Source organism: Methylobacterium sp. Leaf93 (assembly GCF_001422345.1).
Taxonomy (GTDB): Bacteria; Pseudomonadota; Alphaproteobacteria; order Rhizobiales; family Beijerinckiaceae; genus Methylobacterium; species Methylobacterium bullatum.
This window is the reverse complement of sequence record NZ_LMMS01000012.1, coordinates 1-223,272: the sequence shown is the minus strand read 5'-3', so window position 1 is coordinate 223,272 and position 223,272 is coordinate 1. Positions and strand designations below refer to the sequence as shown.

Annotated in this window: 208 protein-coding genes, 4 tRNA genes and 5 pseudogenes (1 of these 217 only partly in view); 90 read left to right on the top strand and 127 right to left on the bottom strand. The window is 66.5% G+C overall.

What is annotated here, in order from left to right:
* The 6 genes from ASF26_RS09670 to ASF26_RS09645 all read right to left on the bottom strand — a co-directional run.
* Window positions 1-200, bottom strand: the 5' end (the start) of a protein-coding gene (locus ASF26_RS09670) for a hypothetical protein (RefSeq protein ID WP_056252716.1). The gene continues 1,879 nt to the left of window position 1, outside the view; 200 of the gene's 2,079 nt are visible here — the first part of the coding sequence; it begins with the start codon at window positions 198-200; its stop codon lies beyond the left edge, outside the window.
* A 158-nt stretch (window positions 201-358) separates the two neighbouring features.
* Complete coding sequence (gene ftsH, locus ASF26_RS09665; RefSeq protein WP_018043038.1) at window positions 359-2,278, bottom strand: ATP-dependent zinc metalloprotease FtsH; 1,920 nt, start codon at window positions 2,276-2,278, stop codon at window positions 359-361.
* Window positions 2,279-2,423: 145 nt separating this feature from the next.
* Complete coding sequence (tilS, locus tag ASF26_RS09660) at window positions 2,424-3,431, bottom strand: tRNA lysidine(34) synthetase TilS (protein ID WP_056252712.1); 1,008 nt, start codon at window positions 3,429-3,431, stop codon at window positions 2,424-2,426.
* The gene (ybgF, locus tag ASF26_RS09655; protein WP_056252708.1) at window positions 3,428-4,396 is read right to left on the bottom strand and encodes a tol-pal system protein YbgF; all 969 of its coding nucleotides are present in this window, start codon (window positions 4,394-4,396) and stop codon (window positions 3,428-3,430) included. Before ybgF ends, tilS begins: the two co-directional genes overlap by 4 nt.
* Window positions 4,397-4,513: 117 nt before the next feature.
* Window positions 4,514-5,014, bottom strand: a complete 501-nt coding sequence (gene pal, locus ASF26_RS09650; RefSeq protein WP_056252705.1) for a peptidoglycan-associated lipoprotein Pal — start codon at window positions 5,012-5,014, stop codon at window positions 4,514-4,516.
* Window positions 5,015-5,337: 323 nt separating this feature from the next.
* Entirely contained in the window at window positions 5,338-5,736 is a 399-nt protein-coding gene (locus tag ASF26_RS09645; protein WP_056252702.1) for an Hpt domain-containing protein, read from the bottom strand.
* Window positions 5,737-5,829: 93 nt separating this feature from the next.
* Here ASF26_RS09645 and ASF26_RS09640 point away from each other — a divergent pair, with 93 nt between their 5' ends.
* Window positions 5,830-6,237 carry a response regulator gene (locus ASF26_RS09640; RefSeq protein WP_056252698.1) on the top strand — a complete coding sequence of 136 codons (408 nt, stop codon included), beginning with the start codon at window positions 5,830-5,832 and terminating at the stop codon, window positions 6,235-6,237.
* An 11-nt stretch (window positions 6,238-6,248) separates the two neighbouring features.
* Here ASF26_RS09640 and ASF26_RS09635 read toward each other — a convergent pair whose 3' ends face one another.
* Window positions 6,249-7,289, bottom strand: coding sequence for a diguanylate cyclase (locus ASF26_RS09635; protein ID WP_244475880.1), 1,041 nt, complete (start codon window positions 7,287-7,289; stop codon window positions 6,249-6,251).
* A 143-nt stretch (window positions 7,290-7,432) separates the two neighbouring features.
* Entirely contained in the window at window positions 7,433-8,356 is a 924-nt protein-coding gene (gene hemC / locus ASF26_RS09630; RefSeq protein WP_056252694.1) for a hydroxymethylbilane synthase, read from the bottom strand.
* 217 nt (window positions 8,357-8,573) lie between these two features.
* Between hemC and ASF26_RS21990 the strand changes: the two genes are divergently transcribed.
* Window positions 8,574-8,936, top strand: coding sequence for a hypothetical protein (locus ASF26_RS21990; protein ID WP_082477573.1), 363 nt, complete (start codon window positions 8,574-8,576; stop codon window positions 8,934-8,936).
* Window positions 8,937-9,305: 369 nt separating this feature from the next.
* Here the strand turns inward: ASF26_RS21990 and ASF26_RS09625 are convergent, their stop codons facing one another.
* Together ASF26_RS09625 and ASF26_RS09620 are read right to left on the bottom strand one after the other, a co-directional pair.
* Window positions 9,306-9,605: an antibiotic biosynthesis monooxygenase family protein gene (locus ASF26_RS09625; protein ID WP_056252692.1), complete on the bottom strand. Its 300-nt coding sequence runs from the start codon at window positions 9,603-9,605 to the stop codon at window positions 9,306-9,308.
* Window positions 9,606-9,643: 38 nt separating this feature from the next.
* The gene (locus ASF26_RS09620) at window positions 9,644-10,510 is read right to left on the bottom strand and encodes a Kdo hydroxylase family protein (RefSeq protein ID WP_056252689.1); all 867 of its coding nucleotides are present in this window, start codon (window positions 10,508-10,510) and stop codon (window positions 9,644-9,646) included.
* 318 nt (window positions 10,511-10,828) lie between these two features.
* On the opposite strand from ASF26_RS09620, the gene ASF26_RS09615 reads away from it, so the two are divergent.
* Window positions 10,829-11,272, top strand: a complete 444-nt coding sequence (locus tag ASF26_RS09615; RefSeq protein WP_056252685.1) for a hypothetical protein — start codon at window positions 10,829-10,831, stop codon at window positions 11,270-11,272.
* 90 nt (window positions 11,273-11,362) lie between these two features.
* The gene (locus ASF26_RS21985) at window positions 11,363-11,668 is read left to right on the top strand and encodes a hypothetical protein (RefSeq protein ID WP_082477572.1); all 306 of its coding nucleotides are present in this window, start codon (window positions 11,363-11,365) and stop codon (window positions 11,666-11,668) included.
* A gap of 57 nt (window positions 11,669-11,725) precedes the next feature.
* Here the strand turns inward: ASF26_RS21985 and ASF26_RS09610 are convergent, their stop codons facing one another.
* A complete protein-coding gene (locus ASF26_RS09610; RefSeq protein ID WP_018043025.1) occupies window positions 11,726-12,199 on the bottom strand; it encodes an Hsp20 family protein in 474 nt (157 codons plus the stop codon).
* Window positions 12,200-12,378: 179 nt separating this feature from the next.
* On the opposite strand from ASF26_RS09610, the gene ASF26_RS09605 reads away from it, so the two are divergent.
* Window positions 12,379-13,383 (top strand): alpha/beta hydrolase, encoded by a 1,005-nt coding sequence (locus ASF26_RS09605; protein ID WP_056252682.1) that lies wholly within the window; start codon window positions 12,379-12,381, stop codon window positions 13,381-13,383.
* Between the two features lie 88 nt (window positions 13,384-13,471).
* Here the strand turns inward: ASF26_RS09605 and hisN are convergent, their stop codons facing one another.
* The 4 genes from hisN to ASF26_RS09585 all read right to left on the bottom strand — a co-directional run bounded on the left by hisN (window position 13,472) and on the right by ASF26_RS09585 (window position 17,622).
* Window positions 13,472-14,260 (bottom strand): histidinol-phosphatase, encoded by a 789-nt coding sequence (gene hisN / locus ASF26_RS09600; protein ID WP_056252679.1) that lies wholly within the window; start codon window positions 14,258-14,260, stop codon window positions 13,472-13,474.
* A 157-nt stretch (window positions 14,261-14,417) separates the two neighbouring features.
* Complete coding sequence (locus ASF26_RS09595) at window positions 14,418-16,487, bottom strand: AI-2E family transporter (RefSeq protein ID WP_244475879.1); 2,070 nt, start codon at window positions 16,485-16,487, stop codon at window positions 14,418-14,420.
* Between the two features lie 125 nt (window positions 16,488-16,612).
* Window positions 16,613-17,380 carry a 5-oxoprolinase subunit PxpA gene (locus tag ASF26_RS09590; protein WP_056252676.1) on the bottom strand — a complete coding sequence of 256 codons (768 nt, stop codon included), beginning with the start codon at window positions 17,378-17,380 and terminating at the stop codon, window positions 16,613-16,615.
* Complete coding sequence (locus tag ASF26_RS09585; protein WP_056252675.1) at window positions 17,377-17,622, bottom strand: helix-turn-helix domain-containing protein; 246 nt, start codon at window positions 17,620-17,622, stop codon at window positions 17,377-17,379. The genes ASF26_RS09590 and ASF26_RS09585 overlap by 4 nt, the downstream gene beginning before the upstream one ends.
* A gap of 972 nt (window positions 17,623-18,594) precedes the next feature.
* On the opposite strand from ASF26_RS09585, the gene ASF26_RS09580 reads away from it, so the two are divergent.
* On the top strand, window positions 18,595-20,205 hold the full coding sequence (locus ASF26_RS09580; protein WP_056252670.1) for a TROVE domain-containing protein: 1,611 nt from the start codon (window positions 18,595-18,597) through the stop codon (window positions 20,203-20,205).
* Window positions 20,206-20,271: 66 nt separating this feature from the next.
* Here ASF26_RS09580 and ASF26_RS09575 read toward each other — a convergent pair whose 3' ends face one another.
* From ASF26_RS09575 to ASF26_RS09565, 3 genes are all read right to left on the bottom strand, one after another.
* Window positions 20,272-21,564, bottom strand: a complete 1,293-nt coding sequence (locus ASF26_RS09575) for a nicotinate phosphoribosyltransferase (protein WP_056252665.1) — start codon at window positions 21,562-21,564, stop codon at window positions 20,272-20,274.
* A 53-nt stretch (window positions 21,565-21,617) separates the two neighbouring features.
* Entirely contained in the window at window positions 21,618-21,866 is a 249-nt protein-coding gene (locus ASF26_RS09570; RefSeq protein ID WP_056252662.1) for a hypothetical protein, read from the bottom strand.
* 154 nt (window positions 21,867-22,020) lie between these two features.
* Entirely contained in the window at window positions 22,021-22,524 is a 504-nt protein-coding gene (locus ASF26_RS09565; protein WP_056253323.1) for a pyridoxamine 5'-phosphate oxidase family protein, read from the bottom strand.
* A gap of 166 nt (window positions 22,525-22,690) precedes the next feature.
* On the opposite strand from ASF26_RS09565, the gene ASF26_RS09560 reads away from it, so the two are divergent.
* The 4 genes from ASF26_RS09560 (at window position 22,691) to ASF26_RS09545 (ending at window position 25,451) form a co-directional block, all read left to right on the top strand.
* Window positions 22,691-22,957: a hypothetical protein gene (locus tag ASF26_RS09560; RefSeq protein WP_156462949.1), complete on the top strand. Its 267-nt coding sequence runs from the start codon at window positions 22,691-22,693 to the stop codon at window positions 22,955-22,957.
* Between the two features lie 124 nt (window positions 22,958-23,081).
* A complete protein-coding gene (locus ASF26_RS09555) occupies window positions 23,082-24,209 on the top strand; it encodes an Mrp/NBP35 family ATP-binding protein (RefSeq protein ID WP_056252659.1) in 1,128 nt (375 codons plus the stop codon).
* 5 nt (window positions 24,210-24,214) lie between these two features.
* Window positions 24,215-24,826: a molybdenum cofactor guanylyltransferase MobA gene (gene mobA, locus ASF26_RS09550; RefSeq protein ID WP_056252656.1), complete on the top strand. Its 612-nt coding sequence runs from the start codon at window positions 24,215-24,217 to the stop codon at window positions 24,824-24,826.
* 385 nt (window positions 24,827-25,211) lie between these two features.
* Window positions 25,212-25,451, top strand: a complete 240-nt coding sequence (locus ASF26_RS09545) for a hypothetical protein (RefSeq protein WP_056252651.1) — start codon at window positions 25,212-25,214, stop codon at window positions 25,449-25,451.
* Between the two features lie 25 nt (window positions 25,452-25,476).
* Here the strand turns inward: ASF26_RS09545 and ASF26_RS09540 are convergent, their stop codons facing one another.
* From ASF26_RS09540 to ASF26_RS09510, 8 genes are all read right to left on the bottom strand, one after another.
* Complete coding sequence (locus tag ASF26_RS09540; protein ID WP_156462931.1) at window positions 25,477-26,373, bottom strand: GSU2403 family nucleotidyltransferase fold protein; 897 nt, start codon at window positions 26,371-26,373, stop codon at window positions 25,477-25,479.
* Window positions 26,374-26,430: 57 nt separating this feature from the next.
* Complete coding sequence (locus tag ASF26_RS23655) at window positions 26,431-26,565, bottom strand: hypothetical protein (protein ID WP_280136350.1); 135 nt, start codon at window positions 26,563-26,565, stop codon at window positions 26,431-26,433.
* A 126-nt stretch (window positions 26,566-26,691) separates the two neighbouring features.
* Entirely contained in the window at window positions 26,692-27,150 is a 459-nt protein-coding gene (locus tag ASF26_RS09535) for a peptidylprolyl isomerase (protein ID WP_018043013.1), read from the bottom strand.
* Between the two features lie 4 nt (window positions 27,151-27,154).
* Window positions 27,155-27,628 carry a hypothetical protein gene (locus ASF26_RS09530; RefSeq protein WP_156462930.1) on the bottom strand — a complete coding sequence of 158 codons (474 nt, stop codon included), beginning with the start codon at window positions 27,626-27,628 and terminating at the stop codon, window positions 27,155-27,157.
* Between the two features lie 23 nt (window positions 27,629-27,651).
* Window positions 27,652-28,218, bottom strand: coding sequence for a peptidylprolyl isomerase (locus ASF26_RS09525; protein ID WP_018043011.1), 567 nt, complete (start codon window positions 28,216-28,218; stop codon window positions 27,652-27,654).
* A gap of 44 nt (window positions 28,219-28,262) precedes the next feature.
* Window positions 28,263-28,763 carry a pantetheine-phosphate adenylyltransferase gene (coaD, locus tag ASF26_RS09520; protein ID WP_056252642.1) on the bottom strand — a complete coding sequence of 167 codons (501 nt, stop codon included), beginning with the start codon at window positions 28,761-28,763 and terminating at the stop codon, window positions 28,263-28,265.
* Between the two features lie 446 nt (window positions 28,764-29,209).
* A complete protein-coding gene (gyrA, locus tag ASF26_RS09515) occupies window positions 29,210-31,966 on the bottom strand; it encodes a DNA gyrase subunit A (protein WP_056252638.1) in 2,757 nt (918 codons plus the stop codon).
* Between the two features lie 356 nt (window positions 31,967-32,322).
* Window positions 32,323-32,697: a YciI family protein gene (locus tag ASF26_RS09510; protein ID WP_056252635.1), complete on the bottom strand. Its 375-nt coding sequence runs from the start codon at window positions 32,695-32,697 to the stop codon at window positions 32,323-32,325.
* Window positions 32,698-32,824: 127 nt separating this feature from the next.
* Between ASF26_RS09510 and ASF26_RS09505 the strand changes: the two genes are divergently transcribed.
* A complete protein-coding gene (locus ASF26_RS09505) occupies window positions 32,825-33,517 on the top strand; it encodes an HAD family hydrolase (protein WP_056252632.1) in 693 nt (230 codons plus the stop codon).
* Window positions 33,518-33,839: 322 nt separating this feature from the next.
* Here the strand turns inward: ASF26_RS09505 and ssb are convergent, their stop codons facing one another.
* Window positions 33,840-34,397 (bottom strand): single-stranded DNA-binding protein, encoded by a 558-nt coding sequence (gene ssb / locus ASF26_RS09500; RefSeq protein ID WP_056252630.1) that lies wholly within the window; start codon window positions 34,395-34,397, stop codon window positions 33,840-33,842.
* A gap of 181 nt (window positions 34,398-34,578) precedes the next feature.
* On the bottom strand, window positions 34,579-35,595 hold the full coding sequence (locus ASF26_RS09495) for an NADP-dependent oxidoreductase (RefSeq protein ID WP_056252628.1): 1,017 nt from the start codon (window positions 35,593-35,595) through the stop codon (window positions 34,579-34,581).
* Window positions 35,596-35,770: 175 nt separating this feature from the next.
* Here ASF26_RS09495 and ASF26_RS09490 point away from each other — a divergent pair, with 175 nt between their 5' ends.
* On the top strand, window positions 35,771-36,199 hold the full coding sequence (locus tag ASF26_RS09490; RefSeq protein WP_244475878.1) for a DUF4174 domain-containing protein: 429 nt from the start codon (window positions 35,771-35,773) through the stop codon (window positions 36,197-36,199).
* Between the two features lie 167 nt (window positions 36,200-36,366).
* Here the strand turns inward: ASF26_RS09490 and ASF26_RS09485 are convergent, their stop codons facing one another.
* Together ASF26_RS09485 and ASF26_RS09480 are read right to left on the bottom strand one after the other, a co-directional pair.
* The gene (locus ASF26_RS09485) at window positions 36,367-38,034 is read right to left on the bottom strand and encodes a calcium-binding protein (RefSeq protein ID WP_056252623.1); all 1,668 of its coding nucleotides are present in this window, start codon (window positions 38,032-38,034) and stop codon (window positions 36,367-36,369) included.
* A gap of 373 nt (window positions 38,035-38,407) precedes the next feature.
* A complete protein-coding gene (locus tag ASF26_RS09480) occupies window positions 38,408-38,920 on the bottom strand; it encodes a hypothetical protein (protein ID WP_056252620.1) in 513 nt (170 codons plus the stop codon).
* Between the two features lie 228 nt (window positions 38,921-39,148).
* Here ASF26_RS09480 and ASF26_RS09475 point away from each other — a divergent pair, with 228 nt between their 5' ends.
* Window positions 39,149-39,907 (top strand): phosphodiester glycosidase family protein, encoded by a 759-nt coding sequence (locus tag ASF26_RS09475; protein ID WP_056253309.1) that lies wholly within the window; start codon window positions 39,149-39,151, stop codon window positions 39,905-39,907.
* Window positions 39,908-39,928: 21 nt separating this feature from the next.
* On the opposite strand, the gene ASF26_RS09470 is transcribed toward ASF26_RS09475, so the two are convergent.
* The 4 genes from ASF26_RS09470 to ASF26_RS09455 all read right to left on the bottom strand — a co-directional run bounded on the left by ASF26_RS09470 (window position 39,929) and on the right by ASF26_RS09455 (window position 44,117).
* Window positions 39,929-40,285, bottom strand: a complete 357-nt coding sequence (locus tag ASF26_RS09470) for a hypothetical protein (protein ID WP_056252616.1) — start codon at window positions 40,283-40,285, stop codon at window positions 39,929-39,931.
* Between the two features lie 20 nt (window positions 40,286-40,305).
* A complete protein-coding gene (locus ASF26_RS09465; RefSeq protein WP_056252613.1) occupies window positions 40,306-41,424 on the bottom strand; it encodes an NADH:flavin oxidoreductase/NADH oxidase in 1,119 nt (372 codons plus the stop codon).
* A gap of 387 nt (window positions 41,425-41,811) precedes the next feature.
* Window positions 41,812-43,755, bottom strand: a complete 1,944-nt coding sequence (locus ASF26_RS09460; RefSeq protein WP_056252609.1) for a propionyl-CoA synthetase — start codon at window positions 43,753-43,755, stop codon at window positions 41,812-41,814.
* Between the two features lie 179 nt (window positions 43,756-43,934).
* Window positions 43,935-44,117, bottom strand: coding sequence for a DUF465 domain-containing protein (locus tag ASF26_RS09455; RefSeq protein WP_018042998.1), 183 nt, complete (start codon window positions 44,115-44,117; stop codon window positions 43,935-43,937).
* Between the two features lie 222 nt (window positions 44,118-44,339).
* Here ASF26_RS09455 and ASF26_RS09450 point away from each other — a divergent pair, with 222 nt between their 5' ends.
* From ASF26_RS09450 to ASF26_RS09440, 3 genes are all read left to right on the top strand, one after another.
* Entirely contained in the window at window positions 44,340-44,558 is a 219-nt protein-coding gene (locus ASF26_RS09450; protein WP_018042997.1) for a DUF465 domain-containing protein, read from the top strand.
* A 184-nt stretch (window positions 44,559-44,742) separates the two neighbouring features.
* Complete coding sequence (gene purE, locus ASF26_RS09445; RefSeq protein WP_056252606.1) at window positions 44,743-45,240, top strand: 5-(carboxyamino)imidazole ribonucleotide mutase; 498 nt, start codon at window positions 44,743-44,745, stop codon at window positions 45,238-45,240.
* A complete protein-coding gene (locus ASF26_RS09440) occupies window positions 45,237-46,340 on the top strand; it encodes a 5-(carboxyamino)imidazole ribonucleotide synthase (protein ID WP_200925898.1) in 1,104 nt (367 codons plus the stop codon). The genes purE and ASF26_RS09440 overlap by 4 nt, the downstream gene beginning before the upstream one ends.
* A gap of 36 nt (window positions 46,341-46,376) precedes the next feature.
* On the opposite strand, the gene ASF26_RS21980 is transcribed toward ASF26_RS09440, so the two are convergent.
* Window positions 46,377-46,601, bottom strand: a complete 225-nt coding sequence (locus tag ASF26_RS21980; RefSeq protein ID WP_056252603.1) for a helix-turn-helix domain-containing protein — start codon at window positions 46,599-46,601, stop codon at window positions 46,377-46,379.
* A gap of 1,654 nt (window positions 46,602-48,255) precedes the next feature.
* Here ASF26_RS21980 and ASF26_RS09430 point away from each other — a divergent pair.
* Together ASF26_RS09430 and ASF26_RS09425 are read left to right on the top strand one after the other, a co-directional pair.
* The gene (locus tag ASF26_RS09430; protein WP_056252599.1) at window positions 48,256-48,543 is read left to right on the top strand and encodes a hypothetical protein; all 288 of its coding nucleotides are present in this window, start codon (window positions 48,256-48,258) and stop codon (window positions 48,541-48,543) included.
* A 551-nt stretch (window positions 48,544-49,094) separates the two neighbouring features.
* Entirely contained in the window at window positions 49,095-49,967 is an 873-nt protein-coding gene (locus tag ASF26_RS09425) for a tetratricopeptide repeat protein (protein ID WP_056252597.1), read from the top strand.
* 159 nt (window positions 49,968-50,126) lie between these two features.
* Here the strand turns inward: ASF26_RS09425 and ASF26_RS09420 are convergent, their stop codons facing one another.
* The 6 genes from ASF26_RS09420 to ASF26_RS09395 all read right to left on the bottom strand — a co-directional run bounded on the left by ASF26_RS09420 (window position 50,127) and on the right by ASF26_RS09395 (window position 56,761).
* Window positions 50,127-52,634, bottom strand: a complete 2,508-nt coding sequence (locus ASF26_RS09420; protein WP_056253302.1) for a PAS domain-containing protein — start codon at window positions 52,632-52,634, stop codon at window positions 50,127-50,129.
* Complete coding sequence (locus ASF26_RS21975) at window positions 52,634-52,825, bottom strand: type II toxin-antitoxin system ParD family antitoxin (protein ID WP_082477570.1); 192 nt, start codon at window positions 52,823-52,825, stop codon at window positions 52,634-52,636. Before ASF26_RS21975 ends, ASF26_RS09420 begins: the two co-directional genes overlap by 1 nt.
* A 180-nt stretch (window positions 52,826-53,005) precedes the next feature.
* Window positions 53,006-53,461, bottom strand: coding sequence for a GNAT family N-acetyltransferase (locus tag ASF26_RS09410; protein ID WP_056252589.1), 456 nt, complete (start codon window positions 53,459-53,461; stop codon window positions 53,006-53,008).
* A gap of 5 nt (window positions 53,462-53,466) precedes the next feature.
* A complete protein-coding gene (gene glpX, locus ASF26_RS09405) occupies window positions 53,467-54,462 on the bottom strand; it encodes a class II fructose-bisphosphatase (protein ID WP_056252586.1) in 996 nt (331 codons plus the stop codon).
* Window positions 54,463-54,510: 48 nt separating this feature from the next.
* On the bottom strand, window positions 54,511-55,833 hold the full coding sequence (locus tag ASF26_RS09400) for a homoserine dehydrogenase (protein ID WP_056252584.1): 1,323 nt from the start codon (window positions 55,831-55,833) through the stop codon (window positions 54,511-54,513).
* Between the two features lie 205 nt (window positions 55,834-56,038).
* Window positions 56,039-56,761 carry a ceramidase domain-containing protein gene (locus tag ASF26_RS09395; RefSeq protein ID WP_056252580.1) on the bottom strand — a complete coding sequence of 241 codons (723 nt, stop codon included), beginning with the start codon at window positions 56,759-56,761 and terminating at the stop codon, window positions 56,039-56,041.
* A gap of 86 nt (window positions 56,762-56,847) precedes the next feature.
* On the opposite strand from ASF26_RS09395, the gene xth reads away from it, so the two are divergent.
* The 4 genes from xth to ASF26_RS09375 all read left to right on the top strand — a co-directional run bounded on the left by xth (window position 56,848) and on the right by ASF26_RS09375 (window position 60,398).
* Window positions 56,848-57,648, top strand: a complete 801-nt coding sequence (gene xth, locus ASF26_RS09390) for an exodeoxyribonuclease III (protein WP_056252578.1) — start codon at window positions 56,848-56,850, stop codon at window positions 57,646-57,648.
* 161 nt (window positions 57,649-57,809) lie between these two features.
* Window positions 57,810-59,057, top strand: coding sequence for a DUF3419 family protein (locus ASF26_RS09385; protein WP_056252576.1), 1,248 nt, complete (start codon window positions 57,810-57,812; stop codon window positions 59,055-59,057).
* Between the two features lie 26 nt (window positions 59,058-59,083).
* On the top strand, window positions 59,084-59,710 hold the full coding sequence (locus ASF26_RS09380; RefSeq protein WP_056252573.1) for a class I SAM-dependent methyltransferase: 627 nt from the start codon (window positions 59,084-59,086) through the stop codon (window positions 59,708-59,710).
* Between the two features lie 64 nt (window positions 59,711-59,774).
* Window positions 59,775-60,398, top strand: a complete 624-nt coding sequence (locus ASF26_RS09375; RefSeq protein WP_056158854.1) for a glutathione S-transferase family protein — start codon at window positions 59,775-59,777, stop codon at window positions 60,396-60,398.
* A gap of 141 nt (window positions 60,399-60,539) precedes the next feature.
* Here the strand turns inward: ASF26_RS09375 and ASF26_RS09370 are convergent, their stop codons facing one another.
* The 11 genes from ASF26_RS09370 to ASF26_RS09320 form a co-directional block, all read right to left on the bottom strand.
* Entirely contained in the window at window positions 60,540-61,439 is a 900-nt protein-coding gene (locus tag ASF26_RS09370; RefSeq protein ID WP_056252569.1) for a tetratricopeptide repeat protein, read from the bottom strand.
* Window positions 61,426-63,156: a dihydroxy-acid dehydratase gene (gene ilvD / locus ASF26_RS09365; protein WP_018042980.1), complete on the bottom strand. Its 1,731-nt coding sequence runs from the start codon at window positions 63,154-63,156 to the stop codon at window positions 61,426-61,428. Before ilvD ends, ASF26_RS09370 begins: the two co-directional genes overlap by 14 nt.
* A 433-nt stretch (window positions 63,157-63,589) precedes the next feature.
* Window positions 63,590-64,414 (bottom strand): ethanolamine ammonia-lyase subunit EutC, encoded by an 825-nt coding sequence (gene eutC / locus ASF26_RS09360; RefSeq protein WP_056252566.1) that lies wholly within the window; start codon window positions 64,412-64,414, stop codon window positions 63,590-63,592.
* A complete protein-coding gene (locus tag ASF26_RS09355) occupies window positions 64,411-65,811 on the bottom strand; it encodes an ethanolamine ammonia-lyase subunit EutB (protein ID WP_056252563.1) in 1,401 nt (466 codons plus the stop codon). The genes eutC and ASF26_RS09355 overlap by 4 nt, the downstream gene beginning before the upstream one ends.
* Window positions 65,812-65,880: 69 nt before the next feature.
* The gene (locus ASF26_RS09350) at window positions 65,881-66,636 is read right to left on the bottom strand and encodes a hypothetical protein (RefSeq protein WP_056252560.1); all 756 of its coding nucleotides are present in this window, start codon (window positions 66,634-66,636) and stop codon (window positions 65,881-65,883) included.
* Between the two features lie 256 nt (window positions 66,637-66,892).
* On the bottom strand, window positions 66,893-67,753 hold the full coding sequence (locus ASF26_RS09345) for a transglutaminase family protein (RefSeq protein WP_056144572.1): 861 nt from the start codon (window positions 67,751-67,753) through the stop codon (window positions 66,893-66,895).
* A 125-nt stretch (window positions 67,754-67,878) separates the two neighbouring features.
* Window positions 67,879-68,472, bottom strand: coding sequence for an LUD domain-containing protein (locus tag ASF26_RS09340; RefSeq protein WP_056252558.1), 594 nt, complete (start codon window positions 68,470-68,472; stop codon window positions 67,879-67,881).
* Window positions 68,473-68,809: 337 nt separating this feature from the next.
* On the bottom strand, window positions 68,810-70,399 hold the full coding sequence (locus tag ASF26_RS09335; RefSeq protein ID WP_056252556.1) for a lactate utilization protein B: 1,590 nt from the start codon (window positions 70,397-70,399) through the stop codon (window positions 68,810-68,812).
* Window positions 70,396-71,139, bottom strand: a complete 744-nt coding sequence (locus ASF26_RS09330) for a (Fe-S)-binding protein (protein WP_056252553.1) — start codon at window positions 71,137-71,139, stop codon at window positions 70,396-70,398. The genes ASF26_RS09335 and ASF26_RS09330 overlap by 4 nt, the downstream gene beginning before the upstream one ends.
* Before the next feature lie 93 nt (window positions 71,140-71,232).
* Complete coding sequence (poxB, locus tag ASF26_RS09325) at window positions 71,233-72,993, bottom strand: ubiquinone-dependent pyruvate dehydrogenase (protein WP_056252550.1); 1,761 nt, start codon at window positions 72,991-72,993, stop codon at window positions 71,233-71,235.
* 81 nt (window positions 72,994-73,074) lie between these two features.
* On the bottom strand, window positions 73,075-73,674 hold the full coding sequence (locus tag ASF26_RS09320) for a cysteine hydrolase family protein (protein ID WP_056252547.1): 600 nt from the start codon (window positions 73,672-73,674) through the stop codon (window positions 73,075-73,077).
* Between the two features lie 300 nt (window positions 73,675-73,974).
* Here ASF26_RS09320 and ASF26_RS09315 point away from each other — a divergent pair, with 300 nt between their 5' ends.
* Window positions 73,975-74,268 carry a hypothetical protein gene (locus ASF26_RS09315; protein ID WP_056252545.1) on the top strand — a complete coding sequence of 98 codons (294 nt, stop codon included), beginning with the start codon at window positions 73,975-73,977 and terminating at the stop codon, window positions 74,266-74,268.
* Between the two features lie 185 nt (window positions 74,269-74,453).
* On the opposite strand, the gene ASF26_RS09310 is transcribed toward ASF26_RS09315, so the two are convergent.
* The 3 genes from ASF26_RS09310 to argC all read right to left on the bottom strand — a co-directional run bounded on the left by ASF26_RS09310 (window position 74,454) and on the right by argC (window position 78,170).
* Window positions 74,454-74,530: transfer RNA gene (locus ASF26_RS09310), tRNA-Arg, on the bottom strand.
* Between the two features lie 737 nt (window positions 74,531-75,267).
* On the bottom strand, window positions 75,268-75,801 hold the full coding sequence (locus ASF26_RS09305; protein ID WP_056158029.1) for a MucR family transcriptional regulator: 534 nt from the start codon (window positions 75,799-75,801) through the stop codon (window positions 75,268-75,270).
* A 1,433-nt stretch (window positions 75,802-77,234) separates the two neighbouring features.
* Window positions 77,235-78,170, bottom strand: coding sequence for an N-acetyl-gamma-glutamyl-phosphate reductase (argC, locus tag ASF26_RS09300; RefSeq protein WP_056252543.1), 936 nt, complete (start codon window positions 78,168-78,170; stop codon window positions 77,235-77,237).
* 217 nt (window positions 78,171-78,387) lie between these two features.
* Here argC and ASF26_RS09295 point away from each other — a divergent pair, with 217 nt between their 5' ends.
* Complete coding sequence (locus ASF26_RS09295; protein WP_056252542.1) at window positions 78,388-78,915, top strand: hypothetical protein; 528 nt, start codon at window positions 78,388-78,390, stop codon at window positions 78,913-78,915.
* 1,055 nt (window positions 78,916-79,970) lie between these two features.
* On the opposite strand, the gene ASF26_RS09290 is transcribed toward ASF26_RS09295, so the two are convergent.
* Window positions 79,971-81,302: an MFS transporter gene (locus tag ASF26_RS09290; RefSeq protein WP_056252539.1), complete on the bottom strand. Its 1,332-nt coding sequence runs from the start codon at window positions 81,300-81,302 to the stop codon at window positions 79,971-79,973.
* 368 nt (window positions 81,303-81,670) lie between these two features.
* On the opposite strand from ASF26_RS09290, the gene cyoA reads away from it, so the two are divergent.
* The 5 genes from cyoA (at window position 81,671) to ASF26_RS09265 (ending at window position 86,828) form a co-directional block, all read left to right on the top strand.
* Window positions 81,671-82,795, top strand: a complete 1,125-nt coding sequence (gene cyoA, locus ASF26_RS09285; protein ID WP_056252537.1) for a ubiquinol oxidase subunit II — start codon at window positions 81,671-81,673, stop codon at window positions 82,793-82,795.
* Window positions 82,796-82,927: 132 nt separating this feature from the next.
* Entirely contained in the window at window positions 82,928-84,931 is a 2,004-nt protein-coding gene (gene cyoB / locus ASF26_RS09280; RefSeq protein ID WP_018042804.1) for a cytochrome o ubiquinol oxidase subunit I, read from the top strand.
* A gap of 5 nt (window positions 84,932-84,936) precedes the next feature.
* Window positions 84,937-85,566 (top strand): cytochrome o ubiquinol oxidase subunit III, encoded by a 630-nt coding sequence (gene cyoC, locus ASF26_RS09275; protein ID WP_056158042.1) that lies wholly within the window; start codon window positions 84,937-84,939, stop codon window positions 85,564-85,566.
* On the top strand, window positions 85,563-85,964 hold the full coding sequence (gene cyoD, locus ASF26_RS09270; RefSeq protein WP_018042802.1) for a cytochrome o ubiquinol oxidase subunit IV: 402 nt from the start codon (window positions 85,563-85,565) through the stop codon (window positions 85,962-85,964). The genes cyoC and cyoD overlap by 4 nt, the downstream gene beginning before the upstream one ends.
* Window positions 85,965-86,084: 120 nt before the next feature.
* Window positions 86,085-86,828 carry an SURF1 family protein gene (locus ASF26_RS09265; RefSeq protein WP_056252533.1) on the top strand — a complete coding sequence of 248 codons (744 nt, stop codon included), beginning with the start codon at window positions 86,085-86,087 and terminating at the stop codon, window positions 86,826-86,828.
* Between the two features lie 4 nt (window positions 86,829-86,832).
* Here the strand turns inward: ASF26_RS09265 and ASF26_RS09260 are convergent, their stop codons facing one another.
* The 5 genes from ASF26_RS09260 to ASF26_RS09240 all read right to left on the bottom strand — a co-directional run bounded on the left by ASF26_RS09260 (window position 86,833) and on the right by ASF26_RS09240 (window position 91,487).
* Window positions 86,833-88,923 (bottom strand): prolyl oligopeptidase family serine peptidase, encoded by a 2,091-nt coding sequence (locus tag ASF26_RS09260; protein WP_056252529.1) that lies wholly within the window; start codon window positions 88,921-88,923, stop codon window positions 86,833-86,835.
* 98 nt (window positions 88,924-89,021) lie between these two features.
* Window positions 89,022-89,273: a hypothetical protein gene (locus tag ASF26_RS09255; protein ID WP_056252525.1), complete on the bottom strand. Its 252-nt coding sequence runs from the start codon at window positions 89,271-89,273 to the stop codon at window positions 89,022-89,024.
* Between the two features lie 83 nt (window positions 89,274-89,356).
* Complete coding sequence (gene rpsI / locus ASF26_RS09250; protein ID WP_026175762.1) at window positions 89,357-89,836, bottom strand: 30S ribosomal protein S9; 480 nt, start codon at window positions 89,834-89,836, stop codon at window positions 89,357-89,359.
* 2 nt (window positions 89,837-89,838) lie between these two features.
* Window positions 89,839-90,300 (bottom strand): 50S ribosomal protein L13, encoded by a 462-nt coding sequence (rplM, locus tag ASF26_RS09245; RefSeq protein WP_056252523.1) that lies wholly within the window; start codon window positions 90,298-90,300, stop codon window positions 89,839-89,841.
* A gap of 758 nt (window positions 90,301-91,058) precedes the next feature.
* A complete protein-coding gene (locus ASF26_RS09240) occupies window positions 91,059-91,487 on the bottom strand; it encodes a PaaI family thioesterase (RefSeq protein ID WP_056252520.1) in 429 nt (142 codons plus the stop codon).
* Window positions 91,488-91,552: 65 nt separating this feature from the next.
* Here ASF26_RS09240 and ASF26_RS09235 point away from each other — a divergent pair, with 65 nt between their 5' ends.
* Together ASF26_RS09235 and ASF26_RS21970 are read left to right on the top strand one after the other, a co-directional pair.
* The gene (locus ASF26_RS09235) at window positions 91,553-92,110 is read left to right on the top strand and encodes a CoA-binding protein (RefSeq protein ID WP_056252517.1); all 558 of its coding nucleotides are present in this window, start codon (window positions 91,553-91,555) and stop codon (window positions 92,108-92,110) included.
* Between the two features lie 100 nt (window positions 92,111-92,210).
* Window positions 92,211-93,791 (top strand): AAA family ATPase, encoded by a 1,581-nt coding sequence (locus ASF26_RS21970; protein WP_162240221.1) that lies wholly within the window; start codon window positions 92,211-92,213, stop codon window positions 93,789-93,791.
* A gap of 13 nt (window positions 93,792-93,804) precedes the next feature.
* On the opposite strand, the gene ASF26_RS09230 is transcribed toward ASF26_RS21970, so the two are convergent.
* Window positions 93,805-95,097 carry an MFS transporter gene (locus ASF26_RS09230; protein WP_056252513.1) on the bottom strand — a complete coding sequence of 431 codons (1,293 nt, stop codon included), beginning with the start codon at window positions 95,095-95,097 and terminating at the stop codon, window positions 93,805-93,807.
* A 346-nt stretch (window positions 95,098-95,443) separates the two neighbouring features.
* Between ASF26_RS09230 and ASF26_RS09225 the strand changes: the two genes are divergently transcribed.
* The 3 genes from ASF26_RS09225 to ASF26_RS09215 all read left to right on the top strand — a co-directional run bounded on the left by ASF26_RS09225 (window position 95,444) and on the right by ASF26_RS09215 (window position 98,566).
* Window positions 95,444-96,724 (top strand): O-acetylhomoserine aminocarboxypropyltransferase, encoded by a 1,281-nt coding sequence (locus ASF26_RS09225; protein WP_056252510.1) that lies wholly within the window; start codon window positions 95,444-95,446, stop codon window positions 96,722-96,724.
* 109 nt (window positions 96,725-96,833) lie between these two features.
* Window positions 96,834-97,232 (top strand): response regulator, encoded by a 399-nt coding sequence (locus ASF26_RS09220; RefSeq protein WP_056252506.1) that lies wholly within the window; start codon window positions 96,834-96,836, stop codon window positions 97,230-97,232.
* Window positions 97,233-97,267: 35 nt separating this feature from the next.
* Window positions 97,268-98,566: an aminotransferase class I/II-fold pyridoxal phosphate-dependent enzyme gene (locus ASF26_RS09215; protein WP_056252504.1), complete on the top strand. Its 1,299-nt coding sequence runs from the start codon at window positions 97,268-97,270 to the stop codon at window positions 98,564-98,566.
* A gap of 119 nt (window positions 98,567-98,685) precedes the next feature.
* On the opposite strand, the gene ASF26_RS09210 is transcribed toward ASF26_RS09215, so the two are convergent.
* The 3 genes from ASF26_RS09210 to ASF26_RS09200 all read right to left on the bottom strand — a co-directional run bounded on the left by ASF26_RS09210 (window position 98,686) and on the right by ASF26_RS09200 (window position 102,467).
* On the bottom strand, window positions 98,686-101,031 hold the full coding sequence (locus ASF26_RS09210; RefSeq protein ID WP_056252502.1) for a bifunctional diguanylate cyclase/phosphodiesterase: 2,346 nt from the start codon (window positions 101,029-101,031) through the stop codon (window positions 98,686-98,688).
* Between the two features lie 65 nt (window positions 101,032-101,096).
* Window positions 101,097-101,819 carry an RNA methyltransferase gene (locus tag ASF26_RS09205; protein ID WP_056252499.1) on the bottom strand — a complete coding sequence of 241 codons (723 nt, stop codon included), beginning with the start codon at window positions 101,817-101,819 and terminating at the stop codon, window positions 101,097-101,099.
* Window positions 101,820-101,918: 99 nt separating this feature from the next.
* On the bottom strand, window positions 101,919-102,467 hold the full coding sequence (locus tag ASF26_RS09200) for a formaldehyde-activating enzyme (protein WP_018042789.1): 549 nt from the start codon (window positions 102,465-102,467) through the stop codon (window positions 101,919-101,921).
* Window positions 102,468-102,672: 205 nt separating this feature from the next.
* Here ASF26_RS09200 and ASF26_RS09195 point away from each other — a divergent pair, with 205 nt between their 5' ends.
* Window positions 102,673-103,884, top strand: coding sequence for an NADP-dependent isocitrate dehydrogenase (locus tag ASF26_RS09195; protein WP_056252496.1), 1,212 nt, complete (start codon window positions 102,673-102,675; stop codon window positions 103,882-103,884).
* A 63-nt stretch (window positions 103,885-103,947) separates the two neighbouring features.
* Here the strand turns inward: ASF26_RS09195 and ASF26_RS09190 are convergent, their stop codons facing one another.
* The 3 genes from ASF26_RS09190 to glgX form a co-directional block, all read right to left on the bottom strand.
* The gene (locus tag ASF26_RS09190) at window positions 103,948-104,271 is read right to left on the bottom strand and encodes a hypothetical protein (RefSeq protein ID WP_056252494.1); all 324 of its coding nucleotides are present in this window, start codon (window positions 104,269-104,271) and stop codon (window positions 103,948-103,950) included.
* Window positions 104,272-104,306: 35 nt separating this feature from the next.
* Complete coding sequence (locus tag ASF26_RS09185) at window positions 104,307-105,944, bottom strand: hybrid sensor histidine kinase/response regulator (RefSeq protein ID WP_056253298.1); 1,638 nt, start codon at window positions 105,942-105,944, stop codon at window positions 104,307-104,309.
* Between the two features lie 231 nt (window positions 105,945-106,175).
* Window positions 106,176-108,452, bottom strand: a complete 2,277-nt coding sequence (gene glgX / locus ASF26_RS09180) for a glycogen debranching protein GlgX (protein WP_244475877.1) — start codon at window positions 108,450-108,452, stop codon at window positions 106,176-106,178.
* Window positions 108,453-108,648: 196 nt separating this feature from the next.
* On the opposite strand from glgX, the gene ASF26_RS09175 reads away from it, so the two are divergent.
* Complete coding sequence (locus ASF26_RS09175) at window positions 108,649-109,404, top strand: SHOCT domain-containing protein (protein WP_056252491.1); 756 nt, start codon at window positions 108,649-108,651, stop codon at window positions 109,402-109,404.
* Between the two features lie 446 nt (window positions 109,405-109,850).
* Here ASF26_RS09175 and ASF26_RS09170 read toward each other — a convergent pair whose 3' ends face one another.
* From ASF26_RS09170 to ASF26_RS09150, 5 genes are all read right to left on the bottom strand, one after another.
* A complete protein-coding gene (locus ASF26_RS09170) occupies window positions 109,851-110,162 on the bottom strand; it encodes an ETC complex I subunit (RefSeq protein WP_018042781.1) in 312 nt (103 codons plus the stop codon).
* A 49-nt stretch (window positions 110,163-110,211) separates the two neighbouring features.
* Window positions 110,212-110,288, bottom strand: a tRNA-Pro gene (locus ASF26_RS09165).
* Between the two features lie 128 nt (window positions 110,289-110,416).
* The gene (locus ASF26_RS09160) at window positions 110,417-110,668 is read right to left on the bottom strand and encodes a hypothetical protein (RefSeq protein WP_056144492.1); all 252 of its coding nucleotides are present in this window, start codon (window positions 110,666-110,668) and stop codon (window positions 110,417-110,419) included.
* Window positions 110,669-110,740: 72 nt separating this feature from the next.
* The gene (locus ASF26_RS09155; RefSeq protein ID WP_056144489.1) at window positions 110,741-110,935 is read right to left on the bottom strand and encodes a hypothetical protein; all 195 of its coding nucleotides are present in this window, start codon (window positions 110,933-110,935) and stop codon (window positions 110,741-110,743) included.
* Window positions 110,936-111,003: 68 nt separating this feature from the next.
* On the bottom strand, window positions 111,004-111,267 hold the full coding sequence (locus tag ASF26_RS09150; protein ID WP_156462927.1) for a hypothetical protein: 264 nt from the start codon (window positions 111,265-111,267) through the stop codon (window positions 111,004-111,006).
* 212 nt (window positions 111,268-111,479) lie between these two features.
* Between ASF26_RS09150 and ASF26_RS09145 the strand changes: the two genes are divergently transcribed.
* Window positions 111,480-112,181: a glutathione binding-like protein gene (locus tag ASF26_RS09145; RefSeq protein WP_056252488.1), complete on the top strand. Its 702-nt coding sequence runs from the start codon at window positions 111,480-111,482 to the stop codon at window positions 112,179-112,181.
* A 16-nt stretch (window positions 112,182-112,197) separates the two neighbouring features.
* Here the strand turns inward: ASF26_RS09145 and ASF26_RS09140 are convergent, their stop codons facing one another.
* On the bottom strand, window positions 112,198-113,112 hold the full coding sequence (locus ASF26_RS09140; RefSeq protein ID WP_056252484.1) for an MBL fold metallo-hydrolase: 915 nt from the start codon (window positions 113,110-113,112) through the stop codon (window positions 112,198-112,200).
* Window positions 113,113-113,297: 185 nt separating this feature from the next.
* Here ASF26_RS09140 and ASF26_RS09135 point away from each other — a divergent pair, with 185 nt between their 5' ends.
* A complete protein-coding gene (locus ASF26_RS09135; protein WP_056253293.1) occupies window positions 113,298-114,320 on the top strand; it encodes an LLM class flavin-dependent oxidoreductase in 1,023 nt (340 codons plus the stop codon).
* Between the two features lie 76 nt (window positions 114,321-114,396).
* Window positions 114,397-114,765 carry a hypothetical protein gene (locus tag ASF26_RS09130; protein WP_056252481.1) on the top strand — a complete coding sequence of 123 codons (369 nt, stop codon included), beginning with the start codon at window positions 114,397-114,399 and terminating at the stop codon, window positions 114,763-114,765.
* A 279-nt stretch (window positions 114,766-115,044) separates the two neighbouring features.
* Here the strand turns inward: ASF26_RS09130 and ASF26_RS09125 are convergent, their stop codons facing one another.
* Window positions 115,045-116,274, bottom strand: coding sequence for a diguanylate cyclase (locus tag ASF26_RS09125; RefSeq protein WP_056252478.1), 1,230 nt, complete (start codon window positions 116,272-116,274; stop codon window positions 115,045-115,047).
* A 403-nt stretch (window positions 116,275-116,677) separates the two neighbouring features.
* On the opposite strand from ASF26_RS09125, the gene ASF26_RS09120 reads away from it, so the two are divergent.
* The 4 genes from ASF26_RS09120 to rimM all read left to right on the top strand — a co-directional run bounded on the left by ASF26_RS09120 (window position 116,678) and on the right by rimM (window position 119,664).
* Entirely contained in the window at window positions 116,678-116,908 is a 231-nt protein-coding gene (locus tag ASF26_RS09120; protein ID WP_056144470.1) for a hypothetical protein, read from the top strand.
* Between the two features lie 17 nt (window positions 116,909-116,925).
* A complete protein-coding gene (gene ffh, locus ASF26_RS09115) occupies window positions 116,926-118,491 on the top strand; it encodes a signal recognition particle protein (RefSeq protein ID WP_056144465.1) in 1,566 nt (521 codons plus the stop codon).
* Between the two features lie 111 nt (window positions 118,492-118,602).
* The gene (gene rpsP / locus ASF26_RS09110) at window positions 118,603-118,965 is read left to right on the top strand and encodes a 30S ribosomal protein S16 (RefSeq protein WP_018042769.1); all 363 of its coding nucleotides are present in this window, start codon (window positions 118,603-118,605) and stop codon (window positions 118,963-118,965) included.
* Between the two features lie 12 nt (window positions 118,966-118,977).
* Window positions 118,978-119,664, top strand: a complete 687-nt coding sequence (gene rimM / locus ASF26_RS09105) for a ribosome maturation factor RimM (RefSeq protein ID WP_056252475.1) — start codon at window positions 118,978-118,980, stop codon at window positions 119,662-119,664.
* Between the two features lie 28 nt (window positions 119,665-119,692).
* Here the strand turns inward: rimM and ASF26_RS09100 are convergent, their stop codons facing one another.
* Both ASF26_RS09100 and ASF26_RS09095 read right to left on the bottom strand, forming a co-directional pair.
* The gene (locus ASF26_RS09100) at window positions 119,693-120,484 is read right to left on the bottom strand and encodes a DUF4239 domain-containing protein (RefSeq protein ID WP_056252472.1); all 792 of its coding nucleotides are present in this window, start codon (window positions 120,482-120,484) and stop codon (window positions 119,693-119,695) included.
* A gap of 79 nt (window positions 120,485-120,563) precedes the next feature.
* The gene (locus ASF26_RS09095) at window positions 120,564-121,304 is read right to left on the bottom strand and encodes a methyltransferase domain-containing protein (protein WP_056252468.1); all 741 of its coding nucleotides are present in this window, start codon (window positions 121,302-121,304) and stop codon (window positions 120,564-120,566) included.
* 139 nt (window positions 121,305-121,443) lie between these two features.
* Here ASF26_RS09095 and trmD point away from each other — a divergent pair, with 139 nt between their 5' ends.
* The 4 genes from trmD (at window position 121,444) to mtnA (ending at window position 126,808) form a co-directional block, all read left to right on the top strand.
* Window positions 121,444-122,160 (top strand): tRNA (guanosine(37)-N1)-methyltransferase TrmD, encoded by a 717-nt coding sequence (trmD, locus tag ASF26_RS09090; RefSeq protein ID WP_056252465.1) that lies wholly within the window; start codon window positions 121,444-121,446, stop codon window positions 122,158-122,160.
* A 157-nt stretch (window positions 122,161-122,317) separates the two neighbouring features.
* Window positions 122,318-123,484: a phosphoserine transaminase gene (locus ASF26_RS09085; protein WP_056252462.1), complete on the top strand. Its 1,167-nt coding sequence runs from the start codon at window positions 122,318-122,320 to the stop codon at window positions 123,482-123,484.
* Window positions 123,485-123,753: 269 nt separating this feature from the next.
* Window positions 123,754-125,346, top strand: coding sequence for a phosphoglycerate dehydrogenase (serA, locus tag ASF26_RS09080; RefSeq protein WP_056253291.1), 1,593 nt, complete (start codon window positions 123,754-123,756; stop codon window positions 125,344-125,346).
* A 364-nt stretch (window positions 125,347-125,710) separates the two neighbouring features.
* Window positions 125,711-126,808: an S-methyl-5-thioribose-1-phosphate isomerase gene (gene mtnA / locus ASF26_RS09075; RefSeq protein ID WP_056144443.1), complete on the top strand. Its 1,098-nt coding sequence runs from the start codon at window positions 125,711-125,713 to the stop codon at window positions 126,806-126,808.
* A 4-nt stretch (window positions 126,809-126,812) separates the two neighbouring features.
* Here mtnA and ASF26_RS09070 read toward each other — a convergent pair whose 3' ends face one another.
* From ASF26_RS09070 to ASF26_RS09040, 6 genes are all read right to left on the bottom strand, one after another.
* Entirely contained in the window at window positions 126,813-127,805 is a 993-nt protein-coding gene (locus tag ASF26_RS09070) for a MaoC family dehydratase (RefSeq protein ID WP_056252460.1), read from the bottom strand.
* A 312-nt stretch (window positions 127,806-128,117) separates the two neighbouring features.
* Window positions 128,118-129,215: a redox-regulated ATPase YchF gene (ychF, locus tag ASF26_RS09060; RefSeq protein WP_056252454.1), complete on the bottom strand. Its 1,098-nt coding sequence runs from the start codon at window positions 129,213-129,215 to the stop codon at window positions 128,118-128,120.
* Between the two features lie 13 nt (window positions 129,216-129,228).
* Entirely contained in the window at window positions 129,229-129,675 is a 447-nt protein-coding gene (locus ASF26_RS09055; protein WP_082473145.1) for a PIN domain-containing protein, read from the bottom strand.
* A complete protein-coding gene (locus ASF26_RS09050; protein ID WP_051074372.1) occupies window positions 129,611-129,892 on the bottom strand; it encodes a hypothetical protein in 282 nt (93 codons plus the stop codon). The genes ASF26_RS09055 and ASF26_RS09050 overlap by 65 nt, the downstream gene beginning before the upstream one ends.
* Window positions 129,893-129,939: 47 nt before the next feature.
* Complete coding sequence (gene pth / locus ASF26_RS09045) at window positions 129,940-130,560, bottom strand: aminoacyl-tRNA hydrolase (RefSeq protein WP_056252452.1); 621 nt, start codon at window positions 130,558-130,560, stop codon at window positions 129,940-129,942.
* Between the two features lie 132 nt (window positions 130,561-130,692).
* The gene (locus tag ASF26_RS09040) at window positions 130,693-131,388 is read right to left on the bottom strand and encodes a 50S ribosomal protein L25/general stress protein Ctc (protein WP_056252449.1); all 696 of its coding nucleotides are present in this window, start codon (window positions 131,386-131,388) and stop codon (window positions 130,693-130,695) included.
* 304 nt (window positions 131,389-131,692) lie between these two features.
* Between ASF26_RS09040 and ASF26_RS09035 the strand changes: the two genes are divergently transcribed.
* Window positions 131,693-132,232, top strand: coding sequence for a TIGR02281 family clan AA aspartic protease (locus tag ASF26_RS09035; protein ID WP_056252447.1), 540 nt, complete (start codon window positions 131,693-131,695; stop codon window positions 132,230-132,232).
* Between the two features lie 23 nt (window positions 132,233-132,255).
* Here ASF26_RS09035 and ASF26_RS09030 read toward each other — a convergent pair whose 3' ends face one another.
* Window positions 132,256-132,741: a pilus assembly protein N-terminal domain-containing protein gene (locus ASF26_RS09030; RefSeq protein ID WP_244475876.1), complete on the bottom strand. Its 486-nt coding sequence runs from the start codon at window positions 132,739-132,741 to the stop codon at window positions 132,256-132,258.
* 556 nt (window positions 132,742-133,297) lie between these two features.
* Here ASF26_RS09030 and ASF26_RS09025 point away from each other — a divergent pair.
* The 9 genes from ASF26_RS09025 to ASF26_RS08985 all read left to right on the top strand — a co-directional run bounded on the left by ASF26_RS09025 (window position 133,298) and on the right by ASF26_RS08985 (window position 142,269).
* Window positions 133,298-133,465 (top strand): Flp family type IVb pilin, encoded by a 168-nt coding sequence (locus ASF26_RS09025; RefSeq protein ID WP_082477585.1) that lies wholly within the window; start codon window positions 133,298-133,300, stop codon window positions 133,463-133,465.
* Window positions 133,466-133,729: 264 nt separating this feature from the next.
* The gene (locus ASF26_RS09020) at window positions 133,730-134,236 is read left to right on the top strand and encodes a prepilin peptidase (RefSeq protein ID WP_056252441.1); all 507 of its coding nucleotides are present in this window, start codon (window positions 133,730-133,732) and stop codon (window positions 134,234-134,236) included.
* 194 nt (window positions 134,237-134,430) lie between these two features.
* A complete protein-coding gene (gene cpaB, locus ASF26_RS09015) occupies window positions 134,431-135,237 on the top strand; it encodes a Flp pilus assembly protein CpaB (RefSeq protein ID WP_056252438.1) in 807 nt (268 codons plus the stop codon).
* A gap of 34 nt (window positions 135,238-135,271) precedes the next feature.
* Window positions 135,272-136,750 (top strand): type II and III secretion system protein family protein, encoded by a 1,479-nt coding sequence (locus ASF26_RS09010; protein ID WP_056253287.1) that lies wholly within the window; start codon window positions 135,272-135,274, stop codon window positions 136,748-136,750.
* Window positions 136,751-136,808: 58 nt separating this feature from the next.
* Window positions 136,809-137,543 (top strand): CpaD family pilus assembly protein, encoded by a 735-nt coding sequence (locus ASF26_RS09005; protein ID WP_056252436.1) that lies wholly within the window; start codon window positions 136,809-136,811, stop codon window positions 137,541-137,543.
* Between the two features lie 71 nt (window positions 137,544-137,614).
* Window positions 137,615-138,859, top strand: coding sequence for an AAA family ATPase (locus ASF26_RS09000; RefSeq protein ID WP_056252432.1), 1,245 nt, complete (start codon window positions 137,615-137,617; stop codon window positions 138,857-138,859).
* Window positions 138,860-138,886: 27 nt separating this feature from the next.
* Window positions 138,887-140,335, top strand: coding sequence for a CpaF family protein (locus tag ASF26_RS08995; RefSeq protein ID WP_056252428.1), 1,449 nt, complete (start codon window positions 138,887-138,889; stop codon window positions 140,333-140,335).
* Complete coding sequence (locus tag ASF26_RS08990) at window positions 140,332-141,300, top strand: type II secretion system F family protein (RefSeq protein WP_056252425.1); 969 nt, start codon at window positions 140,332-140,334, stop codon at window positions 141,298-141,300. Before ASF26_RS08995 ends, ASF26_RS08990 begins: the two co-directional genes overlap by 4 nt.
* 6 nt (window positions 141,301-141,306) lie before the next feature.
* Window positions 141,307-142,269, top strand: coding sequence for a type II secretion system F family protein (locus ASF26_RS08985; RefSeq protein WP_018042740.1), 963 nt, complete (start codon window positions 141,307-141,309; stop codon window positions 142,267-142,269).
* An 8-nt stretch (window positions 142,270-142,277) separates the two neighbouring features.
* Here the strand turns inward: ASF26_RS08985 and ASF26_RS08980 are convergent, their stop codons facing one another.
* Window positions 142,278-143,087: a tetratricopeptide repeat protein gene (locus ASF26_RS08980; RefSeq protein WP_082477567.1), complete on the bottom strand. Its 810-nt coding sequence runs from the start codon at window positions 143,085-143,087 to the stop codon at window positions 142,278-142,280.
* 249 nt (window positions 143,088-143,336) lie between these two features.
* On the opposite strand from ASF26_RS08980, the gene ASF26_RS08975 reads away from it, so the two are divergent.
* Window positions 143,337-144,659, top strand: coding sequence for a leucyl aminopeptidase family protein (locus ASF26_RS08975; protein WP_244475895.1), 1,323 nt, complete (start codon window positions 143,337-143,339; stop codon window positions 144,657-144,659).
* A gap of 10 nt (window positions 144,660-144,669) precedes the next feature.
* Here the strand turns inward: ASF26_RS08975 and ASF26_RS08970 are convergent, their stop codons facing one another.
* Both ASF26_RS08970 and ASF26_RS08965 read right to left on the bottom strand, forming a co-directional pair.
* Window positions 144,670-145,632, bottom strand: a complete 963-nt coding sequence (locus ASF26_RS08970; protein WP_056252413.1) for an EcsC family protein — start codon at window positions 145,630-145,632, stop codon at window positions 144,670-144,672.
* The gene (locus ASF26_RS08965) at window positions 145,629-147,089 is read right to left on the bottom strand and encodes an AmpG family muropeptide MFS transporter (protein WP_056252410.1); all 1,461 of its coding nucleotides are present in this window, start codon (window positions 147,087-147,089) and stop codon (window positions 145,629-145,631) included. The genes ASF26_RS08970 and ASF26_RS08965 overlap by 4 nt, the downstream gene beginning before the upstream one ends.
* A gap of 393 nt (window positions 147,090-147,482) precedes the next feature.
* Here ASF26_RS08965 and ASF26_RS08960 point away from each other — a divergent pair, with 393 nt between their 5' ends.
* Together ASF26_RS08960 and ASF26_RS08955 are read left to right on the top strand one after the other, a co-directional pair.
* Window positions 147,483-148,577 (top strand): PAS domain-containing protein, encoded by a 1,095-nt coding sequence (locus ASF26_RS08960; RefSeq protein ID WP_056253283.1) that lies wholly within the window; start codon window positions 147,483-147,485, stop codon window positions 148,575-148,577.
* Complete coding sequence (locus ASF26_RS08955) at window positions 148,574-149,053, top strand: response regulator (RefSeq protein WP_056252407.1); 480 nt, start codon at window positions 148,574-148,576, stop codon at window positions 149,051-149,053. Before ASF26_RS08960 ends, ASF26_RS08955 begins: the two co-directional genes overlap by 4 nt.
* 12 nt (window positions 149,054-149,065) lie before the next feature.
* On the opposite strand, the gene mutS is transcribed toward ASF26_RS08955, so the two are convergent.
* Complete coding sequence (gene mutS / locus ASF26_RS08950; protein WP_056252404.1) at window positions 149,066-151,819, bottom strand: DNA mismatch repair protein MutS; 2,754 nt, start codon at window positions 151,817-151,819, stop codon at window positions 149,066-149,068.
* 133 nt (window positions 151,820-151,952) lie between these two features.
* On the bottom strand, window positions 151,953-152,273 hold the full coding sequence (locus tag ASF26_RS08945) for a hypothetical protein (RefSeq protein ID WP_056252401.1): 321 nt from the start codon (window positions 152,271-152,273) through the stop codon (window positions 151,953-151,955).
* A gap of 214 nt (window positions 152,274-152,487) precedes the next feature.
* Between ASF26_RS08945 and hrpB the strand changes: the two genes are divergently transcribed.
* Both hrpB and ASF26_RS08935 read left to right on the top strand, forming a co-directional pair.
* Window positions 152,488-154,974 carry an ATP-dependent helicase HrpB gene (gene hrpB / locus ASF26_RS08940; protein ID WP_056253281.1) on the top strand — a complete coding sequence of 829 codons (2,487 nt, stop codon included), beginning with the start codon at window positions 152,488-152,490 and terminating at the stop codon, window positions 154,972-154,974.
* On the top strand, window positions 154,971-155,414 hold the full coding sequence (locus ASF26_RS08935; RefSeq protein ID WP_056252397.1) for a DUF805 domain-containing protein: 444 nt from the start codon (window positions 154,971-154,973) through the stop codon (window positions 155,412-155,414). The genes hrpB and ASF26_RS08935 overlap by 4 nt, the downstream gene beginning before the upstream one ends.
* Window positions 155,415-155,421: 7 nt before the next feature.
* Here the strand turns inward: ASF26_RS08935 and cmk are convergent, their stop codons facing one another.
* Together cmk and aroA are read right to left on the bottom strand one after the other, a co-directional pair.
* Window positions 155,422-156,054, bottom strand: a complete 633-nt coding sequence (cmk, locus tag ASF26_RS08930; RefSeq protein WP_056252393.1) for a (d)CMP kinase — start codon at window positions 156,052-156,054, stop codon at window positions 155,422-155,424.
* Between the two features lie 5 nt (window positions 156,055-156,059).
* Window positions 156,060-157,409, bottom strand: a complete 1,350-nt coding sequence (gene aroA / locus ASF26_RS08925) for a 3-phosphoshikimate 1-carboxyvinyltransferase (RefSeq protein WP_056252388.1) — start codon at window positions 157,407-157,409, stop codon at window positions 156,060-156,062.
* A 250-nt stretch (window positions 157,410-157,659) separates the two neighbouring features.
* On the opposite strand from aroA, the gene ASF26_RS08920 reads away from it, so the two are divergent.
* The 5 genes from ASF26_RS08920 (at window position 157,660) to ASF26_RS08900 (ending at window position 161,275) form a co-directional block, all read left to right on the top strand.
* Window positions 157,660-158,049, top strand: coding sequence for a TIGR02300 family protein (locus ASF26_RS08920; protein ID WP_026175741.1), 390 nt, complete (start codon window positions 157,660-157,662; stop codon window positions 158,047-158,049).
* 179 nt (window positions 158,050-158,228) lie between these two features.
* Window positions 158,229-158,304: transfer RNA gene (locus ASF26_RS08915), tRNA-Ala, on the top strand.
* 130 nt (window positions 158,305-158,434) lie between these two features.
* A tRNA-Ala gene (locus ASF26_RS08910) sits at window positions 158,435-158,510 on the top strand.
* 572 nt (window positions 158,511-159,082) lie between these two features.
* Window positions 159,083-160,543: a calcium-binding protein gene (locus ASF26_RS22645; protein ID WP_156462925.1), complete on the top strand. Its 1,461-nt coding sequence runs from the start codon at window positions 159,083-159,085 to the stop codon at window positions 160,541-160,543.
* A gap of 168 nt (window positions 160,544-160,711) precedes the next feature.
* Window positions 160,712-161,275, top strand: coding sequence for a hypothetical protein (locus ASF26_RS08900; protein ID WP_056252385.1), 564 nt, complete (start codon window positions 160,712-160,714; stop codon window positions 161,273-161,275).
* A gap of 9 nt (window positions 161,276-161,284) precedes the next feature.
* Here the strand turns inward: ASF26_RS08900 and rfbA are convergent, their stop codons facing one another.
* From rfbA to rfbC, 4 genes are all read right to left on the bottom strand, one after another.
* A complete protein-coding gene (gene rfbA / locus ASF26_RS08895) occupies window positions 161,285-162,175 on the bottom strand; it encodes a glucose-1-phosphate thymidylyltransferase RfbA (protein WP_056252380.1) in 891 nt (296 codons plus the stop codon).
* The gene (rfbD, locus tag ASF26_RS08890) at window positions 162,172-163,080 is read right to left on the bottom strand and encodes a dTDP-4-dehydrorhamnose reductase (RefSeq protein WP_056252377.1); all 909 of its coding nucleotides are present in this window, start codon (window positions 163,078-163,080) and stop codon (window positions 162,172-162,174) included. The genes rfbA and rfbD overlap by 4 nt, the downstream gene beginning before the upstream one ends.
* A 1-nt stretch (window position 163,081) precedes the next feature.
* Window positions 163,082-164,164 (bottom strand): dTDP-glucose 4,6-dehydratase, encoded by a 1,083-nt coding sequence (gene rfbB / locus ASF26_RS08885; protein WP_200925897.1) that lies wholly within the window; start codon window positions 164,162-164,164, stop codon window positions 163,082-163,084.
* 77 nt (window positions 164,165-164,241) lie between these two features.
* A complete protein-coding gene (gene rfbC, locus ASF26_RS08880) occupies window positions 164,242-164,793 on the bottom strand; it encodes a dTDP-4-dehydrorhamnose 3,5-epimerase (protein WP_056144364.1) in 552 nt (183 codons plus the stop codon).
* A gap of 206 nt (window positions 164,794-164,999) precedes the next feature.
* Here rfbC and ASF26_RS08875 point away from each other — a divergent pair, with 206 nt between their 5' ends.
* Window positions 165,000-165,410: a DUF2147 domain-containing protein gene (locus ASF26_RS08875; protein ID WP_056253272.1), complete on the top strand. Its 411-nt coding sequence runs from the start codon at window positions 165,000-165,002 to the stop codon at window positions 165,408-165,410.
* On the opposite strand, the gene alaS is transcribed toward ASF26_RS08875, so the two are convergent.
* The 9 genes from alaS to flgB form a co-directional block, all read right to left on the bottom strand.
* Complete coding sequence (gene alaS / locus ASF26_RS08870) at window positions 165,403-168,081, bottom strand: alanine--tRNA ligase (RefSeq protein WP_056252373.1); 2,679 nt, start codon at window positions 168,079-168,081, stop codon at window positions 165,403-165,405. The genes ASF26_RS08875 and alaS overlap by 8 nt on opposite strands.
* Before the next feature lie 358 nt (window positions 168,082-168,439).
* Window positions 168,440-169,531: a recombinase RecA gene (gene recA, locus ASF26_RS08865; RefSeq protein WP_018042716.1), complete on the bottom strand. Its 1,092-nt coding sequence runs from the start codon at window positions 169,529-169,531 to the stop codon at window positions 168,440-168,442.
* 132 nt (window positions 169,532-169,663) lie between these two features.
* Window positions 169,664-172,333, bottom strand: coding sequence for a response regulator (locus ASF26_RS08860; RefSeq protein WP_056144356.1), 2,670 nt, complete (start codon window positions 172,331-172,333; stop codon window positions 169,664-169,666).
* Window positions 172,334-172,453: 120 nt separating this feature from the next.
* The gene (gene flhB, locus ASF26_RS08855; protein ID WP_056252370.1) at window positions 172,454-173,521 is read right to left on the bottom strand and encodes a flagellar biosynthesis protein FlhB; all 1,068 of its coding nucleotides are present in this window, start codon (window positions 173,519-173,521) and stop codon (window positions 172,454-172,456) included.
* A 50-nt stretch (window positions 173,522-173,571) separates the two neighbouring features.
* Window positions 173,572-174,336, bottom strand: a complete 765-nt coding sequence (gene fliR, locus ASF26_RS08850) for a flagellar biosynthetic protein FliR (RefSeq protein ID WP_018042713.1) — start codon at window positions 174,334-174,336, stop codon at window positions 173,572-173,574.
* A 31-nt stretch (window positions 174,337-174,367) separates the two neighbouring features.
* Complete coding sequence (gene fliQ / locus ASF26_RS08845) at window positions 174,368-174,634, bottom strand: flagellar biosynthesis protein FliQ (protein WP_018042712.1); 267 nt, start codon at window positions 174,632-174,634, stop codon at window positions 174,368-174,370.
* Between the two features lie 181 nt (window positions 174,635-174,815).
* Window positions 174,816-175,133, bottom strand: coding sequence for a flagellar hook-basal body complex protein FliE (gene fliE, locus ASF26_RS08840; protein WP_056252368.1), 318 nt, complete (start codon window positions 175,131-175,133; stop codon window positions 174,816-174,818).
* A 29-nt stretch (window positions 175,134-175,162) separates the two neighbouring features.
* Window positions 175,163-175,573: a flagellar basal body rod protein FlgC gene (gene flgC, locus ASF26_RS08835; protein ID WP_056252364.1), complete on the bottom strand. Its 411-nt coding sequence runs from the start codon at window positions 175,571-175,573 to the stop codon at window positions 175,163-175,165.
* A gap of 35 nt (window positions 175,574-175,608) precedes the next feature.
* Complete coding sequence (flgB, locus tag ASF26_RS08830; RefSeq protein WP_027174273.1) at window positions 175,609-176,034, bottom strand: flagellar basal body rod protein FlgB; 426 nt, start codon at window positions 176,032-176,034, stop codon at window positions 175,609-175,611.
* A 230-nt stretch (window positions 176,035-176,264) separates the two neighbouring features.
* Here flgB and ASF26_RS08825 point away from each other — a divergent pair, with 230 nt between their 5' ends.
* Entirely contained in the window at window positions 176,265-177,599 is a 1,335-nt protein-coding gene (locus ASF26_RS08825; RefSeq protein WP_056252362.1) for a hypothetical protein, read from the top strand.
* Window positions 177,600-177,609: 10 nt separating this feature from the next.
* On the opposite strand, the gene ASF26_RS08820 is transcribed toward ASF26_RS08825, so the two are convergent.
* From ASF26_RS08820 to ASF26_RS08810, 3 genes are all read right to left on the bottom strand, one after another.
* Window positions 177,610-180,747 (bottom strand): efflux RND transporter permease subunit, encoded by a 3,138-nt coding sequence (locus tag ASF26_RS08820; protein WP_056252360.1) that lies wholly within the window; start codon window positions 180,745-180,747, stop codon window positions 177,610-177,612.
* 19 nt (window positions 180,748-180,766) lie between these two features.
* A complete protein-coding gene (locus tag ASF26_RS08815) occupies window positions 180,767-181,960 on the bottom strand; it encodes an efflux RND transporter periplasmic adaptor subunit (protein ID WP_056252358.1) in 1,194 nt (397 codons plus the stop codon).
* Window positions 181,961-182,135: 175 nt separating this feature from the next.
* Complete coding sequence (locus ASF26_RS08810; protein WP_056252353.1) at window positions 182,136-183,374, bottom strand: amidase; 1,239 nt, start codon at window positions 183,372-183,374, stop codon at window positions 182,136-182,138.
* Window positions 183,375-183,682: 308 nt separating this feature from the next.
* On the opposite strand from ASF26_RS08810, the gene ASF26_RS08805 reads away from it, so the two are divergent.
* The 3 genes from ASF26_RS08805 to ASF26_RS08795 all read left to right on the top strand — a co-directional run bounded on the left by ASF26_RS08805 (window position 183,683) and on the right by ASF26_RS08795 (window position 186,463).
* Window positions 183,683-184,411 carry a GntR family transcriptional regulator gene (locus ASF26_RS08805; RefSeq protein WP_056252350.1) on the top strand — a complete coding sequence of 243 codons (729 nt, stop codon included), beginning with the start codon at window positions 183,683-183,685 and terminating at the stop codon, window positions 184,409-184,411.
* Between the two features lie 126 nt (window positions 184,412-184,537).
* Entirely contained in the window at window positions 184,538-184,762 is a 225-nt protein-coding gene (locus tag ASF26_RS08800; RefSeq protein WP_027174279.1) for a hypothetical protein, read from the top strand.
* Window positions 184,763-184,831: 69 nt separating this feature from the next.
* A complete protein-coding gene (locus ASF26_RS08795) occupies window positions 184,832-186,463 on the top strand; it encodes a DEAD/DEAH box helicase (protein WP_056252345.1) in 1,632 nt (543 codons plus the stop codon).
* Between the two features lie 11 nt (window positions 186,464-186,474).
* Here ASF26_RS08795 and ASF26_RS08790 read toward each other — a convergent pair whose 3' ends face one another.
* Window positions 186,475-186,888 (bottom strand): nuclear transport factor 2 family protein, encoded by a 414-nt coding sequence (locus ASF26_RS08790; RefSeq protein ID WP_056253267.1) that lies wholly within the window; start codon window positions 186,886-186,888, stop codon window positions 186,475-186,477.
* Window positions 186,889-187,077: 189 nt separating this feature from the next.
* On the opposite strand from ASF26_RS08790, the gene ASF26_RS08785 reads away from it, so the two are divergent.
* The 7 genes from ASF26_RS08785 (at window position 187,078) to ASF26_RS08755 (ending at window position 193,819) form a co-directional block, all read left to right on the top strand.
* On the top strand, window positions 187,078-188,265 hold the full coding sequence (locus ASF26_RS08785; RefSeq protein ID WP_056252340.1) for an ABC transporter substrate-binding protein: 1,188 nt from the start codon (window positions 187,078-187,080) through the stop codon (window positions 188,263-188,265).
* Between the two features lie 34 nt (window positions 188,266-188,299).
* A complete protein-coding gene (locus tag ASF26_RS08780) occupies window positions 188,300-189,169 on the top strand; it encodes a branched-chain amino acid ABC transporter permease (protein WP_056252337.1) in 870 nt (289 codons plus the stop codon).
* A 4-nt stretch (window positions 189,170-189,173) separates the two neighbouring features.
* Complete coding sequence (locus ASF26_RS08775; RefSeq protein WP_056252333.1) at window positions 189,174-191,639, top strand: branched-chain amino acid ABC transporter ATP-binding protein/permease; 2,466 nt, start codon at window positions 189,174-189,176, stop codon at window positions 191,637-191,639.
* A gap of 39 nt (window positions 191,640-191,678) precedes the next feature.
* Window positions 191,679-192,575 (top strand): polysaccharide deacetylase family protein, encoded by an 897-nt coding sequence (locus ASF26_RS08770; protein ID WP_056252331.1) that lies wholly within the window; start codon window positions 191,679-191,681, stop codon window positions 192,573-192,575.
* 121 nt (window positions 192,576-192,696) lie between these two features.
* The gene (locus ASF26_RS08765) at window positions 192,697-192,894 is read left to right on the top strand and encodes a hypothetical protein (protein ID WP_018042694.1); all 198 of its coding nucleotides are present in this window, start codon (window positions 192,697-192,699) and stop codon (window positions 192,892-192,894) included.
* An 89-nt stretch (window positions 192,895-192,983) separates the two neighbouring features.
* Complete coding sequence (locus tag ASF26_RS22640; protein ID WP_156462924.1) at window positions 192,984-193,178, top strand: hypothetical protein; 195 nt, start codon at window positions 192,984-192,986, stop codon at window positions 193,176-193,178.
* 338 nt (window positions 193,179-193,516) lie between these two features.
* Window positions 193,517-193,819, top strand: a complete 303-nt coding sequence (locus tag ASF26_RS08755) for a hypothetical protein (protein ID WP_056252324.1) — start codon at window positions 193,517-193,519, stop codon at window positions 193,817-193,819.
* Between the two features lie 134 nt (window positions 193,820-193,953).
* Here ASF26_RS08755 and ASF26_RS08750 read toward each other — a convergent pair whose 3' ends face one another.
* The 6 genes from ASF26_RS08750 to ASF26_RS08725 form a co-directional block, all read right to left on the bottom strand.
* Entirely contained in the window at window positions 193,954-197,061 is a 3,108-nt protein-coding gene (locus ASF26_RS08750; protein WP_056252319.1) for an efflux RND transporter permease subunit, read from the bottom strand.
* A complete protein-coding gene (locus ASF26_RS08745) occupies window positions 197,058-198,143 on the bottom strand; it encodes an efflux RND transporter periplasmic adaptor subunit (RefSeq protein ID WP_056252317.1) in 1,086 nt (361 codons plus the stop codon). The genes ASF26_RS08750 and ASF26_RS08745 overlap by 4 nt, the downstream gene beginning before the upstream one ends.
* 422 nt (window positions 198,144-198,565) lie before the next feature.
* Entirely contained in the window at window positions 198,566-198,829 is a 264-nt protein-coding gene (locus ASF26_RS08740) for a hypothetical protein (RefSeq protein WP_056252313.1), read from the bottom strand.
* A gap of 90 nt (window positions 198,830-198,919) precedes the next feature.
* Complete coding sequence (locus ASF26_RS08735) at window positions 198,920-199,189, bottom strand: hypothetical protein (RefSeq protein WP_018042689.1); 270 nt, start codon at window positions 199,187-199,189, stop codon at window positions 198,920-198,922.
* Between the two features lie 235 nt (window positions 199,190-199,424).
* Entirely contained in the window at window positions 199,425-199,871 is a 447-nt protein-coding gene (locus tag ASF26_RS08730; RefSeq protein WP_056252308.1) for a hypothetical protein, read from the bottom strand.
* A 158-nt stretch (window positions 199,872-200,029) separates the two neighbouring features.
* Complete coding sequence (locus ASF26_RS08725) at window positions 200,030-200,617, bottom strand: metallophosphoesterase family protein (RefSeq protein ID WP_056252305.1); 588 nt, start codon at window positions 200,615-200,617, stop codon at window positions 200,030-200,032.
* 563 nt (window positions 200,618-201,180) lie between these two features.
* Between ASF26_RS08725 and ASF26_RS23740 the strand changes: the two genes are divergently transcribed.
* Window positions 201,181-201,468: a hypothetical protein gene (locus tag ASF26_RS23740; protein WP_348271083.1), complete on the top strand. Its 288-nt coding sequence runs from the start codon at window positions 201,181-201,183 to the stop codon at window positions 201,466-201,468.
* 295 nt (window positions 201,469-201,763) lie between these two features.
* Here ASF26_RS23740 and ASF26_RS21960 read toward each other — a convergent pair.
* A protein-coding gene (locus tag ASF26_RS21960) for an IS630 family transposase (RefSeq protein WP_156462922.1) occupies window positions 201,764-202,713 on the bottom strand; the annotation gives its coding sequence in 2 pieces (ribosomal slippage) (window positions 201,764-202,362 and window positions 202,362-202,713; 951 coding nt in all).
* Between the two features lie 1,153 nt (window positions 202,714-203,866).
* On the opposite strand from ASF26_RS21960, the gene ASF26_RS08705 reads away from it, so the two are divergent.
* From ASF26_RS08705 to ASF26_RS08670, 8 genes are all read left to right on the top strand, one after another.
* Window positions 203,867-203,956 (top strand): K(+)-transporting ATPase subunit F, encoded by a 90-nt coding sequence (locus tag ASF26_RS08705; protein ID WP_036267122.1) that lies wholly within the window; start codon window positions 203,867-203,869, stop codon window positions 203,954-203,956.
* 13 nt (window positions 203,957-203,969) lie between these two features.
* Entirely contained in the window at window positions 203,970-205,685 is a 1,716-nt protein-coding gene (gene kdpA / locus ASF26_RS08700) for a potassium-transporting ATPase subunit KdpA (RefSeq protein WP_056252288.1), read from the top strand.
* A gap of 13 nt (window positions 205,686-205,698) precedes the next feature.
* Entirely contained in the window at window positions 205,699-205,902 is a 204-nt protein-coding gene (locus tag ASF26_RS08695) for a hypothetical protein (protein WP_056252287.1), read from the top strand.
* A gap of 62 nt (window positions 205,903-205,964) precedes the next feature.
* Window positions 205,965-208,058, top strand: a complete 2,094-nt coding sequence (gene kdpB / locus ASF26_RS08690) for a potassium-transporting ATPase subunit KdpB (RefSeq protein WP_056252283.1) — start codon at window positions 205,965-205,967, stop codon at window positions 208,056-208,058.
* A 31-nt stretch (window positions 208,059-208,089) separates the two neighbouring features.
* A complete protein-coding gene (locus ASF26_RS08685) occupies window positions 208,090-208,695 on the top strand; it encodes a K(+)-transporting ATPase subunit C (RefSeq protein WP_056252280.1) in 606 nt (201 codons plus the stop codon).
* A 24-nt stretch (window positions 208,696-208,719) separates the two neighbouring features.
* A complete protein-coding gene (locus tag ASF26_RS08680) occupies window positions 208,720-211,440 on the top strand; it encodes a sensor histidine kinase KdpD (RefSeq protein WP_056252276.1) in 2,721 nt (906 codons plus the stop codon).
* On the top strand, window positions 211,437-212,132 hold the full coding sequence (locus tag ASF26_RS08675) for a response regulator transcription factor (protein ID WP_056252271.1): 696 nt from the start codon (window positions 211,437-211,439) through the stop codon (window positions 212,130-212,132). Before ASF26_RS08680 ends, ASF26_RS08675 begins: the two co-directional genes overlap by 4 nt.
* 109 nt (window positions 212,133-212,241) lie before the next feature.
* A complete protein-coding gene (locus ASF26_RS08670; RefSeq protein WP_056252268.1) occupies window positions 212,242-212,700 on the top strand; it encodes a PTS sugar transporter subunit IIA in 459 nt (152 codons plus the stop codon).
* A 214-nt stretch (window positions 212,701-212,914) separates the two neighbouring features.
* Here ASF26_RS08670 and ASF26_RS08665 read toward each other — a convergent pair whose 3' ends face one another.
* The 7 genes and pseudogenes from ASF26_RS08665 to ASF26_RS08635 all read right to left on the bottom strand — a co-directional run bounded on the left by ASF26_RS08665 (window position 212,915) and on the right by ASF26_RS08635 (window position 218,013).
* Window positions 212,915-214,324, bottom strand: coding sequence for an amidase (locus ASF26_RS08665; protein WP_056252265.1), 1,410 nt, complete (start codon window positions 214,322-214,324; stop codon window positions 212,915-212,917).
* A gap of 116 nt (window positions 214,325-214,440) precedes the next feature.
* Window positions 214,441-215,124, bottom strand: coding sequence for a type 1 glutamine amidotransferase domain-containing protein (locus ASF26_RS08660; RefSeq protein ID WP_056252262.1), 684 nt, complete (start codon window positions 215,122-215,124; stop codon window positions 214,441-214,443).
* Between the two features lie 102 nt (window positions 215,125-215,226).
* The gene (locus ASF26_RS08655; RefSeq protein ID WP_056252259.1) at window positions 215,227-215,457 is read right to left on the bottom strand and encodes a hypothetical protein; all 231 of its coding nucleotides are present in this window, start codon (window positions 215,455-215,457) and stop codon (window positions 215,227-215,229) included.
* 131 nt (window positions 215,458-215,588) lie between these two features.
* Window positions 215,589-216,191, bottom strand: a complete 603-nt coding sequence (locus ASF26_RS08650) for a TetR/AcrR family transcriptional regulator (RefSeq protein ID WP_056252256.1) — start codon at window positions 216,189-216,191, stop codon at window positions 215,589-215,591.
* 302 nt (window positions 216,192-216,493) lie between these two features.
* Window positions 216,494-216,868 (bottom strand): VOC family protein, encoded by a 375-nt coding sequence (locus ASF26_RS08645; protein ID WP_056252253.1) that lies wholly within the window; start codon window positions 216,866-216,868, stop codon window positions 216,494-216,496.
* Between the two features lie 149 nt (window positions 216,869-217,017).
* Window positions 217,018-217,233, bottom strand: a pseudogene (locus ASF26_RS08640) (helix-turn-helix domain-containing protein); the annotation flags it as partial.
* 9 nt (window positions 217,234-217,242) lie between these two features.
* A complete protein-coding gene (locus ASF26_RS08635) occupies window positions 217,243-218,013 on the bottom strand; it encodes a potassium channel family protein (protein ID WP_056252250.1) in 771 nt (256 codons plus the stop codon).
* 245 nt (window positions 218,014-218,258) lie between these two features.
* On the opposite strand from ASF26_RS08635, the gene ASF26_RS23650 reads away from it, so the two are divergent.
* Window positions 218,259-219,206 carry a CHAD domain-containing protein gene (locus ASF26_RS23650; protein ID WP_280136349.1) on the top strand — a complete coding sequence of 316 codons (948 nt, stop codon included), beginning with the start codon at window positions 218,259-218,261 and terminating at the stop codon, window positions 219,204-219,206.
* A complete protein-coding gene (locus ASF26_RS23645; protein WP_280136348.1) occupies window positions 219,203-219,739 on the top strand; it encodes a CHAD domain-containing protein in 537 nt (178 codons plus the stop codon). The genes ASF26_RS23650 and ASF26_RS23645 overlap by 4 nt, the downstream gene beginning before the upstream one ends.
* A gap of 276 nt (window positions 219,740-220,015) precedes the next feature.
* Here ASF26_RS23645 and ASF26_RS08620 read toward each other — a convergent pair whose 3' ends face one another.
* The 5 genes and pseudogenes from ASF26_RS08620 to ASF26_RS21955 form a co-directional block, all read right to left on the bottom strand.
* Window positions 220,016-221,653, bottom strand: coding sequence for an inorganic phosphate transporter (locus ASF26_RS08620; protein ID WP_056252244.1), 1,638 nt, complete (start codon window positions 221,651-221,653; stop codon window positions 220,016-220,018).
* 225 nt (window positions 221,654-221,878) lie between these two features.
* Window positions 221,879-222,228: pseudogene (locus ASF26_RS08615) on the bottom strand (recombinase family protein); the annotation flags it as partial.
* A gap of 129 nt (window positions 222,229-222,357) precedes the next feature.
* A pseudogene (locus ASF26_RS22630) lies at window positions 222,358-222,456 on the bottom strand (IS5/IS1182 family transposase); the annotation flags it as partial.
* 24 nt (window positions 222,457-222,480) lie between these two features.
* Window positions 222,481-222,900 (bottom strand): annotated as a pseudogene (locus ASF26_RS08610) (IS5 family transposase); the annotation flags it as partial.
* Window positions 222,901-222,985: 85 nt separating this feature from the next.
* Window positions 222,986-223,272, bottom strand: a pseudogene (locus ASF26_RS21955) (transposase); the annotation flags it as partial.

Below are 223,272 nucleotides of genomic sequence, written 5' to 3'. Positions count from 1 at the left end.
ACACGGCCGCCGACGAGCCGCACGCCCTCGGGAGCCACGGGCCAGTCCGTTCTCTCGGCGCAGACGAGAGCCCGGATCACGCTGGCGCGGATGGCCTCCTCGGGGGCGAGCCTCAGGATGTCGCCTGCACGGCCGGCCTCCACGAGACGGTGTTCCGGATCAGTCAGTTCACCGATCGCGTCCTGTGCCGCTTCGTACATCGATAGTGGCGCCTTATCGCGACGATGGACACGGTCGACCCGTACCTCGCCATAGTGTCGATCCGCGATGCCGTCCGGATTGGGCTTTGGCAACCAAAAGAAAAGCGGCGAGGTCGCCCTCGCCGCTTTGTTATCTTCGTAGAGTGATCACGTGGGCGTCACGCCTGCGGTTGGGGCTCCAGCCCACCCTCGCTGTCCCGCGGACGGCCACGACCAGCGGAGGGGACGGAAGAACCGCGAATAGGCGCCGGTCCATCGCCCGCATCGCGGATCGGCGGCTTTCCTGCGATCAAGTTCTTGATTTCGTCCCCCGAAAGGGTCTCGTACTCAAGGAGCCCCTGGGCGAGCGCTTCGAGATCGTCCTTATGCTCTCCGAGGATGCGACGCGCTTCCTCAAGGCCGGTCTCGACGAGACGGCGGACCTCGGCGTCGATCTTCTGGGCGGTGGCTTCGGAAACCGTCTGCTGACGGCCCATGGACATGCCGAGGAAGACCTCGTCGTTGTTCTCGCCGTAGGCCACGGTACCGAGCTCAGGAGAGAAGCCCCACCGGGTCACCATCATGCGAGCGAGACGGGTCGCCTGCTCGATGTCCGACTGGGCGCCCGAAGTCACCTTGTCTGCACCAAAGGTCATCTCCTCGGCGATGCGGCCGCCCATCATGATGGCAAGACGGGAGGTCATCTGCTCGAAGCTCATGGACAGCTTGTCGCGTTCCGGCAACTGCATGACCATGCCGAGCGCCCGGCCGCGCGGAATGATCGTCGCCTTGTGGACGGGATCGGTGGCCGGCACGTTGAAGGCGACGATGGCATGGCCGCCCTCGTGATAGGCAGTGAGCCGCTTCTCATCCTCGGTCATGACCAGAGTGCGCCGCTCGGCGCCCATCATCACCTTGTCCTTGGCGTCTTCGAACTCGTGCATCGTGACGATTCGCTTGCCACGACGAGCCGCGAGGAGAGCGGATTCGTTGACGAGGTTCATTAGGTCGGCGCCGGAGAAGCCCGGGGTGCCGCGCGCGATGACCTTGAGGTCGACATCCGGTGCCAAGGGCACCTTGCGGACGTGGACACGCAGGATGCGCTCACGGCCGACGACGTCGGGATTTGGCACCATGATCTGACGATCGAACCGACCCGGACGCAGCAGGGCGGGGTCGAGCACGTCAGGACGGTTCGTGGCCGCGATGATGATCACGCCCTCGTTAGCCTCAAACCCATCCATTTCCACAAGGAGCTGGTTCAGGGTCTGCTCGCGTTCATCGTTGCCACCGCCCAGGCCCGCACCGCGATGGCGACCGACCGCGTCGATCTCATCGATGAAGATGATGCAGGGTGCGTTCTTCTTCGCCTGCTCGAACATGTCGCGGACACGCGACGCGCCGACGCCGACGAACATCTCGACGAAGTCGGAGCCCGAGATCGTGAAGAACGGCACGTTGGCTTCGCCCGCCACCGCACGGGCAATGAGGGTCTTACCCGTACCGGGAGGGCCTACGAGGAGAACACCGCGCGGAATGCGGCCGCCGAGACGCTGGAACTTTTGGGGATCGCGCAGGAACTCCACGATCTCCTGCAGGTCTTCCTTGGCTTCCTCGACGCCGGCGACGTCGTCGAAGCTCACACGGCCCGACGCCTCGGTAAGAAGCTTGGCCTTCGACTTACCAAAGCCCATGGCGCGCCCGGCACCCGACTGCATCTGGCGACTCAGGAAGATCCAGGCGCCGATGAAGACCAGGATGGGCAGCCAGCTCACGAGCAGCTGAATAAACCAGGGCGTGTTGTCCGAGGGGGGACGCGCGGTGATCTGCACGCCCTTGCTCTGAAGCTTGGACACCAGGTTCGGATCGTTGGGCGCGTAGGAGGTGAAATTGCCACCGCCAACATAGGTACCGCTCACGTCCTGCCCGGAGATCACCACCGTCTGGATCTTGCCGGAATCGGCATCGTTCAGAAGCTGGCTATAGGCGATCTCGCTGCCGCCGCCGCGATGTCCCGGATTCTGGAACAAGGTGACGAGCGCCAGCACGAGCAGGAAGATGACGACCCACAAGGCAAAGTTGCGGAAGTTCGGGTTCATCGATCAATCCCTGGGGGCGTCCGGTCCCGCGTTTGGTGGACGGATCACGCGGAGGCATGTCGGCAATGTAGGCAGTGCCGCCCCCCTTGCCAAGTAAATCGGGCCAGCCTGCGGCAAGCCAGTCAGGGGAAAGGTGAGCGCGCCCCTAAGATGGAGACCGCCGGGGCGGGGCTGTGCGTAAGGAGAGGACGCCCTCCGCGTTCAGATCGACGAGGATGCCGCGAAGGGTTCTCCGCATGGCGGTCCCTGCAACGAGCGCCGGCCGGAGACCGTCGACGACGAGACGTTCCAGGCGTTCGAGGCGAATATCCCCTCCCCCGCCAGCCTCGTGCAATGCGAGTCCGACAACGCGGATGAGGATCGCGTCCGGCAAAGCGGCCAGCGGAGGGGCATCCAATACGACGGCATCTGCGGTGATGCGGAGTGCGTCGAAGGCGGCGCTGGCGGCGTCGCGTAAAGCGTCTTCGTCGCGAGCCATGCGGGCGGCGAGGCGGCGGAGCCGTTCGGGGCTGAGGCCTTCCGCCGCGAGATCGGGCATAAGGCGGCGCAGGCGCGCGCGCGCGAAGCGCTCATCCACATTCGAGGGATCGCGCGCGGAAACCAGCCCATGGGCAGCGCAGTAGGCGACGAGGTCCGCCTTCGGGATATCGAGGAAGGGCCTCGCTAGGCGCGTTCCCGGCGCGAGGTCGCGTTCGCGCCGCATCCCGGCGAGCCCCCCCGGACCGCTTCCGGCGAGGAGCCGCATCAGCACGGTCTCCGCCTGATCGTCGGCGGTATGACCGGTGAGAATGGTATCGGCACCGATCCTGCGCGCGCATTCTGCGAGGAGGGTGTAGCGCGCGTGACGGGCAGCGGCTTGAATACCACGGCTCGGCTTGTCGCCGTCCCAGGTCAGGATGTGGTGACTTAGACCGAACGATTTCGCGGCGAGCCCGACGCTCAGGGCCTCGGCGTGTCCCTCGGCGCGTAGACGATGATCCACCGTTGCCACCTGGATCGGATGCGCCGAACCGAGCCGGGCGGCTGCATGCATCAAGGCGGTGGAATCCGGTCCGCCGGAGACGGCGATGAGCAGGCGGCAGGAATCAAGGTAGGGCTTCAGCGCCGCGGCCAGCGTCGCGTCGATTCCGTCGCCCGATGGCGCGGCGTTCAAGCGGCGCAGCGCGCGCGTTTCTGCTCGCGGACCACGCCCTGGCGGACACCCTGTGCGGCGGAAGGGAATTTGCGTTCCAGTTCCGCGAGGGTCGCGCAGGCCTGTTCGCGAGCGCCGAGGGCATTCAGCGAGATGCCGAGCTTCAGCATCGCGTCCGGGGCCTGGGGCGAGCGGGCGTAATCCGTGGAGACCTTCAGGAACTGCTCGGCCGCCTCGCGGTTGCGGTTTCGCTGGAGGTAGCTCTCACCGAGCCAGTAGGTCGCTGACGGCACCTGCGCGTCGCGCGGATGCGACTGAATGAACTGGCGCAGGCTCATCTCCGCCTGTTCGTAATGCCGTCCGGCGATGTAGCCGTAGGCCGTCTCATAATCTGCTCGTGCGTCACCCGTGGTCGTTGCAGCCACGCTGGTCATCGGGCGCGCCGGGCTCGGCAACGCGCCGGTCGTGGGCACGCGTGAGGGAGGGGTTAGGTCGACGGGACCGCCCAGGCCGGGAGGAGACAGGCCGGGCTCCTCGTCATCGGCATCGACCACGGTGGGTGGCACACTCGGGCCCCGTGGCGAAGGCGCGGTGGCGATGGCGGCGGAGGGGATGGTCGTGCCGAGCTGCATCGGCCCGCCGGGACGGCCCGGATTCTGCTCCGGGTCGAAGACATCGCTGCGCTTCTGCTGCTTGGCTTGTCCGGGATTGGTGCCGGACGGAGGGGCGGCAGGCTTTCCACCGCCACTCTTGCCTTCCTGCAGCCGGTACTCGACGTCCTCTTGGAACTTGCGAAGCTGTTCTTTGAGCTGGCGATTCTCGTATTGCAGCGTCTCGATCTGACCCGCCATCTGTCGAGACTGGTTCTCGATGCGGTTCAGGCGGACGACGAACTCCGACGCATCCTGAGCCGCCGCCGGAACGACGACGGTCAGGGGGGCGAGGAATGCGAGAGACGTGGCCGTGAGAAGCAGGCGGCGGAGCATGGGAAACGGCACCAGTGGTCGGATCGGACGGGGATGCATCGGCAGCACCCCGCCGATAGCAGATGTGCCGGGACGCGGCAAAAATAGGGCCACGACTGCAAAGGTTACCTGTCGTCTTCAGGAGCCGGCGCCTCGGTCGAGGACGGTCACGGCGCGGCGGTTCTGAGACCAGCAGGAGATGTCGTTGCACACGGCGACCGGGCGCTCCTTGCCGTAGGAAACCGTCCGCATCCTTCCAGCGGCAAGTCCACGCGAGGACAGGTAGTCCTTGACGGATTGTGCCCGGCGCTCGCCGAGCGAGAAGTTGTACTCGCGGGTGCCGCGCTCGTCGGCATGGCCTTCGACAAGGAAGGTGTAGCGAGGGTAGCGCTGCAGCCACTGAGCCTGTTTGTCGAGGGTGGCGGTGGCAGTCGGCGTCAAGTCGGTCGAATCCGATTCGAAGAAGACGCGGTCACCGATATTGACGACGAAGTCCTGTGCGCTGCCCGGCGTATTGGCGCCGCCTGCAAAACCCGAGGCGTCGGCGAGATCCTTGTCGTTGGTGCAGGCAGCGACACTGAGCGCGGCGCAAAGGACTGCCGCGAGCGGAAACACGCGAAAGCGCGCGGTCATGGACATGGTCTTGCTCTCCTCGGGCGGGGCGTCCGGTTCCGGGACGTCCCCACGGGGCCGTTCGGTAGTGCGACCTGTGTAGGTCGAGCGGGTTAAGCGAAGGTTCCGTCAACCTTGACGGGGTGTTTCAAAGGCCGAATTCCAGTCGCCGTATGTGACGCTCGGCACCTCGATTTCCCAGAATGGCCTCGTGACCTGCGCAACGATCCGTGTCGCACCTCAAATGCGGCAGTCACGCGACGGATAAGCCGCGCGCTCCGCACTCTTGGCGAGTGTGCCTTCGGCGCAACGGGTCCGCGCCATGAGCTTCTCAAGGAGCACGATTGCCATCACTCGCGCGCGCCCAAGACGGCGAGGGCGGTCAGCGCGCGGTCGGCAGCGATCCGCCCTTCCTGCAGCGGGATGGCGATGTCGTCGCCTTTCAGGCAGGCCTGTTCGATGACCGAACAGCACCGCGAAAGGTCGAGAAAACCGAGAGACCCGCTCGATGCCAACAGAGCATGGGCATCCTGCGCGATAGTGGCCCGATCGTCGTTCCCGGCGGGAAAGCGGACGCGGATCTCGACGACGAGCAGGGAAAGAAGCCGTTTCAGATGGTCGTGCCCGAGAAGGACCTCGAGTTCGGCGAGCGTCGCCTCGTCGCAGACCGTCCCTCTCCCCTTGCCGGACGTGTGCTCCACCGCTGCCTCACGCATCGTCGAAGGGTATTTGAACGACCCACCGTCCATGTCGCCGACGATCTCCGAATCGACGCGATCATTGATGGAAGCTTAACCATTAATGCAGTTATTTGTTGATGTATGAAAGGGTCGACAGCCGGCATGAGTGGCGCACCGAACGTTCTGATCGTCGAGGACAATTTCCTCCTGCTGGATATGTTGACGATCCAGTGCGAGCGTGCCGGCCTCACAGCCGTGGCGGCGTCCAGTGGCGAAGACGCTCTGACGCTTCTCAGGACGCGTGGTGCCGATTTCGACTGGCTGCTGACCGATATTAATCTCCCGGGATTGATCGATGGATGGACGGTGGCTCGCGCCTTCCGCGAGGTTCGTCCTGACCGCCCGGTCATCTATGCGTCGACGAATGCTTATTTCGATCGCAGGCCACTTCGAGGAAGCCTCTCGGTCCGCAAGCCTTTTCAGATCCGCGAGATCGTCGCCCTTGCCCGGATGATGGCGGCGGAGCGCGGCCTATCCCCCACTCTGGTATCGCACCACGCATCTGCGTGAGACGGTCGTCGTCATTTCGCCGGAGGGGCTAGGCGGAATGTCCCGCGCCCATCCGCCTTGGCCGCATAGAGGGCCATGTCGGCCTCTGCGAAGAGGTCCTCCGGACTGTGGCTCACCATCGTGGCGATGCCGATGGAGACGCCGATCGTGAAGGTCCCCTGCCCCCAGGCGATGGGCGGCGCAATGGCGGCGATGATCCGTTTCGCCAGGGTCGCGAGGCCCTGTGTGCCGATGGTGGCGCCGACGGCGACCCCGAACTCGTCACCCCCGATGCGTGCGACGAATTCCGTGTGACGGCACGTCTCTTTGAGGCGGCGCCCCACCTCGGCGAGACAGGCATCGCCGGCCATGTGGCCATGAAGATCGTTGACCTGTTTGAAGCCGTCGAGGTCGAGGAGCAGCAGGGCTCCCAGTCGGTCCATCCGGGTGAGGCGGCCGTAGAAGCTTGTGCGGTTGGGCAGGCCCGTCAGGGTATCGAACTCCGCGAGATAGCGTGTCCGGTCGGCGAGAATCTTCTCCTCGGTGATGTCTTGCTTCATGCCGAAGATGCGGACCGGTATTCCTCCCTCGCATTCCACCGTAGCGGTTAGGCGGATCCAGCGTCGGTTGCCCAAAGCCGTTACGATCTCGGCGTCCTGGGTAAAGCCGCCACGCTCGGCGATGGCCTCGCTCCGAAGTGTGTCGAGGCGGATGCGTGACTCCGGGCTGTAGCAGCCCAGGGTCGTTTCGCGGTCCACCGCGGAGCCCACCGGCAGGTCGAACATCCGGTAGACGGCATCGGTCCAGGTCAGTGTCTCATCGTCGAGGCGGCATTCCCACACACCGATCCTGGCCACGGCCGAGGCGCGTTCGAAGATCTTACGGCTGTGGGCAAGGGACAGGGCCTGCGCGTCGATGAAGCGGGCCTGGTCCTCGATACGGGCCTGGAGGGCCGCGATCAGGTGTGCGTCATCGCGGCGCTCGACCGTGATGTCTTCCCGCCCTGGGGGATCCCCGTCGAGATGGAGCAGCACCGGTGAGCGGGACGACGGGTGGGCGCAGACCTCATCCATCTGTATCCCCAAGCCGCAAAGAGTATAAGACTGTACACTTACCGTAGCGGATCAGCGATTAACCGTTCCTCTCCTATCCGCAACGCGCGAAGTTGCCGCGCCTAACCCGGATCGAGGCTGATGCCGTTGGAGCGAGAGCCCGCCTATTGCAGATGTTTGGCGTAGGTATCGCCGGCTGCGCGTTTCAGTTCGGCTCCGGCATCCTGTCCGATCCGAGCGGCGTCCGATACCGCGCCCACACGGCGGACCGCCCAATGGGCGCTGCCGTCCGGCAGGAACAACAGACCGTCGAGGGTCAGCACGTCGCCGTCGATCCGTGCCAGGGCCGCGATGGGGGTGCGGCACGATCCATCGAGTTCCGCCAGGAGCCCGCGCTCGGCGTCGAGTTCGGACGTGGCCGTGGCGGATCGCAGGGGAGCGAGCAACGCACGAACGGTGGAATCCGCCTCCCGGCATTCGATGCCGAGTGCGCCCTGCGCCACGGCGGGTAGCATTTCGTCCAAGGCCAGGACGCTCCGTGCCATGTCGGCCATACCAAGGCGTTCGAGGCCGCAAAGGGCCAGGAGAGTCGCCTCGCAGGTGCCCTCCTGAAGCTTGCGCATCCGGGTATTGGCGTTGCCGCGCATGGGGACGATGCGCAGGTCCGGGCGGCGCATGAGGACCTGAGCGGCTCGGCGCAGGGAGGACGTGCCGACGCGGGCGCCCGGCGCAAGGCCGGCAAAACCCTCCGCTTGCGCAGAGAGGAAGGCATCGCGCGGATCGTCCCGTTCCAGGATGCAGGCGATGACCAGACCTTCGGGCAACCAAGTCTCGACATCCTTCATCGAATGTACGGCCACATCGACCACGTCGGCGAAAAGGGCCTGTTCGAGTTCCTTCGTGAACAGTCCCTTGCCGCCGATCTCGGAGAGCGGTCGGTCGAGGATGCGGTCGGCCACCGTGTTGACGACCACCAACTCTGTTTCCAGCCCCGGATTGGCCGCTACGATCTTATCGCGGACCATTCCCGTCTGTGCGAGAGCCATTGGGCTACCGCGGGTGCCGATGCGGAGGGGGCGCTGAATCATGGGCGATGGACGCCTGTGCAAGGACGCTTCGGATAAAGCCGCCTCTATTGAGGACGGTTTCCCTCAGTAAGCAGTCCACGGTCGGCTGTCACCGTGGCGAAGGCTTCGCCCGAATCGCGCGCCAGGGTGTGGAAGGATTCATTTCATCCAAACCCGGTCATCGAATCCTTACGAAAGACGGGCGACTGTGGCGAGATCTGCGGTCGAGACCAGAGAGATGGCTCCGAGCAAGCTCGAACGGTTCCGACACTCACATTTTCCCCAGGCCGACGACGAAGCTTCTGGTCAGCCAACCGAGCGGAGCGTGCCGTTGCGTCGCATCGACCCGCCGCACTCCGAAAAGTCTTCTCCTCGACGGCGGCGTGGCGTCTTCGGCCGAGCCTATGTCGGTCTCAAGCTGATCCTGACACTCGGGCCGCTTGCTTTCCTGCTTCTCTCGGCTGTCGCCGAATGTGGCTCCCGCTCGTCGGTGCTGTTGCCGGACTTCCTGCATGCCAGTGCCTGCGCACGCCGCGACCTCACCCGCCACGTATGGTCCATCGAAACTACGCTCAAGACTGTATCGGACCGTCTTCGCTGAAGCCGTAAGGCAGCGGTGTGATCCACGAAGGAATTTTTATTTCTAACCGAAAGCTACGGCGAGTTGCTTAGTTTTCAGCTGCTTGCCGCACAGGTTGGTTTGTACGCCTTCCAGGAGCAAGGCCGGGGAGTGTAATGCAACTGGATTCGCCCGCCATTCTTCCATTGCACTCAGGCTCCGCTGATATGGGTCCGCGCCCCGGCAGAGTGGTAGCATCGCGGCACGCCGTTCGGAGCGACGCCAAGGACGTTTTCGGCGATGTTGCGACGGTGCGCCGAGACTGGGTGATGAGTCTTTCGCTGGATGCCGCGTGAAGCCCTGGGCGCTCCTCGACAGCCGCATCGAAATGCTTATCCGGCAATCCGGGCGTCAGAACGCCTGGAGGGTGAGCTCCGTATGCTCGACGCTGGGCGGTCCTTCGAAGAACGGAGAGACCATCGCACGATAATCCTTCCACGCCTGCGACCCAGTAAAGAGTTCGGTATGGTCGGCGAGCGTCTCCCACTCGATCAGCAGACGATAGCGCTGGGGCTTCTCCACGGAACGGCGCACGGCAAAGCTCTTGCAGCCCTTGGCGACCTTGAAGATTTCGGATGCCTTGGCGATGTTCGCCTCGAAATCAGCCTCCATGCCGGCTTTGATGTCGATCTGTGCGATTTCGAGGATCATGGCGTGGTCCTAAGCCCGGTCTCTGTGGTGGGGTGATCTTAACGGAGTTTGCGCCCGAGCTTCCTGGCGAGGATCCGCTGCGGGCTGCGCTCCGGATCCGTCTGGCTCGTCACGGGCAGGTAGGCCGTCTGTTCCAACATGTAGCGGCCGCCCATGGCGCCATGCATGACAAGGTCCGAGAACGTCACCCAGGTCTGGCCCGGGGCGAACTGCACGTCGGCCTGGGGGCCGTTCTGCTGGTATCCCATGTCCTGCTTCAGCGCATCGTGGAGATGCAGCATCAGGTGGTCGTATTCGGAGCGGCGGGCCTTGGTGATACGCAAGGCCGCCAGCAGCCGCGCCGACAGGGGCGAGTAGCCCGGCAGGCGCGGCAAGAACTTCTCGGCCATCGAGCCGAAATCCTCGCCCACCCGCCACAAGCGGGGCTGCCCGTTCGGGTTGATGTTGCGGAAGATGCGCAGGATGCGCTTCTCGCCGATCGGGTTCGACGGAAAGGCGTCCACGTGCAGGCGTGTGTCGTCCCTGCGCCAGCTGAGCTTGCGCTGGTCCACCTCGAACGGGCGGTAGGAGGTGCCGGCCAGCGTGATCTTGCCGGTATAGGCCGGCAGATGGCGGTCGATCAGCTCCTGGGCGAAGGCTTTGTAGCGGATGAGAAGCTGGCGCAGCGCCTCCTGCTCCTCCGGCGTTCCGGCTGCCCCTCTCAGTGAGGCCTCCTTGCCGCGGATGTTGACGTTCTTGGCCTTGCCGTCGGCAAAGGGTCGCTCGACGAAGCGTTTCTCGAAATCGCTGAAGGGGAAGTCTTCATCGTGGAAGACGAGGACCGAGCCGCTCTCCAGAGCTTCGACAAGGGAGGGGACGCCGGGCGCTGATCCGTCGCGGGCGACGGAAAGGATCGGACTGATCATTGGGGAAGCGTCCTCGAAAGCCGCGGGTGCCGCGCGGTTTAGCCGAAGCTCGGGCTTTCCGCCAAGGGCAGGCTGCCAGGGGAAAGGGCGAGCCCGTCGTGTGCGACGACGGGTGGCAGAACATTGATGCTACCTTGAGCGACTGACGATGCATTAGCGGTGGATGAAATCTTCACCCGGTTGTCATTGTCGCGATGTCGGCCCAACCCTGTTCAATCTAGCGAGAGCATCCGTCGCAACCTTGGCGCATGCCCGACCGTTCTCTCGGTGACGGGCCGGTCCAATGGTTCGGCTGCGACGGCAGCGAGGAAGCCGACGATGGCGACGTTGAAGGAATTCGAGGAGGCCCTGCGCGAGCAGGGCATGAACATGGCGCTCGCCCTGCTCCAGCGCCTGCGCGAACGCGACCGGGCGACCCGCACGATCAAGCCGGCACGACGCCTCACGGGCCAGAAGATGACGCCGGATCTGGCGCGGGCCATCCTTGATCTTCACGCTTCCACGGGAATGACCCAGCAGGAGATCGCCTTCAAGGTCGGCGTGAACCAGGGACGGGTCAACGAGGTGATCAAGCGCGGCAAATGGCTGAGCGACAACCCGAATGCACCTGAAGCCGTGGCCCGCGACAAAGCAAAAGCTCGGATGCGCGGCGAGCCGAAACAGCACCGTCCCGCACCAAAACCTCCGGTTCGCAAGGAGGGTCCGGTCGCTGCGCGCCGCAGGCAGAGCCCACAGGGGCAACTCGTCTTCGGCGACCTCTGAATCCCCTATCGAAACCTGGCTGATTGGCTCGGAGTTACCTCGGTCAGATCGCGCTTCCGTGTGGTGGAAGACGAGGGGCGTTGGGCTATCATGAGAGTCTCCTGTTTCGTCGGCGTTATATGTGCCGTCCTCGGCGTCAGTTGGCCCGCCATGGCACAGCGGGCATCCACCCTCGACATGACCTGTCCGCAGGCGAGAGCCGTCGTGTCACGGAGCCGGGGCATCGTCCTCGGGACAGGTGGATCGACCTATGACCGCTTCGTGCGTGACCGTGGCGCATGCGAGGTCACCGAGATCACGATCCCAGCCTACGCGCCCACCCGCGATACGGCGGATTGCTTCATCGGCTACCGATGCCGGGAGCCGGGCCGAGGCGACCGATTCGATGGATTTTGAACGCGAGCAGGCGCCCCGACCTCCCGGTCGGGGCGCTCATGGTCGAAAGACCGGCGACTACGCCGCTGCTTGCACCTGACCTTCGATCACGGGCGCTTTCACGGCGCCCGACGTGGCGATCTGGATCTGGCGGGGCTTCTTAGCCTCTGGGATCTCTCGGACGAGATCGATATGGAGCAGGCCGTTCTCCAGGGCCGCACCCGTTACCTGGACATAGTCGGCGAGCTGGAACCGGCGTTCGAACCCACGAGCTGCGATCCCCTGATGAAGAACCTCGGCTTTGCGGGTCGTATCGGGACTACGCTCGCCCTTGAGCGTGAGCGCGTTTTCCTTAACCTCGATGGTGAGGTCGGATTCGGTAAAGCCAGCCACCGCGACGGTAATACGGTATGCGTTCTCACCTGTGCGCTCGATATTGTAGGGCGGATAGGTCGGGACCGCATCTGCGCTCACGAACTGGTCGAGGGCCGAGAAAAGACGGTCGAAGCCGACGGTAGAGCGATAGAGGGGAGCAAGATCGAACTGGCGCATGACATATTCTCCGTAGGAAGCAACATGTAACGTTATCGTCCGCCCAAAGGGCCGGACCGTTGCGCCGCCGTATCGGCCGGCGCTCCTCCAATATCGGAGGTGCGTCGGAAGGCTTCAAGAGTCTGGATAGCCCTTCTCATGCAAAATTTGCCACTGCTTCTCTTATCTGGATTCTCCACATGTTGACCCTTGCTTCCACGCCCGGAAATCCGGTCCCTCCGGGGGGAACGTTGGTTGTCGTCCATGGAGATGACGGCATCCGGCTGAGGGCCGCCCATTGGCGCCCGACGACCCGGTTGGCGAAAGGAACAGTGTGCCTGCTGCAGGGCCGGGCCGAGTTCATCGAAAAATATTACGAGACCATCTCGGAACTGCGCAGGCGCGGGTTCGCCGTTGTGGCGTTCGATTGGCGGGGCCAGGGGGAATCACAACGGCAGGTCTCCGATGCGCATCGCGGCCACGTCGCGCGTTTCGACGATTATCGCCGCGATCTCAAGGCGATCGAGGATGCGATCCTGCGGCCGCTGATGCCGCATCCGCATATGTGCCTCGCCCATTCCATGGGCGGCGCCGTGGCGTTGACCGGGGCGATGGATGGGTGGCTGCCCTTCGCCCGCCTCGTCACGGTGGCGCCGATGCTGTCGATCCGGATGATCCGTTTCCCGGCGGCGTCGTTCTTCCTTGCTCGTGTCCTGCACAGGCTGGGTCTCGGGCGCAGCTACATCCCGTTCGGCAAGCCGGCCTCTTTGGCGACGAAACCGTTCGCGGCAAACCGCCTCTCGGGCGATCCCGCCCGCTATGAACGCAATGCCCAGGCGGCCCGGGCCGTCGGCGCCAGCGCCGTGGGGGATCCGAGCGTGGCCTGGATCGTCGGCGCGTTCCGGGCGATGGCGAAGCTCGCTGATCCGCGAAAGGCCGCCTCGATCCGCATTCCGACTCTCGTGATCGGCGCTGGCGCCGACCCAGTTTGCGACACCGCGATCACGGAACGGTTCGTGGGCCGCCTCTCCTCCGGTTTCCTCCTTGTCCTGCCCGACGCCCGTCATGAGATCCTCTCGGAACGCGACGCGATTCGAGACGATTTCTGGGCGGCTTTCGATGCCTTCGTACCGGGGACGGTCGTGTCGGAAAGGGGTGAACACACCGATACGGGGCGGGCCGTCGCCGCCGCGATGACGCCGTGAGACACGCCCGTGATTGACCGGAAGAGGCCATCGCTTCTCCTCGGCCAAACGAGCGACGCAGAGTCTAAGCCTCTAAAGTATCGGTGTATTACGGGTTGAGGTGGCGCAGGGCCGCGGCGTGGAGCCGGACGTCCCCGGCGGCGACGATCCGGCCGCCCTTCGCGGCTGAACCGCCATCCCAGGCGGTGACGATGCCGCCGGCACCCTCGATGATCGGGATCAACGCGACGATGTCGTGGGCCTTCAAACCGGCCTCGACCACGAGGTCGATCTGGCCTGCTGCGAGCATGCAATAGGCATAGCAATCGGTGCCGTAGCGCGACATGCGCACGGCGCCCTCAATGCTCCGGAAGCGATCCTGCTCGTCGCCCGGCGCGAACAGACGCGGATCGGTGGTGGCGAGCAGAGCGTCGGCGAGGCGTTCGCAGCGGCGGGTCATGAGCTTGCGCGGGCCGCGGATGCCGTGGAACGTGGCACTGGCCCCATCGCCCACGAAGCGCTCGCCGAGATAGGGCTGGTTCATCAGCCCGCGCACCGGCACGCCGTCATGGAGCAGGCCGATCAGCGTTCCCCAGGTGGGAAGCCCCGTGATGAAGGCGCGGGTGCCGTCGATGGGGTCGAGCACCCAGACGCATTCGGCATCTGCGTGGTCGGAGCCGAACTCCTCGCCGACGATGCCGTGGGTGGGGAATGTGCTGCGGATCCGTCCGCGCAGGATCGTCTCCGCCGCCCGATCGGCCTCGGTGACGGGATCGAAGGCGCCGGTGTCCCGGCCCTTGTCGTCCATGCCGAACGAGGCCCGGAAGAAGGGCAGGATGGCCTGTCCCGACTCGGTGGCGAGGTCTTCCATGAACCGTGCGAGATCGACGACGCTCATCGAAAGCCTCCCTGTGAAACCGCCCCGCAACCGAAGCGACGACCGGCGAGCCGCGTCAAGCCCGGACCGCCACGATCAGGCCCGAAACACCGCCATCCCCCGGGCGGAATCACCGGAATCGCACGGCTCTTCCGCCGCGGCGGAAAACCCGTCGCGTTCAGGTCGCGATGGCGGCGGCGACCGGCGCCGATGGCGGCAATTCGGGCGGTGTTTCCGGCGGAATCTCGGTCGCTGAAGACTCCGGTTTCGCGACCGAGGCCGTGGTGCCGGCCCGGGCGAGGACGGCCTGCAACGCGGCGTCGAGGGAAGACACATGCGTATCCGCGCCGATGGCCGCCCGCTGACCTTCGTCGTTGAGGATCTCGTGATCGGCCTGCCAGAGACCGACGACGATGGGCAGGCCCGGCATGCGGTTCTTCAGCCGTCTGACGAGGCGGCGCAGATGCGTCGGCTCTCCATTGATGGCGAGGGACACGATGCAGATCATTCGGGCCGGGCCGGGATCGAACCCATCGATCTGAACCCGGGCCACGTCGGAGAAGGGAACGATTCGGGTGCCGATGCCGCGCTTGTTCAGCAGTTGGGCCAGGATCGTGCAGGCCGATTCGTCGACGAAGCTGCGGCCCGTCACGCACAGGACCGCGCCGTCCTGCTTCCAGGCTGCCGGGATGTCGTCGGGAATGGCGAAGTCGTCGTCGGGCACCTCGACCTCGCGGCGGTCAAGGCCGGCGATGAGGACGGCCACCGTGTCGCGGATATCGTTCTTCTGCTCCGGCGTGAGCACCCCGCGCGCCGCGTCACGGGCGGCGAGTTCGAGCCCCTTCAGCACCACATCGTCGTAATAGGAGGAGAGCGAACATTCCTTCAGGATCAGCTCGGCATGCTCTTCCGCCTCCTCCGGGTCGTCGGCGAGGATGCGCTGGTAGAAATTCTCTACCGGCGTCAGGGCCGGCCGGTCGCCGAACAGCACGTCGAGGAATTCGAGCTTGTCCACGTGCCGCCCCAGCACCACGAGGCAGACGGTGAGCGGCGTCGACAGCAGCAGGCCGACCGGTCCCCATAACCATGTCCAGAACAGGGCCGAGACCAGCACGGCGAAGGGCGACATCCCGGTGGACTGCCCATAGAGCATCGGCTCGATGACGTGCCCGGTCAGCGGCTCGAGGATCAGGAACACCGCGAGCGTCGCGATGACCATCGACCAGCCGGGATCGACCGCCGCCGCCAGCGCCAGGGGGAACAGGGCCGCCAGGGCTGCGCCGATATAGGGCACGAACCGCATCAGCGCCGAGAAGATGCCCCAGAGGGCCGGGTTGGGCACGCCGATGACGGAGAGACAGATCCCGATCACCACGCCGAAGGCGGCGTTGAGGGCGAGCTGGACCAGGAAGTAGCGGCTCAGACGCCGTGCGGCATCGTCCATCGCCACGGTGGTCCGGTGGAGATCGCTCGACCCGACGAGACGGATCATGCGGTCGCGCAGGTCTTCGCGCTGCATTAGCAGGAACAGCAGCACGATGAAGACGATGCCGGTGGTGGCCAGCGGATGCAGGATCGGCGACAGGATGGTGTTGGCCAGGGCCAGCGGGTCCGGCGCCCGCTCCTTCATCTCGACGACGACCGGTTTCTCGGGCGGCGGAGCGTTGGGTTTTCCGGCCTCGGGCTTCGGAGCCTCGGGCTTGGCGCTCTCCTCGCCGCTCTGATGCATGGTCCGGCCGATATTGGCGACGTAATCGGCCAGCCGCCCGGCCGGGCTGTCGCGCAGGCCCTCGACCTTCTGTTCGATGGTGGTGCGGTAGCGGGGCACGTCCTTGGCCAGATCCGCGAGCTGGACGCCGATGAGGGTGGCCAAGGCCGCCGCCACCCCGAGAGCCATGACGACGGAGGTCGCCACCGACAGGAAGCGCCCGAAGCGCAGACGCCGCAGGAGGTAGACGATGGGCCCGAGGACGAAGGAGAGCAGCACCGCGATGGCGATGGGGATCAGGACGTCACGTCCGATATAGAGGCCGGAGACGATCAGCGCGGTGACGATGAGCGGCGAGGCCAGCGAGGGCGGGATCGATTCGGCCGGAGCGATTCGCGTCGCGCGGGGGGGCAGGATCGGATCCCGCAGAGGCGTCGCACGGGAGTTGCCGCTTTTGCCACTCACGGAACTCTTGGCGCCCGCGGACCCGACCTTCGGCGCCTGCGGCGATGCGGCTTCAGCCGGGGTGGGTGTCGCCATGTCGGTTCCGTCTCAACGCTACGCACACGATGGCGCGGCAATCTCGCCAGCGTCATCGTCATGAGGAACGGAGTATCGCCTGGAAACGATCCCTGCTTCCCGCACGCTTTGCATTCATTCTGGAATCAGGCGGCGTTGAACGCGGCGAGTGCGAAGCCAGCTTCCGCGAGCGCCCGCCGCACGGCGCGCGCCGTCTCGACCGCGCTCGGCGTGTCGCCATGGACGCAGATCGTGTCGATCGACACCGCGATCCTCCGGCCGGACAGGGTGATCACCGCACCCTCCTCCACCATGCGGCGGACCCGCGCCGACGCCTCGGCCGAATCGTGGATGACCGATCCGGGCCGCGAGCGCGAACAGAGCTGCCCGTCCTCCTCGTAAGCCCGGTCGGCATAGATTTCCCGCACCACCGCAAGGCCGGCATCCAGCGCCGCGCGCTCGGCCGCGAGGCCCGGCATCACCACCAGGGGCAAGGTCCGGTCGACGGCGAGGACCGCCCGCGCGAGAGCCTTCGCCACATCCGCATCGGCGTTCGACAGGTTGGCGAGGGCCCCATGCGCCTTCACATGGGTGACGCGATGATGGCCGAGGGCCGCGCAGGCTTGGAGCGCTCCGATCTGGTAGGCCACCCCGGCCTCGATCTCCCCCGCGCTCTCGGCGATGACCCGACGACCGAAGCCGCGCAGATCCTGAAATCCCGGATGGGCGCCGATGGACACGCCGCGCGCCCGCGCCGCCGAGGCGGTGGCGACCATGATCGAAGGATCGCCGCCATGGAAGCCGCAGGCGACGTTGGCCGAGGTGACGAGGTCGAGGAGGGCCGCGTCGTCACCGAGCGTATAGGGGCCGTAGCCCTCGCCGAGATCGGCGTTGAGATCGATGCGGCGGCTCATGCGGCCCCTGCCGGCCGCGCCCGCAGCATCACTCCGAATCCTTCGTCCTCGTCGCCGATGAAACGGACGCCCTCCCCTTCGAGGGCGTTGCGGATGGCGTCGAGCGTCCGGTTGCGCGGGGCGACCTGCTCGCTCTCGATCATGTTGAGGGTGACGATGGAGAGGGAGGCCCGCGCCGCGAGCGTCCCCTGCGTCCATTTCAGCAGCCCGCGTCCGGCGCGGATCTGAGCGGATGTGATCATGCTCGGGAGATGGACCGAACTGTAAGATTTTTCAAGTTTCGCCTTGACTGGACCGGAGCGCGACTTTAATCACCCCGCCATCGGCCTGCCGGGCCGGTGATCGAGGGTTATCGCTCTCATCGATGTCCACGGTCGCAAACCGTGGAGGGGCCTCGAGGCCCAGTCGTCCTCGAACGTTCATGACCGGCAGACCAGATTACCTCACCGGCGCGGGCCGGCGGGGGCTCGGTTATCACCTGCACGTGAAACTACCCGAGCCCCATTCGACATGCCCGCGTCCCTCGCCATTCGGTCCCTGCCACGGGCGGAGCAACGCATGAAGAAAGTCGACCATCGCGTCGCCGCGTTCGCCTGTCTCGGGGGCGAAAGCCGGCGACAAACCAGTCTTTGATCCGGCGCTCCGCGCGGGCCGCTGACGAACGGTTATCTTTGGGATGAAGGGCTCTCGAGCCCTGGGGTTCGACCCCCCGACGGCCTCGCGGCCGATCCGTTCGCCTCGACCATGTCCGCGCGGCCATAGGCTGGATTCACCGACAATCCCTCATCGCTGACGTTTCCGTCGCCTTCGCGCGGCGCGCGCCTCCTGGCTCGCGTCCGAGCGCCCGCGCCGGAACCCGAGCGGTCCGTGCGGGCCGGGAGGGGACGGTTATCGGTAGAGCGCCGCGGGGCTCGCCTCGCGGAGGGTGCGGATTCGAATGCCGCCGGGGCCGCCGCGGTCCCGAAGCTCATAACGCCGTCCCTCGAACACATGCCCGCATGGCCGTCCCGGACCGGCGAGCGGATCACCCCATCGGCCGCGCGGGCCGAGAAGGCAGGGTTATCGGATCTTTAGGTCGCGGGTTCGAATCCCGCCGGGCAGCGATGCCCGTAGCTCAGTCGGAAGAGCGAAAGACTATCCTGCCTCAGTCCCATGCCCGCGCGGCCCCAACGAACCACCGGGCACGAGGCCCGTGGAGAAAGGAGCGAGCGAAGATGTCCTATGCCAAGCTGTTCTCGCTCCGGCGCAATCCGCAGTCGGAGCCCATTCCCCGTACCGTGCCGAACTCGGCCGGCGGACACGCCTTCCCGGTGAGCGACTGGACGCGGCTCGACCGCTTCCTGATGCTCGGCTCCGAGGGCAGCTCGTACTATGCCGGCCCCGTCGCCCTGACGCGCGACAATGCGCAGGCCGTGCTGCGGTGCCTCGCGGAAGACGGGCCGCGCGTGGTCGCCGCCATCGTGGCGGTGAGCGAGGCCGGACGGGCTCCGAAGCAGGATCCGGCGATCTTCGCCCTGGCGCTCGCCGCCTCGGCGGAGGGCGAGCATGCCCTCGCTACCCGCCGGGCCGCCCTGGCCGCCCTTCCGCGCGTCTGCCGCACGGGTACGCACCTGTTCCAGTTCGCGTCCGCCATCGAGGCGATGCGCGGCTGGGGCCGTGGGCTGCGCCGCGCGGTGGCCGACTGGTACGTCGCCCGCCCCGTGGAGGCGCTGGCCTACCAGGCGGTGAAGTACCGCTCGCGCAACGGCTGGTCGCACCGCGATCTGCTGCGGCTGGCCCATCCGGAGACGGGCGAGCCGGATCGCGCCGCCCTGTTCGACTGGATCTGCCGCGGCACCCTGGCCGAGGCGGCGCCGGCGCTCGTCCACGCCTTCGCCTCGGTGCAGGCGCCGGGCGTCAACGGGGCTTCGGCCGCGGCGATGATCCGCACGCATGGCCTGCCGTGGGAGGCGCTGCCGACCGAGCTGATGACGAGCCGGGCGGTGAACGAGGCCCTGATCGAGCGCATGCCGGTGGGAGCCCTCGTGCGTCAGCTCGGGCGGCTGACGGCCTTGGGCGTGCTCGCCCCCTTCTCGGAGGGGACCGAGCATGTCCGGGCGGTACTGTCGGACCGGGAGCGCATCCTCAAGGCGCGTCTCCACCCGATGGCGCTGCTCATGGCGCTCAAGACCTACGCGTCGGGGCGCGGTGAGCGCGGCCGGCTCTCCTGGGAGCCGGTGGCCGCCATCGTCGAAGCACTGAACGCCGCGTTCTACACGGCGTTCGCGTCGGTGACGCCCACGGGCAAGCGTCTCGTCCTGGCCCTCGACGTGTCGGGGTCCATGGCGATGGGAGGCGTGGCCGGGTCCTCGCTCACCCCGCGTGAGGCGGCCGCCGCGATGGCGCTCGTCACCGCGGCGACCGAGGAGCGCTGGCAGGTCGTCGGCTTCACGGCCGGTGCCGGCCGGCGCTGGAACGAGGGCACGGCACTGACCGCGCTGCCGATCGGGCCGTCGATGCGGCTCGACGCGGCGGTGGCGGCCACGTCCGACCTGCCCTTCGGCGGGACGGATTGCTCGCTGCCCATGCGCTGGGCCCTGGAGCGGAACGTCCAGGCCGACGCCTTCGTGGTCTACACGGACTCGGAGACGTGGGCGGGGCCGGTCCACCCGGTGGAGGCTCTGCGTGCGTACCGGCGGAAGACCGGGATCGACGCCAAGCTCGTGGTCGTGGGGCTCGTCTCCAACGGCTTCAGCATCGCCGACCCGGAGGATGCCGGCATGCTCGACGTGGTGGGCTTCGACGCCGCCGCGCCGGCGCTGATCGCGGATTTCCTCCGCGCCTGACAGGGGAGACGGACGGTACGCCGCCCGTCTCCCGTATGCCTGGATGCGGGCCGCTCTCGGCAAACATCACACGATGACCGGCATCTCCGCCATCTCGCCGATGCCGAAGACGCGCTTGTAGCGAGCGATCTCGTCGGCCGGACCGATGGCTTTCGACGGGTTGTCGGAGATCTTCACGGTGGGGCGGCCGTTGGCGGCGATGACCTTGCAGACGATGGAGATCGGATCGAGCCCGTGATCCGGCGCCAGCCCGCGGAAATCGTTGGTGAGCAGGGTGCCCCAGCCGTAGCCGATGCGCATCCGCCCGTGGAAATGCGCGTGGATCGCCTCGATGGTCCCAATATCGAGCCCATCCGAGAAGATCGCGAGCTTTTCGTGGGGGTCGCAGCCGCGTGACGCCCACCAGGCAATGGCCTCCTCGCCGCCCTCGATCGGGTCCTTCGAATCGATGCGGATCCCGGTCCAGGCCGTCATCCAGTCCGGCGCATGGGCCAGGAAACCGGTGGTGCCGTAGGTGTCGGGCAGCATCACCAGCAGGTTGCCGGCATAATCCTGCTGCCAGTCGCGCAGCACGTCGTAGGGCGCCTGGGCGAGGGCCGCGTCGTCGTCCGCCAGCGCGGAATAGACCATCGGCAGTTCATGGGCATTGGTGCCCACGGCCTCGACTTCGCGGCGCATGGCGATGAGGCAGTTCGACGTGCCGAGGAAGGCCTCGCCCAAGCCCTCGCGCATCGCCTCGACGCACCAATCCTGCCACAGGAAGCCGTGGCGGCGGCGGGTGCCGAAATCTGCGATGGAGAGGCCGGGCAAGGCCTTCAGGCGCTCGATCTTCTCCCACACCCGGGTCATCGCCCGCGCGTAGAGCACCTGCAGCTCGAACTTGCCGAGCCCGCGCAGGATTCCGCGCGAGCGCAACTCGTTGAGGATGGCCAGCGCCGGCACCTCCCACATGGTGGTCTCGATCCAGGGACCGTGGAAGGTGAGGACGTATTGTCCGTCGCGCGCCTCGAGTTCGTAGTCCGGCAGGCGGAAGCCTTCGAGCCAATCCATGAAATCGGCCGAGAACATCTGGCGGTTGCCGTAAAAGGTGTTGCCGCGCAGCCAGGTGGATTCCCCCCGGCTCAGGCGAACGGTGCGGGCGTGATCGAGCTGCTCGCGCAATTCGCCCACATCGACGAAATCGGCGATGCGGACGGAGCGGCTGCGGTTCTGGATGCCGAAGGTCACGTCGGCGTCGCGATGGCGGCGAAAGATCGTCTGCGCCATCAGGAGCTTGTAGAAGTCGGTGTCGAGCAGCGACCGGATGATCGGGTCGATCTTGAAGTTGTGGTTGTACACCCGCGTCGCGAGATCGAGCATGGTCGGGAGGTCTTTCAGGAAGCGTCCGAGCGTCGCTCAGCGGCGATGCGTGATCAATTTCGCACGGAACGCGCTTCCTCCATCAGCGTCACGATTCGACGGGAATTCTTGGCGATCTCGGTAAGTGCGAGGATTGCGCCCATGGCGACCGAAGCGGCGATGAATACGACCACCGCGGAGAGCAAACCAAGGAGAATATTGCCTCCCGGAGTGAACGTCGCGCTCAGGAAGGCGATGCTGGTCGCGATGATGATCAGGGCGATGCAGAGAAAGTCGAGAAGATCGACAACGAAGCGGCGCATGGCGAAGAGAAGGCCTTAACGCGGGACCGCCAACCGACCCCGACAGGCCCGCAACGCTAAGTTTCGAAGGGCATCGAAACAACCGAAAAAGCGCCTCCCGAGTGGTGGGAAGGCGCTTTTCCAAACTAAACTTCTGACCCGGTTAAGTCGATCATTAGGCGAGATCGACCTTCTTGGTCTCGGTCTTGGGGGACTCGCCCGTGAGGGCGGCCTTCACGTAGCCGTAGATGTGCAGGGCCGTGGCGTTGGGGCTGTCCCAATACTCGCCCTTTTCCGGGTGGATGCGGATGAGCGCGACTTCCGGGTCGTCCTTGCCGTTGGGGAACCAGGTCTTCATGCTCTCGCTCCACTTGTCGTCGACGATGGCCTGATCGGTGACGATCTCGGCCTTGCCGGCGATGGAGACGTAGGTCTGGCTCGACGGGTCGGAATAGGCGAGGTTGACCTGGTTGTCCTTGCCGATCTCCGCGGTCTTGGGCGAGTGCAGTTTGGTGAAGAACCAGATGTCGCCGCTCTCGTCGATGTCCTGGCTCCACATCGGGCGGCTGTAGAGCTTCCCGTCCTGATCCGCCGTGGTCATCATCGCGACCTTGATGTCCTTGACGAGTTCGAACAGCTTCTTCGCGCCCTCGTGGTCGCGGTGGTTGCCTTGATGCATGAACATGGTCTCCTGAAGGTCTGTCGTCCGTATCGGGGCGCGGCGCTCCCGGTCGCGGGCCGGCCCTGAAGGCTGCACTCACAACGGGCCAGGGCTCGCTTGGTTCAGCGCCGTTCGGAGAAGAGGAAGAATGTCTCTGTCCGTCCCGATCCGGGGAATACTCGGAATGCTCATGGGCGCGGCCTGCGCCCTTCCCGTCCTCACCGCACCCGTCGCGGCGCAGGTCCGCTTCGGTCCCGGCGTGCGAATCGGCGGTCACGATTTCTCCCACCGGCGCTACGGCAGCGTCCATATCCAGCGGGTGAAGCGGCTCCCCGGTCCCCCCGGATGCCGCCATGTCCGCAACGGGACGTATCGGCGCGGCGACGGCTCGGTCGTGCGCGGGCCGATGGAGCGGTGCAACCTCATTGCCATCCCGCCGGGGCGGCGCTGAAACCGTCCGTTTCGCGCATATCGGGGGGTGAGACCGCAAGAGGTCTGGCGTTCTCGTCTTCGTCGGTTACATGCAGAGGGGTGTCCGGTCCGCCGTGTCCGCCTGCCTCGCCTGGAGAACCATCTTGGCCATTACTCGCGACGACGTGCTCAAGGCGCTGTCCGCCGTCACCGTCGATGCCGGCGGGACCACGCTGCCCGCATCGGGCCGCCTCTCCCAGGTGGTGGTCGACCCCACCAACCGGGTCATGTTCTCGATCCTGATCGACCCGAGCGAGGCGGAGCGCTTCGAGCCGGTGCGTCGCAAGGCCGAGGGCACCGTCCTGGCCATGGCCGGCGTCTCCGGCGTGTTCGCGAGCCTGACCTCGGAGCGCGGGCCGAATCAGCCCGCCCCGCCGGCGCAGACGGCCCCGCCCCAGCCGGGACGGCCCGCGCCCCCCCGCACCGGCCCAGCCTTGCCCGGCGTGCGCCACATCGTAGCCGTCGCCTCCGGCAAGGGCGGCGTCGGCAAGTCCACCACCGCCTGCAACCTCGCCCTCGCCCTCTCGGCGCAGGGGCTGAAGGTCGGTCTGCTAGATGCCGACATCTACGGTCCCTCGGTACCCAAGCTGTTCGGCCTGTCCGGCAAGCCGAAGGTGATCGAGGAGCGCCTGCTGGCGCCGATGGACGGCTATGGCATCAAGGTGATGTCCATCGGCTTCCTCATCGAGCCCGAGACGGCGATGATCTGGCGCGGCCCGATGGTGCAGTCCGCCATCACCCAGATGCTGCGCGAAGTCGCCTGGGGCGAGCTCGACATCCTCGTGGTCGACATGCCGCCGGGCACCGGCGACGCCCAGCTCACCATGGCCCAGGCGACGCCGCTCTCGGGCGCCGTCATCGTCTCGACGCCGCAGGATTTGGCGCTGATCGATGCGCGACGCGGAGTGACGATGTTCCGCAAGGTCTCGGTGCCGATCCTCGGCGTCATCGAGAACATGGCGACCTTCATCTGCCCGAATTGCGGCCATGCCTCGCACATCTTCGGCCATGGCGGCGCCCGCGAGGAGGCGGCGCGGCTCGACGTGCCGTTCCTCGGCGAGATCCCCCTGAACATGACCATCCGGGAGACCTCCGATTCCGGGCGTCCCGTGGTGGCGGTGGACCCGGACGGGCCGCACGCGAAGGTCTATCGCGGCATCGCCGCCCAGCTCTGGGCCAACCTCACCGGCGGGCCGGCCCCCCGCGCCGCGCCGCGCATCGTCATCGAATAGAACCCATGGAGCCCGTGCTCGGCGTGATCCTGGCCGGCGGCCTCTCCCGCCGCATGGGCGGCGGCGACAAGCCACTGAGAATCCTGGCGGGCCGTACCCTCCTCGACCGGGTGGTGGAGCGGTTCGGGCCGCAATGCGGTCTGGGCGTCGTCCTCAACGCCAATGGCGACCCGGCCCGGTTCGCGGAGTTCCCCGGCCCGGTTGTGCCGGACGGGGTGCCCGACAATCCGGGGCCGCTCGCGGGAATCCTCGCCGCCCTCGACCATGCCGCCGCGCGCCACCCCTCCGCCACCCATGTGGCCAGCGTAACGGGCGACGCGCCGTTCCTGCCCCTCGACCTGGTGGAACGTCTTCGAACCGGCTTGTCCGGCTCGCCCATCGCCATGGCCTCATCGGCGGGTCAAGAGCATTTCACCGTGGCGCTCTGGTCCGTGTCTCTGCGCGACGATCTCCGCGCCTCCCTCGTCGAGCGCGGCGAGCGCCGCGTCGGCGCATTCCTCCGCCGCCACGGTGCCATGGCCGTGGACTGGCCGGCCGACCCGGTCGATCCGTTCGTCAACATCAACACGCCGGAGGACCTGGCGATGGCGGAGAGCCTCCTGATCGGGCTCCGCTGATGCTTCACCCGTCCGGGGAAGGCGCATGCTTGAACCGAACCCGGTATGGCGGAGCACACCGTTTCCAGATGCCCGAAGCGTAGCGGAGGATGATCCGGAATCCAGCGCAAGACGGGCCGCGTCGGCGGCTCACGACGGTCTTGCGAAGAGTGTCGGCCGCTTCGCGCCGTCCCAGGATTGAACCCTGCGAAGGAAAGGCGACGACGCCAATCGCATACGTAACGGTCCGAGAGCGAAACGAGGATGGATGACAAGCGAAGTATTCAATCGAGCGAGTGCTTTTCCCCGTGCGATGCTCTACCCTCGCGTGATCGCGGCTCTGCCCCTGGCCTTCCGCGCTTGAGAGACAGATATGCGCTCCCGCCTTCGATGCGTGGAAAGCCCTATGCCCCGCTACTTCTTCGACATCAACGACGGTCGTAACGAGCGGGACGAAGAGGGTGTACACTGCGCCAACCTGCAGGCCGCCGTGCTCGAGGCCAAGACGTTGCTTCCAGCCGTGGCCGCCGACGAAGTGCCCAAGGATGGCGAACGCCAGGCGATCACGGTGTTGGTGACGGACGAGGACGGCAAAGCCGTCTATCTGGCGGCGCTCGCCTATACGGGGACTTGGCTGATCCGATAGCCCGGACTCGGGTGATCGCGGGGCGCTACGCAGGGAATGCCGGAAACCCGACTTGCGTCGGCTCGTAGCCCAGTATCTGGCCATGCGCACAGACGGCTTGCGTGATGGCGATGCACCCGGTTTCGTCGAGGCGTGCGACACCTGTTTCCAGGTGACGGCGCCAGGAGGGATCTCGGTTCCACGCCTCGACCCAGGAGGCCGCCAGGGCAACGGGCTGGTTCCGGGCAAGGGCCGCGATCAGGAAGCCCGCCTGAGTCAGATTCTTCGCCTGTTTCTCACGCTCGGTCCGCTCGTTCGCCACGACGAGTTTGTGAACGGCGTAGCGCTCTGGAGCCGGCACCGTGACCGAGATTCCGCCGGCATGGAGCAGTGTCGAGCGGACCGGGTCTCTGATGAGGAAATCGAGATCGCGAAGCGGCTGGGCGCTGACACCGCCGAGGGCCGGCATCGGGACGAGTGCCCCGGTCAGATCGTCCGCGCCGCGGTTCGAGACGAGAAACTCGCCCCAAAACCCGCTGGCGTTCACGAATGCGCTTGTGCTGTCCGGCCGCGACAGGTTCGGCACCGGACGGAAGCTCGCATCCACGGCCTGCAGTTCCTCGTGAATGGGAGACATGCTCTCTCCGATCGCGACCGAAATGCCGTAATCCTGTGCGAGATCGATGTCGCCGGTCCTGAGCGCCCTCATCGGGCGCTCTCCGACGAGGCCCGGAAAGTTCTGGAACGCAACCGTACCCACCAGAACTCCGCGCAGGCGAAAGAAGCCTGCCTGCGCCAGACGCTCGACAACCCGGCCCGTCAGGGCGTCGGTTGTCGGAAACCCAGCGCTCCGCAACATCCGAACCGCGTCGATACGGGTGCGGTGATCGACCCGCTGGCGGTCATGGGCCTCGACCCGGCGCGTGGTCTCGGAATCCGCCACCGTGCCCACATAGCGGTTGGACTTCGTGCCGGTGGCGGCGTCGTAGCCCTGATAGTACTAGTATTCGCGCGTCTTGATGGTGCGCCTGATGAACTTGCTGTTCTCGGGAAAGTCGCGGTCGAACTCCGCATCGGCACAGCGCTGATTGAGATCGGCGGCGACCGTCTGCTCCGCGGCATCGATGGACGGCATGGCTCGTACCCGCGTTACAGGAAAATAGCCGTTGTCCTGTAACGCGGGCAGCCGAGCCCCACAAACGAGAAAGGGCGTCCGCGCGGGTCACGCGCGGACGCCCTTTTCATCGACTGGCCGGTTGGTTCAGGCGGTGCCGACCGTGGCCTTGACGATCTTGTCCGGCGAGCGGGGCGGCTCGCCCTTGTTGAGGCTATCCACCACGTCCATGCCTTCGGTCACCTTGCCCCAGACAGTGTATTGCTTGTCGAGGAAGCGGGCGTCGCCGAAGCACAGGAAGAACTGCGAATTCGCCGAATGCGGGAAGTTGGTGCGGGCCATGGAGCAGGTGCCGCGCACATGCGGCTCGTCGTTGAACTCGGCCTTCAGGTCCGGCAGATCGGAACCGCCCGAGCCGGTGCCCGTCGGGTCGCCGGTCTGGGCCATGAACCCGTCGATGACACGGTGGAACGGCACGCCGTCATAGAATCCCTGTCCCGCCAGCGTCTTGAGACGCTCGACATGGTTGGGGGCGAGATCCGGGCGCAGCCCGATGACGACGCGGCCCTTGGTGGTTTCGAGGATGAGGGTTTCGGTATCGGCCATGGGGTCAGACTCCTTGTCCCTGGGGACCTTGGTAGATGAACCGCAGGGCGATCGGGCGCCCCGCGATGGCGGCGCCGAGCGCCGGCGTGATCGCGACCGGCGTGCAGCGCCGGATCGCGTCGAGGGTTGAGCGGGTCAGGATGTCCCTGCCGCGATGATCGGCATTCTGCATCGAGAAGGTGATGCGAGGCTCGCCGATGACGGACCCGTCGCGGCGGAGCGCGAAACGGGCGGTGATCTCGGTGCGCGGGAAGCCGGCGAGGCCTTGTGGCACCTCCCAGCAGGCGGCGAGTCGGGGGTAGAGCTCCTGGAGCGTGTCGGCCGGACTCGCGGCGATGCCGCCCTCCGGGGCCTGCACCGTCGAGCGCAGGGACGCGGGCGGCGTAAGCGGCAGTCCGGCTCCCGCCAGGGCAGCCGATGCAAAAGCCGCCGCGAGCGGGAAGGCGACCGCCGACCCAGCGACCGCAAGGCGCGTCATACGCCTCACTGTCGCGCCTCCGCTCATTTGGCGCCTTGGGCCATCTGCATCTTCACGATCTTGTCGGGGTTCTGGACCGCGCCGCCCGGAGCGCCCGCCGCTGCCTTCTTGATCTTGTCGACGACCTCCATCCCAGAGGAGACCAGCCCGATCACGGTGTACTGGCCGTTCAGGAACGGCGCATCGCCGAGGCAGATGAAGAACTGCGAGTTCGCCGAGTTCGGATCCGACGAGCGGGCCATGCCGAGGGTGCCGCGCCGGAACGGCGATTGCGAGAATTCGGCCGGGATGTTCGGCAGGGAGGAACCGCCGGTGCCGTTGCCCTTCGGGTCGCCGGTCTGCGCCATGAACCCGTCCATGACGCGATGGAACTTCAGCCCGTCATAGAAGCCCTTCTTGATGAGGGTCTTGAGCTGGGCCACGTGCTGCGGCGCGAGATCGGGGCGCAGCTCGATGGTGACGCGGCCGTCCTTGGTGTCGAGATAGACCGTGTTGTCGTCCGCCGCCCGTGCCACGGGCGCGAACCCGATCATGGCGGCAAGCGCCAGGGACAGGAAGGCGGTCCGCCGATGGAGGGTCCGATGAGTCATGAGGGGGCGGTCTCCGGTCCGTTGAAGTGGGTGGATGGAAGGGATCAGGCTTGCGCGAAGCGCGCGGCGAGCCGTTCCGCCACGAGGGGAGGAACGAAGGGCGAGACATCGCCGCCCATGGCCGCGATCTGGCGCACCAGGGTGGCGGTGATCGGCCGAACGCCGGTGGAGGCGGGCAGGAAAACGGTCTGCACCTCCGGCGCCATGGCGCCGTTCATGCCGGCGAGCTGCATCTCGTAGTCGAGATCGGTGCCGTCGCGCAGGCCGCGGATGAAGATGCTGGCGCCCGAGCGCCGTGCGGCCGATACCGCCAGATCGTCGAAGGTGACGATGTCGAGGCTGGCGTCCTCGGCCTCCGCCAGGGGCGCGCAGGTCGCCCGCAGCAGATCCGCCCGTTCCTCGGGCGAGAACATGGGGGCCTTGCCCGGATGCACGCCGATGGCGATCACCAGATGCTGCACGAGCCGGCATGCCTGACGGATGACGTCGAGGTGTCCGTTCGTGACCGGATCGAAAGAGCCAGCGTAGAGCGCGGTGCGGATCATCACCGGTGGGCGTAGAGCATTTCGCCCCGAAACGGAACCGCCCCCGACCATCGCGGCCCGATGGCGAATCCTCCCGGCAATGGACCGGCGCACAAAAAAGGGCGGATGCCCCGATGGAGCGCCCGCCCGAAGTTTCGGTCTTCGAAGTCTGGTCGACGACGACCGGCTTATGGATTCGCGAGGCGAAGTGCCGGAACGTCAGAGCCTTTTCGCAACTCCACACTGCGCCGAACGTCTCGTTCGGTCCGGCGCGGATCGTGGAGCGATATCTCTCTAAGGCCGAACATATCCGTGCATCGCCGCGCCGAATATGACTTGGCTGCAACACCGAAGATCAGCGACCGAAACGAGAATGCAGGCCAAGTCTTGCGACATGACCGGCATTCGTGTCGAAAGTTTTCAGACTGATCCCGAATGATTCCAGATCAGTTGGAATAAGGCCTCTTTCAGGGGGCGTCGCCGGCGGGATCGATTGCCGTCACCTCTCCGGCATCGTCCTCACCATCGCCTTCACCCTCGATATGCTCGACCGAGACCACGCGCTCGGTCTTCTCGGTGTTGAACACCGTGACCCCCTGCGAGGCGCGGCCGACGATGCGGATATCGTCCACCGGTACACGGATGAGTTGTCCGGCATTGGTCACCAGCATGATCTGGTCGGAGGGCTGGACCGGGAAGGAGGCGACGAGGTTGCCGTTGCGCGGGTTGACCCGCATGGCGGTGATGCCTTTGCCACCGCGACCCGAGATCCGATACTCGAAGGACGAGCTGCGCTTGCCGAAGCCGCGCTCGGAGAGGGTGAGCACGAATTGCTGGGCCGCGCCCATTTCGGCGTAGCGCTCCTGCGAGAGAAGCGGCGCATCGGTGGCGATGTCCTCGGAATCGGCATCGCCGCCCTCGGTGTCGCCGATCACGGCCCGCTGCATTTTCAGGAAGGCGCCCCGCTCCTCGGGCGTCGCCTCGAAGCTGTTGAGGATCGTCATCGAGATGACGCGGTCGTCCTGCGCCAGGCTGATGCCGCGCACGCCGGTTGAATCGCGCCCCTTGAACACGCGGACATCCTCCACGGGGAAGCGGATGCATTGGCCGGCCTGCGTGGTGAGCAGGACGTTCTGGTCGGCGCGGCAGATCTCCACGTGGACGATGTGGTCGCCCTCGTCGAGCTTCATGGCGATCTTGCCGGCGCGGTTCACCTGCACGAAATCCGAGAGCTTGTTGCGCCTCACGCCTCCGCTGGCGGTGGCGAACATGACGTCGAGCGTCTCCCAGGAGGCTTCGTCCTCGGGCAGCGGCATGATCGTGGTGATGCGCTCGGTGCCCGCATCCATGGCGAGGATGTTGACGAGCGCCTTGCCGCGCGCGTTGGGGGCGGCCATCGGCAGGCGCCAGACCTTCTCCTTGTAGACCTGCCCCTGGTTCGAGAAGAACAGGACCGGGGTGTGGGTGCTGGCCACGAACAGGCGGGTGACGAAATCCTCGTCGCGGGTGGACATGCCGGAGCGGCCCTTGCCGCCCCGGCGCTGGGCCCGGTAGGTCGAGAGCGGTACGCGCTTGACGTAGCCGGCATGGGACACGGTGACGACCATGTCCTCGCGCTGGATCAGGTCCTCGTCCTCGACGTTCGAATCCCAGTCGAGGATCATGGTCTTGCGTGGCGTGGCGTAGGCCTCGCGCACTTCGCGCAGCTCGTCCTTGACGATGGTCATGATGCGCAGGCGCGAGCGCAGGATGTCGAGGTAATCGGCGATCTCGTCGGCGAGCTTCTGGAGCTCGTCGCCGATCTCGTCGCGGCCGAGAGCCGTGAGGCGCTGCAGGCGCAGGTCGAGGATGGCGCGGGCCTGGATCTCCGAGAGACGATAATTGCCGTTCTCGTCCACGCGGTGGCGCGGGTCGTCCACCAGGGCGATGAGCGGCGCGATGTCGAGGGCCGGCCAATGGCGGCCCATCAGCGCCTCGCGGGCGGTATTCGGATCGGGCGAGGTGCGGATGAGGCGGATGACCTCGTCGATATTGGCCACCGCGATGGCGAGGCCGCACAACACGTGGGCGCGCTCGCGGGCCTTGCCGAGGAGGAACTTGGTCCGCCGCGAGACGACTTCCTCGCGGAAATCGACGAAGGCCGTGAGCAGGTCCTTCAGGTTCATCAGTTCGGGGCGGCCGCCGTTGAGCGCCACCATGTTGCAGCCGAACGAGGATTGCAGCGGCGTGAAGCGGTAGAGCTGGTTCAGCACCACGTCGGCCATCGAATCGCGCTTGATCTCGATGACGATGCGCATGCCGTCGCGGTCGGATTCGTCGCGCAGGTCCGAGATGCCCTCGACGCGCTTCTCCTTCACCAGCTCGGCGATCTTCTCCATGAGAGTCGCCTTGTTCACCTGATACGGGATCTCGGTGAAGATCAGCGCCTCGCGCTCCTTGCGCAACTCTTCCACATGGGACTTCGCCCGCATGATCACGGAGCCGCGCCCGGTGGCGTAGGCCTGCCGTACGCCGGCGCGGCCGAGGATCGAGCCGCCGGTGGGGAAGTCGGGGCCGGGGACGTATTCGGTCAGCTGCTCGATGCTGAGGCCGGGATCGTCGATGAGGGCGATGCAGGCGTCGATGAGTTCACCGAGATTGTGCGGCGGGATGTTGGTGGCCATGCCCACCGCGATGCCGCCGGCCCCGTTGACGAGGAGGTTCGGGAAGCGCGCGGGCAGAACCTTCGGCTCCTCGCGCGACTCGTCGTAGTTCGGCTGGAAGTCGACGGTGTTCTTGTCGATGTCGGCGAGCAGCGCGTTGGCGGGCTTGGCGAGACGCGACTCGGTGTAGCGCATGGCCGCCGGCGGATCGCCGTCCACGGAGCCGAAATTGCCCTGCCCGTCAATGAGCATGAGCCGCATCGAGAAGTCCTGGGCCATGCGGACCAAGGCGTCGTAGATCGATTGGTCGCCATGCGGATGGTAGAGGCCGATCACGTCGCCGACGATGCGGGCCGACTTGACGTATTTCCGCTCGGGCAGGTGCCCGCTCTCATAGGCCGAGTAGAGGATGCGCCGGTGCACCGGCTTCAGGCCGTCCCGCGCGTCGGGCAGCGCCCGGCTCACGATCACGCTCATGGCGTAATCGAGGTAGGAGCGGCGCATCTCGTCGGTGATGGAAACGGGCTTGATGTCCGAGGCGGGCGGCGTCGCGCCGGCGCCGGTATCGTCTTTCTCTGCCAAGGTCTTCGATCTCTGCCTGTGACGGTCCCGGCTGGCCGGGTCCGCGTGGAGCGACGGGCGCTACGGAAAGTTGGGGCGGGGCGTTCCGCGTGGCCTCTAAAAGGCCGGCCGCGTCACGTCCTGGCTCGGACGTCCGTCATACGCCATCCAGTGCCGCTGCGCCACCGCCACGCATCGCGACGACATCGACAAACCCCATGCGTCGCAAGCGCTTGCGATACCGATCCCGGCGAATGCGCGCCTGTCGGCTTCCAGCCTCTTTCCCGGGCGGGTGGAGCCTCGGCGGAACCCGATCCGGGGCCTCTCTCGCCGCGTCTCGAGGCGGCCTGAAAGGCGGCGTAAGAGCGCCGTTCCCCTCACCCCGCCGCGGCGCCCGCGAAATCGGACATCTCGTAGAGCGGCCGGATCTCGATCTCGCTCGGGCCGGGCATCGGATTGGGACAGCGCTTCACCCAGTCCAGCGCTTCCGCCATGTCCTTCACTTGCCAGAGCCAGAAGCCGGCGACCAGCTCCCCGGTCGAGGCGAAGGGGCCGTCGCTGACGGTGCGGGAGGCGCCGTCGAAGGCGACCCGCTTGCCCTTTGCGGACGGGTGCAGACCCTCGCCGGCGAGGAGGATGCCCGCCTTGGCGAGTTCCATGTTGAACTCGCCCATGGCGGTGAGCACGTCGAGGGACGGCATGATCCCCGCCTCGCTGTCCGCGGTCGCCTTGACCAGAACCATGACGCGCATCGATTCGCCTCCCCTGCTCGATCGAGCCCATGGAAGCACGAAGGCACGGTTCGTGTGAACTAACAGACCGCTGGGCCGGTTACCCGACGCCATCGATCCCGCCGCATCCATCGACAGGGGCAAAGTCATGCTCACTCGCCCGAAAGCCGTCGCTTTCGACATCATCGGCACCGTGTTCAGCATGGAACCGATGCGGCCCGCCCTGGTGGCGATGGGCCTGCCGCCCCTTGCCCTGGACTTCCTCTACACCGCCGGCCTGCGGGACATGTTCGCCCTGGCGGCCACCGGCACCTTCGCGCCCTTCCAGTCAGTCCTGTCGGGGTGCCTGGACGAGGTGCTCGCCATGCACGGCCTCTCCGCCTCGCCGGAGGACAGGAATGCGGTACTCGGCATGATGAAGGCTCTTCCGCCGCACGAGGACGCCAAGGCGGCATTCGAGGTTCTGGCCGATTCCGGCATCCGGGTCTTCGCCCTGAGCAACGGAGCGGTCGCCACCACGACGGGACTGCTCCGCGGGGCAGGCATGGAAGGGCTCGTGGAGCGGGTTCTCTCCGTCGAGGACGTGAAGCTGTCCAAGCCGCGCGCCGAGGTCTATTGCCACGCCGCGCGGGCCGCCGTCCTCGCTCAGGGCGACATGGCGATGATCGCGACCCACCCCTGGGACCTTCACGGCGCCAGGATCGCGGGCCTCATGACAGGCTACGTCGCTCGTGGCGTGCCGTACTCACCTGCCCTCGAGGCGCCGGATCTGTCCGGGGAGACCTTGCTGGAGGTCGCATCGAGGATGGCGCGGATCGCGCCGTCGCAACCCGACGCCTGATGCCTGTTCTCTATCGGGGCACCTGTCCGTCTACTCCAGTGAGCAGCTAGTGGATGCACCAAGCTGCTCGACGTCCGTTCCCTCTATCCGAGAAGGTTCGCATGAGGCGCAACGTACTCCCTCTCCTGTAAGGAGAGGGCTGGGGTGAGGTGTGGTCCATCTTCGAAAAGGTCGCACACCTCACCCTGTCCCTCTCCTTCCAGGAGAGGGGATCCGCGCTGTCCGCGAGATATGTGACTATCGTCGCCGTGAGCGGATTGGGTGGAAGCCCACACGCCTAGCTTCCGATCTGTCGGATGCCGACGACGGGAACGGCAGATCCCTAGAACGGGATATCGTCGTCGAGGTCGTAGTTGGGCTTCGACGCCGCTGCCGCCGGCCGACGCTCGCCGCCCGAGGAACGGCCGCCGCCGTATTCGCCGCCGCGATCGCCGCCCCGGTCTCCGCCACGGCCGCCGCCGTAATCGCCGCCGCGGCTGATCTGGCCGCCGCCCTCGTCGTCGGCGCCCATCTCTCCGCCGCCGCCGCTGCGACCGTCGAGGAGCGTGAGTTCACCGCGGAAGCGCTGAAGAACCACCTCGGTGGTGTATTTCTCCACGCCGGACTGGTCCGCCCATTTCCGGGTCTGGAGCTGGCCCTCGATATAGACCTTCGAGCCCTTGCGCAGGTACTGCTCGGCCACGCGGGCGAGGTTCTCGTTGTAGATCACCACCGCATGCCACTCGGTCTTTTCCTTGCGCTCGCCCGACGCCTTGTCCTTCCAGGATTCGGACGTGGCGATGCGCAGGTTGACCACGGGATCGCCGGAGGCGAGGCGCCGGGTCTCGGGGTCGCGCCCGAGATTGCCCACCAAAATCACCTTGTTGACGCTGCCGGCCATGCCGCTCTCCTCTCGATCGATCTCACTGACGGAAAGGGCCTCACACGCCGTCCGTCCCGTTCGCCCTTCATGAACTTCGGACAGGCGGCCCGCAATCGGGAGGGCGAATTTGTCCCCACCGATCACAGGTCGATGTTCTATCTTTGTTCGTTTTGACGCGCAAGGATCCCGCGCTTGGCCGTCACGCGATCCGCACAAGCATCTTGCCGAAATTCCGGCCCTTCAGCAGCCCGATGAAGGCCTCCGGTGCTGCCTCCAACCCGTCGACGATGTCTTCCCGATGCTGGATGCGCCCTTCCCTCAGCCAGGTTCCGACCTCGCTCAGGAACTCCTGCTCCTGGTCGGCGAAATCCCACACGATGAAGCCGCGCAGGGTCAGGCGCTTGGTCAGGATGGCCCGCATGACGACGGGGCTGCGGTCCGGCCCCGGTGGCAATTCGGTGAGGTTGTAGCCCGAGACGAGGCCGCAGACGGGGATGCGGGCGAAATCGTTGAGGAGCGGCAGCACGGCGTCGAACACCGGGCCGCCGACATTCTCGAAATACACGTCGATCCCATCGGGGCAGGCGGCGGCCAGCGCGCCGGGCAGGTCGTCGGTGCGGTGATCGACGGCGGCGTCGAAGCCGAGCACGTCGGTGAGGTAGGCGCATTTCTCAGGGCCGCCCGCGATGCCGACGGCGCGCGCACCTTTCAGCTTCGCGATCTGGCCAACGAGGGAGCCCACCGGACCGGCGGCGGCGGCGACCACCACGGTCTCGCCCGACTTCGGCTGGCCGATGGTGAGGAGGCCGGTATAGGCGGTCATGCCCGGCATTCCGAGCACGCCGAGCGCCGTGCTCACCGGGGCGGCGTCGGGATCGAGCTTGCGCAGGCCACGGCCATCGGAGACGGCGAAGTCCTGCCAGCCCCCGAAGGCGGTGACCACGTCGCCCTCGCGGAAATCCGGATGCCGGGAGGCCGCGACCTCCGACACGGTGGCCCCGACCATCGGCGCGCCGATGGCGACCGGCTCGGCATAGGATTTCGCCGCGCTCATCCGTCCGCGCATGTAGGGATCGAGGGAGAGGAGACGGTTGCGGAGCAGCACTTCGCCCTCCCCCGGCGTCGGTGTGCGGCTCTCCTCGAGCCGGAAATGCGCGGCGGTCGGCTCTCCGTGCGGGCGGGAGGCGAGGACGATGCTGCGGTTCACGGCGACCATGATCTGACGCTCCGATTGTAATGACGAATCCGCTGAACGGGCGTGCGGGAATCGAGGGACATGTCGACAAGGCCGATCGGGCGCGGGTGTTCCGCTTGCGGGTTCCGGCACCGCCCGCTTCGAGCGGCGTTGACGGGCATGGGTGCATGCCCTTCAACCCGACCGGTATACCCCGATGACCCGTCCGTTTCTGCCCGCCATGATCGCCGCCATGATCGCCGCCGGGATCGCGGCCATGTCCGGCGTCGCGTCGCAGGCTTTCGCCGACGATCCCCTCGCCGCCCATCGCTGGACATCGCGCGTTCTCGTCATCGTCGCCCCGGAAAGCGGAGATCCGCGGATCGAGGCACAAAGACGCGAGGCGCGGGCATGGCGGGCGGATTACGCGGAGCGCGACCTTGTCCTGGTGGAGGCGATCGGGACAGGCACCGAAGCAAGACGCATCCGCAACCGCTTCGGGATCGGGGAGCGAGACTTCCGCGTGGTGCTGGTGGGCAAGGACGGCGATGCCAAGCTCGTCCAGGCTGCACCGATTCCGGCCGACCGCCTGTTTTCCACCATCGACGCCATGCCGATGCGGAGGGATGAGCGACGGCAGCGCTGAGTGCCGACCAATGGGACGCTCCGGACAGGATGGGCGACGGGGTTGCTTCACTCGCGCGAAGACGTCTGTCCGTCGACGCATCGACACGGCAAAAGCGGATCGGGACGGCGTGGTGTCCCGATCCGGTCTGCCGATGATCGCAGCCCCCGGCCGTCGTACAACTCCGGTCAGATGACGAAGACATCGTCCGTGAGGAGGGGGCTGGGCGCGCTGAAGCTTGAGATCACGACTGCCGACTCGGCGCCGCTCCCATCCTTGTCGTAGTACAAGGTTCGCGTGCTGGTGGAGTAGATCAGCCGTATGTCAACGGTGGCGGCTGTCGTGCTCGACCCGATCTGAAACGCACTGGCGGCAACTTGCCCCTCTGGAAGGGCATTGAACACGTCGCCGTCCAAATGAATGACGTCACCCGCTGCTCCTGCAAGACTTTGAAAGCCTAGAATTGAGTCGATGTTGGTTGCCGTCGGCAGGGTGTTGAACACGATCGTATCGGAATCCGTCACCGATCCTGAAAGAATAATCCTATCGGAGCCCGCCCCCCCATTGATGATGTTGTTGCCAGCGTTCCCCACGATGTAGTTGTCCAACGAGTTTCCGGTCGCGTTGATGTTGTCGATGCCGGCCAATGTCAGGTTCTCGACCTGCAGACCGGCGAGGGAGAAGGTCACTGCCGACGTCACCAGATCCATCCCGCCGTTGGTCGCCTCCACGACTTTGTCACCGCCCGAATCGACCGTGTAGGAATCGTTGCCCCCGAGACCGATCATCACGTCGGCGCCCGCGCGGCCATCAATTACATTGGCATCGTCGTTGCCGGTCAGGGTGTTCGCCAGTGCATTGCCGGCGATACTCGAGCTCACGCCTCTTGCGATCACCGTCAGGACGAAGTTCTCGATGTTGTCGAACGTGCCGAGATCGCCATCCATGTTCGATCGGATTGTATCGATGCCGCCGTTCCTGCCCTCGACGAGGGTATCGCCGTAAAATGCAAGGATGACCTCCCCGGTAACGGGATCGGTTCTATTTTCGTAGACGGGTATGCTGATCACGTAGGTGTCGTCGCCCGCGCCGCCGACGAGGAGGTCCGAGCCCGCACCGCCATCGAGGTAGTCGTTCCCGTCCCCACCGTGGAACGTGTCCTCAGCTCGGCTCCCGTAAAGACGATCGTCTCCAATGCCGCCGTAGACGATGCTCTCGACCGTCCTGCCCTCGCGTCCTTCGTAGACGTCGTTGCCGCCGCCCAGGGCGATATCGCCGACCATCGTCCCCTTGTTCACGATCCGGTCGGCAGCAACGTTGTTGTCGCCGCCGTAGAAACTGAACTGCTTGCCCTCGATGTAGCCCGTGTTCTTCACGACCAAGCCTTCGGTGTCGCCTCCCGCAAGGGAATGAGCGATGCCGTAATCCATGGCGAGGATGTCGCCCTTGTTCTCGATGGTGGATTTTGTCGTCTTCGAAACACCCGACATGAGGATCCCATAGCGGTGACCCTCGATCTTGCCATCGTTGTGAACGAGACTGGAATATGCCGTCACCGAGACACCCGCTCCATTCACGGCGTTGATCTGGGCGTCCGGGTAGATCCAGACACGCTGATCGCGATCGACGGCCCTGTTGTCGCCTAAGAGAACCCCGTCGGTGTCAGCGATGATCCACCCTCTGAGCATCACGTCATGGTTGCTGCCGAGGCCGCGTACTCCCTCGGCGTAGCTCGACGTGATCGTGCCGCCGAGGATGACGACATCGGTTAGCTCAGTCGAAATCGGTGACAGCTCGATGCCGGCCGCACCAGCAGCCTCCGCGGCAATGCTGCTGCTGACATATCGTGTGCCCATCGCCTGATCTCACTTCCCACTACCGAGGCCTGATTACTATTCGCACTTGCTGTCCGGGGTATTTCCCCGATCGTGTCATGACAGAGTGGTGTAGCGGTCGGCACCGTGATGATTACCACAGTCAAAGGGGGGGGCACATCACTCACTTGGGGGATATGGTCTCAGAGCGGATCCTACGTCCCATGAATACTGCGTCGGAGCCAAGTGGACTGGAAGCTTCTCGTCGTCGCAGACATTGCTTGGCAAACCAATTACGGCGGTAACGCTACGCAGAAGCCGCGAGCCTGGAAATAGCGCCCCCTGGAAAAGAAAAGGGGCCGCGCGAGGCGGCCCCTTCCGATTATTCTTGTCTGCATAGGCCGAGCGAAACCGCTCAGTAGCAGCGCTCGATCAGAACGCGGCGAGGTCCGTAGGGAGTCCAGCGGGTGCGCGGGACGGTGTAGCATTCGCCGCCGTACCCACCATAGGCGGCAGGAGCGTAGCCGTAGCCATAGGCCGGGTATCCGCCATAGCCACCGTAGCCGCCATAGAGTCCGCCGGCGGCGAGGCCGAGGCCGACACCGAGGCCGAGACCACCGAGGCCGTAACCGTAGCCACGGCCGTAACCGCCGCGCCAGCCGTAGCCGCGATGTCCACCCCAGCCGCCGCGATAACCGAAGCCTGCGCTCCGGAAGCCGCCGCGATAGCCGCCGAAGCCGCCGTGACCGAAGCCCCCACGGCCAAAGCCGCCATGGGCGAAACCACCGCGCCCGAAGCCGCCATGGCCAAATCCACCACCATGGCCGAAGCCACCGTGGCCACCCCAGCCGCCGCGGGCTTCCGCCGTCGCCGGGATCATCGCCAGAGCGCCGACCATCGCGGTCGCTGCCAGAACAATGCGTTTCATCGTCTTGTCTCCAAAGACAGGTTCTTGTCCCCAGTGGCTATAGAACACCCAGGGTCCCTGAACGGTTCATGGCACATTTTGTCCCGCACGCGTCGGGCCGATCACAGGTCGGTGAGAGCGGCGGTCGGCACGCCTTGAAAACGCCTCCCGTTTCGGGCGAGGACACCGCGCGCCACTCTCGTCCGCACGGGAGGGCGGATGATGGCTCCGCCTCGGGATTCAACGATGATGTCACTGCGACGCGCATTTGCCGGAGCCATGCTGTTCGCGTTCGCTGCGGGGCTCGCTTCCCAGCCCGCGCGGGCCGCGCCCGCCGTCGCGTCGCCGTGCAAGGCGGTTCAGTCCGAGGGTGAGACCTTCACGGTCTGCACGGTGGATCTGCGCCGCGAACGGGTGCGGGTGTTCTGGCTCGGCGCCGACGGCCTGCCCTATTCGTCGCTCTCGACGCTGGGGGAAAAGATCGGGCCGAAGCTGAGCTTCGCCATGAACGGCGGCATGTACGATAAGGGCCAGGCGCCGGTGGGCCTCTATGTGGAGGAGGGCCGCGAGATGAAGGGCGTCTCCACCGCCAACGGGCCGGGCAATTTCCACCTCAAGCCCAACGGCATCTTCTACGTGAAGGGCGAGCGCGCGGGCGTCACCGACACGGCGCGCTACCTGCGCCAGAAGATCAAGCCGGATTTCGCCACCCAATCGGGGCCGATGCTGGTGATCGACGGCAAGATCCACCCGAAGATCTCCAGCGACGGGCCTAGCCAGAAGATCCGCAACGGGGTCGGCGTCCGCGACGACGGCCGCACCGCCATCTTCGCCATTTCCGAGCGCCCGGTGACCTTCGGTTCCTTCGCCCGCCTGTTCAAGGACACGCTCGGCTGCGCCAACGCCCTGTTCCTCGACGGCAGCGTGTCCAGCCTCTACGCGCCGGGCATCAACCGCTCCGACATCAGCCGGCCGCTGGGGCCGCTGGTGGGAGCGGTGGCGAAGTAGCGCTCCCGGCGGGATCGCGGTTCAGGCCAGCCGCGCCCGCTTGCCGAAGGCGACCCTGAGCCGCGCCTTGGCGAGTTCGGCGATCTCGGTCATCGATTCGATCCGCACCATCGGCATCTCCGCCCCGATGAGGCTCTTCGGTTCGAACGTGAAGAGCAGATGGCGAACGCCAATCTCCAGGGCCGTCACCCCGTCGGATTGGGTGAGATCCTCGCCGAAGATCTCGATGAGCGGCCCGTCCGGGTCGCCCTTCTCGATCTGGATGATGAAGTAGCCGGCGGGCTCGTCCTCGTCATCCGCGCCGGAGATCAGGCTGATGCCGTTCTCCTCGTCGTAGCGGACGCGCTGCACCGTGATCGTCGTGATGTCGTCGTCCATGGTCTTTGCCTGAAATCGGGTCAGCGTTGCCCGAACTGGGTGTCGCGGAACAGGGTCTTGAACTGGCGCGGCTGGCAGCGCCAGTACTGCTTGGGCGCACTCACCTGCGCGCCGAGTTCGGCCGCCGCATGCCAGGGCCAGCGCGGATCGTACAGCATGGCGCGGGCGAGCGAGACCGCATCGGCCTTGCCCTCCGCCAGGATCGATTCCGCATGGGCCGCCTCGGTGATGAGGCCCACCGCGATGGTGGTGAGCCCGGTCTCGGCCTTCACCCGCTCGGCGAAGGGAACCTGATAGCCCGGCGAGAGCGGGATCTCCTGGCGCGTCGAGAGGCCCCCGGTGGAGACGTGGATCGCCGCCGATCCGCGCCGCTTGAGCGCATGGGCCAGTTCCACGGTCTCGTCGAGCGTCCAGCCGCCCTCGACCCAGTCGGTGGCCGAGACCCGCATCCAGACCGGCTTACCGGCTGGCACCACCTCACGCACCGCCTCGAAACATTCCAGCGGAAAGCGCATCCGGTTCGCGAGGCTGCCGCCGTAATCGTCCGTGCGCTGGTTGGAGAGCGGCGAGAGGAACTGGTGCAGCAGGTAGCCGTGGGCGCCGTGGAGTTCGAACCCGTCGATCTCGATGCGCAGGGCGCGCTTGGCCGTCGCCACGAACCCGTCGCGGATGCGCTTCAATCCCTCCGCGTCGAGGGCATGAGGCGGCACCTCGCCCTCGCCATGGGTAACGGCGGAGGGCGCCTCCGGGCGCCACCCGTCGGGCGCCTCGGGATCGATCTGCGAGCCGCCGTCCCAGGGAGCGCGGCTGGAGGCCTTGCGGCCGGCATGGTTGATCTGGATCGCGATGGGGATCGGCGCCCGGAGCCGCACCGCATCGAGCACCCGGCCCAGCGCCAGCTCGGTCTCGTCTGAGTAGAGGCCGAGATCGGTGGGCGAGATCCGCGCCTCCGGCGAGATGGCGGTGGCTTCTAGCGTCAGCAGGCCCGCGCCCGACATGGCGAGCTGCCCCAGATGCATCAGGTGCCAGTCGCCCGCCTGACCCGCATGGGCCGAATACTGGCACATGGGGGCGACGATGATGCGGTTGGCCAGCGTCAGGCCATCGAGGGACAGGGGCTCGAACAGGCATGCGGTCATGTGCGGGCTCCGGCTGTGGCTGACAGCCTAGATGGAGCACACGCGTCGCCCGCGCCAGGGATGGACGGGCCACATCCGTGTTTCCCGGACGCCCAGAGCGTCTCCGACTAAGATATTCACACATCTGGCGGCCAGCACCGGCTCCCTCTCCTGGAAGGAGAGGGAGCCGGTCGCGCCTCATACCGAAGATCCTCTTGGATAGAGGAACAGCCGTCGAGCAGATGGGTAAGCCCAGGAGGCGTCACCGACGGGTGATCCGGGATCCAGCGCAAGCCGTGCAGCGTTAGCGGCTCCCCTCGTCGCCGCGAGCATGGCGCTGCACATCCTCTTCGTTCGGCCCCCGGATCGGGTTCCGCTGGCGCCCCACCCGTCCGGGGAAGGAAACGCTCAGGCTCCGATCCCCCTCCCCTTCAAACTCTCGCCGATCTCGTCCAGCACGGCGGCGTCGTCGATGGTGGGCGGGGTGGTCCAGGCTTCGCCGTCGGCGATCTTCTTCATGGTGCCGCGCAGGATCTTGCCCGAGCGGGTCTTGGGGAGCCGTGCCACGGTGAGCGCGAGCTTGAACGCCGCCACGGGGCCGATACGCTCGCGGATGGAGGCGACGAGTTCGCGCTCGATCTCGGCGGTGTCGCGGGAGACGCCGGATTTCAGCACCACGAAGCCGCAGGGCTGTTCGCCTTTCAGCGCGTCGCGGATGCCGATGACCGCGCATTCGGCGACATCGGGATGGGCGGCCAGAACCGCCTCCATCCCGCCGGTGGAGAGCCGGTGGCCCGCGACGTTGATGATATCGTCGGTGCGCCCGAGAACCGTGACGTAGCCGTCCGCGTCGACGATGCCGGCATCCGAGGTGTCGTACCAGCCCGGATAGGTGGTGAGGTAGCTCTGGCGGAAGCGCTCGTCCGAGCCCCACAGGGTCGGCAGGCAGCCGGGCGGGAGGGGGAGCCGCAGGGCGATCGTGCCCATCGTGTCGGGCGGCAGCGGCTTGCCGGCCTCGTCGAGCACGGCGAGATCGTAGCCCGGCATCGGCACGCAGGCGCTGCCATGCTTCACCGGCAGCATGCCGATCCCCACCGGATTGCCGGCGATGGCCCAGCCGGTCTCGGTCTGCCACCAATGGTCGATCACCGGCCGGTCCAGCGCCCGCTCGGCCCAGGCCACGGAATCCGGGTCCGCCCGCTCGCCGGCGAGGAACAGGGAGCGGAAGCCGGAGAGGTCGTGGGAGGCGACGAGCTCGGCCCGCGGATCGTCCTTCTTGATCGCGCGCAGAGCCGTCGGCGCCGTGAACAGACAGGCGACGCCATACTCGGCCGCGACCCGCCAGAGCGCCCCGGCATCGGGCGTGCCCACCGGCTTGCCCTCGTAGAGAACGGTGGTGCAGCCGTGCAGCAGCGGGGCGTAGACGATGTAGGAATGGCCCACCACCCAGCCGATGTCGGAGGCGCAGAAATACACCTCGCCGGGTTTCACGTCGTAGAGGTTGGGCATCGACCACGACAGCGCCACGCAGTAGCCGCCGGTATCGCGCACCACGCCCTTGGGCTTCCCCGTCGTGCCCGAGGTATAGAGGATGTAGAGCGGGTCGGTGGCCGCGACGGGGACGCAATCGGCGCTGATCCCGGCGGCCTTCGCGCGGGCCACGGTCTCGGCCCAGTCGCGGTCCCTCCCCTCCACCAGGCTCGCCTCGGACTGCGAGCGCTGGAGGATGAGGCAGGCCTCGGGCTTGTGCGATGACGCCGCGATGGCCGCGTCGAGGAGCGGCTTGTAGGGCACGACCCGGCTCGGCTCGATGCCGCAGGAGGCGGCCAGCACCACCTTCGGGGCGGCGTCCGTGATGCGGATGGCGAGCTCGTTGGCGGCGAACCCGCCGAACACCACGGAATGGACCGCGCCGAGGCGCGCGCAGGCGAGCATCGCGAATAGGGCTTCGGGGATCATCGGCATGTAGATGACGACCCGGTCGCCCTTCTCCACGCCGAGCAGCGAGAGGATGCCGGCGAGCGTCGCCACTTCGTCGCGCAAAGCCGCGTAGCCGATCGTCCGCTTCGTCCCGGTGACGGGCGAATCGTACAGGATCGCCGCCTGCTCGCCTCGCCCCATCGCCACGTGGCGGTCGACGGCGTTGTGGCAGGCGTTCAGCCTCGCGTCGGGAAACCAGCGCCCATAGGCGCCCGCCTCGGGGTCGAAGGCGCGCGACGGGGCCTTGTCCCAGTCCAGCGCGTCGGCGGCTTTCAGCCAGAACCCTTCGGGATCGGCGAGGGAGCCCGCGTGGATCGGGCGGTAGGCGTCCGTCCCTTCAGGCGAATCGGGAGGTGTCGCGGCAGCCTGCATGGCGGTTCGTCCCCGGGCGGCCGGTCTGAGGATGCCGGCATCTGTGGAGAATGTAGCCCAACCTGCCCATGACGGTACAAGGGATGACGATACAAGGGGTGGCGGTGCAAACGAAAACCGCCGCGCTGGGCAGCGCGGCGGCAAAGGTCAGTTAGGGAAGGGGAATGATGAGGAGCTGGCTAATGCACCGAGTCCGTTTCGGCACGCAGCCGATTGATCTCGTCCTTCAGGTGAAGTTTGCGTCGCTTCAATTCCGCGATCCGTAGATCGTTCTCGGAAGGGCTTTGAATCGCGGAGTGGATTTCCCGCTCGAGGGCTTCGTGCTTGAGGGCGAGCTGGCTCAGATGCGTCTGCAGCGACATGAGTCGTTTCTCCTGTCTCGTTCCGACTCAGGCAGAGTGGCATAGTATGAGCCGGCTGTCGAAACCGAAATCGGCCCTGGGGGCAACATTGGTTAATCACGATCGCCGGAGCCCTCCCCGGTGGAAGAAGCGTCTTCCAGAGCCAATTGCGGGCATCGTCTTGCCGCAAGAGCGCCTGTGCCGCATGGTTTCGGGACGGTGCGTGTCGAGGCTGCAGGTGCGATGGCGGGCGAGTTCGAGGATAACGGGACGGCGGAGTTCGTCGAGGAACTGGCGCGGCTCCGCCAGGAGCACCGCGACCTCGACGGGGCCATCGACGCATTGGAACTGAGCGTCGCCGGCGATCAACTGCAGATCCAGCGCCTCAAGCGGCGCAAGCTCGGCCTGCGGGACCGGATTTCCTATCTGGAAGACCAGATCACGCCCGACATCATCGCCTAGCTTCGGTTTGCCTTGATCACAGGATTGGCCCGGGCACCGTCTTGCGGGCGGTCGCCCGCCCGCGTATGCGGCACGGTCCGGGTGCAGGATCGCGTCCCGGGATCGCGCGGCCACGAAGACATGGCCTGAACCCGGCCAAGCATGACCAGGCGACCGCGATCGTCTCGGGAAGGAAGTGACGACGATGGCGGGAGCGCCCCCGGTCGCGATCATCATGGGAAGCCAGTCGGACTGGGCGACCATGCAGCACGCCGCCGACACCCTCGACGCCCTTCGCGTGCCGCACGAGGCGTTCATCGTCTCCGCCCATCGCACGCCGGATCGCCTCGTCGCCTTCGCCAAGGGGGCGAGGCAGGCCGGCTACAAGGTTGTCATCGCGGGCGCCGGCGGTGCCGCGCATCTTCCCGGCATGACCGCATCCATGACGCCGCTGCCGGTCTTCGGCGTTCCAGTTGAATCCAAGGCCCTGTCCGGCCAGGACAGCCTGCTCTCCATCGTGCAGATGCCGGCCGGCATTCCCGTAGGCACCCTCGCCATCGGCCGGGCCGGGGCCGTCAACGCCGCCCTCCTCGCCGCCGCCGTCCTGGCGCTGACCGACACCGCCCTCGCCGAGCGCCTCGACGCGTGGCGGGCCGCGCAGACCGCATCCGTGGCCGAGAGGCCGGAGACACAGATTCCGTGACCGACATGTCCCTCGCGCCCGGTTCCACCCTCGGCATCGTCGGCGGCGGCCAACTCGGCCGCATGATTGCGCTGGCCGCGGCCAATTACGGCCTCAAGGTCCATGTCTACGCCCCCGATGCGGCGAGCCCGGCCTTCGATGTCGCGGCCGAGACGACCTGCGCGGCCTATGACGATTCAGACGCCCTCGCCCGCTTCGCGGCGAGCGTCGATGCCGTGACCTACGAGTTCGAGAACATCCCGCGCGAGACCGCCGACCTGCTGGCGCGCCACGCGCCCCTTCGTCCCAGCGCCGACGCATTGTCCACCACGCAGGACAGGCTCTCCGAAAAGAGCTTCATCAACGGCCTCGGCATCGCCACCGCGCCGTTCCGGCAGGTGGACACGCCGGACGACCTCGCCCGCGCGCTGGAGGCGATCGGCCTGCCGGCCGTGCTGAAGACCCGCCGCTTCGGCTATGACGGCAAGGGCCAGCGCATCATCCGCACCGCCGAAGAGGGCGACCGGAACGCGATCTTCGCCGAGTTCGGCGGCGCGCCGCTGATCCTCGAAGGGTTCGTGCCGTTCGAGCGCGAGGTCTCGGTGGTGGCGGCGCGGTCCCCCGACGGGAGCTTCGCGGCCTTCGACCTGTGCGAGAACGAGCACCGCGACCATATCCTGGCCCTCACCCGCGTGCCGGCCCCGAACCTGTCGGAGGAGACCGCCCGGATTGCGGTGGAGATCGCCCGCCGGATCGCCGAGGCGCTGGATTATGTTGGGATCCTCGCCGTCGAGATGTTCCTGGTGCGCGACGAGGCCGGCGAGCGTCTGATCGTCAACGAGATCGCGCCGCGGGTGCACAATTCCGGTCACTGGACCATCGAGGGCGCCGTGACCTCGCAATTCGCCCAGCATGTCCGCGCCGTCTGCGGCTGGCCCCTGGGCGATGCCTCGCGCGTCGCCGGCGCCTCCGTGGAGATGCGGAACCTGATCGGCGACGACATCGACGCGTGGCAGGCGCTCCTCGCCGAACCCGGCGCGCATCTCCACCTCTACGGCAAGGGCGACGCCCGGCCAGGCCGCAAGATGGGCCATGTCACGCGGATAATCCCGGCTTCGTGAGGACGGCTCAACCTTGCCGGAGGGCGCGGACGTCCTTCAGCGACATGCCGACCGCCGTCTGAAAGCCCTGCCGAAGCCGGGTGCGTCGGTGAAGCCGCACGCATGCATCAGGACGTCGATGGGCGTGCGGTCGGTGGAGGCCGACGTCAGCCGGCGATGGACGCGGCGCGGCCGGGCATCGCGGATCTCGGCGGCGATCCCCTCGCCGTCGGCAAAGGCACGATAGAGTTTCGAGCGGGAGACGTTGAGCGCCGCGGCCATCGCCTGCGGCCCACACGCGTCGTGCGAATGCCGTTCGACACGCACGCGCGCGCGAGACCGGAGCATGTCGGGTAAACCCCGACCCTCGTCGTTTCCGACCCGGGCTTCCAGACCCGACCGGGGGACGCTGAAACGGAGCTCCCGATACGGCGACGGACCTCCCGCGGCAAAGGGGCGGTCGAGCCTGATGAAGCCGATATCCCCGACGCCGACCACATGACCGCAATGGCCCTGTTCCAGGTAGCCATCCCACGATGCCGAGATTCTTCAACGCGGTGTTCTGCAGGATTCGAAGGCTAGCACGGGCTCGACGCGCTTCGTCGTTTCGACAACCGTCACCACCTTCGAGGGGGGAGACACGCACAACTCCCGGTATCGTTCGGTTGGAACCCGTGCCGGACGCACGTATCCGGCGCATCCCGGCGAGTCATGCCGCGTGCGTATTCGATGTCCGGATCATGGTCCGAACGCACAAGAGCCGATGGCGTGATTGGTCTCCGTGCGATGTGCTGCGTTGGGGGGCCTAGGTCGTCACGGCGCGGTGGTTTGGTCGGCGCGGGCGATTACGCTGAGCGCACTGTGCGCAGGTGCTCCGAACCATGATTTTGGGACGGAGAGACAATTCCTGCACGTTGACCCGTGCCGCTCGATGCCGGTATTGCCATCGGCGCAGCTCGCTCGTTGTAAAATTCATGGCGATTGAAACAAGTCACTACTGATTGGTGTATCATATAATTGATAGATCCGGATAAATCGGTCATTTTATTGAAATAGATCTGTGTTTTATTGGAAAATGTCTTTATTGACCGGCAGAATAATCAAACAAGGGCGAGCTGCACTGATTGGTCGATGCATGCCATCGACTGTAATAATACCGGTCGTAAATTTTAGGATACCGCTCGTTTTGGATAGTCGTTGAAGTCATCGAGCAGGTTGCATGGCGTAAAGACGGTGCCACATCTTGTGGCGTGGCCGTTGATGATTGGGCACGTTCGTGATCCGGCCGTATCCCAGGCTTGCGCGACCGTCATTGTCGAGCCGAATATCCACGTGACGTGAAGACATACTGAATAAGCATCAGCGTTACGGCATTACAAAAATCGACGACGGAGCAAGATTCAACTTCAGATAGAATCTATAGGGTCGAGTAATTTCATGGCTTAAATCAAGCTGACACAGAAATACGTCAAGGTGTATAGGTCGTTACGTCTCTCACGATTGATGTTTCTGCATCTGATGCCGGTTCTAAATTGAGGCATGTCGGACAATTCCGAGCTGGAAGTGAGGTATCTCCGGTCTCCATCGACGTAATTAGTTGCCTGAAGACGTCATGAAACTGATCATGCAGGCCGAAATATCGAGGCATTCAGGTCATTACTAGGCCCCTCTCATCTTGGATCCGCGCCATCGCGCGTGAACGATGATTCGAAAGCTGATGCCGGCATGGGGGCGGGTACGTATATACTGGTATGAAGGTCGACGACGTTGCATGTTATCTTGTGTGAATCTATAGATTCTCAAATGAATACATTTTATTTCGCAGACATTTGACGGAATATATCGTAATGTCTTGGTGTGGCCGCTGAAAGCTGAGTTTCGGAGCTCATGCCAGATAAGCACGCCAATAAACACAGGTTATCTGAGGGGCCTCGCCGTGGAACGGACTATCGTCGCATTCGCCAAACCTGTTGCTTTGGGACTCATTTGTTTCGTTTCGATACTCTACATATCGAAGAATGTCGGAGCTGCATTTGTGATCAGCCTCGTCCCGTTGCTGTTGGGCTGGCTCGGGATCATGGAAACGTTTGCCTACGCGATTGCGGCGATGGTGTTCCTGGCGGCGGTGGCGTGGGCGGCGACGCCCGTATCCGTGAAGGGGATTCTGACCGAGCATTCGGAACGCGCGATCACGAATATCCAGCAGGAAATAAAGGCGCGATAGGGCTTGCCGGTCGTATCGGACGGGCAAGCGCGATCTGATCCGGGTCGAGCAGGGCAAGGTCGAGCAGGGCAAGGGCCGCACGGATCCCTTCGCCATGCTCGCCCCTGTTCCGTCTACCCTTCCCCTGGCGCCGATCCGCACATGACGCCCGGCGCCGGGCAGGCGGGAAAGCCGCCCGTCACGAATCGTCGATTCGGGCGCCGGGCGTCTGTCCGAGACTGCCCGACGAGCTATGGCGGGATAACCACGAGATCATCGGCGATGGCGTCGAAACTGCGTCTTGTCGGACACAGTCTGTCCTCGCCGTGACTCGCCAGACGGCCTTCGCGACCCCGCGCGGAATCGAGCCTTACCTTCGCCACATCGCGCCGCTTCAGCGGGTGAGCCGACGGGTTTTGAGCGCGTGTTCACCGCGATGCGAGACTGTGCCGGCACTCGTCGTCCTGTCTGGCATCCAAAGCGCTTCGAGGCGCCACGATGAATGGGATGATCGATAGCAGCGGACGGGAGCGTGCCTCGGGGGGCATGGCGATCCCGAGGGGAGAGGGGCAATGACGTTTGTAGTGCCGCGCGCGAAGGCGGGTCTGGTCGGGGCCGTGGCGATCGCGGCGGCTTTGGCCGGGTGTGAGACCTATGGCGGTGGTGGGGCTTCGGCGACGCGCCAGTTCGCCGTGGTCGAGACCGACGCCACGGGCGCCACCAGCGTCAACATCGCCTCGCTCACCGAGGTGATCCAGCGTAATCCCAACGATGCCGGCGCCTACGTCACCCGCGGCGCGGCCTATGCCCGCTCGGGCCAGTTCAACGACGCCATCGGCGATTTCACGAAGGCCGTGCAGATCGATCCGAATTCGGCCTCCGCCTACTACAACCGGGCGCTGGCCTACCGCCAGACCGGCCGGAACGATGGGGCGCTCGCCGACTTCTCGAAGGCCATCTCGGCCGATTCGAACTACGGCCCCGCCTATATCGGTCGCGCCAACGTGCTGCGTGCCCAGGGCGATCTCGAGGGTGCGATGTCGGATCTCAACCAGGCGATCCGCCTGACGCCGGAATCGGCCGAGGCCTACCATGCACGCGGCCTCGTGCGTCAGCGCCAGGGCCAGAACACCCAGGCCATCGGCGATTTCGACGCCGCCATCGACCGCAATCCCTTCGTCGCGGCGCCCTACGCCGCGCGGGGCCAGAGCCTCATCGCCACGAACCAGTTCGACAAGGCGATCGAGGATTACAACGCGGCCCTCAACGTCAACAACAAGGACGCCAGCTCCTGGGCCTATCGCGGCCTCGCTTACGAGAAGACGAACCGCAAGAAGGAGGCGATGGAGAGCTACCAGCGCGCCGCCCAGCTCGAACCGGGCAACCCCGTGGCCAAGCAGGGGCTGGGGCGCGTCTCGGGCGGCGTCGGATCCTTGTTCAACTGATCCGTCGCTAGGTCACGCCGCGGCTTCACGAAGGGCGTCGCTGCATCGGCGACGCTCGCGCCGTCGTCCAGATGGATCCGGGCCGTCTGGTCTCGTCCGACCTCGCGACGATCCATCGCTGCGTCGGAGCCGCCGGTGACGGACGAAACACCCCGTCGATCAGCCGACGAGCCGGGTCGTCCGCTTCATGGTCAGTCGGCTCAGAATGCGCCCGAGCTGTTCGGCCGAGTATGGCTTGTGCAGGAGCTCGAAGCCCTCCGCGCCATCCTGCGCCAGGACGTGGCTGTACCCGGACGCGAGAAGCACCGGCAGGCTCGGCAGATGCTCGCGCAATCGCTCGGCCAGGGCGATGCCGCCGATGCCCGGCATCACCACGTCCGAGAACACCGCATCGTATCCGTTGCCGTCCGTGCCGAGCTTCTCCAGAGCTTCCTCGGCGTTAACGGACCAGGTGGTCCGGTAACCGAGATCTTCCAGGATCTGCGTGGCGAAGCGGCCGACCTCGATATTGTCCTCGACGACCAGGATGCGCTGGCCCGCCCCCATCGGCGAGCCCGGCTCCGGTTGAAGCATCTCCCGGTCCGCGCCGTTTTGCTCGATCACGATCTCGGGCAGGTAGAGCGTGAACGTCGTGCCGTGCCCGAGCTTGGTCGATACGTCGACATCGCCGCCGGACTGCTTGGCGAAACCGAACACCTGGCTGAGGCCGAGGCCGGTTCCCTTCCCCACCTCCTTGGTGGTGAAGAACGGCTCGAAGATGCGGCCCAATTGTTCCGGCGCGATTCCCGTGCCCGAATCGGTGAGGGAGATCGCCGCGAAGGCTCCCAGAGCGACCGCATGCCCACGGATGGGCGGCAGCTTTCCTCGGCGAACCAGAGTCAGGGTCAGGGCCCCCTCCCCGTCCATCGCATCACGGGCATTCACCGCCATGTTGACGAGGGCGGTCTCGAACTGGCTCAGATCCGCCTTCACGAAGCAGGGCTCGTCGGGCGTTTCCACCGTCAGGCGGATGCGGGCCCCCGTCACGGTGTCGATCATCTCGGAGACGGCGCGCAGGCGCTCGCCGACCTCGAAGACTTCGGGCTTGAGGGCCTGGCGACGGGCGAAGGCGAGGAGCTGCCCGGTCAGCTTCGCGGCGCGGTCGACCGTGTCCGAGACCGCATCCAGGTAGCGCCGCTTGCGCTCCTCGGGCAGCTCCGGCCGGCGCAGGAAATCGACGGAGGAGCGGATGATGGTCAGGAGGTTGTTGAAATCGTGCGCCACGCCCCCGGTCAGCTGCCCGACGGCCTCCATCTTCTGCGATTGCCGCAACGCCTCCTGGGTATCGGCGAGTGCGGTTTCGGCGCGTAGCCGCTCCGAGATGTCCTTGGCGTAGTGGAACGCCCCGACGATGCGTCCTCCCTCGTCGCGCAAGGGCGAGTAGGATACCTCCCAATAGGGCTTGGCCAGATCGGGGTCGCCGAACTCTTCGGTGACGGTGAACGTCTCGCCCTGGAGGGCGCGCTCCATCAGGCTGCGCATGACCGGGGCCTGGTCCGGCGGGAAGAGGTCGGGGAACACTTCGCCGAGCTGCACGCGGTGGGCGAAGATGCGGAAGAACTCGTCGCTATGGGCCTGGTTGAAGGCGATGAGCCGGTACGCGGTATCGAAGGCGCAGATGGGCGCGGCGCTGGATTGGAGGATGTCGCGCGAGAGGCGAAGCTCCGCCGTCCGCTCCGCGACCTGCCGCTCCAGGTCGTCGTTCAGGGCCTGTAGGGCATCCGCTCCGGCCTGCCGGGCACTCTCCGCCAGGTAGCGCTCAGTGATGTCGCGGGAGATGCCCACGAGCTTGAGGGCACCGCCCTCGTCGGGCTGAAAGGGCGCGAAGCTCACCTCCCACCAGCGGAGGTCGCCCCTGGCGGTCTGGGCCTGCCCCTCGATGCGTGAGACTTCTCCGGCGGTCGCCCGCCGGACGGCGTCGCGGAGCTTTGTGCGCTCGCCTTCCGGCCAGAGTCCGGCATATTCCTGCCCGACCACGTCCTGGAGCGATCCGATCTGGCTCAGTTCGAGTCCCCGCGCACTCATGAATTCCAGCGTGCCGTCGGCGGAGAGCACCTTCACGCAATCCGGGCTCGCCCTGAGGATGCCTCTCACGAAGGCGTCGCTGCGCCGGAGCGCCTCCCGGTCGGCAAGGCGCCTGTGCGCGTCGAGATGGAAGCCGATGAGGTCGGCGAACATCCTGAACATGCCGACGATCTCCGGCGTGTTCAGCCGGGCCGGACGAGGGTCGATGGCGCAGAGCGTGCCGAAAAAGCTGCCGTCCGGCAGGTTGATCGGCATCGAAATGTAGCTCTGGAAGCCATACATTTCCGGGGTCGGATGCGCCTGGAAGGCCGGGTCCTCGGACACGTGGTCGATGACCACGCCCGTCCCGGACGAGCGGATTGCGTCGCAGATCGTGGTGGCGACCGGCAACTCGCCGCCCGGCGCCAGACCGAAGGCGATGTCGTCCATGACGCTGCAGGCGACCCAGCGGTCGTCCGTCACCCTGGCGATGGCGGCAAAGCCCATGCCTGTCGTCCGACAGACGACGTTCAGGATGGTCGGAACCGCGGCGATGCCCTCGACCGCAATAATATCCGCCTGGAAGTCGTGCGGGGCGGACGGAGCGGCGATTGAGGTGGTCATCATCTGTCCGCCGCTCTAGCGGAGCCATGGCCGCGGGAGCGAGGCACCTTGTGGTCACGCTCGATCAAAAGGCGGAGACCGGCGCGGACGACCTCGCTGGCATTCGCATAATGCCCACTCGCGACCTGGCCCTTGATGTAGCTTTCCAACTCATGGGTCAGGGCGATGTTGCGGGTAGGCGTATTCGACATGGCTGGACGGTGGCATAGGCCCCAGGAGCTGTCAAAAGTTGGCAGCCCTGAGCTCCCCCGGGCATCCGCTCGAACCGTTGGCGACGCCCCCGGTCCGAAAGCGGACAGGCTGACATCCTCTCGATTTTGAGAATCGGGGCGGGGTCCGCATGTCGGATGCCGGCCACCCAAGTCGTGCGCTCAGCCCGGACCCAGGATCCGGCGGTACTGGATGAAGCCCGACCGGTCCGCGAGCCTGTCATAGAGAGCGCGGGCCGGGGTATTGTCCTCCATCGTCAGCCAGTGGACGCGGTCGGCGCCGGCGTGCCGGGCCTGCGCGGTCACGGCCTCGATGAGCGCGCGGGCGACCCCCCTGCCCCGTGCCGCAGGCGCCGTGAACAGGTCCTGCAGGTAGCAGTAGGGGCCGCGTGTCCAGGCTGAGGCGTGGAAGAGGTAGTGGACGAGGCCGACGGTCTCGCCGTCCGCTTCCGCCACTAGGGCGTGGAGCGGCACCAGCGGGTCGTGCAGGCGCGACCATGTCAGGTCGCGTATCTCCGGTCCGATCGCGGCCCGGTAGAAGTCGAGATAGCCTGACCACAAGCCCTCCCAGGCCTCGCGCTCGTCGGGCCGTACCGGGCGGATCGTCGGATCCGACACGGCGCTCAGGCCTCGAAACGCTCGGGCCGGCGATGTTCACCGACGATGCGGCGGACCGTACCGGTGGCGGACCGGTAGATGACCGTCTCGGTCACGATCATGCCGGACTTGAACCGCACGCCCTGCAGGAGTGCACCGTCGGTGACGCCGGTGGCGGCTACGATCACGTCGCCCCGCGCCATGTCGGCGAGCTCGTACTTCCGGTTCGGATCGCTGATTCCCATGCGGGCCGCGCGCTCGCGCTTATCGTGGCTGTCGAGGATCAGCCGGCCCTGCATGTGGCCGCCGATGCAGCGCAGGACGCCGGCCGCGATGACGCCTTCGGGCGCCGCACCGATGCCGAGATAGATGTCGGCACCGGTCTCGTCGGGGCTCGTCGTGTGGATGATGCCGGCGATGTCGCCGTCCGAGATCAGGCGGATTCCTGCGCCGGTCTCGCGCACGGCCGCCACGAGGGCCATGTGGCGCGGCCGGTCGAGGATGATCGCGGTGATCTCGGAGGGGTCGCAGCCCTTGTGCCGGGCGAGCGCGGCGATGTTGTCGGCCGGGCTGGCGTCGAGATCGACGAGGCCCTGGGGATAGCCGGGGCCGATGGCGATCTTCTGCATGTAGACGTCGGGCGCTGCCAGCAGCGACCCGTGCTCGGCGAGCGCCATCACCGCGATGGCACCGGGCATGTCCTTGGCGCAGAGGGTCGTCCCCTCCAGGGGATCGACGGCGATGTCGACCTTCGGGCCGGCGCCGGTGCCGAGCTGCTCGCCGATATAGAGCATCGGCGCCTCGTCGCGCTCGCCCTCGCCGATGACGACGGTGCCGTTGATGGGCAGGAGGTTGAGCTCGCGCCGCATGGCATCGACGGCGGCCTGGTCGGCCTCCTTCTCCCGGCCCTGCCCGCGCAGGCGGGCGGCGGCGATGGCGGCGCGCTCGGTCACCCGCGCCAGTTCGAGGCTCATGGTGCGGGACACCGGACGTCCCACTCCCCCGACGATATCGTCCGCCATCCTGGTCCCGTCCCTCACCTGGTGTCTGGGCCGCGATGGGCGGCCTTCTTATTCGCGTTCGATCCGGATCAATTGCGGCGCCTCGGCGAGGAGACCGTCCGCCGCGATGGCGTCGAGCGCCGCGCGGATGGTCCCTTCGGTGGCGGCGTAGGTGATCAGCACCAGGGGCACCGGCTGGCCTGAGCGGCCATGCGGGTCCTTGGTGGCGGCGCTCTCCGAGCGGCGCTGCAGGATGCTCTCGATGGAGATGTCGCGCTCGGCCATCCGCGTGGCGACACCGGCCGCGACGCCGGGCCGATCGTGGACGGTGAGGCGGATGTAGTAGCCGCCCTCGTGTCGCTGCATCGCCACCCGCTCCGACGGCGCGAGGCTCGCGGCGGGGCGCCCGAAGGTTGGGCGCGCGACGCCGGCGGCGATGTCGGCGATGTCGGCCACCACCGCCGAGGCGGTCGCCTCGCCGCCGGCGCCCGGGCCGATCAGGGTGAGTTCACCCACCGCGTCCGCATCAATGGTGACGGCGTTGGTGACGCCCATCACTTGAGCGATGGCGGAGGATTTCGGCACCATGGTCGGGTGGACGCGCTGCTCGATGCCGCCTTCGGCCACCTGCGCGACGCCGAGCAGCTTGATCCGGTAGCCGAGCTCCTCGGCCATGGTCAGATCGAGCGGCTGGATCGCGGAAATGCCCTCTACAGAGACCCCTTCGGCGTCGATCTCCACGCCGAAGGCGAGGCTGACCAGGATGGCGAGCTTGTGGGCGGTGTCGAAGCCCTCGACGTCGAAGGTCGGATCGGCCTCGGCATAGCCCAGAGCCTGCGCGTCCTTGAGGCAGGCCTCGAAGGTCAGACCCTCCCGCTCCATCCGGGTGAGGATGTAGTTGCAGGTGCCGTTCATGATTCCGTAGACGCGCGACACGGCATTGCCGGTCAGCCCCTCGCGCAGGGCCTTGATGACGGGGATGCCGCCGGCGACGGAGGCCTCGTAGGCGAGGGTCACGCCCTTCGCCTCGGCGGCTTTCGCCAGGGCCGCGCCGTGATGAGCCAGCAACGCCTTGTTGGCGGTGACTACGTGCTTGCCTGCCGCGATAGCGGCTTCCACCGTGGCCTTGGCCGGGCCTTCCGAGCCTCCGATGAGCTCCACCACGCAATCGATTTCGTCCGAGGAGGCAAGGGCGACGGGATCGTCGAACCAGGTCACACCGGCGAGATCGAGGCCGCGGTCGCGGGTCTTGTCGCGGGAGGAGACGGCGGTGACGCGCACCTCGCGGCCCGTGGCGGCGGCGATGGCTTCTGCGCGGCGAGCCACCATCCGAACGACGGAAGCACCGACGGTGCCGAGACCGGCGACGCCGAGGCGGAGGCTCTGTGACATGGACGCGATCCGTATCTGACTTCGCTCGGCCGAGCGCGGGTAACGCGTCGTTCAAGCCTGTGCGCGACGCCGCTCCTTCGAACGGCCGGCTCTTCTGCAACGAATCCCCGTGTGGTGCAAGAAAGCCCAGTGGCGGAAGAAAGCCCGTGGTTCTTCGCGATGCGGCTTCGAGCGGGCATGTTGGAGACCGATGGAGCCAGCCTCCTCAGGGGGCGGGGCGCCGGTCATCCCCCTCTGCCTTGAAGCGCCATGCGGTGGCGATGAGGCCGTAGAGGACGGCGGCGTTGAGGCCATGCCAGAGGAAGTGGGTGCCGATCGGAAGGCTCGGGCACAGGGCGGTGTCCAGGGTCCTGAAGGTCAGAGAGAGGGCGAACAACGCGGCGATGGCCAGCAGCGACAGGCCAGCGCGGCGCCGGGCCGGGCCGAGCGGACAGGTCTGCGGCATCAGCAGGCCGGCCGCGACCCCGATGAGGGCCAGGATGGCGGGCGCGTAGGCGATGGAGCCGTTGCTCAAGCGGTCGACCGATTGGCCCGTGAGCGCGTCGAGGGCCGGTTCCAGCCCGGCCGAGAAAGCGGCAAAGCCGAGCGTCGCCAGGGTTGCCGGCACGATGGCGAGTCCGAGGAGGCGCCGCAGGGCCAGGAAGAAGTAGGCATAGATGAAGAGGGCGATGGGGATGACGTCGGCGAGCATCGCCCAGCGGACGGCAAGGGTGTGGAACAGGAACGAGCCGATGCCGACGATGGCGACGAGCCCGGCGAGCGCCATCCCGGCCGGGTCGCGCCGCGCACCGGAGCCCGCGAGGCGGAAGGCCAGGAATGCGGCAACGAGAAATGCGGCGTTCGAGGCGGCGTTCAGCGGTTCGGCCCAGAAGCCCGCATCGCCGCGCTCGCAATAGGCACGGATCGGTGTGAACCAGCCGTCGGACATCTCAAGTTCCTCCCGTGCTCACGCCTTGCCAGTCCGGCACGAAGGCCCGATGACGGGCGGCCCTCTCCGACCGGATCTCAGAGCCCATGCGGATCGCCACCTGGAACGTCAATTCGATCAAGCAGCGGGTCGGCCATCTCGTCGGCTTCCTCGACGAGGCTAAGCCCGACGTCGTCTGCCTGCAGGAGCTGAAATGCCAGGACGAGGGCTTTCCCCGCGCCGAGATCGAGGCGGCGGGCTACGCCGTCGAGACCCTGGGGCAGAAGGCCTATAACGGCGTGGCGCTGCTGGTGCGCGAAACGCTCACCTACGATCGTGATGCAGTGCTCCGCGGCCTACCCGGCGACGAGACCGACGAGCAATCGCGCTACATCGAGGCGCTGGTTTGGGGTGCTGAGGTAGCGCCCGTGCGCGTGGCCTCGATCTACCTGCCCAACGGCAATCCGACGCCGGGACCGAAATACACATACAAGCTCGGCTTCATGGAGCGGCTGCGGCTGCATGCGCGCGCGCTCCTGGCCGACGAGGAGGCCCTGGTGCTGGCGGGCGACTACAACGTGATTCCCGAGCCCGAGGATGCGGCGGATGCGAGCGCCTGGGTGAACGACGCGCTGTTCCTGCCCGAGACCCGCGTGGCCTTCCGCGCGCTCCTCGCGGAGGGGTTCACCGAGGCCGTGCGCGCCTGCGACCCCTCCCCCGGCCTCTACACGTTCTGGGATTACCAAGCCGGCTGCTGGCAGCGGAACCAGGGTATCCGCATCGACCACCTGCTGCTCTCGCCCCAGGCTGCCGACCGTCTGGTGTCGGCCTCCGTGCAGAAGCACCTGCGCGGCCTGGAAAAACCCTCCGACCACGTGCCGGTGACGATCGAGCTGCGATCGCGCTGAACGAGGCCCGCATGGGATGAATGCGCCGGGCGGGACCGGCGGGACGAAGCGATTTCCCATGGCCGGGGCCGCCCATGAATGATCCTCCGTCACCGGGCGGTCATGCGGATGCCGTAACGGCGCTGGCGTCGATCACGCCAACCAGCGACGCGAGACCCCGCATGACGCGCGCAGCACGGGCCATCCGCCGCGAGACGAATCTGGGTCTCACCCAGGCCGTCCATCGCAACCGGGCCTTCTCGAAGGCGGGCGTGTCGGAGCGCCTGTTCACGGCGGCCTTCAGCGGGCTGGTCTATCCGCAGATCTGGGAAGACCCCGTGGTCGACATGGCCGCACTCCGGCTGCGGCCGGACGACCACGTCGTGACCATCGCCTCGGGGGGCTGCAACGCGCTCTCCTACCTCACCGCCAATCCCGGCCGGATCAGCGCCGTCGATCTCAACGGCGCCCATGTGGCCCTGGGGAAGCTCAAGCTCGCCGCCCTCCGGCACCTGCCCGATCATGACGCCTTCTTCGGCTTCTTCGGCCGCCCTGCCCGGCCCGAGAACGTCGCCGCCTATGACCGGACCATCCGCCCGCATCTCGACGCGACGTCCCGCGCCTATTGGGAGGCGCGGCGCCTCGACGGGCGCCGCCGCATCTCGGCCTTCGAGCAGGGCTTCTACCGCTACGGCCTGCTCGGCCGCTTCATCGGTGCGGGCCATTGGCTCGCCCGCCGCTACGGCTGCGACCTCGGCGCCGTGCTGATGGCGAGGGACCTCGCCGAACAGCGGACGATCTTCGAGGCCGAACTGGCCCCGCTCTTCGAAAAGGCCTTCATCCGCTGGCTCATCCGCCAGCCGGCCTCGCTCTACGGCCTCGGCATCCCGCCCGCGCAATACGTGGCCCTTGCGGGCGATGGGCCCGGCGGGATGGCGGCCGTCTTGCGCCATCGCCTGGAGCGTCTCGCCTGCGGCTTCCCGATCCGGTCCAACTACTTCGCCTGGCAGGCCTTCGGCCGCGCCTACGACACCGCGCCCGACGCATCTCTACCGCCCTATCTTCAGGCCGGGAACCACGCGGCCCTGCGCGAGCGCGCCGACCGCCTCAGCTTCCGCCAGCAATCGATGACCGAATTCCTGCGGGAGAGCCCGGCCGCCAGCGTCGATGCCGTGATCCTCCTCGATGCGCAGGACTGGATGACGGATGCCGACCTCACCGACCTGTGGACCCAGATCACCCGCGCGGCCCGGCCCGGCGCCCGCGTGATCTTCAGGACGGCGGCGGACGAGCGCCGGCTGCCCGGCCGGGTGCCGGATTCCATCCTCGGCGCGTGGGATTATGCCGAGGAGGAGAGCCGCCGCTTCGGCGAGCAGGACCGGTCGTCGATCTACGGGGCGTTCCACCTTTACCGGCTGGCCTCGTCGTGAGCGAGGCGGCGCGGCTGATGGACCGGATGTACCGGCACCAGCGGCACATCTACGATGCGAGCCGGAAGTTCTACCTCCTCGGCCGCGACGGCATGATCGCGGATCTCCGCCCGCCCGCCGGGGGCAGCGTGCTGGAGATCGGCTGCGGCACCGGGCGCAACCTCGTGCGCATTGCGCGGACCTACCCGGATGCCCGCTGCTTCGGCCTCGACGTCTCGTCCGAGATGCTCGATACGGCTGGCCGCGCCACCGCCCGCGCGGGCCTCGCCCACCGCATCCGCCTCGCCCGTGGCGATGCCACGGCCTTCGACCCCGCCGCCCTGTTCGGGGAGGCCGAGTTCGACAGGATCGTCATCTCTTACGCTCTCTCCATGATCCCGCCATGGCGCGCCGTCCTCGCCGAGTCCGCCGGTCACCTCGGCCCCAGCGGCGCGCTGCACGTGGTGGATTTCGGCGATCAGGCGGGACTGCCCCGGCCGGCGAGGTGGCTGCTCAACCGATGGCTCGCGGGTTTCGACGTCACTCCGCGGCAGGGGCTCGCCGACGCCCTCGGCGAGGTCGCGCAGCCGTTGCGGCGGCGTGCCCGGATCGTGCAGCGGTTTCGCGGTTACGCCATGCATGGGGTGATCGAACGGGATCGCGGCCCTATCTGAGTCGTCGGACGGCATGAGCCACTCGGCCAGCCTCTCTTCTCGCCACAACAGGTTGTTTCTCCGCATGATTCTCTATGGCACGAGCTATTCGCCCTTCGTCCGCAAGATTCTCGTCACGCTGGCCGAGAAGGACGTCGCCTTCGAGCACAAGCCCGTCTTCTTCCACGCCCCGGACGAGTCGTTCCAGGCTTGCAGCCCGCTCGGCAAGATCCCGGCGATCGAGGATGACGGCTTTCGGCTGGCGGATTCCTCGGCGATCTCCGCTTATATCGAGGCTAAGCATCCGAATCCGGCCCTGTGGCCGCAGGCGCCGAAGGAGCGGGCACGCGCCGTCTGGTTCGACAAGTTCGGCGATACCGAGCTGTTTCCGGTGCTGATCAAGCCCTTCGCCGAGCGCGTGGTGAAGCCCGTCCTGATGGGCAAGCCCGGCGACGAGGCCGTGGCGGTGAAGGCGGTGACGGACGAGTTCCCGAAGCTCTACGATTACCTGGAGAGCCAGATCGACGGCCCCTACCTCGTGGGCGGCGCCTTCAGCATCGCCGACATCGCGGTCGCCACGACCTTCCACAACCTCCGGCTCGCCAAGGAGCCCGTCGATGCGAGCCGCTGGCCGAAGCTCGCCGCTTACATCGACGCGACGCTCTCGCGTCCGTCCTTCGTCACGGCGATCGCGGCGCCGACCAACTGAGCCAGCCGGGAGCCGGCTGTTGCTTCCTTCCCAGATCGCATAGAGCGCTCTGCGCCGAAGTGGATGCCGGTTCGACGAAAAAGAGCGCGGCAAAACAAAAGCCCAGAGATGTGCCCCGACCCGACGTGGTCGGGCGCAACTCTAGCGACGGCGCCGGGACGATCCGGTGACCTGCGACTGAGCCTGGAGGGCCTGGGCCTGAGCCTGGGCCTTCTCTTCTTCGGAGGCGGTGGCCCAGGCCTTGTCGGACAGGGTGACGATCCAGTCGTCCTTGCGCCCCTGCGCCGATTCCCGCGCCAGCGACAGCCACATCAGGCCACGGGCACGCTGGGCCGGAACGCCCTGCCCGTTGACCAAGAGGTCACCCAGCAAGGCCTGGGCCGGAGCATGGCCCTTTTCGGCCGCGAGGTTGAACCAGCGCGCCGCCTGACGCGGGTCGGCATCCACGCCGGTCCCTTCGAGGTAGAGCCGCGCGAGATTGTACTGGGCGTTCGGGTCGCCGAAATACGACGCCGCGTAGTTGAACATGTCGTAGGCCCGCTCCGGGTTCGGGCGCACGTAGGTGCCCTTGATCCCGTCGAGGAAATACGTGCCGAGCGCCGTGAAGGCGCTGGCGACCACGCCCGAATTCTGGGTGTCCGGCCCGTCGTCGGTGTTGTCGTCGGCGATGCGCGAGAAGAACTCGAAGGCCTTCAGGTCGTCATGGGGCACGCCGTCGCCCTCGGCATACATCCGGCCGAGCTTCCACAGGGCAAGGGCGTGGCCCTGGCCTGCGGCGTATTCGAGGGCGCGGGCGGCCCCTTCCTTGTCCCCGGCATTGTAGTCGCGAACGCCCGAGCGCAAGGCTTCGCGCGCCGTGCGGTAACCGCCCGTCGCGGGCACAGGTGTGCGCGCGGCGGGATCAAGCGCCAGCGCCGGGGTAGCGCCGACGAGGAGCAGCGCGAGGGCCGCTCCCATCCGCCTCACCCGACGTGCGGCGCGACCGGGATCGGCCCCTGCCGGCCGCGCGGGCCGGCGAAGGTCAGTCCTAGACATCCGCATAGGTTTGAATCTCCTCGGCGCCCCCGGGATGGGTGACGGCGCCGTCCACCGCGGGACCGACGGTCTGCATGTATTTCCAGAGATAGCCGGAGGTCGCGGTGTTAGTCCGCGGCGTCCATTCCGCCCGCCGCTTGGCGAATTCCTCGTCGGTCACGGCCACGTCGAGCGTGCCCTTGATCGCGTCGAGGGTGATCATGTCGCCATCGCGGATCAGGCCGATCGGCCCGCCGATGGCAGCCTCGGGACCCACATGGCCGACGCAGAAGCCGCGGGTCGCGCCGGAGAAGCGCCCGTCGGTGATGAGGGCGACCTTGTCGCCCATGCCCTGGCCGTAGAGCGCGGCGGTGGTCGAGAGCATCTCGCGCATGCCGGGGCCGCCCTTCGGGCCTTCGTAGCGGATGACGAGAACCTCGCCCTCCTTGTAGGTGCGCTTCTGGACCGCCTCGAAACAGGCCTCCTCGCCGTCGAACACGCGGGCCGGGCCGGTGAAGACCTGCTTGTCCTCCGACATGCCGGCGACCTTCACGATGGCGCCCTGGGGCGCGAGGTTGCCGCGCAGGCCGACGACACCGCCGGTAACGGTGATGGGCGCGTTCGCGGGCCGGACCACGTCCTGGTCCGGGTTCCAGGCGACATGCTCCATGTTCTCGGCGATGGTGCGGCCGGTCACGGTCATGCAGTCGCCGTGGATGAAGCCGTGGTCGAGGAGCGTCTTGATCAGGAGCGGGATACCGCCGACCTCGAACATGTCCTTGGCGACGTAGCGTCCGCCCGGCTTCAGGTCGGCGATGTAGGGCGTGCGCTTGAAGATCTCGGCCACGTCGAACAGGTCGAACTTGATGCCGCATTCATGCGCGATGGCCGGCAGGTGCAGGGCCGCGTTGGTGGAGCCGCCGGATGCCGCCACGGCGGCAGCGGCGTTCTCGAGGCTCTTGCGGGTGACGATATCGCGCGGGCGGATGTTCTTGGCGATGAGCTCCATCACCTTCTCGCCCGCGGTCATGCAGAATCTGTCGCGGATCTCGTAAGGGGCCGGGGCACCGGCCGAATAGGGAAGCGCGAGGCCGATGGCCTCGGAGACGGTGGCCATGGTGTTGGCGGTGAACTGCGCGCCGCAGGCGCCGGCCGAGGGGCAGGCGACCTGTTCCAGCTCGTCGAGATCGTCGAGGCTCATGTCGCCCACGGCGTGCTTGCCCACCGCCTCGAACAGGTCCTGCACCGTCACGGGCTTGCCCCGGAACGAGCCGGGCAGGATCGAGCCGCCATAGATAAAGATCGACGGCACGTTTAGGCGCACCATGGCCATCATCATGCCCGGCAGGGACTTATCGCAGCCGGCGAGGCCGACGAGGGCGTCGTAGGCATGGCCGCGCATGGTCAACTCGACCGAGTCGGCGATGACCTCGCGGGACGGCAGCGAGGCGCGCATGCCGGCATGGCCCATGGCGATGCCGTCGGTGACGGTGATGGTGCAGAACTCGCGCGGCGTTCCGTTAGCGGCGGCGACACCCTTCTTCACCGCCTGCGCCTGGCGCATCAGCGAGATGTTGCAGGGGGCGGCCTCGTTCCAGCAGGACGCAACGCCTACCAGCGGCTGGTGAATCTGTTCCTTGGTGAGACCCATGGCATAGAGATACGAACGGTGCGGCGCCCGCTCGGGGCCCTCCGTGACGTGGCGGCTCGGAAGCTTCGACTTGTCTGTGGTACGCACGTCCATCGTCTCTCTCGGCCCCGGTCTCAGGCGCTTCGGGTGAAGCCCGGCTCTCTACGCGATGGCACGCGACGCCGGTGAAGCGTCGTTCGACACCGTGAAACGCAGTCTCGGAATTCAGCGGTAAAGTGTTGGGGAAACTGTCGTTTACCGCGGATGTTGAGGTGGTCCCGGTTTATGGCGGGATCGCGGCGAATGAGGGCGTGTCCCAAGGCGAAGTCGGGATGCTTTCGCGGTGTTGCGACCCCGCCACAGCCACGCTTCGCCCAGGAGGGAACGGCGCATGAGGGCGTCCGCGCGGGATGGGCGCTCGAACTGACGCTGCGCGTCGATCAGAAACCCCGGCAGAAACGCCGGAATGTCGGCGCGCTCCGGCAAAAGGAATAATTCCGCACCCCGTGGGTCTCTGCCTCGTCCGCCCCTCGCGGCCGAGGCCCCGTCAGGTCTGGGGCGTGATATCGGTTCCGTCGTCCAGCGCCTGCTGACGCGGCGGCGGCTCCAGGTCCGGCCCGCTGCCGTCCTTGAGGTTCACGCCGGTGATCCCACGCACGAAAGCCTCTCGCAGGAGCCAGTCGAGCTTGAACGCGGCGAGGTCGTGCGAGAGCCCGGCCGGGCGGACGTTCGAGATGCAGTTGCGTTCGGCATCCGAACGCCCGACGCGCGGGTCGAGGGTCAGGTAGATGCCAAGGCTGTCGGGCGAGGACAGGCCGGGACGCTCGCCGATGAGCACGGCGACGGCGCGGGCCTTCAGCGCGGCACCGATCCCGTCGCCGAGGGCAACGCGCCCCTGCGTCGCCACCACGATGGGAGTCAGCGTCCATCCGGCCTTGTCGATATGCGGCTTGAAGGCGGCGAGGAAACCGGCCGCACCCTCGTGCACCGCCCTTGCCGAGAGACCGTCCGCCACGACGATGGCGAGGTCCACCGGCTCAACAGGTTTCTCGGCCAGGATCGTCGCACTCTCCTCGCCGAGCGTGCGGCCGAGGTCGGGGCGACGCAGGTAGGTGGCGCGGTCCGGCGCCGCCGAGGCGAGGATGAGGGTGGGATAGCCGAGTGCCTCGATCCCGGAGGCGACCTCTGCGGCATCCATCGGCGTGTGGACGGCATCTCGCGCCTGGGCATGGGCGAGGCCGAAGCGCAGCACCTCGATGGTGGGCATGCCGGTGCCGGCGCGCCCGAGTCCGATCCGCGCCGGCGTCAGGCGGCTCAATCTGGCCCAGGGGTCCATAGCGTCGTCGCCCTTGGTCCGGTCGTCGGCGCTCATGCGGCAATCCCCTTTTGGGCGGACAAGCCGGGAGCCGCCGCGATGAGGCGTGCGCTCGGCCCCTCGGGCAGCAAAGCTCCGTCCGCGTCGGTGAGGCCGATCTGTTCGAGCCACGCCTCGAATTCCGGCGCGCGTTTCAGGCCGAGCACCTCGCGCACGTAGAGTGAGTCGTGGAACGAGGTGGATTGGTAGTTGAGCATCACGTCGTCGGCGCCGGGAATGCCCATGACGAAGGTGCAGCCGGCCGCTCCCAGCAGGGTCAGGAGCGTGTCCATGTCGTTCTGGTCGGCTTCGGCATGGTTGGTGTAGCAAACGTCGCAGCCGAGCGGCATGCCCATGAGCTTGCCGCAGAAATGGTCCTCGAGCCCGGCCCGGATGATCTCCCGCCCGTCATAGAGATATTCCGGCCCGATGAAGCCGACCACCGTATTGACGAGGAGCGGCCGGAACGGGCGCGCGACGGCGTAGGCGCGTGCCTCCAGGGTTTGCTGGTCGATGCCGTGATGGGCATTGGCCGAGAGCGCCGAGCCCTGCCCGGTCTCGAAATACATGCAGTTGTCGCCCACCGTGCCGCGTTTGAGGGCGAGCGCCGCCTCGTGCGCCTCCTTCAGGATGGGCAGGGTGACGCCGAAACTGGCATTGGCCTTCTGCGTGCCCGCGATGGACTGGAACACGAGATCCACCGGCAGGCCCCGGTTCATCGCCTCCAGGGTGGTGGTGACATGGGTGAGGATACAGCCCTGCGTCGGGATCGCGAGGCGCTGGATCAGGTCGTCGAAGAGGTGGAGCAGGCCGCTCAGGGTGGAGACCGAATCGGAGGCCGGGTTGAGGCCGATCACCGCATCGCCGCAGCCATAGGACAGCCCGTCGACGATGGCGGCGGTGATGCCGGCGGCATCGTCGGTGGGGTGGTTGGGCTGGAGGCGGACGGAGAGCCGGCCGGGCAGGCCGATCGTGTTGCGGAACTTCGTCACCACCCGGCATTTGCGGGCCACCAGGATCAGGTCCTGATGGCGCATGATCTTCGAGACGGCGGCGGCGATCTCCGGCGTGATGCCGGGCGAGATCTGGGTCAGCGTCTCGGAGGACGCCTTGATCAGGAACTCGCGGAAATCGCCGACGGTGAGATGGGCGATCTCCTTGAAGGCCAGCGCATCGTGCGTGTCGAGGATGAGGCGGGTGACGTCGTCCTCCTCGTAGGGAATGAGGGGTTTGGCCAGGATCTCCGCCAGCGGCACCTCGGACAGGCACCAGCGCGCCGCCATCCCCTCCTCCGCCGATTCCGCCGCGATGCCGGCGAGCCGGTCGCCGGATCTCAGAGGGGTCGCCTTGGCCATCAGCGTCGCGAGATCCGCGAAGACGTGGGTCTTGGGGCCGACGATGTGGCGATAGGTCATGTCTCAATGCTCCTGCATCGCCGTCGCGAAAACCATGCGTCGCGAAAATCGAGCCACCCGGCAGGGTGGTTATTCCACCTCTCGTCTTGGGCTGAAAAGACCGAGCTCCCGAAAGATCTGCGCCTCGAGGACGGCGCGAAGGACGAGGCCGAACAGGGAGAACGGGAGAATCAGAATTTCCGTGAGGATCGAGGGCGGCGTCCCTGCCCTACCCGCTGGCTGATCGCTGGAGGCGAAGACCAGAATGCCTAGAAGGAGCGCGAGCGCTACGAGCGGTAGGGCCACGCGAAAGCCGATGTAGAAGATGGTCCAGACCTGACCGGCCGTGGCCCGAAACGCGGCCTGCGGCGTGACCTCCAACCCCTCGATCGCGAGGGTGGGTCCGACGGTGAAGAGACGGCTTGTCAGCCAGATGGTGAGGACGAAAGCGGGAATCATCAAGAGACCGAGCGCAGCCATGGGAAGGATCGCCACCCGCGCCCACAGGATGCCGATGAGAAACCATCCGAGGTGATAGGCGATAAGATCCTTCCGCCGCATCGCCTCGTTCAGCAGGGTCTGGGCGCTCTCCGGCCGCAAGCCGAGGACATGACGATAGATCGCCATCGTGTAAGGGACGAGGAGGATGGTGACAGCGATCTCGATGAGAGCGGCCGTCAGTGATCCGCTCGAGTTTTTCGAACCGCTCATACGGGCGGTGAGGAGCGACTGAACGATCATGGCGAGGGCGACGAGCCCCGTCTCGCGCCACAGGGAAGTGACCGCGCGAAACGCATCGCGGTAGGCCGCGGATGTGGATCCGCGCGTCTGAAGAGGGGCTGCCATCGTGCCTCGTTCCCTACCGTCGTGCGCATGGAAAAAACCGATCTATAGACGGCCGAACCAGCGTTCGACTGAAAAAAGCGAGGGTGATCCCCTTTAATTCAGTATCAGCCACAGAAGGGGGCAAGGCTTAGCGTCCGGCGGGATGTGTCGGCTCGATGTCGCCCCCACATGACATCCCAGCCGAATATCGCGCGTGCCTCCTTCCAGATGAACCGGACGCGGATCACAGGATGCCGTCATCCTGTGATCCTGTCGTTCAGGCCGCGCCCGCATGCGGCGCGGGCAATTCCGTCGAGATCGCGTCCACCGTGCGCTGGGGCGGGCTGCCGAGGCCGTCGGAGCGGGCGATGCGGATCTGCTGGTTGACCGGCTGCATGTTGCCGTAGGGCGTCGAGAACGCGATCTCGGCCGCATCCCGGCCGACGCCGATGCGCACCAGCCCGTCGAGATCGGCCTGACGGGTGGCATCGAACAGCCACCAGCGACCGTCGAGATAGGCCTCGAACACCGCGTGGAAATCGCTCGGCACGAGCCCGTGGGCATAGCAGCTCACGAAGCGGGCCGGGATGCCCAGGGCCCGGCAGAAGGCTGTGCCGATATGAGCGAAGTCGCGGCACACGCCGGCGCGCTTGAGCAGGCTCTCGTCGGCGGTGGTCTCCCCGTCGCTGGTGCCGGGCTGGTAGGTCAGGTGATCGTGGATCCAGTTGCAGATCGCGTTGACGCGCTGATGTCCCTTCGGGTGCGCCCCGAACTCGGCCTGCGCGAAGGGCGTGAGCCGGTCGGAGGAGACGAAGCGGCTCGGCAGCAGGAAGGGAAGGATGTCGAGGGGAAGCTGCGAGATCGGCGTCTCGTTGATCGTGGCCGGATCGGCCCGGTGGACGGTGAGTTCGACCTCGGCGTTGTACTCAAGGGAGAACTGGCCGGCGGGGACGTTCACGCCGAGATAGCGGTTCTGCAGGTCGGGCGAGATGTAGATTTCCCGCTTCAGGTCCGGCTTGAGCGTCAGCGTCTCGCTCAGAATCTCGAGACTCTTCAGACGAGCCACTTCGATATTGAAGATGAAGGTCGTGTCCGAGAGTATGTTATAAGACAGACTGCAACCGAGCGTGTAGCGCATGGACGTTCCTTCCTCCGTTGGGGGATGTCCTAGCAAGGACTACGCCCGTCGTGGCGGTGGGGATCCTCCGGGAAAGGCCGGATTTCGCTCCTCGCCGCCCGCTGCTTGCTATCGCGCCGTTCTCGTCAGGTGCGGGGAAGCAGGATCACGGTGAGCGAGCGCACGCCCTGCGCGCCGTGGATCAGTACACCTTCGATATCGGCGGTGGCCGACGGCCCGGTATGGAGCACGGCATAGGCCGCGCGGCCGAAATCCGGCCGGCGATAGGCCGCCTGGACGTTGACCAGGATGTCGGCGGGATCGAGCAGCACGACGAGGTGCTGGGCGAGATACGCCACCGCGTTCACCCGCAGCTCGTCCTGCGTGAACAGCACGGACCCGGTCTCGGCCACGCCGAACACGGCGCGGACGACAGCGACGTCGACATCGGCGAGATTGGCGGGCAAGGCCACGCGGGAGAGATCGCGGTTACCGACGATCTCCGGCACCGCCGAGGCGATCACCGCGCTGTCGTCAAGCCGCTCGCGCACGGCGGCGAAGGGGTCCTCGCCCGGAACCGGTGCCGCGATGCGCCCGCCCATGCGCTTCAGCCGCTCCCCGAACTCCGCCACGAGATCGTCGCCGACCAACGGCGCGAAATCCGGGACCGCCGGCAGGGGATGGTCGCCGGCGGGGCGGTTCTTGCGGATGCGGGCCAGGGTGTCGTCGCGGGCGCTCATCGGACGACTTTCCAACGTCCATGATCCCGCCGAGCCGAGGCTGTGCACGTTCCTCTCCCCGCTTGCCGGGCTAGTTTGTTCACACATTTCGCGGGCAGCGCGGGTCCCCTCTCCTGGAAGGAGAGGGACAGGGTGAGGTGTATGAATTCTCCGGAGATGGACCACACCTCACCCCGGCCTTCTCCTTCCAGGAGAGGGAGCACGCCACGCCTCTTGTCGACCCCTCTCGGATAGAGCGAACGGCGTACGAGCCGATGGGTGAATCCAGTCGCCGCCGGGCGGGGAGAGGGCATGCGCGCTGGCCGGAGCGAGCCGTGGGGCATGATGTTCGACCCGCTCACGCGTCCGTCTCCGGCTTCTTGTCCATCCGGTTCTGCTTGTACCAGCTGTGGAAGCTCTGGCGGGGGCTGTCGGGCATTTCGCGGCCCTTCCCCCAGGTGTTGAGCGGATTGTAGACCGCAAAGCGCGGCAGTGCCCTGAGGGCGGAATCGGCGGCACCGATAGCGGCGCGGTAGGTGGCGGGCCGGCTCAGCACCTGCCCGGCCGCCTTCATCATGCCCTGCTTCAGCAGCGGGATCTGGTGCTCCTCCGCCAGGACCTTGCGCCAGGCGAAGATCTGCTCGTGAATGTTGATCTTCACCGGGCAGACATTGGTGCAACTGCCGTTCATGGTCGAGGAGAATGGCAGGGTCGAGTATTTCCGCTTGTTGAAGGTCGGGTCGATGATGAGGCCGATCGGGCCGGAATAGGTCGCGCCGTAGGAAAGGCCGCCGCTGCGCCGGTAGACCGGGCAGGTGTTCATGCAGGCGCCGCAGCGTATGCATTTGAGGGAGGTCCAGAACTCCTCCATGCCGAGCCGCTCGGAGCGGCCGTTGTCGACCAGCACGTAGTGCATCTCGCTGCCCTTGCGGGGGGCGCGAAAATGCGAAGTGTACTGGGTGATGGGCGAGCCGAGAGCCGAGCGCGCGAGCAGGCGCAGGAACACGCCCAGATGCTCGATGCGCGGGATCAGCTTCTCGATGCCGATGGAGTGAATCTGAAGCTTCGGCACGTTGCCCGAGAGATCGGCATTGCCCTCGTTGGTGCAGGTCACCACCGTGCCGGTCTCGGCAATGGCGAAGTTGCAGCCGGTCATGCCAGCATCCGCCTCGAGGATGAGCGGCCGCGTATGCATGCGCTGGCTCTCGGCCAGGTAATGGGCGTCGTCATTCTCCGGGTCGGTGCCCATGGTCTTGGCGAAGACGGCGGCCACGTCGAACCGGGTCTTGTGCACCGCCGGCACCACCACGTGGCTCGGCTCCTCGTTGTCGAGCTGCTGGATGCGCTCGCCGAGATCGGTCTCGATCACGTCGATGCCCGTGCCGGCCATGTAGTGCCGAAAGCCGCATTCTTCGGTGAGCATCGACTTCGACTTGATCAGCGACTTGGCGCCGTGATCCTTCAGGATGCCATGGACGATGCGGTTGTGCTCGGCCCCGTCCGCCGCCCAGTGGACATGGACGCCGTTGGCCTTCGCATTCGCCTCGAACTCCTCGAGATACCGGTCGAGATTCGACAGGGTGTGCGCCTTGATCCGCGAGGCGAGGTCGCGCAGCTCCTCCCATTCCGGAATACCGAAGGCCGCCGTGTCGCGCTTCTTGCGCAGGTCCCACAGGCGTTCGTCATGGGCCTTCTGGTGAAGCGGGGCAGCGAGGAAGCGCTCGGCAGCCTCGGCCTGATCGATCGGCCGATTGCCGCGGATTTTTGCGCCGCGCGGTTGCGCTTCGCGCACCGCCTTCGCCTTGGGCTCCGCGCCCATCGGCCTCGTGGTCGCTTCGGCATGGTCGAGGCGGCGCCCATCCTGGCCGCGCTCGCTCTCGTCGCCGGCCTTGGCGACGTCCGGATGGAGCAGGCGGTCGCGGGGGCCACTCTTCTCTTGCGCGCTCATGCCGTGGCTCCGTTGAGGATGCGGGCGATGTGGATGAACTTGAGCGGCACGCCGATCCGGGCGGCGCAGCCCTTCTGGTGCATCATGCAGGACGAGTCGGACGAGACGACGTATTCGGCCCCGGCGCGGCTGTGGTCGCTGACCTTGTCGTAGCCCATCTTGGCCGACACGGCCGGCTCGAACACGCTGAACGTGCCGCCGAAGCCGCAGCATTCGTCCGGCCGTGCCGGTGTGACGATCTCGATCCCCTTTACCTTGGCCAGGAGGTCCAGAGGCTTCGAATAGGCCGGCTTGTTGAGCTCCGAGGGCCGTGCGTGGTGGATGCCGCGCAGGGCGTTGCAGTTCGAATGGTAGCCGACCTTGTGCGGGAATTCGGCCCAGGGAAAGGCGTCGACCTTCAGCACGTCGTGGAGAAACTCCACCAGTTCGAAGGTCTTGCCCCGCACGTCCTTCACCTCGTCCGTCTGCGGGATCGCTGTGAGATGCTCGCGCACCTGATGCACGCACGAGCCGGACGGGGCGACGATGTAATCGAACGAGGCGAAGTTCCTAACGAAGAGCGCTTCCGTCGCCGCAGCCTCTGCATGGCAACCGGTATTGGTCATCGGCTGGCCGCAGCAGGTCTGATCGAAAGGATAGGCCACGTCGAGGCCGAAGCGTTCCAGTAGTTCCAGCGTCGCGATGCCGACTTCAGGCTCGAAAGCATCGACGTAGCACGGCACGAACAGTCCGATGCGCATGGAAACCGGTCTTCTCTCCTGGGATGCGGCCGCCGTTCAACCCGGAGGCCGCATCACCGTTCAGTTTGGATACGTTCAAAGATGGAGCGTGGTCTACCGGATGATGTTGGTCTTGGCGAGATCGAGAACCGAATCTCCTCGACCGCTCATCACCGCACGCAGCACGTAGAGGCTGAACCCCTTCACCTGCTGTCCGTCGATCTTCGGGGGGATCGAGAGTTCCTGGCGGTTGACCACCACGTCGAGCACCGCAGGGCCGTCATGGGCGAGCACATCCCGGACCGCGCCCTCTAGTTCAACCGGATCCTCCACCCGCACCGCGTGGAGACCGACGGCTCGCGCCATGGCGGCGAAGTCCGGATTCTCGAGGGCGACACCGGTCTCCAGATAGCCAGCGGCCTTCATCTCCATCTCGACGAAGCCGAGGGAGCCGTTGTTGTAGATCACGACCTTGAGCGGCAGCTTCTCCTGCCGCAGGGTGAGCAGGTCGCCCATCAGCATGGTGAACCCGCCGTCGCCCGAGAGAGACACCACCTGTCTGCCGGGACAGGCCGCCTGCGCGCCGATGCCCTGCGCCATGGCGTTGGCCATCGACCCATGGACCCAAGAACCGAGAAGACGGCGCTTGCCGTTCATCTTCAGGTAGCGTGCGGCCCAGATCGTCGGTGTGCCGACATCCGCCGTGAAGACGGCGTCGTCCGCCGCCGCCTCGCTGACGAGCTTGGTGAGGTATTGCGGATGGATCGGGGACTTGGCCGATTTCAGGCCGAACCAGCCCTTCGTGGGCGCGCCGGTGGCGAGATCGTCGAGGTCTTCGCGGGCCTTGGCGTAGTGCTTCAGGCTGGCATCAAGCCAGGCCCGGTCGGACTTGACGCCGAGCTTCGGTAGGAGCGCCGCGATCGTGTCGCGCACGTCGCCGACCAGGCCGAGATCGAGCTTCGTGCGCCGGCCGAGCTGGTTCGGCCGCAGATCGATCTGCGCCACCTTGGCGTGGGCCGGGTAGAACTGCTTGTAGGGAAAATCGGTGCCCAGCATCAGCAGCGTGTCGCAGTCGCGCATCGCCGCGTAGCCGGACGAGAAGCCGATGAGGCCGGTCATGCCGACATCGTAGGGGTTGTCGTATTCCACATATTCCTTGCCGCCGAGGGCATGGACGATGGGGCTCTTCAGGGCCTCGGCGAGCTGCAGCAGCTCGGCATGGGCGCCGGCGCAACCCCGGCCGCAGAGCAGCGTGATCTTCGACGACCCATCGAGAAGTTCGGCGAGCGCGTTGAGCTCGGCATCGGCGGGGCGGATCGTGGGCTTTGCCGGCAGCAGGCCGGCATTGGGCGCGATGGCGCGGGCCGGCGCATCCTTCAACGCCACGTCGCCGGGGATGATCACCACGGCAACACCGCGCTCTCCCACCGCGGCGCGGATGGCGTTCTCGAGGACGAAGGGCAGCTGCGACGGATCGGACACGGTTTCGCAGTAATGGCTGCACTGCGCGAACAGGGCCTTCGGGTCCGTCTCCTGGAAGTAGCCTGAGCCGATCTCGGCCGAGGGAATATGCGCGGCGATGGCCAGGACCGGCGTCCGGGTCCTGTGGCAATCGAACAGCCCGTTGACGAGATGGACATGGCCGGGGCCGCAGGAACCGGCGCAGACCGCCAGCTCTCCCGTGATCTGGCTTTCCGCGCCCGCCGCGAAGGCTCCGACCTCTTCGTGGCGCACATGCACCCAGTCGATGACGCCCCGCGCCCGGATCGACTCGGTGATGGCGTTGAGACTGTCGCCGACGACACCGTAGATCCGCCGCACGCCCACCTGCTGCAAGGTTTCGACGACGAGATCCGCGACGATGTCGATTTTCATGGCTCACGCTCCTGCTTCACAAGCCGAACGATGATGCGCCGCACACGTTCCCGTCCGGCGGATACGAGGCGCCGGGACGGGTCAATCCGCGATGTCGCCGATGCCCGGAGCGATCACGGCAAAGAGATCGCCGAGGGTGGCGAGGCTCGCGGCCTGCAGAGCGCTCGCGCTCACCACCGAACCATCGGGGCCGGGCAGGGAACGGGTGGCGGTGGTGGACGCCACCACCGTGGGGCTGAAGCCGAGGTTGAAGGCGCCGCGCGCCGTCGAGTTGATGCACATATGCGTCATGAATCCGGCGAGCAGCACCGACTGTACGCCGGATTCCTCGAGATGCTTCTGCAGGTTCGTGCCGACGAAGGCGTTGGGGTAGTTCTTGACGATGACCGTCTCGCCGGCTTGCGGCGCCACCTCGTCGCTGATCCGCCCGATTGCGGCGGAGATGTCATAGGGCGAGCCCTGCCCGGCATCGTGCTGGATGTGGACAATGGGGATGCCGGCCTCCCTGGCACGGTCGAGGAGTTCGCGCGCGGCGCGGATGGCGGGCTCCACCTGCTCCAGCCGCATGATTCCCTCGCGGTAGGTGTTCTGCAGGTCGATCATGATCAGGGCGGAGGCGCGCAATCGGGCCGGCGCCGGGCTCAGGCCCGAGACGTCGCGAAGGGTCTTGAGGTCTGGCATGGCGAGGTTCCGATCTGTCGAAGGCATGATGGGCGTAAGAACGCGGCGGGGGAGGAGACCCCATCCACCGTCGACGTCAATCCCATTCGTCACGGCGGGGGGGGGGCCGCACCCGGTCGGAGCGTAAGGCTCGCGTTCGCGCCTTTCTCAATCACGAAATCGCGCGTTCAAGCACCGGGTCGCCGTCGGGTGGTCCAGGTAGCGAAAATGTCAGAATTTGTTCAGCGGTCGGGTGTCTTGATGCAGCACGCCCCGAGGTGAAGCTGTGGTCCCGAGGGGATGCGATCCGGAGTTGATGTCATGAAACACGTGAAGACTTTCGGCCTCGTCGGCGCCGTCATCGGTGGCCTGACGATGGCTGCCGCGAGCACGACGACAGCCCAGGCCGCCGGCGGCTGCGGCTACGGTTTTTATCCGTCCGCGTTCGGATGCCGGGCCACATCCCGTGCGTTCGGCTACTACGCGCCTCGTCCGGTGCCGGTCTACGGCTATGGCTACGGCTATAGGCCCCGTCCGTTTTACCGGCCTTACGCCTATGGCCCCCGCCCCTATTATGGCTACGCCCCCCGACCCTACGTGCGGTTCGGCTACTGAGCGGTGAAGGGCTATGCTCCCGGCCGGGCCGGGAGCATCTTTGCCCATCGGCAAGGACCAGGGTGCATCCGTGGTGATCCACAAGGCGCTTCCGAGACAATCGGAGGCGCCTTCTTCATGTCCTGAAAGGAAGCGGAGACCGAGGTACCCGGATCAGCCTCGCGTCATCACCGCGAAAGCGTGCATGGCGACCCCGGTTGGGCTCGAACCAACGACCTGCCGCTTAGAAGGCGGCTGCTCTATCCAGCTGAGCTACGGAGTCGGGGTGCCGCGCCCCGTCTAGCACCGCCCTCCCGACCTGTCATTAGCCTCCGGCGAACCCAAGCTTCACACAGCGAGAGCTTGCCGGCGGGAGCGACGACGTCCGTTCGGTCGCCTTGGCGGGAGCCGGTCTGGGACCCGCAGCCTCAGCGATCTCGGGACCGGGCCTGGCATGCCGCTCAGGCCTCCTGGTCATCTTCGGCTTTACCTGGGCAAGCTTGCGCAGTCGAGTTCTTGTCAGCGACGGTTGCACAGGAGGTCCGCTATGTAACTGTAAGGCTATGGGCGGGCACAGTCGGCGCGTTCTCGGCAGGGGGCATCGACGGGGCTCGCCATCGACGCCGCCGAGGCGGCAGATGCCTTCCTAAGCCGTGACCGAGACGGTAAAGCCGAACGACCCGATGGCGCAGTCTCCTTGCCAGCGGTACCGAACCCGAATTGCCGGACTTCCGGCAGACCTCCCAGCGACCGTGACGATGAAGGGGAGCGTGCGACGCCACCGGCTCTCCCCGGTTTCAATGCGGAGATCGATGGTACAAGGCCAAACCGACAGTGAATAATGAACCTGCTCCGCATCTGTTGCTTACCGACCGTCAGCTCTCAGGGCAGCAGCAAAGATATTCAGCAAAGCTGTCTCGTCACTATAAAGCCCACTCCCGGCATTGTGCTGGGAATGGGCCTTTTTGTCATCGATCAGATACATCCGACGTCGCCCAAACAGGCGCCGTCAGGTAAGAATCAGGCCGCCTGCTTCTTGCGGGGGCCACGGCGCTTCTTCTCAGGCGGGGCGGCGACGGCTTCCTCCTCCGGCTCGCTCACGACTTCCTCGGGCGCTGCCTTGGATACGGGGGATACGGTTTTGCGACGCTGCTGACCGAGACCAAGGGCGCGAGCCAATTCCGAACGCTGTTCGGAATAGGCAGCCGACGTCATCGGGTAGTCTGGCTGCAGGCCCCATTTGGCCCGGTACTGTTCGGGGGTCAGCCCGCGCAGGGTGAGGTGCCGCCGAAGCGTCTTGTACTGCTTGCCGTCCTCGAAGCTGACCAAGTAATCCGGCGTCACGGAGCGGCGGATTTCCTGTGGTGTCGCCTTCGGCGGGCCGGTCTCAGCGGCAGGCGCGCTGCTCGTGCTCACCGAGCGGATAGCCTCGTGCACATCGCTAAGGAGCTTAGGCAGTTCGGCGCTCTGGACGTGATTGTTGCTGACATACGCGGAGACGATATCCGCTGCCAAGGTGATGAGACGGGCTGAGTCGGTGTCGGATTCACTCATGATATTCGCGCCATCGGTTCGCTATGTTGATACTGTACGCTAGCCTATGCTCCGTTCGCGCGTCTAGCAAGATGTTATTGAAAGAAATCCACTGGTTTACGGATCAATCGTTCAAATATTTCGCCTGTTCGCCGTCTGCGAGCCCCATATCGTTGGTTGCGCATACGTTTGGAGGGCGAAGCGAACAGAATTTGTCGCTCGTTCTGCCGCAATAGAGTGTCACGGAAGCCCGTTCAACATGGGGCCAAGCGAAGGACGGCGTGAAGAACTTTGCCACCGGGACGCTGCATCGATAAAAACAGTCTCAACCAATCATTGCAGACTTTTTGGCCTCCGAGCCCCGGGCGGTCGAGCCTCGCGTTCATGGCAATCGATCCCAATTATGGACATGTTTGATAAAGGCCCATGTACGGACATCGCGCGGTCGCCAACCGCAATGGTCGCTCTCCCTTTGGCGGTGCGTCCGTTGAAGTATCGGTCAGAACGCTCCCCTTCCAACACTTGCCGGTCTACGAACGAGTCGGACACATAACGCTTGGCAGCCCTCGCATCGCGATCGCCATGGTCTATGCCATCAGATTGCACGTAGTCTGCGGCGATGTATACTCTCATAAAGTCGTATGTATGTTCTCCCACTATGATTTAAGCTGAATGGTCATATGGTGCGGCAAGTCTGTTTGTATCTCTTCCGTCTGAAATCGTTTCCACCACAGGACAAACGATCATCTTGTCACAGGACCGATCAGGGCCAGTCGGCAATGGTCAGAGGATCGGCAGTGGATCCTGCTTCGCTCGCCACAGATGAATGAGCCTTCACTTTCACAGAATAACCGAGCATCGACCGCTAACTTGCTCGGCGATGAACAGTTCCTTGGCTGTGCATTTAAATCGTATCTTCAGACAATAAAAATCGATCGGTCTTGCTAGCTTCAAGCTCGCATTTTGCAAAATAGTTCGCTCGTCACTGGTCTCTCGGCATCAGAAAGCCGGGCCGTGTCTGGAGGTGACGGCAGGCGACTTCGCTGGAATGCGATCGACAGGTGATGGCGGTGCCTCAGTAGGCTGGCACCGATGCAATTCAAGCGCGTGGAGATAGTGGGGACTGGGCGCCTGCAGGAATAGATCGGCGCGAGGCGAGAGACGGCTTCTGCAATGGGCGGAAGACGGTGCTGTGCCTCTTCTGGATGACCGAATCGTACTTTTCCGGTACCCGACCGGTCGCATGCTACGGGTTGATCCTCGGGGAGACCCTCGATGATGGTGCTGAACGAACCAGCGGGAGCTGTTTTCCCGGTCCCTGGCATCGCGATATGCCGTCGTCGTGCGAGATAATCATTGCTACGGGCGGGAGCGTAACGATCGGGCGGATTGGGGCATGTCCGGCACCAATGATATGATGTGATTCGACCTCTTCCCCAATCCGCCTCGCGATATCAATCCAGACCGAGCATGAGGCCGATATTCTGCACGGCGGCACCCGATGCGCCTTTGCCGAGATTGTCGAGCCGGGCCAAGAGCAATGCCTGAGCATGGTCAGGCGTACCATAAACACGTAATTCGAGGTGATCGCTGTCGTTCAGAGCTTCGGCGTGCGGCTTGTCGTCCGGATTGGTCTGAACCACGGTTACCATCGTGCTTCCGGCGTAATGCGTGGTGAGGGCCGCTTGCAGCGCAGCAGCATCCGGATGCCCCGGAAGGATATCGAGGTGGAGCGGGATACTCACCAGCATGCCCTGGCGAAAGTTTCCCACGGACGGGATGAAGATCGGCCGGCGGGTCAGGCCGCCATAGACCTGCAGTTCCGGCAGATGCTTGTGAGCAAAGCCGAGACCATAGAGCTGAAAAGCCGGTGCCTCTCCGGCCTCATAAGCCTCGATCATGTTTTTGCCGCCGCCGCTATAGCCGCTAACCGCGTTGACGCTGATGGGCGTATCGGGCGGCAGCAATCCGGCATCGACCAGTGGCCGCACGAGAGCGATGGCACCGGTCGGATAGCAGCCGGGATTCGCAACGCGCCGCGCCTCGCGGATCACGTGTGCCTGTCCGGCATTCAATTCGGCAAAACCGTAAGCCCAGCCAGGGCTGACGCGATGGGCGGTGCTCGCATCCAGAATGCGGGGGCCGCCATTGGGCAGGCCATCGGCCAAGGCCACCGTTTCCTTCGCCGCATCGTCGGGCAGGCAGAGAACGACGAGATCCACATCTGCCAGAAGGGCGCGTTTGACCGCTATGTCCTTGCGGCTCTCGTGCGGGATGCTCTTCAGGGAAACACGGCCTTCGCGCTCCAGGCGTTCGCGAATGCCGAGGCCGGTGGTCCCGGCCTCGCCATCGATGAACACTGTAGGCTTCGCCACTGCGCTCTCACTCATTCCAAAAGTCCCGTTCGTCTCGCCTGGGATGGGAGCCGCCCTGCGCGTTCGCGGGGTGGAGGCTGCGGCCTCTCAAGTCAACATCGCGGTTCTACGACGTTTCCGGCTGCGCCGCCTGTATCGTGTTGCTTTTTCACGGATTGATGACACGCCGTCCACCGGGAACCGGCCCCCTCGGTGCAGGTTGATCGCACGGAAACAAGCATAGGCTCGAACGATGGCGGCCAGCGCCGAAAAGACCGACCCTAAACTATGGGACAGGATCAAGTCCGAGGTGACCGCTTCCGACAAGGGAGGCAAGGCTGGGCAATGGTCGGCCCGCAAGGCTCAGGCGGCAACGAAGGCTTATAAGGAGGCCGGAGGCGGCTACAAGGGCAAGAAATCCGACGAGAACAGCCTGACGCAATGGTCGAACGAGGAATGGGATACGAAATCCGGCAAGCCCAGCGGTGAGACCGGGGAGCGCTATCTTCCAAAGAAGGCCCGCTCATCCTTGTCGAAGGACGAGTATGACCGCTCCACGAGAAAGAAGCGCGCGGACACCAAGGACGGCAAGCAGTTCTCCAATCAGCCAAGGGATGTGGCCGAGAAATCCGCGGCCGCCAGGAAGGCCGGGACCAAGCAAGGAAGGGCGTCCGGCGGCCCGACGAAGGCGGAGCTGATGCGGAAGGCCAAGTCCGCGAACATTCGTGGCCGGTCAACCATGTCGAAGGACGAACTCGAAAAGGCGCTTCATGTCGCGTGACCGCATGGCCATGCGGATGCCCAAGCTCGTCTTCCATATCCGTTTTGAACGGAACTGAACCGCGCGGAGTTCTGCCCCAGACATCACCCGCCGTTCAGGAATTTGCCTAGATGATCGCCAGACCCGTCGTTCTCAGCCTATGTCTCGCCCTGTCTCCGACGGGAGCCGTCGTCGCGCGGATCATCGAAGCGCCGGCTGGCATCGGTACCGTTCCGTCGAGCCGCGGTGAGGCTTTGGCACCGGAGGGTGGGCACAGCCAGGCGCCGTCGAGCGGGACAATTCCAGCCAACGGACCTGCGGAAAAATCTCCTGCCAGCAAGGTTCCCGTCGGTGGCGCGGGCGCGGCAACGGGCACATCGTCCGGCGCGGGCGTCGGCACCGGCGTTGGCGGTCCGCCGGGAACCGGTGGCCTGCCCGGCACCGGCGGAACCTCGGGTGGCCCGGGCGGGATCAATCGCTGACCTGACTGGCACATCCGCGTCGCGGCGCTTCCCGCAATTCTGAAACTCGAAAGGCTACGCCATGCTTATCCGCCCGACCCTCGTTTTCGCAGGTCTTGCATCTTTCACAGTTTTGGCGACTGGCCTGAGCACGGCCGAAGCGTCGTGCCTGCGACAGGTCACTAACCGGTCCACAATGACCTTGGTGGTGGGCCAGAGTAGCGGATCCACTATGACGGTTCGCCCCGGCACCACCCGGTCGATCAGGCTCGACGGGCCGGCCCCTGTTGATATCTCGGGCTATTGTGGCGGAGTGCCGCGTGGTGGCGTACCCCTCGAACAACCTGTCCTTCAGCGAAGCTTCGCTGTGACTGCCGTGAAGGACCGCTGCTTCTACCAAGTCGGCAATGGCTTCTTCGAGCGTGAGCTTGGTCCAAGCTTCTTCCCGCGTGAAGATACAGGCGCTTTTGCCCTCAACAATCCGCGTCAGGGAGATCTTGCAGTCGGCCCATCCGCTGTCGCCTGCGCCACCATACGTTGAGAGACGCACTGGAACGAGAAAGGCCCGCATGCATGGCATGCGGGCCTTTCTTCGTAGAGCCTCTCACCCCGACGTCAGTAAGCAGCGACCTTCCGGTTGATGGCGAGCGCGCACAGGGTCGCGACTGCGCCGGACAGGAGGTACACGCCAACCCAGGCCAAGCCGAAGCGGCTCGACAGACTGAGCGCCACGAGCGGCGCGAAGCCGGCTCCGATCAGCCAGGCGAGGTCCGAGGTGAGCGCAGCGCCGGTATAGCGGTAGCGCGTTCCAAGATACTCGGTCACGGAGCCGGAGGTCTGGCCGTAGGAGAGGCCGAGCAGACCGAAGCCGACGAGGACGTAGATCGTCTGACCAGTCTCGCTGTCGCCGAACAGCAGGGGCGCGAGGATGCTGGCGAGGCTGAACAGGCCGATGAGGCTGGCGGCGATTCCCACCAGCCTGCGCCGGCCCACCTGATCCGCCACGATTCCCGAGATCACGATCGCGCCAGCAAAGACGATGGAGCCGACGAACTGTACCAGCAGGAACTCTCCGGCCGAGCGTTTCGTGAACAAGGTGATCCAGCTGATCGGGAAGATGCTGACGAGGTGGAACAGCGCGAAACTCGCCAGCGGCACGAAAGCGCCGATGAGGACGGTCCGGCCCTGTGCGCGAATCATCTCCCAGACCGGGGTCGGGGCGAGTTCGCGGGTCTCGAGCAGCTGAGTGAACTCCTCCGTCGCGACGAGGCGAAGCCGGGCGAAGAGGGCGACCACGTTCACCGCGAAGGCGACGTAGAACGGATACCGCCAGCCCCAATCCAGGAAGTCGTCCATGGTCAGATTGGCGAGGAAGAACGAGAATAGAGCACTGGCGAGCCCGAAGCCGATGGGCGCTCCAAGCTGCGGGATCATCGCGTACCAGCCCTTGCGATCGCTGGGTGCCTTGATCGACAGGAGCGAAGCCAGGCCGTCCCAGGCTCCCCCGAGGGCGAGCCCCTGCCCTATCCGAAAGGCAGCGAGCAGCCAGATCGAGGCCATGCCGATGCTGTGATAGGTCGGCAGAAAGGCGATCGACACCGTAGAGCCGCCGAGCAGGAACAGGGCGATGGTCAGCTTCACACCCCGCCCGTGCCGCCGGTCGATCTCCATGAAGATCACCGAACCGATGGGCCGCGCGACGAAGGCGAGGGCGAAGAGAGCGAACGCGTAGAGCGTCCCATCCAGCGCCGGCACGAACGGGAAGAAGACCTTCGGGAAGATCAATACCGAGGCGATGCCGAAGACGAAGAAGTCGAAGAACTCCGACGTCCGGCCGATGAGGACGCCGACGGCAATGTCGCCGGGGGCGACTTCGGGTTCGGTAGCGCCGGCCCGGGCACCTGTGCTCAGATGCGGCGGGGTCGGCAACGCGTAATCTTGGCTCATGGACGGCCACATTCGCTGCTTGAAGGGTGGGAGGACACGCCGCACTTGGCGCGCCCCTGTGTTCCGATTATGAAGGCTTGTTGCACTGCGGCAAAGCGATGCAACGGAACGTTTCGCGGATCGCTATGGCATATTGTCCGCGATTGATGCTCCCCTTCTTACTGCCTCTCGTCTGAGAAATCAGCTATGCTCTAAACGCCCGGCTGATTGAAGCCGCAGGCCCTTGCCAGGGCGCCTTTGCACTGCGCAGGAGAAGCCCGTATCGAACCGGTGTCGCGGTAAGCGGTCCGGTCCGAACCGCCGCTTTTCGTAAACCAGATGTTTCCTCCCGACGTTCCGTCCACGGACGTCTCACTGCAGCCGGTCGGATGTCATCCAGATCCTTGCGCGCTCTCGCTATCCTGCCTCTCGTGGCCCTCCTGTCGGGCTGCAACATGGTCGTCATGCAACCCGCGGGCGACATCGCCACGCGCCAGCGTGACCTGATCGTTGCCTCGACGGGGCTGATGCTGCTGATCATCTTACCCGTGATCGCATTCACGCTCTTCTTCGCCTGGCGCTACCGTCAGTCGAACACCGAAGCCGAGTACGATCCGGACTGGCACCACTCGACGCAGCTCGAGGTGCTGATCTGGTCCGCCCCGCTCGTGATCATCATCGCCCTTGGCGCGCTGACCTGGATCAGCACGCATACGCTCGATCCCTACCGGCCCCTCAGCCGCATCGACGCCTCGCGGCCCCTCTCGCCGGATGTGAAGCCGTTGACCGTGGAGGTCGTGGCCCTCGACTGGAAATGGCTGTTCTTCTACCCCGATCTCGGCATCGCCACGGTGAACGAGCTCGCGGCACCGGTGGATGTACCGATCAACTTCAAGATCACCTCGGCCTCCATGATGAACTCGTTCTTCATCCCGGCGCTGGCGGGGCAGATTTACGCCATGGCCGGCATGGAGACGAAGTTGCACGCCGTCATCAACAAGGCTGGCGTCTATGAAGGCTTCTCGGCCAATTACAGCGGCGAGGGCTTCTCGCGGATGAACTTCAAGTTCCACGGCGTAACCCAGGAAGGGTTCGACCAGTGGGTGGCCAAGGCGAAAGCCGAGGGTAAGGAGCTCACCCGCGACGCCTTCATCGCGCTGGAAAAGCCGAGCGAGCGTGAGCCGGTGAGCTACTACTCCTCCGTCGCTCCAGGCCTCTACAACGCGATCCTCAACATGTGTGTCATCGAGGGTAAGATGTGCATGGGCGAGATGATGAGCATCGATTCAAAGGGCGGCGCCGGCAAGGAAAGCCACGCCAACCAAGAGCGGCTCCGCTACGACAACCGTCATGCCGTCCGCGGCGAGGAGGCGCAGGGTGCGACGTTCCCTGCCTCCGAGAAGAAGCCGCGTACCCAAGAGGTCGACCCCGCCAAGGGGCATGACCACCACCACGACCATTCCGGGCCGGACACGAAGCAAAGAGACCCTGCCCCGGCACAATTGAACCGCTAGGCCGACGCGATGACGCGCGGCCTTCGGGACAGGCGCGTCACGGCGACGGCACCACTAAATTGAACCCATGAGAGACGGGTACCGAGTCGATCGGTACGTCCCCTCGCCGACAACCGGGAACGAAGCGATCCCATGTTTGCCAATCTCGATCTTCAGAAGCTCGTCTTCGGGCGCCTGACTCTCGAAGCCATCCCATATCACGAGCCGATCCTGCTCGTGACCTTCATCGGCGTCGCCATCGGTGGCGTCGGGCTTCTGGGCCTCATCACCTACATGCGCTGGTGGGGTCCGCTGTGGCGCGACTGGTTCACCTCCGTCGACCACAAGAAGATCGGCATCATGTATGTGGTGCTCGCCCTGGTGATGCTGCTTCGCGGCTTCTCCGATGCGCTCCTCATGCGTTCGCAACAGGCCATGGCGTTCGGTGCCAACGAAGGCTATCTGCCGCCGCATCATTACGATCAGATCTTCACCGCCCATGGCGTGATCATGATCTTCTTCGTGGCGATGCCCCTGGTCACCGGCCTGATGAACTTCGTCGTGCCGCTGCAGATCGGCGCGCGCGACGTGTCGTTCCCGTTCCTCAACAATTTCAGCTTCTGGATGACCGTCAGCGGTGCCGCGACGATCATGGCCTCGCTGTTCGTCGGCGAGTTCGCCCGCACCGGATGGCTCGCCTATCCCCCGCTCTCCGGCCCTGCCGGCAGCCCGGGCGTGGGCGTCGACTATTATATCTGGGGTCTCCAGATCGCCGGTATCGGCACCCTGCTCTCGGGGATCAACCTGATCGCTACCATCGTGAAGATGCGTGCCCCCGGCATGACGATGATGAAGATGCCGATCTTCACCTGGACCGCCCTCTGTACGAACATCCTCATCGTCGCCGCATTCCCGATCCTCACGGCCGTTCTCGCGCTGCTCTCCCTCGACCGCTACGTGGGCACGCACTTCTTCTCGAACGACCTCGGCGGCAACCCGATGATGTACGTGAACCTCATCTGGATCTGGGGTCACCCGGAGGTCTACATCCTGATCCTGCCGGCGTTCGGCGTCTTCTCGGAGATCGTCTCGACCTTCTCCGGCAAGCGGCTCTTCGGCTACGCGTCCATGGTCTACGCCACCGTGGTCATCACGATCCTGTCCTACCTCGTCTGGCTGCACCACTTCTTCACGATGGGCTCGGGCGCCTCCGTGAATTCGTTCTTCGGCATCACGACGATGATCATCTCGATCCCGACGGGGGCGAAGCTCTTCAACTGGCTCTTCACCATGTACAAGGGCCGCATCCGCTTCGAGGAGCCGATGCTCTGGGCCATCGGCTTCATGGTGACCTTCACCATCGGCGGCATGACCGGCGTTCTGCTCGCCGTGCCCCCGGCCGATTTCGTGCTGCACAACAGCCTGTTCCTCATCGCCCACTTCCACAACGTCATCATCGGCGGCGTGCTGTTCGGCATGCTGGCCGGCATCACCTACTGGTTCCCGAAGGCCTTCGGCTTCCGGCTCGACCCGTTCTGGGGGAAGATGTCGTTCTGGTTCTGGCTCTCGGGCTTCTACTTCGCCTTCATGCCGCTCTACGTCCTCGGCCTGATGGGCGTGACCCGCCGCGTCCAGCATTTCGACGACCCGTCGCTGCAGATCTGGTTCATCATCGCCGCCTTCGGCGCCGGTCTGATCGCCCTCGGCATCCTCTCCTTCATCATCCAGCTCGTGGTGAGCTTCATGCGGCGCGAAGCATTGCGTGACCACACCGGCGATCCGTGGGGCGGCCGGACCCTCGAATGGTCGACCTCCTCCCCGCCGCCGGACTACAACTTCGCCTTCACGCCGGTGATCCACGACCACGATGCGTGGTCGGACATGAAGCGTCGCGGCTATGCGCGACCGCTCAAGGGCTTCCGTCCGATCCACATGCCAAAGAACACCGGTACGGGCATGATCCTGGGTATCCTCAGCATCGGCTTCTCGTTCGGTATGATCTGGTACATCTGGTGGCTTGCGGCGCTGACCTTCATCGCCATGGCCGTCGTCGCCATCGGTCACACGTTCAACTACAACCGCGACTTCTACATCTCGGCCGACGCCGTCATCGGTACCGAGACTGAACGGACGCGGATGCTCGAAGGTCGGGTCTGAGAACCATGGCGTCGCATTCCCCCACCCTCGCCAAGGACGGCGAGGCACCCTCCTTCTACATGGAGGAGGATCACCATCCCGAAGGCGGCACCATGCTCGGCTTCTGGATCTACCTGATGAGCGATTGCCTCATCTTCGCGGCCCTGTTCGCCACATACGCCGTTCTCGGTCGCAACTATGCGGCGGGTCCGTCCCCGAAGGACCTGTTCGACCTGCCGCTGGTTGCGCTGAACACCTCGATGCTGCTGTTCTCCTCCATCACCTATGGCTTTGCCATGCTGGAGATGGCCAAGGGCGAACAACGGCGCATGCAGCTTTGGCTCGGCGTGACCGGCCTGTTCGGCCTCGCCTTCATCGGGCTCGAACTCTACGAGTTCGCCCACCTCATCCATGAGGGCGCCGGACCCCAGCGTAGCGCCTTCCTGTCGTCGTTCTTCACGCTGGTAGGCACCCACGGCCTGCACGTGACCCTCGGCTTGGTCTGGCTCATCGTCCTGATGGTTCAGACCGAACGGAAGGGCCTGATCCCGGAGAACCAGCGGCGCCTTCAGTGCCTGTCGATGTTCTGGCATTTCCTCGACGTCATCTGGATCGGCGTCTTCACCTTCGTCTATCTCATGGGAGTGCTGCAATGAGCGCCGCCAGCCAGTCCGCCCATGCCGCTGACCATGAAGAGGACGTGAAGGGCCACGGCGACCAGAGCGGTCATGGCTCCTTTAAGGGCTACGTCACCGGCTTCGTGCTCTCGGTCATCCTCACCGCCATTCCGTTCTGGCTGGTGATGGGCGATGTGCTTGGAAACCCCCGCCTCACGGGCCTTGTCATCATGGGCTTCGGCGTGGTGCAGATCGTGGTCCACATGGTCTACTTCCTCCACATGAACACCAAGTCCGAGGGTGGGTGGACGATCCTGGCGCTGATCTTCACCCTGACGCTCGTGGTGATCACGCTCACGGGCTCCGTCTGGGTGATGTATCATCTGAACACCAACATGATGCCGATGACGCCGACCAGCCTCCATCAGCACCATTAGCGCATCGCCCCGGAACGGTATCCTGTTCACTAGACAGACGATGCGACACCGGAAGCCCATGGCCCTGTTCCGGATGCGAAATCCGCGGCGGGGCCATGGCTTTTGTGCCGACCCGCTCCGATGAATACGGGGAGATCCTCGCGACGCGCGACGCCGACGCTTGTTGCGGTCGGCGTCCTGACACTCGTGGTCGTGGTGGCTTTCGCGGCACTCGGGACATGGCAGGTGCAGCGCCGCGCGTGGAAGCACGACCTGATCGCCCGGGTCGACGCGAGGATCCAAGCCGATCCGGTCCCCGCCCCAGGGCGCGCGGACTGGCCCGCGCTCGATGTCGGGACAGACGCCTACAAGCGCGTCGTCGCCACCGGGACCTTCGCATATGACCGGGAGACCCTGGTCCAGGCGGTCACGGAACTCGGCGGCGGTTTCTGGGTGATGACGCCGCTGGTGGGGGCCGATGGTTCCACCATCCTTGTCAATCGCGGCTTCGTTCCGGCGCAGATGCGCGATGCCGCGACCCGCGAGATCGGTCGGCGGGCGGGTGAGGGACGCGTCACTGGTCTGCTGCGCTTGTCCGAGCCCGGTGGCGGTTTCCTCCGCCGCAACGACCCCGCTGCCGATCGCTGGTACTCGCGCGATGTGGCGGCCATCGCCGCTTCGCGTCGCCTCGGCTCGACCGCGCCCTACTTCATCGATGCCGATGCGGAGCCCAATCCCGGCGGGTATCCCGTGGGCGGGCTCACCGTGGTCGCCTTCAGCGACAACCACCTCGTTTACGCGCTGACTTGGTATGCGCTCGCCATCATGGCGGCGGCCGGTGGCGCTTACGTGATCCGCGACGGGATGCGCCTGCGCGACGCCTGACCGGTCAGCCCTCCTCCGGAACCCAGCCGATGGTCTGCCGGAGAAATCCCATGCCGAGGGCGAGGAAAGCGGCCGTCTCGGAATTGTCCTTGCCATAGCCGTGGCCGCCGGCCGCCGGCTCGAAGAAGGCCGGGTCGTAGCCGAGATGGCGCAGCTTCTCCGCCATCTTGCGGGCATGCCCCGGATGGACGCGGTCGTCCCGTCGTGTGGTGGCGATGAGGATCGGCGGATAGGGCTTACCCGCTTCCGCTGTGTGATAGGCCGAGATGGCGCCGAGGAAACTCCAATCCGCCTCCACATCGGGGTCACCGTACTCGGCGACCCAGCTCGCACCCGCCAGCAGCTTCGAATAGCGCCGCATGTCGATGAGGGGGATCGTGCAGAACAGGGCGCCGAAGCGCTCGGGGTAGCGGGTCAGCATGTTGGCGATGAGGAGGCCGCCGTTCGAGCCGCCCTGTGCGGCGATGCGCTGGGGTTTCGTGACGCCGCGCGCCACGAGGTCTGCCGCCACCGCCGCGAAATCGTCATGCGCCAGCGCCTTGCCCTCGCGCCGCCCGGCCTGGTGCCAGCGGGTGCCGAACTCGCCACCGCCGCGGATGTTGGCGACCACGCCGATGCCGCCCTTCTCGAGCCAGAGCTTGCCGAGCACGGCCTGGTAGGTGGGAAGCAGCGAGATCTGGAATCCGCCATAGGCTGACAGATGCACCGGCGCGTCACCGCTCGCCCCGGCGGGGCCGACCTGGACGTAAGGGATGCGCTCGCCATCCACCGAGATGGCCTCGTGGCGGGTGACCGTCAGGCCCTTCGTATCGAAGGCCGATGGCGTCGTGCGCAGGATGGCGGGAGCCGAGAGATCGCCGGGGATCGACAGCAGCGTCGGCGGCGTCAGCGGATCCTGTACCATCGCGAGGAGCGAGCCGTCCGACTCGCTCGGCTCGGAATCGAACGGCCAGACCGAGACGCTGCCGATCTCCGGCAGGCCCGGCAGGCTCAGGCGGTTCCAACCGCCTTCCCTCGGTTCGAACACGCTGTAGGCGGGACGCAGGTCGTCGAGGGCATCGACGATGAGGCGCGGGCCGGCCCAGGAGACGTTCTGCAGCGCCCTGCGCTCGGAGGGCGTCCACAACACGGTGAAGGCGCGATCCCCGTCGAGGAAGGCCGGAAGGCCGATGGCGAGGACCGTGTCGGGCCCGTGGACCACCCCGCCGACGCTCCATTCCGAGCGGGTGCGGATGGCCAAGTGATTGCCGTGGGGAGAGATTTCGGCGTCGGTGGGGGCGTCGATGCGGTGGGTCGGGCCAGTTCGATCGCCGATATGCAGGATGCCGTCGAAGAAGCCGGTGCGCTCCATGAACACCACGCGCTCGGAGGGCGCATCGTGGTCGACCCCGCCCCACAGCCCCATATTCTCGGGCGCGGTCTCGAACAGGATGGTGGCCGCGAGCGGGTCCTGGCCGCGCGTCCAGAGCCGAACCGTGCGCGAATAGCCGGAGCGGGTGGCCATGCCCTCGCCGAGCGCGCTCGACAGGATCAGCGTGTCGCGGTCGAGCCAATCCGCCCCGCCCTTGGCCTCGGGCAGGGTGAAACCATCGGCGACGAAGCTCAGCGTCGGCAGGTCGAATTCGCGCAAGATGGTGGCGTCGCCCCCTCCCCGGCTCAGCTTCACCAGGGCGCGGTCGTGGCTGCCGGGGATGAGCGTCGCGCCGCCCCAAACCCAATCCACGCCTTCGGTTTTGGCCAGGGCATCGATGTCGAGGAGGGTTTCCCAGGCGGGGGTGCCGGCGCGGTAAGAGGCCTCGTCCGTGCGCCGCCACAGGCCGAGGGGATGCTCGGCATCGCGCCAGACGTTGTAGAGGAGATCGCCGCGCCGTGACACGAGGGGGATCTTGTCAGGCCGGTCGAGGATGGCCTTCACCGCCTCGCGGTCGCGCTCCATCACAGGGTCGGTGAAGCGGGCCAGCGTCTCGGCATTGCGCGCCTCGACCCAGGCGACCGCCTCCGCGCCCTCCACCTCTTCGAGCCAGAGATGGGGGTCGTCATCGGGTTCGGCGCGGGTGGGACGGGGGTCGAAGGAGGGGTTCGTCGGCTGAATCATGCCTCGAAACTAGGGCGATTCCACCGGAATGGCGACGGCTTCCGAGCGGAATCGGACCCCCCTTTCGACCGGTACGCGACGGGGCTTCGCGCGAATCTCTAACCCTCGAGCGTTCCCCAGCTCGGCTTCCATGCGCTTTGCGGATCGATGACCACGATTTCCATGCCGCCCTCGTTGGCCACGTGCACGGCGATGCCGAAGGCCTGGGCGATGGGAAGCAGGCCGGTGGTGCTGAACTGGCGTCCGTCGGCGAGCTTCACTTCGCCCTTCACCTCGTCGCCGGCCTTCGACAGGCAGAGCGTGACCGCGCTGACGACGGGGGCGTGAACGCGCCGGAAGACGTTGGGCATCGAGAGACCTTCGGACTGTGTCGCGACAAACGAAAAGGGCGGCACGAGGCCGCCCTTTCCAAAACCTGAGTAAACCGAAACGCTCAGCGCTTCGAGAACTGGAAGCTGCGGCGAGCCTTCTTGCGGCCGTACTTCTTGCGCTCGACCACGCGGCTGTCGCGGGTCAGGAAGCCTTCGCGCTTCAGCGGCGCGCGCAGCTCAGGCTCGTAATAGGTGAGCGCCTTCGACAGGCCGTGACGGACGGCGCCGGCCTGGCCGGAGAGACCGCCGCCATGCACCGTGACCGTGATGTCGTACTGGTCGACGCGGTTGGCGATGGTGAGCGGCTGGCGCAGGATCATGCGCAGCACGGGGCGGGCGAAGTAGGTCTCGACCGTGCGGCCGTTGACCACCACGGTGCCGTTGCCGGGCTTGATCCAGACGCGGGCGACCGCGTCCTTGCGCTTGCCGGTGGCATAGGCGCGGCCCTGGGCGTCGAGCTTCTGAACGTGGACGGGCGCCGCGTTCTCGGGATCTTCGACGTTGGCGCGGTTCAGGTCGGAGAGGGACTGGAGGGTCGCCATGATCAAGCGCTCACGTTCTTGCGGTTGAGGCTGCCGACGTCGAGCGCCTGCGGCTGCTGGGCGGTGTGGGGATGCTCGGTGCCCTTGTAGACCCGGAGGTTGCCCATGATCTGGCGGAACAGCGGTCCACGGGGGAGCATGCGCTCAACGGCCTTCTCGACCACGCGCTCGGGGAACCGGCCGTCGAGGATGAACTTCGCGGTCCGCTCCTTGATGCCGCCCGGGTAGCCGGTGTGGTGGTAGTACACCTTCTGCTCGCGCTTGCGGCCGGTGAACTTCACCTTCTCGGCGTTGATGACGATGACGTTGTCGCCGCAATCGACGTGGGGCGTGTAGGAAGCCTTGTGCTTTCCACGCAGGCGCATCGCAATGATGGTGGCGAGCCGGCCGACGACCAGACCCTCCGCATCGACGATGATCCACTTCTTGTCGACGTCGGCGGGCTTCAGAGAAAAGGTCTTCATCCCGTGGCGTTCCGTATGATGTCTTGCAAAACGATGCACCGCCACGTGAGACACGCAGCGGCGTTGGAGGCTGCAATACGGGGCGACGGGTGAGTCGTCAAGGCATTTCCGATGACGGGAATCGGCAAAAACCTCAAGGAAACGAAGTGTTTCGGGGGTGAGGTATCAGGATACCGCATCCTTCCCGTTCCCCTCCCACCCGCGACCTCATCCTGAGGCGCCCGCGCCAGCGGGCCTCGAAGGAGCCCTCCAGCGATCTCGCGCGAACTGGACCCCTCCTTCGAGGCCTTCGCTTCGCTGCGGCGCCTCAGGATGAGGTGGATGGGTGGGAATGGCCGGCCGCTTCGGCGGGTTCGAGACTGGGCATGTCGCGATCGGTGAGCGAGATCGGCTGAAGTGGAAGGAAGCGTGGTTGTCCGGGCCTGGGATATCCGGCACCGGCTCCCCCTCTCCCCTCTCCCCTCTGCGGGAGAGGGTGGCCCACGAAGTGGGTCGGGAGAGGGGAGCGCGTTGTCCGGAGAGGTCGCCCCCTCTCCCGCCTGCTCCGCAGGCACCCTCCCCCGCAGAGGGGGGAGGGTGGCGTGCCCGCTCACCGCTCGGGCGGGATCGAGGATGCTAAGCGGTGTCAGATAAGCGAAATCGGCTGAAGCGTGAGGAAGCGCGGTTGTCCGGGTCTGGACCATCCGGCACCGGCTCCCCCTCTCCCGCCTGCTCCGCAGGCACCCTCCCCCGCAGAGGGGGGAGGGTGAGGTGACGGCTCACCGCTCCGGCGGGATCGAATAGGTCCCCGTGGCGTGGCAGACGAGGTCGTCCGAGCCGGTGGCGAAGAGGCGTGCCTCTCCCACCGCGAGGCGCTTGCCGAGCTTGAGGAGCGTCGCCTCGGCGACGAGGCCGGTGGGGCCGGGTTTGCGCAGGAAGTTGAAGGAGAGGTTCGTCGTCACGGCCAGACCCACCGGGCCGATATTGGCGAGGATCGCCGCGTAGAGGGCGTAATCGGCCAGCGCCATCATGGCCGGGCCGGAGATGGTGCCGCCGGGGCGCAGGAAGCGCTCGTGATAGTCGAGCCGCATCCGCGCGGAGAGCGGACCCACCGATTCGAGGTGGAAGGCCGGCCCGTCATGGTTCATCTGCGGGAAGTCCCGCTCCAGGAAGGCGATGGTCTCAGGCAGGGTCATAGTCGTTGTCATGGCTCGCCTTGCAGCACGGGGCGCGATGACGGACAAGTCTATGAGCCCGTCACGCAAGAGTCCCGATGACCGACCCCGTCGCCGCCAGCCAAGACTCCTCCCGCCACGACCGCTATCCCGATGCGCTGATCCGCCGCCTCCTCACGGAGACGAAGACCATCGCCCTCGTGGGCGCGTCCGCGAACCCGGCCCGGCCGAGCTGGATCGTGCTGAAATACCTGCTCTCGCGCGGCTACGACGTGATCCCGGTCAATCCCGGCCTCGCCGGGCAGGTGCTGCTGGGCAAGCCCGTCGCCGCCCGCCTCGCCGACCTCCCCGGCCCTGTCGACATGGTCGAGATTTTTCGGAACTCCGACGCGGCCGGCGGCCTCGTGGACGAGGCCCTGGCCCTGCCGGTGCCGCCGAAGATCGTCTGGATGCAGCTCGGTGTCCGCGACGACGCGGCCGCCGCCCGCGCCGAGGCGGCGGGCCTCACCGTAGTGATGAACCGCTGCCCCAAGATCGAGTACGGGCGGATCTCGGGTGAGATCGGCTGGACCGGGGTGAATTCTCGGATCTTGAGTTCGAAGCGGCCGGTTTTGGGGGGTAAGGGGGTGCAAAGGCTGACGATTGAGCGGGGGTAAAGGACGACTTGAAGTCGTAATTTGTACCCAAAGCATTCTCGATGCGAGGACATTTATGGAAAACAGGATTATTTTACAGACCGACGAGCCTTCCGAGCGGATGGATTTCACGTTCAAACCAGGCGAAGTGACGGTCGTTACTGGACCAAATGGAGTAGGTAAATCAGCATTGTTGGACGAGGTTACTCGTTATCTGAACCATCAAAGTGACGTTGAAATGTTTTCTGGGCACCGACAGATTACGTTTCAATCGGACGATGTCGATCAGGTTGGATTAAGCTTAGCGAATTTTGCATTGCAACTACGTTCACATCCAGATCATGTGAATAGGTATAGAAATACCTGGGGCGAACAGCATTTAAAGTCGGTTATTAAGCGAGTTATAAACTGCCAAAATCAGTCGAACAACAACATGATTGAGGATTTTCGTGATGGCGTGAGATTTCATGATGCCGAAAAGAATAATCCTCGTGCTATAGATATGATCAATGCTGTCTTTTCGGCAGGCAGATTGGCGGTTGAGATTATTCTAGATGAGGGTACCGTTAAGGCACGAAGAAATGGAGCAATCTATGGTATTGACCGGCTTTCAGATGGAGAAAGGGCAGCATTGCTTCTGGTTGGCGCAATCGTAACGCGTCCAAAAGATTCTTACATTGCGTTTGATGAACCAGAAAGACATTTAAATCCAAGTATTTCGTCGTCGTTAATATCGGCTGCCGTTCGAATGCGCGGCGATGTCGGGTTTATATTTGCTACTCATGATTTGCCACTAATCGAATGGCTTCGTCCAGATAGAATTATACATGTGCGCGATTCATCGATTTATTCGGTTGCGCCAGAAACTCGGCGATATAAGATATCATTAATAAAAGCAGACGAAGAAATCGACGAGAAGCTTAAATATTCGATTCTTGGAAGTAGGAAGGCGTTGCTGTTGGTTGAAGGGACTGCAAGTTCTGAAGACAAATCGTTATATAGTGCTTTATACCCCGGATGGAACGTCGTTGCGAGAGGCGGGTGGGAGACATTGTCGGGGGACGTTAAGTCTTTGCGGGCGAATAGTGATTTTCATTGGCTGAAAGTTTGTGGGATAATCGATAATGACGGGCGCGATCACGTAGAGCAGTTAAAGCTAAAAGACGCAAGTATCTACTCGTTGCCATGCCCAACCATCGAGAACTTATTTTTCCATAAGGCTGCGATTGTGGAGATGTCAAAATCTGCCCATGAATTCTTCGGCGAAGCTTCATCAGAAGAGATGATAAATACATTTGAGCAGTCAGTAAAAGCGCTATTTCTTGCTAATAGAACGGAAATTGTCACCCGAAAAATCGTTTGGGCGGCCAATCGCTTGATTTCCGAGCAGAAAGTGTCTGTCGATTCAATACGTGGAGGTCAAACTAAAATTGAGGCTGTAGATTTAGGTAAAGTCCGAGACTCTGTGGAAAGCAGCTTCGCTGCAGATCTAGACCAACTTGACCCCTATGGCATGCTGCAATCCATACCAATTAAAAATACTTCTATTCCATCAAAAATTTCCGGATTTTTCGGCTTCCCAAATTTTAAAAACTACAAAAAAGCTTTTATTTCACATATTGAGCGGAATACCCCTCATGGTCGTTCGATAAAAGCTGCTCTCAAATTGTCTTTACCTGTTCTTCCAGGGATAGAAGAATAAGTATTTATGAAAACTAAATCTGGCCCAGGGTCTGTGCTCCCGTCTCCTCCATCAACGCCACAGCCACAAAGCTAATCCCAGCCGCCACGGCCAGATACAACCCGACCCAACCGATCCCGCCCCACTCACTCAGCCGCTGCGCCAGATACGGCGCGGCGGAGGCGCCCAGGATGCCGGCGAGGTTGTAGGTCACCGAGGCGCCGGTGTAGCGGACGCGGGTGGGGAAGAGCTCGGGCAGCAGGGCGCCCATGGGGCCGAAGAGCCAGCCCATGGCGAAGAGGCCAAGGCAGAGGAAGCCGAGCACCAGGCCGCCCTGCCCGCTCCCCAGCATCGGGCCGAGGAGCAGGCCGAGCGAGGCGGTGAAGGCGAGGCCGGTGAGGAGGACGGGGCGGCGGCCGTAGCGGTCGGCGGCCCAGCCCGAGAGCGGGATGCCGAGGGCCATGAACAGCACGGCGACGCATTCGAACAGCAGGAAGGTCGGGCGGTCGAAGCCGAGCTTCGAGACGCCGTAGCTGAGGGCGAAGACGGTGGAGAGGTAGAACACCGCGTAGCAGGCCACCATGGCGAAAGTGCCGAGCAGCGTCGCCTTGATGTATTTCGTGAAGATGACGGCGAGCGGCACCCGCTCGGGCGGGGCCTTCTCCATTGCCGCCTTGAAGACCGGGGTCTCGGTGAGCTTCAGGCGGACATAGAGCCCTACGCCCACGAGCACGGCGGAGGCGAGGAACGGGATGCGCCAGCCCCAGGCCTGGAAATCGGCGGGGCTCAAGGCCAGCGCGAGGCCGAGGAAGCCGAGATTGGCGGTGATGAAGCCCACCGGCGCGCCGAGCTGCGGGAAGATGCCGTAGAGGGCGCGTCGCCCCGGCGGGGCGTTCTCCACCGCCAGCAGGGCGGCACCCCCCCATTCGCCGCCGAAACCGATGCCCTGGCCGAAGCGCAGCACGCAGAGCGCGAAGGGCGCCCACCATCCGGCGGTGGCATAGGTCGGCAGGCAGCCGATGAGCACGGTGGAGAGACCCATGATCATGAGCGAGGCCACCAGCGTCGCCTTGCGCCCGACCCGGTCGCCGAAATGCCCGAAGAACGCCGCCCCCAGCGGCCGCGCGATGAAGGCGATGGAGAAGGTAGCGAAGGCCGCCAGCGTCTGCACCGACGGATCGTCGGCCGAGAAGAAGATCGGCCCGATCACCAGGGCGGCGGCCGTGGCGTAGACGTAGAAATCGTAGAACTCGATCGCCGTGCCGACGAAGCTGGCGATGAGGATCTTCGCGGCGGATACGGGAGGGGGCGGAGCGGGCTGGAGCATGCGGCGCTATAACCGCAGGCGGGGGCGAGTGCCATGCGAATTCGTGCAGGATCGTGCCGGGGGGGGCTCCTCCCTCCCCCTTGTGGGGAGGGATCGAGGGTGGGGGTGGTGCCGGACATGGCGCGACTCTTCCGCAACCACCCCCACCTCCGGCTCCTCCCCACAAGGGGGAGGAGAGGCGCCCTCCACCCGCGCGTCACCACTCACCCTTGACCCGCGCGCATCGTCCGCCATAAAGAACTTCTGTTCGTTTAAGCGGAACGGGGGCGTGGTTCCTCTTCCGTCTGGCCCGGCACAGGCGCTAGAACGATGTCCAGTGCGTGCCCGCCGGCCCCCGGAGTAAGTGATGACCGACCGTATCCCAGGCTTCAACACGCTGGCGATCCATGCCGGCGCCGCTCCCGATGCCACCACGGGCGCGCGGGCCACGCCGATCTACCAGACCACGTCCTTCGTGTTCGACGACGTGGACCACGCCGCCTCGCTGTTCGGGCTGCAGGCCTTCGGCAACATCTATTCGCGCATCACCAACCCCACCAACGCGGTGCTGGAAGAGCGCATCGCGGCGCTCGAGGGCGGCACCGCCGCCGTGGCGGTCGCCTCGGGCCACGCGGCCGAGTTCCTCACCATGCACGCGCTGATGCAGCCGGGCGACGAGTTCGTGGCGGCCAACAAGCTCTATGGCGGCTCGATCAACCAGTTCAACCATTCCTACAAGAGCTTCGGCTGGAACGTGGTCTGGGCCGATACGGACGACCCGGATTCGTTCGAGCGGGCGATCACGCCGCGCACCAAAGCGATCTTCTGTGAATCCATCGCCAATCCGGGCGGGGTCATCACCGACATCGCCGCCCTCTCGGTGATCGCCAAGCGCCACAAGATCCCGCTCATCGTCGACAACACCATGGCGACGCCGTACCTGATCCGCCCGTTCGAGCACGGGGCCGACATCGTCGTGCATTCGGCCACCAAGTTCTTGGGCGGCCACGGCAATTCCATCGGCGGCCTCGTGGTCGACGGCGGCACCTTCCCCTGGGCCGGCGACGACCGCTACCCGATGCTGTCGCAGCCGCGCCCCGAATATTCCGGCATGGTCCTCTCCGAGACCTTCGGCAATTTCGGTTTCGCCATCGCCATCCGGGTGCTGGGGCTGCGCGACCTCGGCCCGGCGCTCTCGCCGTTCAACGCCTTCCTCATCCTCAACGGCATCGAGACCCTGCCGCTCAGGATGCAGCGCCATTGCGACAACGCTCTCGAGATCGCGACCCATCTCAGCACCCATCCGGCGGTGGAATGGGTGAGCTATCCGGGGCTGGAGACCGACAAGTACCACCAGCTCGCCCGGCGCTACACGCCGCTCGGCTCCGGCTCGGTCTTCACCATCGGCCTCAAGGGCGGCTACGAGGCCGGCGTGAAGCTGGTGGCCAATCTCCAGCTGTTCTCGCATGTGGCGAATATCGGCGATACCCGCTCGCTGGTGATCCATCCGGCCTCCACCACCCATCGCCAGCTCACCGACGCGCAGAAATCCGCCGCCGGCGCGGGGCCGGAAGTGGTGCGCCTCTCCATCGGCATCGAGGACCCGGCGGATCTGATCGACGATCTCGACGCGGCGTTAAGCGCTTGATTTTGCTGGCAGGCCCGTGCGCGATCCCGGCTCGACCCCCTCGGGTTGACCCTCGTCGGCGTCGGGACTACCCCGCGAACCAATCCCCCATCGAGATCGTTCGCATTGCATGACGCATGATCCTTTCGAGACTTCCGGCGAGCCCCCGGTCATCCTCCTGGTGGAAGACGACGGCCTCCTCCTGATGGAGGCGGCCGATACCCTGGTCGATGCGGGGTTTCGCGTCCTCGAAGCGCCGCAGGCCGACAAGGCGCTCACCATCCTCGAACGCAACGAGGAGATCGACCTGATGATGACCGACGTGGACATGCCGCAGGGCTCCATGGACGGGTTCGCGCTGGCCCGCCTCGTCGCCCATCGCTGGCCGACCATCCCGGTCCTCGTCGTCTCCGGCATGGGCACGCCCGGCCCGCATGACATGCCCGAGGGCGCGCGCTTCATCCCGAAGCCCTACGCGCCCACCACCCTGGTCCGGACATTGCGGGCCTTCGCCAGGCGCGTTGCCTGACCCCGACACCTCTTTCGAAGATCGCGACGCCCATCATGGCCACCGAGACCCGCCCGCTCCGCTTCGCCACCCAGGCCGTCCATGCCGGCGCGGCACCCGACCCCGCCACGGGCGCGCGCGTCCAGCCGATCTACTTCACCAACGGCTTCGTGTTCGAATCCACCGAGCAGGCCGCCGACATTTTCGCCATGCGGCGCACCGGCTTCTCCTATTCGCGCGGCTCGAACCCCACCGTGGCTGCCCTGGAGCGCCGGGTGGCCGCCCTGGAAGGCGCCAAGGCGGCCGTGGCCGTCTCCTCGGGCCAGTCCGCCCTCCTCCTCGTGCTGATGACGCTGATGAAGAGCGGCGACGCCTATGTCGCCTCTCCGCGCCTGTTCGGCGGCTCGCTGGGGCTGATGAACCGGCTCGACGCGCGCTACGACCTCAAGCCGCTCTTCGCCAAGGGTCTGACGCCCGCCGATTTCGAGGCCGCGATCACGCCGGAGACGAAGGCCATCGTCTGCGAGTCGATCGTCAACCCCTGCGCGACGGTGATGGACATCGCCGGCATCGCCGAGGTGGCCAAGCGCCACAACCTTCCCCTGGTGGTGGACAACACCCTCGCCTCCCCGGCCCTGATCCGGCCGATCGAGCACGGGGCCGACATCGTGTTCCACTCGACCTCGAAGTTCCTCGGCGGGTCCGGCCAGACCATCGGCGGCATCATCTGCGATGCCGGAACCTTCGACTGGCCGTCCGCAGAGGGGCGCTACAACCTCATCACCGAGCCCTGGGCCGATTACGACGGGCTGGTCGTCTCCGACCGCTTCCCGGATTTCAGCTTCGCCGTGGCCTGTCGACTCTTCGGCCTGCGCGATCTCGGCCCCGGCCTGTCGCCGATGAACGCCTTCCTGACGCTCACCGGCATCGAGACCCTGCCCCTGCGCATGAAGCGGCATTGCCAGAATGCCAAGGCGGTGGCCGCCTTCCTCAAGGACCATCCGGCGGTGGCATGGGTGAGCTATCCGGCGCTGCCCGGCCAGACGGGCGAAGAGCTTGCCGCCCGCTACGTGCCGGAGGGGCCGGGCTCGATTTTCACCTTCGCGCTGAAGGGCGGAGAGCCGGCGGCGGTGAAATTCATCATGGGCCTGGAGCTCGTCTCGCACCTCGTGAACATCGGCGAGATCAAATCCCTGGCGATCCACCCGGCCACCACGACGCACCGCCAACTGAGCGCGGCGGACAAGGCGGCGGCCCTGGTCGGGCCGGAGACCGTGCGCCTGTCCATCGGTCTGGAGAACGTCGAGGATCTGATCGCCGATATCGCCCAGGCGCTGGATCAGACCGCCGCCTGATACCAAGTCTCACTGACCCTATCCCATAGGTCAGGGTCAGTGAGGTCCGGCGGACGACCGCCGCCGCGCCGTCGCGCGGGCAAACCTCGATGAGTCAGACTCATCGAGGTCTGGTATGATCAGGCGAATTTGAGCCCAGCCGCGACCGCTGCTCCCACGGAGGCGGCCCTGCCGCCGTGCTTGTTGAGGAACCACGGCACCCGGCTCTGCGGCATGGGCTTGCTGTACAGGTAGCCCTGCGCATAGGCGCAGCCCTGCTCGCGCAGGAATTCCGCCTGAGCCTCGGTCTCGACGCCCTCTGCGGTGACGTCGAGACCGAGATTCTGGCCGAGTTGCACCACCGCCGTGACGATGGCCGCATCGTTGGGGTCTCGTTCGAGGTCACGCACGAAGCTGCGGTCGACCTTGATCTCGTCCACCGGATACTGCTTCAGGTGGGTGAGGGAGGCGTAACCGGTTCCGAAATCGTCCAGGGCGACGCGGATGCCGGCGCGGTGCAAGTCCGAGAGGATCGCGGAGACGCGGTCGCCATGGCCGCCGAGGAGAACCGTCTCCGTCACCTCCACGCCGATCCTGTCATGGGCGAGTCCCACGGCGGAGAGATCGGCGATCAGGCATTCGGCGAGGTTGTCCTGCGCGAACTGCGCCGAGGACAGGTTCAGGAACACCCGCCCGGGATCGTACCCTTGCGCGATCCATCCCGCGATGTCGGCGAAGATCTGGCGCGCGAGGACATGGCCGACGGCGATCCCGATCTCCGCATCGTCGAAGACCGTCGAGAAACTCGCCGGCGAGAGGAGGCCGCGGGTGGGATGCTGCCACCGTGCCAGGGCTTCGAAGCCCATGATCCGACCCGTGGCGAGGCTGATCTTGGGTTGGTAATAGGGGATCAAGCCGCCGACTTCGAGCGTCGACCTCATCTCGCGGGCGACGGAGACGCGATGTTCGATATCCGCCCGGAGCGCCGGAATGAAGAGCGTCGCGCGGTTTCGTCCGGCCGCCTTGGCCGCGTAGAGAGCGAGGTCCGCATTGGTGAAGAGGTCGGTCGAATTGGCGGCGTGTTCCGGGTAGAGGGCGAGGCCGAGACTGGCGCGGGGCGAGACCACGCGCCCCGATACCGCCATCGCCGGTTTCAGCACGTCGAGGATCGCCCGGGCCAGGGCATGGATGCGCCGGCTCGGCTGGTGACGGTCTTTCTCGCAGGGTGCGATGATGACGAACTCGTCGCCCCCGAGACGGGCGACGAGATCGTGTTCGCCGATGGCTGTGCCGAGACGCCGGGCGACCTCCTTGAGCACGGCGTCGCCCGCCTCGTGGCCGAGGGTGTCGTTCACTTCCTTGAACGCATCGAGATCGATGAGGATGAGGCCGACGCGCTCTCCTGACGCCTCCGCCCGGCTCAGCGCCGCATCGAGGGTCGTCTGGAACAGGGCGCGGTTCGGCAGCCCGGTGAGGACGTCGCGCTGGGCAGCTAGGCGGATCCGCTCTTCCACCGCCTTGCGACTCGTCATGTCGACGAGGCTCGAAATGATGCGGGTCGACCCGTCCATCTCGACGGTGACCGCCGACAGCATGGCGTCCCGTCGCACCCGCCCCCTGGCTCCCGTGCTGATCTCGATCTCGTTGGCGGTCCCGGTCCTGTCGAGTTCCGCCTGGATCAGGCGGCGGGCATCCCCGCTGAGAAGATCGCGCGTCCTGTATTGTGTCAGGTCTTCCCGATCGTCGAGCCCGTAGAAACGATTGGCGGCGTCGTTGGCATCCACGATCTGGCCGTCGTCCCGGCGGGACACCACGATCGGGATCGGCACCGCCTTGAACATGGTCTCGAACAGGCGGCGGCTTTCCGCCAGTTCCGTGTTGGCACGGCGCTCGGCCTGGGTCGCCATCCATTCCAGACGCCTGAGGCGGTTGGAGCGCACGACGAACAGCAGCATCGCGATGTTCGATACCAGCACCGCGAGGCAGATTCCGAAAGCCGTGGATGGCAGGGGCCCGGGCAGGAGATAGCCCGCCGTGAGCGCGACCGACGCGATCGCGCTGCTCGTCACGCTCCAGAAGAAACGCGTCGGCACGACGATCATGTAGATCGCGGGCAGCAGGAGCATGACGAAGAGTGCGATGTCGGATCGCGACGAGCATAGGACCGCGACGCAGCCGGCGACGATGATCTCCCACGTCACCATGACGGCCTGCAGCCTGCCGAAGCTCGCGACGTTCCGCGTCGCCAGTAAACAGATGAGCGAGATCAGGATGACGCCGCTACGGGCCGGTACGGCGACCCAGAAATGGGTCTGTCCCGCAAAGCGCCAGTCACTCAGGAGAAAGAGCGTGTTGAGGAGAACGCCGCAGAGGAAGACCAGCCGGCCATGGCGCAGGGTCTCGGGCAGGCGCTCCTGCTGGAACGCCGTTTCCCGCGCGACCGAGACGAATTCGCCGCCAATGGCACTGAGACGATGCTTCCACATGGTGCATGACACTCTCATGCAATCGTCGCGCAGGCGTTAAGAACCGGCTCAATCGATAACAATAATCACTCTTTGGCCTTGATCCTGGTCAGGGCGCGCAACGCCCCGCGCAACGTCCGGACATCCTGCTCCGTCATGGCCATGCGATGGAGCATGTCGCGCATGTTGCGGGCGATCACGTCCCGCTTCTCGGGCGGATAGAACCCGCCTGCGTCGAGGCTGCCTTCCAGGCTGGCGACGAGGGAGGCCATCGCCTCGCGGGTGGCGGGCGGCGACTGCATCTCGCCGGTGAAGGGGAGCCGGGCCAGGCCCGAGGCCTTGCGCCATTCGTATCCCACGAGGAGCACCGCCTGGGCGAGGTTGAGGGACGGAAAGTCGGGCGACACGGGAAAGGTGACGATGGCGTCGGCGAGCGACACCTCGTCGTTGGTCAGCCCGATCCGCTCCCGGCCGAACATCACGCCGACGCGCTGTCCCGCCCGCGTAACCACATCCGCCATCGCCTCCTCGGGGGCATAGGCGCGCTTCATCTGTCCGCGCTCGCGGGCCGTGGTGGCGAGCAGATAGTTCAGGTCGGCGATGGCCTCCGGCACTGTGGCGAAGACGGTGGCGTCGTCGAGGACATGCGTCGCCCCGGAGGCGGCCTCGCGCACGCCCTTCTTCGGCCAGCCGTTCTTGGGGGCCACGAGGCGAAGTTCGGACAGGCCGAAATTGGCCATGGCGCGGGCGACCATGCCGATATTCTCGGCCAGTTGCGGTTCGACCAGGATGACGACGGGGGCGATCATCGTCGCCCTCTGCCATGGAGCGGGCCGGACGCATAGTCCGCCCTTCGTCGTCGCATCGCCAGGCGGGGGGCGCCGCCCCCGCCCGGCGAGTGGTGCGCCTCAGATCTTACCGTCGAGGCCCATCTGGTAGTATTTGTGGATGATCTTGTCCTGGTTCTCGAGAAGCCAGTCGATCGAAGGCTCGTTGGTCATGGCCTTGCGGATTGCTTCCGTCATGCCCTTGCGCTGGATCTCGAACAGAGCCTTGTGATCGACCGTCTCGGCCTCGATCACGCCGGGGCTGAGCCAGACCGAGCAGATGATGCCGAGATCGTTGGCCTTCTCCTTGGGGATGTAGCCGAGGCGCACCGCGTCGAGGACGCCGTTGGCGATGGCGAACTGCACCGTGCCCATCAGGATGGAGGTGTATTTGCTCTCCGTGACGCTGACCTTGGAGACGCAGAGCGTCACCGGCCGCACCATGATGTCGGTGTTCAGGAGCGCGAAGACGCGGGAATGGCCCACCACCTGATCGCCCGTGAGGGTGGCGAGCGCCGTGCCGACCGGCCCGTCGAGCTCTCCGATGATGACCTCCGGCTCGGAGGCGGTGTTGGGCGGGCCGCCGGCGACCAGGGCCTCGCCGGCCCGCAGGATGATGCGTTCGCTCATGGACATGTCCTTCTCGATGTCGGAATGGCCCGCACATTCCCGCCCCGTCGCCGGATGTCCAGGGGGATCGGCGAATTTCGAGCCCGCCGACGCCCCGCGCGATCTGTAAGGGGCACGGCTTTCGCGTCCTGTTGCAGCGCGCTATGACCGCCGCAGCGGGAGCGCGGCCGGCCCCGGCCGCGTGATGAGAAAGGTTCTGAGGATCATGTCGAAGATCAAGGTGGCGAACCCGGTCGTCGAACTCGACGGCGACGAGATGACCCGGATCATCTGGAGCGAGATCAAGAACAAGCTCATCCACCCCTATCTCGACCTCGACCTCGACTATTACGACCTCGGCGTCGAGCACCGCGACGAGACGAACGACAAGGTCACCGTCGATGCGGCCGAGGCGATCAAGCGCCACGGCGTCGGCGTGAAATGCGCCACCATCACCCCCGACGAGCAGCGGGTGGAGGAGTTCAAGCTGAAGGAGATGTGGCGGTCGCCCAACGGCACGATCCGCAACATCCTCGGCGGCGTGATCTTCCGCGAGCCGATCATCTGCAAGAACGTGCCGCGCCTCGTGCCGGGCTGGACCCAGCCCTTCGTCATCGGCCGCCACGCCTACGGCGACCAGTATCGCGCCACCGACTTCAAGGTGCCCGGCAAGGGCCGTCTGACCATCAAGTTCGAGGGCGACGACGGCACGATCATCGAGAAGGAAGTCTTCAAGTTCCCGGCCGCCGGCGTCGCGATGTCGATGTACAATCTCGACGAGTCGATCCGCGACTTCGCCCGCGCCTCGTTGAATTACGGCCTCGCCCGCAAGTACCCGGTCTACCTGTCCACCAAGAACACCATCCTCAAGGCCTATGATGGCCGCTTCAAGGACCTGTTCCAGGAAGTGTTCGACGCCGAATTCAAGGCGAAGTTCCAGGCGCTCGGCATCACCTACGAGCACCGCCTCATCGACGACATGGTCGCCTCCTGCCTCAAATGGTCGGGCGGCTACGTCTGGGCCTGTAAGAACTACGACGGCGACGTGCAGTCGGACACCGCCGCCCAGGGCTTCGGCTCGCTCGGCCTGATGACCTCGGTGCTGATGACGCCGGACGGCCAGACCGTGGAGGCGGAGGCCGCGCACGGCACGGTGACGCGACACTACCGCGAGCATCAGAAGGGCAAGGAGACCTCCACCAACTCCATCGCCTCGATCTTCGCCTGGAGCCGTGGCCTCGCCCACCGCGCCAAGCTCGACGACAATGCGGATCTCGCCAAGTTCGCCAACACGCTGGAGAAGGTCTGCGTCGACACGGTGGAAGCCGGTTTCATGACCAAGGATCTGGCCCTTCTGGTCGGCCCCGATCAGCGCTGGCTCTCCACCACCGGCTTCCTCGACAAGGTCGATGCGAACCTGAAGACCGCCATGGCCTGAGGGCGAAGCTCGGGTTTCCCCTCTCCCCGCGGGCGGGGAGAGGGGAATGCGTGGCCTTCCCCGTCAGGATGACGGCCTTGACGCCTCGGCGTTGCGCTTGCGGGTCGCGGCGGCCTTCTTCGCCGAGGCGGAGCGCTGCTCGGCACTGCGGGAGGCCGAGGCCTTTCCACCGGCGGTCCCGCCCTTGTGGGCCGCCGGATGGGAGCTCGACTTGCCCCGCCCCGATCCGCCCGGATACTTGCCGCCGCCATCGTCCTTGTTGACGGTCGCCCAGGCGCGGGCCTCGGCTTCCTTCTCCGGCACGCCGCGCTCCTCGTAGGATTCCGCGATGTGCTCGGCCTTGCGGATCTGCTTGTCGGTATATTTCGACTTGTCACCCTGCGGCATGGCGAGTTTCCCGTATCGGGCCCGTCGCCGCCGCCTCAGCTGTCGTCGGTCGGACCGTCCAGGATGGCGCGAACGCGGCGGATCAGATCGGTACGGCGATAGGGCTTGTTCAGAAGGTCGAACTCCGAACCCCCGGCATCGGTTCGCTCGAGACTTGCCTCGGCGTAACCGGTGGTCAGCAGGACCTTCAATTGGGGTTGCCGCCGCTTGGCCTCGCGGGCGAGCATGATGCCGTTCATCCCGCCCGGCATGATGAGGTCGGTGAACAGCAGGTCCACCGAACCGCTCGAATCCAGGATCTCCAGTGCCTCGCGGCCATTTCGGGCCATCAACAGCGTGTAGCCGCTGTCGCGCAGGATGGTTCGCGCCAGTTCGGCCACGTCCTCGCGGTCGTCGACGATGAGGATGGTCTCGGTCCCCTGGCGATCGACCGTCCCCGGCATCGCGCGGTTGGGCTCCCGGTCGTCCTCGGCGGCGGCGGGGAAGGACAGGCGGACGCGCGTTCCCTTGCCGACTACGGACTCGATCTGCGCCGCGCCCCCGGATTGCCTGGCGAAGCCGTAGACCATCGAGAGGCCGAGCCCCGTGCCCTTGCCCTCGTCCTTCGTCGTGAAGAACGGCTCCATCACCCGCGCCAGGGTCGGCGGTGGGATTCCCGCTCCTGTATCGGTGATGGTCACGGTGACGTAGCGACCCTCGCCCAGGGAATCCGACCCGCCGAAATCCTGTGAGCCCAGATCCTGCGCGCCGATATCCCGGTTCTCGGTGGAGACGATTACGGTGCCGCCCTCCGGCATGGCGTCGCGGGCATTGATGAGGATGTTGAGCAGGGCGACCTCGGCCTGTGCCGGGTCGACACGGCAGTTCCAAAGGTCTTCGCCCAAGTCGAGCCGCAGCGTGATCGCGTCACCGAGGCTGCGCGCGGCCATATCCTCCATGCCCTTCACGAGGGCGTTGAGATTGACCGCGCGGCCGTCGAGACGCTGCTTGCGCGCGAAGGCGAGAAGCTGCTGGGTCAGGGTAGTCGCCCGTTCGGCGGCGGTCCGGATGTTGTCGGTGGCGCGCCGAAGGCGGTTCCGGTCCGCATCCGGACGGTCGAGACCGTGGCTCAGAATATCGATATAGCCGACGATGACCTGGAGAAGGTTGTTGAAGTCGTGGGCGATGCCGCCGGTCAACTGGCCGAGCGCCTCCATCTTCTGGGCCTGCCCCAACGCCTCCTCGACGGTGCGGCGGCGGGAGACGTCGAGCTGCGAGGCGAAGAAATACACGAGGTCGCCGGCCGCATTGTAGATCGGCGCGACGAACAGCGCATTCCAGAACGTCGATCCGTCCTTGCGGTAGTTGATGATCTCGGTGGTGAATTCCCGCCTTGCCTGGATCGCCTCGCGCAGGGCGTTCACGCTGTCGCGGTCGGTGTCCGGTCCCTGGAGGAAGCGGCAATTGCGACCGATGATCTCCTCGGGTTCATAGCCTGTCAGGCCGAGAAAGGCCTTGTTGACGAAGACGATCGGGTTGTCGTCCTGCCGGGGGTCGGTGACCACCATCGGCATCCGGGTCGCCTCGACAGCCGTGAAGAAGATGTCGCTGGTGTGATCGGCAATCTCCGACACCGCCCCCGTTCTCACGCGCGGCGGATCACCAGCAGGCGGTTTCTCGGGGCTATCGGTCATCATCTGTCGATTGTCGTGCCAGGGAATGAATGTGGGTCGGAAATACCCAACGGCTGGCGCATCGTTCGTTTCCCTTGACGAATCCCGCGATGACGACGCAGGCGCCCACGTCGTCATCGATCGCAACGGCCTGGAGTCGCGCCCGACCGGCTGGGTCGGGACGCATCTCCAGGCGTTTGCTCCGCTGCGCTCACTGTCGCCGAAGTGGCATCCACTTCGGCGGAGCGTGCTTCAGGTCGCCGAGGGAGCGAAGCGCACGCTCTCGATATTGGCGCGTTCGAACGCCTGCATCACGTGCTGGTAGGAGCGCTCCATCTCGGTCGCCTCGTCACCTTCGGTCTCCTCGGGCTTGAGCACGAACATCAGCATCGAGCGTCCGGTGACGTCGTAGCGGTCCCCGATGGCCCAGGTGCCGATCTCCTGACTGTCGGGCAGGTTGGTGTCGAGCAGTCGCGTCCAGCCGACGCCGCCGACGGAACCCGGCAGGGTGAAGGAAACGAGGTCGCTGTAGGCGTTGTAGAGGATCAGCAGCGTCGCATCGCCTCCCCGGCGGTGGATGCCGGAAGCCTGGGCGCGGCCATCGAGCAGGACGGCGATGGAATGCGCGCCGCCATCCGTCCAGTTCTCCGTGGACATTTCCTCGCCGTCGGGCCGCAGCCAGGTGACGTCCTTGACGCCGAGGTCCTCGTCATAGGCGCCGGAGAGGAAGCGGCCGCGGGTGAGGATCGGAAGGGCCTCGCGCAGGATGGTGAGGCGCTGCGTGAACTCGGCGAGGTCGCGACCGGCATCGTCGATCCCCTCCCAATCGAGCCAGGAGATCTCGTTGTCCTGGCAATAGGCGTTGTTGTTGCCGCCCTGGCTGCGGGCGAACTCGTCGCCGGCGAGCAGCATCGGCGTTCCCCGCGAGAGGAACAGCGTCGCCATCATGTTGCGCATCTGGCGGGTGCGCACCGCCTTGATCGCCTCATCGTCGGTGGGGCCTTCGACGCCGTAATTGTTCGAGAGGTTGTGGGAATGCCCGTCCCGCCCATCCTCGCCATTCGCGAGGTTGTGCTTCTCGTTGTACGAAACCGTGTCGTTCAGCGTGAACCCGTCATGAGCGGTGAGGAAGTTCACCGAGGCCCAGGGCTTGCGCCCGCGCTTGTTGAACTTGTCGGCCGATCCGGTGATGCGTGAGGCGAGGCTCGGCAGCAATCCGGAATCGCCGCGCCAGTAGCCGCGGACATCGTCGCGGAACCGGTCGTTCCATTCCGCCCAGCCCGGCGGGAAGCCGCCGACCTGATAGCCGCCGGGCCCGCAATCCCACGGCTCGGCAATGAGCTTGACCGAGTTCAGCACCGGGTCCTGCCGGCAGGTATCGAGGAAGCCGCCGCCCTCGTCGAAACCGTGCGGCTCGCGCCCCAGGATGGTGGCGAGATCGAAGCGGAAGCCGTCGACCCGCATTTCCGTCGCCCAGTAGCGAAGGGAATCGGTCACCAGCTGCAGGACGCGCGGGTGCGAGAGGTTGAAGGTGTTACCGGTGCCGGTATCGTTGATGTAGTAGCGCTCGTCGCCGGGCATGAGGCGGTAGTAGGAAGCGTTGTCGACGCCCTTGAACGACAGGGTCGGACCCTTCTCGTTGCCCTCGGCGGTGTGGTTGTAGACCACGTCGAGGATCACTTCGAGGCCGGCGCCGTGCATGCGCGCCACCATCTCCTTGAACTCGGAGAAGGCGAAGTCCGGCACCGCCGCGTAGCGCCGGGCGGGCGTGAAGAATGAGATCGTGTTGTAGCCCCAGTAATTCACCAGGTTCTTTTCCTGGAGATAATCGTCCTGCACGAAGGCATGGACGGGCAGGAGCTCCACCGAGGTCACGCCGAGGCTCTTGATGTAGTCGAGCACGGCCGGGTTGCCGAGGCCGGCATAGGTGCCGCGCAGCTTCTCCGGCACGGCCGGATGCAGCTTGGTGAAGCCCTTCACATGGGTTTCGTAGAAGATCGTCTTCTCCCACGGCACGTGGGGTTTGCGGTCCCGTCCCCAGGTGAAGGCCGGGTCGATGACGCGGCTGCGGCGGGTGAAGGGCGCGGAATCGCGCTCGTCGAAGGTGAGGTCGTCACCCGTCTCCATCTGGTAGCCGAACAGGGCCGGATTCCAAGTGATGGATCCGACGAGACCTTTGGCATAGGGGTCGATCAGCAGCTTGTTCGGGTTGAAGCGGTGCCCGGCCTTGGGCTCGTAGGGGCCGTGGACCCGGTAGCCGTAGATCGTGCCGGGCCGCGCGTCGGGCAGGTAGCCGTGCCAGATCTCGTCGGTGTATTCCGGCAACTCGATGCGCTCGAGTTCCTGCTCTCCGGCATCGTCGAACAGGCAGAGCTCGACCTTGGTGGCATGGGCCGAGAACAGGGCGAAATTGACGCCGAGGCCATCCCAGTTGGCGCCCAGCGGATAGGGTGATCCCTCTTTGATGCGCGATCGCACCGCCTTCGTCTGCGTGGCGGCCTGCGGCATCGGGGGGTTCTTGGCGACCATGATCACTCCAGGGGGGGCTCGCTGCCTGAGGCGGAGCCCGACGGCATGAATTCTGCCGAGTGAACGTTCATGCTTGACCGTAAGGTCCGCCGGCGTGGAAACTTTTTGCGGTGCGAGAGGCACATTCGCGTCAATGCCGTACTATGATCGGGTCGCTTTGCCGCGCTCGACATCGTTGCCGTTCTGGAGCCAGCCCATGCCCGACAGATCTTCCGTTTTGCAGACCGTCGCCGACCGGCACGGCGTCAGCGTCGATGCCGTGCGCCATCTCATGCGCGCGCTGGAAGCGGGCAATGGGACCATGGCCCAGTTCAACCATCCCGAACTCGGAGGGTTCGGCCAATGGTCGTCCGGCGGCATGACCATGATCGGCAACATGTTCGACGCGAATCTCAAGTCGCGCGTGGCGGCGATCTGCTCGGACCTCGCCCAATCCCTGCCCCCCGGCGGTTGGAACGACGGCTCGACGTCCGCCAATTGGTGGCCCGCCGAACTCGGCCGACCGGCGACGTCGGGCTCGCAGAACAACATGCGCTACGCCTATTTCCCGGATAGCCGGCTGCTCGCCGTGGAGACCGCCGGAACGCTCGTCCTTTACGATACCGGGCATTACGACATATCCGGCGTCTCGCAGCAGCAGGGCGATACCCAGAGCCTCCGCTTCAGCGGCCGCAACGGTTACGTCGACCTCGAATCGCTCCAGCGGGTCAGCGTGGCCCCCACGCCGGAACGCTCCCTCGAACCGAAGCCGTTCCACCCCGACCCGATCGCGGCCCCGCCCCGCACCGAAGAGCGCCCGCGTCCGGCCCCGGAGCCGGACTTCGCCCAGGCCGGATCCCCCTCGGGGGACGTGATCTCGACCCTCGAGCGCCTGTCCGAACTCCATCGCAAGGGCGTGCTCACCGAGGCGGAGTTTTCGTCCAAGAAGGCCGAACTTCTGGCGCGGTTGTAGGGGGCGTGGTCGGCGCCGCGCGATTGCGCCGGGACCTCCATCCCCACGGTGTCTCTCCTCCCGCGGGGCTCGGACCGGGACCTGGAAGTGTCGTCAGGCCCATCGCGCGCCGCCTGTCATGCGGCTGCGCGCGTCATCGCCTGGCAGGGCGAAATCATCGTGGACCTTGCCGATCGATCCGACGGCATGCTTCCGGCGCTGAGAAACCCGCCCTCCACGGTACGACATAGGGTGCAGCGTCTCGAATACCTCACGGCATCCGGACTCGCTCCCATTTCCGCGGTTTTTATCGTAACGAGGGATCGATGACCGATAATGACATGCGCGAATCACGCGCCGCACTGATCCTGCTCGCCGTCGCGGTCGCGTCGGTCCTGATATTCGGCGCGATCACGATTATGATTCAGCTCTGAGCCGAATGGACCGATCGCGGCGCCCCGGCGACCTCAGTGGGTCCAGGGCGCCGTGCGGTTGAATTTGAAGTTGTCCGAATAGGACAGGCCCTTGCGGATCGCGGGCTTCTGGGGCTGCTCGACCCGGAAGGTGATGCCGTTGCGGGTGGCGTAGGCGACGGCCTCGTCCTGGGTCTCGAACGACAACCTGACCTGCTGCAGCATGTCCGACGATCCGGTCCAACCCATCAGGGGGTCGGTGTCGCGCGGAGAGCTCTGGTCGAATTCCAGCAGCCAGGCCTTGGTGCGGGCCGTGCCGGATTGCGAGGCATCCTTGGCGGGCTGATAGATTCGAGCACTCGGCATCGTGGGGTCGATAGCTCCAGCAGGAGAGAACGGCCGATACGCACGCGATTGGTCGGGGCGATAGGATTCGAACCTACGACCCTCTGGTCCCAAACCAGATGCGCTACCAGGCTGCGCTACACCCCGACACGCTCGCGCGCAGAGCGGAGGTACGGTTTTTGGAAGCAAACAGCAAGCGCGCCGCGGCGATAAGCGCCACGATGGTGAAGGAGAGTCGAACTCTGCGGCCCCTCCCCTGTCGGCGGCTCTGCGGATCAGACGGAGAACGCCACGCCGAGCTTCCGGTCCCGTCTCCAGACGACCGTGCAGGCGCGCGGCTTGGCGTAGGCGGTCATCACCAGGATGAACTCGTCCGGAACCTCCTCGGGAGACTCGACCTCGATCTGTGCGCCGGTCTCGGACTGGTCCCAGACCAGGCAGTCGATATCCGCCCGCTCGCCCGCGAAGGAGAGCGCCCCGATGCGAAATGCACCTTTCCGCGAGGCGCGGCGACGATTGGTAGTCACGTCATGGATCCAGCTCTAACCTGACGCCGACTGTCACCCTGGCCGGTTAATTTTCAGGCTATCGGTACAATGTCAGACCAACACGTCGACGACGCGGTTCTGACCTGTCGGGCGGGCGTTCGAGGTTGGTTCGGTACGCGCGCCGACATTGACGGAGACGACGTTCGGCTCGGCCTCGCGTTGGCGCAGGGCGTCGCGTCGGGCATCCGTCACGACGTCGATGGCTTTCAGCAGTCCAAGTGAGCTCAGCGAAACCGTGATCGTCATCGGGAGGGGCCTCCGTCGATGGATGGGGGTGCTATGCCTCGAGCGCGGAGCGGTCTACGGGCGGGATGCTACACGAGGATGTCGAGGACGCGCTTCTCGGTGTCGAGGGTCGATTTCAGCACCGCCGTGTTGACCTCGAAGCTCGCCTTGCTCTCCAACAGTTGCATGGCCGAGCTCGACAGGTCGACCTGGGTCGGGCTGGGGAGGATCTGATCCACCTGGGTCGGGCTGGGCATGGTCATGCCGACCGAGGCGATCTGTTCCGCCGCGTTGCTGAAGCGCTGGGAGGCCGCCACCATCCCGCCGCCGCTGATCGAGATAGCGCTGCTCATCCTGCCGGTCTCCCGCTCGGGTACCCCCGTGAGCGATCATGCAAGCACGAGAACCCTGAAGCAATCGGTCGAACAATCCCTCGCATTCTAGTGACCTGCCACTCGACCAGCCCGGTATTCGCGTGACCGGCGCGGCTTGACCTCGGTGCCGGCGGTCGCCAACTCGACCTTCGGCGCTGCCCGGCAATCGCGGCGCGCTGAAAGGAATTTCGATGATCGATCTGCATTACTGGCCGACGCCGAATGGCCACAAGGTGACGATGTTCCTGGAGGAGGCTGGGCTTCCCTACACGATCAAGCCGGTGAACATCGGCAAGGGCGAGCAGTTCAAGCCGGACTTCCTCGCCATCGCCCCCAACAACCGGATGCCGGCCATCGTCGATCACGAACCGCCGGGGGGCGGCGCTCCGATCACTCTCTTCGAATCGGGCGCGATCCTGCTCTATCTCGCGGAGAAGACCGGACGCTTCATCGCCGCCGACCTGCCGGGTCGGGCCGAAATGCTGCAATGGCTGTTCTGGCAGATGGGCGGACTCGGGCCGATGCTCGGCCAGAACCACCACTTCTCCCAATATGCGCCGGAGAAGATCCCCTACGCCATCGAGCGCTACGTCAAGGAGACGAACCGGCTCTACGGCGTCCTCGACCGGCGTCTGGCCGACCGGGAGTTCGTCGCCGGGCCGGATTACTCCATCGCCGACATGGCCTCCTATCCGTGGATCGTCCCCTGGGAGAAGCAGGGCCAGAACCTCGACGATTTCCCCAACCTCAAGCGCTGGTTCACGGCCATCGCCGAGCGTCCCGGCACCAAGGCGGCCTATGCCCGCGCGCCCGAGGTCAACCCCGACCACGGCAAGACCATGAGCGAGGACGCCAAGAAGGTAATGTTCGGCCAGACCGCCAAACGGGTCTGACGCAAGCGGGACTGACCTATCGCCGGAGGCTGTCCAGCCTCACCGGGGCGGCGTGCGGGCGGGTCGCCAGCATGCCGTCGATCAGGGCCAGCACCTCGGCCCGGCCGCAATTGGCGGCCGGCTCGAACGGGGTCCAGGTCTGGGTGAAGTCGAGCTGGGCGAAGACGTCGCGATAGCGGCGCAGTTCGTTCGTGGTCAGCGGCACGCCGCGCACGAAGGCCTTGTGCGCCGAGATCGTCTCGGCCCGGCGGAAATCCTTCGGGTCGAGCTCGAATTTCAAGGCGTCACCGCAGAACAGAATTTTTCGCGATCGGTCGAACAGGATTGCGTGACCGTCGAAATGCCCCGCCGTGCGGTGGAGTTCGAGGCCGGGCAGCGGTTCGAGGAAATCGTCGTAGGGCCAGGAGACTTGCAAGGCCGCGCTCCAGATGAAGTCGGCGGCCGGCAGGCAGAGTTCAGGGTCGAATCGATCCTGCAACTGCACCAGCGCCCCGTAGGCGTGCGGGTGCGAGGAGGACAGGACCTGCATCCCGCCGAGGGACGCGATGTGCTTGAGCGCCGCCTCGCTGAAGACCGGGCAGGCCTCGAATCCCATATTCCCGTCGGGCGTCTGGATCAGGTAGGCGCTCGGCCCGATTCCCGAGACGGGATCGTTCCAGAACCGCCAGATTCCCGGCTCCAGCTCCTCCCAATGGCAGGGGAAGCGCTCCTGCGCCTCGCGCTCGCTCCAGAACTGCCAGCCCTTCTGCGGCACCACGTGACGTGCGTCGAGGCACATCGGACACGAGGGCGGCGGCGCGAAATGGCGCTGCCAGAACCCGCAATTGTCACAGGTATAGGCGGGGAGATCGAGGGCGCCGGCGAAGGGCAGGTATCCGGGAGACACGGTGGCGTTGCTCGGGTTCGGGACGGGAGGTCGAGGCCCAGCCATATAGGTCGTGCCGTGAGGCTGTCGCGGGTCGGATGACGAGAGGATCCCTCCGGAGCCGGCCGGAACGCATGGCTCCTGCGCCGGACGGCCCGGTTGCGAAGCGGCGGCGGCGTCGCGATCTCTTCCGGGTGGGGACGTTCATGGCCGGCGCGAGCCGGTCGCTCATGCAAACGGACACGCGATTCATGATCCCTCTTTCGGTTCTCGACCTCGCCTTCGTTCCGCATGGCGCGACGCCCGGGGACGCCCTGCGGAACACCCTCGACCTCGCGAGGGCCGCCGAGCGCCTCGAATACCGGCGATTCTGGCTCGCCGAGCACCACAACATGGTGGGCATCGCCAGCGCGGCGACTTCCGTGGTCATCGGCCACGTAGCCTCGGGCACGAGCCGCATCCGCGTCGGGGCCGGCGGGGTCATGCTGCCGAACCACTCGCCCATGGTCATCGCCGAGCAGTTCGGCACGCTGGAGACCCTGTATCCGGGCCGGATCGATCTCGGCCTGGGGCGCGCTCCGGGTACCGACCAGCGGACCTTGCGCGCCCTGCGGCGCTCGCCCGAGACGTCGGACCAGTTCCCGCAGGACGTCCTCGAACTCCAGGCGCTGCTGGGCGACGCGCAGCCGGGTCAGGTGATCCAGGCCGTGCCGGGCACGGGCACCAAGGTGCCGCTCTGGATTCTCGGCTCAAGCCTGTTCGGAGCGCAGCTTGCCGCCATGCTCGGCCTGCCCTACGCCTTCGCCTCGCATTTCGCGCCGGATGCGCTGATCCAAGCGCTCGCCGTCTATCGCGAGCGCTTCATCCCGTCCGAGCAGTCGACGGCGCCCCATGCCATGGTGGGCGTCAACGTCGTGGCGGCCGAGACCGATGCCGAGGCGCGCCGCCTGTTCACCTCGGCGCAGCAGCAATTCGCCAACATGTTCCGGGGCACGCGGGGCCTGCTGCCGCCGCCCATCGACGATATCGAGACCTATTGGTCGCCCTCCGAGAAGCGCCAGGCTTCGGGGATGCTCGCCCGCGCCATCGTCGGCTCGCCGGAGACGGTGAGCCGGGGGCTCGCCGACCTGATCGCCGAGACCGGCGCGGACGAACTCATGGTCGCCAGCGCCATCCACGACCATGCCGCCCGCGTGCGCTCCTACGAGATCCTGGCGGATGTCGCCGCGGCGCCGGTCCGGGCAGCCCCGGCACGGGAGCTCGTCGCGGGCTGAAGCCGGCTGCGCCGGGCAGGGTCTCGCATCCCTTAGGAGGTGTGCCTATGGTGCGGCACCAACATTACGGGCCGACATGATCAAGAAGACGCACCTTCCCTCCGACGCGACTCTCGCGGACGTCGTCCCCACCCTGGAGGAGGCCGACGCCTATCTGAGCCGGCTGCTCACCAACATGCGCTTCTGCCAGAAACGGCACGGCAATGCCTCGGTCCGCATCGCGGTCACGGGCAAGGGCGGCCACCCGTCCTACCGGGTGGATTACATGAAGCCGGTGGCGCCGGACCCGGACGGCACGCCGTTCGACGCCTATGGCGGCAAGGCCCATTACAGCTTCACCGCCATCAACATCATGGAGACCAACTGGAGCAGCCGCTCGATGAGTATCGACGAGGTGCTGAAACTTCAGGCGGACTTGCGGAAGCCGAAATTCGAGGAACGGTGAGTCCGGGGGCCTCGCTCTGATCGCTCTCGGCCGAGCCTGCTGCATTTATCCCTCTGCTTTTAGGCAGGGCGCGTCCCTCTCCCCCTTGTGGGGAGAGGTTAGGAGTGGGGGTGGCTCCGCCAGCCTCCGCAGCGTGAGGGTCGCCCGACCGCCCCCACCTCCAACTCCTCCCCACAAGCTCGACGGATCTCGGGCAGGCCCGAGATCCGCTGGGGAGGAGGGTCCCGCGCATCCCGCGAGATGCGTGACTCTCATAGCGCTCGACCGCAGGCGGTCGGTTCAGCCTGCCAGCGGGATGCGGGAGGCCCGGTCGGGCAGGCGCGCGGCCTTCGCCCCGCCCGCCTGACCTGCGCCGAAGCCCGGCCGGGACGCGAAGGGCAGGAATGTCCAGCCGTCTCGTGTCCGGCCCTTCGTGGCGTAGAGCGCGGAATCCGCGCATTCGATGAGTTCCTCCGGCGTGTGGTGTCTGCCGGGGACAGCCGAGGTCACGCCGATGCTGATCGTCAGCCCGATGGTCTCCCCACGCCAGAGGAAGGGCGAAGCGCGCAGGGCCGCGTTGGCCTGCTCGGCGATCTCGGTTGCCGCATCCCCCTCGATCCCGCGAAGCAGGATGCCGAATTCGTCGCCGCCGAGCCGCGCGAACATATCGGCGGGGCGGATGCTTCCCCGCACCGCGTCCGCCACGTGCTGGAGCGCGGCATCGCCGGCCACGTGGCCGAGGCCGTCATTGATCCCCTTGAACCGGTCGAGGTCCATCAGCATCACGCTGAACGGTTCGCCGGTCTCGCGCGCGCACTCCCCGGCGAGCTGCCGCATGAACTGGCGGCGATTGGGCAGGCCGGTCAGGTCGTCCTCGGCGGCCAGCCGCTCCACCGTCGCCATCAGGCTGTCGACCACCGAGACGAGGAAGCCGAAATTCCAGACGATGCCCGCCAGGATGAAGACCAGCAGGTCGATGGCGGCGAGGGAGACCAGGGACACATCCGGTGCGATGCCGCTGAGCCTCACCGTCACCGCGCAGGCGACGATGCCATGGGCCGTGATCGCGGTCGCCAGTGCGCTCATCGTGATGAGCGCGCCGAGCTCCCGAATCCGGCGCCGGGCGAGATAGAGGATGGCGAGCGCGAGAGGAATGCATTGCGACGTGACGTAGAGCGGGTTCTGGCCCCACCAGGGTTGCCAAGTGAGCGCCATGGCGAGCACGCTGGCGGCCAGCAGCCCGGCATGGAGAGCCCAACGCGGCTCGTCCCCGTGGAAGCGGCGCAGGCCGACCGTGTTCAGGTAGAAGGCCAGACAGGCGACGGCATTCCCGCCGACGGTGGTGGCGAAATTCCCGACGCCGCCATCGAGGGCGAGCAGGATGCCGCCCGCCACCTTGGCCAGGCTGCCCGCCAGCCAGTAGCGCACCCCGGCCAGCTCCCTGTAGCGATAGAGGACGCTGGCCCAGAGCACGCAATGGGAGAGCCCGGCTATCAGCACGACCAGATACAGCGTGTAAAAATCCGGCATCCGGGACGGGCACTCTCTCTTTCGGGTCACACGCTCACCGACGAAGCTTGGCGGTTTGGATGTCTGAATACGCTATTCACCGCCGTTTGGGCGACTCGGTGTCTCTCACAAAACTCCCGCTGCGCCGTTGCGCCGTGAGCGAGAAGGGCCGTGAGCGGGAAGCGACCGGGAGTTTCGTGAGGTACTCCCAAGGCGGGCATCGACATGAATGCATCGTCCGCTCGACCATGATCTTGACTTGCGCGGGCTCTCGGACTAGTCCGCCAACCTCATATCCGACGACATGTCGTCAATACGAACGCCGACCGGCCCTGTGAGGCCGGAGGTCAACGCCCGACAGCGCGATGCGCCCTCGGGCGAGTTTCGCGTTGGAAACAGGCCGTCGCTCCGCCGATCCAGACGAGTGAGTCTCGCCCTGTCGCAAGCGCATGAACCCCTTCGCATCGAGGATGCGGTCAACGACGTCTGCCCCTGGTCGGGCAAGCCGATCGCGGCCGATTCCCTGACGCTCTACAACGGGTCCGTCGTCGGGTTCTGCAATCCCGATTGCCGGGACAAGTTCGCGTCGGCGATCAACGCCTTCGAGGCGGCGCTGCAGGTGCGGCGCGTCTCGTCCGCCGGACTGTTCCAGTAGGTTCGGAGAGCCAGACGATGTTCGAAGGCCTGTCCGACCGCCTGTCCGGTATCCTCTCGGGGCTCACCCGTCGGGGTGCGCTCACGGAAGCCGACGTCACCGCCGCCCTGCGTGAGGTTCGCCGCGCGCTGCTGGAAGCCGACGTCGCCCTCGAAGTGGTGCGCGGCTTCACCGAGAAGGTGCGCGAGAAGGCGGTGGGCGCCGTCGTCGTCAAGTCGGTGACGCCCGGCCAGATGGTCGTGAAGATCGTCAACGACGAACTCGTGGCCATGCTCGGCTCCGAGGCCGGCCTCATCGATCTCAACGCCCCCGCCCCCGTCGCCATCCTGATGGTCGGCCTCCAGGGCTCGGGCAAGACCACCACCACCGCCAAGATCGCCCGGCGCCTGACCAACCGCGACAAGCGCAAGGTGCTGCTCGCCTCCCTCGATACCCGCCGCCCGGCCGCCATGGAGCAGCTGGCGATCCTGGCCAAGCAGGTCGGCGTCGACAGCCTGCCCATCGTCGAGGGCCAGTCGGCGGTGCAGATCGCCCGCCGCGCCATGGATGCCGCGCGCCTCGGCGGTTTCGACGTGGTGATGCTCGACACCGCCGGCCGCATCACCCTCGACGAGGCGCTGATGGCCGAGGCCGCTGAGGTCAAGGCGGCGACGAATCCCCACGAAGTCCTGCTGGTGGCCGACGCGCTCACCGGCCAGGACGCGGTGGTCACCGCCCGCGCCTTCGACGAGCGCCTGGGCGTCACCGGCATCGTGCTGACCCGCATGGACGGCGATTCGCGCGGTGGCGCGGCGCTCTCCATGCGCGCCGTCACCGGCAAGCCGATCAAGCTCGTCGGCACCGGCGAGAAGGTGGACGCCCTCGAGGAGTTCCATCCCTCGCGCGTCGCCAACCGCATCCTCGGCATGGGCGACATCGTCTCCCTCGTGGAGAAGGCGGCCGAGACCATCGACCACGAGCAGGCGCTCCGCACCGCGGAGAAGATGCGCAAGGGCAAGTTCGACCTCGACGACCTGTCGATGCAGCTCGCCCAGATGGAGAAGATGGGCGGCATCGGCGGCCTGATGGGCATGCTGCCGGGCATGGGTGCCATGAAGAAGCAGGTCGAGGGCGCCAATCTCGACGAGAACATGTTCAAGCGCCAGCGCGCCATCATCTCGTCGATGACCGCGCAGGAGCGCAAGAATCCCGACATCCTCAAGAATTCCCGCAAGAAGCGCATCGCCGCGGGGTCGGGGACGAAGGTGGAGGAGCTCAACAAGCTCCTCAAGATGCACCGGACCATGGCCGACATGATGAAGGCGATGGGCTCGGGCAAGCGCGGCATCGGCCAGGCGCTCGGCTCAATGTTCGGTCTCGGCGGCGGTGGCGGGATGGGCGGCATGCCCGGCCTTCCCCCCGGCATGCCCGAGCCGACGCCCGAGCAGATCGAGGCGATGCAGAAGCAGATGGGCGGCAAGCTGCCTCCCATGCCGCCGGGCTTCGGCGGCGGAAAGATGCCGGGCCTTCCGGGGCTCGGAGGACCGAAGGGGCCGGGCGGTCTGCCGGGCCTCGGCGGTTTCCCGTTCGGGAAGAAGAAGTAGGGGCGAATGGGGAGTAGCGAATAGCGAAGGGGCGGCAGGCCGGCCCTCTTCGCTACTCACTACTCGCTATCCGCCAAGAACGATCAGATTACCAACCTCCAGGAGCACACCATGTCCCTCAAGATCCGTCTCACCCGTGGTGGCGCCAAGAAGCGCCCGTATTACCGCATCGTCGTCGCCGATGCCCGCGCGCCCCGCGATGGCCGCTTCATCGAGAAGGTCGGCGTGTACGACCCGATGAAGGCCAAGGACGATCCGGCCCGCATCGTGCTCGAGTCCGAGAAGATCCAGGCCTGGCTCGCCAAGGGCGCCCAGCCCACCGACCGCGTCCTGCGCTTCCTTGATGCCGCCGGCCTCGCCAAGCGCCCCGCGCGCAACAACCCGCAGAAGGCCGAGCCGGGCGAGAAGGCCAAGGAGCGCGCCGCCAAGCGCGCCGAGAAGGCCGCCGCCCCGGCCGAAGACGCCGCGGCCTAAGGCGTTTTCGCGATGGCGCGCCGTCCCGGAGGCAGCAACCCCACCGGCGATGGCGGCCGTCGCGACCGCCCGGGCCGCATCGGCTCGGGCTCGGCGACCTCCGCGCATCGGCCCCGGCCGATGCCGGAGGTGCCGCTCCCGTCCACCGATCCGAGCCTCGTCCAGATGGGCGAGTTCGGTCGCGCGCACGGGCTCAACGGCGAAATCCGCCTGAAATCCTATACCGGCGATCCGCAGGCCATCGGCTCCTACGGGCCGCTCATCGGCGCCGGGGGCCAGCGCATCGAGCTCACCGACGTGCGCCGGGCCGGCGGAGCCTCGCCCGACCTGCTCGTTGTGCGGGTGAAGGGCGTCTCCGACCGCAACGGTGCGGAAGCGCTCAACCGCCTCGCCATCTACCTTCCGCGCGACCGCCTCGGCCATGTCGAGGACGAAGACGAGTTCTTCACGGCCGATCTCGTCGGCCTCGACGTGGTGGATGTGTCCGGCGCACTCCTCGGCACCGTCACCGACGTGCCGAATTACGGCGGCGGCGATCTCCTCGAGATCAAGCCGGCCCTCGGTGGTCCCACCGCGCTCCTGCCTTTCACCAAGGCCTTCGTCCCGACCCTCGACGTCGCCAACGGGCGGGTCGTCGTCGATCCGCCCGACGACCTGTTCGCGCCCGCCGGGCCGAAGCCGCCCGACGAGCCCGCCTGAGGCGGGAGCGACCCGACCGGGCCGTCGCTCAGGGCTTGACGCTCGTCATCGCCGTCCGCGCCATCTCCAGCGGCGCCGACGTCACCGGCATCGGCCCGTCGAAGGGCCGCTCGTGCAATCCGATCATGCCCAGCGTCGTCACCGTGGCGACCGAGAACAGGATCATCGCCACGGCCTGCGGCACCGGCTTGTCCACGTGGATCAGCCCGATGGACACGAGGGTCAGCAGTGCCAGCACCATCAGCGTCAGCCATTTCGACTGGTCGCCCTGAACATCGGCGAGCCCGAGGCGCGTGCCGCGCTCGGCCCGCAGGTTCATCACCGCGTCGAGAAGGCTCCCATGCGCGGCGGCTCCCGCCTCGGCGCTGTGCCGGGGATCGGCCACGGACTGCATCAACTCGCCCAGGGCCTCGTTGGCGGTCGCCGACGACTCGCCCACCGTCATCTTCGGCCATTCGTCGTCGATCAGCGCGTTCGCATAGGCGACCAGCTTGGTGCGGATCGCGGACATGTCGGAGGCCGTGGCGAGGCTCAGGTCATGCACGGCGAGGAGGTTGGTCTTCTCCGACTGGACGATCTTCGTCGCCTGCCGCTGACGCTCCCAGGCGTCGTTGGCCACGAAGCCCGTGAGCAGCGCCAGCATCACCGAGATGGCGTTGAAATAGGGGGCGACGACGCCGATCCCGAGCTTATGCATGCCCGGCCGCGTCGCGGACCAGGTGGAGAGAAGGCTGATGGCACCCATGCAGACCGCGAAGACGGCGCTCAGAAGGACGAACATCAGCCAGACAGGCTGATCGAGCCAAAACGTCAGGACCACGCACTCATTCTCCCGCTCGGTGTTCGAGGCGGGGCCACCCTAGCGCTTCGCCGCTACCGAACCGTGAATCCGGGCGCGATCACCGCCGGTCGGATCGCGTCGCCACGTCCTTGCAGGGGGAGATCGCGGAGGGGACGGGACGCGCGTCGACCGTGGGCGCCTCGAAGATCGCGAGATAGCCGACCCCGCCCTCCAGCACCGAGAAGCCGGTCTCCCGGTAGCCCGCCGCCGCGAGTTCGCACCGCAGGAGGGCCGGCGGCGTCCCGTGCCGCGAGGGAATCGCGTCGGCATCGACGATCCCGACCCGGCCGCCGGGCTTCATCGCGGCGGCGAGGTTGTGCAGGAGGCCATAGGGCTGGCTGATCTCGTGGTACATGTGGACCAGCAACGCCGCGTCGAGGGAGCCGGGCGGGAGCCTCGGATCGTGGGGCTCGCCCCGTACCACGGTGACGTTGCCGAGCTTGGCCTGCGCGATGCGGGCCGTCAGGTCGGCGAGGTAGCGCGGCGTCACGTCCTCGGCGACGATCCGCCCCTGCGGCCCGACCCGCTCGGCCAGACGCACCGTGTAATAGCCGCTGCCGGCCCCGATATCGGCCACCGTCTCCCCGGGCGCGATCCGCATCAGCCGCGCCACCTGGCCGACTTCGTCGACCGTGTCGCGCTGGGCTTCCGATGCCCAGAGCGGGGCGATGATCTCGGCCACCGGCCTGTCCGGCTTCGGAAAGGCGGAGGCGGGGGCGCCGGGAGGTGCCAGCGGTTCTGCAGCGAAGGCCGGGACGACGAGGGTGAGCAAGGCCGCGAGGGCGAGACGAGGAGACATGGCGGGACAACGAGGCGGCCCGCCCGGAAGTGCCCTCCCCCCGGTTGCGGCGCGTTGGCGTTCGTCGGCGGAGCCCGTAGTGGCATGAGACCGGAAGGGCGTTGTTGACCCGCCCTCACCACACGCGCCATCAAGCGGCATGACGAGCGCGCCCTGGTCCGCCACGATCCTCACCCTCTACCCCGAGATGTTTCCCGGCCTCCTCGGGATGTCGCTCTCGGGCGATGCGCTCGCGCGCGGAACCTGGACCCTGGAGGCCCGGCAGATCCGCGAGCACGGGATCGGCCGCCACCGCGCCGTGGACGACACTCCGGCCGGCGGCGGCGCGGGCATGGTGCTGCGCTGCGACGTGCTGGGTGCGGCCATCGATGCCGTTGCCTCCCCCGGCGATACCCGCCCCCGCCTGCTCATGAGCCCGCGCGGCCGCCCCCTGACGCAGGGTCGCGTGCGCGAGCTGGCGGAGGGGCCGGGCATCGTCGTGGTCTGCGGCCGGTTCGAGGGGGTGGACGAGCGGGTCATCGCGGCGCGGGGCCTCGAGGAGGTCTCCATCGGCGACTACATCCTGTCGGGCGGCGAGGTCGCGGCCTTCGTCGCCATCGATGCCTGCGTGCGCCTGCTGCCCGGCGTCATGGGCAAGTCGGTCTCGGGGGAGGAGGAGAGCTTCGAGGGCGGGCTCCTCGAATACCCGCACTACACCCGGCCGCGGGAGTGGGAGGGCCGTGCGATTCCCGACATCCTCACCGGCGGCAACCATGGTGCCATCGCCCGCTGGCGCCGGGAGGAGGCGGAGCGGATCACCCGCGAGCGCCGGCCCGACCTGATGGGGGCGAGCAAGTCTCACCCGTCAAAGGCCTGATTCCCAAAGACTTGGTCGGACATACCGGCGTCGTTGTGCTGGGCGGGACTGAATTTATCGCCCGAGCATCTTGCTAAGTCGCCGGGACGGGTCCATTGGCAGCGCCGGGCCACTCCTCCCCAACGAGGAGCATTCATCTGTAAGGATGGACTTTGTCATGACACGTCCCACCACGCGCCCCCGCGTGCCGAATTTCTCGTCCGGCCCCTGCACCAAGCGTCCCGGCTGGACCCTGCAGGCCCTTCAGAACGCCGCGCTCGGCCGCTCGCACCGCTCCCCCGCCGGCAAGGCCAAGCTGGTCGAGGCCATCGAGCTGACCCGCACCGTGCTGCGCGTGCCGGCCGATTACCGCATCGCCATCGTCCCCGCCTCCGATACCGGCGCCGTCGAGATGGCCATGTGGTCGATGCTCGGCCCCAAGACCGTCGAAGTGGCCGCCTGGGAAGCCTTCGGCTCCGAATGGGTCACGGACGCGCTGCAGGAACTCAAGATCTCGCCCATCGTCCACCAGACCGCCTACGGCGTGCTGCCGGACCTGTCGGCCATCGACACCAAGCACAACGACGTCATCTTCACCTGGAACGGCACCGCCGCCGGCGTCCGCGTGCCGAACGGCGACTGGATCGCCGCCGACCGTGACGGCGTGACCATCTGCGACGCCACCTCGGCCGCCTTCGCCATGCCGCTCGACTGGGCGAAGCTCGATGTCGTCACCTTCTCCTGGCAGAAGGTGATGGGCGGCGAGGCCGCGCACGGCATGCTCGTCCTCTCGCCCCGCGCCGTCGCGCGCATCGAGAGCAACACCCCCGCCTGGCCGATCCCGAAGGTCTTCCGCATGGCCAAGGGCGGCAAGCTGATCGAGGGCATCTTCAAGGGCGATACGATCAACACGCCCTCGCTCCTCGCGGTGGAGGATTACCTCGATACCCTGCGCTGGGCGCAAGGCATCGGCGGTCTCGACGCGCTCCATGCCCGCGCGGACGCCAATGCCAAGGTCGTCCACGACTGGGTGGCGCGGACCCCCTGGATCGGACACCTCGCCGTCGATCCGGCGACGTATTCGAACACCGGTGTGTGCCTCGTCATCACCGATCCGGACGTGCTGGCCAAGGGCGACGCCACCGTGGCGGCGGTCGCCAAGGGCATCGCCGACACCCTCGATGCCGAGGGCATCGCCTTCGACATCGGCGCCTATCGCGACGCCCCGGCCGGCCTGCGCATCTGGTGCGGCGGCACTGTGGAGACCTCGGATCTCGAGGCCCTGATGCCGTGGCTCGACTGGGCCTATGCGGCTGAGAAGGCCAAGCTCGCCAAGGCGGCCTGAGGCGACGACGCCCTCGTCGGCGCACATTGTTCCTGTGCGCCGCCTGACAATACCGATCCGAACCGCACCCTCATCCTGAGGCGCCGCAGCGTAGCGGAGGCCTCGAAGGAGTCCTCCAGTTCGCGCTGCGATCTCTGGAGCCCTCCTTCGAGGCTGCAAACGCAGCACCTCAGGATGAGGTGGGCGGACGGGATCCGATGTCGGCTGCCCGAAACATGGTGGCCCCGATGTTGCCCGCATCCCCCCTTCCTCAAGAGCCGGAGGCCATCATGGCTGCTCCCAAGGTGCTCATTTCCGATTCCCTCTCGAACGCGGCCGTCCAGATCTTTCGTGACCGTGGCATCGACGTCGACTTCTTCCCCAACCTTGGCAAGGACAAGGAACGCTTCGCGGCCGTCATCGGCCATTACGACGGTCTCGCCATTCGCTCGGCCACCAAGGTCACGCAAAAGGTGCTGGAGCAAACGACGCGGCTGAAGGTCATCGGCCGGGCGGGAATCGGCGTCGACAACGTCGATGTCGCCGCCGCCACGGCGCGCGGCGTCATCGTCATGAACACGCCGTTCGGCAATTCCATCACCACCGCCGAACACGCCATCGCGATGATGTTCGCCCTCGCGCGGCAGATCCCGCAGGCGGATCTCTCGACCCAGGCCGGCAAGTGGGAGAAGAACCGCTTCATGGGCGTCGAGCTGACCGGCAAGACGCTCGGCATCATCGGCTGCGGCAATATCGGCGCCATCGTCGCCGACCGCGCCATCGGCCTGAAGCTCAAGGTCGTGGCCTACGACCCCTACCTCTCCCCCGAGCGCGCGCTCGAGATCGGCGTGGAGAAGGTCGAACTCGATGCGCTGCTGGCGCGGGCCGACATCATCACGCTCCACGTGCCGATGACCGACAAGACCCGCAACATCCTGTCGGCCGAGAACCTCGCCCGGACGAAGCCGGGCGTGCGCATCGTCAATTGCGCCCGTGGCGGCCTCGTGGACGAGGTGGCGCTCCGTGCCGCCCTCGATTCGGGCCATGTGGCCGGGGCGGCCTTCGATGTGTTCATCGAGGAGCCTGCCACCGCCAACCCGCTCTTCGGCCACCCGAACGTCATCTGCACACCGCATCTGGGCGCCTCCACCAACGAGGCTCAGGAGAACGTGGCGCTGCAGGTCGCCGAGCAAATGTCCGATTACCTAATGACCGGGGCGATCACCAACGCGATCAACTTCCCGTCCATTTCCGCGGACGAGGCTCCCCGGTTGAAGCCGTTCGTGGCGCTCGCCGAAAAGCTCGGCTCGTTCCTCGGCCAGCTCACGGACGCGCCGATCAAGGGCATCCGCATCACCTACGAGGGCGCTGTCGCGGGCATGAACACCCGCGCGCTCACGGCGGCGGCGGTGACGGGCGCGCTGCGGCCGTTCCTGCAGGACATCAACATGGTCTCCGCGCCTGCTCTGGCGCGCGAGCGCGGCATCGTGGTGGACGAGATCAAGCGCGAGGGCGGGGCGAGCGACTACGAATCCGTCATCCGCATCACGATCGATGCCGAGGACATGCCGCGCGACGCCGCCGGGACGGTGTTCCATGACGGCAAGCCCCGGATCATCGAGATCCGCTCCATCGCCATCGACGCCGCCTTCGCGCCGCACATGCTCTACGTGCGCAACCACGACAAGCCGGGATTCATCGGCCGGCTCGGCACCATCCTGGGCGAGGCCGGCGTCAACGTCGCCACGTTCAATCTCGGCCGCGAGGAAGAGGGCGGCAACGCCATCTGCTTCTGCGCCGTGGATGCGCCGATCTCGGAGAGCGTGAGGGCGGAGATCGAGACGATCCCGCAGGTGAAGCGGGCGCGGCCGGTGTGCTTCTGAGAGGGGCGAGCCTTCGTTCGGTCTCCTCATTTTCCCGCAAAGACTACGCCATTCACATAGTTCGCGGGTTGCGCAGCCCTGCCCTCCTCCCCCCTTGTGGGGAGGAGTTGGAGGTGGGGGTGGTTGGGTGACCCTCAGCTTGCGGAGGCTGGCGGCGCCACCCCCACTCCTGACCTCTCCCCACAAGGGGGAGAGGGACGCGCTCTGCCTACGAAAGAAGGTGTGCAAATTAAGCCAGGAAGGTAGGGCGGGATTTCGAGCGGCTGGCGTTCTAGCTCGCACGTCCCTTAGGGACCGAAGCGACAAGCATTGCGCGTGGCCCAAGGACTGGCCCCTGCGCCCGGAACATGCGAGAGGCCCGCGCATGAACATCGACGGCACACCCTACCGCACCATCCTGCCCGCCGCCGACGGCGCGTCCGTCGAGGTCATCGACCAGACCCGCCTGCCCTTCGCCTTCGAGATGAAGCGGCTCGCCACCCTGGACGAAGCGGCCATCGCCATCCGCACCATGATCGTGCGCGGCGCGCCGCTCATCGGCGTCACGGCGGCCTATGGCCTGGCCCTGGGCCTGCGACGGGACGCTTCCGATGCCGGGATCGACCATGCCGTCGAGACCCTGGCCGCCACCCGCCCCACCGCCATCAACCTGCGCTGGGCGCTCGACCGTGTCGCCGCCAAGCTGCGCGAGGTCGAAGTCTCGGAGCGCGCCGCCTACGCCTTCGCCGAGGCCGGGCGCATCGCCGAGGAGGATGTGGAGAGCTGCCATGCCATCGGCCGCCACGGCGCCGCGATCCTGGCCGATCTGCACGAGGCCAAAGGTCGCCGCCTCAACGTGCTGACCCATTGCAACGCCGGTTGGCTCGCCACAGTGGATTGGGGCACCGCCCTCGCGCCGATCTATGTGGCGCACGAGGCCGGCATCCCGGTCCATGTCTACGTGGACGAGACCCGGCCGCGAAACCAGGGCGCGGCGCTCACCGCCTTCGAGCTCAACGCCCACGGCGTGCCGCACACCGTCATCGCCGACAATGCCGGCGGCCACCTGATGCAGCATGGCGAGATCGACGTCTGCATCGTCGGTTCGGACCGCACCACGGCCTCGGGCGACGTCTGCAACAAGATCGGCACCTACCTGAAGGCGCTGGCGGCCTCCGACAACCGCATCCCGTTCTATGCCGCCCTGCCCTTCTCCACCATCGACTGGACCCTCACCGACGGCGTCGCGCAGATCCCGATCGAGGAGCGCGACGGCCGCGAGGTCTCCCACCTCACCGGCCGCCTCGCCGATGGCGGCTTCGCCACGATCGAAGTGGTGTCGCCGGGCAGCCCCGTGGCGAACCCCGCCTTCGACGTGACGCCGGCGCGGCTGGTGACGGGCATCATCACCGAGCGCGGCGTGGCCTCGGCGGATGCGGAGGGATTGTTGGCGCTGTATCCGGAGCGGCGCTCGGCGGTTTAGCGGGTCAAGACGCTTCCCACTGCCAGAACACAGATCCCGTAAACTCGAACACCCGCTCCCCGCGCTGGTTCTGCGCGGTGTTGTGGTGGGTAGCGACGCCCCAGCCGGGGCGCGAGGTCGATTCGCGCTTGTCGAGCAGGGTGCAGGCGTAGGCGATCGTGTCGCCCGCATAGACCGGGGCGAGCCAGCGCATGTCGCGAAAGCCCGGTGAGGGGCCGAGCTGTGGCACCGGGCCATCCCGCTCCGTCCGTTCGATGTCCCGCTGGCGGGTGATGTGCAGGCGCTTCATCCAGACCGCCGCCGTGTGCCAGCCGGAGGCGCAGAGCGCGCCGAAATGGGTCTTTCGGGCGGCGTCCGCATCGAGATGGAAGGCCTGCGGGTCGTAGTCCCTGGCGAAGGCGATGATCGCCTCCGGGGTGAAGACGTGGCGGCCGAGATCGCGGATCGTGCCGAGCTTCGCCTGCTTGAGGAAGAGCAGCGTCTCCGCGTCGTCGCCTTCGCTCACCTCGACTGGGTCTCCGGGCGTCACCGCGCGGGGCGGCAGGGGATCGGCCCCGCGCCGGGCGAACATGACGGTAAACGCCTGGGTCATTACCGACTCGTCGCGCCCGTTCACGACCGTGAGCGTGAAGCGGACGAAACCGCGATCCGGCTTGGAGTTCGACGCCCGGCACTCCTCCACCTTGGTGACGATCCGCAGCGCGTCACCCGGCAGGACGGGGCGGAGCCAGCGCAGCTGCGAAATGCCGGGCGAGCCCATGGAGGTGGCGCCGCGAAAGACATGGGCCTGGAGCAGGCGCATGCCGAACCCGGCCGTCTGCCAGCCGGAACCGATCAGTTGGCCCGCCAGCGTCGCCTTCGCGGCCTCCTCGTCGAGATGGAACGGCTGCGGATCGAACTCCCTCGCGAAGGCGACGATCTCGTCGCGGGTGACCACGAGCGGGCCACCCTCGATCACGTCGCCGGGGGTGAAATCCTCGAAGGTGATGCCGGTCATTGAGCCTCTTGTCTTCGGGTCGAAGAGTTTCGGGTCGAAGAGTTTCGGGTCGAAGGATGGCGCTGCGCTAGCTACAGGGGCGGCCCGCCTCTCGCCGCTTGCGGGGAGAGGATCACAAGCACCTTGTCGTGCTTGTGATGAGCGGAGCGAGGGTGAGGGGGCCGGTCCGGAGGAGGTTTACGCGGACGAGCCCCCTCACCCCCGGCTGCCGCCTCGCCGCGCCGACGACAAGGTCGTCGCGGCCCTCTCCCCACGCGCGGGGAGAGGGGATGTGCGCCCTCGGTTCCGCGGAGGTGAGGAAGTATTCGCTCCTCAATTGGCGAAGCGGAAATGCAGCACGTCGCCGTCCTGCACCACGTATTCCTTGCCCTCGAGGCGGAACTTGCCGGCTTCCTTGGCGCCGCTCTCGCCCTTCAGGGCGGTGTAGTCGGCGAAGGCGATGGTCTCGGCCCGGATGAAGCCCTTCTCGAAATCCGTATGGATCACGCCGGCGGCGGCAGGCGCCCGGGTGCCCTTCTCGATGGTCCAGGCGCGCGCCTCCTTTGGGCCCACGGTGAAGTAGGTGATGAGGCCAAGAAGCTCGTAGCCGGCGCGGATGACCCGGTTGAGGCCCGGCTCCACGAGCCCCACCGCTTCGAGGAAATCGCCCTGGTCGGCGAGCGGCATCACGGCAATTTCGCTCTCGATCTTGGCCGAGACCACCACCGCGCGCGCGCCCTCGGCCTTGGCCTGGGCGATCACCGCCTCGGAATAAGCGTTGCCTTTGTCGGCATCGCCTTCGTCCACGTTGCAGACATAAAGGACTGGTTTGGCCGTCATCAGCCCGAGAGTCTGGAACAGCTTTTCCTCCTCCGGCTTGCGGCTCACCAGACGGGCGGGCTTGCCCTCGCGCAGCAGCGGCAATGCCCGCTGGACGAGGTCGAGCATCTCCTTGGCTTCCTTGTCGGCGCCCTTGGCCTTCTTCTCCAGGGCGAAGAGGCGCTTCTCGAGGCTGTCGAGATCGGCGAGCATGAGCTCGGTCTCGATGGTCTCGATATCCGCTTTGGGGTCGACCTTGCCCTCCACATGGGTCACGTCACCATCGGTGAAGCAGCGCACCACATGGGCGATGGCATCGACCTCGCGGATATTGGCGAGGAACTGGTTGCCGAGCCCCTCCCCCTTCGAGGCGCCGCGCACGAGGCCGGCAATGTCGACGAAGGTCAGCCGCGTCGGGATGATCTCCTTCGACGTGGCGATCCGCGCCAAGTCATCGAGGCGCGGGTCCGGCACCGCCACCTCGCCGACATTCGGCTCGATGGTGCAGAACGGATAGTTCGCCGCCTGTGCCGCCGCCGTCTGCGTCAGCGCGTTGAAGAGGGTCGACTTGCCGACGTTCGGCAGGCCGACGATGCCGCATTTGAAGCCCATGATCGCGTGTCCGTCAGGTGAGTGCCAGCGTAGCGCTGGCGTGAGGCGTGAACGGGTTGATGACCCGAACCGTGTCGAGGATCTGTCCATCGGACAGGTCTTCGGACACGAAAGATTTGCACCCGGCCTGGATGGCCGATGCGATGGCCAGGCTGTCCCACCAGGAGAGGCGATACTGCATCTCCATCGCGATCGCCGTGCGGTGGGTCTGCGTATCCAGCGCTGCCGTGCAAGCAGGATAGAGGGTCGCCAGATAAGCGGCGGCGGCGCTCGGCGTCACGAGTTTACGCTTGTGCACCAGGACGGCGTAGCACTCGTTGAGGATTTGCGGACTGATCACGAGCCGGCGTTGACCGAATGCCAGTTTGATCAGGCGCACACTCGTCGCCCGCCTGTCAGCCGCCGCCGGATCCATGGCGTAGACCAGCAGGTTCGTATCGAAGAACAGCCGGTCGGTCATAGAGCTCCTCGCGCCTGGGCAGGTTTTCGGACACGCCCGACCAGCCGGGACCGTCGAGAAAGGCGCTCAAGGCGGCCAACTGATCCGCGACCTCGGGTGTCCTGCGGTCGGCCAAGGCCTGGCTCACGAAACGCGACAGGCTTTGCCCGCGCTTCGCCGCCTCGACCCGTGCCCACGCGAAAAGGTCTTCCTCGAGCGTGATGGTGAGGTTCTTCATGATGTCCACCTCCAGGACCGGAGATATCGTGTTCCCGTGTTTTCGTGTCAATCACGGCCGGTGGCCGCCGCGTTGACCTGCTTGACGTCGTCCCAGCCCCGGCCCGCCATTGCGAGGTGGACCTTGTTCTGGAAGCTCGCATCCTCGCCCTGGGCCAGCAGGGGAGCGTGATCCGCCACGGCGCGGCAGAGATCCTCGACCCAGGCCCGCTCACCCTTGCCGAAATCGTTCAGCACGTAGGCATGGACCAGGGCCTTGTCGCCCGGATGACCGATGCCGAGACGGACGCGCCGGTAATCGTTGCCGCATTGGGCGGTGATCGAGCGCAGGCCGTTATGCCCGGCATTGCCGCCACCGAGCTTCACCCGGAGCTTGGCCGGCGCGAGGTCGAGTTCGTCATGCAGGACGATGACGTTGGCGATGGCGATCTTGTAGAAGCGCTGGGCTTCCGAAACCGAGCGGCCGGATTCGTTCATGAAGGTCTGCGGCTTCAGCAGGACGACCCGTTCGGTGCCCAGGGTGGCCTCGGTCACCTCGCCCTGGAACTTGCGCCGCCATGGCCCCGCGCGGTGGACGCGCGCCATCTCGTCGAGGGCGAGAAAACCAATATTGTGGCGGTTACCCGCATAGCGGGCCCCTGGATTGCCGAGCCCGACGATCAGGCGCATGGCATCATCTCCAAGACGATTTCGTCACCCACACGGACGACGAAGAGGCGACGTCAAACGAAAAGGTGCCCCGACCTCGCGGCCGGAGCACCCGTGGACGAAGACGAGACCGGGGCGCGAAGCCCCAGGGCCTCAATCCTCCTTCTTGTCTTCCTCAGCCTCGGCGGCCTCTTCGGCCTCAGCCTCGGCCTTCTCTTCGGCAGCTTCGGTCGACTGCGCCTCGGCGATCGCGGCCTCTTCGGCCTCGACCTCGGCGCCGAGCACGGTCGGCGGCACGACGTTGGCGACGACGGCCTCGGCCTCGCCGGTGAAGGTCGTGTTGGCCGGTAGCGTCACGGCTTCGATGTGGATCGAATCGCCGATCTGGAGACCGGTAAGATCGACCTCGACCGCGTCGGGGATCGCGTCTGCAGGCACTTCGAGCGAGAGCGTGTGCAGAACGACGTTCAAGGTACCGCCATTCTTCTTGATGCCGGGGGCCTCATCCTCATTGATGAAGTGCACGGGCACTTCGACGGTGAGGTTCTGACCGGCAACGACACGCAGGAAGTCGACATGCAGCGGCACGCCGGTCACCGGATCGAGCTGGAAGTCGCGCGGGATCGCGCGGGTCTTGCGGCCGCCGGCATTGATCTCGAACAGCGTGGTCTTGAAACCGCCGGCGTAGATCAAGGTCCGGGTGCGGACGAGGTCGATGGCGATGGATTGCGGAGCCTGGCCACCACCATAGATGACGGCGGGAACGTTGCCCTGGCGACGAACTTCCCGGGCGGCCCCCTTGCCGACCCGGTCGCGTGCCACGGCCTCAAGCGGCTTTACTGCGCTCATGGCGTGATCCTTCAAACAAAACAGAAAAAAGCCGCGCAACGCCAAAGGCCGCCCGAAACGGACGGCCCTCACCGATCCACGACGCGCCCGTGCCTCCAAGGGTGTCTGGCGGGCGCGTGTGGTGAATACCGGCAAGGGCCGCGAAACGCAATAAGCGCCGCGACGCGTTTGCGGAGAATGCCCGGCATCCCACCAAGGCGGCGTTCATCATCTGGAAGGTCGGCTCCCTCCTTGAACTGACAAGCGAAGACTTCGTTCATCCGCTCCGCCGAGGATCGTACCCCGTGTGGCGAGAGACTCATCGATGACGCAGCCGGTCCTCTGGGCGCTGGGAGTCACTTCCCTTGCGGTGACGGTCAGCCTGACCCTGGTCACGCGCTTCGAGAATGCCTCCCGCCCTCGCGACCGCGGCGATGCGGTCCTCAACCTCGACAGCGCGAGCCTCGGCGGGACGAACCCGACGCGTTTCGCGCCCAACTCCGTCATTCTGGCGGCCGATTCCCTCGGGCATTTCTCCACCGAGGTCGACGTGGCGGGGCGCAGCCTGAGAATGCTGGTGGATACCGGGGCGAGCATCTGCGCCTTCAGCTACGAGGACGCGCAGCGCTTGGGGCTCCATGTCTACGAGCGCGACTTCAACCGTCGCGTCGACACCGCCAACGGCTCCGTCTCCGTCGCGACCGTACGGATTCCGGTGATGCGGGTCGGGACGATCGGCATCCGCGACGTCGAGGCCGTGATCCTGCCCAAGGGGCGTCTCGGCAAAAGCCTCCTTGGCATGTCGTTCCTGCGGCGTCTCGACGATTTCAAGATGTCCGACGGCCGGTTGACGCTGCGCGGCTGACGCTGCCTTGACCTCGCGCCGGCCTACTTCTGGCCGCCCCCGGCCGTGGCCAGGTTGCGGCGGGCATCGGCCTGTCCGCTCACGTCTCCGAAATACTTCGTCGCGTCGCCGAGTTGCATCGATGGCATGCAGTTCGGGGTGCAGGAATAGGATTCGCGGTCGAGGCCGCGCTGGACCGTGACGATTGATCCCTGCGCGGCCTGCACGCTGATGGTGGTTTCGGCGAGCATCGCGCCGGAGGCGTCGAGGGCGATGAGGTTGGTGGAGCCGAAGCTCTTGCCGGTGAGGATGACGATCCCGTTCCGCTGAAGGGCGACATCCGCCACGAGGGGGTTGCCGACGATGACCGTCTGCGTCCGCTCGGGCAGGCGAATGACCTTGGCGTTGTCGACGCTCACCGCCACGATGGCCGGCGCCGTCTCCGCGTGAGCAGGCGTCGCACCAAGGGCGAGGAAGGTCGCGATCCCGATCGTCCTTACCCGTTGCGTCCAGGGTGACTCTGTCGGCATCGCTGGATGGCCCATGGCTCAGATACTCTCGGCTAAGCGGGTTTCGCAGAAGTGGCCCCCGGTTCTGCGATAAAAACCTACGACACATCTAAAGAGCTGAGCAGAATGAGGCGTTCGCTCGCCAACGCGAACCTGCTTAGACCCGCGAGTTTCCGGCTAAGCACCCCATGCGGACCGGCCAGCCTCTCTTCGTCAGGAGAGTGTTAGGCACGTGGTGGTGAATGAAGCGCTAAAGCCGTTCCGGCTCGCGTGTTGCCGCGTCTGCCAGTGCAGTCTTTGCTGCTTAATTCGGGTTCATGTCGCCATCGCGAAGATCGTAAGATCAGATGTTTCAGGGACGCCAGGCGGAACTTGTATTCCTTGAGAATTGTAAAAACACATCCTCTTCGTTAATTTTTTCTTTACCACAGGATAATCGAGGGGCGTTCGACGCTATTTGCCGGGCTGATTTAACCTAATCGCAAGACGAAATAGGCCATCTTGTCTTCAGTCGCCGATCGAAACAAAACGACGTTCGATGGCAACTTTGCAAGACAACCAATCGGGGACTACTGTTATGTCGAGCATCTTCAAGCGTTTCGCCGCCGATGAATCCGGCGCTACGGCCATCGAATACGGCCTCATCGCTTCTCTCGTCGCCGTGGCTATCATTACTGGACTTACCACCCTTTCGACCGACCTTAAGAACGCCTTTACCAAGGTTGGTGCGAGCTTGGCCAAGTAAGCGAGGCTGAAAGGCTTTGCAGGGCCGTCGGTTGAGAAATTATTTGGCAGTCATGTTTTAACCAACTGTGCCTTGGTAAATTAGGTGCCCTGCCGGACGGTCTTTTTAGATCGTCCGGCGTAGCCATTTGCACTTCGTTGGCATCGTTGAGTCCGACGCCCATGGTCATGGCCTTACTCACTTTGTTAATAACGGCGACCTGACCGGTTTCGGATGACCGGAACCCGCCGGGCGTGTTTTTCGGCCCAGACCGAGGCTGTTCCCATGGCAAGCATCGCGCTGCTCATCGTGTTTCCGTTCCTGATGGCCTATGCGGCCATCCGCGACTTGTTGACCATGCTGATCCCGAACACGGTGTCTGTTCTCCTCCTGGCAGGCTTCGCTCTTTTCGCATTCGCGACGGGATTATGGGGGTGGGATCTGGTGAGCCATCTCGGCGCCGGGGCAGTGACGCTGGCCGTTACCTTCACCCTCTTCGCATTCGGAAAAATTGGCGGAGGCGATGCCAAACTCGCTGCCGCCACGGCAGTGTGGATCGGGTTCGACCAACTGGCGCAATACCTGGTCGTCGCTTCGCTTGCCGGTGGCGCGCTCTCCTTGGCGATCCTCGTCGCGCGGGCGCATCCCTTGCCGTCACTCGTCAGTCGCCTTCCCTTCGCCCTCCACCTTCACGATGCGAAGACCGGAGTGCCCTACGGGATCGCCCTCTCCCTCGGCGCGCTCATCGTGATTCCGGAAACGATGACCTGGGCAAGAATGATGGCATCGTGAGCCCGGATGCACGTAGCCAGTGAACTTGCCGAGCCGGGTCCGACGCTTGTCGAACCCGGTGAATTATCGACCTGACCTATCGTGGGCCGAACAAGATTCGCATGCGTTAGTTTTTGTTAACCGTAATTTGAGGAATCCCGGCGAAGCCTGAACGGCGACGGCAGCAGGCCGTCCTGTCAGGTTTGAACACGGCGATGAAACCAGCCCGCCTTGCCGTCATCGCCATCGCCCTCGCCGCCGGTTCGGGCGCCGCCTTTCTGATGAGCGGCAGCGATGCGCCGCCCCCGGTCCAGGCCGTGGTCGAGGCGCCCCCTCCTCCCCCGCTCCCCGTCACGGATGTCTTGGTGGCCGCCGCCGACCTGCCGATGGGGCAGAACATCCAGGCCGCCGACCTTCGCTGGCAGCCCTGGCCGGACCAGGCCATCACCGCCGGCTACATCACGCGCACGGCCTCGCCCAACGGCATGGACACCATCGTCGGCTCGATCGTCCGCACCGCGTTCCTCGCGGGTGAGCCGATCCGCCCGCAGAAGCTCGCGCGGTCCGACGGCGGCTTCATGGCCGCGATCCTGCCCTCCGGCATGCGCGCGGTCGCCATCGTAACCGATACGCGCGGGTCGAGTTCGGCCGGCGGCTTCATCCTTCCCAACGACCATGTCGACGTCATCCGGACCTATCGCGACGAAGACGCCTCGCGTTCCGGGGGCGGCGAAGTCCAGATTTCGGAGACGCTGCTCACCGACATCCGCGTGCTCGCCGTCGGCCAGATCGTTCAGGAGCGGAACGGGACCAACGTCGTCACCGGCGAGACCGCGACCCTCGCTCTGACACCCGCCCAAGCCGAGACCGTCACCCTGGCCCAGAAGGTCGGACAACTCTCCCTCTCCCTGCGCAGCCTCATGGATGCCGGCCGGACCGTGGATGCCCCACCGGAGACTCACCAGGATACGGCCCTGACGGTCGTCCGCTTCGGCGTCGCCAAACAACAACCGCGTCGCTGAGATGCCGAACCGCGCGATGATGAAGGATTCTCAGATGACCACGAGACACCGGGTCCGCGTGGGCAGCCTGTCCGTTCTCGCGACCCTCGCCGGCCTGGTCCTCGCCGCCGCCACCGCCGTGGCGGCGCCGCGGGACGGGTTCACGGCCGCCCCGATCGTCGATGTCGGCGGCAACGAATCCGGGACCTCGCGTCGCGTCGAGCTGACGACCGGGCGCTCCCTGGTGATCGACCTGCCGCGCGACGCCAAGGAGGTTTTCGTCGCCAATCCGAAGGTAGCCAACGCCGTCGTGCGCTCGACCCGCAAGGTCTTCGTCATCGGCATGGAGGATGGCGCGACCTCGATCTTCATCATGGACGCGGAAGGCCGCCAGATCACCGCCCTCGACGTCACCGTGGCGCGGGACCTCAAGCTCGGAACTCTGCGGCAGATCCTGCTTCAGAGCATTGCGGGCGGGCGGTTCGACATCCGGACCGCCGGCGACTCGCTGATCCTGTCGGGCTTCGTCGGCTCGGCGGCCGAGTCGGCCCAGGCCATGGACATCGCGACCGCCTTCGTCGGCCAGGCCAGCGGAGCCCCGGGCGGAGCCGGGGCCCGGGGCGCCGTCATCAACAACCTCACCATCCGGGGCAAGGATCAGGTGATGCTCCGCGTTACCGTCGTGGAGGTGGCCCGCACCGTGCTGAAGCAGTTCGGCGTCAATCTCAGCGGCAACTGGTCCGGCCTCAACCTCGCGAACGTCGCGCCCTTCGGCCTCAATGGCGGCCAATTCCCGAACGGGAACGAGATCAAGGCGACGATCAACGGAGGCGGCGGGGCGAGTGTCTCGGCCACCCTGCGGGCCTTCGAACAGGCCGGCGTCTCACGCATTCTCGCCGAGCCGACGCTCACCGCGATCTCGGGGGAATCCGCGAAGTTCACCGCCGGCGGGGAGATTCCCGTGCCCGCCTCGCAGAACTGCACGGGCGGCGTCTGCTCCATCGGCATCGCGTTCAAGACCTATGGCGTGACCCTGAACTTCACCCCCGTGGTGATGGCGGAGAACCGCATCTCGGTGCGCGTCGCCACGGAGGTCTCCGAGATCGACCAGACCAACTCCTTCACCTTCACCCAGGGCGATTCTGCCGTCTCTGTGCCCGCCTTCACTCTGCGGAAGACCGAGACCACCGTCGAACTCGCCTCCGGCGGGACCATGATGACCGCCGGCCTGATCCAGCAGCGCAACAAGGCCGCCGTCAGCGGTCTACCCGGCCTCGTGAACCTGCCCATCCTCGGTGCCCTGTTCCGCTCGCGCGACTACCAGCGGCAGGAGACCGAACTCATGATCATGGTCACGCCCTACATCGCCAAGGCGATGGAGGCGAAGCAGGTCGTGCGGCCGGATGACGGCTTCATCGATGCCCAGGACGGTCAGGGCATCCTGCTCGGCCGCCTGAACCGGGTCTACGGCTCGGGCGGCGCTGCGCCGCTGGGCGCGAATTACCGTGGCCGCGTCGGCTTCATCACGGACTGACGCGACGCCACGATCTTGCAGGACGAAGCGGCCCAGGCACCATCAGGACCCGATCTCCATGTCATTCTCCCCCTTCCGCTCGCCCCTCGCGGTCGTCGCGTCGATCGCCCTGGCCACCGCTTTGGGCGCATGCCGCGCCGACCGCGCCGAGACCACCGGCTCGCTCTATCCGACCGACTACCGCGCCCGTCATCCCATCGTGCTCGCAGACGCGACGCGGTCCCTGGACGTCTTCGTCACCGGGACCGGCCATGTCGATCCGCGACAGCGTGCCGATATCGAAGCCTTCTTGCTGGAATTCCGCCGCTACGGGCGCGGCACCCTCATCCTCGACATGCCGCGCGGGGTCTCGCCGTCGCAGGGCGCCGCCGTGGAGCGGACCGGGGCGGCGATCCGCAGGCTCGGCGCCGACAACGGAATTGGCGGACGGCAGATGATCGTCACCGGCTACGCGGTGGCGGACCCGTTCCTCGCCGCTCCGCTCCGCCTCAGCTTCCAGCGCATGGAGGCGAAGGTCGCCAGCCAATGCGGCGTCTGGCCCCAGGATCTCGGCGTCGGAAGCCCGGCTTTCTCCGCGCGCAACGAGACCCATTGGAACCTCGGCTGCGCCATGCAGGCCAATGTGGCGAGCCAGGTGGCCGATCCGGTCGATCTCGTTCGCGGCCGGCCGGAAGGTCGCATCGACTCGATTCGGCGCACCGTCGACATCAATAAGCTGCGCGAGGGCAAGGATCCATCAACCGTATGGCGTCAGGATGGGAAGACGTCGGTGAAGGCGGCCATCGATAACTGATCGGCGCGTCCCCTCCCGTCGTTCGACACAGCTTCGGCCCTCGTTGTCACCCAAAGCCCGGACCCCGCCCCATGCCTGACTTCAACGAGTCACCCGAGCGCGTCATCGCTCCGGTGCCGCGGATCACGATCCAGGCATTCTGCGAGACGGGCGAGACGGCCGCGTCGATCGAGGCAGCGGGAAGCGACAGGCGGCTACAGAAGGCTCAGATCAAGATCCAGATGGGCGGCGGCCCCGCCGCCGTCGAGGCGTTCCGTCACGCGCCCACGCCCAACGTGGTCATCATCGAGACGCAGAGCGCCAAGTCGCGCCCCCTCGAGATCCTCGATTCCCTGGCGGAGGTCTGTGACGAGGGGACGAAGGTCGTCGTCATCGGCCACGTGAACGACGTGCAGCTCTACCGCCAGTTCATACAACGCGGTGTGAGCGAGTATCTCATGGCGCCGGTGGAGCCGATCGTCCTGATCCAGGCCCTGTCCGACCTGTTCACGGCGCCCGGCGCCAAGCCGGTCGGCCGCACCATCGCGGTCGTCGGCGCCAAGGGCGGTGTGGGCTCCTCCACCATCGCCCACAACCTGGCATGGACCGTGGCGCGCGAGCACGGAATGGCGACGGTCATCGCCGATCTCGACATCGCCTTCGGTACGGCGAGCCTTAACTTCAACCAGGATCCGCCGCAGGGGATCGCGGAGGCGGTCTTCGCGCCCGAGCGCCTCGATTCCAACCTCCTCGACCGCCTGCTCTCGAAATGCAGCGACAACCTCTCGCTGCTCTCCGCGCCGGCCACCCTCGAACGGACCACGGACCTCACCGAGCCGTCCTTCGACAACCTGATCGACCTCCTGCGCGCCGCCGTGCCCTGCGTAGTCCTCGATGTGCCCCATACCTGGTCGGCCTGGACCCGGCGCCTGCTGATCTCGTCCGATGAGATCATCGTCGTCGCCCAGCCGGAGCTCGCCTCCCTGCGCAATCTCAAGAACCTGCTGACCCTGCTGCAGCAGAACCGGCCCAACGACGCCCGGCCGCGCATCGTCCTCAACAGCGTCGGCGTGCCGAAGCGCCCCGAGATCTCCGCCGGTGAGTTCGCCAAGGCCCTGGACGCCACGCTGACGGCGGCGATCCCCTACGATCCGGCCCTGTTCGGCACGGCGGCCAACAACGGTCAGATGATTGCGGAGGTCCAGGCGGGCGCCAAGGCCTCGGACGTGTTCTCGGAGCTCGCCGCGCGCATGATCGGGCGTTCCGAGACGCGTCGTGTCCGCGGGAACCTGTTCGAACCTCTCCTGTCGCGGCTGTCCCGACGCAAGGCGTCGTGATGGCGGCGCGCTGCGTGGAGACCCGTCATGTTCGGTAGGAGGAGCCCGGCCTCGGAGATCCCGAAGGCGGTCGCGGTTCCGTCCGCGACAAAGCTGCAGGTTCCGCTTCCCGTCCTTGACGACCAGCCGGGCGTGGCGACGACCCCGCTGGTGGAACGGCTCGTCCCCGTCCGCGAGGCGGTGAAGTCGGAGGATTACTTCCGCACCAAGAGCATGATCTTCGGTGCGCTGATCGAGGCCATCGACCTGGCGCAGCTCTCTCGCCTCGACGTCGAATCGGCGCGCGAGGAGATCCGCGACATCGTCTCGGAGATCATCGGCCTCAAGAACATCGTCCTGTCCATCGCCGAGCAGGAGGAACTCCTCGACGACATCTGCAACGATGTCCTCGGCTACGGGCCTCTCGAGCCGCTTCTGGCCCGCGACGACATCGCCGACATCATGGTCAACGGCGCCAACCGGGCCTTCATCGAGGTCGGGGGCAAGATTCAACTGACCAATGTGCGCTTCCGCGACAACCAGCAGCTGATGAACATCTGCCAGCGCATCGTCAGCCAGGTCGGCCGGCGCGTCGACGAATCCTCGCCGATCTGCGACGCGCGCCTGCCCGACGGGTCCCGCGTCAACATCATCGCGCCGCCGCTCGCCATCGATGGCCCGGTCCTCACCATCCGCAAGTTCAAGAAGGACAAGCTCACCCTCGACCAACTCGTGACCTTCGGGGCGATCTCGCCCGAAGGGGCCCGCATCCTGCAGATTATCGGCCGCGTCCGCTGCAACGTGGTGATTTCGGGCGGTACGGGGTCCGGCAAGACCACCCTGCTGAACTGCCTGACGCGCTACATCGACGAGGACGAGCGGATCATCACCTGCGAGGACGCGGCCGAGCTGCAGCTGCAGCAGGCCCACGTCGTCCGCCTCGAGACTCGGCCCGCGAACATGGAAGGATCGGGGCAGGTCACCATGCGCGACCTCGTGAGGAACTGCCTGCGCATGCGGCCGGAGCGGATCATCGTCGGCGAGGTGCGCGGCCCGGAGGCGTTCGACCTGCTGCAGGCCATGAATACAGGCCATGACGGCTCGATGGGCACCCTCCACGCCAACTCGCCGCGCGAGGCGCTGGCTCGTATCGAATCGATGATCACCATGGGTGGGTTCAGCCTGCCCTCGCGGACCCTGCGGGAGATGATCGTCGGGTCGATCGACATCATCGTCCAGGCGACGCGCCTGCGCGACGGTTCGCGCCGCATCACCCACATCACCGAGGTGATGGGGCTCGAGGGCGACGTCATCATCACCCAGGACCTCTTCGTCTACGATGTGCTCGGCGAGGACGCGAACGGCAGGCTGGTCGGGCGCCATCGCTCCACCGGCATCGGCCGTCCGCGCTTCTGGGAGCGCGCACGCTATTACGGTGAGGAGAAGGCCCTGGCCGCCGCCCTCGATGCGGCGGCCGACAGCGCCGGCAACCCATGAACGCGCTGCAGATGCCCCTCGCCGTCGGGCTCGCGGCGGTGGCGGCCGGGGCCATCGCCTATGTGGTGCTGACCCCCCTCCTGTCGGGGGAGAACCGTGCGGCCAAGCGCATGCGAGCGGTCAGCGTGGTGACGTCTTCCGGCAGTCGCGCGGTCACGGCCAGCCGGCGCGAGCAGGTGGCCAGGAGCCTGAAGGAAGTCGAAGCCAAGCGCGGCGGAACGAAGGTCACGCTCGAACTCAGGATTGCCCGGGCCGGCCTGGATTGGACGAAGCAGAAGTTCCGCCTCGTCTCCGTGCTCATGGCCGTCGTCACCGGCCTCTTCGTCTTCGTCCTGACCTCGCACAAGCTCGCGACCCTGGCGGCCCTGTTCGCCGGTGGGTTCGGCCTGCCCCTGTGGATGCTGAGCGTCCTGCGCAAGCGGCGCATCGCCGCCTTCATCGCCGAACTGCCCACCGCCATCGACATCATCACCCGCGGCGTGCGCGCCGGCATCCCGGTGGGCGACTGTTTCCGCATCATCGCGCGGGAAGCCGAGGAGCCAATTCGCGGTGAGTTCCGCCAGGTGGTGGAATCCCAGACCCTGGGTCTCAGCCTCGGCGATGCCATGGTGCGGATGTACGAGCGGGTGCCCGTCTCCGACGTCAACTTCTTCGCCATCGTCATCGGCATCCAGGGCCGGTCCGGCGGTAATCTCTCGGAAGCCCTGAGCAACCTCTCCAAGGTCTTGCGCGAGCGCAAGAAGATGGCCGGGAAGATCCAGGCCATGAGCATGGAGGCCAAGGCCTCGGGCGGCATCATCGCGGCCCTGCCCTTCATCGTGGCGGTGCTGACCTACCTGTCGAGCCCGGCTTACGTCTCGCTGCTCTGGACGACGGATACCGGCAAGATGGCCCTCGTCGCCTCCGCGATCTGGATGTCGATCGGGGTCTTCGTGATGAAGAAGATGATCAGCTTCGAGGTCTGACCGCCCATGTTGTCCCTCATCGGCGAAAAGCTCATCGATCCGCGCTTCATCGGCATGGTTCTGGCCGGGGTGGCGGCCGCGGCGACGGCCTTCGCCCTGCTGCAGCCGCTTCTGGAGCCCGACAAGCTCAACAAGCGCATGAAGCTGATCGGCGACGAGCGCGAGGAGTTGCGCCGCCGCGAGCGTGACAGGCTCAACAATCGATCCACCCTGCGTGTGGCGCCGAAAGCGTACATGAAGCGGGTCGTGGACCAATTCAACCTGAGCCGCTGGCTCGGCACCGATACCGCCCGGCGGCAATTGATCATGGCCGGATACCGCTCGCCGGGCGCGGAGACCGGGTTCCTGTTCTTTCGCATGATCACCCCGATCGCGGTCGGACTGGCGGCGGTCTTCTATCTGTTCGTCCTGAAGGTGCTGGACTACTCCGTCACCGTTCGTCTCATGATGGTCATCGCGGCCCTGCTGCTCGGCATCAAGGGACCGGAACTCTACCTGCTCAATGCCACGAAGAAGCGTCAGGCCGAGATCCAGGCGGCCTGGCCCGATGCCCTCGACCTCGCCCTGATCTGCGTCGAATCCGGGATGTCGGTGGAGCACGCCATCCGCCGGGTCAGTATCGAGACCGTGACCCAGTCGGTCGCGCTGGCGGAGGAACTCGCCGTCACGGCGGCGGAACTGTCCTACCTGCCCGATCGACGCATGGCGTTCGAGAACCTCGGCAACCGTGTGGGCCTCGATGCCGTCAAGGCGGTCACCACCGCCTTGATCCAGGCCGAGCGCTACGGCACGCCCGTGGGCCAGGCCCTTCGCGTGCTGTCGCAGGAGAGTCGCGATCACCGCATGAACGCCGCCGAGAAGAAGGCCGCCGCCCTGCCGCCGAAACTGACCGTGCCGATGATTCTATTCTTCCTGCCGGTGCTGTTCGTCGTGATCCTGACCCCGGCGATCATCCAGATCTACCGCTGAGGCGGCGCTCAGCCCCGCGGCATCTCGCCGGCAAGCGAGCGGCCGGAGGATCTGGGGGCTTTCTGCGCCCGGGCCTGGGCATTCATCGCCCGCAGGGAGGCGGCGTTAGCGGCTGCCTCCTCCGGGGTCAGGTCGCCCCGGGTCAGTTCCTCCGCCTCCGCGAGCTTGCCCCTCAGCCCTAGGACCAGAGCGAGGTTCTGGCGCACCCGCGCATCCGCGCGCGGCTGGGCCACGGCGTTGCGCATCACGGTCTCCGCCTGATCGAGCTGCCTCGCCAGAGCGTAGGAGAGGCCGAGATTGGACAGGACGGTGGGATCGTCCGGCTGGATCTTCAGCGCGGCCTCGTAGAAGCCCTGTGCGCGAATATGGTCGCCCATCTGGTCGGCCACCGCGCCCTGGGCGGACAGCACGCGCCAGTCCGGCCGGGCCGGGGTATGGGCGTTCTGGAGCACTTCGGCGGCCTCGGTGAAACGTCCGACCTCCGCCAGGGCCTTGCCGTAGGCCGCCAGCACGGCCGAGTTCTTGGCGTTGCGCAGGGCCGTCTGCTGCAGCACGGCCACGGCCTGCGGCTTCTGGTTCGTCGCCTTCAGCGCCTGCGCATAACGCAGGGCAAGGCCGACATCGTTCTGATCGGCATTGTATTTCTGGCCGAGGGCGTCAACGTCGCGCAGGGTCACCACCTCGCGGCCCGGCGCGCGGCCTAGCGTCTTGAGGGAGAGCCCGCCGATCGAGCCGGTGGTCTCCGGTGAGCCCGATTGGCAGCCGCTCGCCAGGAGGCCGAGCAGCGTCACGCCGGCGAGACGCAGCGGTAGCGACATTCCCGTCCGGGCCGGCCGCGATGACGAGGGCTGGTTTGAACGCAACGACACCATGACGTGCTCCGCACGAGCCTGCCGGTCGACGCTTCACGCTGCCGGTCGTGCGGTGATAGACCGTTAACCCTAATCACCGGTTAACCCCACTTTCAGGGCGTCCAGGGGTCTGCCGGCCGCGCCACGCAATGCCCCCGAGATCCGACCCTGCCCCATCTCAGCCCCGACGATCCCGCCGCCCTCCCGATCATCTGCATCCGGGACGAGGACTGGAGCAGTTTCGAAGCGGAACTCGGCGCGAGGCACAGGGCCTTCGCCAAGGCGACCGACTTTCAGCCGAAAGCCGGGCGTGTGGCGCTGCTTCCCGCCGAGGATGGCAGCGTGGATCGGGTCCTGTTCGGCCTCGGGGACGGAGCCGATCCGTTCCTGGTCGGCAAGCTGCCCGCGCTGCTGCCCCCCGGAACCTACCGGCTCGAACCCCGGCCATCCCTCGACGGGCAGGCCGCTTCCCTGGCCTGGCTGCTCGGAAGCTATCGCTTCACGCGCTACCGCAAGCCGCAGCCGAAGGCCCCCGACCTCGTGAGTCCGGAGGGTGTCGATGCCGCCGAGATCCGCCGGATCTCCGAGGCGGTCGCCCTCGGGCGCGACCTCGTCAATACGCCCTCCAACGACCTCGGCCCCGATGAGATCGAGGCCGTTGCCCGAGCCCTGGCCGAGAGCCACGGTGCGGCGATCTCCGTGACCGAAGGCTCGGAGCTCGCTCGCGACTTCCCCCTCGTCCACGCGGTCGGCGCGGCCTCCCCCCGCGCGCCCCGTCTCATCGACATGATCTGGGGAGACGCGGACGCTCCGAAAGTGACCCTCGTCGGCAAGGGCGTGGTGTTCGACACGGGCGGCCTGGACATCAAGCCGTCGAGCGGCATGCTGCTGATGAAGAAGGACATGGGCGGTTCCGCCGCCGCCCTCGCCGCCGCCGCGATGATCATGGGCTCCGGCCTGAACCTGCGCCTGCGCGTCATCGTTCCCACCGTCGAGAACGCCATCGCCGGCAACGCGTTCAGGCCCGGCGACGTGTTCCGGAGTCGCGCCGGGCTGACGGTGGAGATTGGCAATACCGATGCCGAGGGGCGCCTGATCCTCGCCGACGCCCTCGCTTTGGCCGATGAGGAGAAGCCCGATCTCCTCATCGATTTCGCCACCCTCACCGGAGCGGCGCGGGTCGCGCTGGGGCCGGATCTCCCGGCCTTCTTCACCGAAGACGACGCCCTGGCCTCGGCCGTCTACGATGCGGGACAGGTCGCCGTCGATCCGGTCTGGCGGCTGCCGCTCCACAAGCCCTATGCGAGCCTGCTCGATTCCAAGGTCGCGGACCTCAACAACGTCTCCGGCGGCCCCTTCGCGGGGGCGATCACCGCCGCTCTGTTCCTGCGGCGGTTCGCACCGGGCACGCGGGCGCATGTGCATTTCGACCTGTACGGCTGGAACCCGTCGACCAAGCCCGGCAGGCCGGAAGGCGGCGAGGTCCAGACCGCCCGCCTCGTCTATGCCCTCCTGAAGGAGCGCTATCCGGCCCGGTAGCGAGGGGGGCTCAGGCGGCGAGCTGCGCCTTTTCGGCGATATAGGCGACGCGCACCATGTCCTTGCCGTAGGTCCGCTCCAGGCGGCGCACGGTGAAATGGGCGCGGGCCATGGCCTGGAAGTGGTTCATGAAGGCGGTGTTCACGGCCGCCCCCCCTACCGCGCCGAGGATCGGCACGGCCTGCGCCGCGACCTTCTGCGAGACCACGAGGCCGAACCGCGCCGCGATCTGCGTGGAGAAGCGGATCAGGGCCGGGGCCGCCTCGTCGAGCAGGGCACGGTTGCCGGCATAGCGCGCCGCTTCCGACATGGTCTTGGCCAGTGCGGCGCGCACCGCGAAATACCCGCTCTCCGTCAGCGCGGTCTCGGCACCGCTACGTCCACCCAGCGCGAAGACCTGGACGCAGGCCAGGGCGTTTTCCGGGTCCGACAGGTCTTCGCCCTCTTCCCGCGCAATCTGCGCGATGGAGCGCAGCATGAGCGTGGTTGAGACCGGCAGTTCTACCGGCAGGGTCGCGATGCCGAAGGCGCCGCCCACGGCGCCGGACAGGGCCGCCATCGCCTTGTGACCGAAATCGCCGGTGGGAAGGAAGCGCGCGAAGCGCTCGCCCGCCGTGGTGGCCGCCGGCACGGGGAGGTCGTCGAGCGCCGGCACGGCGGTCGCCCCGGCGGCCGAGGCCGGGACGATGGTCTTCTCGGCCTCCGGCAGGGTCGCGAGGGCGACGCGCAGGGCCGTCCGCATGGCCCCTTCCGTGGCGCGCGACACCGCGTCGGTCACGGGCGCCGGAAGGCTGCGGCTGATCATGTCGAGGGGAGCCCCCGCCACCGCGGACAAGCGCGCGGCGAGGCCGGGCGTCTCCAGCGTGCGGACGGCACGTACGAGCGCGGCGCGGTCGGCATCGTTGAGGTCCGGGCCGGCCGACGCTTCGGCCGGGGTGGGGCGGGTGTCGTCGACGAGGGAAATGTTGCTCACGTCTGCGGTCTCATCCGTGTTACGGGCGCCGGCGCGCCGGGCCGATCGCTGGAAGCAAGCGTGAGGCCCGCGGGATGGTTCCCGCTCACCGTCTCGGTGTCGCCCGAGGCGGCGGTCTCGGCGGCGGCGCGGGCTGCGCTGCGCTCGCCGGCGCGTCCGACGAAGAAGCACAGGATCACCACCGGGATGCCCACGGCCGCCGTTAAGGCGAAGAAGACCGGGTACCCGTAGCTGGCGACCATGAAGCCGGACGTGCCTGCCACGAGCTTTCCCGGCAGGGCGTAGAGCGACGAGAACAGCGCGTATTGCGTGGCCGCGAAGCCCGGCGCCGTGAGGCTCGACATGTAGGCGATGAGCGCCATTCCGGCGAAGGAGCCGCAGAAATTGTCGATGGAGATCGCGGCGGTCAGGCGCCACACCTCCGGCCCGCCATAGGACAGCCACGAGAAGGAGAGGTTGGAGGCCGCGCCCAGGAATGCGCCGGCGACGAGGGTGGGGAACAGCCCGAACCGGGTCATCGCCCAGCCGCCGACGAAGGCGCCGGCGATGCCGACCCAGATGCCGTAGAGCTTCGACACCGCGCCGATCTCGGAAAGGGTGAACCCGATCTGCCGGTAGAGCGGGCTCGCCATCACGCCGGAGATGAAATCCGGCATGCGGTAGAAGGCGACCAGGATGAGGATCGCCCAAAGGCCCGGGCCGAGGCGGGTATGGAGTTCGGTGAGGGGTTCGAGTACGGCGGCGCGGAACGACCAGGTCTTTGCCGGTGCGCCGGCCGGCTGCGCCGATGCGGCGTCCAAAGCCTCGGCGTGCTCCCTGTCGAAGGCGGGAGCGAGGAGCGCGGCGATCATGCCGACGCCCATGAGCCCGGCCATGCTGAAATAGGCCACCGACCATCCGGCCCAGTCGGCGATGAACAGGGCGCCCGCCCCGGCGCACATGAGTGCCAGCCGGTATCCGAGGTTCGATGTGGCCGCCATGACGCCCTGGAGATCGGTGCCCGCGGCATCGATGCGCCATCCGTCGATGACGACGTCCTGCGTCGCGGCGCAGATCGCCACGAGGAAGGCACCGAGGCCGAGAAGGACGAGGCTGCTCGCCGGGTTGGCCGTGGCCATGAGTGAGAGCGCGAGGGCGACGGCGACCTGAGTGGCGATCATCCACGAGCGCCGGCGGCCGATGCGTGCGCTCAGGACGGGAACGTCGAAACGGTCGATGAGCGGCGCCCAGAGGAATTTGAGAGTGTAGGGCAGTGCCAGATAGCTGAAGAGGCCGATCGCCTTGATGTCCACGTCGGAATAGGCGAGCCGCGTGGAGAAGGTGCCGAGCACGAGCAGCAGCGGCAGGCCGGACGAGAAGCCCAGGGCCAGCATCAGGACGATGCGGGGATCCTCGAAAATATCCCGCAAGGCGAGCTTGGTGCTCACCTTTCCCGATACCGCTGGACTCTGAGCCATTCGTGGAACTCCTGAAGGCTTATGACTCTTTAGGGTCGGCTGTCATGTTCGCCGGACGCCGGTTCGTCGAAGGGGTCGACACGACGCTGTACGGCCTGTGCCGCCTCGCATGACTGGAATGAAGAATGGTAACCAGGAACTTAATGAACGCGCATACTTTGTAGATAGCTATTGGCTCGCAATGAGACATATTCCTTGCCGGTGAGTCGACGTAACGAGGCGATGTCCTCCCGATCTATTTGCCGAGGCGGTCGTTTCGGTCTGTACCGTCGAAGTGCTGCTGTCATCGGATGAGGGCGGTGGTACAAGCGTGATGTCAGGATGATGGGCAGCAACAACAATCAGGTTTCGGCCGAACTTCGCCCGGTGGGGAACGCCTCCGTGGATGCCAAGATGTTCGCCATGGCTTTCGACGCCAGTCCCACGCCCATGGTGGTGACCGACCCCCGCCTCGCCGACAACCCCATCGTCTGGGTCAACGACGCTTTTCTCACCCTCACCGGTTATACGCGCGAGGAGCTGCAGGGCCGCAACTGCCGCCTGCTCCAGGGACCGGACAGCGACCCGCAGACGATCGAAGCCATCCGCGGCGCCCTGAGGCGGCAGGCACCCGTGGAGGTCGAGCTGTGCAACTATCGTAAGGACGGCTCCTCCTTCTGGAACGCCATGACGATCTCGCCGGTTCGCAACGACTCGGGCGAGCTGGTCTATTACTACGCCGCCCAGGCCGACATGACCGAGAAGCACGCTCTCGAACTCGCCCTGCAGGAAACCAACGACGAGCTCGAACGGCAGGTGCACGAGCAGACCGCAGACCTGCGGGCCGCCCTGGAGGAGAAGACCGCCTTGCTCCACGAGGTCGATCATCGGGTCAAGAACAACCTGCAGGTCATCTCCTCCCTGGTTTTGCTTAAGGCGCGGCGAACCCCCGAGGGCGAGGCGCGCGATGCCCTTCAGGGCATGGCCGAGCGCATCGGCGCGCTCTCCATGGTGCACCGCATGCTCTACTCAGCCGGGGACGTGACCCGCTTCAATCTGGGAGAGTTCGCCGACGATTTCATGTCCGACCTCACCGCTGGCATCGATCCGGCGCGCACGGCGGTCACGGCCGAGGTCGACCCGATTTCCCTGCCGGCCGCCATCGCGGCACCCCTGGCTCTGATGCTGCACGAACTCGCCACCAACGCCGTGCGCCACGCCTTCCCGAACGATCGCGAAGGACGGGTCAGCATTTCCGCCCGCCGGTGCGAGACCGGCCTGCGCCTCCTGATCGAGGATGACGGGATCGGACGGAATGCCGCGGCTCCGAACCCGGCCGGGTTCGGCTGTTCCCTGGTGGAGATGGTGGTGAAGCAGCTGCGCGGGGTCATCACTTGGCATGAACCCGGTTCGGGTACGCGCGTCGAGATCGTGATTCCACTTCAATCGGAGAGCCCTAGACCCGCCACGTCTGCGCCGCGTGAAGCCACGCTAGGGCAGGCAGGGTGAGCGGCGGGGATGGACTTCGTATCCTCGTCGTCGAGGACGAGGCGCTCATCGCCCTCGAACTCCAATGTCTGCTGGAAGATCTCGGTCACGTCATTGCCGGAGTGGCGGCGAGCTCGGCCGAAGCCATCGAACTCGGGAGGGCGACCTCACCCGACATCGCCCTGGTGGACATCCACCTCATCGACGGCCCGACCGGGATTGAGGTGGCGAGGATCTTGAGCCGTGACCCGCGCACCAGCGTCGTGTTCATGACCGCCAACGACAAGCGCATCCCCGCGGATTTCGCTGGCGCGTTGGGCGTCATCGCCAAGCCCTATTCGGAACGCGCGGTCGCGGGCGCGTTGCGCTACGTGGCGGCGATCCGGGCCGGGGGGCAACCTGAGCCACACGGATCGGACGGGTTCCGGCCGGCGTCGGAGAGCGTGGCTGAGGATGCCCTCTGGTCGCAGAAGCCCTGGGCCGGGCCGAGGCCGTGACGCCTCCCAGCCTCAGTTCATGTCCTCGCGAGCCGTCCTCTTGAGGCGATAGAGCACCTCCAGCGCCTCACGCGGTGTCAAAGCGTCGGGATCGATCCCGTCGAGTTCCTGGCGCAGCGGGTCTTCGCGCGTGGGAGCCTGCACCTCCGGTGGGGGCGGCGGGGCGAGGCTGGCGAAGAGTGGCAGATCGTCGATGCGTGGGCGGGCCGGGCGGTCGCGCTCCGCCTTCTCCAGGTTCTTCAGGATCGAGCCGGCCCGGGCGATGACCCCGGCGGGCAGGCCGGCGAGACGGGCGACCTGCAGACCGTAGGACCGCTCGGCGACACCCGGCACGACCTCGTGCAGGAACACCACTTCGCTCTTGTGCTCGGCGACCTTGAGCGTCGCGTTGTCGAGCCGCGTGAGACGTTGGCTCAGGGCCGTGAGTTCGTGGAAATGGGTCGCGAACAGGGCGCGGCACCCGTTCTGCTCATGCAGGTATTCGAGGCAAGCCCAGGCGATGGAAAGGCCGTCGAAGGTCGCCGTGCCCCGGCCGATCTCGTCGAGGATGACGAGGGAATGCCGGCTCGCCTGGTTCAGGATCGCGGCCGTCTCCACCATCTCGACCATGAAGGTCGATTGCCCGCGCGCGAGGTCGTCGGCGGCCCCGACCCGCGAGAACAGCCGGTCCACCACGCCGAGATGCACGCGGGTGGCCGGTACGAAGGCGCCCATCTGCGCCAGAACCGCGATGAGGGCGTTCTGGCGCAGGAAGGTCGACTTGCCGCCCATGTTCGGCCCGGTGATGAGCCGGATGCGGCCTCGCCCTTCGCCGGACAGGTCACAATCGTTGGCGATGAACGGTTCGCCGGACCGCCGCAGGGCGGATTCCACCACCGGATGGCGGCCGCCCTCGACCACGAAGCTGAAACTGTCATCGACGAAGGGCCTGCGCCAATCCCGCTCCACCGCCAGTTCCGCATGGGAGGCGGTGACGTCGAGCCTGGCCAGGGCGTCGGCGATGGCGGCGACGGTCTCGGCCTGGGCCATGATCCGAGCGGCCAGCGCATCGAAGACCTCGGTCTCGAGGGCCAGCGCCCGGTCGGCCGCCCCCGAGATGCGGCTTTCGAGATCGTTCAGTTCCACGCTCGAGAACCTCATGGCATCGATCATGGTCTGGCGATGGATGAACGTCTCGCGCAAGGCGCCCTTGAGGCAGGTCTCGCCGACCGCCTGCGGCACCTCGATGTAGTAGCCGAGCATGTTGTTGTGCTTGATCCGCAGGGTGCGGCAGCCGGTCTCCTCGGCATAGCGCGCCTGCAGCCCGGCGATGACCTTGCGCGAATCCTGACCGAGAAGCCGGGCCTCGTCGATCTCGGTATCGTAGCCGGCGCGCACGAAACCGCCGTCGCGGCGGTTGAGGGGAAGGTCATCGGCGAGCGCCGCGCGCAGATGCTCGACGAGATCGGCATCCACCGTTCCCAGGCGCTGGACGATGCCGGCGAGATCCTCTGGCAAGGCTTTCACCTCTCCGCAACGCTGCGAGATTGCCAGGGCCGCATCGAGACCGTCGCGCAGGGCCGCGAGATCGCGCGGTCCCCCGCGCCCGAGGCCCAGCCGCGACAGGGCGCGGGCGATGTCGGGCGCCCGCGCCAGGGCGTCGCGCAGGCTCCGGCGAAGGGCGCTGTCTTCCACGAGGAACGACACCGCCTCGTGGCGGCGCGATATCGCCGACAGGTCGGTGAGGGGGCCGGCGAGGTGCTCGGCCAGCAGCCGCGCGCCGATGGCCGACACGGTGCGGTCGATGGCGTCGAGCAGGCTGCCGGTGCGCTCGCCCGAGAGGGTTCGCGTGAGTTCGAGATTGGCGCGGGTCGCCGCGTCGATGGCCAGCGTCGCCCCGCTCGTCTCCCGCGTCGGCGGCGACAGAGCGGGCCGCGCACCGATCTGGGTGCGCTCGATATAGAGCAGGGCCGCTCCGGCGGCTGCGAGTTCCGCCCGCCCGAACTGCCCGAACCCGTCGAGGGTCGAGACGCCGAACTGTTCCTTGATCCGCCGTTCCGCCGAGGCCGGTTCGAGCTCCGCCTGCGCCAGGGGCGTGACGGGTGCTTTCACGTCGCGCCAGAGGCCGGCGAGCGACGGGTCGGAATGGATCGCCTCGGAGAGCACGATCTCGCGCGGATCGTGGCGGGCGATGGCAGCACCGAGTTCGCCTTCGGGAACCTCGCTCAGGGAGAACCGGCCGGTGGAGATATCGACGGCCGCGATACCGTAGGCGTAGCCGGATTCCGAGAACTTGCGGCGGCCGAGAGCCAGGAGGATGCTCGCCCGTGACGGGTCGAGGAGACGGTCCTCGGTGATCGTGCCGGGAGTGACGAGGCGGACGACCTCGCGGCGCACGACGGATTTCGGTCCCCGCTTCTTGGCCTCCGCCGGGTCCTCGGTCTGCGCACAGACCGCCACGCGATGGCCCAGCGCGATGAGGCGGCTGAGGTAATCGTCCGAGCGCTCCACCGGCACGCCGCACATGGGGATGTCCGCCCCGCCATGCTTGCCGCGCTTCGTCAGGACGATGCCCAGCGCACGCGATGCGATCTCCGCATCCTCGAAGAACAGTTCGTAGAAATCCCCCATCCGGTAGAACAGGAGGCAATCCGTGTTGGCCGCCTTGATCTCGATGTACTGCGCCATCATCGGCGTCGCGCCGGCGATGTCGAGGGGCGAGGCGCTCACCGTCTCCTCGGCCGGGACGCTGGTCTTGGGGCTGGAGCGGGCGGCGCGCTGGGACATGCGCCATCATAGCAGAGGCCGCCGGACCGGATCAGCGCCCCCGCCAGCATCATCTGGGGAGAACCGCGATCCCACGAAAAAAGGCCGATGCGTCTCCGCACCGGCCCTTCCGACGATGAAGCCGAAGAACGGCTTAGTAGCGCGGGCCGCCCGACGTGGTGCCCTTGCGCTGCATGTAGCCCGGCTGCTGCGGGTTGCGGGAGTTCGGATCACCGTGGCTGTAGGCGGCCGGGGCGCGGCGATGGCGCATGCCGTGACGATGATGGTGGTGGCGATGGCGCATGCCGTGATGGCTGGCGTAGCCCGGGTGATGACCGCGGGTCACGACTTCGGTGGTCAGTGCCTCCCCGGCGATCACGGGCGCGGCCGGCATGGCGGGGGCGGCGGAAGCGGCGCCGAGGCCCAGGGCGCTGAGAAAGGTTCCTGCTGCCAGAGCGAGTGCAATCTTGGTCATCTAGTCCATCCGTTCGGATCGCGCCGCGCGCGTCGAGGCAACAAGTCGTTTGCCCGGACTCCGTTCCCATACTTTTCCACGTACGATTACGCAGCGAAAAGCCGCCGTACGCACGAGGATCATGGGATGATTTTCGCATCATGCACGTGATCCGCGCCGCCACGGCGAAACGGGGTTGCGCATCCTCCCGCTTGCCCGCACCACCACATCCGCGATGGCGACAAACCCCTCCCCCTCCGCTGCCCTGCCGATCGATGCGGCCCTGCCGGGCCTTCTCGCGGCCCTCGAAGCCGGTCATTCGGCGGTGCTCGTGGCGCCCCCCGGAGCCGGCAAGACCACCCGTGTCCCGTTGGCCCTTCTCGACGCGCCGTGGCTCGGCGCGGCCGGCCGGATCATCCTCCTCGAACCACGGCGCCTGGCTGCCCGCGGCGCGGCCGAGCGCATGGCCGCTACCCTCGGTGAGCGCGTGGGAGAGACCGTGGGGCTGCGCGTCCGCCTCGGCTCGAAGATCTCGCGGGCGACGCGGATCGAGGTCGTCACGGAAGGGGTCTTCACCCGCATGATCCTCGACGATCCGGAACTGTCGGGCATCGGCGCGGTGATCTTCGACGAGTTCCACGAACGCTCCCTCGATGCCGATCTCGGGCTCGCCCTCGCCCTCGACGCGCAGTCCGGCCTGCGCGACGATCTGCGCATCCTCGTCATGTCCGCCACCCTGGACGGGGCGAGGGTCTCGCGCCTGATGGGCGATGCGCCGATCGTCGAATCCGAAGGCCGGGCCTATCCGGTGGAGACGCGCCACACGGAGCGCGATCCCAACCGGCGGATCGAGGATGCGATGGCCGACGCCATCCTGCGCGCCCTGCGGGCCGATCCCGGCTCCGTCCTCGCTTTCCTTCCCGGACAGGGCGAGATCCGCCGCGTGGCGAGCCTTCTCGCTGAGCGCGTGGACGCGCAGACCGAGATCGCACCCCTCTACGGTGCGCTTCCCCCGGCCGAGCAGGACCGCGCCGTGGCGCCCGCCCCGCCCGGAACCCGGAAAGTCGTTCTGGCGACCAGCATCGCCGAGACCTCGCTCACCATCGAGGGCGTCCGCATCGTGGTCGATTCCGGCCTGTCCCGCGTGCCGCTCTACGAGCCCGGCATCGGTCTGACCCGCCTCGTCACCGCGCGTGCCTCCCGCGCCTCGGTGGACCAGCGGCGCGGTCGCGCGGGGCGGACCGAGCCGGGCATCTGCCATCGCCTCTGGTCGGAGGCGGCGACCAGTGCCCTCGAACCCTTCACGCGGCCGGAGATCCTGGCCGCCGACCTGTCCGGCCTGCTGCTGGACTGCGCCGCCTGGGGCGTCTCCGACCCCGCCACCCTGTCGTTCCTCGATGCCCCGCCCGCCCCGGCTTTGGCGGAGGCGCGCTCGATGCTGCGCGACCTCGCCGCCCTCGATGAAGACAGGCGGCTCACCGAGACGGGGCGGGCGCTGCGTGCCATCCCCCTCCCCCCGCGCCTCGCCCGGATGGTGGTCGCGGCGGCCGGGTTCGGGCGGGCGCGGGAGGCGGCGGACCTTGCGGCGATCTTGGTGGAGCGCGGCCTCGGCGGGGACGATGCCGACCTTGCCGTCCGCGCCGACCGGTTCGCCCGCGACCGTGGAACCCGCGCCTCCGATATGCGGCGTCTGGCGCGCGGCTGGGCCGAGCAGGCCGCCGCATTCGCGGGCGCGGCGACGACGGCCGATGTATCCGGGGCCGGAGCGCTCCTCGCCCTCGCCTATCCCGACCGCGTCGCCCGCTCGCGCGGGCGGGACGGCGAGTTCGTCATGGCGAACGGACGCGCCGGGCGCGTGGACCCGGCCTCGGCGCTCGCCCGCGAACCCTTCCTCGTGGTGGCCGACATCGCCGGCACGGCGGCCTCCGGGCGCATCCTCGCCGCCGCCGCGATCACCCTGGAGGAAATCGAGGCCGCGTTCGCGGAACGGATCGACTCCGTCACCCAGGTGGTGTTCGACAGGGGCTCCCGGTCCCTGCGGGCACGCGCCTCCCGCCGCCTCGGTTCCGCGACCCTCGGCGAGCGGATCCTGCCGGTGCCGTTGGATGCGGCATCGGCCGTCATCCTGGCGCGGGGCATCGCCGGGCTCGGCCTCGACAGCCTGCCCTGGACGCCGGCCCTCGCCCAATGGCGGTCCCGCCTTAGCTTCCTGCGCGCGGCCGAGGGCGAAGTATGGCCTGACCTCTCCGACGCGGCGTTGAGCGCATCGGTGGAGACCTGGCTCGCGCCGGAGATCGAGGGACGCACCGGCCTCGACGCCGTCACCGCCGACGATCTCGGCCGCGCGCTCGACGCACTCCTCCCCTGGGACATGCGTCACCGCCTCGACGCGGAGGCGCCGACCCATGTGGAGGTGCCCACGGGGTCGCGCATTCCCATCGACTACGATGCCGAGGGCGGTCCGGTCCTGGCAGTCCGGGTCCAGGAGTTGTTCGGCCTCGACCGCCATCCCGCCATCGCCGGCGGTCGCGTGCCGCTGGTCCTCCACCTGTTGTCACCGGCCTCTCGGCCGATCCAGATCACGAAGGACCTCCCCGGCTTCTGGCGCGGCTCCTGGAGTGCCGTGCGCGCCGAGATGCGCGGACGCTACCCGCGCCATCCCTGGCCGGACGATCCGCTCACCGAGCCGCCGACCCGGCGGGTGAAGCCGAGGGGGACATGATGGATACGCTCGCCCCGCTCGCGGGCTTCTTCGATCCGCGAGGCCGGCTGTCCCGCCGGCACTATCATCGCCGCCTGATCGGGATGCTGCTGCTCTTCGTCCTGTCCGGCAGTGTCGCCATCCTGGCCGCGTCGCTGGACGCGCGCTTCACGGGCCTCGCCATTGTCGGTGTCACCGCGGTCGGGACCGCCGCCGTGCTCGTGGCGGCGACGATCCGGCGCCTTCACGACCGGCAGCGGACGGGGTGGTGGATGCTGCCCGACATCGTCGTCACACTCGCGGGCTTCGCGCCCACCGAGACGTTCGCCGAAGCCTATCCGTTGCCCGTGATCGCCGCCACCCTGGCGATGACGGGGTTCAACCTCTGGTTCTTCGTCGAGACCATCTGCCGCCGGGGTACGCCCGGCCCGAACCGCTACGGGCCGGAGCCCGAGCGGTAAGCGAGCCTCAGTGGACGCGCGCCCGGTCCACCACCGCGCGCGCCGCCTCGAAGGCCTCGTCCGCATCGAGGTCCGTGGTGTCGAGGAGGACGGCGTCGGCGGCCGCCTTGAGGGGCGCCGTCGAGCGCTGAGCATCGCGCGCATCGCGGGCGACGATGTCGGACAGGATCGCCCCGAGGCTCGACGGCTCGCCGCGCCGCAGGAGTTCGAGGTGCCGGCGCCGGGCGCGCTCCTCGGCGGCGGCGGTGATGAACAGCTTCACCTGGGCCTGCGGACAGACCACCGTGCCGATGTCGCGGCCATCGAGGACGGCGCCGCTGGCACCGCCGGCGAAACGCTGCTGCCAGGCGAGCAGGGCCGCGCGCACCGCCGGGATGGACGAGATGCGGGAGGCGGCGTCTCCCATCGCCCGCTCGCGCAGGCGCGGATCGGCCAGCCGGTCGGCGATCAGCGTCGCGGCGGCCCGCGCCGCTGCGGCGTGATCGTCGAGGTTGCAGCCCGCATCGATCACCGTGAGGGCCACGGCCCGGTAGAGCAGGCCGGTATCGAGATGCGGCAGCCCGTAATGCGCGGCGAGGCGCTTGGCGAGGGTTCCCTTGCCCGAGGCGGCGGGTCCGTCGATCGCGATGACCATCGGCATGGGACCTACTCCGCGATGCGGCCGCCGAGTGCCCGCATCGTCGGCAGGAAGCTCGGGAAACTGGTGGCGATCATCGCGCCGTCATCGACGGTCACGGGTTGCTTTGTCGCGAGGCCCATCACCAGGAAGGCCATGGCGATGCGGTGGTCGAGATGGGTGGCGACGGTGCCACCGCCGCGCGCGGCGGAGCCATCGCCCTCGACGATGAGATCCTCACCCTCGATCCGGTAGGTCACGCCGTTCTCGCGCAAACCATCCGCCACAGCGGCGAGTCGGTCGGATTCCTTCACCGTCAGCTCGTGCAGCCCGTTCATCCGGGTGACGCCCTCGGCGAAGGCGGCGGCGACGGCGAGGACGGGATACTCGTCGATCATCGACGGGGCCCGCTCGGCCGGCACGTCGACGCCCTTGAGGCGGCTGGCGCGGACATGGAGATCGGCCACGGTCTCGCCGCCCTCGTCACGCTCGTTGCGACGCTCGATATCGGCGCCCATCTCCAGCAGCGTGGTGATGAGGCCGATGCGCAGGGGGTTCATCATCACCCCCTCGATCGTCACTTCGGAGCCCGGGACGATGAGGGCCGCCACCAGCGGGAAGGCCGCCGAGGACGGGTCGGCCGGCACGATGACGTCGGTGCCGCGCAGGGTGGGCTGGCCGGTCAGCGCGATGCTGCGACCGTGGCCGCCGGGTCCGTGAGGGCTCACGATTACCTCGGCCCCGAACAGGCGGAGCATCCGCTCGCTATGGTCCCTGGTCGCCGCCGCCTCGATCACCGTCGTGGTTCCCGGCGCGTTGAGGCCGGCAAGCAGCACCGCGGATTTGATCTGGGCCGAGGCGACGGGAGTCTCGTAGGTGATCGGAATGGCTTCCCTCGGCCCACGAAGGGTGAGCGGCACCCGGCCGCCCTCCTCCTCGCTCAGGACCTGTGTGCCCATCCGGATCAGCGGATCGAGGATGCGGCGCATGGGGCGCTTGCGCAGGGAGGCGTCGCCGTCGAAGGTCGCGGTGACGTCCTGCCCGCCGACCACGCCCATCATCAAGCGGGAGCCCGTGCCGGCATTGCCGAAATCCAGCACGCCGGCCGGGTCGGTCATCCCGCCGATGCCGACGCCGCGCACGAGCCAGCGCCCCTCCCCGAGACGATCGATCCCGGCCCCGAGGGCTCTGGCGGCCTCGGCCGTGCGCAGCACGTCGTCGCCTTCGAGCAAGCCCTCGATGCGGGTCTCGCCGATGCTCAGGAGACCGAGGATCATCGCCCGGTGGGAGATCGACTTGTCGCCCGGCGGCCGCAGCGCGCCGCGCAAGGGTGCGCCGGCGGAAGCAGTCAGGGGCTGCGGTTCGGAAGTGTGCGACACGGGAATGATGACTTTTCGGCTTCTGGCACAGTCGGGACGTCGCCGCCGGCCCTTCGGCCGGCGGCGACGTCATGGGGCCGGTTACCACGCAGGCGGGGCGGCGTCATCCGACCCGTCGCGGCCTGCGCGCGGTCGAATCCGGACGCGGTTCGGGCCGAACGCGGTGGATCGCCTGCGCGAGCGCATTTGACAGGACGGTTTCACCCGACTAACGGGGCGCCTCTCCCAAATCCCTATCAGAGGTTCGCCCGTGGCCAGACCGGAACTCGGCTTGAAGCGTCAATGCATGAGCTGCGGCGCGAAATTCTACGATCTCGACAAGGATCCCGCGACCTGCCCGAAATGCGGGACCATCTATCAGGCCGCCGCGACGTCGCGCATCGCCGCTCCCGCCCTCGCCTCCCGCGCCGCGGCCGTTCCGGCTGACGACGACGAGGATACGGACGCCGAGAAGGGCGGTCCCGAGATCGTGTCCCTCGACGAGGTCGAGGCCGCTGAAGACGAAGCGGATACCACGACCGGCGACGACGATGCCGATTCGACCGACGCCGACGACACCTTCCTCGAGGAGGAAGATACCGGCGACGACGACGTGGCCGATCTCATCGACGGCGATATCGAGAACGACGAAGAAAGCTGAGGCGCGTCCCGCCTCGCTTTGCAGGTCCCGAGGCCCAGCGCCAAAAGATTCTCGGCGATGAATGCGATTAGGGGCTTGAGTCCGGGCAACGGCCCGAATATAGAACCGCCTCCGCCGGACGCCGCGAGGCAGATTGGCGGAACGACCATCGCGAGACGTGTTGCGATGGTCCCAGAAGTGGGGCCTTAGCTCAGCTGGGAGAGCGCTTCCATGGCATGGAAGAGGTCATCGGTTCGATCCCGTTAGGCTCCACCATTTCTTTTCATCCGGTTCGCGGATGTCGCCCCGAGGGGCGCCGTCGAACGAATCGGACAAGACCAATCTCGGTGAGGTTCACCGATGATGACGACAATCGCGAGACAGCGTCGCGATTGTCCTGGAATGTGGGGCCTTAGCTCAGCTGGGAGAGCGCTTCCATGGCATGGAAGAGGTCATCGGTTCGATCCCGTTAGGCTCCACCATTCGATCTTCGCGGCCACGACCCGGATGCCGCCAGCCGGCTCAGTCTGGATTTTCTTCGGTCACCCTTCTCTTCCGTCGCCGTGGAGACATGGCTCCGCTGTCGCGCGGCTTGAAGCCTCGCAGGCGCGCGGCCGACGCCGGCTGATCGGGCCATCGTGGTCCGCCCGGCGCGTCTGCTGACCGATCCGTGCCGAGCCGTCCTCGCCGACGCCCACATCCGCGATGACAGAGACTTCGAACGAAGCGCTCTGGCCGCTTGCTCCCCAATACGGCCGCCGGTCGATCTGACTCCGGCGATTCCGCCGGAGTTGCATTTGGGAGGGTGGAGTTCGGCTTCACTCAGGCCGGCGCTCGTCCCGTCCGTCGCATCGGCGATATCATCGCCTCGCATCGAAGCGCGGCGTCATTATGCACTATAGCATGCATTGATCCCGACGATGCATTTGATAAGCAGTCAAAAATTATCAATCGATTCATGGATAGACTGTATATTACCGCGGCTGTTCGATCGAAAGGCCTTTCGGTTTCCCGATGAACGCGTGGCGAGGCCAATATTACGCAAGGTCCGACGATGTCATCAATTCAATACACCCGTAATTCAAATTACAGCGATATCAACAGTGATGTTGCATCGGTGATTTTTCCAGTAAACGAGATTTATAAGATTGCAGTGAGTTTGGGTAACTTCATAGCCGAAACTCCGAACGAGGCCGGGTATCTGCAGGATTTCCGGACAGCCGACATGCTGTCCGCCGCTAATACGAGCATCTTCGCGGATTTCAGCGACTCGTCCAATGCGTTGGATTTCACCGGGGGTGATCTCGGCGACGTCCTGGTGACCGGAAGCGGCGACGATATCCTCAACGGCGGCAGCGGTAACGACACCCTCGACGGCGGTGACGGCAATGATATCCTCAACGGTGGCGATGGCGGCGACACCCTCTACGGCGGCGACGGCAACGACATCCTGGAAGCCGGTCTGGGCACCAACACGATCGACGGTGGCGGGGGGACGAACACTCTGAGCTACGCATCGTTCACGGAAAGCTCCGAGTATCAACCCGGCCGTTTCTTCGGCATCTCTGTCGGTATCGGGAGTGGCAGTAGCATCGATAATACTGGGGCGAAACTTCACGACACTTTCAGCAACATTTTTAATCTGCGCTTGACGGATTTCGACGACAGCGCGAGCGGCGATGGTAACAACAATGTCATCGAGGGCGGCGCGGGAGGCGATAGCCTCTACGGCGGTGCTGGCATCGATACATTGAGCTATGCCCATTCGACGGCGGGCGTGGGCGTCAGTTTTGCGAGCGATCTCGCCACGCAAGGCGACGCGGAGGGAGATACGTTCAGCGGGTTCGAAAACCTGCTCGGCAGCGCCCACGCCGATTTCCTGGCCGGAAACGACGACAACAACACCATCAACGGCAATGGCGACAGCGACGATATCTACGGCAACGGCGGCAACGACCGTCTCGTCATCAGCGAAACGCCCGGTGTCGTGAATGGCGGTGGTGGGACCGACTTCCTATTTCTGATGGGTACCGGCTCCGTGAGCCTTACCAACGGTAATTTCACCGGAATCGAGACCGTCTACATCCGCAACGATGTGGACCTCGACATGTCGGGGGTGAGCACGGGCGCCAGGATCGTGTCTCAAACCTCGGCCGATGTGGAGATCATCGGCACGTCGGGCGCCGACCGCATTGTTGTCAGCAGGGGCAGCAACGTCATCGAGGGCGGGGCTGGGGGCGACAAGATCATCGCGAGCGGCCGTGACAACACGTTCCACTTCGAGGCCGGCTTCGGCCGCGACAACGTCTACGGATTCGACATCGACGTCGACCACATCTCCGTGGATATCGAGGGCGTCGTGGCGAGTGACGTCATCCTGCGCGGTCTCAATAACGGCCGAGACACGCTGGTGACCTTCAAGGACGTCGCCTCCTCCAACAAGATCATCCTGCACGATGTGGCGAGCGCAGACGTGCAGGACGCGCTCAACGAGTTGTTCGTCTTCGGCGCTTGACGCGGACGCCTCTGCCGATTGGCTCCGTTCCCGGTTGCACCGGGAGCGGAGCCCGGCATTCGGTTCCATGGGCCCGGTGTGAGCGGACGATCCGGTGGTCCCCAATCGGTCGGGCACGGAGACGGATGATGGCGTGTGTCGCCTTCGGCCCCATGATAGGTCGGAGCCATGACCCTACCCGCCGGACGGCATGCCCTCACCATCCCCACCTCGGACGCCGAGGCGCTGATCGAGACCCTGAGCGCACGGCTCCTGAACGGCGACAGCGCGACGACGGTGCTGGAGGGCTGGTGCGAGGAGCGTCGGCTCGCGGCAGAGGCTCGGTTGGTGGTGACGCGGGTTCCGGGTCCCGAACGGCTCCCGAGCCCGGTGCAGAGCCAGCGGCTCGCTTTGTCCGACGGTGAGGTGGTTCGCTACCGGCACGTCCGCCTGAGTTGCGCCGGCTACGTCCTCTCGCAGGCCGAGAACTGGTACGTCCCGGCGCGTCTGACGACGGAGATGAACCTGTCCCTCGACAGGACGGAGGCTCCTTTCGGGCGGGTGGTCCACACCCTGTTCCCCAAGCGCCGAAACCTCCGGCTGCTGAGATTGTGGCCTCTGGATGCGGGTGTTCCCGGCCCGTCGGATCTCGTCTTCGCCATCGAGGCGATCCTCTCGGACCGGTCGGGGCGTCCGATCTGCGAGGTCAGCGAGACCTATACGGGCGCCATCCTCGCCAGGGGCGAGGTCTAGGCGAGCCGCTCACTCGTCGAGGCGGGATTCCGGGTCGAGCTTCGACAGTTTTAGCAGGTTCTGGCCGTAGGCGGTCTTGGCGAAGAGCTCGCCGCGGGCGATCAGCTGCGCCTTGTCGATGAAGCCCTGGAGATAGGCGATTTCCTCCAGGCAGGCGACCTGGAGGCCCTGCCGGTTCTGCAGCGTGCGCACGAACTCGCCCGCCTCCAGCAGGCTGTCATGCGTCCCGGTATCGAGCCAGGCATAGCCGCGCGACATGCGCTGCACATGGAGTTCGCCGAGGTCGAGATAGGCCTGGTTGACGGACGTGATCTCCAATTCGCCGCGGGCCGAGGGCTTCACGGCGGCGGCGATGTCGAGCACCCGGTTGTCGTAGAAGTAGAGGCCGGTCACGGCCCAGGGGCTTTCCGGCACCGAGGGCTTCTCGACGATGCGCAAGGGACGCCCCTCACGGTCGAGGGTGACCACGCCGTAAGCTTCCGGATGGTCCACGTGATAGGCGAAGATCGTCGCGCCGCTTTTCCGTTCGCGCGCCTGTTTGAGCATGGCGCTCATGCCCGAGCCGAAGAACAGGTTGTCCCCCAGCACGAGGGCGACGTCGTCCGTGCCGACGAAGTCGCGACCGATGGTGAAGGCCTGTGCGAGTCCTTCCGGACGAGGCTGGACCGCGTAGCTGAAGGAGAGACCGAACTGCTCGCCGGTGCCGAACAGACGCTCGTAATTGCCGAGATGCTCCGGGCTCGAGATTATCAGGATCTCGCGGATGCCGGCGAGCATCAGCACGGAGACCGGATAATAGATCATCGGCTTGTCGTAGACGGGCAGCAGCTGCTTGTTGATCGACAGGGTCGCTGGATGGAGGCGCGTGCCGGACCCACCGGCGAGAACGATGCCCTTCATGACTGTGCCTCTGCTGAATGATGCGCGGGGCCGACAAGCCGGTCGAGGATGTCGTCGAGGGCCGCCTGCCAGGGGCGCGGCGTCAGCCCGTAGGCCTTCGTCAGGCTCTCCGTCGACAATTCCGAGTTGGCGGGCCGCCGCGCGGGCGTCGGATAGGCGCTGGTGGGGATGCCGTTGACTGGAACGTTCCGGCCGCCGCGCGCAGCCGAGCCGGCGACGATGGCTTGCGCGAAACCGTGCCAGGTGGTGGAGCCCGCATTGACGAAGTGATGCGTGCCCGTGGGCGCGTCGCTGTCGGCGGAAAGTCGTAGGGCGATGTCCGCGAGGGCGGCGGCGAGATCGGCGGCGGAGGTCGGGCAGCCGCGCTGGTCGTTCACGACATTCAGCGCATCCCGCTCGGCGGCGAGCCGCAGCATCGTCTTCACGAAGTTCCCCCGGTGCGGGCTCACGACCCAGGCCGTGCGCAGGATCGCGTGGCGCGGATTGGCGGTGCGGACCGCCATTTCGCCGGCGGCCTTGCTGGCGCCGTAGACACTGGTTGGACGGATCGGCGCGTCCGGCGCATAGGCGCTCGATGCGGCGCCGTCGAAGACGTAATCGGTGGAGACGTGGACGAGGGGGATGCCCCGCCGCGCCGTCTCGGCCGCCAGGATGGCGGGGGCCAGGGCGTTGAGGCGCCAGGCTTCCACCACCTCCGACTCGGCCTTGTCCACGGCGGTGTAGGCGGCGGCGTTCACCACCGCCCCGATGGTGCGCTCGGTAAAGATCCGCGCCACGGCCGCAGCGTCGGTGACGTCGAGTTCGGTACGGGTCGGGGCGACGAGGGTCACGCCCGCGCCCCAGTGCCGGGAGGCCTGCAGTTCGGTGCCGACCTGGCCCGCCCCGCCGAGGATCAGGATATCCATCTCAAGCCTTCGTGGCTTGCGTGCCGAGGCCGAGGCGCTCGCCGGTATAGCGGCCCTCGCGGATCGGACGCCACCACGCCTCGTTGTCGAGATACCAGCGCACGGTCTCCTCAAGCGCTTCCTCGAAGGATTTGGTGGGGGTCCAGCCGATCTCCCGCTCGGCCTTGCCGGGATCGATGGCGTAGCGCCGGTCGTGGCCCGGCCGGTCGGCGACGAAGGAGATCAGGCGCTCGTGCGGCCCATGCTCCGGCCGCAGCCGGTCGAAGGCGGCGCAGAGGGCCTTCACGACGGCGAGATTGTTGCGCACCGAGCGGCCGCCCAGGAGATAGGTCTCGCCGAGGCGGCCCCGTTCCAGCACCGCCACGAGGCCCCGTGCATGGTCCTCCACGTGGATCCAGTCGCGCTCGTTGAGGCCGTCGCCATAGACCGGCAGGGGCCGGCCTTCGAGGGCGTTGAGGATCATCAGGGGGATCAGCTTCTCCGGGAAATGCCGGGGGCCGTAATTGTTGGAGCAGTTCGTCACCAGAACCGGCAGGCCGTAGGTCTCTCCCCAGGCCCGTGCCAGATGGTCGGAGGCGGCCTTGGAGGCCGAATAGGGCGAGCGCGGGTCGTAGCGGCTGTCCTCGGTGAAGAACCCGTCCGGCGGGAGCGAGCCGTAGACCTCGTCGGTGGAGACGTGGAGGAACCGGAACGCCGCCTTCGCTTCGCCGCCGAGGCTTTCCCAGTAGGTGCGGGCGCCATCGAGCATCACCTGCGTGCCGACGACATTGGTGCGGATGAAGGCGCCCGGGTCGGTGATCGAGCGGTCCACATGGCTCTCAGCGGCGAGATGCATCACCGCGTCGGGCCGGAAGTTGGCGTAGAGGGCGTGCACGGCGGCGGGATCGCAGATGTCGCCGGTCACCAGCCGGTGCCGCGGATCGCCATCGAGGGGAGCCAGCGAGATCGGATTGGCCGCATAGGTCAGCGCGTCGAGGGTCGCGACCTCATGGCCGAGATCCTGGACGAGGTGCAGGACCAGAGCCGAGCCGATGAAGCCACAGCCGCCCGTGACCAGAATGCGTTGGGATTTGGCCATGTTCATAGATCCTGGTGGTCACGCATGGGCGGTTCGGTATCGCGTCGCTCCGACGTGCCTTCGCCGAAGGGGCGGGCGGTACGTCAGAACACCGCGCCCAGATCGGCGAAGGACGGTGCCACGCGGTCCTTGTCGGACAAGACCGCCTCGTCCTCGCCGACCGGCCAGTCGATAGCCAAGTCCGGATCGTTCCATGCCAGATTGCGGTCGTGCTCGCGGCTGTAATAGGCCGACACTTTGTAGGCGACCATGGTGTCGGGTTCCAGGGTGCAGAACCCATGGCCGAAGCCCACCGGGACGTAGAGTTGTTCGCCCTCGGCGGCGTCGAGCCGGACGGCGACATGCTGTCCATAGGTCTCGGATCCGCGCCGCAGGTCGACGGCGACATCGAGGATGGAGCCCGACAGGACGCGCACGAGCTTGGCCTGGCCCGCCGGTGCGAGCTGGAAATGCAGGCCGCGAACGGTCCCGCTCTGGGCGGAGAAGGATTGGTTGTCCTGCACGAAGGCGTCGGCGATCCCGGCACCGGCCAGGACATCGGCCCGGAAGGTCTCCGAGAACCAGCCCCTGTCGTCGCCGAAGCGATTGGGCACGACCCGCTTCACCGCGGGAATTCGTGTCTCGACCACACGCATCGCGATTCTCCATTCAACTTCGGCGGTCTCTAGGCGCGTGCCGGGGCGCCCTGTCAAGGCATGCGGTGGCGTATCGGGCCGGTCTCGACCCTGCGCTTGCCCCTCCCATGCCGGAGGGCTAACTCCCGCTTCCCGCGAGGCGGGGCTGCCCCGGCGGCCGCCGGAACCGTTCGAGAGGACGAAGGATGACGATGAAGTTCACAGCGATGCCAACGCGATCCGCCGTGGCCGTCATGGCCCTGATCGCGATGACGGGAGGGGGCTTCGCCGAGAAGGGGGCCGACCCGAGCGGGGTCTGGCTCACCGAGAACGGGGATTCGAAGGTTCGGATCGCGCGCTGCGGCGGTGGCTATTGCGGCACCCTGGTGAGCGTGCCGGGCAAGGGCCTCGATTCCAAGAACCCGGATGCCTCGCTGCAATCCCGCAGCCTGATCGGCGTCCAGATCATGAACGCGTCGACCCCGTCCGGGGACGGCTACGAGGGCTCGCTCTACAACCCCAACGACGGCAAGACCTATTCCGGCAGTCTCACGGTCAAGGGGCCGAACGTGGTCGAAGTGGCGGGCTGCGTCATGAGCGTGTTTTGCAAGCGCCAGACCTGGAAGCGCGTCAACTGACGGAGAGCGCCTGGGCGATGGCGTCGATCGCCGCCTGGGCGCCGGTTCCCTCCGGGCCGCCGGCCTGGGCCATGTCGCGGCGTCCGCCGCCGCCCTTGCCGCCGAGATGCCCGGCACCGGCCCTGACGAGAGCGACCGCGTCGTAGCGGTCGGTGAGATCCGCGGTCACGCCCACCACGAGGCCGGCTTTGCCGTCGGCGGACAGCCCGACGAGGGCAACGATCCCGGAGCCGATACGGCTCTTGCCGGCATCGACCAAGCTCTTGAGGTCACGAGTTTCGACACCTTCGACGACCTTGGCCATCAGCTTGACGCCGCCGACCTCGACGATGCCGTCGTCGTTCCCCGACGAGCCGCCCATGGCGAGCTTCTTCTTGGCGTCCGACAATTCGCGCTCCAGGCGGCGGCGCTCCTCGATGAGCGCACTCAGCCGCTCGGGGACATCGGCGCTCTGGACCTTGAGGAGCCCGGCGATCTGGCCGAGGGTGCGGCTCTCCTCGGAGCGGTGACGACGGGCCGCCCCGGCGGTGAGGGCCTCGATGCGGCGCACGCCGGCGCCGACCGCGCTCTCGCCTAGCACCGAGATCTGCCCGATCTCGCCCGTGCGGCCCGCATGAGTGCCGCCGCAGAGTTCGATGGAGAAGGCCGGAAGCCGGCCCTCCTCCGCGAGCTCGCCCCGATCGTCGACCGGGCGTCCCATGGAGACGACGCGCACCTCGTCGCCGTATTTCTCGCCGAACAGGGCGCGGGCGCCTGAGGCGACGGCCTCGTCCTGGGCCATCAGCTTCGTCACCACGGGCGTGTTCTGCAGGAGCACCGCATTGGCGATGTCCTCCACGGCGCGGAGCTCGGCCTCGTCCATGGGTTTGGGATGGCTGAAATCGAAGCGGAGGCGCTCGGCCGAGACCAGCGACCCCTTCTGGGCCACATGATCGCCGAGCACCTGGCGCAGGGCCTCGTGCAGAAGATGGGTGGCCGAATGGTTGGCGCGGATTGCCGACCGGCGGGCGTGATCGACGGTGAGTTCCGCCGCCTGCCCGAGGGTCAACCGCCCCTCGTCGACGGTGACGTGATGCACGAAGAGATCGCCGAGCTTCTTCTCCGTGGCGGTGACCCGCGCGATCAGGCTCGACGCGGTCAGGCGGCCGGTATCGCCCACCTGACCGCCGGATTCGGCATAGAACGGCGTCTGGTTGAGGAGTACGAGGCCGGTCTCCCCGGCCGACAGGCTCTCCACCTCGGCTCCATCGCGCAGGAGCGCGGTGACGATGCCCTCCGCGCCCTCGGTCTCGTATCCGAGGAACTCGGTGGCGCCGACGCGCTCCTTGATGCCGTACCAGACCGTCTCCGTGGCGGCCTCGCCCGAGCCGGTCCAGGCGGCGCGGGCGGCCTTGCGCTGGCGCTCCATCGCCTGGCCGAACGCGTCCGTGTCGACGCCGATGCCGCGGGCCTTCAGGGCGTCCTGGGTCAGGTCGAGGGGGAAGCCGTAGGTGTCGTAGAGGGTGAAAGCGGTCTCGCCGGACAGGTTCTGGCCGGAGACCAGGGTGCGGCTCTCGGAATCGAGGATGGCGAGGCCCCGCTCGAGGGTGCGACGGAAGCGGGTCTCCTCCAGGCGCAGGGTCTCCGAGATCAGGCTCTCGGCGCGGGTCAGTTCGGGATAGGCCTGCCCCATCTCGCGCACAAGGGTGGGGACGAGGCGGAACATCACCGGCTCGCGGGAGCCCAGGAGTTCGAGGTGGCGCATGGCCCGGCGCATGATGCGGCGCAGGACATAGCCGCGGCCCTCGTTCGACGGCAGGACGCCGTCGGCGATGAGGAACGAGACCGAGCGCAGGTGATCGGCAATGACCCGATAGGAGGCGACGGTGCCGGGCTCCGGGGGCCGGCCGACCGCGTGGCTCACCGCATCGATGAGGGCCTTGAACAGGTCGGTGTCGTAGTTGCTGGTGACGCCTTGGAGGATCGCCGCCATGCGCTCCAGCCCCATGCCGGTGTCGATGGAGGGGCGCGGCAAAGCGAGGCGGTTGCCCGGCTCGATCTGCTCGTACTGCATGAAGACGAGGTTCCAGAATTCCAGGAACCGGTCGCCGTCCTCGTCCGGCGAGCCGGGAGGGCCGCCCTGGAGGCCGGGACCCTGATCGATGAAGATCTCCGAGCAGGGACCGCACGGGCCGGTATCGCCCATCTGCCAGAAGTTATCCGACGTGCCGATGCGGATGATCCGGTCGTCGGAGAAGCCGGCGATCTTGCGCCACAGCCCGGCCGCATCCTCGTCATCCGCATAGACGGTCACCAGAAGCCGGTCCTTCGACAGGCCGAACTCCTTCGTGATCAGGCTCCAGGCCAGTTCGATCGCCTGCGGCTTGAAATAATCGCCGAAGGAGAAATTGCCGAGCATCTCGAAGAAGGTGTGGTGACGCGCGGTATAGCCTACATTGTCGAGGTCGTTGTGCTTGCCGCCGGCGCGTACGCATTTCTGCGCCGTGGTCGCGCGAGAATAGGGCCGCTTCTCGACGCCGGTGAAGACGTTCTTGAACTGCACCATGCCCGCATTGGTGAACATCAAGGTCGGGTCGTTGCGCGGAACGAGGGACGACGACGGCACCACGGCGTGGTCCGCCTTGGCGAAATAGTCGAGAAAGGCCGACCGGATCTCGTTGACGCCGCTCATCGTGAAATGACTCTGTCGTGCGCTTTGGGCCGTCGAGACGACGACCCGAGGCTTCTTCGTGGCTTGCGCCCTCATAAGGAGGCCGGACCGTCGAGTCACGCCCGGTCGATTGCGGTGGGTTCCGCTTTTTCACGACGTGGGCTGCAAAACGGCCGCGGCGCCCGTTGCGTCCCCTCGGAATGGCGGTTCGAGGGTGGCTTCGTATGTCCGCCGCGGGCCACGCGAAGGTAGTGCGCGCGAGCCGTTCGGGCTCTCGTCGAGTTCAAGCCGGAGGGCAGATCGATACCGCGCCGATCCGATCATCAAAAAAGGCCGCCGCAGGGAGCTGCGACGGCCATTTCGATGACTTGCGAGGCGATCAGGCCTCGCCTTCGTCCAGATCGTCCTCGGTGGGCTTGGCGGTCTCGAGGATCTTGTCTGCGAGCAGGCCGGAATTCTGCCGGATCGCCGCTTCGATCTTGTTGGCGATGTCCGGGTTGTCGCGCAGGAAGCCCTTCGAGTTCTCGCGGCCCTGGCCGAGGCGCTGGCTCGCATAGGAGAACCAGGCGCCGGACTTCTCCACGATCCCGGCCTTCACCCCGAGGTCGATCAACTCACCGACCTTCGAGACGCCCTCACCGAACATGATGTCGAATTCCACCTGCTTGAAGGGCGGCGCGACCTTGTTCTTCACCACCTTGACGCGGACCTGGTTGCCGATGGCCTCGTCCCGGTCCTTCAGGGTCGAGATGCGGCGGATGTCGAGGCGCACCGACGCGTAGAACTTGAGCGCGTTGCCGCCCGTGGTCGTCTCCGGGCTGCCATACATGACGCCGATCTTCATCCGAATCTGGTTGATGAAGATGACCATGCACTTCGAACGCGAAATCGAGCCCGTGAGCTTGCGCAGGGCCTGGCTCATCAGGCGCGCCTGAAGGCCGGGCTGGCTGTCGCCCATTTCGCCCTCGATCTCGGCGCGGGGCGTCAGCGCCGCCACCGAATCGACCACGAGCACGTCGATGGCGCCCGAGCGCACCAGGGTGTCGGTGATTTCCAGGGCCTGCTCGCCGGTATCGGGCTGCGAGATCAGGAGATCGTCGAGCTGAACGCCGAGCTTGCGCGCATAGACCGGATCGAGGGCGTGCTCCGCATCCACGAAGGCGCAGACGCCGCCCTTCTTCTGGGCCTCGGCGATGGTGTGAAGGGCAAGGGTGGTCTTGCCCGAGGATTCGGGGCCGTAGATCTCGATCACCCGGCCGCGCGGCAGGCCGCCGACGCCGAGCGCAATGTCGAGGCCGAGCGAGCCGGTGGAGACGGTCTCGACCTCCGCCACCTTGTCGTTCTTGCCGAGCCGCATGATCGAGCCCTTGCCGAAAGCACGCTCGATCTGGGACAGCGCGGCATCGATCGCCTTCGCCTTGTCCTTGTCCACCATCGGGGAATCCACAACTTTCAGCGCGGGCTGGGCCATTCGTCGGCATCCTTATGCATGGGGAGAGCTCAAGGCTCAATGTGCCTCGGATGCGAATGATGTACTTGTTTTGTTCTCTTTTCGCAAGGTGCCGGGTGCCGATTTCGCATCATTTGGCGGGAGAACGTCGCCCTAACGGGCGATCGTCTCCTTCACCGTTTCCACGAGCTGCTTGAGGCTGAAGGGCTTCGGCAGGAAGTTGAAATCCTCGCCCTCGGGGAGGTTCTTGCGGAACGCGTCCTCGGCATAGCCGGAGACGAAGATCACCTTCAGGTCCGGGCGGTGCTTGCGCAATTCGCGCAACAGAGTCGGACCGTCCATCTCCGGCATCACCACGTCGGAGACGACGAGGTCGATGGTCTGGTCGACATCGCTGATGAGGGCCAGGGCGTCGAGGCCAGAGGCGGCTTCCAGAACCGTGTAGCCCCGTGCCGACAGGGCTCGGCTGTTGACCGCGCGCACCGGATCCTCGTCCTCGACCAGCAGGATCACGCCCTGCCCCGTATGATCGGGCGAGGGTTTGCGCGGGGCGGATTGCCCGCTACCGGGCTTTTCGACGTCGCGTGCTCCCCGGAGCCGGCTGGCGGCGATCTCCGCGTTGCTCTGCGGGGCGGCGGATGCGAGGGCGGGCTCGGGGGCGGGCTCGGCGGCCGGTTCGTGACGCGGCAGGTAGATTCGGAAGGCCGTGCCGCTGCCCACGGTCGATTGCACGTCGATGGTGCCGCCGCTCTGCTTGACGATGCCGAACACGGTGGAGAGGCCGAGGCCCGTCCCCTTGCCGATGTCCTTCGTGGTGAAGAACGGCTCGAAGATCTTCTCCATCACGTCGGGCGGGATGCCCTCGCCGGTATCCAGCACCTCGATCAGGACGTGGTCGCCCGCCGGTGCGCCGGGCCGGCGCTCGGTGTTCTCGAGTCCTTCGAGGATGTTGGCGGTGCGGATGAGCAGGCGGCCGCCATTGGGCATCGCATCGCGGGCATTGACCGCGAGATTGACGATGACCTGCTCGAACTGGTTCACGTCGGCCTTGATCGGCCAGATGTCGCGCCCGTGCTTGAGGTCGAGGTCGACCCGTTCGCCGAGCAGGCGCTTCAGCAGCAGCGTCAGGTCGGACAGCGCCTCGCCGACATTCATCACTTCCGGGCGCAGGGTCTGACGCCGCGAGAAGGCCAGCAGTTGCCGCACCAGGCTGGCTGCCCGGTTGGCGTTCTGCTTGATCTGCATGATGTCCTGGAAGGCCGGATCGGTGGGCCTGTGGCTCGCCAGGAGCAGGTCGGAATAGCCGATGATGGCCTGGAGGACGTTGTTGAAGTCGTGTGCGATGCCGCCGGCGAGCTGGCCCACCGTGTCCATCTTCTGGGTCTGGGCGATCTGCTGTTCGAGCTGGCGCTGTGCCGTGGTGTCGAGGGCGTAGAGGATCACGCGCTCGCGGTCGGGCTGGGAGGACCCGTCCTCCGCAGCCGCGGTGTCGCCGCCGGCCGGGCTGAGCCAGACCCGCGCCGAGCGGTTCCCCGGCCCCGCCAGTGCGACCTCGATGGGTTGCACCTCGATGGTTCCGTCGGCGGCCTTCACCAGGGCGCTCTCGAGGGCGGCCCGGTCGCGGTCGACCAGGGCCTCCCACATGGTCGGCTCGGTGCCGAGTTCGCCGCGCCCGTCCGGCACGGCCTGGCGCGGCGTCCCGCCGAAGAGCCTGGCGAAGGACGCGTTGGCGCGGGCGATGCGCCCGGTGGGGTCGAGGGTCGCGATGGCGATGGGGCTGTTGTTGAGGAAGCGGGCGAGGCGCACCTCGGCGGCGCGTTGCGGCTCGTCGCTCTCGGCCCCGGCCGAGCGGTTGAGCACGAAGGTGCGCGACGGCCCGGGCTTGCCGTCCTGGCCGAAGGCCACGCGGTGATAGAGCCGGGTCGGCAGGGGTTGGCCGTTGCGGCGCCGCAGGTCGAGGTCGAAACGGTCCGTGCGGACCTCGCCGGGCAGGCCCTCGGTGGCGGTGAGCACATCGGCGCTCGGCGCAATATCGGGCAGACGCAGGCCGCCCGAACCGACCGTGGCGAGGTCGTAGCCGAGCCAGAAGGCCAGCGTCGCGTTCATGTAGACGATGGAGCCCGACGGATCGATGGAGAGGAAGCCGGCGGGCGCATGATCGAGGTAATCGATCGCGTGCTGAAGCTCCTGGAAGACGTTCTCCTGGCGCTCGCGCTCGTGGGTGATGTCGGTGACCGTCCACAGGGTCGCCGGGAGCCTCGGCCGCTCCACCGCCCGCACAGCGATGCGGAACCAGGCGAAAGCGCGCTCGGTCTCTCCTTGGGGCGGGGGCGCCATGCGGATCTCCTCCACATGGCCGCGCCCGTCATGGGCCGCCTGGGCGAGGCGGTAGACCGCCTCAGACACATCGGGCGAGCCGACGAAGACGCGCTCCACCGGCCTGAGGTTGGAGAAGGTCTCCCCGCCGGAGATCCGCAGGTAGGCCTCGTTGGCGTAGATCAGGCGGCCGCCGTCCTCGACGACGATGGCGCCTTCGGGCGAGGCATCGACGATGGCCTTGGTGATGTCGTCGCGGCCGGTCTGGCCCGCCAGCTGGAGCGCACCGATCGCCAGGGCGAACAGGCAGAACACGCCGGCCATGGCGAGCAGGGCGAGAAGCCCGAGGATGAGCGGCTGCGCCTGCTCGTTGGCGACGAAGGACAGGCCCACTGCCGCGCCGACGAGAAGTCCGGCCAGGACGAGGAGCAGCCCGACCCGCCCAGGCCTTTCCGACCGGTCTATGGCGCTCGACACCGGTTTCGTTGGTCCGCTCACCTCAGCCATCTCGGCGCCATTCCACCCTCGAGCGATCCCGGTTAGCGCCCAGGCCGCGTCGGCAGCAAGGGTGTCCGCCGGACGTTAGGGACAAGTCTCGTCAAAAAAGGTGCATAAAGCGTGGCGCTTTCACGCCGCCCTGCGCTTCAGCCGCATGACGAAGCCGATCACCTCGGCCACGGCGCGATAATGCTCGGCGGGAATCTCGGAATCGATCTCCACCGTGGCATGGAGCGCCCGCGCTAGCGGCGGGTTCTCCATGATCGGCACATCGTGCTCCTTGGCGACGGCGCGGATGCGCAATGCCAGGGAATCGACGCCCTTGGCGACGCAGATCGGCGCCGCCATGCCCGCCTCGTAGCGCAGGGCGACGGCGTAGTGGGTGGGGTTGGTGACGATGACCGTGGCGGTGGGCACGTCAGCCATCATGCGCTTGTTGCCCCGCGAGGCGCGGATCTGCCTCATCCGGCCCTTCACCTCGGGATTGCCCTCGCTTTCCTTGTGCTCCTGCTTCATCTCTTCCTTGGTCATGCGCAGCTTCGAGCGCCAGCGGAAGCGCTGGTACAGGGCGTCGCCCATGGCGATGACCACGAAGATGGCGAGCATGCCGCCGAGAAGCTTGAGGGCGATGCCGAGGATCGCGGGCAGCATCGCCGCCGGATCGAGCCGGGCGAAGACTTCGAGGCGGTCGCGCTCGTTCCACAGGATGGTGCTCGCGACGACCCCCACCAGCATCAGCTTGGCGAGCCCCTTCAGGAATTGGACCAGGGCCTCGACGCCGAAGATGCGCTTGATGCCCGCCATCGGCGAGATGCGATCGAACTTCGGCATCAGGGCATCGGTGGAGAACACCAGCGGGTGCTGGACGAGCCCGCCAGCGAGGCCCGCGATGACCACGAGGCTGACCGGAATCACGAGCGCCTGGGCGCAGATGAGCAGCATCCGCATCCCCATCTCGGTATAGGCGGTGGGGTCGGAGGGGACCTGATGCGCGTTCATAAGGAAGGCGCGCAGGCTGACGACGAGATCCTTGGCAATCGTTCCCGATGCCAGCAGCAGCGCCATCGTGAAGGCCGACAGGATGAAGAAGGTGTTGACCTCAATGCTGTTGGCGACGTTGCCCTGCTCGATCGCCTTTTCGATGCGCCGTTGAGTCGGCTCTTCTGTCTTGTCTTCCTGATCGCTGTCGTCGGACACGGCTCAGCGCTCCCCTGTCCGGCGCATCGTCGGACCGTTCGACACCGCCTTCATCGCCCGGTCAACTCGCCGAGATAGCGGCCGATATCGTCGAGGAAGACGCTCATCATGATGCCGAGGCTGCCGAACAGGATCAGCATGCCGATGAGCACGGAGGCGGGCACCGCGATGAAGAACACCTGCATCTGCGGCATCAGGCGCGAGAGCACGCCGAGGCCGACGTTGAAGAGGATACCGAAGGCGATGAACGGCGCCGAGATCTGGACCGCCAGGAGGAAGCCGCGCGCCATGGCCCGAAGTGCGAGCTGGGCCGCCTCGCCCATGGCCAGGACGCCGTCGGGCGGCAGCATCACGTAGCTCCGGCCGATGGCATCGAGCGCCACATGATGCAGGTCGGTGGCGAGGATGAGGGTGATGCCCAGCATCATCAGGAAGTTGCCGAGCGCCGCCTGCTGGCCGCCCTGGGTCGGGTCCACGGTCATCGCGTAGGACAGGCCGAGCTGCTGCGAGACGATGACGCCGGTGGTCTGCAAGGCGGCCAGCACCATGCGCACGGTGAGGCCGAGGACGAGGCCGATCAGCAATTCGCCGATGAGGAGCGAGATCAATCCGGGGGCCGCAAGTGCCGCGCCCTGCATCGGAAGCAGCGGGCGCACCATCGGGAACAGGATCAGCGAGACGAGGAGCGCGAAGGCGAGACGGATGCGCGGGGAGACGGATTGCTCGCCGAGCCCCGGCAGCAGCATCATCAGCGTGCCGATGCGCGCGAAGGTGAGCAGGTAGGCCGCCGCGATGCCGGGCAGGAGCAGGTTCATGATCCTGCATAGCAGCGCCCGGCCCGGCGCGTCATCCGCCGGATACGATGCGGGCGGCGATGCGGGTCATGTAGCCGGCGAGCGCGTCGCCCATGAAGGGCAGCATGAACAGAAGCGCCGCGAAGACGGCGACGATCTTGGGCACGTAGATCAGCGTCTGCTCCTGGATCTGCGTCAGTGCCTGGAGCAGCGACACGATGAGGCCGACCACGAGGGCGACGATCATCAGCGGCCCCGCGACCTTGAGAAAGACGAAGATCCCGTCTCGGGAGACGTCGAGGATGGCAAGGCCGGTCATGCTGTGAGTTGCTCGCTTCGGGTGGGGCATCAAGGCTTGGAGCCTCCCCTCTCCCCTCTGCGGGAGAGGGTGGCCCGCGCAGCGGGTCGGGAGAGGGGAGCGCCGTATCCGGAGAGGTCGCCCCTCTCCCGGTCGCTGTGCGACCACCCTCCCCCGCAGAGGGGGGAGGGTTCATAAAGCGCTAGATCTGCATCCGCATGATTTCCTCATAGGCGGAGATCACGCGGTCGCGGACGGCGACCAGGGTCTGCAGCGCCGTCTCGCTCTCGGCGACGGCGGTCACCACGTCGACGACGTTGGCCTTGCCGCCCGCCACCGACAGGGCCTGGGCATCGGCCTTCGCGCCACTCTCGCCGATCTTGTCTATGGCCGAGGTGAGGAGCGAGGTGAAGCCGTTATCCGCCCCCGAGGTCGGGGCGATCCTGGGCGTGCCGCCCTTCATGCCGCCGATGTTCTGGACGGCGGCGTAGGCTCCTGCGGCGAAGGCGTTGGTCGGCATGGCGGCGGACTTTCGGGAGAGGAAGAGCGTCAGGCCTTGAGGATGGCGAGGGTGGCGTTGATCATCTTGCGGGTCGCGGTGACCATGTTCAGGTTGGCCTCGTAGGAGCGCTGGGCCTCGCGCATGTCCATGTTCTCGATCAGCCCGTTGACGTTGGGCATCCGCACCTCGCCGCGCGCATCGGCGCTGGGATTTCCCGGATCGTACTTCGTGCGGAACGGCGAGGGATCTCGCCTCACCCGCCCGGCCTCGACCATCGACGCGCCGGTCTCGCGGTCGATGTGCTGGGTGAAGGTGGGGATCTTGCGCCGGTAGGGTTCCGCGCCGACCCCGCTCGGGGCCGAATCCGCATTGGCGATGTTCTCGGCGATGATCCGCATCCGGCCCGACTGGGCCTTGAGGCCGGATGCCGCGATGGTCAGGGATTTCAGGAATTCCACGGCGCGTACTCCGCAAGCTCAGGGGGGCGGTACGATCAGCGCTTGCCGATGGCGATCTTCAGCTTGTCGAGGCTCTTCTGGTACATCGTCGCGGCGAGCTGATAATCGGCCTGGTTGTCGCCGGCCTTCATCATCTCCTCCTCGAGATTGACCCCGTTCCCGCTCGGCCTGATCTCGAACCCGTTGAACCGGCGCGGCTCCGCGCCCGGGCCTTCGGGGCCGCCGTTGAGGGCGATGTGAGCCGGGCTGGTGACGGCGAGGCCCGAATTGCCACCCGTGGATCCGGAGGGCTGGGCGAGATCGCCGGTCCCGCCGCCGAAGCTGGGGCTCGCGAGATCGCGCGGCTTGAAACCCGGCAGATCGGCGTTGGCGACGTTCTCGGCGAGCAGCTTCTGGCGCGTCTGATGCCACTGCATCCGGGTGCGAAGCATGGAGAGGATGGGGAGATCGGTGACGGACACGGTGCTCGGAGCCCCTCGGCGCCGCCGGACGACCCCGGAGCGATGGGCAAAATCTGCCGCCTCCATGGTTAACGTCCGGTTAAGAGCCTGTCTGTCAGCAGCGGATGCTCGGCGCGGAAGTTGCCTGTTAACGAACTCTTAACGTTATTGCCTTCCGCCGCTCCGACCGTGATATCAGAACAACCTGTGCTGCGTAGGGCCTCCGGCCCGAAACCCGAAAGAGCCCGATCTTGTCAGCGTTCTTTAATTCGGACGGCTCCTTCCCGCTCCAGTTCCTGATCATATTCGCCGTCATTTTCGCCGTTCTGGCCGCCATCGTTCTGATCTTCCGGCGGTTCTCCGGCAGGGGCATGGCCCTGTCGAAATCCGGTCCGCGCGGCCGTCAGCCCCGTCTCGGCATCGTCGACATCTACGAACTCGACCGGCAGCGGCAGCTGATCCTGCTGCGCCGGGACAATGTCGAGCATCTGCTCCTCGTCGGCGGTCCCAACGACGTCATCGTGGAGCGTAACATCCACCGGGGCGCGGGAGCCCGCCTTCCGCTCGACGAGTCGGCCCGGGCGGAGCCGCTCTCCGAAGAGCCGGTCTTCGAGCCCGCGCGGCCCGCGGATCCGCCCGCGCCGCCGGTCATGCAGCCTCCCGTCTTCCACGAGCCCAGGGCGCCGATTCCGGAACCGGCCGCGATCGTCGACGCGCCCGCCGAGCCTCGTGGCGATGTCCCCGCCGAGCCGAAGCCGGCTTCCCGGTTCACAAAGGCGGATCTGATTGCGGCGAAGGCAGCGCGGCGGAACCCGCCCCCCCTGGCCAACCTGAAGCCCGAAGCTCCGGACCTGCCACGTCCGGCGGACACCCCGCCGGAGATGGTCGCCGAACCGATCGTCCCTGCCGTCGAAGCACCGAAGCCAGCCAAGGCGCCGGAAGCCCCACCCACGCCGGTCGCGTCCGCCGTGATCGAGGCGCCGAGCCCGGAGAAGGCGGCGCGGCCACAACCTCCGGTGAAACCCGTGCCCGTCGTGGAGCCGGCCCCCGCCGTTCCGCCGCCCCTGGCCCGTCCGACGAGTTCCCGCCCCGTGGACGCGGCCATTCTGTCCGACATGGCACGGCAGCTCGAGGAGGCCCTGCGCCGGCCATCGGCCGCGATCTCCCCGTCCACGCAAGCCGTCCCGTCGACACCGCCAAAGGCGCCCCCCTTGCCCCCCGCAGAGCCGCGTCCCGAACCCGTTGCCCCGGAGAAGGTGAAGGCGGACCAGCCGATCGACCCAATGGCGGCCGCCATGGCCACGCCCGTGGACATCGCCCCGGACGGGCTGCCCGTGGTTCCGGCGAAGGACAAGCCGGTGAGTGCTGGGCCGGCTCCGACCGAACCGGTCTTCGCCGATGCCGCATCGAGCGAGCCCGCGCGGAGCGAACCGGCGACGACCGAACCGGAGGTGTTCCTTCCGGCCCCGCCGCCTCCGCCCGCTCCCAAGAAGGTGTCGGCCGCGAGCCAGAATCCCTTCTCCGTGGAGGAGATCGAGGCTGAATTCGCGCGGTTGCTGGGACGCCCCCTCGACAAGAAGGGCTGACCCGTTCCGGCTACTCCGCGGCCGAGCGTGACGGAAAACCCGTTCCGTCATTGGCGAGCGTCGTCGGTAGGGCGAATGCCCCCTCGGTGGGCTCGTCCTTGCACCCGATGAAGCGACCGAAGAGCCGGACGAAGAGGCGCGACAGGTCGTCCACCAGGACGAAGATCGCCGGCACGAAGATCAGCGACAGGCCAGTCGAGACGATGAGGCCGCCGATGACCGCGACGGCCATCGGCGCGCGGAATTCGCCGCCGATGCCGAGCGCCATGGCCGACGGCACCATGCCCGCCGCCATGGCGATGGTGGTCATGACGATGGGCCGGGCGCGTTTTCGTCCGGCGTCGATGATGGCGGTGGCCCGGTCCACGCCCCGCACCATCTCCTCGATGGCGAAATCCACCAGCATGATCGCGTTCTTGGTCACCACGCCCATGAGCATCAGGATGCCGATCACCACCGGCATCGAGATCGGCATGTGGAAGATCAGCAGCCCGAGGATCGCACCTCCGATGGAGAGGGGCAGCGAGAACAGGATGGTGAGCGGCTGAAGGAAGTTGCCGAACAGCAGCACCAGGACGCCGAACACCATCATCAGGCCCACACCCATGGCGAGCGCGAACCCTTCGAACACCTCACCCATGATTTCCGCGTCGCCGGTCTGACTGATGCTCACGCCCGGCGGCAGGTTCTTCGCGGTTGGCAGCGCCATCACGGATTCGATCAGGGTCCCCAGCGCGTCCGAGCCCTCCATGTCGGCCTCCAGGGCCACGCGGATCGAGCGGTCGTAGCGGTCGATCGCCGTGGGACCGCGCCCTAGGCTGAGATCCGCCACCGTGGAGAGCGGAACGGAGGCGCCCCCCTTCACCGGGACTTTCAGGCTCTCCAGCTGCGACAGGTCTCCGCGCAGGGCGAGGGGCAGCTGCACACGGATCGGCACCTGCCGGTCGACGGCGTTGAACTTGGCGAGGTTGGCGCCGATGTCGCCGATGGTCCCCACCCGCACGGTCTCGGCGATGAGGTCTGTGGAGACACCGAGATCGGCGGCGACGCCGGCCTTCGGGCGGATGCGGATCTCGGTGCGGTCGAGGGGGGCGGTGGAGAGCACGTTGACGAGGTGGGGCACGGTGGCCGCCTCGCGCTGCAGCCGCGCCGCCGTCTCCGAGACCAGGCGCAGGTCCGGCCCCGAGACGATGAGGGCGAGATCGCGCTGGCCGCTGTCGCGCAGGGACCAGAACCGGATGTCCGGCTCCTCCCGCAGGATCGCGCCGATGACCCTGTCGAGCTGCTTCTGTGTGCGGTGACGGGCGTTCTTCGGCGTCAGGTTGATGGTGAAGCTCGCGAGCCGCACCTCCTTCTTGGCGGGCAGCTGGCGGCCGCCATCCACGAACACGCTGCGCACTTCGGGCAGCGCCTTGATCCTGTCGACGATGCCGTCCGTGACGCGGGTGGTGTCGGCGAGGCGGGCACCAGGCGGCAATTCGACCACGAAGATCGTCCGTGCCGCATCCTCCGCGGGAAGGAAGCCGGCGGGCAGCAGCCCGGTGGACATGATCGACCCGGCAAAGCAGGCGAGCCCCACCACCAGGGTGATGAACTTGTGCCGTACCGACCACGCGACCACGCGGGTATAGGCCCGCATCACCGGCCCCTCGCGCTCGTGGTCGGGCCCGTGATCGCGCAGGAAATAGGCGGCCAGCAGCGGCGTGATGAGGCGCGCCACCAGCAGGGACATGAACACGGCCGCCGCGATGGTGAGGCCGAACTGCTTGAAATACTGGCCGGCGATACCGCTCATGAAGGAGACCGGCGCGAAGATCGCGATGATCGTCGCCGTGATCGCGATGACCGCGAGGCCGATCTCGTCGGCGGCCTCGAGAGCAGCCCGGTAGGCGGATTTCCCCATCCGCATGTGCCGGACGATGTTCTCGATCTCCACGATGGCATCGTCCACGAGGATGCCGGTCACAAGGGTGATGGCCAGCAGGCTGACGGCATTGAGCGAGAAGCCGAGGGTGCTCATCACCCAGAAGGTCGGGAGCACCGAGAGGGGCAGCGCGATGGAGGCGATGAGCGTCGCCCGCCAATCGCGCAGGAACAGGAACACGACGATGACGGCCAACGCCGCGCCCTCGATGAGGCTCAGCATCGCTGAATGGTAGTTGCCCACCGTGTTGATGACGGAGGTGTCGATCAGGTCGAACCGAACAACGGGATGCTTGGCCGCGAGATCGGCGATCTTGCGCGCCACCGCGCTGGCGACCTCGGCATCGCTGGCGCCCGTCGCGCGCGAGATCGCGAAGGCCACCACCGGCTCGCCGTTGAAGCGCGCGAAGGTGCGCGGCTCTTCCGAGCCGTCCACCAGCGTCGCCAACTCGTCCAGGCGGACCTTGCGGTTGCCGGGGACGACGATCGAGGTCTGAGCCAGGGTGTCGAGGCTGGCGGCACCGGCCAGCGTCCGGATCGACTGTTCCTGGCCGCCGAGTTCGCCGCGCCCGCCCGCCATATCGGCCGAGGTGAGGCGGAGTTGGCGGTTCACGTCGGCCGCGGTGATGCCGAGTGCCAAAAGGCGGTCGGGCTTGAGCGTCACGCGGATCTCGCGGGCGACACCGCCCAGCCGTTCGACGCCGCCGACGCCCTTCACGCCCTGGACCTGCCGGGCGATCACGTCGTCGATGAGCCAGGACAGGTCTTCTGGAGTCATGGCCGGCGCCGAGGCGCCGTAGACCATGATCGGCAGCCCGGCGATCTCGACGCGGCTGATGATCGGCTCGTCGATGGTGCGCGGAAGCGTCACCCGCACCTTGGCGATGGCGTCCTTCACGTCGTTGACGGCGCGGTCCACGTTCACTTCGAGCCTGAACTCGATGGTGGTGGCCGAGACGCCCTCCGAGATCGTCGAGATGATGTGCTTGACGCCCTTCACCCCGGCGACGGCATCCTCCACCACCTTCGTCACCTGGGTCTGCAGCTCGGAGGGAGCCGCGCCGGCCTGGGTGACCTGGATCGCCACGATCGGAATGTCGATGTTCGGGAACTGCGTGATCGGCAGCGAGCGGAAGCTGACGAGCCCGAGGATCATCAGGACGAGGAACAGCACGATCGAGGTGATCGGCTTGCGGATCGCCCAGGCGGAGATGTTGAGGCGCATGGGCTGACGGGTCCGATTCTCAGCGCGACGTCACGGAGGCGGCGGCTTCGGCCTTCGGCTGCACCGGTCTGACCCGGTCGCCATGGCGCAGGAAGCTGCTGGCCCGCGCGACGACGGCCTCGCCGGATCTCAACCCCTCGCGGATTTCCATGAACCCGTCCGCGGCGAGGCCGGCGGTGATCTTGCGGGACTCCACCTTGCCGTCCTCCACCACGTAGACGAGGGCCGAGCCGTCGATCCCGTAGAGTACGGCGGAGAGGGGAACGGCCACGGAGTTGCGCCGCGCCACCTCGACCTTGCCGCGGGCGAAGGCGCCGATGCGCAGGGACGGGTCGCGGTCGAGGCTGATACGGATCTTGCCGAGGCGCGTCAGCCGGTCGATCTCGGGGTCGATCCGGCGGACCTTGCCCGTCACGATCCTCCCCTGGTCCGCTTCGAGACGCACGATGTTGCCGCGCTCGATCCGGGGCATCCAGGTTTCCGGCACCTCGCCTTCGAGTTCGATCTCGCCGCGCGCGATGAGCCGGAACAACGGTTCGCCCGTGGAGGTCGCCGCCGCGCCGATCCGGGCGGTGCGGCGGCTGACGATGCCTCCGTCGGGTGCCTTGATGTCGGTGCGCGCGCGCCTGAGGGCGATCTCGTTGCTCTGCGCCCGCGCCGCCGCGAGATCCGCTTCGGCAAGTTGCAGGCCGCCCTTCGCGGCAGCGAGCCTGCCTTCGCCGCCTTGAGCGGCCGAGACCCGCTGCTCCAGCACCGCCGCCGTGGCGTTCCCGGTCTTGATGAGGGAGCGGGCGCGCTCCAGCGAGAGGTTGGCCTCGATCTGCGCCGCTTCGGACTGGACGATCTGGCTACGGGCCTGGACGATCGCCGCCTGCGCCTTGGCGATGGCGGCGACGTTGGCTGCCTCCTGCGTGGCGATCATCTCCAGGGAGAGCCGAGCCAGAACCTGCCCCTTCTCGACTTCGGCGCCTTCCTCCACCAGCAATTCGGTGATGCGGTAGCCCTCGATCTCGGGCGCCACCAGGATCTCGTCGCGCGGGACCAGGGTGCCGGTGACCACCGCCTGCTCGACGATTTCGCGTTCGGCGGCGGCTACGATGGTCACCGCCGGCGCGGGCGCGGTGGAACCGCTCGCGGGCGGGACTTCCGCCGCGTGAATCATCGACGACGACACGAGGAGTGGCAGGATCGCGAAGAGCCGAAGCAGGCGCATGAAGAGGTGGCTCACCGTTCGGCGGATCGATCTGGAAGACATCGTCGGCGCGGAGCCGCTTAATACGCTCCTGCATCGTGACACCGGCGTTTTCGTGACGCTCGACGCATTGCATGTCGCACGGCTTTAACCTTCGCCGCTGCAACTCGCCGGCGCCCGGACATTCGGGATGACCTCATGGCCTCTCGGTGAAAGCCTTCTCCAGGAATTTCGCCGCCGCGAGCGCTCGCGCATCGTCTCCGAAGCGGGCGATGACCTGCACCCCGAGCGGAGGGCCCTCCCCCGGCACCGGGACGGTGACGCAAGGCACGCCCATCATCGTCCAGAGCCGGTTGAAGCGGGAATCGCCGGTGGAGGCGTAACCCTCCGGCGCCCGGCCCGGGGCCGAGACCGTCAGCAGGACGTCGACGTCGGACTTGCGCAAGATGTCCTTCAGGCTGCGCCTAGCGTGATGCGCCACGCGCCGGGCCGCGTCGTAGGCCGCGGCCTCGATGGTCCGAGATTTGTCGAGATGGGCGCGCAGGAGCGGCGGCAGCGAATCGCGGTGGGTTTCGTATTCCCAGGCGAGGGCCTGCGCGGATTCGAAATCCTGGATCGTCGCGTGCTCGTCGAAGGCATGGCGGAACTCGTCGGGCAGGGTGAAGGCGCGGATGTCGGCGCCCGCCGCTTCCGCCATCGCCCGCGCCCGGTCGAGGGCCTCCAGCGCCTCCGGCTCGCCAGACTCACAATAATCCGGGACGAGCAGCCCGATCCGCGGCACTGTGGCCGGCTGGTCGATCTCCGGCCGGCCGGCGATGAGGGCGAGGGCATGGGCGGCATCGGCCGCGCTCGCCGCGAACAGGCCGAGCGTGTCGAGGGTCCAGGAGAAGCATTTCACCCCCACCGTCGGCAGCAGTCGGAACGACGGTTTCACGCCGACCACGCCGCAATAGGCCGCTGGCCGGATCACCGAGCCGCCGGTCTGAGTTCCCAGCGCCAGCGGCAGCATGCCCGCGGCCACGGCCGCCGCCGAACCGGCGGACGACCCGCCCGGCGTCCGGCCCGGCGCCCGCGGATTGCGGGTGTCGGTGGGGTCGATGAAGGCGAAGGCGGTGGTGGTGGTCTTGGCCATGGGTACAGCGCCGAGGCGCTTCAGCCGTGCCACGATGGGGGCATCGGCGCGCGGCTGCCAGCCATCATAGATCGACGACCCCATCTGCGTCGGCAGGTGGGCGGTATCGATGATGTCCTTGATGCCCACCGCGATTCCGGCGAGCGGTCCCGCATCGGGAACGTGCGGATCCGAATCGGTCGCCACGAAGGCGCGGATCGATGGTTCGTGCTCGGCCATCGCCTCGCGTGTCAGCGCCACCGCCTGCGCGGGGGTGAGCGACCCCGCCTCGATACGGGCACGCAGCGACAGGAGCGAGAGCATCGGCATCGGGTGACTCGCAGGGGCACGGTTGAAGGGACGCGGGCTGCTCGATCGTGGCACGGCCGTTTTAGTGCGTCTCCGGCCGCTTGTTCGGAGCGTGGCGGTGATGGCAGGTACGCCAAGGGACGTCCAGAGTAGCTCCGTTTCGCCTTTGTTTCGGCCTTGCAACTACTGGACGAGTCTTCCATTGCCGCTCAGCTTTGGTCTCTCTCATGCATGGCGCGTCGGCCGAGGGAGAGCGACGATGGAAAGCGTGCCCGAGACACGCGCCAGGCCGGAGCGCTTCGAGAGTAGGGATTTGGGAGACGATGGCGGGAGTCGAGACGCAGGCGGCCAAGGATCGCGTGGGCATGATGTGCCAGTCCCTGCGCCGCGCCATCGTCGAGCGTGCGTTGGCGCCCGGTGACCGCCTGCCGGAGGATGCCCTGGGCGAGCGCTTCGGCGTGAGCCGCACCATCGCGCGGCAGGCTCTGGGGCAACTCGCCGGTGAGGGACTGGTGGAACTCCGCCGCAACCGGATCGCCATCGTGGCGACGCCGAGCTGGGAAGAGGCGCGCGACACGTTCGAGGTCCGCATTTCCCTCGAGCGCCTCGTGGTCCAGCGCCTGGCCGGTCGCCTCACCGCCGAGCAGGAAGCGATCCTGCTGGCCCATATCGACCAGGAGGACGCGGTTCGCGGCGGACCCGAAGCCCCGTCGATCCGCCTCGCCACCGAGTTCCACCTGCTTCTGGCGCGGATGACCGGCAGCCCCGTCCTCGTCCGCTACGTGGCCGAGCTCGGCTATCGCTGCGCGCTGACCCTCTCGCTCTACAGCCGGCCGCATTCCTCGGATTGCGCGGTCAACGAGCATCGCGAGATCGTGGCCGCCCTGATGGCCGGCGATGTCGACCGGGCGACCCACCTGATGGATCACCACCTCGATGCCGTGGCGGTGCGCGCGCACATCGTCGCCGAGCCGCCGCGCGAACGAGACCTCAGCCGGGTCCTGGCGCCCTACGTTACCGAGAAGAGCGCTCTGCGGCGCCGGGCCGGGTGAGCCGGCCCACGGGTGGTCCATGCCGGCTTGCGGCATCTGGCCAATCCGCCGGCCTTAATCTCTCGGCAACCCTGAAAGCCTAGGCCCCTCTCCTCGGATTATCGGCCCTGACAGGAGAAGCCCGCCTTGCGCGAACCGTTCGTTCCCGATGCGCTGGCCGAGCGGCTGCGGGCCAAGCGGCGCAATACGAGGCCGGTGGCGGCCCTGGTCTGCGAGCCCGCCAAACCCGTCTTCGCGGAGTTGCTCGATGGGCGTGGGCATGGCACCGGACAGTTCGTCCGGCTGTCGCAGGGCATGGTGGAGCGCATCGCGCGGGTGATGCGCGACGAGGTGGTCGGCGAAGAGGCTTGACCGTCCGGCGAGGCCGTATCCCGCCGGGCGGTGTTCCGGTTCGGCGCGAACGGTCCTACAGAGCCGGCGATGGACCTCAGACCCTACCAGCGTGCCAGCCTCGATGCCCTCTACGCCTCGTGGCGCGACGAGACCGGCGACGGGCTGATCGTCCTGCCCACGGGGGCGGGCAAGGCCTTCGTCATCGCGGCCCTGGTGCGAGAGGTGATCGCCGAGCGTCCCGAGGCGCGGATCGCCATCGTCACCCATACTCGCGAGCTCATCGCCCAGAATCATCGTGAGCTCATGACCTACTGGCCGGATGCGCCGGCCGGCATCTACTCGGCCGGGCTCAACCGGCGCGACACCGCGACACAGATCCTGTTTTGCGGCATCCAGTCGGTCTGGAACCGCCTCGACGCCATCGGCGCCTTCGACGTCGTGGTGGTGGACGAGGCCCATCTGATCCCGCGCGATGCCGAGACACGCTACGGCCGGTTCCTCTCGGGCCTGCGCGCCGCTCGGCCGCACCTGCGCGTCGTCGGCCTCACCGCGACCCCGTACCGGCTCGATAGCGGCCGCCTCGACGAGGGCGAGGGCCGGCTGTTCGAGCGGATCGTCTACGAGGCCAATGTCGGCGACCTGATCCACCAGGGCTACCTCGCCCCCCTGATCTGCAAGGCCACCGCCACGGCGCTCGACGTCTCGGGTGTCGCCAAGCGCGGCGGCGACTACATCCCCAGCGCCCTCGAAGCGGCGGTGAACCAGGACTGGATCACCCGCGCGGCGGTGGAGGAAATGGCCGGTTTCGGCCGCGACCGCCGGGCCTGGCTCGCCTTCTGCGCGGGCGTCGCCCATGCGGAGGCGGTGCGTGATGCGGTGCGGGCGGAGGGCTTCAGCTGCGAGATGGTGACGGGCGAGACCGGCAAGCGCCAGCGTGACCGGATCGTGCGCGACTTCACCGCCGGGCGCCTGCGCTGCCTCACCTCGGTGGGCGTCCTCTCCACCGGCTTCAACGTGCCGCGGGTGGACCTCATCGCCCTGTTGCGGCCGACGCAGAGTACGGGGCTCTACGTCCAGCAGGTGGGCCGTGCCTTGCGCACCGCGCCGGGAAAGTCCGATGCGCTGATCCTCGACTATGCCGGGCTGGTGCGGATGCACGGGCCGGTGGACATCGTCACCGCGCGCAGTGCCGCCGCGATCAAGGGCCGTGAGGGCGAGGTGCGGGCAAAGCCCTGCCCCGGCTGCGGCGCGCTCATCGCCCTCAATGCCAGCACCTGTGAGGGATGTTGGATCGAGCCGGACGAGACCGAGGAGGATGGGCCGGGCCACGAGGCGGCGGCCGACGACGAGCATCCGATCCTGTCCCGCGCGGTTCCGGTCTGGCAGGGTATCTCCCGATGGCGGCTCGGTCGCCATGCGGCGTCCGGCAGCCTCGACGTCGAGTTCCAGACCGAGGACGGATCGAGCTACCGGGTGCGGATCGCCCTGGAACAGGCCGGCTATGGTCGCGAGAAGGCGGTGCAATGGTGGCGGCAGCTCGGCGGGGGGCGCGACGTGCCGATGACCGTCGCCGAGGCTCTGGCGCGGACCGAGGAACTCACCCGCCCCGCCGCCATCCTGGTCCGCGCCAACGGCCGATTCTCGGAGAGCGTCAGCTATCGTTTCGCGGACGGTCGCACCTTCGTCGATACGCGGCGGCTCGCCGGAGCCGACGCCTGAGCCGCGCTCGCCTATGCTGTGACGCCGTGCTTCGTGAGCAAACGTTCGGCGCTGTCGTTCCAGACCTCCATCGTCACGATCAACCCGTCGCGGACGGTGAAGCGGTCGACGTAGCGATTGCCCTCGAACGGGGTTCCGTCCGGCCATTCGCCGTAGAGGGTGCCGAGGCTGTAGACCGTGGTGACCCCCTCCCCTGGCACCACGTCCAGACGCTCCATGCGCTTCTTCACCCAGGCATAGCGGCCCGCGTTGAACGCCGTCACCTCGCGCGGATGCCGGAAGACGCGGGCACCGGTGAAGACGATCTCGATCCCCGGCGCCATGTAACCCGCCGCCCTCTCCGGATCCGGCACCATGGAGGCTTCGAGATAGGCGGTGACGATGGCCGCGTCGGTGCCGGTATCGGTTTTCGATGTATCACTCATGCTTTCGCTCTCCATGCGATCCCGAACCTGCCCGAAGCTCGGCAAAAGTGCATGCAATAAGTGTATGCAGTTTGGCGTGAAAGCAGGCAGCGGGATTCCTGTGCGACTAAATTGTTGAGGTATTTCAATCTCCTGGCAAATGGCACGGCGGTTGCGGCGACGGATGCAATTCTTCCGGAGCTCCGATCCATGCGCAAGCACAGCCCATTGCAGATGACCCGCCGCCTCGCCCTCGGGGCGACCGCCCTGATCGGGCTCTCGCTGATCGCTCCGGTCGAGGCGGCCGAGTCGATCAAGATCGGCCTCGTCACCGCCCTGTCCGGTCAATCGGCGAAATCGGGCGAAGCGATCTCGCGCGGCATCGGGCTCGCCATCGACGAGATCAACGCGGCCGGCGGCGTCCTCGGACGGCCCCTGGAACTCGTGGCCCGCGACGACGAGGCCAACCCGTCGAAGGGCGTGCTGGCCGCCCGCGAACTGATTCAGCGCGTCGGTGTCGTGGCCTTGGTCGGCGGTCTCGATACCCCGGTATCCATGGCGATCGTCCCCATCGCCAACCAGATGAAGGTTCCCTTCCTCGGCCCCTGGGCGGCGGGCACCGGCATCACCCGCAACGGTGCGGCCGACAATTACGCGTTCCGGGTCTCGGCGGTGGACGCCCTGGTCGACGAGGCCCTCGTCGCCTACGCCGTCAAGACCTATCAGGCCAAGAAGCCCGGCATGATCCTCGTCAACAACGCCTGGGGCGAGTCGAACCAGCAGGGTCTCACGGCCGCCCTGAAGGCCGCGGGCCTGCCTGCCGCCGGCATCGAGAAATTCGAGGCGTCCGATGTCGACATGGTGCCACAGCTGACCCGGCTGAAGGAGGCCGGCGCCGATACCCTGTTCATGGTGGGCAATGTCGGTCCCTCGGCCCAGGTGGTCAAATCCCTCGACCGGATGGGCTGGACCGTCCCCGTCGTGTCGCATTGGGGACCGGCCGGGGGGCGGTTCGACGAACTCGCCGGCCCGAGCGCGGCCAAGGTGCATTTCATCCAGACCTTCACTTTCGCGGGCAACGCCTCGCCCAAGGCGGTCTCCGTGCTCGATGCCCTGAAGGCGAAGTATCCGGCGATCAAGTCCATGGCCGACGTGACCCCGGCGGTGGGCATCGCCAACGCCTACGACGCGACGCATCTCCTGGCCCTCGCGATCGGCGAGGCGAAATCCACCAAGGGGCCGGACGTGCGCGACGGCTTCTACAAGATCGCCACCTATCCCGGTCTGATCAAGACCTACGACAAGCCCTTCGCCCCGGACCGCCACGACGCGCTCGGACCGCAGGACTACGTGTTCACGCGGTTCAAGGACGGCGAGATCGTCGCCGTGTCGAACTGAACGGTCGGCATGACACGGTGAGAGGGACAATTCCATGCTGACCGGCTCCCTCGTGAGCGGCCTCGGTCTCGGGAGTATGTACGGGCTCATCGCCCTCGGCTTCCATGTGACCTATGCCGTCTCCGGCACCGTGAACTTCGCGCAAGGGAGCGCCGTCACCCTCGGGGCGGTGCTCGGCTACATGCTCGGCGTCACGCTCGGTTGGCCGATGCCCCTGGCGGTGGCGGCGGCGCTCGCCGGCTGCGCGCTCCTCGGCATCGTGGTCGAACGCATCCTGGTGCGTCCCTTCGTCGAGCGGAACTCGGATGCCTGGCTGCTGGCCACGGTGGCGGGCGGCGTGGTGCTCGACAACGTCATCCTGTTCACCTTCGGCAAGGAGCCGCGCAGCCTGCCCTCGCCCCTGGCGCGTGATCCGATCGACCTGTTCGGTACCGGGGTATACCCGCTGCAGATCGTGATCCCGGTGGTCGGTCTCGCCGTCGCCGTCGCCATCCGCACGGTGTTCCGCCGAACCGATCTCGGCCGCGTTCTCCTGGCCGTGGCGCAGAATGCCGACGCCGCGCGGCTGATGGGCATCGACGTGCGACGCACGGTGGCCTGCGCCTTCGCGCTCTCCGCCCTGCTCGCGGGCGCGGCGGGCCTCCTCATCGCCCCGCTGTTCTCGGTCTCGGCCGAGATGGGCACCCTGTTCGGCATCAAGGCCTTCGCCGTCGCCATTCTCGGTGGGATCGGCTCCGCCACCGGCGTGGTCCTGGCCGGTCTGCTCTACGGCGTCGTGGAGGCCCTGGTCACCGGATATCTCGGCTCCGGTTACACCCAGATCGTCGTGTTCTCGGTGATCATCCTCGCGCTGGCGCTGCGTCCCGACGGCCTTCTCGGCCGGGCCGCCGTGAACAAGGTCTGAGCCGATGCGCGCCGGAAGCCCCGCACTACCTCTCGTCATTCTTGCCCTCACCGTCGCGGGGATCGGCCTCGTGGCCGCCACCGACGGCTACAGCCATTTCATCATCGCCCTCGTGGCGCTGACGACGCTGGCCGGAACCGGGCTGAACGTCCTCCTCGGCCTCACCGGCCTGATTTCCTTCGGCCATGCCGGCTTCTACGCGATCGGCGCCTATGCGAGCGCCATCCTCACCCTCTCCGGACTCAGCTTCTGGCTGGCGCTCCCCGCCGCCGGCCTGCTGTCCGGGGTTCTCGGCGGCGTGCTCGCCATCCCCGCCATGCGGGTGAAGGGTCCCTATCTCGCCATGGTGACGATCGCCTTCGGCTTCATCGTCGAGCATGGCCTGATCGAGGGCGGCGCGCTCACGGGAGGCCAGAACGGCCTCGTCATCGCCACCGGCCCGACCCTGTTCGGATACCCGTTTCTGGAGCGCGAACTCGCGATTCTGTCGGTTCTCGGTGCCGGCCTCGCCCTCTATGGCTTCCACCGCCTCGCGCGCAGCCGCCTCGGTCTCGCCATGCGGGCGGTGCGGGACGCGGATGTCGCCGCCGCTTCCGTCGGCTTCGATCCGGTGCGGGTGAAGACCCTGGCCTTCGTGATCTCGGCGGCGCTGACCGGCCTCGCCGGGGCGGTGCTGCCGCCCTTGATGCTGTTCATCGCGCCGAGTTCGTTCCCGTTCACCCAGTCGATCCTGTTCGTGCTCTCGGTGGTGGTGGGCGGTGCCGGCACGGTGCTGGGGCCGCTCTTCGGTGCCCTCGTCACCGTGCTCCTGCCGGAGACCCTGTCGGGCCTCGCCGAATACCGCCTGCTGTTCTTCGGCCTCGCTACGCTCGTCGTGTTGTGGCTGGTGCCGGCGGGCATCGTCGGCAGCCTCGCCCGGCTGCTGCCGCGTCGCCTCACCGGGGCCGCGTCCGGAACCGGCGGCGACGTCGCGTCCTATCTGGCCCAGCCGCAGCCCGATGCGCTCGCGGTGGAGGGGATCGGCATCAGCTTCGGCGGCATCAAGGCGGCGCAGGACGTCTCGGTGACGGCCGCCCCCGGAGCCGTCACCAGCATCATCGGCCCGAACGGGGCCGGCAAGACCACCGTGCTCAACATGGTCTCCGGTTTCTACCAGCCCGGTGCCGGGGCGATCCGCTTGGCCGGCCGGGATCTCGCCGGATTGCCCGCCCACCGCATCGCCCGCGCCGGCATCGCGCGGACCTACCAGACCACGCGTCTGTTCGGCTCCCTTTCGGTCATCGACAACGTGGCCCTCGCCATCGCCCCCGGACGCCTGTTCAGGGCAGGCGCAGGAAGCGACGTCGATGCCTCCACCGCCCTTCTCGCCTTCGTCGGCTATACCGGAGCCCTCCACCGGCCCGCCGCCGAGCTGCCCCATGTGGACCGCCGCCTCGTGGAGATCGCACGCGCTCTGGCGGGCCGGCCGCGCGTCCTCCTCCTCGACGAGCCGGCGGCGGGCCTCACCCGCGCCGATACCGACCGCCTGGGCAGCCTTCTGCGCCGGATCGCGGAGTGTGGAATCGTTGTCGTCCTCGTGGAGCACGACATGCCGCTCGTCATGGGCATCTCGGACCATGTCCTCGTCATGGATGCCGGACGGCCGATCGCGCTGGGAGACTCCGCCATGGTGCGGGCGGACCCCGCCGTTCTGCGGGCCTATCTCGGAGGCGCTGACACCCCTGCCCGGCCGCGTCCGTCCCCGTGGGCGGGGCCAGCCGACGCGGTCCTCTCGGCCCTCGACCTGACGGCAGGCTACGGTGCCGCTCCGGTCCTCGAACGCCTCTCCCTCGATGTCCGACCCGGTGAGACGGTGGCGCTCCTCGGGGCAAACGGGGCCGGCAAATCCACCGCCATGCGCGCGCTCAGCGGCCTGCTGCGTCCCGTGGAAGGATCCGTCATCCTCGAGGACCGCTCCATTGCCGGCCTGCCGGCCCATGCCATCGCCCGCCTCGGCCTCGCTCTCGTGCCCGAGGGCCGGCAGGTCTTTCCTGAGCTGTCGGTGGTGGAGAACCTGCGCCTCGGCGCGCATGGACGGGGGACCGCCATCGATCCGAGCGAGGTGGAGGCACTGCTCGATCGGTTCCCCCGCCTGCGTGACCGGGCGACGAGCCGCGCCGGCCTGCTGTCCGGCGGAGAGCAGCAGATGCTCGCCATCGCGCGCGGGATGATGGCGCATCCGCGTATTCTCCTTCTCGACGAACCCTCCCTCGGGCTCGCGCCCTCCATGATCAACGCCCTCTACGCCGTGGTGGCGGAGCTGCGCGACCAGGGCGTCACCATCCTCATCGTCGATCAGATGGCCGCACTGGCCTTGACCGTGGCGGATCGCGGCTACGTCCTGGAGCAGGGCCGCATCGTCGCTACCGGATCGGCGGCGGAACTCTCCGCCGATGAAGCTCTCGCCGCCGCCTATCTCGGTGCTGCGTGACAGCCTGAGCCTACAAGATCCTCAAGGGAGCGCGACGCTTTGACGGACGCAGCGAAGTACCATGGCCGCTATGCCTACAGCGCCCTGCCGGACCGCCCGGTCTACGATTGGCCGGGGGGCAAGCGCCTCGCCGTCTACGTGGCGCTCAATCTCGAGACCTTCGACTTCGGCTCGGGCCTCGGCGCCGAGCTGGCGCCCGGCGGCCCTCAGCCCGACGTTCTGAACTATGCCTGGCGCGATTGGGGCAATCGAGTCGGCGCCTTTCGGATGAAGGCCCTCTTCGATGAGCTTCGCCTTCCCGCCAGCGTGCTGGTCAACAGCCGGCTCTACGAGGATTGTCCCGGTCTGATCGAGGCCTTCCGGGCGCGGGGCGACGAGATCGTCGGGCATGGCCGGACCAATGCCGAGCGCCAGGGCGGTCTCGACGAGGATGGCGAGCGGGCACTCATTGCCGAGGCCACCGCCACCCTGACGCGGGAGGAAGGCAAGCCCCCCGCCGGATGGCTCGGCCCCTGGATTTCACAATCCCGCGTCACCCCCGATCTCCTGGCGGAGGCGGGCTACCGTTATCTCCTCGACTGGGCGCATGACGACCAGCCGGTCTGGTTCTCAACCCGCGATGGCGGTCGCATCCTCTCCGTGCCGTATCCACAGGAACTCAACGACATCCCCGCCATCGTCGCCAGGAAGGACTCCGCGCGGGACTTCGCCGCCATGATCGTCGACGCGTTCGACGAGATGCTGGTGCAGTCGCGGGAGGCCCCCCTCGTCATGGGGATCGCTCTGCACCCCTACATCGTCGGCCAGCCGCACCGGCTGCGGCCGCTGCGGGAGGCGCTCGCCCATATCGCCTCCCATCGCGACGAGATCTGGCTCGCCACAGCCGGAGGGATCGCGGACCGCGTGATGGCGAGCGCGGTACCCGATCCGCGATAGGGCGGACGCCACGGGGCAATCGCCTGGGACGGCGAGACCGGCCACACCGTCCGTCATTCGCCGGTCAGAGATGCGGTATAAAAGGGTGGAAGGCGCCGGAACCTTGCGCCATATAGGGGACATGACCGAAACATCGACATACCCCTACACCCTGGAAATCCTCAGCCCCCGCACCGAGGGCGCGACCTATCAGTGGGCCATTCGCAAAGGCGGCAAGCTCGTCCAGCGCTCGGATCGCAGCCTGACCAGCGAGGCCAAGGCCCGCGAGAACGGACTCGCCCAGATCGAGAAGCTTCTTTCCGGCTTCGGCGAGCGGTAAGTTCGTCGTCCTTCGATCAGGGTTGCATGAGCGGCGGCTGATACATCAACGCGGCAATGCCGTGGAATGCGCGCGCTTCGAAGAAGCCCATGTCGGGAATGCCCGGCGTGGGCTTCTTTCGTTTCCAACGTAGTACGTTCGTCCGCGAACGGTCGGTCCGTTTCGTCAGCCTGGATATCGCAGGTTCTGCCGGGACATCGATGCCGGTGAAACACCGGCAGGATGAAGCGGCAGGCTGCTTTGCAATTTTTCTGGCATATTATATCCCAGTGGTGCATTCCTGAGATCGATTGCTGGGAGGCTGTTTCATGGCGAAGCCGATACAACCCGATCGTCCGATTTGGCCCCAACTCCCGGACAAGCCCGGCGACATCGATCCGGATTTCGAAGATCAACATCCGTCGAACGAGCCCGCGCCGAGCCTGCCGCAAGCCGGTCGTTCATCCGCCGACCCGGCGGAGGGTAACGAACCCGTGCGCCTGCGTTGAGCGTCGAATTCAATCCCGGTGAAAATCGAGAGGCGCAGGCCCGTTTAAGACGATCCCGCTGCGAAGCTTGAAACCTCTCGTCGGCTGCGTTGGTTGACGTCCCAGAGATCCAATCGTGAACTTCGGGACATTCGATGACGAAGAGCGCCGCGTTACTCGCCAGTGTGTTGTTGACTGCCTCGGTGCCTGCCTTCGCGCAGTCGACGGGTCCTGCCGAAATCAAACAGCCGGGTCCGGCGCGCATGACCTCGCCGGGCACGTCGGATGTGCCGGTGGTCAAGCCGGGCGGCATCGATAACAGCGGTCCGGGCTCCATCGGGACCGAAGCCTATGGGGCTACCGGCGCGGAGAGCCGCTCGAACAATTCGGGGGCCGCGGGCAACGCCAACAAGCCGGAAGTCGCGATCCCCAACACCGGCGGTGGCGGCGGCCGATAGACGGAGGCGATGAACGACCGACCGGCCCGCGTGAGGGGGGCACAATCGCGGGCCGGTCGATGTACCGCGCATTCCTGGCCTGAACGCGCGATCTTTGGAATGACCGGTGGGGCCGGGCACAAACGAGGTTCTGTTCAGGACGTGGCCGGATGAGCCATCGAGGCCTCGCCCGGCGATGCCCGCTCTCCCGCCGGCGCCCGCTTCACGCGGAACCAGAGGGCGTAGAGGGCCGGGAGGAACAGCAGGGTCAGCAAGGTGCCCACGCCGACGCCGCCGATGAGGACGTAGGCCAGCGCTCCCCAAAAGACCGAATGGGTGAGCGGGATGAAGGCGAGCATGGCGGCGGCGGCGGTCAGGATGACCGGGCGGGCGCGTCGCACGGTGGATTCGACGATGGCCTCATAATCCGACAGGCCCGACGCCCGGTCATGATGGATCTGATCCACCAGGATGAGTGTGTTGCGCATGAGGATGCCCGACAGGGCGATGAGACCGAGGATCGCGTTGAACCCGAACGGCTGATGAAAGATCAGCAGGGTCGGCGCGGCGCCTACGAGGCCCAGTGGCGCGGTGGCGAACACCATGAACATGGTGGCGAAGGAGCGCACCTGGATCATGATGACCGTGAGCGTCACGATCAACATGATGGGGAACACCGCCACCAGCGACATCATCGCCTTCGCGCTTTCCTCCACGGCACCCGCCGTATCGATGCGGTAGCCGGGCGGAAGCTTGGCCTTGATCGGTTCCAGCAGGGGGAAGATCTGGGCGTGGATGTCCGGCGGCTGTTTCCCGTCGAGGACGTCGCCCTGCACCCGGATGTAGCTTTCCCGGTTATAGCGCTTCAGCACCGCATCCTCGCTGCGGCTCTCGAGCCGCGCGACCTGGGAGAGCGGCACCTGGCGCCCGTCCTTCGTTGCGAGGGTGAGGTCCCCGACTTCGCCGAGCGAGCGCCGTTCCGGACCGGGGCTGCGTAGCAGGACATCGACGGAGCGCAGGTTCTCTCGCACCTGGGTCGCCGGCATACCGTTGAGGTAGCTCTGCAATTGCTGGCCGGCCTCCTTCGGTGTCAGGCCGATCAGGCGCAGTCGCTCCTGGTCGAGAGCGAGATGCAGGTTGGGGGTCTTGTCGCCCCAGTCGAGATGGACCATCCGCATTTTCGGGTTGGCCGCCATGACGTCGCTGACCTCGGCGGCGATGCTCCGGATCACGTCGAGATTCGGGCCGACCACCCGGAAGGCCACGGGGAAGCGGATCGGCGGCCCGAAGACGATCTGCAGGACACGCACCCGTGCCTCGGGGAAGCGCCCCTCGTCAACGAGTTTTCGGACTTTGGCCCGCAGGGCATCGCGGGCGTGGGCGTCGGCCGTCTGAACGACGATCTGCGCGAAGGCGGGATCGGGCAGCTCGGGATCGAAGGACAGGACGAAGCGCGGCATGCCCTGACCCACATAGCTCGTGATCTCACCGGCTTCCGGCAACTCGCGCAGGGCGGTTTCCAGCCGTTTCACGCTGGCCTCGGTGGTCGCAAAGGCCGAGCCCGCCGGCAGGGTCACCTCGACGATGAGCTCGGCGCGCTCCGAGTTCGGGAAGAATTGCTGCTCCACCTTACCCATGGCCACCACCGCGCCCGCGAACAGGGCCACGGTGATGCCGGCCGCCATCCATTTGTGGTCGACGGACATTCGTACGAGGCGGCGCAGACGCTGGTAGTTCTTGGTGGCGTAGATCGCGTCGTGGCCGCCTTCCACCCGTCTGATGTTCGGAAGGAGCTTGACCCCGAGATAGGGCGTGAAGGTCACGGCCACGATCCAGGAGATGATCAGCGAGAAGGCCACCACCCAGAAGATGTTGCCGGCATATTCGCCGGCCGTGGACGCCGCGAAGCCCACGGGGAGGAAGCCCGCGATGGTGACGAGGGTGCCCGTCAGCATCGGTGCGGCGGTGGCGCTCCAGGCATGGGTCGCCGCCTCGATCCGGTCGGCGCCCTCCTCCATGCGCACCACCATCATCTCGATGGCGATGATCGCGTCGTCGACGAGGAGGCCCAGCGAGATGATGAGGGCGCCCAGGGTGATGCGGTCGAAGTCGCGACCGGTGATCATCATCACCACGAACACCGCCGACAGGGTGAGCGGCACGGCCAGCGCCACCACGATTCCGACGCGAAATCCCAGCGCGGCGAGGCTGACCACGATCACCACGCCGAGCGCGGTGAAGAACTTGACCATGAACTCGTGGATGGCCTCGTCGATGACCTTGGCCTGGTCGGTGATCTTCGTGAACGAGATGCCGACAGGCGTTTCATGGTGGATCGCGATCTCCTCGGCATTGAGCGCCGCGCCGAGATTCAGCCCGTTGAAGCCGGGCTTCATCACGAGGCCGAGCATCAGCGCGGGCTCGCCGTCGTTGCGGATGGCGAAGGTCTTCGGATCCTCATAGCCGCGCTTCACTTCGGCGATATCGCCGAGCTTGAAGCTGCGATCGCCCGCCGCGACGGGCAGGTTGCGGATTGCATCGAGCCCATCGATGGCGCCGTCGAGCCGGAGATAGACGCGCGGTCCCCCCGCCTCGACGAATCCGGCCGGGGTGACGTCGTTCTGGTTGGCGAGTGCCGCCAGCAATTGCTGGCCGGTGATGCCGAGGGTGGCGAGGCGCTGGTAGGAGATCTCGACGAAGATCTTCTGGGCCTGCTCGCCGAGGATGTTGATCTTCTCGACGCCGGGTACGCGCAGCAGGCGCTGGCGAAGCTCCTCCGCCCGCATCACCAATTGCCGGTGCGGCAGATCCTTGGCCTGGAGTGCGTAGAGAGCGAAGTAGATGTCGGAAAACTCGTCGTTGAACAGCGGCCCGAGCACGCCGCGCGGCAGGCTGGAGGCCTGGTCGGAGAGCTTCTTGCGCGCCTGATAGAACTCCGCCTGGAGCTTGGCCGGAGGCATGTTGTCCTTGAACAGAACCTTCATCAGCATGAGGCCGGGCCGGACCGTGGTCTCGACGCGGTCATAGTAGACGAGCTCCTGCAGGCGCTTTTCCAGCGGATCGGCAACCTGGCGCTGCATCTCTTCGGTGGTGGCGCCGGGCCATGCGGCCGAGACCACCATGACCTTCACGGTGAAGGCGGGATCCTCGGCCCGACCGAGCTTCTCGAAGGCGAAGAAGCCGGCGCCGGTGAGCGCGATCAGCAGGAAGAGCGTGACCGCCCGTTCCCGGACGGCGAGCGCGGAGAGATTGAAGCCGCTCACGGTGCCACTCCGGTCGTGCCGAGGGGAGAGACCCGGACTTTCTGCCCGGCCTTGAGGAGATGCGCCCCGAGGGCGACGATCCTGTCTCCGGGATTCAGGCCGGAGACGATGTCGGCGCTCTCCTCGGCCATGCGGGCGACGGCGACGGATTGGGCCGTGACGGTCTGGGTCTCCGCGTCGTAGCGCCAGACCGACGCGCCCTTCCCCTGGTCGAACAGGGCGCCGAGCGGCACCGCCACTGCGGTCGCCCGTGCGGCGTCGGTGGATTTGAGTTGAAGCGTCACCGTGGCGCCGAGCGGTGAGGTCTCGCCGCCGCCCGAGAGAATGTAGCGCGCCCTGTAGGTCCGGGTCGCGGCATCCGCCGTGGCGGAGAGCTCACGCAGCCGCGCCGGATAGGTCACCTCGCCCTCCGCATAGAGGGTGGCCGAGGCCTCGCCCTGCGCGGCGCGGCGTCTGCCCTCGGGCAGGAACACCTCGGCCTCGCGGGCGCCGTCTCGCGCCAGCTTCACCACCGTCTGCCCGGCGGCGACCACCTGGCCCGGCTCGGAGGGCACCTCCATCACGACACCGTCGGCATCCGCCTGCAACTCGGAGTACCCGGCCTGGTTGGCGATCTGGCTCGCCTGCGCCTCGGCATTGGCGAATTGCGCGATGGCGGAATCGGCCGCCCCCTTGTTCTGGTCGTAGGTCTGTTTCGAGGTCCAGCCATCGGAGACGAGCTTGCGGCTGCGCTCCTCATCGGCCTTCGCCTTGATCATCTGTGCGCGGGCCGCCTCCACCGAGGCACGGGCTGCATTGAGCGCTAGGCTGAAGTCGGTCCGGTCCAGGCGCATCAGCGGCTGGCCCCGCGTCACCCGATCCCCCGGGTCGACGAGCCGTTCGAAGATCTTGCCGCCGACGCGAAAGCCGAGATTGCTCTCGGTCCGAGCCCGGACGACGCCGGTATAGCGCGAGATCCCTCCGCCACCCCGCGCGACCTCGACGGTCTGGACCAGGGGCGGTTGAGGCGACACGGCAGTCTCACCGGGCGAGCAGGCCGCCAGGGCAAGACCGACAATCCCGAGGACAATCCTCGCATCCATCACGCATTCCCCCGCAACCGTACCATCAATAAGATGATGATCGTAATATATTCGGGCGTGGGTCAGCGTCAAGGGTGTGGCGGGAGTATGCTGAAGCCATGCAGGAAGCCGGGATGGCGACGGCGCGACCGTGACGGTGCGCGACCGTGACGGTGTGCGACCGTGACGGTGCGCGGCCGGCAGCATCACCGTCGCCGACCCGCTCTTCGAAGCGAAAGCGGCGGCCGAGGGAGATCAGACAAATTTGGTAGCTTCGGCCAAAGCGGCGCAGCCGTGGGACGCCCGCGGCGATCGTATTCCGCTCACCATGTTCCGAGCGCCGAGCGATCGATCAGGAGCGGCAGCGAGGCGCCGGGACACGTGCTGATGCCCGGCAGCGACGCATAACTCACTGGGACGTCGGTCGCGGCGCCGGGAAGGGCTCATTCCCGCAGGGGGCGAGCCTCAAGGATGGCCGCCAGAATGAAGGGACGCTTCATCAGCGGACCGGTATTACCGCGGTTGACGAAATCGTTCGCACCGGGATGTCGTCGCACGGCTTTACCGAGATCGAGCCGGTAGCCCTCCTTAAAGACGAACGGGGGCGCCATGGCATTCGCGAGATACGTTTCGACAGCGGCCGCCACCTCCTCCTGGGAGATGAGGTTCAGTTTGCACAGGGCGGCTGTCGTCAGCTTCTCGGTCATTCGGAACGGTAAGGCTGCGGGGCGATCCCCGCAACCGTCCCGCCGTCGCGCCGTACCGAAGAAGACGGGTGAGCGTATGGCGCCGCCGTCTTACCGGTCGCGACGCTCCCGAACGGTGCCACGCTCTTCACGCCGCTCCATCCGCTCCTCGCGCCGATCCGGATCCACGCCGAGGACGCCCCCGACGGTGCCCGTCGCGGCACCGACCGCACCGCCGACCACGCCACCGACGGGACCGGCCGCGCGATTGCCATCCTCGATTCCGCGTTCGGCGCCCCGTACCGTCCCCTGCGCCTGAGCCGACGCGGCCAGGGCGAGGGGCGACAGAAGGACTGCCGCAGCGATAAGGGCATGTTTCATGAGGGTCTCCTCGACTGATGGATCGAACGGGAGGCTCACATGGGCGAGCCTACCCTGCGTGATCGGTCAACGGTCGAAAGACGGATTGGTCGCAAGCGTGGCCCTAAGGGACACGCTGCAGCGTCAACTGAGGCGTTCCATCGGCGCCGGATGGAGATAAGGAAGCGGTAGCAGGCCAGGGAGGCAAGTCGAAGGACGAAGCTCCTTGGATGCGAGCTCGCCGTTCCATTCGAACCTATGGCTTGACCGCAGCCTTCTTGGACGGCTCTGCGTGTTTGATGCTGCCCGTCTCGGAGACTCGATCCCGCGCCAGATCGAGGCGCTTCCTCGAAGCGACAAGCTCGCGCTGTGAGCTCGCAAGCTGACTCTTGGCTGCGTCGCGCGCGGCAGCAGCTTGTTGGAGTTCCTCTCGCGTAGAGGCGAGCTTGCCTTGCCACTCGCGCAGGAGATCGTTGTTCGCCTGTTCCAACGCTTTCTGGCGGTTGACCGCCCCGTCTCGATCCGCCTGCAGGAGGCTGACCTGATCAGTGAGAGCGCGGTAAGCTGAAGCTTTGTTCGCGAAGGCTCCCCATCCTGCAACAGCGTAGACTGCCAGAATCAAGTTCAACGCCACAGTACGTGTCGGCGTCCAAGCAAAAATCACCGCGAGTTTCCAGCGCAGAAGTTCAAGCAGGCGAGGCATGGACCGTTTGTCTCCCATCTCAACTGGGCGGACCCCCTGGTCCGAACGGCTGACCGATGAATGTCGAGAGAATGCCCGTGTAGCGTTAATGCTTGCTTACGGAGTGCGGGAGTGAGTCGCTCCTGAATGTATCACGAGGTCGCCGTCGACCACCGCCGCTACGCACGAGATTGCCGATCAACCGCCGCGTCGCCGGTACCGTCCCGCTGGAGTTCTTCCGGCAAGGCCAGCGCAAGGTTCTGGCGGGCAATGAGATCGGTGACGCCGATGGGCCGATAAGCCCAGGCATCCACGCCGACATCGCATGAAAAGCGGGTATTGGGCAGTGATCCGTGGGTGTGGCCATAGAGATGCCGCGTCCCACGCCATAAGCCCGGCCAGGCCCGATGGGCGTAATGAGCAAGGAACAGTCGCCATTCCCTGCCAGCGGCATCGCTTACGGTGATCCGCGCACTTTCCTGCGGCGGCTCTACCCATGACAGTTCGAGGACCCGATTGGTGTCGTGATTGCCGCGGATCAGCCGCTTTCGCCCCCTCAAGGCAGAAAAAATCTCCGCGCAGCGAGCCCGGGTGGCGCGGGCCGCGAAATCGCCGAGATGCCAGACGTCGTCGTCGTCGCCGACGACATCGTTCCATCCCTTAATCAAGGCCGCGTCGTGATCATCGAGCGATCCGAACGTAGCTCCCCGCTGACGCAGAATGTGCGAGTCTCCAAAATGTGTGTCGGCTGTGAAGAAGGTGGCCATGTGACTCCGACGGCGCCGGGTGCCTCGAGCGGTCGCCTGCCATTCAAACGCCTACACTTCGCGGGGGATCGGTACGCAGAACGAAAAGTCGCGTTGATGAGCACGCTGCCATGCACTCCCATCGCTCGGCTTCACATGCGCGGCGAAGTCCAGCGGGATGCAGCTTTGGTCGACACAAGCCGATACGAATTACATAGTAAATTGGCGGGGCGCCGGTCGCTAGGCCAAATCCCCAATATTCGCAATAGTTTGGCTCGGTCAAATGGCGGAGGGAGCGTCAGCCATATTGATGTTAAGCACTAGCCAGCATAGTCGAGAATCCATGCTGTATCAATGGCTTAGCTTATGTGCCTTATGCGAGCTTGTCCATGGTAATCCGCCTGCAGCCCACATAAAGTGTGGGCGACATTAGTTCAACGGACACTAAAGGAAAGCGAAAAGGCCGCCATCCTGACAGAGCGCTCACCGCTGTGCAGGTTCGAGCGCTTAAGGCTGCAGGACGGTATGCAGATGGCCATGGCCTCTACCTTGTTGTTGAGCCGTCAGGTTCGAAGTGATGGCTTCTGCGGATCGTTATCCAGGGTACCCGGCGCGACATCGGATTAGGCGGAGCCAGCCTTGTCACGCTGGCTGAAGCCCGCGGAAAGGCTTTCGCCTACCGCAAAACTGCTCTGGACGGTGGCGAACCGCTCGCCGAACGGCGCAAGCCCGTTGAGACGATCCCAACCTTTGCCGAAGCGGTCATACGGGTCTTCGAGGAGAACAAGCCCTCGTGGAATAATGCGAAGCACGCCGCGCAATGGAAGACCGCCCTCGAAACCTACGCGAGTCCGTTTTTCGGGAGCCGGTGAATGGATCAGGTCGGAACACCCGATGTGCTTCGCGCCCTGTCGCCGATCTAGCTGACAAAGCCCGAGACAGCGCGGCGGGTGCGTCAGCGGATTGGCACCGTGCTCGATTGGGCCAAGGCCGCCGGCTATCGTGGCGGCGATAATCCTATTGATGGGGTTAGTCGGGGGCTGCCGAAGCAAGGCGAGCGGGAAGAGCATCACGCGGCATTGCCCTATGCTGATGTTCCCGCTTTCGTTGCGAGACTGCGAGGATCCAGCGAACAGGGCGAAATTGCCCTATTAGAGCCGTGCCCGCTCAGCTTGGATCATAGGCATCGTATCCAGCGGCGGTGAGATAGTTGCGGCACTCGTGCGGTCGGAAGGCAGAGAAAGCTTCTCGAATGGCGATGGTCAGGTCGTCGGCGGTTCGCGATGCGGCGGTCCGAAGGAGGGCTTTGACCTTGGCAAAGACTTGCTCGATGGGATTGAACTCGGGACTGTAGGGCGGGAGGTACAGCACCCGTGCGCCCACCGCCTCGATGGCCTCGCGCACCCCGGCGACCTTATGGGCGTTCAGGTTGTCCAGGATGACGGTATCGCCGGGCTTGAGCACCGGAGCCAGGGTGTCGGTGACGTAGGCCCGGAAGCGCATGCTATTCGTGGCTCCATCGAAGACGGTTCTGGCGATCAGTCCCGTGGCGCGCAGGGCGGCGGTGATGGTGGTGGTCTTGTAGTGAGGCACGGCGATCCGGCAGCGCTGGCCGCGTGGCGCGCGACCGTAGCAGCGAGCCATCTTGGTCGTGGCGGCCGTCTCGTCGAGGAAGACCAGGCGATCTGGATCGAGATCGGGTTGGCGCTCGAACCAGTCCTCGCGTGCGGCCTTCACATCCGGCCGCTCCTGCTCGGCCGCGTGGACAGCCCCTTTTTACGGGTGATCCCATGCCGGACGAAGAAGCGTGACAGGCTGCTCGTGCTTGCCCGGACGCCCCGTTCCGAGAGCCTGTCGCGCAGTTCCCGCAGGAAAGAGAGCGGGTGCTCTTCGTAGACCCGAAGGATTAGGGTCGCCTGCGCTTCCAGGCGCTGCGAGTTGCGGTCGCCGCCCATGGGCCTGGGCGCGATCCGCCCGTCCTGTCGAAAACGTTCGTGCCAGCGGATCGCGCTGGCCGCTCCGACGCCGAAGCGTTCAGCCGCCTGACGCCGCGAAGCGCCTGCTTCAATCGCGGCCACGACACGCTCACGCAAATCGACCGACAGGGCTGAAGGCATGGCGATCCTCCCTCATCAACCCCTCCAGTGAATCACACACGATCCAAACCGCCTACCCCAAACGATTCAACCCGCCGTCGGGCACGGCTCTAAAGAGTACGACTGAAATGGGTGGAGTGCAGTCCGGCTGCTTTCGGCGGCGTGCTATGCTCAAGCAGAAATAGGCCCAAGCGACGGGTGCCAGACGACTGGCTTAGCTGCTCTCAACGGCAAGGCGGAGAATGCTATGAACCTGCCAGCATCAGCGAACCCTAGAGAGAAGCACCAGCACTTGCTTCGAACGCGGCAATGAAGATCACGAACACCATCGCGCTTTTGCGCGATGTCAGAGCTAGACGTTTGGTCATAATGATAGCCGACCCACTGATCCGCTTTTGACCCTCAAAGTTCCGCGCCAAATCAACTTAGAGTAAGCGGGCTGCCTGATACTAATCGGGTGGCCTGTTTCATTATGGGGCAGGCTGCAAGCGGTTTGTGATGTGCAACGGGTGGGACATAGAGCGTTCCCACATGCTGGAGCGGGTCTATCGGCGAAATCAGATCCTTATGCCGAACCGTCTCGCACCCTCTCGAACGCTTATGCGGGTTCGAGGATCTTAGTTGGCCGCCCGATGGGGTGCCAAGTTGGTTTCTCGTGGACCTCTCCGACCAACGACTGGCCCGATGCAATGGCGACAGCACCATCGGCCGATCCCAGACCCTTGAATGTCTACGGCGCCTGCTCTCCCGGTGCCGGGCATGCGGGACCGCCTTCCACGGCTATCGTCTCGGTGTCGATGGCGTCGTCCAGGTCGACAGTTCGAGGTGGCGGATCGAATGCCCCCGAGCCGCCCAGGCAGGCCGCCCGCTCGGGTGTACCGAGTTCCGTCTCACCCTGCGCACGGCCGCGCCTGCGGACTGAAAGACCATCGTCCCGGGGCCGACCAGCGAGCTCCGCGATCCTAATGCGTCCCTTATAAAATCGTCCTCGCTTCCGTCTCGAACCCTAATGCGGTTCGCGTCCACATTGGAGCGGGGCGAGACCGATCATGCGTCGGCCCCCGAACCGAAACGGACCGACCATGCTCGACATCGTCTTCATCGCAACCGGGCTCGCCTTCTTTGGCCTGGCCGCCGGCTACGCCGTCCTCTGCGAACGCCTCTGAGGCCCGCCATGACCCTCGACCTGACGCTTGGCGCCCTCGTGACCCTTGGGCTGCTCGGATACCTCACCTACGCCCTCGTCCGCCCCGAGCGGTTCTGAAGGAAGATCTCCGATGACCATCAACGGCTGGATCCAGATCGCGCTGTTCTGCGCGGTCATCATCGCGCTCGCCCGCCCTCTCGGCGGATACATGACCCGCGTCTTCACGGGTGAGCGAACCGTCCTCTCGCCCGTCCTCGCTTCCGTCGAGCGCGGGCTCTACCGCGTCGCCGGCATCGATGCCGCCCAGGAGCAGCACTGGCTGGCCTACGCCCTCTCCATGCTCGCCTTCCACGTGCTCGGCTTCCTGGCCCTGTACGCGCTGCTGCGCTTCCAGGCGGTGCTGCCGTTCAATCCGGATGGGCAGTCGGCGGTCGCGCCGGATCTGGCCTTCAACACGTCCACGAGCTTTGTCACCAACACGAACTGGCAGTCCTACGGCGGTGAGACGACGATGTCGTACCTTACACAGATGCTGGGCCTGACCCACCAGAACTTCCTGTCCGCCGCCACCGGCATCGCGCTCGCCGTCGCCCTGGTGCGTGGCTTCGGCCGCGCTTCCGCCAGCACCGTGGGCTCGTTCTGGGTTGATCTCACCCGCACCACCCTCTACGTGCTGCTGCCGTTCTGCATGGCACTGACGCTGTTCTACGTCTGGCAGGGCATCCCGCAGACGCTCGGCGGTGCCGTCGAGGCGACGACCCTGGAAGGCGCCAAGCAGACCATCGCGGTCGGCCCGGTGGCGAGCCAGGTCGCGATCAAGATGCTCGGCACCAATGGCGGCGGCTTCTTCAACGTCAATGCCGCGCATCCGTTCGAGAACCCGACCGCCCTCTCGAACTTCGTCCAGACCCTCTCGATCTTCGCCATCGGCGCGGCGATGACCAACGTCTTTGGCCGGATGGTCGGCGACGAGCGCCAGGGCTGGGCCATCCTGTCCGCCATGGGCGTGCTGTTCCTCGCCGGGACCGCGGTGGTCTACTGGGCCGAGAGCGCGGGCAGCCCCATCCTCAACTCGTTCGGGCTGACCGGCGGCAACATGGAGGGCAAGGAGGTCCGGTTCGGCATCGTCGCCTCGGCGCTGTTCGCAGCCGTCACGACGGCGGCGTCCTGCGGCGCGGTCAACGCCATGCACGACAGCTTCACAGCGCTCGGCGGCATGATCCCGATGATCAACATGCAGCTCGGCGAGATCATCGTCGGCGGCGTCGGCGCCGGCCTCTACGGCATCCTGGTCTTCGTCATCGTGACGATCTTCGTGGCCGGACTGATGGTCGGCCGCACGCCGGAATACCTCGGCAAGAAGATCGAGGCCCACGAGGTCAAGATGGCGATGCTCGCCATCCTGTGCCTGCCCCTGATGATGCTCGGCTTCACGGCACTCGCCACCGTGATCGCCGCCGGCCTCGCCGGTCCCGCCAATGCCGGCCCACACGGCTTCTCGGAGATCCTCTACGCCTTCACCTCGGCGGCGGCGAACAACGGCTCGGCCTTCGGCGGCCTGACGGCCAATACCGCCTTCTACAATACCACGCTCGGCCTCGGCATGCTGTTCGGGCGGTTCTTCGTCATCGTCCCGGCGCTCGCCATCGCAGGCTCGCTCGCCGCCAAGAAGACCGTACCGGCCTCGGCCGGGACCTTCCCGACCCATGGCGGCCTGTTCGTCGGGCTGCTGGTGGGCGTGATCCTCATCGTGGGCGGCCTGACCTTCTTCCCGGCGCTGGCCCTCGGGCCGATCGTCGAGCACCTCGCCGGCGGCCTTGGTCAAACCTTCGCGGCGGGGGGCTGAGATGCAACTTACAATGCTGCCATCCCGCGACCGCGCCGCGATGCGGCGCGCCCTGGCCCGTCACAGGCCGCGGTCCCAGCCCTGGAGCCGGATCGAGCGCAACCGGAAGGACATCCGGGTCTCGGACGTCATCCTCGCCATGCTCGGCCTGGCCATGCTCGGTGCCCTCGGCCTGCTGGCCGGGGTCGCCCTCCTCGGCGGTGCGCTCGCACCTTGAACCCCGCACCACGGCGCGGGACCGCGCCGACCCCCAAGACGTCTTCCAACCGGACAACCGCAATGGCCCGCCCAAACTCCACCAGCCTGTTCAGTGCCGTCCTCGTTGGGCCGGCGCTCATCGGCGCCCTGACCAAGCTCGACCCGCGCAAGATGATCAAGAACCCGGTCATGTTCGTGGTCGAGGTCGTCGCCGCGCTCACCACCGTCCTGTTCATCCGTGACGTCGCGACCGGCGGCGCCAGCCTCGCCTTTTCCGGCCAGATCATCCTGTGGCTGTGGTTCACCGTGCTGTTCGCCAACTTCGCCGAGGCCATCGCCGAGGGACGTGGTAAGGCCCAGGCCGACAGCCTCCGGCGCACCCGCACCGAGACCATGGCCAAGCGCCTCAAGGGTACCGGCCGGGAGTTCGAGACCATCCCCGGCAACGACCTCAAGGTCGGCGACGTGGTCCTGGTGGAGGCTGGCGACATCATCCCGTCGGACGGCGAGGTGATCCTCGGCGTCGCCTCGGTCAACGAGGCCGCCATCACCGGCGAGTCCGCCCCCGTGATCCGTGAATCCGGCGGCGACCGTTCCGCGGTGACCGGCGGCACTCAGGTGCTTTCCGACGAGATCCGGGTCCGCATCACCGCCGCCGCCGGCTCGACTTTCGTCGACCGCATGATCGCCTTGGTCGAGGGCGCCTCGCGCCAGAAGACCCCGAACGAGATCGCGCTCAACATCCTGCTCGCGGGCCTCACCATCATCTTCGTCTTCGCGGTCGCCTCGATCCCGAGCTTCGCCTCCTATGCCGGAGGTGCCATTCCGTTGATCGTGCTGGTCGCCCTGTTCGTCACCTTGATCCCGACGACCATCGGCGCGCTCCTGTCGGCCATCGGCATCGCCGGCATGGACCGGCTGGTGCGCTTCAACGTGCTCGCCATGTCGGGACGCGCGGTGGAGGCGGCCGGCGACGTCGATACGCTGCTGCTGGACAAGACCGGTACCATCACGCTGGGCAACCGACAGGCCACCGAGTTCCGCCCGGTTCGTGGCGTCTCCGAGCAAGAACTCGCCGACGCCGCCCAGTTGGCGTCGCTCGCCGACGAGACCCCGGAGGGTCGCTCCATCGTGGTGCTGGCCAAGGACAAGTACGGCATCCGCGCCCGCGACATGGGAAGCCGCAACGCCACCTTCGTGCCGTTCACCGCCCAGACCCGGATGAGCGGCGTCGACCTCGACGGATCCTCCATCCGCAAGGGCGCCGTCGATTCCATCATCGCCTCGGTGAGCTCACAGCCGATGGCGACCCGTGGCTCCGGCGCGGCCCTGGCCTACAGCCCGGGCCTCGCCGACGAGACGGTGCGCGAGATCCAGTCCATCGCCGAGGACGTCGCCAAGGCGGGCGGAACCCCGCTCGCCGTGACGCGGGACGGCCGGCTTCTCGGCGTCGTCTACCTCAAGGACATCGTGAAGGGCGGCATTCGCGAGCGCTTCGCGGAACTGCGCCAGATGGGCATCCGCACGGTGATGATCACCGGCGACAACCCGATGACCGCGGCCGCCATCGCCGCCGAGGCCGGCGTCGACGACTTCCTCGCCCAGGCCACCCCGGAGGACAAGCTGGCGCTGATCCGCAAGGAGCAGGCGCAGGGCAAGCTCGTCGCCATGTGCGGCGACGGCACCAACGACGCCCCCGCGCTCGCCCAGGCCGATGTCGGTGTCGCCATGAACACCGGCACGGTGGCGGCCCGCGAGGCCGGCAACATGGTCGACCTCGACAGCGACCCGACCAAGCTCATCGAGATCGTCGGCATCGGCAAGCAGTTGCTGATGACCCGTGGGGCACTGACCACCTTCTCCATCGCCAACGACGTGGCCAAGTATTTCGCCATCATCCCGGCGATGTTCCTGGTGCTCTACCCGCAACTCCAGGCGCTGAACGTCATGGGCCTCGCATCACCGGAGAGTGCGATCCTCTCGGCCATCATCTTCAACGCGCTCATCATCGTCGTCCTGATCCCGCTGGCGCTTCGGGGCGTGTCCTACCGGGCGGTCGGGGCCGGCGCTCTCCTGCGCCGGAACCTCCTGATCTACGGGCTCGGCGGCATCCTGGTGCCCTTCGTCGGCATCAAGGCCATCGACCTGGCCATCACCGCCCTGCACCTCGTCTGAGCCGCCTCGAACCGCCACATAGGAGCACGCCATGTTGAACCACCTTCGCCCTGCCCTCGTCCTGCTGATCGCCCTGACGGCGATCACCGGGCTCGCCTATCCCCTCGCCATGACCGGCATCGCGGGGGTCGTCTTCCCGGCCAAGGCCGCCGGCAGCCTGATCGAGCGCGACGGCAAGGTCGTCGGTTCCAGCCTCATCGGGCAGTCCTTCACCAGCGACCGCTACTTCCAGGGCCGCCCCTCCGCCACGAGCGCCGCCGACCCGGCCGATGCCACGAAGACCGTCCCGTCGCCCTACAATGCGGCGAACTCCTCGGGCTCGAACCTCGGCCCGACCAGCGCCGCCCTTGCCGAGCGGGTGAAGGCGGATGTCGCGACGCGCCAGACCGAGAACCCCGGCCAGCCTGTCCCGGTCGACCTCGTCACCGCCAGCGGCTCGGGCCTCGACCCGGACGTCTCTCCCGATGCCGCTTTGTTCCAGGTGCCCCGCGTGGCCAAGGCGCGTAACCTCTCCGTGGATCAGGTTCGTTCCCTCGTGGACTCCCAGGTCCAGGGTCGCCTGCTGGGCATCCTCGGCGAACCTCGGGTGAACGTGCTCGCCCTCAACCTCGCCCTGGACGGCCTGGGTTCGAAGTAACCTCGCCGGATGACAGGCCACCCGATGTCGACGCCCCACCGCGACCCGGACCGTCCCTCGCCCGACGCGCTGCTGGAGGCCGCCCGTAGGGAAGAGCGCCATCGCGGCCGCCTCAAGATCTTCCTCGGTGCGGCCCCGGGGGTCGGCAAGACCTACGAGATGCTCACCGTCGGCCGCGCCCGACTCAAGGCCGGCACGGACGTCATCGTCGGCGTGGTCGAGACCCATGGGCGAGCCGAGACCGAGGCCCTGGTGGAGGGCTTCGAAGTCGTGGCCCGCCGTCCGGTTGCGTATCACGGCGCGGCGCTCGACGAGATGGACCTCGATGCGATCCTGGCGCGCCAGCCGGCGCTCGCCCTCGTGGACGAACTCGCCCACACCAACGCGCCGGGCTCGCGCCATCCGAAGCGCTACCAGGACGTGGAGGAACTGCTCGACGCCGGCATCGACGTCTACACCACCCTCAACATTCAGCACGTCGAGAGCCTCAACGACGTCGTCGCGCAGATCACCCGCATCCGGGTGCGCGAGACCGTGCCCGACGGTATCCTCGACCGGGCCGACGACATCGAGGTGGTCGACCTCAACCCCGACGACCTGATCCAGCGCCTCCGGGACGGCAAGGTCTACGTGAAGGGCAACGCCGAGCGCGCACTCAAGCACTACTTTTCGCGCGGCAACCTCACGGCGCTCCGGGAACTCGCCTTGCGAAGGACCGCCGACCGGGTCGACGACGAACTCCTCAACCACATGCGGGCCAACGCCATCGCGGGCCCATGGAGTGCGGGCGAGCGGGTCCTTGTCTGCATCAGCGAGGATCCGCGCTCCGCCGGCCTCGTGCGCCATGCCAAGCGCCTCGCCGACCGGCTGCACGCGCCCTGGACCGCCATCACGGTCGAAGGGCCCCGCAGCCTTTCCCTCGACGAAGCCGCGCGCGACCGCATCGCCGACACCCTGCGCCTCGCCGACCGCCTCGGCGGCGATGCCGTGACCCTGCCGGGCGGCCGACGCGTGGCCGACGACATCCTCGCCTATGCCCGCTCCACCAACGTCAACCACATCATCCTCGGCAAGGCCGACCGGTCCCCGGTGTTCGAGCTCCTCAACGGCTCTGTGGTGCACGACATCGTCCGCCGCTCGGGCAACATCAGCATCCACGTCATCACCGGCGAGGCCACGAAGGCTGAACCCGTCCCGCCGAAGACGGTCGCCACGGCACCGGCCAAGCCGCCGTTCGAGATCCTGGCTTACATCGTCGGCGTCCTAGCCACGGGAACGGCTCTCGGGCTCGCCCTCCTCGTCGAGCCTTACCTCGGCGTGGAGAACGCCGACCTCATCCTCCTGACCGCCATCGTGGCCGTCGCGGTGCGATCCGGCCTCGGGCCGTCCCTCGTCGCAGTCCTGGCGGCGTCGCTCTCCTACAATTTCTTCTTCCTGCCCCCGGTCTACACCCTCACCATCGCGGATCCGACCAACATCGCGGCCTTCCTCCTGTTCACGGTGGTGGCGGTGGTGGTCTCCAACCTCGCTTCGCGCTCGCGCCGGGAGGCCATGGTGTCGCATGGCCGCGCCAGGGCCACGGAGCGGCTCTACGGCTTCAGTCGCAAGCTCGCCGGTTGCGGCACCCTCGACGACGTCCTGTGGGCGACCTCGGCCCAGGTCGCCGCTATGCTGAAGGTCCGGGTGGTCGTCCTGCTGCCGGAGCAGGGGACGGTCTCGGTCCGCGCCGGCTTCCCCCCGGAGGACACGCTCGACGCGGCCGATCTCGGGGCCGCGACTTGGGCCTTCGACAACGAGCGCCCGGCCGGGCGGGGGGCCGACACCCTGCCGGGGGCCAAGCGCCTGTTCCTGCCGATGCGCACGGGCCGTGGCATCGTCGGGGTGATCGGCCTCGACACCGACGGTAGCGGGCCGATCCTCTCGCCCGAAAGCCGGCGCCTGTTCGACGCCCTGGCCGACATGGCGGCACTCGCCATCGAGCGCGTGCGTCTGGTGGAGGATCTCGACCGGGCCGAGCGCGCCGCCGAGACCGACCGCTTGCGCCAGGCCCTGCTCACGTCGATCTCGCACGACCTTCGCACGCCGCTGTCCTCGGTTCTCGGGGCGGCCACGACGCTGCGCGACCTCGACGAGGCGCTACCGCACGACGCAAAGGTCGACCTCCTTGCCACCATCATCGAGGAGTCCGAGAGGCTGAACCGCTTCATCGTCAACCTTCTCGACATGACCCGCCTGGAGGCCGGGGCGGTGGCTGCGAGCCTCACCCCGCAGGACGTCGGCGAGAGCGTCGATACCGCCCTTCGCCGCTTGGGCTCCATCCTCGCCGGCCACCAGGTACGCCTCGACCTACCGACCACGCTGCCGGCCCTGCGCCTCGACCCGGTCCTGTTCGAGCAGGTGCTGGTCAACCTCCTCGACAACGCCGCCAAATACGCCCCCGAAGGCTCCATCGTCACCGTCAGGGGCATCTCGGACCGTGATCAGGTCCGTCTGCAGATTCTCGACGAGGGCGATGGGCTGCCCGAGGCCGATGTGGAGCGGGTGTTCGACAAGTTCTACCGGGTCCGCAAGTCCGACAGCGTCCGGGCCGGGACGGGGCTCGGCCTCGCCATCGCCCGCGGGTTCGTCGAGGCCATGGGTGGTACGCTGACGGCGGCCAACCGCCGCGATCGCCTGGGCGCGGTCTTCACCATCCTCCTGCCCGTCCCCCCGGCGGGACACGTTCACTCGGATCTGGCGGCATGAGCATGAACATCCTCGTCATCGACGACGAGCCGCCGATCCGCAAGCTCCTGCGCATGGGCTTGGCCACCCAGGGCTACCAGACCTTCGAGGCACCCAACGGACGGACAGCCCTCGATGTCCTGTCCCGCGAGACGGTCAACTTGATCATCCTCGACCTCGGCCTGCCGGACATGCGCGGGCACGACCTGCTCCGCGTCATCCGCAAGGATTTTCGCGATCTCCCGGTCGTCGTCCTGTCGAGCCGCGACGACGAGGCCGGCAAGGTCGAGGCCCTCGACCTCGGTGCCGACGACTACGTCACCAAGCCCTTCGGCATGGGCGAGCTCCTGGCGCGCATCCGCGCGGCCTTGCGCCACCAGCTCGCGGTCCAGGGCGAGCGCGCCCTGTTCGAGGTCGACGGCCTCAGCGTCGACCTGGTGCGCCGCCTCGTCCGGGTGCGCGGCGCGGACGTCAAGCTGACCCCGCGCGAGTACGACTTCCTGCGCGTCCTGATCCAGCATGCCGGCAAGGCCCTGACCCACGCCCAGCTCATGAGCGCGGTCTCGACCTCGTCGGACCCGCAGTACCTGCGGGTTTACATGCGCCAACTTCGCCTCAAGCTGGAGGCCGATCCCGAGCGCCCCCGTATCCTCCTCACCGAGACCGGTGTCGGCTACCGGCTCCGGTCCCCAGACGACGAGGCCCAGGCCTGATGGCGGGTTTCGCCGCGCATGAAGGCGAATCCTTCAAGATCCTTCCGGACCCGGGCGTCTGAGCGAGCCCCTCGACTCTTACCGCAGTCCCGCGACCGAGCCGACCCGAATGACCATCGACGACATTTTATCGCCCGACCAAGTCGCCGTCGGGGTACGCACGGCGAGCAAGGCCGCGCTCCTGGACGACCTGGCGCGCCGGGCCGCCCAGGCGCTCGGCCTCGATCCCGGGTCGCTGCGGACGGCGCTAGAAAAGCGCGAGGGCCTCGGCTCGACGGGAGTCGGGGATGGCATCGCGCTGCCGCACGCCCGGCTGGAAGGCGTCAGGCGACCATTCGGATGCCTTGTACGCCTGCGCGATGCGGTGAACTTCGATGCCATCGACGAACGGCCGGTGGACCTCGTCTTCCTCCTGCTGCTCCCGAACAATGCGCAGGGCACGCAACTCAACGCCCTGACCTGCGTCGCCCGCCGGATGCGGGATCCCGAGGCGGCGGCGGCGATGCGGGGAGCCCGAGATGCCAGCGCGCTGTACGCGACCATGAGGGGCAGCCGCACGGCACCGTGACAGCCTCCAGGCTGTCTATCCAACGACACTGGATGCCGTGCACCCTAACCGTCCATGATGGGTGGTTTCCCACCTGTCCGATCTCGGAAAGCAAAACACAAGAAGCGGACGTTTGCTCCGGAAGCGTGGGTAGGCCGCTACGCTTCCATGTCAGCCATTCGGAGTCCACTCATGGCCGGGGGAAGCGAAGCGCCCCCCGACAGGTACCCGCCTTTCAGATGCTCGGGTGCAGGCCGCGGACCGGGCTCACGCCTTCCAGCACCGAGGCGGCATGAAGGATGGTGGTCTCCGCCTGCCAGCTGCTCACCAACTGCACGTTGATGGGCAGACCCTCGCGGCTGGTCCCGAAGCGCATCGACAGGCCCGGCAGGCCGGTCACGTTGAGGGGCACGGTCGCACCTTGCAGGTAGGTCAGGTCGACGGTTTCGCCGTTGATGACGAGTTCCTGGATGCCGTGTCTATGCGCTGGGACGGGTAGCACGGGGGTCAGGAGGACGTCGTGGTCCCTGAAGTAGGCGGCATAGCCATCCCGGAGACGCTCCGCTGCCTGCTCCGCCGCGATGTAATCCCCCATCGTTGTGGCGGGCAGCGACAGCATGGTCTTCGCCATTTTGTAGATCTCATCCTCGGGACGGCCAGCAATCGCCTCCCGGAAGGCCGGCTTCATCTCCATGACGTGAAGCTTGTTGAACACGTCGAGGGCGAAGTCGCGCTCCAGCGCCGGGATGTGGACCTCTTCTACGTGGTGACCTTCGCCCTTGAGGGCTTCTGCTGCCGCCCGAACGGTCGCAGCGACTTCCGCGTCGATGGGTCCGAAGCCCGGCCCGACCATCCAGCCGACCTTGAGCTTGCGATCCGGCACGGTACCAACGCCGGCATCGAACGGAACGGCGCTTGTCGCGAAGGCGTCCAATCCGTCGGGGCCTGCCAGCTGCGAGAAGGCGAGCGCGAGGTCACGGATGCTGCGCGCCATCGGGCCGACATGCCAGAAGCGGCGGGGCGCCCGCGGCCAGATGCCGGTCATCGGCACACGTCCGTGCGTCGCCTTCAGGGAAACGATGCCGGTCTGCGCCGCCGGTCCGCGTACCGAGATGGCGAGGTCGGTGCCGAGGCCCAGGGGCGACATGCCCGCCGCGATGGCCGCGGACTCGCCGCCGCTCGAACCACCGGGCGTGCGGTCGAGGTCCCAGGGATTGTTCGAGCGGCCGGAGAGCAGATTGTCGCTCTCGATCCAATAGGAGAACTCGGGAAGGTTGGTCTTGGCGAGCAGGATGCCGCCGGCCTTCTTCATGCGGGCGACGCTGGTCGCGTCGGTATCCGGCACGCGGCCCCGGAAGATGGGCGAACCGCGCTGGGTCATCACGCCAGCAGTGTCGATGGAGTCCTTCACGGTGAAGGGCACGCCGTGCAAAGGACCGAGTTCCCTGCCCGCCATGACCGCCGCCTCGGCTTCCTTCGCGGCGGAAAGCGCACCCTCTGCGATGGTGACGATGGCGTTGACCTTGGGGTCGACTGCCTCGATGCGGTCGAGATGCGCCTTGACGACCTCGACCGGCGAAACCTGCCGGGTGCGGATCAATTCGGCGAGCCGGGTTGCGTCCGAAAAGATGACGTCGGTGGTCATGGGCTGGGTTCCTTCGATGTCGCCGATGCGGGTGGATCGCCCTGGCTCGGCCGGGCGACGATCATGGATGGTGGACGGATGGTCGGGTGCGGGCGCCCCCGGGGGCGCCCGCGTCCTCAGCGGTTCGCGAGGTGTGCGACGAGACGCTCGGCGGCGGGGCCGGAGGAGGCCGGGTTCTGGCCGGTGATGAGCAGGCCGTCGGTCACGACGAAGGGTCCCCAGTCGGCTCCCTTGGCGTAGAGGCCTCCGTTCCGCTTGAGCTCGTCCTCGACCAGGAACGGAACCACCTGGGTGAGACCGACAGCCTCCTCCTCGCTGTTCGTGAAGCCGGTGACGTTCCGATTTTCGACGAGGGGCTTCCCGCCTTCCGCCTTGGCATGGCGCAGGACGCCGGGGGCGTGACAGACCAGGGCTACGGGCTTGCCGGCGCCGAGCGTTGTCTCAATCAGCCTGACCGAGGCCGGGTCTTCGGCGAGGTCCCAGAGGGGCCCGTGACCGCCGGGATAGAAAACAGCATCGAAGCCCTCATGGCCGATGGCGTCGAGCCGACCCGTCTCGGCGAGCACCGCCATGGCCGCCGCGTCGGCTTCGAAGCGGCGCGTTGTGTCGGTCTGGAAGCTCGGCTCGGCGCTCTTCGGATCGAGCGGCGGGCGGCCGCCCTCGGGCGACACCAGGACCACCTCCGCGCCTGCATCCTTGAACACGTAGTAGGGGGCCGCAAGCTCCTCCAGCCAGAAGCCGGTCTTCCGGCCGGTGTCGCCGAGGCTGTCATGCGAGGTCAGCACCATGAGGATCTTCATTGTCGTTCTCCGTGTCTTTCGCTGGGGTGTGAGGAAAATCTTGGGTTTCGGGCTGTTCGCCGGGGCCTCGCTCGGCGCCGGCTTGATGAAGGTGGGCCGGTGTTATTGCGCCTTCGCGGTATGTCCCACGGTCGGTTCGCACGCTGGCGCCGCTTGCATGAGACGGAGTTCGGGGTTCGCGCCGCGAACCTCCTCGAACCGGGCCATGCGTACTGCGCCGATGGTCTCCAGGGGGATCCGCTCCTGCGCCGTCGCCTCCGGCGTGGTGAGCAGCGCCATCAGCCCGGCCACGGTGAAGGGCGCGGCGACTGATGTCTTCGTGTGGTGGTGCATGGGTTTTACCCTCTGGGTTCTGTTGGTTGGCCGGCCCAGGAACGATAGTTAGCTTCTAATTGAAGTAGACCGGTCGTCTTGGAAATAGGCGCATTAAAGAGACGTCTCCGGCGGCTTTGGAACACGGTGGACTAGTGCGACGCGAGGCCAAGGATACGCCGGGTCGTCCCCATTGCAGCCTCGAACGGTGCGTCGGTCCGAACGATCTTGGCCATCAGGCTCGCACCAAGCCAGATGTGGTACAGGTCCTCAGCGGTCGTATGCGGTTCACTCTCGACCGTGAGCGAGCCTTCCGCCACGCCCGCCGCAATGGATCGCGACAGCCGTTCGATAATCGCGGCCGTGCCGCCTTTCAGGGCGAGGCGCATCGGCTCGGACAGGTCCGAGACCTCTGCCGCAAGCTTCACCGCAAGGCACTTGCGCTGGTAGTCGATGCTCCCCTGCGTGGACTGCCATTTCCGCCAGTAGTTCATCAGGCGCTCGGCATGTCCTACGCCCGGCTCGGCAAGCGTCGCGTCAAGGTCGGCGAGATAGGTTTCGAAGTAGTCCGCCAGGAGGGCCTCGCCGAAAGCCTCCTTGGAGCCGAAGTAGTGGTAGAACGACCCCTTCGGCACGCCGGCCGAGGTCAGTATCTCGTTCAGGCCAACCCCGGAGAACCCCTTGGCACCCACAAGACCGTAGGCGGTGTCGAGGATGCCCTGTCGAGTGTCGGTATGTGCGGTGACGCGTGCCATGACGATGAGATAAACCTGATTAGACCGGTCGTCTAGTGCCGGGGCGAATTTTTTGTTTGGAGGGATCGCTAGCGTAGGCTGTGAAGTCTGGCTGCTTCCAGAATCACCGCGGCACGTCTCATTGCTGATGTCCGCTTTTAGGAAGCGTGCGCGTCGCCGACTTCGACCAAATCGGGTCGGGAGCGGGACGTCCGGTTGAGGGCGAAAGACAAAGGTCCGCTCCCCGCCCATCTCGGACGCACAGCGTCAGCCCTCCCCCTCGGTCTCGAGGCCGAGCAGAATGATGGCGACCACGGATTTAGTCACTTCGCAGCCTGGGTCCGTACGGTGAGCTTGTTTCCATCCGGATCGCGAAGGTAAGCGACAAAGGACCCGTTCGGGCGCTCTGCGGGAGGGCTTTCGATGGCGGCGCCACCATGCGCGGTGCCGGCCTGATGCCACGCCAGAACATGCTCGCGGCTTGATGCGGCGATACCGATGGTTCCGCCGTTGGCCACTGTCGCCGGCTTGCCATCGATGGGGTTCGTGATCATCAGCCGCCCGCCCTCGTGGTGGTAGATCAGCCTGCCTCGGGGGTCCATCACGCCGGGCTTCCCTCCCAACGCGACGAATGTGGCATCGTAGAAGCTCCGAGCCAGGTCCAGATCGTTGCTGCCGATCATGACGTGGGTGAACATACTTTCTCTCCGTAGAGGGGCAGCACGGGATAGCCGTGGTAGAGCGCGGCGACGAGCCTTTGCCGATGGCATACCCGCATGTCCCAAGTCGCTAAACGACCGCTCATCAGCAGACCAGAAAATCGGCATAGCCCGCAACAGCGGGGCGCTTAGGCTTCTCGTAGTACCCGATACACCTGCATACGGGAGCAGCCCAAGGCCACAGCGATTGCTGCGGCGCCGCTGCCTGCTGATGCCATTGCCTTGATCCGATGACGGTCGAGGCGGCGCTTGCCACCGGCATACGCGCCACTGCCCTTCGCGCGCTCGATGCCCTCGCGCTGGCGCTCTTTGATGAACCGTCGTTCCATTTGCGCGACCATGCCGTGTTCCGGTCAGTACTCTCCCTCATCGGGAATGCTGAGCACGGTCCCGCAAGCCTTGCAGTGAACCGCATCTGGCTCATGCCTCTGTAAAGCGCAGGCCGGACAGGGATGCCTTACCTTGTTGGGACGAAACAGAACTTGAGCGAGGCGCAGAAATAGCGTCACTCCGCATATCATCACCACGACGGACAGTAAGCGACCAGACGTGCCAGGCAAGGTCACGTCGCCGTAGCCGGTGGTGGTGAGTGAGGTGACGGTGAAGTACAAGGCATCGACGTAGTTGGCGATAGCCGGATTGGTGCGGTGCTGAGTTGCGTATACGAGCCCCGTCATCACGAAGACGAACACCGAAAGGTTGGCGGCGGCGAGGATCACTTCCTCGTTGCGGCGGAAAAACCCGCTATCGGAGCGCAGGCGGTCGAGGAGTTGATAGGTTCTCAGCAGCCGTAAGGTTCGCAGGATACGCAGAAACCCGGCCCCTTCGCCGACGATGGGGGCAAGGAAGGAGACCAATGCGGCGATGTCGGCCCAGGTGGTCGGACGTAGCAATTCCCGCCAGCGGTGCCGTTCGATGGAAAATCGGGCGACGAAGTCCGTGAGCACTGCAAGGCCGATGAGGACATCGAGGCCTTCCACGACCGGCGCCCTTGGAATGAACGACGACACCACAATGAAAAGGATCGTCGCGATGTCGAAGACAAGCAGGCCGTAGCGAAATCGGTGTGCCCTGTCGCTATCGCCCTCGTACAGGTCTCTCAGACGGTGCTTGATCGCTTCCATAAGGGTCTCTACCCGCCCCAGCGCTCGTCGTCCCGCGCCGCTTACACATGTGCCTTAGGGGGGCGTCCTACAAAACGTCCGGGCTGGCGATCTATGACACCATTCCGTGCGTTAGGGGGCGAAGCATCCCCTTGGTAGTGCCCCGGTGTCACGGCGCCAACCATCCACCGACCAGGACCGGCAGTATGAATGACCCGAAGGAAGTTTAGCTGAAACTTGCCTGCGATGGGCCCGACTTGGAGGGCTTGGAACCCCACCCCCGGCTCAAGGGTGCGAAGGCGAGTTCCACGGCACAGCTTAGCTCGGTCTACTTCAATACGGACGATCAATGCCTCCGCAAAGCCGGTTTCATTCTGCGTGCGAGAAGCGATAACAGGCGCTACGTTCAGACGACGAAGTCTGCCGGGGATGGCCTGTTCGAGCGTTCCGAATGGGAGCAATCGGTCCCAGGTCCGGAGCCGGAGACTGATGCTCTCGACGACACGCCCCTGGCGGCCGTGCTTGGCAAAAAATCGCGTCGGAAGCCGCAGTTCACCGTGACGGTCGAGCGACAGATCTACGAGGTCGAGGAGGGTGTTTCCCTCATCGAGGTGGCCCTCGACAGCGGCAGGATCAAAAAGGGTAAAGGCACTGCAAAGGCTGTTCTGCTCAGCGAGATCGAGTTGGAGCTGAATCATGGCATACGCTCCGATCTTTTTGCCCTGGCGCACTCGCTCGTCGCGGATGTACCGGTGCGCCTCGGCGTCAGGAGCAAGGCTAAACGGGGCTATGCCCTTTTGGCAGGCGAGCCCGACCAGGCCCGCAAGGCTGAACCCATCGCCCTGAGTGAGGACACTACTGCTGCCGAAGCGTTCGTAGCTGTCGCGCATGCTTGTCTGCGCCACATGCGACTGAACGAGGACGTCCTTCTCGATCACCGGGACCCGAATGCGTTGCACCAGACCCGAGTGGCGATCCGGCGGCTTCGGTCCGCATTTTCGTTGTTCGGCGACCTGATCCGCGATTCACAGTCGGAGCAGCTTCGAGCGGAGCTCAAACGCCTATCTGCCCCCGTTGGCAACGCGCGCAACCTCGATGTCTTTCTCACGAAGACGCTTCCAAAAGAGCGCGCCCGCCATCCTGATGAGATCGGCTTGCTCAGCTTGGGCGGCATTTTGAGGCGCAGCGCACGGAAGCCTATGCAGCCTTCTTGACGATGCTGAATTCGGACGAATGGCGCCGCTTCGTGCTGGATCTCGTTTTCTGGATCAATGCTGGGCCATGGCTCATCGACACAGGGGCTAAATCGGCTCGCGAGCGAAATCAATCAGCGAAGGCTATTACCGTCAGTGTCTTGGAGAAGCGCCGACGCCAGGTAAAAAAGCGGGGTCGCAAGCTCGACACGCTCAGTTCGGAGAGTCGTCACCAGGTTCGGATCGCAGCCAAGAAATTGCGTTACGGCGCGGAGTTTTTCGCCGGCCTCTATCGGGGAAAGAAGGCCACGAAACGTCATGCTGCGTTCGTATCAGCGCTTTCGGAGCTGCAAGACGGCCTCGGCGAATTGAACGACATCGCAACGGGGCACGAACTTCTCCACGACCTCACCGATACCGAGCTGAAAGCAGGGTCGGCAGTCTTTGCTGCGGGCATGACAGCTGCCGACATCGAAGCGCGAGGTGCCAAGCTGCTAAAAACTGCCAGCCGCGCTCCTGATGAACTCGTCGATATGCGTCCCTTCTGGCGTTAGGGCCGAGAATTATCGAAGCTCGTCGGCCGCTGAGTCCGTCAGGTCCGGCCTTCAGGGCCTGTGGGTGGGCATCTCAGCACCTCCTCGATCTCCTCCTTGGTTTTGCCGCGGACGGAGTACCCCATCTGCTCAAATCGCTCGATCAGGGTGTCGCTTTTGCAAGCGGCACCCGCAGCCCATTCGGCCAACATCGTGTTCATGGAGCTGAGGCGGTTACCCGCGCCACCGGCCGCGCTCGCAGCATGAGCGCGGTCACCTCGCGTAGTATCCGTCATCTCAAAACACGTGTCGCAGGATGAAGAAGAGGACGCCTGCCAGGGTGATGGCGGCGGGTAGCGTCAGCACCCAGGCCAACGCCATGTTGCGGACGGTGGACATCTGCAGGCCCGAGCCGTTGGCCGCCATGGTGCCGGCGACGCCGCTCGACAGGATGTGGGTGGTCGAGACCGGCAGGCCGTAGAGTTCGGCAAGGCCGATGGTGCCGGCGGCCACCATCTCGGCGGACGCACCCTGGGCGTAGGTGAGATGGGTCTTGCCGATCTTCTCGCCTACGGTGACGACGATGCGCTTCCAGCCGACCATGGTGCCGAGGCCGAGGGCCAAGGCGACGCAGACCTTGACCCAGGTCGGAATGTAGCGGGTCCCGTCGTTAAGGAGGCCGGTATAGGCCTTCAGGGTGCCGGTCTCGGCCTCCGAGAACGTCGCGCCGTTCTTCGGCAGGAGCCGGATCGCGTCGGCGGCGAGATACATGTCGTTGCGCAGGTTCGAGGTCGCCGCCGCCGGCACCTGCTTGATGGCGCCGTAGCCCTTCACGTTGTCGGCGATGTCGGTGGAGAGCGCGGCGAGCGCCCCGTACACGGCAGGCCGGTTCAGGTCCTTGGTCTTCAGGGCTTCCGACACCTGCTTGCGAGCCTCGGCGGCATCGGGCTTCGGCCCGTTCCCGGCATGGCTCGCGAACACCGTGCTGGCGTTCTGGGAGGTCTGGATGAAGGCCGGGGTGGTGTCGTCCGACATCGTGCGGTTAAGGGCGTAGGCGGTGGGGGCCGCGCCGATGAGAATGAGCATGATCAGGCCCATGCCCTTCTGGCCGTCATTGCCGCCATGGAAGAACGACACGAGGGTGCAGGTCAGGATCAGTAGGCTGCGGATCCACAAAGGCGGCGGGGTTTCGCCCTTGGGGGCCTCGTAGAGATCCTTGCGGCGCACCGTGAACTTGAGGGCCAGCAGAAGCAGGGCGGCGGCGAAGAACCCGATGACGGGGCTGAACAGCAGCGCCTTGAACACGCCGAAGGCCTGCGCCCAGTCGACGCCCGAAGTGGCCTGTCCTTCGGGGGCCATCAGCTGGTTGGCGAGGCCGACGCCGATGACCGATCCGATCAGGGCATGGGACGACGAGTTCGGCAGGCCGAAGGCCCAGGTGCCGAGGTTCCAGAGGATCGCCGCGATGAGCAGCGCGAAGATCATGGCGTAACCGGCTGAGGACCCGACCTGCAGGATCAGTTCCACCGGCAGCAGGGTGACGATGGCATAGGCGACCGCGCCGGACGACAGCATCACACCGAGGAAGTTGAAGGCGCCTGACCAAATCACTGCGACGAGCGGCGGCATCGAGTGGGTGTAGATCACGGTAGCCACGGCGTTGGCGGTGTCGTGGAACCCGTTCACGAACTCGAAGGCCAGAGCGATGAGCAGAGCCAGGCCGAGCAGTGCGAAGGCGCCGATGGCGAGAGGCGACTGGCCCACCGCGTTCATGTCGGTCACGAGGCTGTAGAGCGCGTAGGCCAATCCGGCGACTAGGACGAGCAGGAAGGCGATGACCCCGCCGGGGTGAATGCCGTGATCGAGCTTTGGCCCTGCGGCGGGCGCAATGGCGCCCTTCGGCAAGCCAGTCGGAGCAGCAACGGCGTCGGACATGATGGCCTCAGGACCCTAGGGATCAGTAATCCTGCCAGTAGGTCGCGCTCATAACAGTCCTGTGACACGTATTCGAAATTCTCCTCCCTCGACGGATTACGGCAGAGACCTCGAACGTAATGCGCCGGCATTCCTGTCGAGCCTGGACTGGCGATAGGCCAGGTGACATCCGCATGCAGCCAGACCAAGCAACCGGCATGGCCTGCTCCAGCCGGACCGTGAGGATTCGCGAAGCACCCGATAAACCTGCATGCGGGAGCGGCCCAAGGCCACAGCGGTCGCTGCTGCTCCATTGCCGGCCTTCGACAACGTCATGATCCGGTCGCGGTCGACGCGGCGCTTGCTGCCGGCATACACACCGCTGCCCGTCGCGTGCTCGATGCCCTCGCGCTGGCGCTCCTCGATGAACCGCCGTAGGAACTCAAGTACCGTCGCCAACTCGACCCGGCCGTCGCGGCTGCCGCCCGAGATCTTCTCCGAACGGATGACCCCGCAGCCTTCGGCCTTCAACCGGGCGACTTGCCCATCAAGATCCTGTCGAGGGTGCTGACGCGAGCGTAACCGATGCGGGCAATAGCTTGTAACCTCAGGCTTTAGGCCTGAGGTTACCTTGTCATAAATAGCCGGTGTCACCCCAGATATTACGATGACCGGCGCCAGCTGTGTTACGTGACGCCAGGGTGTACCCTAGGGTCTGGACTCAATCAGCACCAGAAGGCGATGACAGCGGCGAGTGCGACGGCGGAGGCATAGTTGCGGGCCAGCTTGTCGTATCGGGTGGCGATACGACGGAAGTCTTTGAGNGAGAAGGTAGGGTCTGGACTCAATCAGCACCAGAAGGCGATGACAGCGGCGAGTGCGACGGCGGAGGCATAGTTGCGGGCCAGCTTGTCGTATCGGGTGGCGATACGACGGAAGTCTTTGAGGCGGCAGAAGGTGGCCTCGACGCGCCAGCGCTCGCGATAGCGGCGCTTGTCGTGGCGGATCTTGCGTTTGCGRCTGCGTTTGCCTGGAATGACGGGRGTGATGCCCTTCTCCCGYAGATCGGCGCGCAGCCAGTCKGCGTCGTAGCCCTTGTCGGCGGTCAGGCGGCGGATACGGCCTGGGGCTTCGGCCAGCACGTCCGGGGCTGTACGGACGTCGCTGGYGTTGCCGGATGTCAGCAGGAGGACGCCGGGGCGTCCGAGGACATCGGTGAGGGCGTGGATCTTGGTCGTCCGGCCCCCACGCGACGGGCCGATGGCCTGCGCTTTGCCCCGGGCCGGTGGGCCCGGCGTTGCCGGATGTCAGCAGGAGGACGCCGGGGCGTCCGAGGACATCGGTGAGGGCGTGGATCTTGGTCGTCCGGCCCCCACGCGACGGGCCGATGGCCTGCGCTTTGCCCCCCCTTTACCGCCGTGGGCGGAGCGATGCGCTTTGACGTAAGTGCTGTCGATGGCTGCCGCTTCGCCCGACCACCCGGCCTTGGCCAAGGCGGCCAGCATCGCYCGCCAGAACCCGCGCCGAGACCACCGGTTGAAGCGATTGTAGACCGTGGTGCGTGGACCGTACTCCGCCGGGCAATCTTGCCAGCGGCAGCCTGAGGTGAGCACATGCAGCATGCCCGAGATGATCTTCCG

What these genes read in the sequence shown, in the direction of transcription:
- ASF26_RS09010 (WP_056253287.1), top strand. Translation starts at nt 135,272, where the DNA reads ATGACCACGAGACACCGGGTCCGCGTGGGCAGCCTGTCCGTTCTCGCG.
- ASF26_RS09130 (WP_056252481.1), top strand. Translation starts at nt 114,397, where the DNA reads ATGATCAAGAAGACGCACCTTCCCTCCGACGCGACTCTCGCGGACGTC.
- poxB (WP_056252550.1), bottom strand. Translation starts at nt 72,993, where the DNA reads ATGAAAATCGACATCGTCGCGGATCTCGTCGTCGAAACCTTGCAGCAG.
- ASF26_RS09595 (WP_244475879.1), bottom strand. Translation starts at nt 16,487, where the DNA reads ATGGCGACACCCACCCCGGCTGAAGCCGCATCGCCGCAGGCGCCGAAG.
- ASF26_RS09510 (WP_056252635.1), bottom strand. Translation starts at nt 32,697, where the DNA reads ATGCGCGTCATGGTTCTGGTCAAGGCGACCGCGGACAGCGAGGCGGGG.
- cyoC (WP_056158042.1), top strand. Translation starts at nt 84,937, where the DNA reads ATGGCGTCGCATTCCCCCACCCTCGCCAAGGACGGCGAGGCACCCTCC.
- ASF26_RS08620 (WP_056252244.1), bottom strand. Translation starts at nt 221,653, where the DNA reads ATGTCCGACGCCGTTGCTGCTCCGACTGGCTTGCCGAAGGGCGCCATT.
- fliR (WP_018042713.1), bottom strand. Translation starts at nt 174,336, where the DNA reads ATGAACCTGCTCCTGCCCGGCATCGCGGCGGCCTACCTGCTCACCTTC.
- rpsI (WP_026175762.1), bottom strand. Translation starts at nt 89,836, where the DNA reads ATGGCGACCCTCCAGTCCCTCTCCGACCTGAACCGCGCCAACGTCGAA.
- ASF26_RS08810 (WP_056252353.1), bottom strand. Translation starts at nt 183,374, where the DNA reads ATGCTCTCGCTCCTGTCGCTGCGTGCCCGTATCGAGGCGGGGTCGCTC.
- ASF26_RS22640 (WP_156462924.1), top strand. Translation starts at nt 192,984, where the DNA reads ATGTCGGGAATGCCCGGCGTGGGCTTCTTTCGTTTCCAACGTAGTACG.
- kdpA (WP_056252288.1), top strand. Translation starts at nt 203,970, where the DNA reads ATGACCATCAACGGCTGGATCCAGATCGCGCTGTTCTGCGCGGTCATC.
- ASF26_RS09200 (WP_018042789.1), bottom strand. Translation starts at nt 102,467, where the DNA reads ATGAGCGAACGCATCATCCTGCGGGCCGGCGAGGCCCTGGTCGCCGGC.
- ASF26_RS09155 (WP_056144489.1), bottom strand. Translation starts at nt 110,935, where the DNA reads ATGACGATCACGGTTTCGCTGAGCTCACTTGGACTGCTGAAAGCCATC.
- ASF26_RS09610 (WP_018043025.1), bottom strand. Translation starts at nt 12,199, where the DNA reads ATGCGCCAGTTCGATCTTGCTCCCCTCTATCGCTCTACCGTCGGCTTC.
- ASF26_RS08900 (WP_056252385.1), top strand. Translation starts at nt 160,712, where the DNA reads ATGACCCTACCCGCCGGACGGCATGCCCTCACCATCCCCACCTCGGAC.
- coaD (WP_056252642.1), bottom strand. Translation starts at nt 28,763, where the DNA reads ATGATCCGCACCGCGCTCTACGCTGGCTCTTTCGATCCGGTCACGAAC.
- glgX (WP_244475877.1), bottom strand. Translation starts at nt 108,452, where the DNA reads ATGGTCGCCAAGAACCCCCCGATGCCGCAGGCCGCCACGCAGACGAAG.
- ASF26_RS09565 (WP_056253323.1), bottom strand. Translation starts at nt 22,524, where the DNA reads ATGCATCAAGGCAACCACCGCGACCACGAGGGCGCGAAGAAGCTGTTC.
- ASF26_RS09095 (WP_056252468.1), bottom strand. Translation starts at nt 121,304, where the DNA reads ATGTCTCCTCGTCTCGCCCTCGCGGCCTTGCTCACCCTCGTCGTCCCG.
- ASF26_RS08995 (WP_056252428.1), top strand. Translation starts at nt 138,887, where the DNA reads ATGTTCGGTAGGAGGAGCCCGGCCTCGGAGATCCCGAAGGCGGTCGCG.
- ASF26_RS09040 (WP_056252449.1), bottom strand. Translation starts at nt 131,388, where the DNA reads ATGAGCGCAGTAAAGCCGCTTGAGGCCGTGGCACGCGACCGGGTCGGC.
- ASF26_RS09575 (WP_056252665.1), bottom strand. Translation starts at nt 21,564, where the DNA reads ATGCTCGATCTCGCGACGCGGGTGTACAACCACAACTTCAAGATCGAC.
- ASF26_RS08795 (WP_056252345.1), top strand. Translation starts at nt 184,832, where the DNA reads ATGGACCTCAGACCCTACCAGCGTGCCAGCCTCGATGCCCTCTACGCC.
- ASF26_RS09465 (WP_056252613.1), bottom strand. Translation starts at nt 41,424, where the DNA reads ATGACCGCATGCCTGTTCGAGCCCCTGTCCCTCGATGGCCTGACGCTG.
- ASF26_RS23655 (WP_280136350.1), bottom strand. Translation starts at nt 26,565, where the DNA reads ATGCCGTCCATCGATGCCGCGGAGCAGACGGTCGCCGCCGATCTCAAT.
- ASF26_RS08785 (WP_056252340.1), top strand. Translation starts at nt 187,078, where the DNA reads ATGCGCAAGCACAGCCCATTGCAGATGACCCGCCGCCTCGCCCTCGGG.
- recA (WP_018042716.1), bottom strand. Translation starts at nt 169,531, where the DNA reads ATGGCCCAGCCCGCGCTGAAAGTTGTGGATTCCCCGATGGTGGACAAG.
- ASF26_RS09470 (WP_056252616.1), bottom strand. Translation starts at nt 40,285, where the DNA reads ATGGACGACGACATCACGACGATCACGGTGCAGCGCGTCCGCTACGAC.
- mutS (WP_056252404.1), bottom strand. Translation starts at nt 151,819, where the DNA reads ATGTCCCAGCGCGCCGCCCGCTCCAGCCCCAAGACCAGCGTCCCGGCC.
- ASF26_RS08705 (WP_036267122.1), top strand. Translation starts at nt 203,867, where the DNA reads ATGACCCTCGACCTGACGCTTGGCGCCCTCGTGACCCTTGGGCTGCTC.
- rimM (WP_056252475.1), top strand. Translation starts at nt 118,978, where the DNA reads ATGGCGCGCCGTCCCGGAGGCAGCAACCCCACCGGCGATGGCGGCCGT.
- hemC (WP_056252694.1), bottom strand. Translation starts at nt 8,356, where the DNA reads ATGATTCAGCGCCCCCTCCGCATCGGCACCCGCGGTAGCCCAATGGCT.
- ASF26_RS09225 (WP_056252510.1), top strand. Translation starts at nt 95,444, where the DNA reads ATGACCGACCGTATCCCAGGCTTCAACACGCTGGCGATCCATGCCGGC.
- ssb (WP_056252630.1), bottom strand. Translation starts at nt 34,397, where the DNA reads ATGGCCGGCAGCGTCAACAAGGTGATTTTGGTGGGCAATCTCGGGCGC.
- ybgF (WP_056252708.1), bottom strand. Translation starts at nt 4,396, where the DNA reads ATGCTCCGCCGCCTGCTTCTCACGGCCACGTCTCTCGCATTCCTCGCC.
- ASF26_RS09145 (WP_056252488.1), top strand. Translation starts at nt 111,480, where the DNA reads ATGATCGATCTGCATTACTGGCCGACGCCGAATGGCCACAAGGTGACG.
- ASF26_RS09490 (WP_244475878.1), top strand. Translation starts at nt 35,771, where the DNA reads ATGACCCGTCCGTTTCTGCCCGCCATGATCGCCGCCATGATCGCCGCC.
- ASF26_RS09035 (WP_056252447.1), top strand. Translation starts at nt 131,693, where the DNA reads ATGACGCAGCCGGTCCTCTGGGCGCTGGGAGTCACTTCCCTTGCGGTG.
- serA (WP_056253291.1), top strand. Translation starts at nt 123,754, where the DNA reads ATGGCTGCTCCCAAGGTGCTCATTTCCGATTCCCTCTCGAACGCGGCC.
- ASF26_RS21990 (WP_082477573.1), top strand. Translation starts at nt 8,574, where the DNA reads ATGGCTCCGAGCAAGCTCGAACGGTTCCGACACTCACATTTTCCCCAG.
- ASF26_RS09605 (WP_056252682.1), top strand. Translation starts at nt 12,379, where the DNA reads ATGTTGACCCTTGCTTCCACGCCCGGAAATCCGGTCCCTCCGGGGGGA.
- ASF26_RS08780 (WP_056252337.1), top strand. Translation starts at nt 188,300, where the DNA reads ATGCTGACCGGCTCCCTCGTGAGCGGCCTCGGTCTCGGGAGTATGTAC.
- ftsH (WP_018043038.1), bottom strand. Translation starts at nt 2,278, where the DNA reads ATGAACCCGAACTTCCGCAACTTTGCCTTGTGGGTCGTCATCTTCCTG.
- mtnA (WP_056144443.1), top strand. Translation starts at nt 125,711, where the DNA reads ATGAACATCGACGGCACACCCTACCGCACCATCCTGCCCGCCGCCGAC.
- ASF26_RS09535 (WP_018043013.1), bottom strand. Translation starts at nt 27,150, where the DNA reads ATGGCCGATACCGAAACCCTCATCCTCGAAACCACCAAGGGCCGCGTC.
- ASF26_RS09380 (WP_056252573.1), top strand. Translation starts at nt 59,084, where the DNA reads ATGTACCGGCACCAGCGGCACATCTACGATGCGAGCCGGAAGTTCTAC.
- ASF26_RS08675 (WP_056252271.1), top strand. Translation starts at nt 211,437, where the DNA reads ATGAGCATGAACATCCTCGTCATCGACGACGAGCCGCCGATCCGCAAG.
- ASF26_RS09340 (WP_056252558.1), bottom strand. Translation starts at nt 68,472, where the DNA reads ATGAGCGCCCGCGACGACACCCTGGCCCGCATCCGCAAGAACCGCCCC.
- ASF26_RS08815 (WP_056252358.1), bottom strand. Translation starts at nt 181,960, where the DNA reads ATGCGCCTGCTTCGGCTCTTCGCGATCCTGCCACTCCTCGTGTCGTCG.
- ASF26_RS08695 (WP_056252287.1), top strand. Translation starts at nt 205,699, where the DNA reads ATGCTGCCATCCCGCGACCGCGCCGCGATGCGGCGCGCCCTGGCCCGT.
- ASF26_RS09355 (WP_056252563.1), bottom strand. Translation starts at nt 65,811, where the DNA reads ATGACCTATCGCCACATCGTCGGCCCCAAGACCCACGTCTTCGCGGAT.
- ASF26_RS09135 (WP_056253293.1), top strand. Translation starts at nt 113,298, where the DNA reads ATGATCCCTCTTTCGGTTCTCGACCTCGCCTTCGTTCCGCATGGCGCG.
- ASF26_RS08820 (WP_056252360.1), bottom strand. Translation starts at nt 180,747, where the DNA reads ATGCGCCTCAACATCTCCGCCTGGGCGATCCGCAAGCCGATCACCTCG.
- fliQ (WP_018042712.1), bottom strand. Translation starts at nt 174,634, where the DNA reads ATGACCGGCCTTGCCATCCTCGACGTCTCCCGAGACGGGATCTTCGTC.
- ASF26_RS08805 (WP_056252350.1), top strand. Translation starts at nt 183,683, where the DNA reads ATGGCGGGAGTCGAGACGCAGGCGGCCAAGGATCGCGTGGGCATGATG.
- ASF26_RS09375 (WP_056158854.1), top strand. Translation starts at nt 59,775, where the DNA reads ATGATTCTCTATGGCACGAGCTATTCGCCCTTCGTCCGCAAGATTCTC.
- ASF26_RS09485 (WP_056252623.1), bottom strand. Translation starts at nt 38,034, where the DNA reads ATGGGCACACGATATGTCAGCAGCAGCATTGCCGCGGAGGCTGCTGGT.
- ASF26_RS09260 (WP_056252529.1), bottom strand. Translation starts at nt 88,923, where the DNA reads ATGATTCAGCCGACGAACCCCTCCTTCGACCCCCGTCCCACCCGCGCC.
- ASF26_RS09240 (WP_056252520.1), bottom strand. Translation starts at nt 91,487, where the DNA reads ATGACAACGACTATGACCCTGCCTGAGACCATCGCCTTCCTGGAGCGG.
- rplM (WP_056252523.1), bottom strand. Translation starts at nt 90,300, where the DNA reads ATGAAGACCTTTTCTCTGAAGCCCGCCGACGTCGACAAGAAGTGGATC.
- ASF26_RS09585 (WP_056252675.1), bottom strand. Translation starts at nt 17,622, where the DNA reads ATGATCACATCCGCTCAGATCCGCGCCGGACGCGGGCTGCTGAAATGG.
- ASF26_RS09020 (WP_056252441.1), top strand. Translation starts at nt 133,730, where the DNA reads ATGGCAAGCATCGCGCTGCTCATCGTGTTTCCGTTCCTGATGGCCTAT.
- ASF26_RS08945 (WP_056252401.1), bottom strand. Translation starts at nt 152,273, where the DNA reads ATGACCAAGATTGCACTCGCTCTGGCAGCAGGAACCTTTCTCAGCGCC.
- ASF26_RS08755 (WP_056252324.1), top strand. Translation starts at nt 193,517, where the DNA reads ATGACGAAGAGCGCCGCGTTACTCGCCAGTGTGTTGTTGACTGCCTCG.
- ASF26_RS21970 (WP_162240221.1), top strand. Translation starts at nt 92,211, where the DNA reads ATGGATTTCACGTTCAAACCAGGCGAAGTGACGGTCGTTACTGGACCA.
- pal (WP_056252705.1), bottom strand. Translation starts at nt 5,014, where the DNA reads ATGTCCATGACCGCGCGCTTTCGCGTGTTTCCGCTCGCGGCAGTCCTT.
- cpaB (WP_056252438.1), top strand. Translation starts at nt 134,431, where the DNA reads ATGAAACCAGCCCGCCTTGCCGTCATCGCCATCGCCCTCGCCGCCGGT.
- kdpB (WP_056252283.1), top strand. Translation starts at nt 205,965, where the DNA reads ATGGCCCGCCCAAACTCCACCAGCCTGTTCAGTGCCGTCCTCGTTGGG.
- ASF26_RS09185 (WP_056253298.1), bottom strand. Translation starts at nt 105,944, where the DNA reads ATGACCGATAGCCCCGAGAAACCGCCTGCTGGTGATCCGCCGCGCGTG.
- ASF26_RS09175 (WP_056252491.1), top strand. Translation starts at nt 108,649, where the DNA reads ATGCCCGACAGATCTTCCGTTTTGCAGACCGTCGCCGACCGGCACGGC.
- ASF26_RS09025 (WP_082477585.1), top strand. Translation starts at nt 133,298, where the DNA reads ATGTCGAGCATCTTCAAGCGTTTCGCCGCCGATGAATCCGGCGCTACG.
- ASF26_RS09030 (WP_244475876.1), bottom strand. Translation starts at nt 132,741, where the DNA reads ATGCCGACAGAGTCACCCTGGACGCAACGGGTAAGGACGATCGGGATC.
- ASF26_RS08875 (WP_056253272.1), top strand. Translation starts at nt 165,000, where the DNA reads ATGCCAACGCGATCCGCCGTGGCCGTCATGGCCCTGATCGCGATGACG.
- ASF26_RS09000 (WP_056252432.1), top strand. Translation starts at nt 137,615, where the DNA reads ATGCCTGACTTCAACGAGTCACCCGAGCGCGTCATCGCTCCGGTGCCG.
- ASF26_RS08655 (WP_056252259.1), bottom strand. Translation starts at nt 215,457, where the DNA reads ATGCACCACCACACGAAGACATCAGTCGCCGCGCCCTTCACCGTGGCC.
- ASF26_RS09395 (WP_056252580.1), bottom strand. Translation starts at nt 56,761, where the DNA reads ATGTCCGACGGCTGGTTCACACCGATCCGTGCCTATTGCGAGCGCGGC.
- ASF26_RS08730 (WP_056252308.1), bottom strand. Translation starts at nt 199,871, where the DNA reads ATGCCTCGCCTGCTTGAACTTCTGCGCTGGAAACTCGCGGTGATTTTT.
- ASF26_RS09505 (WP_056252632.1), top strand. Translation starts at nt 32,825, where the DNA reads ATGCTCACTCGCCCGAAAGCCGTCGCTTTCGACATCATCGGCACCGTG.
- ASF26_RS09570 (WP_056252662.1), bottom strand. Translation starts at nt 21,866, where the DNA reads ATGCGCCGCTTCGTTGTCGATCTTCTCGACTTTCTCTGCATCGCCCTG.
- ASF26_RS08765 (WP_018042694.1), top strand. Translation starts at nt 192,697, where the DNA reads ATGACCGAAACATCGACATACCCCTACACCCTGGAAATCCTCAGCCCC.
- ASF26_RS08860 (WP_056144356.1), bottom strand. Translation starts at nt 172,333, where the DNA reads ATGGCTGAGGTGAGCGGACCAACGAAACCGGTGTCGAGCGCCATAGAC.
- rpsP (WP_018042769.1), top strand. Translation starts at nt 118,603, where the DNA reads ATGTCCCTCAAGATCCGTCTCACCCGTGGTGGCGCCAAGAAGCGCCCG.
- ASF26_RS09480 (WP_056252620.1), bottom strand. Translation starts at nt 38,920, where the DNA reads ATGAAACGCATTGTTCTGGCAGCGACCGCGATGGTCGGCGCTCTGGCG.
- ASF26_RS09295 (WP_056252542.1), top strand. Translation starts at nt 78,388, where the DNA reads ATGGCGGCCAGCGCCGAAAAGACCGACCCTAAACTATGGGACAGGATC.
- pth (WP_056252452.1), bottom strand. Translation starts at nt 130,560, where the DNA reads ATGCGCCTGATCGTCGGGCTCGGCAATCCAGGGGCCCGCTATGCGGGT.
- cyoA (WP_056252537.1), top strand. Translation starts at nt 81,671, where the DNA reads ATGTCATCCAGATCCTTGCGCGCTCTCGCTATCCTGCCTCTCGTGGCC.
- ASF26_RS09190 (WP_056252494.1), bottom strand. Translation starts at nt 104,271, where the DNA reads ATGCCGCAGGGTGACAAGTCGAAATATACCGACAAGCAGATCCGCAAG.
- ASF26_RS08680 (WP_056252276.1), top strand. Translation starts at nt 208,720, where the DNA reads ATGTCGACGCCCCACCGCGACCCGGACCGTCCCTCGCCCGACGCGCTG.
- ASF26_RS09085 (WP_056252462.1), top strand. Translation starts at nt 122,318, where the DNA reads ATGACACGTCCCACCACGCGCCCCCGCGTGCCGAATTTCTCGTCCGGC.
- ASF26_RS09495 (WP_056252628.1), bottom strand. Translation starts at nt 35,595, where the DNA reads ATGGTCGCCGTGAACCGCAGCATCGTCCTCGCCTCCCGCCCGCACGGA.
- ASF26_RS09590 (WP_056252676.1), bottom strand. Translation starts at nt 17,380, where the DNA reads ATGAGCCGCCGCATCGATCTCAACGCCGATCTCGGCGAGGGCTACGGC.
- hisN (WP_056252679.1), bottom strand. Translation starts at nt 14,260, where the DNA reads ATGAGCGTCGTCGATCTCGCACGGTTCATGGAAGACCTCGCCACCGAG.
- ASF26_RS08790 (WP_056253267.1), bottom strand. Translation starts at nt 186,888, where the DNA reads ATGAGTGATACATCGAAAACCGATACCGGCACCGACGCGGCCATCGTC.
- ASF26_RS08665 (WP_056252265.1), bottom strand. Translation starts at nt 214,324, where the DNA reads ATGACCACCGACGTCATCTTTTCGGACGCAACCCGGCTCGCCGAATTG.
- glpX (WP_056252586.1), bottom strand. Translation starts at nt 54,462, where the DNA reads ATGGCGGACGATATCGTCGGGGGAGTGGGACGTCCGGTGTCCCGCACC.
- ASF26_RS09420 (WP_056253302.1), bottom strand. Translation starts at nt 52,634, where the DNA reads ATGACCACCTCAATCGCCGCTCCGTCCGCCCCGCACGACTTCCAGGCG.
- ASF26_RS09475 (WP_056253309.1), top strand. Translation starts at nt 39,149, where the DNA reads ATGTCACTGCGACGCGCATTTGCCGGAGCCATGCTGTTCGCGTTCGCT.
- ASF26_RS09215 (WP_056252504.1), top strand. Translation starts at nt 97,268, where the DNA reads ATGGCCACCGAGACCCGCCCGCTCCGCTTCGCCACCCAGGCCGTCCAT.
- ASF26_RS09050 (WP_051074372.1), bottom strand. Translation starts at nt 129,892, where the DNA reads ATGAAGAACCTCACCATCACGCTCGAGGAAGACCTTTTCGCGTGGGCA.
- ilvD (WP_018042980.1), bottom strand. Translation starts at nt 63,156, where the DNA reads ATGGACGTGCGTACCACAGACAAGTCGAAGCTTCCGAGCCGCCACGTC.
- ASF26_RS08660 (WP_056252262.1), bottom strand. Translation starts at nt 215,124, where the DNA reads ATGAAGATCCTCATGGTGCTGACCTCGCATGACAGCCTCGGCGACACC.
- ASF26_RS09330 (WP_056252553.1), bottom strand. Translation starts at nt 71,139, where the DNA reads ATGCGCATCGGACTGTTCGTGCCGTGCTACGTCGATGCTTTCGAGCCT.
- ASF26_RS09195 (WP_056252496.1), top strand. Translation starts at nt 102,673, where the DNA reads ATGTCGAAGATCAAGGTGGCGAACCCGGTCGTCGAACTCGACGGCGAC.
- ASF26_RS09580 (WP_056252670.1), top strand. Translation starts at nt 18,595, where the DNA reads ATGTCCTATGCCAAGCTGTTCTCGCTCCGGCGCAATCCGCAGTCGGAG.
- ASF26_RS21975 (WP_082477570.1), bottom strand. Translation starts at nt 52,825, where the DNA reads ATGTCGAATACGCCTACCCGCAACATCGCCCTGACCCATGAGTTGGAA.
- hrpB (WP_056253281.1), top strand. Translation starts at nt 152,488, where the DNA reads ATGGCGACAAACCCCTCCCCCTCCGCTGCCCTGCCGATCGATGCGGCC.
- ASF26_RS09055 (WP_082473145.1), bottom strand. Translation starts at nt 129,675, where the DNA reads ATGACCGACCGGCTGTTCTTCGATACGAACCTGCTGGTCTACGCCATG.
- argC (WP_056252543.1), bottom strand. Translation starts at nt 78,170, where the DNA reads ATGAGTGAGAGCGCAGTGGCGAAGCCTACAGTGTTCATCGATGGCGAG.
- ASF26_RS09140 (WP_056252484.1), bottom strand. Translation starts at nt 113,112, where the DNA reads ATGGCTGGGCCTCGACCTCCCGTCCCGAACCCGAGCAACGCCACCGTG.
- ASF26_RS09525 (WP_018043011.1), bottom strand. Translation starts at nt 28,218, where the DNA reads ATGACTCATCGGACCCTCCATCGGCGGACCGCCTTCCTGTCCCTGGCG.
- ASF26_RS09620 (WP_056252689.1), bottom strand. Translation starts at nt 10,510, where the DNA reads ATGATCAGTCCGATCCTTTCCGTCGCCCGCGACGGATCAGCGCCCGGC.
- ASF26_RS08635 (WP_056252250.1), bottom strand. Translation starts at nt 218,013, where the DNA reads ATGGAAGCGATCAAGCACCGTCTGAGAGACCTGTACGAGGGCGATAGC.
- ASF26_RS09625 (WP_056252692.1), bottom strand. Translation starts at nt 9,605, where the DNA reads ATGATCCTCGAAATCGCACAGATCGACATCAAAGCCGGCATGGAGGCT.
- ASF26_RS09220 (WP_056252506.1), top strand. Translation starts at nt 96,834, where the DNA reads ATGACGCATGATCCTTTCGAGACTTCCGGCGAGCCCCCGGTCATCCTC.
- ASF26_RS09210 (WP_056252502.1), bottom strand. Translation starts at nt 101,031, where the DNA reads ATGTGGAAGCATCGTCTCAGTGCCATTGGCGGCGAATTCGTCTCGGTC.
- ASF26_RS09255 (WP_056252525.1), bottom strand. Translation starts at nt 89,273, where the DNA reads ATGCCCAACGTCTTCCGGCGCGTTCACGCCCCCGTCGTCAGCGCGGTC.
- ASF26_RS08960 (WP_056253283.1), top strand. Translation starts at nt 147,483, where the DNA reads ATGTTCGCCATGGCTTTCGACGCCAGTCCCACGCCCATGGTGGTGACC.
- rfbD (WP_056252377.1), bottom strand. Translation starts at nt 163,080, where the DNA reads ATGGATATCCTGATCCTCGGCGGGGCGGGCCAGGTCGGCACCGAACTG.
- ASF26_RS09235 (WP_056252517.1), top strand. Translation starts at nt 91,553, where the DNA reads ATGACCGACCCCGTCGCCGCCAGCCAAGACTCCTCCCGCCACGACCGC.
- trmD (WP_056252465.1), top strand. Translation starts at nt 121,444, where the DNA reads ATGACGAGCGCGCCCTGGTCCGCCACGATCCTCACCCTCTACCCCGAG.
- ASF26_RS09645 (WP_056252702.1), bottom strand. Translation starts at nt 5,736, where the DNA reads ATGGACGGTGGGTCGTTCAAATACCCTTCGACGATGCGTGAGGCAGCG.
- eutC (WP_056252566.1), bottom strand. Translation starts at nt 64,414, where the DNA reads ATGAGCGCCGACGACCGGACCAAGGGCGACGACGCTATGGACCCCTGG.
- ASF26_RS09640 (WP_056252698.1), top strand. Translation starts at nt 5,830, where the DNA reads ATGAGTGGCGCACCGAACGTTCTGATCGTCGAGGACAATTTCCTCCTG.
- xth (WP_056252578.1), top strand. Translation starts at nt 56,848, where the DNA reads ATGCGGATCGCCACCTGGAACGTCAATTCGATCAAGCAGCGGGTCGGC.
- ASF26_RS09370 (WP_056252569.1), bottom strand. Translation starts at nt 61,439, where the DNA reads ATGCGGATGTCTAGGACTGACCTTCGCCGGCCCGCGCGGCCGGCAGGG.
- ASF26_RS08985 (WP_018042740.1), top strand. Translation starts at nt 141,307, where the DNA reads ATGTTGTCCCTCATCGGCGAAAAGCTCATCGATCCGCGCTTCATCGGC.
- ASF26_RS09425 (WP_056252597.1), top strand. Translation starts at nt 49,095, where the DNA reads ATGACGTTTGTAGTGCCGCGCGCGAAGGCGGGTCTGGTCGGGGCCGTG.
- purE (WP_056252606.1), top strand. Translation starts at nt 44,743, where the DNA reads ATGGCGGGAGCGCCCCCGGTCGCGATCATCATGGGAAGCCAGTCGGAC.
- ASF26_RS09315 (WP_056252545.1), top strand. Translation starts at nt 73,975, where the DNA reads ATGAAACACGTGAAGACTTTCGGCCTCGTCGGCGCCGTCATCGGTGGC.
- rfbA (WP_056252380.1), bottom strand. Translation starts at nt 162,175, where the DNA reads ATGAAGGGCATCGTTCTCGCCGGTGGGTCCGGCACGCGCCTCCATCCA.
- ASF26_RS09125 (WP_056252478.1), bottom strand. Translation starts at nt 116,274, where the DNA reads ATGCCGGATTTTTACACGCTGTATCTGGTCGTGCTGATAGCCGGGCTC.
- ychF (WP_056252454.1), bottom strand. Translation starts at nt 129,215, where the DNA reads ATGGGCTTCAAATGCGGCATCGTCGGCCTGCCGAACGTCGGCAAGTCG.
- ASF26_RS08740 (WP_056252313.1), bottom strand. Translation starts at nt 198,829, where the DNA reads ATGACCGAGAAGCTGACGACAGCCGCCCTGTGCAAACTGAACCTCATC.
- cyoD (WP_018042802.1), top strand. Translation starts at nt 85,563, where the DNA reads ATGAGCGCCGCCAGCCAGTCCGCCCATGCCGCTGACCATGAAGAGGAC.
- ASF26_RS08965 (WP_056252410.1), bottom strand. Translation starts at nt 147,089, where the DNA reads ATGGCTCAGAGTCCAGCGGTATCGGGAAAGGTGAGCACCAAGCTCGCC.
- ASF26_RS09385 (WP_056252576.1), top strand. Translation starts at nt 57,810, where the DNA reads ATGACGCGCGCAGCACGGGCCATCCGCCGCGAGACGAATCTGGGTCTC.
- ASF26_RS09400 (WP_056252584.1), bottom strand. Translation starts at nt 55,833, where the DNA reads ATGTCACAGAGCCTCCGCCTCGGCGTCGCCGGTCTCGGCACCGTCGGT.
- ASF26_RS09005 (WP_056252436.1), top strand. Translation starts at nt 136,809, where the DNA reads ATGTCATTCTCCCCCTTCCGCTCGCCCCTCGCGGTCGTCGCGTCGATC.
- ASF26_RS08735 (WP_018042689.1), bottom strand. Translation starts at nt 199,189, where the DNA reads ATGAAACATGCCCTTATCGCTGCGGCAGTCCTTCTGTCGCCCCTCGCC.
- ASF26_RS09450 (WP_018042997.1), top strand. Translation starts at nt 44,340, where the DNA reads ATGGCGGGCGAGTTCGAGGATAACGGGACGGCGGAGTTCGTCGAGGAA.
- ASF26_RS09150 (WP_156462927.1), bottom strand. Translation starts at nt 111,267, where the DNA reads ATGAGCAGCGCTATCTCGATCAGCGGCGGCGGGATGGTGGCGGCCTCC.
- ASF26_RS09345 (WP_056144572.1), bottom strand. Translation starts at nt 67,753, where the DNA reads ATGCGCTACACGCTCGGTTGCAGTCTGTCTTATAACATACTCTCGGAC.
- ASF26_RS09455 (WP_018042998.1), bottom strand. Translation starts at nt 44,117, where the DNA reads ATGTCGCTGCAGACGCATCTGAGCCAGCTCGCCCTCAAGCACGAAGCC.
- ASF26_RS09170 (WP_018042781.1), bottom strand. Translation starts at nt 110,162, where the DNA reads ATGCCGAGTGCTCGAATCTATCAGCCCGCCAAGGATGCCTCGCAATCC.
- ASF26_RS09460 (WP_056252609.1), bottom strand. Translation starts at nt 43,755, where the DNA reads ATGCAGGCTGCCGCGACACCTCCCGATTCGCCTGAAGGGACGGACGCC.
- rfbC (WP_056144364.1), bottom strand. Translation starts at nt 164,793, where the DNA reads ATGCGTGTGGTCGAGACACGAATTCCCGCGGTGAAGCGGGTCGTGCCC.
- ffh (WP_056144465.1), top strand. Translation starts at nt 116,926, where the DNA reads ATGTTCGAAGGCCTGTCCGACCGCCTGTCCGGTATCCTCTCGGGGCTC.
- ASF26_RS09350 (WP_056252560.1), bottom strand. Translation starts at nt 66,636, where the DNA reads ATGGCAGCCCCTCTTCAGACGCGCGGATCCACATCCGCGGCCTACCGC.
- rfbB (WP_200925897.1), bottom strand. Translation starts at nt 164,164, where the DNA reads ATGAACATGGCCAAATCCCAACGCATTCTGGTCACGGGCGGCTGTGGC.
- ASF26_RS08980 (WP_082477567.1), bottom strand. Translation starts at nt 143,087, where the DNA reads ATGTCGCTACCGCTGCGTCTCGCCGGCGTGACGCTGCTCGGCCTCCTG.
- fliE (WP_056252368.1), bottom strand. Translation starts at nt 175,133, where the DNA reads ATGCCGACCAACGCCTTCGCCGCAGGAGCCTACGCCGCCGTCCAGAAC.
- ASF26_RS09305 (WP_056158029.1), bottom strand. Translation starts at nt 75,801, where the DNA reads ATGAGTGAATCCGACACCGACTCAGCCCGTCTCATCACCTTGGCAGCG.
- ASF26_RS08725 (WP_056252305.1), bottom strand. Translation starts at nt 200,617, where the DNA reads ATGGCCACCTTCTTCACAGCCGACACACATTTTGGAGACTCGCACATT.
- ASF26_RS09070 (WP_056252460.1), bottom strand. Translation starts at nt 127,805, where the DNA reads ATGACCGGCATCACCTTCGAGGATTTCACCCCCGGCGACGTGATCGAG.
- ASF26_RS21985 (WP_082477572.1), top strand. Translation starts at nt 11,363, where the DNA reads ATGAGAGTCTCCTGTTTCGTCGGCGTTATATGTGCCGTCCTCGGCGTC.
- ASF26_RS09335 (WP_056252556.1), bottom strand. Translation starts at nt 70,399, where the DNA reads ATGAGCGCGCAAGAGAAGAGTGGCCCCCGCGACCGCCTGCTCCATCCG.
- ASF26_RS09320 (WP_056252547.1), bottom strand. Translation starts at nt 73,674, where the DNA reads ATGCCAGACCTCAAGACCCTTCGCGACGTCTCGGGCCTGAGCCCGGCG.
- ASF26_RS09560 (WP_156462949.1), top strand. Translation starts at nt 22,691, where the DNA reads ATGCTCATGGGCGCGGCCTGCGCCCTTCCCGTCCTCACCGCACCCGTC.
- ASF26_RS08670 (WP_056252268.1), top strand. Translation starts at nt 212,242, where the DNA reads ATGACCATCGACGACATTTTATCGCCCGACCAAGTCGCCGTCGGGGTA.
- ASF26_RS08990 (WP_056252425.1), top strand. Translation starts at nt 140,332, where the DNA reads ATGAACGCGCTGCAGATGCCCCTCGCCGTCGGGCTCGCGGCGGTGGCG.
- ASF26_RS09205 (WP_056252499.1), bottom strand. Translation starts at nt 101,819, where the DNA reads ATGATCGCCCCCGTCGTCATCCTGGTCGAACCGCAACTGGCCGAGAAT.
- ASF26_RS08745 (WP_056252317.1), bottom strand. Translation starts at nt 198,143, where the DNA reads ATGGATGCGAGGATTGTCCTCGGGATTGTCGGTCTTGCCCTGGCGGCC.
- ASF26_RS08685 (WP_056252280.1), top strand. Translation starts at nt 208,090, where the DNA reads ATGTTGAACCACCTTCGCCCTGCCCTCGTCCTGCTGATCGCCCTGACG.
- ASF26_RS08645 (WP_056252253.1), bottom strand. Translation starts at nt 216,868, where the DNA reads ATGTTCACCCACGTCATGATCGGCAGCAACGATCTGGACCTGGCTCGG.
- ASF26_RS08775 (WP_056252333.1), top strand. Translation starts at nt 189,174, where the DNA reads ATGCGCGCCGGAAGCCCCGCACTACCTCTCGTCATTCTTGCCCTCACC.
- ASF26_RS09530 (WP_156462930.1), bottom strand. Translation starts at nt 27,628, where the DNA reads ATGACGCGCCTTGCGGTCGCTGGGTCGGCGGTCGCCTTCCCGCTCGCG.
- ASF26_RS09230 (WP_056252513.1), bottom strand. Translation starts at nt 95,097, where the DNA reads ATGCTCCAGCCCGCTCCGCCCCCTCCCGTATCCGCCGCGAAGATCCTC.
- cyoB (WP_018042804.1), top strand. Translation starts at nt 82,928, where the DNA reads ATGTTTGCCAATCTCGATCTTCAGAAGCTCGTCTTCGGGCGCCTGACT.
- ASF26_RS09265 (WP_056252533.1), top strand. Translation starts at nt 86,085, where the DNA reads ATGAATACGGGGAGATCCTCGCGACGCGCGACGCCGACGCTTGTTGCG.
- ASF26_RS08935 (WP_056252397.1), top strand. Translation starts at nt 154,971, where the DNA reads ATGATGGATACGCTCGCCCCGCTCGCGGGCTTCTTCGATCCGCGAGGC.
- alaS (WP_056252373.1), bottom strand. Translation starts at nt 168,081, where the DNA reads ATGAGCGGCGTCAACGAGATCCGGTCGGCCTTTCTCGACTATTTCGCC.
- ASF26_RS21980 (WP_056252603.1), bottom strand. Translation starts at nt 46,601, where the DNA reads ATGGCCGCGGCGCTCAACGTCTCCCGCTCGAAACTCTATCGTGCCTTT.
- mobA (WP_056252656.1), top strand. Translation starts at nt 24,215, where the DNA reads ATGGAGCCCGTGCTCGGCGTGATCCTGGCCGGCGGCCTCTCCCGCCGC.
- ASF26_RS09545 (WP_056252651.1), top strand. Translation starts at nt 25,212, where the DNA reads ATGCCCCGCTACTTCTTCGACATCAACGACGGTCGTAACGAGCGGGAC.
- ASF26_RS09615 (WP_056252685.1), top strand. Translation starts at nt 10,829, where the DNA reads ATGGCGACGTTGAAGGAATTCGAGGAGGCCCTGCGCGAGCAGGGCATG.
- ASF26_RS22645 (WP_156462925.1), top strand. Translation starts at nt 159,083, where the DNA reads ATGTCATCAATTCAATACACCCGTAATTCAAATTACAGCGATATCAAC.
- cmk (WP_056252393.1), bottom strand. Translation starts at nt 156,054, where the DNA reads ATGCCGATGGTCATCGCGATCGACGGACCCGCCGCCTCGGGCAAGGGA.
- ASF26_RS08650 (WP_056252256.1), bottom strand. Translation starts at nt 216,191, where the DNA reads ATGGCACGCGTCACCGCACATACCGACACTCGACAGGGCATCCTCGAC.
- ASF26_RS09635 (WP_244475880.1), bottom strand. Translation starts at nt 7,289, where the DNA reads ATGGATGAGGTCTGCGCCCACCCGTCGTCCCGCTCACCGGTGCTGCTC.
- ASF26_RS09290 (WP_056252539.1), bottom strand. Translation starts at nt 81,302, where the DNA reads ATGAGCCAAGATTACGCGTTGCCGACCCCGCCGCATCTGAGCACAGGT.